Raw genomic sequence first — 224,851 nt, 5'->3', positions numbered from 1 at the left:
CGGATGAGCGTTCGGAATGGTTCTTCCGCGACGAGGCCAAGAACATCGTGCGCCGCGTGAATGCCGATGGCAGCACGGATCGCTACAGCTACGATGAACGCAGCAACCTGCTCGAACACATCCGCGCCGATCACACGGTGATGCATTACGCCTACGACGATCAGGACTTGCTGATCAAGATCAGCGACGCCGAGGGTGGTCAGTGGCAACGCGCTTATGACGACCAAGGCAACCTGGTCGAAGCGCTCGATCCGCTGGGCAACAAAACCGAATACGCCTACAACAAATCCGGTCAGCCCACCGCGATCAAGGACGCCAACGGCAACGAAAAGACGTTGGACTACAACGACGCCGGGCAACTGGTCGAGTACGTCGACTGCTCAGGCAAGACCAGCGCCTGGGAATACAACGAACTGGGGCAGATGATCTGCTTCACTGACGCCGCCGGTAACGCCACCGAATACGAATACAAGGCTGGCCAACTGGTGCTGATCAAGCACCCGGATAAAACCGAAGAACGCTTTGATCGTGACGCAGAGGGCCGGCTGTTGACGCATGTCGACGGTCTCGATCGCTGCACCACCTGGAGCTATAGCGCGGCCGGTTTGATCGCCGAACGTGTCGATGCCGCCGAGCAAACCCTGCGCTATCGCTGGGACCGTCTCGGCCGGCTAACGGCCCTGGAAAACGAAAACGAACAACGCGCACACTTCCACTACGACCCGGTCGGGCGCCTGCTCGAAGAGAGCGGATTTGACGGGCGTAGCACACGTTATCAGTACGACCCTCTCACCGGTCGCCTTGCCCAATCGATCAATGGCCAACGCGTCATCTCGGTGAGCTTCGACCCGATGGGCCGCTTGACCGAGCGTCGCGCCACCCAGGGCGAGCAGTCGCAAAGCGAAACCTTTGCCTATGACGGTAACGGCAACATGGTGCTGGCCGACAACGCCGACAGCCGCCTGCAATGGTTCCACGACCCGGCCGGCAATCTGCTGCGCGAACACCAACATTACCTCGGACTGGAAAAACCCACCGTCGCGATCTGGCAGCACGAGTACGACGTACTCAACCAGCGTGTCGCCACCGTACGCCCCGACGGCCACCGCGTCAGTTGGCTCACTTACGGCAGCGGCCACCTGCTGGGCATGCGTCTGGATGAGCATGAACTGATCGGTTACGAACGCGACGACCGGCACCGCGAAATCGCCCGCCATCAAGGCAATCACCTGCTGCAAACCCAAAGCTGGGACCCGGCCGGACGCTTGCAGGAGCAACTGCTGGGGCGCAGCGATGACAAAAGCATCCTGCTCAAGCGCGAATACAAATACGACGCTGCCGGCCAACTGACCGACATCAATGACAGCCGTCGCGGCCCGCTCGCCTATCGTTACGATCCCGTCGGCCGACTGCTCAGCGCCGTGACGCGTCAAAGCGTTGAAACGTTCGCCTTCGACCCGGCCGGTAACCTGCTGGATGACAAGACTGCCGAAATCCGCCGTCCACTGGATCTGACGCCGCCGCGCAGCAAACTGGTCGACAACCTGCTGCGCGAATACGCCGGCACCCACTACGACTACGACGAACGCGGTAATCAGATCCAGCGCTGGCACAACGGTCAACGCAGTGATCTGAGTTGGGACCTGTTTGATCGACTGGTGCATTTCGAAGATCCGCGCCTGAGCGTGGATTTCGCCTACGACGCACTGGGACGCCGCCTGCACAAAAACTCCCGCGCGCACTACAAACAGCGTCCGGAAGCCGGTTCCCTCTGGAATAGAAGCGAGCACGCCCGCAAACAGCGTGAACTGGGCTGCGGTTTTACGCTTTACGGATGGGACGGCGACAACCTCGCGTGGGAAAGCAGTCTGGCGCAGGGCGATGGCGAGCCGGGTCGCACGGTGCACTACGTCTTCGAGCCGGGGACTTTTGTACCTGTTGCACAGGCTGTACGGCATGCGCCGATCAAACTGATGGGGCTGCCGGATTACAGTGGTGAATACAGCCTCGATGAAGACCCGGTGTGGAATCACAAGGCAACGGCGTTAGCGTTCGATGCGTTGGCCTGGTATCAGTGTGATCACCTCGGTACGCCGCAGGAACTGACAGATTCCCAAGGCAACCTGGCTTGGACCGCGCAGTACAAGGCGTGGGGGCAGGTGACGGAACAGCGCTCTGAGTGGGCGCGGCAGCATGGTGTGATGAACCCGATACGGTTTCAGGGGCAGTATCACGATCATGAGACGGGGCTGCATTACAACAGGTATCGGTACTACGACCCGGTAGTCGGGCGGTTCATCAGTAAGGATCCGATTGGATACTCAGGAGGCATCAATCTATTTTCTTATGCTCCTAACCCGGTAAATTGGGTAGACCCATTTGGCTTAACCTCTGAGTGTAGTTGTGGAATTGGTGGGCACTTCGTTGGGAGCGAGCGACCAAGAAGTGATGGTGCTACTCCAAATTCGATTTATACAAAAACCGACAAAACAGGCCAGGTTGCTGTTCAAAACACTGTTTACAATGAACGGGGTGAAGCAATGGGGCAGGTCGACTTCAAGAACCATGGTAGTGGTGCGGTTTCAGGGCATGGCCATTTAATCGAACCGCCAGGCAACCTTGCAGCGGGTCACGGCCCTAATGCTGTCCATCTTGAACCAGGTAAGGTTCCCGAAGGGTGGGCGAAGTTACCCGACGGCATACAACCTTCGACGCCTATAGGTAAATGAGAATGTCAGAGTCTGCAGAAAAAATAAGTGAGATATTGCAAGCTTTTCATGGTTTCGAAGATGGGCTGCTATTGTCGTTTGAGTTTAATTATATGCCTGGCGAGCGACTCGCGGCACAGATTTTACTTCATGCCAGAGATCATCGGGTTGAAGGGAATGTTTGGAAAAAGGTTAAAGTCGTTGTCCGTGGTGTTGAAGAGCTGAGTGCGAAAGTTGGCGGGCATCAGTTTAATTCAATTTGCTCGGGGGTTCGGTTATTGAAATTTGACGACTATTGGTGTGTCGATATTGATGGGAATTACGCCTTGGATGCTGACCCAGCATCGATTAATGAAATTCGCCAAGATGGGGATCTATATGTTATTGGGCGTGATATAGAGGTTTATGAGCTTGAGGGTTAGGCGACTCTCGAGAAAGTAGTTGTAGTCAAGTGAATTTAATGGAGTATTAGGCAGGCTTTTTCGCAGATGCTTAATGGAAAGGAATTATGGGTTGATTGAGTGCCCCTTGGGTTTCGGGTACTCATATAACTTCAGATCTGAGCGGGCTATCAGTTCTCTAGCCTAAGGAGTGACAACATGAAGGACGTAATCCGCCTCGGTGACTCGACCACACACGGTGGCAAGGTGCTCGAAGCCTTTTCCCATACCGATCTCAATGGTAAACCGATTGCCGGACAATAAAGGGGGCGGATTTATTTTTTGCAATGAGTTATGAATGCAAGCTGGTGTTCGACGACACCACTTCAGCCAGCAAAGTAATGAAGAAAGTAGAGGGCAGCGGCGCATGCGTTCGCGTGCAACAGCCTGGTGACTTCTACCTGAAAGATCAGTCGCTCAACAGCAGCGCTGATTATGACGCTCGATTGATGTATGAAAGTGAAAGCGTTCTGTGGCTTCAGGTCAATTTCAAGTCATTGAGCCTTTACCAAACCATGCTCTCGGCGTTGGGCGGCAGCGACTATAGATGTCTTGAGGATGGTGATGACGATAAAAAGGTGCCGCTCAAGGAAGCATTTCGCATCAAGGGTAATGTTTGAAGAGCGGTTGAAGGTCTGCATCGTGCGTCCGTGCAAATAGACAGGCCATGGTCAAAGGAGTGACAACATGAAAGACGCCATTCGCTTGGGCGACTCCATCACTCACGGTGGCAAGGTCCTCGAAGCCTTTTCCCATATCGATCTCAACGGCAAACCGATTGCCAGAGTCGGTCACAAAGTCAGTTGCCCGCTGTACAAGGGGATTTTCCCGATTGTTGAGGGCAGCAGCACCTACACCGTGGACGGCACACCCATCGCGCTGGACGGTATGAAAACAGCCTGCGGGGCGGCGCCGATTGCCAGGGGCCCGAAAGGCTCCGTAATCAGCGGAGTCACTGAATTTCAGTTACTTCAGTCTATCTTGGTCGATATCTAGTGTGGGCAGCAGGCTAGCCCTGGGGTTCAAAAAGCAAAAAGATCGCAGCCCACAGCAACCCTACATCAGGATTAATTTTCCCCTGTAGACGCTGTCGCAGCCTGCGATCTTTTGCTTTTACTTCGCGGAGAACTTCAACACCACGTTCTGGGTGTAGGCCTGACCGGGATCCAGTCGGGTGCTCGGAAAGTTCGGCTGATTCGGCGAATCCGGATAGTGCTGAGTCTCCAGGGTGAACGCGCCCCAGTGCGGATAGACCTTGCCGCCCTTGCCCTTGACCGTGCCGTCGAGGAAGTTGCTGGTGTAGAACTGCACGCCCGGTTCATTGGTGAACAGCTGCAAGTGGCGACCGGATTGCGGGTCGCTGACTTCGGCGGCGAGTTTGCTTGCGTCCCCTTTGGTGTCCAGCGCCCAGTTGAAGTCGAAGCCGCCGTGTTTCGGTTCGGCGAATTTCAACTGCGGGTGATCGACCTTGATGTGCTGGCCGATGGCGGTCGGTTTGGTGAAGTCCATCGGTGTGCCGGCCACAGGGGCCAGTTCGCCGGTCGGGATCAGTTTGGCGGTGACCGGGGTGTAATGGCTGGCGTGCAGGGTGGCGACTTGCTTGAGGATGTCGCCATTGCCGGCGCCGGCGAGGTTGAAGTAACTGTGGTTGGTCAGGTTGAGCACCGTCGGTTTGTCGGTGCTGGCCTTGTAGTCGATGCGCAGTTCGTTGGTGTCGGTGAGGCGGTAGGTCACTTCGGTGGTGAGGTTGCCGGGGAAACCCATTTCGCCATCCGCCGACAGATACGTCAGGGTCACGCCGACCGAATCCTGGTCCTTGGTTTCCTTCGCCTTCCAGACTTTTTTGTCGAAGCCCTGAGTGCCGCCGTGCAAGGCATTGGTTTTGTCGTTCTGCGGCACCTGGTAGCGTTTGCCATCGAGCTCGAACGCGCCATCGGCCAGACGATTGCCGAAGCGGCCGATGGTCGCGCCGAAGTACGCGGTGCCTTTCTGGTAACCCTGCACATCGTCGAAGCCGAGGACGATGTCGTCGAGCTTGCCGTGTTTATCCGGCACCAGCAGCGCCTGCAAGGTTGCGCCGTAGGTGATGACCGTGGCTTGCATGCCGTGGCTGTTGCGCAGGATGTATTGCTCGACGGGCGTGCCGTCATTGGTTTTGCCGAAGGCTTTGTGTTCGCTGGACAGGCCAGCGGCCTGGGCGGAGAGGGTGGCGATCATCAGGGACAGTCCGAGGCCGCAGAGTTGATGTCGGGATTGAAGCATGGTTGACCTTCCATTTTGTTGTTGTTTTGAAAATCGCTAAATAGTCATGCTAATTATCGTGTGAATGAAAATTTATAGCGGATTAAACGTTTATTGCAAAAATAAAGTCGGACTAAATTGAGTGGGTGTCCTGCGCCGAAGGTCGGGAAATCTCTGCGGCACTGCACTTTTGCGAAATCCCCGGCTCTATCCATGGCCAGGTTGCGGTGACTCCCGCCGCACAGGAATGTGTCCTTCAAAGAATTCATGCCGAGAGTTTTTCGCCCAATCGCTGCATTCATTCATCGCCCGTGCCTGTTGCTGGCCTGCCTGTCGACGCTGTTGCTCGGCGGTTGCAGCCATCAGGACGGCAACAATTTCATCAACCAGATGCGCGAGGGCAGACCTCAGGAATTTCTCCAGACCAGCGTCGACCGCATGGCCACGCTGGCGATGCGTGACAACCTCGACAGCCTTTATCGTTTGATGGGCAAGTTGTACCTGCGCAACCCGGACGAGCTGCGCAAATCCGGCTTCCTCGACATTCGCACCGCGGTCAAGCAGGTGCGGTTGGCCATCGAACAGCAACAACCGCTGCCGACGCTGGGCGGTAAAAAAGATCTGGCAGCGCTGAGTTATGCGATGAGCCCGGAGTTTCTCGGTGACCGGGTCGGCGCGTTCATCTATGCGATCGGCAGCATGCTGGTCACCGCCCACGGCAACCGCACCGAGTTCTACATGACCGACGAGATCAACCCGACCTTCGTCAACAACGCTGCGCGCAACATTGAGAAAGCCACGTGGATCCTCGCCCAGCGGCAGAACAAGGAGGGTCAGCCATTGCTGTTTTCCAACGAGATTTCGGAGGAGGGCAGCAATCTGAGTTTCGCCACGGAGTTCGGCAAAGTCGTGGCGCGTCTGGACTTGCTGACCCAGATGCTCGACGAGCGCTACCGGCGCATCGGTTTGAATTACGCCCAGAGCCTGCTGTTTTTGAATTTTTTGCCAGTGCAGTAAAAGAGTCGGACCGACTCTCTTTTATTGGTTGGGGAGACGGCAGACGACACTCGCGATTTTTTGATCGTAGAATTTCAGGTTGATGAAAACATGCCCTGGGTAGTCGATGATTTGATAGGCGAAATACTGCGGGTTCAGGCCATGGCTTGGAAACTCTTCAAAATCGCAGTGCGCCAAGGCAATCAGGTCGAGAATTTTTTCGCGTGCCTCAGGTGTCGCACTTTCGTCGATGCCCAGAAAGAGAGGGTGAACTGCAAGCACCGAGTCAATTTTCTGTTCCTCTTTCGTGTGATGGTGATAGACACCCTTGGCAATTTTTTCGAGTGCCTGTTCGATCACCTCGAAATTAACTGGCCCGGTCGGATGCTGGATGTACTGTTTTGGCGCGACTTTTTCTATGCCGAAACGACCAATGATCTGACTGTCCTTCTTAACGTGGCGAATAATCCCTCGCACAGTCCGCTGGAGTACCTCCGGGTGTACGTCAGCTGAGGTCCCGACCAGCATTTGCATGAGTTGCTCATCAATGTGAGATTGATCAGGGTTGTGTTCGGCGCAGGAAGGCACAGTGATCAGATCTGCCAACCCTGCATCTTCGCCTTTGGGGAACAGGCAGCGTGGGGGGACATGCTCCCGTCCTTCACTCGGTTTGTCACAGCAATAACACGTCTCTTCAGTGGTGCTCGCTTGCATTTCTTCTTCCTTGGAATGTTTCAGTGGATGACAGCCTTCACATACTGAATGGTGTGCCTGTTGCTAGTGGCTTAATGATGGCTTTGCCGAGCATGTCACAGGACTTTCTCTACAAACCACTATCCGAAAGTATCAGGACGATCCATCGTCCATCGGTTGCCTGATCTGTTGCCGTTGCCCATGAAAAGTTGATGAATGAAAAAGAATAACGATAGATCCGATCGATATAGGGCGTTATAAGAAAACTGGTTATGCTGCGGGCCGGATTTTCCTGTGGTTCGTCTGGACGTCTTAATGGAATTGGCAAATTTCGGCCTGGTGATTGCCGGGCTGGTCGTGGGGTTCATCGTCGGCATGACCGGTGTCGGCGGCGGTTCGTTGATGACGCCGATCCTGCTGTGGTTCGGCATCAATCCGGCCACGGCGGTGGGCACGGATCTGCTGTACGCCGCCATCACCAAATCCAGCGGCGTGCTGGTGCACAGGAAGAACAAGAACATCGACTGGGCCATCACCGGCTGGCTGACCCTGGGCAGTGTCCCGGCGGTGGCGATGACCTTGTGGTTCCTCAGCACCCTGCACACCGCGCCGGACGCGATGAACGCCATCATCAAGCAAGCGCTGGGCTTCGTGCTGTTCGCCACGGCGCTGGCGATTCTGTTCAAGAAACGCCTGCTGGAGTTCGCCCACAAACGTGCCGGCGGCAACTACAACCCGAGCGGTGCGCGCCTGAATGTCATGACCGTGATCACCGGTCTGATCCTCGGCACCATGGTCGCCCTGACTTCCATCGGCGCCGGCGCCCTCGGCACCGTCGCACTGTTCATCCTCTATCCGCTGCTGCCGACCCGCCGTCTGGTCGGCACCGAAATCGCCCACGCCGTACCGCTGACCCTGGTCGCGGGCCTCGGCCACGCGAGCATGGGCAATATGGATTGGGGTGTGCTGGGCTTTCTGCTGGTGGGGTCGCTGCCGGGCATCTGGCTCGGCAGCCACCTGACCGGTCGCGTCTCCGATGAACTGCTGCGCCCGTGCCTGGCGACGATGCTGGTGCTGATCGGCTACAAACTGGCGTTCTGATCGGCAGGCAAGCCATGAGCGAAACCACATTCCATTGCAATGGCCGCCTCGCCATCACGGTCGAGCCCCGGGAAATGCGCATGAGCCACTGGCTTTACGCGCCACTGGTCGTCGATCAGCAGCGCCAACAGACGCTGCTGGACTTGAGCGACAGCCAGTGGGATCTGATCTCCAGTGAAGAAACCGCCGAGGGCATCGACCTGTTGCTGCGCAAGTATCCGGGCGACAGACCAGCGGTGAACCTGAGCGTCAACCTCGCTGACGGATCGCTGCGGCTTGAAGGCCGGTTTGTCGATCCGTCCGGGCTGGAAGCGGCGCTGAGCCAAGCGATCACTGGCTGATAGAACGTTTCATCACCGTCACCGGCAAGCTGTCATACTCCATCTCTTCCACCACCTCCCAACCCAGTCGCGCATACAGCGACTGCGCCGCATCGGTGTACAGGTACAACTGCGGCAGGCCCAGCGCAGCGGCTTCCTCGACGATGCGGTTGACCAGCTGCGAAGCGATGCCACGTCCGCGTTGTTCGGCCTTCACGTAGACCCCGGCCAGCCACGGCGTCAGTTGCGGACGGGCGTCCATGTCACTGTCGATCAGCAGCGCACCGCCGAGCAACCGGCCGTCTTCGAGCGCCACCACCACGCTGGGAATCGCGCCTTTGCCGCAGGCGGCGCGCATGCGTTCGGTGCGGGCGGCGAGGGTGTCTTCGGGGTTGTACTGGCCCCATTCCTTGAAGTTGAGCTCTGCCAGTTCTTCAATCAGTTCGGGGTGATCGCACAGGTAGTCGATGTGCATGGGGCTTGAACTCCGTTTCATCAGCAGAACAACCACCCTAATGCGGTCATGAAAGGTAATCAAATGCGCGACATGATCGAGCGCATCCGGTTGCGCAAAATCGTTGCTGACCTACGCTTTGAACAAGGCGAAACATATTTGCCGGGTAACCCCGGAACAATCGCCACGATGCGCAATCATTAGAGCGTGGATATCAAAAGGAGATGCGCATGCTCATCAGGTCACTGACCCTGACACTCTTGCTGGCGATTGCCGGCCCCCTGTTCGCCGGCGACAACGATTCCCCGCTGGACGTCGACAAAGGCAACTACCGTCCCTTGATCGTGATCGCCAGCAGCACGGTCGACCCCGTCTGGGTCGGCCTGAAAAAGTCGCTGGAAGATCCGGCCAACAAGCAAGGCATCGCCGACCGCAAGCTCAAGGTCTACACCATCCTCAACATGTTCGGCCAACTCGACGGCAAGGACCTCGGCCAGCAGGACACCATGGGGCTGTTGCGCTCGTTGAAGCTGGGTGCCGGGGCTTATCCGAAAATTTTTCTGGTGGGCAAGGACGGCGAGACCAAGCTTGCCGTTTCGGGTGATGAGGCCAAGTCAGTCGATTTGAAAAAAGTCTTCGACACCATCGATGCACTGCCAGCCGCCGAGAAAGAGCTTGCCGCGCCGCCTCCACCACCGGTGGCTGCTGAAGCGGCACCGACCAAAGGGACGAAGGGCGGCAAACCGGCGAAACCCGCGAAGCCGGCCAAACCTGCGGAAATGCCGGATGACTGATGGCGTGATCGTGGAATGAGCTGAAACAAAAATGGGCGACCTTCTCAGGTCGCCCATTTTTTATGGCGTGATTACCGGGTCAACTCACCCAGAATCTTGTGCGCAATCTTCACCCGCTCTCCATTCGGATAATTACGGTTCGCCAGAATCACGATCCCGACTTTCTTCGACGGCACGAACGCGACATACGCACCGAAGCCACCGGTGGCGCCGGTCTTGTTGAGCAGCACGTTCGCCGGTTCCGGCTGTGGCGGGTTGAGCCATTTGACCTTGTGCGCTTCCATCGCCATCGGCGTGGAGTTGCCGTCCAGCAGGCGCTCGAGGCTGATCGGGTAGGCGTAGCGTTCCCAGCCCAGGCCCTGGGTCATGTCGCCGACGGTGTAGTAGCCGGTGTGGGTGAGGGCGATGGCTTTTTGCAGCGGTGTTTCGAGTTTGGCGGTGTCGAGGTTGGCTTCGACGAATTGCAGCAGGTCCGCAGCGCTGGTTTTCACGCCGTAGGCTTCGGAATCCAGTGCGCCGGGGCTGACTCGCACCGGTTGGTTGTTCTTGTCATAGCCCTGGGCGTAGAGCTTCTCTTCAGACGCGGGCACCGACAGGAAGGTGTGCTTGAGCCCGAGTTTCGGCAGCAGGGTTTCGGTCATGATCTGATCGAACGGCTGGCCGAGGCTTTTTGCGGCCAGATAACCGAACAGGCCGATGCTCGGGTTGGAATACAGGCGATGGCTGCCAGCAGGATACGTCGGTTTCCACTGTTGGTAATAGCCGAGCATCTTGTCGGAAGAGTCCGCGGCGTCCGGGAATTGCAGTGGCAGGCCACCGGCGCTGTAGGTGCCCAGTTGCAGCAGGCTGATACGGTCGAACGCGCTGCCTTTCAGCTCGGGCCAGTGCTGGCTGGCCTTGTCGGAAAACGCCAGTTTGCCGCTGGCCTGGGCGTAGGCGCCGAGGGTCGCGGTGAAGGTTTTGCTTACAGAACCGATTTCGAACAGGGTGTTTTCACTCACCGCTTGCCCGGTGCTTTTGTCGGCAACACCGTAGTTAAAGTAATGCGCCTTGCCATCGACGGTCACGGCTACAGCCAGACCCGCGATGTCCTGTTGCTGCATGACCGGTGTCACGGTGGCCTTGACCAGCGCCTGCAACTGATCGTCGGTTTGTGGGGCGGCCAGGCAGGTGGCGGCGCTGAAGAAAAGTCCGAAAGCGCACAGGGGCTTGAGTTTGTTCAGGTTGATCGAAAACATGCTTGAACCACTCTCCATGAGTGTTGATGGTGTTATCCCGCTACACTGCGAGCGTTTTCCGTCGGGCCGGCTGATCGGCGCCGCCAAATCTAGGCAGTCCGGTGTCTTTCGACAAACGATGAAAACTCGGATGAGCCATTAGAAAAATTTGGGACTTGGCATGATTCGACCTCAATTGCCCTTGAATGCATTACGTGCCTTTGAAGCTTCTGCACGTCATTTGAGCTTCACTCGCGCTGCCGTTGAGCTGTGCGTGACTCAAGCCGCGGTCAGCCATCAGGTCAAAAGCCTGGAGGCGCAACTCGGCGTGATCCTGTTCAAACGCCTGCCCCGTGGGCTGATGCTGACCGGCGAGGGCGAAACTTTGCTGCCGGTGCTGACCACGTCGTTCGATCATATCGCGCAGATGCTCGAGCGTCTGGCAGGCGGGCAATATCGGGAAATGCTGACGGTCGGCGCGGTGGGCACTTTCGCCGTGGGCTGGTTGTTGCCGAGGCTGGCGGACTTCCAGGCGAAACATCCGCTCATAGATTTGCGACTGTCGACCAACAACAATCGGGTGGACGTCGCCGCTGAAGGGCTGGATTACGCGATCCGGTTTGGCGCCGGGGCCTGGCACGGTATTGAGGCGACCCGTTTGCTGGAGGCACCGTTGTCGGTGCTTTGCGTGCCGGAAATCGTCCGGCAACTGCACTCGCCGGGGGATCTTCTGCAGCAGCGTTTGCTGCGTTCCTATCGCACCGATGAGTGGCCGGAATGGTTTCATGCGGCCGGTCTGGCGACCCATGCCGCGCCGCCCCAGAGCATCGTGTTCGACTCGTCGCTGGCGATGATGGAAGCGGCGTTGCAGGGTGGCGGAGTGGCGTTGGCGCCGCCGTTGATGTTTGCCCGGCAACTGGCGGCGGACCTGATCCGCCAACCCTTTGCCATCGAAATCACCACCGGCAGCTATTGGCTGACGCGGTTGCAGTCACGGCCGGAGACGTCGGCGATGGCAGCGTTCAGGCACTGGTTGCTGGAGGCAGCGCAGGCCTAGCGCACCAGGCACGGCTTTTTGTTATCGAACGTCCACCCCGGAATCAGAAACTGCATCGCCACGCTGTCATCCCGCGCACCCAGCCCCATGCCTTTATAGAGTTCGTGGGCCTTGGCCACCTGATCCATGTCCAGTTCCACGCCCAGCCCCGGCTTCTTCGGCACCTGCACGCAGCCGTCGACGATTTGCAGCGGCGCCTTGGTCAGGCGCTGGCCGTCCTGCCAGATCCAGTGGGTGTCGATGGCGGTGATGTCGCCCGGCGCGGCGGCCGCGACGTGGGTGAACATCGCCAGGGAAATGTCGAAATGGTTGTTGGAGTGCGAGCCCCAGGTCAGGCCCCATTCATGACACATCTGCGCCACCCGCACCGAACCCTGCATGGTCCAGAAATGCGGGTCGGCCAGCGGGATATCGACTGACTGCAACTGAATCGCGTGACCCATTTCGCGCCAGTCGGTGGCGATCATGTTGGTGGCGGTTTTCAGCCCGGTGGCGCGGCGAAATTCAGACATCACTTCACGGCCCGAATAACCGTTTTCCGCACCGCACGGATCTTCGGCATAGGCCAGCACATGATGCTGGTCACGGCACAAACGGATGGCTTCTTTCAATGACCACGCGCCGTTCGGATCAAGAGTGATGCGTGCGTCGGGGAAGCGTTCGGCCAGTGCGGTCACCGCTTCGATTTCGGCGTCGCCGCTGAGCACGCCACCCTTGAGCTTGAAGTCCTTGAAGCCGTAACGCGCATGGGCCGCCTCCGCCAGACGCACCACCGCGTCGGCAGTCATGGCTTTCTCGTGACGCACGCGGAACCAGTCGTTGTCGGCGTCCGGTTCGCTGCGGTAGGCGAGGTCGGTTTCCCGGCGATCCCCCACGTAGAACAGGTAGCCAAGCATCTTCACTTCATCACGCTGCTGGCCTTCGCCGAGCAATGCCGCCACCGGCACGTCGAGGTGCTGGCCGAGCAGGTCGAGCAGGGCGGCTTCCAGCCCGGTGACCGCGTGAATGGTGATACGCAGGTCGAAGGTTTGCAGGCCGCGGCCGCCGGCATCGCGGTCGGCGAAGGTCTGGCGCACCTGGTTGAGGATCTTCTGATAAGTACCGATCGGGCTGCCGACCACCAGGCTGCGGGCGTCTTCGAGGGTCTGGCGAATGCGTTCGCCGCCGGGCACTTCACCGACGCCGGTGTGGCCGGCGTTGTCCTTGAGGATGACGATGTTGCGGGTGAAAAACGGCCCGTGGGCGCCGCTCAGGTTGAGCAGCATGCCGTCGTGGCCGGCCACCGGGATGACTTGCATCTCGGTGATGATCGGGGCTTTGGCGATGTCGTGTGCGGTCATTTGGCGTTGTCCTTTCAAGCGTGTTTCGGCGCGGCATCGGCCACGGCGACGTCAGGTGCGGATTTGGGTGTCATGCGGGCGGCGAACACGATGATCGCGGCGATGATCGAGGTCGCGGCCAGGCCATAGAGGCCGCCCTGGATCGAACCGGTGTGTTGTTCCAGCAGGCCGAAAGTGGTCGGGGCGACGAAGCCGCCGAGGTTGCCCACCGAGTTGATCAGCGCGATCACGGCAGCGGCGATCCGCGCATCGAGATAGGCCTGCGGGATCGGCCAGAACAGCGACGACGCGGATTTGAAACCCAGCGCTGCAAAGCAGATCGCGACGAAAGCGAAGATCGGCCCGCCGGTGGTGGACATGAACATCCCCGCGGCGGCGATCAACAGCGCCGTGGCCACCCACGCCTGCTGGTGTTTCCACTTTGCCGAGAACGAGGCGAATGCATACATGCCGATGATCGACAGCAGCCACGGAATCGAGTTGAACAGGCCGACCTGGAAGTCGCTCATCTCGCCCATCTTCTTGATGATGCTCGGCAGCCAGAACGTTGCTGCGTAGATCGTCAGTTGAATGAAGAAGTAGATCAGGCAGAACAGGATGATCTGGCGATCCTTGAGCAACTTGCCCAGCGACGGCTTGATCGGGGTCGCGGCTTCGCGGGCCTTCTGTTCATCGTCGATGGCTTTGACCAGTGCGTCCTGTTCGGCGCGGGTCAGCCACTTGGCATCGTGGGGTTTGGCGTCGAGCCAGAACCAGACGAATACGCACAGGCCGACCGAGAACATGCCTTCAATGAAATACATCCATTGCCAGCCGTGCAGGCCGAGTCCTTCGATCTGCAACAGCAGGCCGGACAACGGGCCGGAAATCAGCGAGGCGACGGCCGAACCGCTGAGGAAAATCGCAATCGCCTTGCCGCGCTCGGCCCCCGGTAACCAACGAGTGAAGTAGTAGATCACCCCGGGAAAGAACCCGGCCTCGGCCACGCCGAGCAGAAATCGCAGGATGTAGAAGTGGGTTTCGTTCTGGATGAACGCCATGCCGGCGGCCACCAGACCCCAGGTGAACATGATGCGGGTCAGCCAGATTCGCGCGCCGACCTTTTGCAGCAGCATGTTTGAGGGGACTTCGAACAGCGCGTAACCGATGAAGAACAGGCCCGCACCGAAGCCATAGGCAGCGGCGCCGATACCGAGGTCATGTTCCATGTGAGTGCGGACGAAGCCGATGTTCACCCGGTCAATGTAATTGACGATGAACATGATCACGAACAGCGGCAGGACGTGGCGTTTGACTTTGGCAATGGCGGAGGACAGCACCGAATCGGCGCCCTCGTTCATCCCGGCAATGGATGATTTCACTTGGTTTTCTCCCACTCGTTATTTTTATGCGGGGTGTGGCTGGATGCTGCGTTGTTGATAGACATCATACAACTAGATTTTTTTGTCCTACAAGCGGGAGTGCTCAATCAAATTTGTCTACGGGGAGCGTTTTTTATGCTTTTTCAGATTTTATGTGCCGTATTTGTTGGGGCGTAGAGAGATTTCATCAGGCGTGATACAGAGTTCTGTGCCAGTGATCGTTGGCTGATTGCCCGGCGAAATGGAAGTTTCTCTAACTAAAATCGATTGTTGTCATACAAGTTGAGGTCCGGAAATCATAGGAGCTCATACAAGTCATCCCCCGCAGTGCTACGATCGGTGTGCCCCGATCACCGGAACCGACCATGCAAGAAGACCTCGACGCTCCCGCCCGTAAACGCGCGCACAACCTGGCCCATGACCTGGTGGAAAAACTCACCCAGAGCATCCTGCTCGGCCAGATGTTGCCCGGTGACAAGTTGCCTTCGGAAAACTCGATCGTTCAGGAACACGGCGTCAGCCGCACCGTGGTGCGCGAGGCGATTTCCAAGTTGCAGGCGTCGGGGCTGGTGGAGACGCGGCACGGTATCGGCACGTTCGTGATCGAGCGCGCACCGGAGCAGGGGCTGCGGCTGAATGTCGACACCGCGCTGGGGGTGCGCAGCATTCTCGAATTGCGCATGGGACTGGAGACGCAAGCAGCGGCACTGGCCGCGCAGCGCCGCACCGAACAGCAACTGGTGCAGATGCGTCAGGCGCTGGACGACTATCAGCGTCTACTGGCCAACAACGACAGTTGCGTCGAGGCCGACCGGCGCTTTCACCTGCTGATTGCCGAAGCCACCGGCAACGTCTGCTTCACCGAGATCATGCAGCACCTGGGCAGTGCGATGATTCCGCGTACCCGGGTCAATGCGGCCGAGCGCGGGGCGGTGGATTTGAGCAAGCTCGGGCAACTGGCGAATCTTGAGCATGAGGCGATCCTCAACGCGATCAAGCGTCAGGATCCGGACGCGGCGCGTGCTGCAATGTGGCTGCACCTGACCAACAGTCGCGCCCGGTTTTCGGCGGGCGGCGCATAACGGTGTCGCAACTCAAGTCTCAATGGCCCGCACCGCCGCAGGCCGCTCCAGATTCAACGCCAGCACGCTGATCAACACCACCGCCGATCCCACCAGCACCAACAGCGTCGGTCGCTCACCCAATCCCACCGAGGCAATACCCATCGCGGTCGGCGGAATCAGATACAGCGTCATCGTCGCCCGGCTCAGATCGACATGCTTGAGCACGAACGCCCACGCCAGATAGGCGAGGGCGCTGGGAAACACACCCAGACCGAGCACCGCCCATTGCACCCGCAACGGTGCACGGGCCACGCTGTCGGCCAGCCCCGGCAAGTAGATCAACAGCAACAGCGTGCCGGACCACACCGTGTAGCAAACCAGCGTGAGCCCGTCGTAGCGCCGGGCGTGGTGTTTTTGCAGGGCGAAGTAAACGCTCCACGACACCGCCGCCAGCAGGATCAGCAAACCGTGGGCGTCGATGCTGCCGAGGCCGCGATCGCCGCTGACCACAATCACCACGCCGACGAATCCCAGCAACACACAACCCCAACGCCAGACGCTGACCCGATCCTTGAACAGAAACCGCGCCAGCAGCGTGCTGAACAGCGGCGTCGATTGCGCCAGCACACTCGACGCGCCGGCGCTGACGCTTTGCTGGCCGATGTTCAGCACGACGTGATGCAGGCTGACGGCAAAAAAACCCAGGGCCAGTAACAGCGGCAAATCCTGCAGGCGCGGCAGGTGAATACCCTTGAAACCCGCAATCACCGCCATGAACAACGACGCCAGCAGAAACCGCAGCAACGCCAGATGACCGGGCTCGTAGGCTTGCAGGCCAATGTGGATGCCGGTTGGCGAATAGGCCCAGCAGTCGACGACGAAGGCCATGGCCAACAGGATTTTCAAAGGTGAAGTGGAAGGCATGAGCGAGGCACCAAGAGGGTTGATGCGTCGAGTATCCGGGCGGCCAATTATTCGCCACAACTGACTTATACTGCGTCAACCATTCACTATGAGTGACGAGTTATGGAGCTGGCGCAGATCCGCATGTTCAAGACCGTGGCCGAGGTCGGCAGCATCGCCAAAGCGGCTGAAAAGCTGTTTTGCGTGCCGTCGAATATCACGGCGCGGATCAAATCCCTGGAAGCGGAGCTGGGTGTGGCGTTGTTTCTGCGCGAAGGGCGCGGGCTGCGGATCAGTCCTGCCGGGCAGACCTTTCTCGCTTATGCAGAGAAGATTCTGGCGCTGACAGCCGAGGCCAAGCGCGCGGTCGATCCTGCCGCCGAGCCGTCCGGGCCGCTGCGCATCGGCGCCATCGAATCCTCGGCGACCGGGCGTTTGCCGCGCTTGCTGGCGAAATTTCACAAGCGCTATCCGAACGTAGCGCTGGAGTTGACCACCGGCACCTGGGGGCAACTGCTCGACGATACCGCCAACCATCGTCTGGACGGCGCCATCGTCGCGGTGGATGTCGAACGCTCCCAGCTCAAACGCACCCCGATGTATCGCGAAGAATTGCTGCTGATCGCGTCGACCTCATTCGGGCCGGTGCGCGACCTCGATGATTTGCAGGACAAGACCGTGTTCATGTGGCCGCAAGGCTGTCCGTATCGCGCCGCGCTGGAGCACTGGCTGTTGCGTCAGGGCCTGGCGTTGCCGATTGTCAGCCTGGCCAGTTACGGGGCGATTGTCGGTTGCGTGAGTGCCGGCGCTGGCGTGGCGCTGGTGCCCAAGGGTGTGTTCGAGCAATACGCCAAAGGCGCAGGGTGTGCGGGTTACGAATTCCCGGAACTGACGGCCATCGACAACTTGTTCTACTGGCATGAAAACGCCGGGGTGCACCCGGCGCGTGAGGCGTTTGTGGCGATGTTGCGCGAGGAGTTTGTCTGAGCTGGATCAGGCTCCGGTCACGTCGCGCATCAACAAGCCGAAGCGCAAATCCACGGCATCCGGAATCGGCAGGTACACCGTGTGCCCATCCCCCGGCGCCACGTCGATGGCGTCGCCCTTGAGGCTCTGCAATTCATGCAGATCAAAATGGAAGTTGCCCTTGGGTGTCATCAGTTCCAGATGATCGCCCAGCGCAAAGCGGTTCTTCACTTTCACCTCGGCTAACCGATCCCGGCGTTCGCCGGTCAGTTCACCTACAAACTGCTGACGTTCCGACACCGAGCTGCCGTTCTGGTAGTTCTGATATTCGTCATGCACGTGACGGCGCAGGAAACCTTCGGTGTAGCCGCGCTGGGCGAGGGATTCCAGGTCGGTCATCAGGCTGCGGTCGAATTCGCGGCCGGCGACTGCATCGTCGATGGCGCGGCGATAGACCTGGGTTGTACGCGCGCAGTAGAAGTGCGATTTGGTCCGGCCTTCGATCTTCAGCGAGTGCACGCCCATGCGGGTCAGGCGCTCGACGTGCTGCACGGCGCGCAGGTCCTTGGCGTTCATGATGTAGGTGCCGTGCTCGTCTTCGAATGCCAGCATCAGTTCGCCGGGGCGATTGGCTTCCTGCAACAGGAACACCTGATCGGTGGGGGCGCCGAGGCCGAGGGTCGGTTGCGGTTCGAAGGTCTGCACGATCTCGCCGAGCTGGTTTTCGCTGGCTTCCTGCGCCGAATATTTCCAGCGGCAGGCGTTGGTGCAGGTGCCCTGATTGGCGTCACGCTTGTTCATGTAGCCCGAGAGCAGGCAGCGGCCGGAGTAGGCCATGCACAGCGCGCCGTGAACGAACACTTCCAGTTCCATGCCCGGCACCTGTTCGCGGATTTCGCCGATTTCTTCCAGTGACAATTCCCGGGACAGGATGATCCGGCTCAGCCCCTGTTGCTGCCAGAACTCGACACTCGCCCAGTTCACCGTGTTGGCCTGCACCGACAAGTGAATCGGCATCTGCGGAAAGTGCCGGCGCACCAGCATGATCAGGCCGGGGTCGGACATGATCAGAGCGTCCGGCGCCATCTCGATCACTGGCGCCAGATCCTTGAGGAAGGTCTTGAGTTTGGCGTTGTGCGGCGCGATGTTGACCACTACGTAAAAACGCTTGCCCTGGGCCTGGGCTTCGCGAATCCCGAGGGCGAGGTTGGCGTGGTCGAACTCGTTGTTGCGCACCCGCAGGCTGTAGCGCGGCTGGCCGGCATAGACCGCATCGGCACCGTAGGCGAAGGCGTAGCGCATGTTTTTCAGGGTGCCGGCGGGGGCGAGCAGTTCCGGGGTGAAGGAGGGCGTCATGGCGGTGTCGGTCGCAAAAGCGCGGGAGGGTAAACGAGGTGCGGCGAGGGTTTGTTGATCTGGGTCTATGTTTTATGAACGGGGAGGGAATAGCGCAGGTCGCTCTGGCACATGATTCGATCAATGCTTTTCATGATGCCCGGGTCTCTCTTCGAATGTCTGGCGATGATGTCCAGTCCGAGTGCAATGCCCTCTTTCCCCTGAAGCGTTGCGGAGGCGAATTGATTCTGAAAGAAATTAATGGCCAGGAAGGGGTTGTAGCATCGGGCTATTAGATCACCCAGGTGCCAACATAGATCAGTTTCAGTGTACTGATGATAGTTTGTAGATATCGTATGCAGAAGCGCTGTTTTCTGGGTGTCTGAAATAATATCCATGTCGGTGTGTATTTTGACTATGAATATATGCATTCCAGGGTTGTTGAACAAATCTTGCGCAGAGAGTAGGTGGATGATGAAATCCAGGCATTCATCCGAAAAGTATTCATGGGCCAGAGTGACGTTCTCATAAATGTCGGCTTGCGCTGCAATGAGCTTGCGTGCTCCTTTACCGGTCGCTGCATGGAGTGCAGTCTTTATTCTCTTCAAAACGTTCATCAGCTTGTAAATAAGAGCATGGCAGGTTTATCAAGTGGCGAGTTGTTGTTATAAAATGCCGATGTTCATGCGGGTGTGAGTGGGTTTGTTAAGATCTTGTTGGAGGTCAGAGGTGTAGTTATTCATCTGTTTTCGGCCATTTTCTATGCTTTATGTTATACACGGCGACATCGTGTACACGTTCGTCAATGTCGTAACATAACCTTGTCAAGGTCTCGTGTGAAGTATTTTGGTTGGCTGCAACGGCAATTCTAACCAAAGCGTCTTCATCGGCAGGCAGTAAATCAAAAACGTCGGTTCCAGATCGTCGTTTTCATGCGCCCCACCATTTTTTCTTCAGTTATGTACTTTCGGCCGGAGAAATAGTTGTAAGCCTCGATGATAGAGTATGAATTCAACCCCGGCCGTCTAGCTGATTGGAAAAAATTAAAGACGCAAAATATACCCGTCTTTCTTGCGGTTTAACTGCGTGTTTACTTTAACTTCTCAAGTGTGTCTCAATCCATTTTGCAAGGTTTGGTCGGTTTATACGCTTCGCCATGTTCACCAGATATTGTGATTCATCTTCACTCAAAGTTAATCCATGCAGCCGAAGCGTCTCAAGACCTTCAATAGCATGTTTCTCTTCTCCTATGTGGTAAACCGCTTGTCGTGCCGGGGTCAGGCCGTTATCTGCGACAGAATAAATACTCGCCCCACTGTCAATCAATCGTTTTGCACGTTCAATCGGGCCGATTTTCAAAAGTGACGAAAGCACTGTAATTCCGTTGTCGTCAGGGGTGTCAATAATGTTTTTGTTTTTATACCAGCTCAACACCCATTCGAATACATGGTCATCACTTTCCGATGAGGTTCGATGAAGAAGATTTCCCCCTCCCAAACAACTTTTTTGTAAGAAATTGACTCCGTTTTCCTCAAGGAAGTCCAGTGTTTCAGTGTTGTCAGCCACATAGAACAATAAGGGTATGTCGTCATACAACTCGCCATTTTTTATATGCGGCAGTAAACGCTCCATCCCGCTCTTATCACCGTGAGCGAACAATTCGCCGGCTTCATACAGATCCACTAACAGTTCATCATCGATCATCGATTGCTACCTACAGGAATGTATGCAACTCCTGGTGGAGTTTCAACGTGTCTATTTGCAAGGCCTTCAGCTTTATCAATGATTGGCTTTGCCTTGATGCCAAGGCATTGGCAACTGCATTCATTATCTGAATAGTCTTTCAATGAGTTCTTGATCCCTCTCTGAAGATCTCGAATTTCCTTGTAATGTCCTCCGGGTACAGTAACCCCATGTTTATGAGTATGACCACCTTTGGCATCTTCGTCTGGATCATATTTACGGAACTCGTTGTGAAGAAGTTCTGATTTTGTCTGTATTTTTGCTAGCTTCGCATAGCAGGCGGCCTTCTTGGGCGTTAGTCCTGACGGATCAACCCACCCTACCGGGTTAGGAGCATATTGATATAGGTTGATGCCACCTACGAATCCAATAGGATCCTTCGAAATAAACCGCCCAACCCCCGGATCATAGTAGCGGTGCCGGTTGTAATGCAGCCCCGTCTCATGATCGTGGTACTGACCCTGGAACCTGATCGGGTTCGTCAGTCCTTGCTGTTGTGCTGACGTCGAGCGCTGTTCGCGTATTTCACCCCACGCTTTGTATTGCGCATTCCACGCGGTATTGCCTTGCTGGTCGGTCAGTTCCTGCGGAGTGCCAAGGTGATCACATTGATACCAGGCCAGCATCTCGAAGGGTAGAGCGGCCGGTTTGTGATTCCACAAAGGGTCGTCATCGAGGCTGTAGCTGTCGCTGTAGTCGGGTTGACCACTCAGGTGAATCGGTTGATGCCGCAGTGCCTGTGCCCCCATCGAGACCTGATCGATCTGGATCTATGCTCCATGAACAAAGATGGCACTCGCGCGGGCGTGGGCTGACTAAGTTGGGCGGGTGCGCGTGGCGCCTGACTGACATGGACCGGACATGAACCAAAAGAGTCTGCAATTCAAATCCCTCACCGTGCTGCTGTTTCTGGTGACCATCGCCTTCATCTGGATCCTGCTGCCGTTCTACGGCGCGGTGTTCTGGGCGGTGATCCTCGGCATTCTGTTTGCGCCGATGCAGCGCCGGTTGCAGCAGAAATTCGGCTGGCAACGCAACCTGACGTCACTGTGCACCCTGAGTGTCTGCGTGGTGATCGCGATCCTGCCGGTGATCGTCATCAGCGTCTTGCTGGTGCAGGAAGGGGCGGTGCTCTACGACAACATCGAAAGCGGCAAGCTCGACATCGGCGCGTATCTGGCGCAGTTCAAGCACAGCCTGCCGCCGTACTTTCAGCACCTGCTCGACCGTTTTGGCGTGGGTGAACTCAATGCCTTGCGCGAGAAAATCGTCAAGGCTGCGATGCAGGGCAGTCAGGTGCTGGCGACCCAGGCGTTCAGTTTCGGCCAGGGCACGTTCGATTTCGTGGTGAGTTTTTTCATCATGTTGTACTTGCTGTTCTTCTTTCTGCGCGATGGCGCCGAACTGGCGCGTAAAGTGCGCACGGCGGTGCCGCTGGAGGAGCATCACAAGCGTCGGCTGCAACTGAAGTTCAACCGGGTGGTGCGCGCCACGGTCAAAGGCAACCTGCTGGTGGCCATTACTCAGGGCGCATTAGGCGGGGCGATTTTCTGGTTTCTCGATATTCCCAGCGCGTTGCTCTGGGCGGTGTTGATGGCGTTTCTATCGCTGTTGCCAGCGGTGGGTGCGGGGATTGTCTGGGCGCCGGTGGCGGTTTATTTCCTGCTCAGCGGGATGATCTGGCAGGGCGTGGTGCTGGGGTTGTTCGGGATATTCGTGATCGGCCTGGTGGACAACGTGCTGCGTCCGGTGCTGGTCGGCAAGGACACCCGCATGCCCGACTATATGATTTTGATTTCGACGCTGGGCGGGATGGCCGTGTTCGGCCTCAATGGTTTCGTGATCGGGCCTTTGATCGCTGCATTGTTCATGTCGAGTTGGGCGCTGTTCATCGAAACCAGGCCGAAGGTGCAGCTGCCTTAAGCCTTGAACGGACCGTTGATCAGCCGTTGCGACAATGCCTGGGCGGCTGGCAGTGAAGTGAGCGGGCCGCTGACCGGCTCGCCGTCGCGCACCAGATACCAGCAGGCGAGCAGTCCCATTTCTCTGAGCGATGCGGGAACCGCGCTGCCGATAACGGACATGATTTGAACCTGAGCCATGAGAAGTACCTCCATCAATCTATGGAGCTACCTTAAGGACTCGTCCGTTTCAGGGACAATCAACGCTTTCGATAGTGGACATTGATGCCAGTGAGGACTGGCTCAATCCACCACTTGATCGAGCATGTGCACGATCTCGTGCTCATTGAGCAAGCCCTTGCGCACCAGGTTTTCCGCCAGCAGCGACACAAACTTCGCCGTGCGATGGCCTTCCAGGTGCTTGAGCTCGGTCAGTGCGTTGTACACCTTGCTCGAGGTGCATAAACCGACGATGCGGTGCGGATTCTGTGTAGGCATTCAAGTCGTCCTTGTTGTTATCAACCTGTTGTATGCGGACGGATTCAGATTGCGGTTCCGTCATGACAAATAGATGACCGTTTTGTGTTTTGCCCCCGACGGTCGAGTCCATCATGCCGACTTTAACGGTTCAAACTGTCCCCACAGCGACCTTGGCGAGATTTTTTCAGACTTTGTCCGACAGACGGTGCCCTTTATCCAGGGCAAGAAAAAGCCCCGCTAAACAGCGGGGCTTTGTGTTTTGGCTACCAGCGCGGGCCGCCGTAGTAGTGCGGACGACCGTAATAGCCGTGCGGAGGGCCGTAATACACCGGCGCTGGTTGCACGTAGACCGGTTGCTGTACGTAAACCGGGGCCGGCTGGTAGTAGACCGGTGGTGGCGGTTGTTGCACGTACACCGGTGCCGGTTGAGCGTAAACAGGCTGTTGAACATACACCGGACGATCCTGGTTGATGAGCGCCGAGCCGATGATGGCCGAGCCGACGATCGCACCAAATACCGCCGGGCCCTGCCAGCCACCGCCATGGGCTTCTGCCTGACCTGTGATAGCGCATGCACCGATCAACAAGGCCACGATGGGGAGTTTACGAATCATGATAAATCCTCGGTTCTTCGACCCGGCGTCGAGGCCTGCAACAGGCTCGGGATGGCGCGGGGATACTTCTAAGACAGCAACATTTGGAAAAACAGCACGGCGGCTGGGTAAATTTTGTGTAAGGTCTGTACCGGTTTGCTTACCGGGTTTCATGCAACGGCTGTGATGCCCGGAACAGACCGCCTTATGATCGTTCAGAAGCCGATGGTCTGGCTAATCCCGTCCATCCGAAAGTGCATTAGAAGGAGACTCCCATGCAGATGAACCCCAACAAAGACACCCAACTGTGTATGTCCCTGTCTGGGCGTCCCGGGAATTTCGGTCTGCGTTTTCATAACCATTTGTACGAGCAACTGGGCCTGAATTTCTACTACAAGGCCTTCAGCAGCCAGGATCTGCCGGGGGCCGTCGGTGGGATTCGTGCGCTGGGGATTCGTGGTTGCGGGGTGTCGATGCCGTTCAAGGAAGCGAGCATTGCGCTGGTCGATGAGCTGGATGCGTCGGCGGCAGCGATCCAGTCGATCAACACCATCGTCAACACCAACGGCCATCTCAAGGCCTACAACACCGATTACATCGCCATCGCCCAATTGCTGGAAACCCACGCGGTGCCGAAGGACTCGACCTTCGCCCTGCGCGGCAGCGGCGGCATGGCCAAGGCTGTGGCCAGTGCTTTGCGCGATGGCGGTTACAAGAATGGTTTGATCGTGGCCCGTAACGAGCGCGCCGGCCGTGCGCTGGCGGACTCCCTGGGCTATCGCTGGCAGGCGGAACTGGGCGATGAACGCCCGCAGATGCTGATCAACGTAACGCCGGTGGGGATGGACGGCGGCCCGGAAGCGGGTCAGCTTTCTTTTGATGTGGATGTGATCAAGTCTGCCGAGACTGTGTTCGATGTGGTGGCGATTCCCTCGGAAACTCCGCTGATCGTGCGTGGCCGCGTCGAAGGTAAAAAGGTGATCACCGGGCTGGAAGTGATCGCGATTCAGGCGCTGGAGCAGTTCGTGCTGTATACCGGCGTGCGGCCGACGGTCGAGCAGTTCGATGCAGCGGTGGCGTTTGCCCGCAGTTGATGGATCCTGAATAACGGCAAGTCTGCCCGGATTTGCCGTTACCTATACTGCCGGATCAGCAAGCACAGACTTGCCCATCACAAAAAGCCGAGGTTTGCATGCATCCGCCCATTCTCAACCTGAATGACGTCGAACTCGAACCACTCCCCGAAGCCCTGGCTCCCGAAGGCGAAACCGCCGGGCGTTATCAGCAGAAGTTCGCCCGAGTCGGCCAGCAATTGGGCGCGCAGAAACTTGGTTATCGCCTGTATGCGCTGCCACCGGGCATGCGCGGCAGTCCGTTTCACAGTCATCGGGTCAATGAGGAAATGTTTTACGTGGTGGCCGGGGAAGGGGAGGTGCGCCTCGGTGCCGAACGTTTCCCGATCCGCGCCGGCGACGTGATCGCCTGCCAGCCGGGTGGTCCGGAAGCCGCGCATCAGATCATCAACACCAGCTGCGAAGAATTGCGCTATCTGGCGGTCAGCACTCAGCAGCAACCGGAAATCTGCGAGTACCCGGATTCGAACAAATACGCGGTGATGGATAATTTCAGCGTCGATGCCGAAGGCAATGCCTCGGGCTTCGTGGCGGTGGCGCGGCAGGCGGACGGGGTGGATTACTGGGACGGCGAATAACGCCGCCCCATTGCACTTATTCGAGTCGGGCCAGACGCTCTTCCAGCGCTGCAATCCGCGCTTCCAGTTCTTCGATGCGTTCGACTGAAACACCGCTGGTCGCGCCGCGATCACTCGGGTTCTGCCGCGCGGCGATAATCGCCTCGATGTCCGCCGGATCACCCAGTGTGTGGGTGTAACGATCTTCGCGCTGGCCGGCCTGACGTGGAATCAGCACAGCCAGATCCCGAGCGATCAGGCGTTCCAGCTGATGCACCACTTGTTCGGCGTCTTCGAATTCATGCATGCGACTGCTGCGGGTCAGCAGTTCGTTGACGGTCTGCGGGCCGCGCAGGAACATCAGCCCGGTCAGAATCATCTGTGCAGGCACCAGCTCCAGCGCCTTGTCGACCTTGTGCTCCCAGCGGTCGGCGCGACTGCCCATCACCAGCTTGGCGAAACCGCGACCTTCGAGGGCGCGCAGACTCTGGCCGACCTGGCCCTGGGTCAGGTTCATCACCGGTTCCCGGCTGGTTTTCTGATTGCAGGCCAGTACGAGGGCGTTGAGGGTCAGCGGATAGGTTTCCGGGCTGGTGGCCTGTTTCTCGATCAGCGAACCCAGAATGCGGATTTCCGTGGCGTTGAGCCGTGGTTCGTTGGCGTTGGTATCAAGTTCTGTGGTCATCGCGCGTTCCCTCTGCAGTCGAAGGCGCCTAGCCTAATCCTTGCTGGATAAAAGACAAGCCGCGTGGCGCGCGAGCATGGCTATAATCGCCCCACGATTCACCCAGCCACCACGTGAGACTGCCATGACCATTTCCCTGTACGCCGCATCCGTCCCGGTTTTCCAACAAATGCTCAACGCCCTGAGCGATGTGCTGAAAAAGGCCGAGGCCCACGCCACCGAGAAAAACATCGACCCGAACGCTTTCCTGCAAGCGCGTCTGTACCCGGACATGTTCCCGCTGGTGCGTCAGGTGCAGATCGCCGTGGACTTCGCCAAAGGCGTTTCTTCGCGTCTGGCTGAAGTCGAGATTCCGAAATACGACGACACAGAAACCACTTTCGCCGACCTGCAAGCGTTGATCGCCAAGGTTCTGGCCTTCATCGGCGAGATCAAGCCTGAGCAGATCAATGGCAAGGAAGGCATTGAAATCGTTACCCGTCCGGGCACGCCGAAAGAGAAGCGCTTCTCCGGCCAGGCTTACCTGCTGAGCTACGGTCTGCCGCAGTTCTTCTTCCACGTCACCACCACCTACGCACTGCTGCGTCACAACGGTGTGGAAGTGGGCAAGCGCGATTACATGGGCGCGTTCTAAACCGCCCTGCAACGAAAAAGCCCGCCAAGGTGCAAACCTTGGCGGGCTTTTTATTGCGCTCGGTTTTTACGCCGGACGCTGGGTTTTCTGCTCTTCGCCCAGGCACGCGGCGGCGGTGAACAGCACGTCGGTGGAGGAGTTGAGCGCCGTCTCGGCCGAATCCTGCAACACGCCGATGATGAAACCGACTGCGACCACTTGCATGGCAATCTCGCTCGGGATGCCGAACAGGCTGCACGCCAGCGGAATCAGCAGCAGCGAACCACCGGCCACACCCGATGCTCCGCACGCGCAGATCGCCGCGACGACGCTGAGCAGGATGGCGGTCGGGATGTCCACGGCGATGCCTAGCGTGTGCACGGCCGCGAGGGTCAGCACGGTGATGGTGATCGACGCGCCGGCCATGTTGATGGTGGCGCCGAGCGGAATCGACACCGAGTAGGTGTCTTCGTGCAGGCCCAGACGCTTGCTCAGTTCCAGGTTGACCGGAATGTTCGCTGCTGAGCTGCGGGTGAAGAACGCGGTGATGCCGCTTTCACGCAGGCATTTCAGCGTCAGCGGGTACGGGTTGCGACGCAGTTTCCAGAACACGATCAGTGGGTTCATCACCAGTGCGACGAACAGCATGCAGCCGAGCAGCACCGCCAGCAGATGCGCGTAACCGACCAGTGCACCAAAACCCGAAGTGGCCAGGGTCGACGCCACCAGGCCGAAAATCCCCAGCGGCGCGAAGCGGATGACCACGCGCACGATCAGGGTCACGCCGTTGGACAGGTCGCTGACCACTTCCCGGGTGGTGTCGCCCGCATGGCGGATGGCTACGCCCATGCCGATGGCCCAGGCCAGAATGCCGATGAAGTTGGCGTTCATCAGCGCGGTGATCGGGTTTTCCACCACGCTCAGCAGCAGGCTTTGCAGCACTTCACCGATGCCGCCCGGCGCGCTCACGGCGATGTTGTCGGTGGACAGCACCAGATGCGACGGGAACATTGTGCTGGCGATTACCGCGACCACGGCAGCGGCGAAAGTGCCCAGCAGATAAAGGAACAGAATCGGCCGGATGTGGGTTTCCTGGCCGTGCTTGTGGTTGGCGATCGAGGCCATGACCAGCACGAACACCAGGATCGGCGCCACGGCTTTCAGCGCGGATACGAACACCTTGCCGATGAATGCGGTGCCTTTGGCCGCATCCGGCGCGAGCAGCGCCAGGGCGATGCCGGCAATCAGGCCGATCAGGATCTGTGTGACCAGGCTGAGGCTTTTAAGGCGTTGCAATAGAGAAGGGGATGAAGCGGTCATAACGGCATCTCTGCTTTTTTATAGGGTGCAAGGTTGCGTGATCCGGGCGATGAATCGGGGGCAGGCCACAGACACGAACCGAAAGGAATGACGCGACAGCCACGCCGTTAAACGGGCGGCTGAACAGGGTGTACGTTTTGCAGGGCGCGGACTTTATCACAGGGTCGTCCGGATCCTTCAGACCTGTGACGATCTGCCACCGGATTGTTCGGCAACTTAGACAGGTTTGTGCAAGTCACTCTGGAAACACTCTGTTAAGATTGCGCATCCTTATTTTCAAGTTCTGCTGGCGGGCCTTCGGGTCAGCGCTGGTGTCGTCGTTTTGCTGGAGTTCCCCATGCTGTTGCCCATCCTTCTGTTGTCTGCCGCCGGGTTCACGGTGCTGACCACGGAGTTCGTCATCGTCGGCCTGTTGCCGGCGATTGCCCGCGACCTGGCCGTCACCATCCCGCAAGCCGGGTTGCTGGTGACTCTATTCGCTTTCACCGTGGCCATGTTCGGCCCATTCTTGACGGCATATTTCGCCCGTTTCGAACGGCGCAAACTGTTCATCACCATCCTGATCATGTTCGGCCTGGCCAATACCGTGGCGGCATTGGCACCGAACATCTGGGTCATGGCCATTGCCCGACTGATTCCGGCGCTGGGGCTGCCGGTGTTCTGGGCGCTGGCCAGTGAAACCGCCGTGGATATCGTCGGCCCGGACTTCGCCGGTCGTGCCATCGCCAAGATCGGCTTCGGCATCGTCTGCGCCACGGTATTCGGCATTCCGGTCGGCACGCTGATTTCCGATGCATTCGGCTGGCGCAGTGCGTTCGGCATTCTGGCGGTGATCGCGTTTGCCAAGGCGTTGCTGTTGTTTGTCTATCTGCCGAAAACCAGCCTGCACCAGCATCAGGTCAGTTTCGCTTCACAGTTCAAGATCCTGCGCAGCCCGCTGATGCTTGGTCATGTGCTGCTGTCGATCCTGGTGTTCAGCGGCATGTTCACCGCTTACACCTATCTGGCGGACATTCTTGAACGCCTGGCCGGCTTCAATGGCACCGTGGTCGGCTGGTGCCTGATGGGCTTTGGCGCGGTTGGCCTGATCGGCAACTCGCTGGGCGGTCGTGCGGTGGATCGTCATCCGTTGATGGCGTCGGTGATGTTCTGCGCGTTCATGATTCCCGGAATGGTGGCGCTGGTGCCGAACATCAATTCGTCGCTGGGTCTGGCGGCGGCGATGGGCATCTGGGGCGTGACGCAGGCCGCGCTGTTCCTGGTCAGTCACGTGCGCTTGATGAAAGCGGCTCCTGAAGCGCCGGCCTTTGCGGCGTCGCTGAACATTGCCGGGGCCAACCTCGGGATTGGTCTGGGCGCGATCATTGGCGGTCGGGTAATCGACAGCGCCGGCCTCGGCTTCGTGGGTTTCGCCGCAGCCGGGTTCATTCTGCTGTCGATTTTCCTCGCCATGGTGCTGATGGTGCTCAAGCCGCGCGACGTCTGCGCGCCGGCTTAAAACTCTGTAAACAGCTCGCGTCGGGCACCTTCGGTAATCGCTTTGATGCCGGGGTGCTTGACCTTGCGTTCCACCGAGATCGCGTAGAACGATTCGCTCACCGCATCGGTCTGGCCGATCAACTCGACGCCGTACTGGCGCTTCACCTCCTCGGCAATCACGCTCGGGCCGATGAAAATCCCGCTGCCGGACTGGCCGAACGCCTGCATCAAGGCGCTGTCATCGAACTCCCCGACAATTCTTGGCTGAATCTGCTGCTCGGCGAACCAGCGCTGCAAACGGCTGCGCACTACGGTTTCTGCGCCGGGGATCAACAGCGGCGCACCATGCAGGCTGCGTGGGAAATCCTGACCGTACTGCGCCGCCAGTTCGGCGGTGGCGAAGAAGCTGATCCCGCATTCCCCGAGTTTCTGGCTGTAGCCCTTGATGTCCAGGTGCGACGGCATCGGGCTGTCGGAGATCACCAGATCCAGGCGCTGTATCGCCAGATCCGCCAGTAACCGCTCGAGTTTGTCTTCGCGACAGGTGATGCGCAGTGGCTCGCTCAGCTCCATGGTCGGCGCGATCAGGCGATAGACGATGGATTTGGGCACGACGTCCGCCACGCCGACCCGGAACAGGATCTGCTGCTCATTGGGCTGGGCGCGCAGCATCAGTTCCAGTTCGCCACCGAGCTGAAACATCTGTTCGGCATAGGGCAGGGCCTGGCGCCCGGCTTCGGTGAGCTCCAATTGCCGGCCGACCCGTTGAAACAATTCGATGCCGTAGGTCTGTTCGAGCAGGGAAATCTGTCCGCTGATGGTTTGTGGCGTCAGGTTCAGTTGCTCGCACGCGCGCACGATACTGCCGGTCTTGGCGACCACCCAGAAGTAGTGCAGTTGTCGGTAATTGAGCATGGCGATCCGTCCATGAAATACAGTTCGTATAAATCGAAGTATAGCCGCTAAAAATACGAATTTTCCTGAAGTGTTTGTCTCCCTAGAATGCCCAGCCATCGACGAGTGGTCTGTGACCCTGTCTGTTCATTGGAAGGAAACCTCATGAAATACACGATCCCGGCACTGATGTTTACGTCTTTACTGCTTATGGCGGGTTGCGACCAGGCTGAAAAAAGCGCCCAGCAGTTGATGGGCAAGGCGGCCGAGAGCGCCAAGCAGGCGATCGACGACACGCACAAAGCCGCTGAACAAGCGCTCAGCGAGGCCACTGGCGGCCTGGTCGAGAAAAAAGAAGACCCGGAAAAAGACGCGGAAAAATCCGAATCTTCCTCCAAGACCATCTAAATCGTCTTACAAGAGTCAGGACTGACCCATGGAATATCTGTTAGAACTCGCTTCCAGCCCGACCGCCTGGATTGCCTTGGCCACACTGGTGGTGATGGAAATCGTGCTGGGCATCGATAACCTGATCTTCATCTCGATCCTGACCAACAAACTGCCCGAGCAGTACCGGCAGAAGGCCCGTCGCCTGGGCATCGGCATGGCGCTGATCATGCGTCTGGCCTTGCTGAGCACCATCGCGTTCATCGTTCAGTTGACCGCGCCGGTCATCGAGATCCTCGGCCAGGCGTTCTCCTGGAAGGACATGATCCTGATCGCCGGTGGCCTGTTCCTGGTGTGGAAAGCGACGACCGAGATCCATCACAGCATGGACCCGGCGCCGGAAGATCCGAAGTCCGCGACGTCGACAGTGACCCTGGGCTTTGCTGCCGCCATCGGGCAGATCCTGATGCTGGACATGGTGTTCTCGATCGACAGCATCATTACCGCGGTCGGCATGACCGAACACTTGCCGATCATGGTGATCGCGGTGGTGGTTTCGGTGCTGGTGATGCTGTTTGCGGCTGATCCGCTGGCCAAGTTCATCAACGACAACCCGACGGTGGTGATGTTGGCCCTGGGCTTCCTGATCATGATCGGCATGACGCTGATCGCCGAAGGCTTCGGCGCCCACGTACCGAAAGGTTATGTGTATGCCGCCATGGCGTTCTCGGCTTCGATTGAAGTGCTGAACATGATGTCGCGCCGCGCCAAACAGAAGAAACTGACTGCCGAAGCGTAATCGCTGAAAAACCAAAGGCCGCCTGAACTCGCGAGAGTCCAGGCGGCCTTTTTTGTTTGAGTCGGTTACAGGAGGTCAGTGCGCGGTGGCGTGACGGGTGCTGTGTTTCTCGACTTTCTTGATCGGTGCGGGTTGTGCAGGGTGGTGATGGTGGCGCCGGGAAATCCGCAGCACGCCCCACAGCATGGCGGCGGCGACGGCCAGCCAGCCGGCAATCAGCATTATGATGGTCATGGTCAGGCTCATCTGTGCCTCCTCTTTGCCCTGCGTCGGGCGCTCGCTCTTTTGCGCTTGTCTGGATGACAGTCTAGTCGCTGGCGTGTTTCAGGCTATTGACCAAAGGTCGGTGGTGACCAATCACTTCGCTCTATGCAGGCGATGCATCTGCCCCTTTGGGCTATACCGCAGCGTTACGCCGTCCTATGATCCTCGACCAAGCCGGAACACGATGACCGGTAACTGATCAAGAGAGTGACGATGGTGCAGCTATTTTCCCGGATTCGCATGGCGTTGCTGGTAGCCGGTTGCGTGACAGCATTGGTGGGTTGTGCGGGCAGTGTGGCACCCGAGATCCAGCGCCTGCCGGAGCGCGTTGAGCTCAGCGGCACTTTCTATCGCGGTGAAGCCAATCAGAGCGGGCCACAAGTGCTGGCCAGTCTGCTGTCGCAACAGGGCGTCATGATCACGCCGGGCCTGTTGGAAAAACCGCTGCATTTGCCGGGCGCCGAAGACAAGTTGCAGCAGAATATGCAGAACCTGGCCCGCGAGTACGGCATGGTGGTCTATCCGTTGGACAGCCAGTTGCCCGCGCTGCTGACCCAGGTGGCGGCCGGTTATCCGGTGATGGTGCGCTTCAGCGAGGGTTCGGCGTTCTGGGCCGAGCCGCGTTACGCGATCCTCTCTGGCTACGACCGCAAAAAGCAGAAGGTGCTGCTGCGCGCCGGGATGAACCGCCGCGAACTGATGAGTTTCAGCTCTTTTGAGTCGGCGCTCGAGAAGTCGGGTGGCTGGGCAGTATTGATTCAGAAGCCTTCGCAGATCCCCGCAGCGGTCGATCGCCAGCGTTGGTTGAAAGCGGCTGATGAACTGGCACAGGCCGGTCAGGAGCGCGAGGCGGCACAGGCCCGCAAGGCGCTGGAAGCGAAATGAGGTTCCGTCCGTCTTCTGACGGGCACGATGGCGCGGGGCTAAGCTCTTAAAGGTAACGCCCGATTTTTCGGGTGATGACCCGAATGAGAGGTGCGTATGAGTACCGATTCGAGCTTCGACGACCATAAACCGGACAGTGTGCCGACGACGCCGGAACCGGACGTTGATCCGGTGCTGGACCCGGACAGCCCGCTGCGTGATCCGCTGGCTCGTCCCGCCGTCGTGACACCGGAACATCGGCGCGATCCAAGTGCCGGTGACGGCATTCCCGATGATGACCAGATGCCGCTGCCCAACGACTGATCCAGCAGACGAAAAAAAGCCCCGAAGGTTCGGGGCTTTTTCTTGTGTCGCGGATTACTTGGAGGCTTCGACGACGCCGCTGTGGCGACCCTTGAGGTTCTTCTCGGCCTTGTATTGCTGAGCCACCGCCGGAACGTTGGTGCTTCTGCCGGTTTCCATCCAGCTGCGGATGCGGCTCGCATCGGCAAAGTGGGTGTACTTGCCGAAGGCGTCGAGAATGACCAGGGCGACCGGACGGTTGCTCATCCTGGTCACAAGCACCAGGCAGTGGCCGGCCGGATTGGTGAAGCCGGTTTTGGTGATCTTGATGTCCCAGTCGGCTTTGTTGACCAAGTGGTCGGTGTTGCGGAAACCCAAGGTGTAGTTGGGTTTGCGGAACGACACGGTTTTTTCCTTGGTGGTGGTGAGCTCGCTGAGGATCGGATGTTTTTGCGCGGCCATCAGCAACTTGCTCAGGTCGCGGGCGGTGGAAACGTTGCGTTCCGACAGGCCGGTCGGCTCGACGAAGTGGGTGCTGGTCATGCCCAGCGCCTTGGCCTTGGCGTTCATCGCCGCGATGAATGCCACATAGCCGCCTGGGTAGTGGTGGGCCAGGCTGGCCGCTGCGCGGTTTTCCGAGGACATCAGGGCAATCAGCAGCATCTCTCGGCGCGGCAATTCGCTGCGCAGTTTGACCCGGGAAAACACGCCCTTCATTTCCGGGGTATGGCTGATGTCGACGTCAATCCATTCGTCCATGTTCTGGTGAGCTTCAACCACGACCAGACCGGTCATCAACTTGCTGACGGAGGCGATCGGCACGATCACGTCCGGATTGCTGGAGTAGATGACTTTATTGGTCTGCAGATCCATCAGCAGGGCGCTGCCAGAGGCGATTTTCAGTTGCGAGGCGTCTCGGGGGGCAGCGGTGGTTTCGGCGGCGTTGACCGTTGGCGTGAGGAGCGTGCCTGAAAATGCAAAAACCAGGCTCAGGATGGACAGACGAATATTCACGCGGGCGAACTCATGAAGGTTGGAAATGCCGTTATTTGTAACGGACTGTGTCGTAAAACGACGCATTCTAGGAGTATGGCTGAAGATCTGTCGATGGTTGTTTGTGGGGCATGAAAAAGTCGTGAAAAGCCCTGTGAAAATAGGGGTTTCCGGCGAACGGTAAAGGTTTTTTCGAGGATATGAAAAACCCCGCACGAGGCGGGGTTTCGGGAGTGCGGGAAAAGCGCCTCAGGCGTGCAGGGTTTCTGCCGCGTACAGCGTGTTTTCCAGCAGGCAGGCACGGGTCATCGGGCCGACGCCGCCTGGTACTGGAGTGATCCAGCCAGCGCGGGGCAGGGCGGTTTCGTACACGACGTCACCGACCAGTTTGCCGTCGTCCTGACGGTTGATGCCGACGTCGATCACGATCGCGCCTTCCTTGATCCACTCGCCCTTGACCAGGCCCGGCTTGCCGGCAGCCACCACCACCAGATCGGCGCGGCCGACGTGACCGGCCAGGTCCTTGGTGAAGCGGTGGGTCACGGTCACGGTGCAGCCGGCCAGCAGCAGCTCCATGGCCATCGGGCGACCGACGATGTTGGAAGCGCCGACAACCACGGCGTCCATCCCGTACAGATCGACACCGGTGCTTTCCAGCAAGGTCATGATGCCTTTCGGGGTGCAGGGGCGCAGCAGCGGAATGCGCTGGGCCAGGCGGCCGACGTTATAAGGATGGAAACCATCGACGTCCTTGTCCGGGCGGATGCGTTCCAGCAGTTTGGAGGCGTCCAGGTGCTCAGGCAGCGGAAGTTGAAGCAGAACGCCGTCGATTGCCGGGTCGTCGTTCAGTCGATCGATCAGATCGGTCAGCGCTTCTTGAGTGGTTTCAGAAGGCAGGTCGTAGGCTTGAGAGAGGAAGCCGACCTCTTCACAGTCTTTACGCTTGTGCGAGACATAAACCTGAGAGGCAGGATCGCTGCCGACCAGGATCACCGCGAGGCCGGGAGTGCGCAAGCCTTGCTCGCGACGTTCGGCTACCCGTTGGGCGATCTGCTGGCGCAGGCTGGCGGCGATTGATTTGCCGTCGATTAGTTGTGCAGTCATTGCGCGTGATTAACCATCGAGAGGGGAAAAAAAGAGAACGCATTCTCGCATGTCAGACGGTGAGGGCAAAGGCGCTTGGTCAGCAAATTCCCCTAAGCCCTTTAATTAAATGAATTTTTTTTAAAAAGGATTTGACGACCTGCAGGTCGCTCTATACTATTCGTCGCACTTGTCGGGCACAGCCTAGCACTGGTTAAGAAGGTTGAGCGGAATCAAGGTTCTGCGAGACTGGAAAGCACTTAGTTTGTAGTCCTCCAAGGGTACAGCTAACAAGGCGCCCGTAGCTCAGCTGGATAGAGCATCCGCCTTCTAAGCGGATGGTCGCAGGTTCGAGTCCTGCCGGGTGCGCCATTAGGCAGCTTTGGCACAAGTAACGCGATATGGTGGGCGTAGCTCAGTTGGTAGAGCACGGGATTGTGACTCCCGTTGTCGTGGGTTCGATCCCCATCGTCCACCCCATATTTCGAAAGGCGCCAGATGTAACAGTCTGGCGCCTTTGCTTTAAAAAGCTTCATCCGCGGATGTGGTGGAATTGGTAGACACACTGGATTTAGGTTCCAGCGCCGCGAGGCGTAAGAGTTCGAGTCTCTTCATCCGCACCAATCAAAGCTTCATTCATGCCGTTGGTAGGGTGAAGTTCTACAAAGAAGTTGTTTGGCTTCTTTGGCACGCAATATGGTGGGCGTAGCTCAGTTGGTAGAGCACGGGATTGTGACTCCCGTTGTCGTGGGTTCGATCCCCATCGTCCACCCCATATTTCGAAAGGCGCCAGACTTAACAGTCTGGCGCCTTTTTTGTTTTACGGTTTCGAGTATTTCGGCGACTGCCGGTTTCGGGTCGCAGGGCAGGGCGCTTCGTCGTATTAATGTTGCTCGATGATGCTGCGCTGCCCGCCGACCTTGCTTGCGAGGTTGGCTGTCAGGGAGATGATTCAACCGCCTCTATATATAGAAGAGGTTGGCGCAGAGCCCTGGCTTGATTGGCTGTATTTGCTAACAGGGCGAGGCGCAACCGTTTGTCCCCGCCTTCAAATTGCCTGCTGTTTTCTTACCCGTTTTCAGTAGGGTGACTTCTTGAGTTTGACCCACTAGAATGCATGCCCTTGATTCTTGGGTCGGAAACGGCCGGCTAACGTCTGTGCAACGAGGAATATCCATGCAAGTTTCTGTTGAAAATACTACTGCTCTTGAGCGCCGCATGAGCATCACCGTGCCGGCTGAGCGCATCGAGACTCAGGTCAACAAGCGTCTGCAGCAGACTGCCCAAAAGGCCAAGATTGCTGGCTTCCGTCCAGGCAAAGTGCCAATGAGCGAAATCAAGCGCCGTTTCGGTGCTGATGCGCGCCAGGAAGCGATCGGCGACGTGATCCAGTCCTCCTTCTACGAAGCTGTGGTTGAGCAGAAGCTGAACCCGGCCGGTTCGCCGTCGATCGAGCCTAAGTCGCTCGAAGCTGGCAAGGACCTGGAATACGTAGCCGTATTCGAAGTGTTCCCAGAGTTCACCGTTGCCGGCTTCGAAGGTATCACCGTTGAGCGTCTGAGCGCTGACGTGGCTGACGCCGATCTGGACAAGATGCTGGACATCCTGCGCAAGCAGAACACCCGTTTCGAAGTGGCCGATCGCGCTGCCCAGAACGAAGACCAACTGAACATCGATTTCGTTGGCAAGGTTGACGGCGAAGTATTCGCTGGCGGTTCCGCCAAGGGCACTCAGCTGGTGCTGGGTTCCGGCCGCATGATCCCAGGCTTCGAAGAAGGCCTGGTCGGCGCTAAAGCTGGCGAAGAGCGCGTTCTGAACCTGACCTTCCCAGAGGACTATCAGAACCTGGACCTGGCTGGCAAAACCGCCGAGTTCACCGTGACCGTCAACACCGTTTCCGAGCCAAAACTGCCAGAGCTGAACGAAGAGTTCTTCGCCCAGTTCGGTATCAAGGAAAGCGGCATCGACGGCTTCCGCACCGAAGTTCGCAAGAACATGGAGCGTGAACTGCGTCAGGCGATCAAATCCAAGGTCAAGAATCAGGTAATGGACGGTCTGCTGGCCACCAACCCGATCGAAGTGCCAAAGGCTCTGCTGTCCAACGAAGTTGACCGTCTGCGCGTGCAGGCTGTTCAGCAGTTCGGCGGCAACATCAAGCCTGACCAACTGCCGGCCGAGCTGTTCGAAGAACAAGCCAAGCGCCGCGTTGTGCTGGGTCTGATCGTGGCTGAAGTGGTCAAGCAATTCGACCTGAAGCCAGACGAAGCCCGCGTTCGCGAAATGATCCAGGAAATGGCTTCGGCTTACCAAGAGCCTGAGCAGGTTGTGTCCTGGTACTACAAGAACGAGCAGCAACTGAACGAAGTCCGTTCGGTTGTGCTGGAAGAACAAGTTGTGGATACTGTTCTGCAGAAAGCCAGTGTGACCGACAAATCGGTCTCTTACGAAGAAGCGGTCAAGCCGGTAGAAGCTCCAAAAGCCGACTGATTGTTTTTGCGTTAGAAGCACACACCATAAGCCAGCTTTCGAGCTGGCTTATGCGTATTCAAGACATAACTATTTGGGAGTGACTGCAGAGCATGTTCCGAAATTCGTATATTCAGCAGAACTCTGATATCCAGGCCGCCGGCGGCCTGGTCCCGATGGTTGTCGAGCAGTCCGCTCGTGGCGAGCGCGCCTATGACATTTATTCGCGTCTTCTGAAGGAGCGAGTGATCTTTCTGGTGGGTCCTGTAGAGGACTACATGGCCAACCTGATTTGCGCGCAATTGCTGTTCCTTGAAGCGGAAAACCCGGACAAGGACATCCATCTTTATATCAACTCCCCGGGCGGTTCGGTGACTGCGGGCATGTCGATCTACGACACCATGCAATTCATCAAGCCAAACGTGTCGACCACCTGCATCGGCCAGGCGTGCAGCATGGGCGCATTCCTGCTGACCGCAGGTGCTCCAGGCAAGCGCTTCTGCCTGCCAAACTCGCGTGTGATGATTCACCAGCCACTGGGCGGTTTCCAGGGCCAGGCGTCGGATATCGAAATCCACGCCAAGGAAATCCTTTTCATCCGCGAGCGTCTCAACACGCTGATGGCCAAGCACAGCGGTCGCACTCTGGAAGAAATCGAGCGCGATACCAACCGCGACAACTTCATGAGTGCAGAAGCTGCGAAGGAATATGGCTTGATCGACGAAGTGATCAACCAGCGTCCAGCTTAAAATAAGCAGCTCGAAATAGGCCTGGTCGGCTGGTCCGATCAGCGGCGGGCTTGAAAAAGCCCGCAATAGCCTTCATCTTGTGTTGCAAGCCTATCGGATTTGGATCGAACGAATGACTGACACCCGCAACGGCGAGGACAACGGCAAGCTGCTCTATTGCTCCTTCTGTGGCAAAAGCCAGCATGAAGTGCGCAAATTGATTGCCGGCCCCTCGGTCTTTATCTGCGACGAGTGCGTCGACCTGTGCAATGACATCATCCGTGAGGAGGTGCAGGAAGCACAGGCCGAAAGCAGCGCGCATAAATTGCCTTCGCCTAAAGAAATCAGCGGCATCCTTGACCAGTACGTAATCGGTCAGGAGCGTGCAAAGAAGGTTCTGGCGGTAGCGGTGTACAACCACTACAAGCGTCTGAACCAGCGTGACAAAAAGGCTGACGACGTCGAACTCGGCAAGAGCAACATCCTGCTGATCGGCCCGACAGGCTCCGGTAAAACCCTGCTGGCCGAAACTTTGGCCCGCTTGCTGAACGTTCCGTTCACCATCGCCGACGCAACCACCCTCACCGAGGCGGGTTATGTGGGTGAAGACGTCGAGAACATCATTCAGAAGCTGCTGCAGAAGTGCGATTACGACGTGGAAAAGGCCCAGATGGGCATTGTCTACATCGATGAAATCGACAAGATTTCGCGCAAGTCCGACAACCCGTCGATCACCCGGGACGTTTCCGGTGAAGGCGTGCAGCAGGCCTTGCTCAAGTTGATCGAAGGCACGGTCGCTTCCGTTCCGCCGCAAGGTGGTCGCAAGCATCCGCAGCAGGAGTTCCTGCAGGTTGACACCCGTAACATCCTGTTCATCTGCGGTGGTGCGTTCTCCGGTCTGGAGAAAGTGATTCAAAACCGTTCCACCAAAGGTGGCATCGGTTTCAACGCAGAAGTACGCAGCAAGGAAGAAGGCAAGAAAGTCGGTGAATCCCTGCGTGAAGTCGAGCCTGACGATCTGGTCAAGTTCGGTCTGATCCCGGAATTCGTCGGTCGTCTGCCGGTCCTCGCGACGCTGGACGAGCTGGATGAGGCTGCATTGATGCAGATTCTCACCGAGCCGAAAAATGCCCTGACCAAGCAGTATGCCAAGCTGTTCGAGATGGAAGGCGTGGATCTGGAATTCCGTTCCGACGCGCTGAAATCGGTCGCCAAACGTGCCCTGGAACGTAAAACCGGTGCCCGTGGCCTGCGTTCGATTCTCGAAGGTGTGCTGCTCGACACGATGTATGAAATCCCCTCGCAGTCCGAGGTGAGCAAAGTCGTGATCGATGAAAGCGTGATCGAAGGCAAGTCCAAGCCACTGTATATCTACGAAAACAGTGAGCCGGCTGCCAAGGCAGCGCCGGACGCCTAAGCGTCCAGTCTGCTGGAATAAAGAAGGGGCCTTCGGGCCTCTTTTTTTTTAAGAAATTTTAACGTCCTCATAGCGCTTGTTTTTTTTGGAAGCAGCCCCCATCTTGGTTTCAAGCTTAATTCCATCTGATTACGGCCATATGGCCGCCGTAGAGGCGAAATCATGAAGACCACCATCGAATTGCCTCTCCTGCCATTGCGTGATGTCGTTGTGTATCCGCACATGGTTATCCCGCTGTTCGTGGGGCGCGAGAAATCCATCGAAGCCCTCGAGGCCGCGATGACGGGCGACAAGCAGATCCTGCTGCTGGCCCAGAGAAACCCGGCTGACGATGATCCCGGAGAAGACGCTCTGTATCGCGTTGGCACCATCGCCACCGTTCTGCAACTGCTCAAGCTGCCTGACGGCACCGTCAAGGTTCTGGTCGAGGGCGAGCAGCGTGGCGCTGTCGAGCGTTTCAGCGAAGTCGACGGCCATTGCCGCGCCGAAGTGTCGCTGATTGATGAAGTCGACGCCGCTGAGCGCGAGTCCGAAGTCTTCGTGCGCACGCTGCTGTCGCAGTTCGAACAATATGTTCAGTTGGGCAAGAAAGTCCCGGCTGAAGTCCTGTCGTCGCTCAACAGCATCGATGAGCCTGGCCGTCTGGTAGACACCATGGCCGCGCACATGGCGCTGAAGATCGAGCAGAAGCAGGAAATCCTCGAAATCATCGAGCTGCCGGCACGTGTCGAGCACGTCCTGGCCTTGCTGGATGCTGAAATCGATCTGCTGCAGGTCGAAAAACGCATCCGTGGCCGCGTCAAGAAGCAAATGGAGCGCAGTCAGCGCGAGTACTACCTGAATGAGCAGATGAAGGCCATTCAGAAAGAGCTCGGCGACAGCGACGAAGGCCACAACGAAATCGAAGACCTGAAAAAGCGAATCGATGCCGCTGGCCTGCCGAAAGACGCGCTGGCCAAGGCCACTGCCGAGCTGAACAAACTCAAGCAGATGTCGCCGATGTCGGCTGAAGCCACCGTCGTGCGCTCCTACATCGACTGGCTGGTGCAGGTGCCGTGGAAGGCTCAGAGCAAGGTGCGTCTGGACCTGGCTCGTGCTGAAGACATTCTCGATGCCGATCACTACGGCCTCGAAGAGGTCAAGGAGCGCATCCTTGAATACCTCGCTGTGCAGAAGCGCGTGAAGAAGATTCGTGGCCCGGTGTTGTGCCTGGTCGGTCCTCCGGGCGTGGGTAAAACCTCGCTGGCGGAGTCGATTGCCCACGCCACCAACCGTAAATTCGTGCGCATGGCCCTCGGCGGCGTGCGGGACGAAGCGGAAATCCGTGGCCATCGTCGGACTTACATCGGTTCGATGCCAGGAAGATTGATTCAAAAGATGACAAAGGTGGGCGTCCGCAACCCGCTGTTCCTGCTCGATGAAATCGACAAGATGGGCAGCGATATGCGTGGCGATCCGGCGTCGGCGTTGCTGGAAGTGCTCGATCCGGAGCAGAACCACAACTTCAACGATCACTATCTGGAAGTCGATTACGACCTGTCGGATGTGATGTTCCTGTGCACCTCGAACTCGATGAACATTCCGCCGGCGCTGCTCGACCGGATGGAAGTGATCCGTCTGCCGGGCTACACCGAAGACGAAAAGATCAACATCGCCGTCAAGTACCTGTCGCCAAAGCAGATTGCAGCTAACGGCCTGAAGAAAGGCGAGCTGGAATTCGACGAGGAAGCGATCCGCGACATCATCCGTTACTACACCCGTGAAGCCGGTGTGCGTGGCCTCGAGCGGCAGATTGCCAAGGTCTGCCGCAAGGCAGTGAAAGAGCATGCACTGGAAAAACGCTTCTCGGTGAAAGTGACAGCTGATCTGCTGGAACACTTCCTCGGTGTCCGCAAATTCCGCTACGGTCTGGCCGAGCAACAGGATCAGATCGGTCAGGTGACCGGCCTTGCCTGGACTCAGGTCGGCGGCGAACTGCTGACCATCGAAGCCGCTGTCGTACCGGGTAAAGGTCAACTGATCAAGACCGGTTCGCTGGGTGACGTAATGGTCGAATCGATCACTGCGGCCCTGACCGTGGTGCGCAGCCGTGCCAAGAGCCTGGGCATTCCCCTGGACTTCCACGAGAAGCGCGACACGCACATTCACATGCCGGAAGGGGCTACGCCGAAAGACGGTCCTAGCGCCGGTGTAGGCATGTGTACTGCGCTGGTGTCGGCTTTGACGGGTATTCCTGTGCGTGCCGATGTCGCCATGACCGGCGAGATCACCCTGCGTGGTCAAGTCCTCGCCATTGGTGGTCTGAAGGAAAAACTGCTGGCCGCTCACCGTGGCGGAATCAAGACAGTGATTATTCCGGAAGAGAACGTGCGCGATCTGAAGGAGATTCCTGACAATATCAAGCAGGATCTGCAGATCAAACCGGTTAAATGGATTGACGAGGTCCTGCAAATTGCGCTGCAATACGCGCCGGAGCCCTTGCCGGATGTGGCTCCGGAGATAGTTGCCAAGGACGAAAAACGTGAGTCTGACTCTAAGGAAAGAATTAGCACGCATTAATACGCTTTTGCCTGGGGGGCTTCCTTGACAGCTTTTTAGAGCCCTTGTTATAAAGCGGCTCTTAAGTGTCTGTAGGCCATTCAGCACTCGTTTTTGCTTTCACCAAAAAACTTAGAATCATACTCAAATAGATATAAGGGGACTTAGAGTGAACAAGTCGGAACTGATTGATGCTATCGCTGCATCCGCTGATATCCCGAAAGCTGCTGCTGGCCGTGCGCTGGACGCTGTAATCGAATCCGTCACTGGCGCTCTCAAGGCTGGCGACTCCGTAGTTCTGGTTGGTTTCGGTACTTTCTCCGTAACTGATCGTCCAGCTCGCGTTGGTCGTAACCCACAGACCGGCAAGACTCTGGAAATCGCTGCTGCCAAAAAGCCAGGTTTCAAAGCCGGTAAAGCCCTGAAAGAAGCCGTCAACTAAGTTTGATTCAGGTTTTTACCCATCCGGGTCGGGGTCATGCCTGACTTGGCAGCGGAGCGGTAGAGCAGGCGGTTTGGAATAATTGCCTGCTACACCGGGATCGAGGGTTCGAGCCCTGTCCGCTCCGCCAGTTACGAGAAGGCGCATCCTCGGATGCGCCTTTCTTCTATCCGGATTCTACCCACGCTCCACGGTTGCCTAATTTTTGAAGTTCAACCGTTTCTGGGGGACGCATGCTGCAGAATATCAGGGACAATTCACAAGGCTGGATTGCCAAGACCATTATCGGGGTCATCGTTGCACTGATGGCTCTGACCGGTTTCGACGCCATTTTCAAGGCCACGACTCACACCAACGAGGCGGCCAAGGTCAATGGTGAAGAAATCAGCCAGAACGAGCTGAGCCAGGCCGTTGACATGCAACGCCGTCAGCTGATGCAACAGCTGGGCAAGGACTTCGATGCTTCCTTGCTCGACGAAAAAATGCTGCGCGAGTCGGCCCTCAAGGGTCTGATCGATCGCAAGCTGCTGCTGCAAGGCGCAGAAAAATCGAAGTTCGCTTTCTCCGAAGCGGCGCTGGACCAAGTGATCCTGCAAACACCTGAATTCCAGGTTGACGGCAAGTTCAGTTCCGACCGTTTCGACCAGGTGATCCGTCAACTGGGCTACAGCCGCATGCAATTCCGCCAGATGCTGGCTCAGGAAATGCTGATCGGCCAACTGCGCGCCGGTGTGGCGGGCAGCGGTTTCGTGACTGACGCTCAAGTGCTGGCCTTCGCCCGTCTGGAAAAACAGACCCGTGACTTCGCCTCGCTGAGCATCAAGGCTGACCCGGCGGCAGTGAAGCTGACCGACGATGAGGTCAAGGCTTACTACGACGAACATGCCAAGGAATTCATGACCCCGGATCAGGTGGTCATCGATTACCTCGAGCTGAAGAAGGCTTCTTTCTTCGACCAGGTCGCCGTCAAGGACGAAGACCTGCAGGCGGCGTATCAGAAAGAGATCGCCAACCTGTCGGAACAGCGTCGTGCGGCGCATATTCTGATCGAAGTGAACGACAAGACCACCGAGGCTCAGGCCAAGGCGAAGATCGAAGACATTCAGGCACGCCTGGCCAAGGGTGAGAAGTTCGAAGCGCTGGCCAAGGAGTTCTCGCAGGATCCGGGTTCGGCCAACAATGGCGGCGACCTGGGTTATGCCGGTCCTGGCGTTTACGATCCGGCTTTCGAAAAAGCCCTGTATTCGTTGAACAAGGATCAAGTGTCCGAGCCGGTTCGCACCGACTTCGGTTTCCACCTGATCAAGCTGCTGGGCGTCGAAGCACCGGAAGTTCCGACTTTCGCCAGCCTGAAAGACAAGTTGACCCGCGAGCTGAAAACCCAGCAGGTCGAGCAACGTTTCGTCGAGGCGACCAAGCAACTGGAAGACTCTTCGTTCGAATCGTCTGACCTGGCTCAGCCGGCGCAGGATCTGAAACTGACCGTGCACACCTCCAAGCCGTTCGGCCGTGAAGGTGGTGAAGGTGTTGCAGCCAACCGCGCCGTGGTGACTGCAGCGTTCAGCACCGAAGTACTGGAAGAGGGTGCCAACAGCACCGCCATCGAGCTGGATCCGGAAACCGTGATCGTGCTGCGCGCCAAGGAACACCTCAAGCCTGCGCAACTGCCGCTGGAAGCCGTGGCGACTGCCATTCGCACTCAGTTGGCCAAAGAGCACGCCAGCGCTGCTGCCAAGACCAAGGCCGAGCAACTGATCGCCGGTCTGCGTGATGGCAAGACCCCGTTGGACAAGGCCATCGACGGTCAGAACTGGAAAGTGACCCAGGCGGCCACCCGCGCCCAGGAAGGTGTTGATCCAGCCGTGCTGCAAGCTCTGTTCCGCATGCCGAAACCGGCAGGCAAGGACAAGCCGACTTTCAGCAGCGTGACACTGCCTGATGGCAGCCTGACCATCGTGCGCCTGAACGCTGTGAACGAAGCCGCTGCGCCAACCGATGAAGAGAAAGCGCAATACCGTCGCTTCCTCGCCTCGCGTGAAGGCCAGCAGGACTTCGCGGCGTACCGCAAGCAGCTGGAAAGCGAAGCGGACATCAAGCGTTTCTGATGCCTGACTGAGCGACAAAAAATGAGCCCCGGATGAACATTCGGGGCTTTTTTTTGCCTATCAATCACTGGGTGACAGGATTTTCATCGACCATTGGCCGGTTTGCCTTTTTCCCTGCACCCATGACCGGTAGAGTTGTAACTGTTTTAAGACACTAATCCGTACGCCGCGGGGCAGCGATATGTTGCACAATACGCCCCGGACCGTTTTTCCCTCAGGATGTTTAATGTTGAATTCTATTCCCGTGCGTTTCATCGGGTTGGCGTTGTTGCTGACCGCCGCTGCCGGCTGCTCCAAGGACAAGCCTATCTACGAGCATGAGAACTTCGACGACTCCGGCACCTTTTCGCGCAATTACCCGGTCACCGACACCGCCAGTTGCGAAGCGGCTCGCCGGGCGTTGCTCAGCCAAGGCTACATCATCACCAGCAGCGACCCGAAACTGGTCAGCGGACACAAGAGTTTCCAGCAGACCGGTGAAACCCACTTGGAGATCAGCTTCAACGTCGTGTGTGCCGATGATGGTAGCGCTGGCCACCACGCCACGGTATTCGCCAACGCCTTGCAGGACCGCTACGCGCTGAAGAAGACCAACAACTCGGCCAGCCTGGGGGTTGGCGTGCTGGGCTCGGTGTCGATGCCGATCGGCTCCTCTGACGACTCGATGGTCAAGGTGGCCAGCGAAACCGTGTCCTCGCAGAAATTCTACGAGCGCTTCTTCACCCTGGTGGAGCTGTTCCTGCCGGCAGATGCGAAGAAAGCTGCGCACATCACCGAGAAGCCGAAGGCCGATCTGGGCGTGCCGGAACCCAAGGCCGCGCCGGCCGCATTGGCTCCGACGCCAGCGGCTGAACCGACTCCGGCCCCAGCCCCGGCCGCCGCACCTGCTGCGACACCGGCCCCCGCAGAGCCGGCTCCGGTCAGTTCAGAGCCGGTCGTTCCACCGGCTGAAGCAGCACCGATCACCCCGGCACCAGGTTCGGAGCTGGTTCCAGCAGCAGCGCCGGCAACGGAAGTCATCACGCCTCCGGCCAATCCGACGGATCTGCCGCCGCCGTCCGAGCCGATTCCGGCAATGCCAACCGGGCATTGATCGGTTGCGGGAGCGACCCAACGTCGCTCCTGCTTCGATTTCTGTGTGATCTGAAATGTCGGTTCACACATTCTGAAAATATCCCCGCGATAAATCCCTGACCGCCTGCTACGTTTATTTCATGAAGGCTGCGTTTCATTTTTCCTTCATACGGGCACTTTATGCTCGAGGCACGGGTCATTTGCTCCAGGCCATTTCAGCAAAGCAGTTAGGGGGATTACACGATGGATGACTATCAAGAAGAACTGCTCGAATTCCAGGCCTACGAACTGGATTCACCGGAGCCTGCGGAAGACGCCACCGAGCTCTGACGCTTCAACCGGTCTTGCGGTGACTGCGGCGAAACTCGCCCGGCGTCTGGCCGTTCCAGCGCTTGAAGGCGCGCTGGAAAGCTTCGGCCGAGGCGAAACCCAGCAGGTAGGCGATTTCACCGAACGCCAGTTCAGTGTCACGGATGTAGGTCATCGCCAGATCACGGCGAGTGTCGTTGAGGATCGCGCGAAACTGCGTGCCTTCTTCGGCCAGTTTTCGCCGTAACGTCCAGGTCGGCAGCTTCAGGCGCGCCGCCACTTCTTCCAGGTCGGGTTCACGACCCCCATTGAGCAACGGTCCGAGCAATTGCGTGATGCGTTCGCGCAGGCTGCGGGTTCGCGTCAATTGTTCCAGTTCCCGTTCACACAGTTGCAGCAGATGTTTCCAGGTGCTGGGGCAATGCTCCGGGTTGCGTGCGGCCAGGCTGGTGAGACTCAGACGCAGCTGATTGTGCTCGGCGCCGAACTGGATCGGGCAGTCGCCGAGTACGGCATAGGCGTCGCGATAATCCGGGGTGTCGAATTCGATTTCGATCCGTTCGGCGCGCAGCGGTTCGGGGCTGACGCCGGACAACTGATGCAGCCAGCCGGCGATGATCGAATCCACCACAAAACGGTTGTAGGCGTTGTACGGGCTGATCGAGTAGAAGCGCAGCCAGGCACCGCTGGCATCCTCGTGGAAACTCGACTGGCCGCGATAATTGGAACCGTACAACGGTTCGAAGCGAGTCAGGCAGCGGGCGGCTTCGCGCACGGTCGGTGCCTGCGCTGCGGTGACGCCGGCCAATCCCGCCTGGCTCAGGCGACTGAGCTGGCCCATGCGCAAACCGAGTGCCGGATCGCCGGTCAACTGGATCGCGCCATGGCCCAGGCGCATGTAGCGCGGGATCGACAAGCGTGCCCCGGCCTCGGCCAGCCGTGCTGCGTCGAGGCCGTATTGTTCGAGCAGCGGTTGCGGGTCGGCGTCATGGCTTCGCACGGCATCGGCCAGGCTATGAACGAAGCCCACTGACAGATCCCCGAGACGCATCGGCAGCGGCTTCATGGTTTACAACCAGAGGTTCAGCAAGCGCGCGCCACGGGCGTCACCGTCGGCGAACTGCTGGCCGTTGCTGCTGAGGAAGCTCTGCCCGGAGCTCGGCTTGTCCCAGAACTGTCCGCGCAGGAATACGCTCATGCCGGCAATCGCCCGGCTGCCCGGTGGTTGTGCCGTCAGGGTCAAGCGGTGCCAGGCCTGGCCTTCGCTGACCTCTCCCGGTTTGAGGCTGACCGAGTCTGGTGCGTTCAAGCCTCTGTAGCCCTGCCAGGGCAGATCCCACACGCCATGACCGATGACGAACGCGGGCACCGCAATCAGTTGCGCGCCTTGCTCGTCGAGTCTGCGATAGTTGTCCGGGTACCAGCTGTCGTTGCCGATCAGCACGCCGAGGCGCCCGGCCGGAGTTTCGATCACATTGATCCGGGAGACATCGTTGGAGGGTGTCGTGTCATCCTGATCGAAGATCGGGCGCATCTGCCGCTGTGGCTGACCGAGCGGGGCGCCGTCACGACCGAACACCACGCTGGTGTTGTACAGCGCGCCGCTGCCGACCTTGAGCCGGCCGTCGATGATGTTCGGTTCCGGCAGCACGATCGAGCCGGCCACCAGGGTGATGTGGAATTCCTTGGCCAGACCGCCGAACAGCAACTGATAGTCCTTGGCCATGTCTCTGGATTTCATCCGCAAGTGGGCGTCATCCAGACGGCTGCTGCCCTTGGCGGTGAGCCAGGCGCGGGCGAATTGCAACGGGTTGCTGGCGGCCAGCCAGTTCATCGCTTCGGCGAGGGTGGGGGCCTGGTACAGCTCGTCTTTCTCGCCGCTGATCATCAGCCAGGTGCCGACATGCTCGGGCAGCACCACGATGGTTTTTTCATTGAGCAAACCCTGATCCTGAGCCTGCTGCAAATAAGCGGCAAGCTTGCGGTGCAGGCGTTCGGAGCTTTGATAGTCGGTCGGGAACAGTTCCGGCTGAATCCCCAGCAGGTTGCCACGGTCGGCTCGGGTGCCCTGATCGACCGCCAGTTTGATCCGCAGGTCCGACAGGTAATGACCGGCCGGGCGGTCAGCCGCCCACATGGCGTAGAAGGTAAGCGCGGCGACAAGCGCCATGGAAAAGGTCAGGTACAAAAGTTTGCGCATGAAATCCAACAACAGCCGGGTACAGGGTGTGCGACTAGGGTAGGGCCCATGCCTGCGCTTGCCAAGGGGCGCTGCGCATTTGGATCAATAACTTGTCAGTTACGGTCATTGAGTGACAGCGATGCGACTCTTAGTCTGTCGAACATGACTGACGGGGGACGCAGAGCTCCCGCATTTTCCGTGATCGCTCGCTGTGGAGTTACCGATGACCGCCACTTACCCGCACCTGCTGGCCCCGCTGGACCTGGGATTCACCACGTTGCGCAACCGCACCCTGATGGGCTCGATGCACACCGGCCTTGAAGAGAAGCCGGGTGGTTTCGAACGCATGGCGGCGTACTTTGCCGAGCGCGCCCGTGGCGGCGTTGGCCTGATGGTGACGGGCGGTATCGGCCCGAACGACGAGGGCGGCGTGTACTCCGGTGCAGCCAAGCTGACCACCGAGGAAGAAGCGCTCAAGCACCGCATCGTCACCCGCGCCGTGCATGAGGCGGGCGGCAAGATCTGCATGCAGATCCTCCACGCCGGGCGTTATGCCTACAGCCCGAAACAGGTGGCCCCGAGCGCCATCCAGGCGCCGATCAACCCGTTCAAGCCCAAAGAGCTGGATGAGGAAGGTATCGAGAAACAGATCAGCGATTTCGTCACCTGCTCGGTACTGGCCCAGACCGCCGAGTACGACGGCGTGGAAATCATGGGTTCCGAAGGCTACTTCATCAACCAGTTCCTCGCGGCCCACACCAACCACCGTACCGACCGCTGGGGCGGCAGCTACGAAAACCGCATGCGCCTGCCGGTGGAAATCGTTCGCCGGGTGCGTGAAGCGGTCGGCCCGAACTTCATCATCATCTTCCGTCTGTCGATGCTCGACCTGGTCGAAGGCGGCAGCACCTGGGAAGAGATCGTCACCCTGGCCAAAGCCATCGAGCAGGCCGGCGCGACCATCATCAACACCGGTATCGGCTGGCACGAAGCGCGGATTCCGACCATCGCCACCAAAGTGCCGCGGGCGGCGTTCAGCAAGGTCACGGCCAAGCTGCGGGGTTCGGTGAGCATTCCGCTGATCACCACCAACCGCATCAACACCCCGGAAGTCGCCGAGCAGATCCTGGCCGAAGGCGATGCCGACATGGTGTCGATGGCGCGTCCGTTCCTCGCCGACCCGGACTTCGTCAACAAGGCCGCCGAAGGCCGCGCCGACGAAATCAACACCTGCATCGGCTGCAACCAGGCCTGCCTCGATCACACTTTCGGTGGCAAGCTCACCAGTTGCCTGGTCAACCCGCGTGCCTGCCACGAGACCGAGCTCAATTACCTGCCGGTCAAGCAGATCAAGAAGATTGCCGTGGTCGGTGCCGGCCCTGCCGGTCTGTCTGCCGCCACTGTTGCCGCTGAGCGCGGGCATCAGGTGACCTTGTTCGATTCGGCCAGTGAAATCGGCGGTCAGTTCAACGTCGCCAAGCGTGTGCCGGGCAAGGAAGAGTTCTACGAAACCCTGCGCTACTTCAAACGCAAGTTGCAGACCACCAACGTCGAGGTGTGCCTGAACACCCGAGTCGATGTGGCGAAACTGGTAGAGGGCGGTTACGACGAAGTCATCCTGGCGACCGGTATTGCACCGCGCCTGCCGGCGATTCCGGGCGTCGAGAATGCCAAAGTGCTGAGCTATCTGGATGTGCTGCTCGAGCGCAAACCGGTCGGCAAGCGGGTGGCGGTGATCGGTGCCGGTGGTATCGGTTTTGACGTGTCGGAATTCCTCGTCCATGAAGGCGTGGCCACCAGTCAGGATCGCGCTGCGTTCTGGAAAGAGTGGGGCATCGACACCCACCTCGAGGCCCGTGGTGGTGTGGCCGGGATCAAGGCTGCACCGCATGCACCGGCCCGTGACGTGTTCCTGCTGCAACGCAAGAAATCCAAGGTCGGCGACGGTCTGGGCAAGACCACCGGCTGGATTCACCGTACCGGTCTGAAGAACAAGCAGGTGCAGATGCTCAACAGCGTCGAGTACCTGAAGATCGACGACGAAGGCCTGCACATCCGCATCGGTGAAACCGGCGAGCCGCAAGTGCTGCCGGTGGACAACATCGTCATCTGCGCTGGTCAGGATCCGCTGCGCGAGCTGCAAGAAGGGCTGGTGGCAGCCGGGCAGAACGTGCACCTGATCGGCGGCGCCGATGTGGCGGCCGAGCTGGATGCCAAGCGTGCGATCAATCAGGGTTCGCGTCTGGCCGCCGAGCTCTGATCCACCCTAGAATGCCGGCTCTTTGCACAGAGCCGGCCTTCATGTTTCTGCCTCCCACCGACTGGCTGGCCCCAGCCCCCCTCGAACCCCTTCATCTGGACTGGCTCACTGCCGCCGGCATTGAAGTCGCGATTCTGCGTCTGGACCGGATCGATCCGCTGATCAGCGGCAACAAGTGGTTCAAACTCGTCGAACACCTCAAAGCCGCCGACCGTGCGGGCGCCGAAGGCATCATCAGCCTGGGCGGTGCGCACTCCAATCATCTGCATGCACTGGCTGCTGCGGGCAAGCGCTTGGGATTCGCAACGGTCGGTTTGCTGCGCGGGCATCCGCAGGACACGCCGACGGTCAGGGATCTGCAGGATTTTGACATGCAGCTGCACTGGCTCGGTTTTGGTGGCTACCGGGCACGGCATGAGCCGGGGTTCTGGCAGCCGTGGCTGGCGCAATATCCGACGCTGCATCCTGTGCCCGAAGGTGGCGGTGGTTTGCCGGGTGCGCAGGGTTGCGCATCACTCAAGGATCAGGTCAGTGAGCAACTGGGCAAGCTCGGCTGGGACGACCATGACGGTTGGTGGCTGGCGTGCGGCACTGGCACCACGCTCGCGGGACTGGTTCTGGCGGAGGCGGGTAAACACCCGGTGTATGGCGCCATGGCCGTACCCGACGATCACGGCGTCGCGGCCAACGTCGAGGCGATTGTCGGTGACATCGCAGGCTACGAACTGATCGACGCCAGCCGTGGCGGTTTCGCCAAAGTCGATGCGCCGTTGCTTGAGTTCATCGCACAGACTGAACTGGCCAGCGGCATTCCCCTCGAACCGCTGTACACCGGCAAGGCCTTGCTGGCGCTCAAACAGCAGATCGAGGCGGGCCGCTTTGCCCGTGGAACGCGACTGATCTTCATCCACACCGGCGGCTTGCAGGGCCGGCGTGGATTCGATGGCTAAACCTGGTTGCGCTTGGGCATCATCCGCAGCAGTGTGTTATCGCCCACCACATAATGGTGATACAGCCCCGCCAGAGCATGCAGGCCGATCAGCCAGTAGCCGATGTTGCCGATCAACACGTGCCAGTGTTCAACCTGTTTGGCGAAAGCTTTGTCCTCTTGCACCAGCAACGGCAGGTCGAAACCGTAGAACATCACTTGATGACCTTCGGCGCTGGTAATCAGCCAGCCAAGGATCGGCATGCTGATCATGAACAGGTACAGCGCCCAGTGCATCAGTCGGGCCAGTGCGGTCTGCCATTGCGGTGAAGCCGGGAAGATTTTCGGTGCCGGGCCGATGCTGCGGGCCAGCAGGCGAAACCACACCAGCACGAACACGGTCAGGCCGAGCATGTAATGCGCTTCACGGATCAGCGAGCGGCCACCACTGCCCTTGGGAAAGATGCCTCGCAATTCCATGCTGGCATACACCAGCACCAACAACACCAGCATCAACCAGTGCAACAGGACTGACACGGTGCTGTAGCGTGATTCGGAACTTGTCCACGGCATACGGTATTTCCTCACGGATCAGGGTCGAAACGTGCCGTTCTTGAGCGACGGCATGCTTTAACTGTAATCCGCTTTGGCCGATTTGCGCGTGTCTAAAAACTCTTTCATTGCGCGAAATCAGGGGTTTGCCCATAAAAAAACGCCAGTGTCGCGCAGACACTGGCGTTTCTGTTTGCCGCAGGCTGCGTTATCAGCTGCTTTGCGGCATTTCACCGTTGGCCAGACGCTTGTTGATGTCGGCGATCACTTCCGGCAGATCGGTGATGGTGTCGATCATGTAGTGCGGACGCGAACCTTCGAACAGCGCGTGAATGCGCTTGCGTTCGCTGGCCAGCGCGTCGCTGCCCAGTGCGCGGTAGCCTTCGTAATCCAGGCCCAAAGCGTTGCCGGAGCAGATCAGCGCCACGGTCCACATCCCGGCACGACGACCTTCAAGAATCCCCGGCACGGTGTCGTCGATTTTCACGCAGGCGGCGACATCGTCGATGCCCAGCGCAATCACGTTGGCCAGCGCTTGAGCAGGCCATGGGCGGCCGTTCGGCACTTCGTCGGTGGCCACGACGTGGTCGGCGATGTAGCCGTTGCTGGCGGCCAGTGCCACGACTTTGTCCATCACTTGCTTCGGATAGCCCGAGCAGGAGCCGATCTTGATCCCTTGCTGACGCAGGTTGGCGATGGTCTCCAGTGCGCCGGGGATCAGCGCCGAGTGCTCGGCGATTTTTTCGATCTGCAGCGGCATGAAACGGTTGTAGATCGCGGTCACGTCGTCATCGGTCGGGGTGCGGCCGAACGCCTTGCGATAGCGCTCGGCAACCTGCGGCTGATCGCACAGGGTGCGGATGTGATCCCACTTGCCCATGCCCATCGGGCCGCGAGCTTCTTCGATGGACACCTGGACGTCGAACTCGGCGAAGGCTTCAACGAAGATCTGGGTCGGTGCAAAAGAGCCGAAATCGACCACGGTGCCGGCCCAGTCGAGGATGGCGGCTTGCAGTTTGCTTGGGTTGTTGTAGTTCATGGCAATCAAATTCCTGAGTGGGCAATGCAATTCAAATGGGGGAGCGGGCCGGGTGAGTCAGATGTCGAGCACTTCCATCTCGCGCAGCACTTCACCGACTGCCGAGACGGCTTCACGCATCTGCGCCGGGGTGACGTGGCCGATGCAGCCGACGCGGAAGGTTTCGACCTGGGTCAGCTTGCCGGGGTAGAGGATGTATCCCTTGGCCTTGACCCGTTCGTAGAAGTCCTTGAACTGGTAGCGCGGATCCTTTGGCGCATGGAACGTGGCGATGATCGGTGCCTGGATGGCGGCGGGCAGGAAGCTGCGCAAGCCGAGTTTGCCCATCTCCTCCATCAGCGCCTGGCAGTTGGCGGCGTAACGCGCATGCCGTGCCGGCAGGCCGCCTTCTTCGTTGTATTGCAGCAGGGCTTCGTGCAGCGCCGCGACCACGTGGGTCGGCGGGGTGAAGCGCCATTGGCCGGTCTTCTTCATGTAGCTGTGCTGGTCGAACAGGTCCATCGCCAGCGAATGGGAGTTGCCGGCGGCAGCGGCCAGGGATTCCTTGCGGGCAAACACGAAGCCCATGCCCGGCACGCCTTCCAGGCATTTGCCGGAAGCGGCGATCAGTGCATCGAACGGGACTTTTTGCGCATCCACCGGCAAGGCGCCGAACGAGCTCATGGCATCAATGATCAGGCGTTTGCCGTGTTGCTCGACGACCTGAGCGATCTCCGGCAGTGGATTGAGGATGCCGGTGCTGGTTTCGCAGTGGATCAGCGCGACGTGGGTGATGTCGCTGTCGGCGCGCAGCAGGCGGTCGACGTCGGCGGCGGTGGTTGGTTCGTCTTCAGCGGTTTCAAAGGTGCTGAACGAGCGGCCCAGCACTTCGCAGATTTTCGCCAGACGCTTGCCGTAGGCGCCGTTGATCAGCACCAGCACCTTGCCGTCGCGGGGGACGAGGGTGCCGATCGCGGCTTCGACGGCGAAGGTGCCGCTGCCCTGCAAAGGCACACAGTGGTGGCTGTCGGCGCCGTTGAGGATGGCCAGCAGTTGCTCGCACAGGCTGGCGGTCAATTGGTTGAAGCGGTCATCCCATGAACCCCAGTCGACCATCATCGCCTGGCGGGTGCGGGCCGAGGTGGTCAACGGGCCGGGAGTGAGCAGGATGGGTGCGGCAGTACTCATTCGTGTGTCCTCGCGATAGCGCTGTGGGATGAAGCTACGGGGCATACGTTGCAATTCGGCGGATCATCAATCAAATTGTTTGTTGTTATGCCAGCCATCAGTGAGGGTTATTCATGAACCTGTTCCAGCTCCGCGCCTTCGACGCCGTGGCCCGGGAAGGCAGCTTCACCCGTGCCGCCGCGCGGTTGTTCATCAGCCAGCCGGCGGTCACCGGGCACATCAAGGCGCTGGAGGAGCATTACCAGATCACCTTATTGCGACGGACGGCGCGCCGGGTCGAGCTGACCGAGGAGGGCACCAAACTGGCGGCGATCACCCGGGCGATGTTCGGCATGGCCGAAGAGGCCCAGGCGCTGCTTGAAGCCAACCGGCAGTTGCTCACCGGGCGACTTGAGGTGGCGGCGGACGGTCCGCACATGGTCATGCCGATGCTCGCCAGCCTGCGGGCACGGTACCCCGGGATCACGGTGAACCTGCGGTTGGGCAACGCTCAGGAAACGTTGGCGGCGTTGTTGTCCGAACATGCGGACGTGGCGGTGCTGACCGAAGTCGAGCCGCGCAAGGGCCTGCATCTGCAAGCGCTGAGCGAATCGCGGATCTGCGCATTGGTGCCGGCCGGGCATCCGTGGGCGAAACGCAGCGGCGAAGTCAGGCTCAAGGAGCTGGATCAGGTGATCATGGTCTTGCGCGAGCCGGGTTCGATTACCCGACGCACCTTCGATCAGGCCTGTGCGCAGGCGTCGGTCAATCCACGGGTGTTGCTGGAACTGGACAGCCGTGAGGCGGTGACGGAAGCGGTGGCGGCTGAATTGGGGGTTGGCGTGGTGTCATCGGTTGAAGTCAGCCATGACCCGCGGGTGGTGGCGATTCCGATTGCCGGCGAGGGGCTGGTCAATCGGCACATGATCGGCTGCGTGGAGCGGCGGCGGGAGTTGCGCTTGATTCAGGCGTTTTTCGGATTGGCGCCGGTCTGAACAAGACTCTCGCGCACCATCTCGAGAAACGTCGCCACCACCCGACGCGAACTCTGCTCCCGCAGGCACACCAATGTCTCGGTCAAGCGCCGGGTGCAATCGGTGATCGGCAGCGCACAGACCCGTGAGTCCGCACCAAACTCCGCCGCCGACACCACGCCCACGCCAATTCCCACGACCACCGCTTCCCGCGCAGCTTCCCGGCCTTCGACCTGGATCGCCGGGCGGATGCGGAACCCGGCGCGGGCCATTTCTTCTTCCAGGGTCTGGCGGGTCACCGAGCCGTGTTCGCGCAGCACCAGCGGCGTGTCGTCGAGATCTTCCAGGCAGATCGATTCACGCTCGGCCCACGGATGATGGCGCGAGACGAACGCCACCATCGGATCGTTGCGCAGCGGCACGCACAGCAGGCGTTCATCGCTGACATCGCGCCCGAGCAGCGCCAGATCGGCTTGATAGTTGAACAGGCGAAACAGCGATTCATCGGTGTTGCCGGTTTCGATCTTCACGCTGATCCCCGGGTAGCGCTCGCAGAACCGGGCGATCTGCGGCAACACATGCACCGGCGCATCCACCGCCAGAATCAGGCTGCCGGTCTGCAGGGCCTGGGATTCCTGCAACAACTCCTGGGCTTCGGCCTCGACCACGAACAGGCGCTGGGTGATTGCCAGGAGGCGTTCGCCCAGATCCGTCAGGCGCACCGAGCGTTTGTTGCGATGGAACAGCAACACGCCGAAGCGTTCTTCCAACTTGCGCACTTGATCGGAAATCGCCGGTTGCGTCAGATAAAGCCGCTCGGCGGCCTTGGTGAAGCTTCCGTGCACGGCCACGGCGTGAAAGGCTTTGAGCTGGGCGTGGGAAACAGACATCGCAGACTCCATTAACAAGCTGAGCTTATGTGTGAAATACGATAAATCGATTTTATTTATTAAACAGTAATTGCTTTGATCGGCTCACGCCAACGCTGACTGCCCGGTCGGGCAGCGACGCTGGCCATGAGCCTGTGCGTGCAACACCAGGACTCATCTGACCGGTATCGCCGAAGGGACGGGGTGATATCGCAGTGCTCAACAATAAAAAACACAGGCGTTTACTTAACGATTCTGCCGGCACACTCACACCCTGAGGTCAGAACCACAATGAACAAGCACATCGGCACCCTTGCGCGTTGGCGCATGCAGATCTTCGCTGTCACCTGGCTCGCTTACGCCGCGTTCTATTTCACCCGCAAAGCCTTTTCGGTGGCCAAACTGGGCATCGCCGAAGACCCCACCTTCATGCTCGACAAAATGGCCATGGCCAACCTCGACGCGATTTACCTGGCGGCCTACGCCATTGGCCAGTTCACCTGGGGCATGCTCGCCGACCGCTTTGGTCCAAGGGTCGTGGTGCTCGGTGGGTTGCTGATTTCCGCTGCGGCGGCGTTGGTGATGGGCAGTTTTGCGACCTTGCCGATCTTCGCCACCTGCATGTTGATTCAGGGCCTGGCGCAGTCCACCGGTTGGTCGGGGTTGTGCAAGAACCTCGGTAGTTTTTTCCCTTCGGAACAGCGCGGGCGAGTGCTCGGGTTGTGGAGTTCCTGCTACGCCTTCGGTGGATTGGTGGCCTCGCCGTTCGCCGGTTGGTGGGCGTACACGCTGGTCGGCACCTGGCACGCGGCGTTCATTTCCAGTGCGGCGGTGGTCGCGGCGGTGGCGGTGTTGTTCTTCATCTTTCAGCGCAACAAACCTGAAGATGTCGGCCTGCCGGCGGTGGAACCGGAGCCGGTCATCAGTGCCGAGGAAGCCGAAGCCAACAGCAAACTCAGCGTCTGGGAACCGCTCAAGGAAATCCTCCGTAACCGCACGGTGCTGGTGCTGGGACTGGCGTACTTTCTGCTGAAACCGGCGCGCTACGCGATTCTGTTGTGGGGCCCGGTGATCGTCTTCGAGCAGATGCCCACCGTGGGCAAGGTCGGCGCGGCGATCATTCCGACCTCGTTTGAACTGGCAGGTCTTTTGGGCCCGATCATGATCGGCATGGCCTCGGACAAACTGTTCGGCGCCCGACGCATGCCGGCCTGCGTACTGAGCCTGCTGGCGCTGACCGTAACCCTGGCGCTGTTCATGGGCGCCTTGCACACCGGCAGCGTGATGCTGGTGGTGGCGCTGCTGTTCGTGATGGGCCTGACCCTGTACGGCCCGGACTCGATGATCAGCGGCGCGGCCGCGATCGATTTCGGCAAGGCCAAGGCCGGCGCCACCGCCGCCGGATTCGTCAACGGCTGCGGCTCGGTCGGTGCGGTGCTCGGTGGTTTGCTGCCGGGCTACTTCGATTCGGTGACGGTGTTCATCGTGTTCGCCGGTTGTGCGCTGTTCTCGGCGCTGGTGCTGATTCCACACTGGAACAGCCGCCCGGTCGGCGTCATGGAACCGCGTGCCTATGTGCCCAATCGGGCCCTGACGATCAAACCCCTGCGTAACTGAAAACCCTTGCCTCGCGGCCTGCTGCGGCATTCGCGGCAGGCTGTGCCGTGGCCGACTGACTGGAGAATTTTCATGAGACCGTTTTGGCTGGAGCAGGCCTTGCAACTCGATTCGTCCGAACCGTGCCCGCCGCTGCAAGGCGAAGTGCGCACCGACGTGTGCATCGTCGGGGGCGGTTACACTGGTTTGTGGACGGCGATCATGCTCAAGCAACAGAACCCCGAACTCGAGGTGTTGCTGATCGAGGCCGACATCTGCGGCGCCGGTGCCAGTGGGCGCAATGGCGGTTGTGCGCTGTCATGGTCGGCGAAGTATTTCACCCTCGAGCGGCTGTTCGGCGTCGAGGAAGCGGTGCGGCTGGTCAAGGAATCCGAACGCAGCATCCACGCCATCGGCGAGTTCTGCGAGCAGTACGGCGTCGATGCCGATTACCGGTTGGACGGCACGCTTTATACCGCCACCAATCGTGCGCAATGCGGTTCGACCGATGCGGTGATTGCGGCGCTTGAGCGCAACGGTATCAACTCGTTCACCCAACGTCCGGTTGCCGATGTTCAGCGCATGGCCGGTTCCGACAAGCATCTGGAAGGCTGGTTCTCGCCGGCTGCCGCCAGTGTGCAGCCGGGCAAGCTGGTGCGTGGGCTGCGGCGAGTAGCATTGCAACTGGGCGTAAAAATCCACGAAAACACTGCAATGACGGGACTGGAGGAAGGGCGTCCGGCGCGTCTCCAGACGGCCAGCGGCAGTGTGGTCGCCGACCGCGTGGTGCTGGCGATGAATGCCTGGATGGCCCGTGCATTCCCGCAGTTCGAACGCAGCGTGGCGATTGTCTCCAGCGACATGCTGATCACCGAGCCGCGCCCGGAGCTGTTGCAGGAAATCGGCTTGACCAGCGGCGTGACCGTGCTTGATTCGCGGATTTTCGTTCACTACTACCACAACACCCCGGACGGCCGGATCATGCTCGGCAAAGGCGGTAACACCTTCGCTTACGGCGGGCGGATGCTGCCGGTGTTTGATCAACCATCGCCTTACGCCGGGTTGCTCAAGCGCAGCCTCGACGATTTTTTCCCGGCCTTCGCCGATGTAAGGGTCGACGCAACGTGGAATGGCCCGTCGGATCGTTCGGTCACCGGCCTGCCGTTTTTCGGCCAGATGAGTGCCAGCGGCAACGTGTTCTACGGGTTCGGATACTCCGGCAGCGGCGTCGGACCGTGTCACATGGGCGGGCAGATTCTCGCCTCGCTGGTGCTAGGTCTCGACAATCCGTGGACGCGCTCACCGCTGGTCAACGGGCCGTTGGGTTACTTTCCGCCTGAGCCTATCCGCTATCTCGGTTCGCTGATGGTGCGCAACGCCATTCGCCGCAAGGAGCGCGCCGAGGATCACGGGCGGCGACCTCGGCACCTCGATGTACGCCTGGCGAAATTCGCCGCCGCCGCCGGCAAGGCTGACAAGGGTTGAACGTCAGGGCGAAGGCGGGGTGCGATTGAGCAGCCAGTCGAGCAACAGGCCGTTGTCGTGTGGTTCCGGGTTTTTGCGCGCCGGGCGAGGTTGGCTGACGTCCAGGCACAGGATCGGTCGATCCGGATCGCTGTCGAGAAAACTCACCCACACCTCGCTACCAGCACGCGGCAGCGCTTCCCTGACAATCCGGCCGCCCGCACCGACCATGGCAATTGCCAGCCATAACCCGTCACCGTCGGCGTTCCGTGCCAGCGCGGGCCACAAACGGATGGCGATTCGGCCCAGATCGTCCAGCTGCGGCGGTTGCCCGGGCGAGCCCAACACTTGCGCCGGGTGATAGCCCGGAATGCTCGGGCGCGGTTGCCGCAGCGGCGGGCGATACTCCGTCGACCAGGGCTGTGCAGTGAAATCGTTGTGATAACGGCGGGGCGTGGACATCGGCTCGAGAATCGACGGCTGCTGCCCCTGATGGCGCAATTCGGTGATCAGCCACTGCTCGTTGAACGCACCCACCGGATGATCCGTAACCTGCAACAGATGGCCACTGAGCAATTGCGTGCAATCGCTGCGACCCTGAATGCAGCGGTATTGGCAGCGCTGGCGTTCCAGCTGTCGACGGCTGCGTTGATCGGCGTGGCGTTGCCCGGAGGGCGGGAATCCTCGCAGGGGGATGACGCCTGTCACCGCGTGATTGGCCGCTTCATCGTCGTTGCTCGGTTGCCCGCGCTCACGGACGGTGGGTGACACCTGCGCCGTGACGGCGTCGTGACGCAGGAATAGCGTGCTGAGGGCGGGGGATCGCGCCTCGTTCTCTGGATTGAAGGGCACGGGTATCGGGGGCTGCGGCAGGTTCAGGCTGTCATCGGCGAACACCACGACATGGCCATCCGGCCGGTGCTCGAAGTGATAGTGGATGCCTTCTTCCTCGCACAGTCGATGCAACAGTGCGAGGTCGGTCTCGTCGTACTGGATGCAAAACGGACGCGGCGGATAGTGTCCCACCGTCAGGTCGAGCCGGTAACCGTGTGCGGGCAGGCGATGTTCGGTGAGCAGTCGTTCGAGAATGTCCGGCACGCTCAATCGGGTGAACACCCGGCGCCTGGGCTGCTGCTCCAACCTCTGCAGGTGCGGCACCAGCACCACTTGGTAACCGATCCGATGGGCACCGCGATGTTCGCAACTGGCGCTATGAAGGGTGCCGTGAAGGCCATGACCTTCACTCAACTGCAGGAAGGCCGACCGATGCAACAGGGTGGCGGGGGCGAGGGCCGGGGCCAGGCCAAGGACTTCTATCTCGAAACGATAGGGCCGGTTCAGGCCTTCATGGCCGCTGAAGCGCAGTACCGGCAGGCACAGGCCACCCTCGATGAGAGTCAGCGTGAAGGGACTTTCCTTGTCATTGAGCATTCGGACGGGCTCTGTCGGGTCATACGGGCCACAGAGGGTACGAAACCGCAGTGCGAAATGGTCATGACAAACCTGTTTTTCAGAATCGCCCTACAAGGTGTGTAGAAGATGTCGACACGTGACGGAATTTTTGGTCGATTGCCGACTTTAGGCCGTATAAACTTGGCGCCACGCGTCGGCCAATAGATGTCTCGGCGCCACAGATCAAGAGAGTGAGTAATGGGCGCACAGTGGAAGGTTAAACACAAAGAAGCGGCAGCCAACGCCAAGGGCAAGATCTTCGGCAAACTGGTGAAAGAAATCACCATCGCTGCCCGCAACGGTGCCGATACCGCCACCAACGCACACCTGCGTCTGGTGGTCGAACAGGCCAAGAAAGCCTCGATGCCCAAGGAAACCCTGGACCGCGCGATCAAGAAAGGCGCGGGCCTGCTGGGTGAGACCGTTCAGTACCATCGCGTGACTTACGAAGGTTTCGCTCCGCACCAGGTTCCGTTGATCGTCGAATGCGTCACCGACAACATCAACCGCACCGTGGCGGAAATCCGCGTGGCGTTCCGCAAGGGCCAACTGGGTGCTTCCGGCTCGGTAGCGTGGGACTTCAACCACGTCGGCATGATCGAAGCCTCGCCGGACAGCCCGGACGCCGATCCGGAAATGGCCGCGATCGAAGCCGGTGCCCAAGATTTCGAGCCGGGCGAAGAGGGCGCGACCCTGTTCCTGACCGACCCGACCGACCTGGACTCGGTGCAGAAAGCCCTGCCTGAGCAAGGTTTCACCGTGCTGTCGGCCAAGCTGGGCTATCAGCCGAAGAACCCGGTCAGCGGCCTGAGCGACGAGCAGATGGCTGAAGTCGAAGCGTTCCTCGAAGGCCTCGACAACCACGACGACGTGCAGGACATGTTCGTCGGCCTGGCCGGCTGATCCGCGGCGTCAATGATGCCGCCATCGCGAGTTCGCTCGCGATGGCGGTGTAGCGGCTACAACGCTTCCAGCTGCTGCACAACCTCGCTGAATCCCGGTCGCGCCAGCACATCCGGCTGACAGCAGCGCTGTTCCAGCGCCTCCAGCACCTCACGCCGATCCGCACTCAGACCCGAGTCGATGCGCGCCAGCAATTCCCCCAGCAAAATCCCGAACGCTCGCACTTCGATGCGTTGCAGTGCGCGGGTTTCCAGGTTGTCCGTGGTGGCATGGAACGACGCCGCGCCAAAGTCCCCCAGCAGACAGTCGCCCTGATCGTTCAACAGAATGTTGTGCCCATAGAGGTCGCCATGGGTGATGCCTTGTTCATGCAGATGCTCGGCGACCGACGCAATCCCCTTGGCGATGCGCAAGGCGACATCGGCACTGAACCGGCAGTCATCGGTGTAGATATCCCGCGAACAGGAGGCCAGGCTCGGCAAGGCGGCGAGGTTGCGATAGCTCGGATCGATCAGTTGCATCACCAGCCCTTGCTGGCCATCGGGGTGATTGCCGATGCGGCCCTCGACCCGGATCAGGTTCGGGTGCAGGCCGGCCGTGATGCAGGCGTTCATCTCATGCAACGGCGAGCCGTCGCTGGTCATCTCGCCCTTGTAGAGTTTGACCGCCACCGAGCGCTCCGGTTGGCCGGCCGGCTGCCACACCGCACGGGAAATCACCCCGGACGCGCCTTCGCCCAGCCGTTGTTCCAGACGCAAGGTCGACCAATCGATCAGCGGCGTGGCTTCCAGTGCGGCGGCGTCGGCCTCGGTTTCCAGCGGGTTGCCGGCGTAGGCCAGCCAGGTCAGGCTCGGCAGGGTCAACAGCCATTGCGGCAATTCTGTCAGCTGGTTGGCGGCGATGCGGATCAGCTCCAGTCGATGGCACTGGCTCAACGATGGCGGCAGCGCGCGCAGACGGTTACCGGCGAGCATGAGTTTTTGCAGGAGCGGGCGCTCGCCCAGTTCGGCGGGCAGGGTTTCGATGAGGTTGTCGGTCAGGATCAGCCAGCGCAAGCGCGGTGGCAGGGCGGTGCCGGAGACCTGGACAATCCGGTTGGCCTTGAAGCCGATCATTGTCAGTGCCTGGCACTGACCCATGGATTCAGGCAGTTCGGTGAACCGGTTATCGGAGCAGAACAGCACGCGCAGATGGCGCAGGCGATGCAAGTCGTCCGGCAGGCTGCTCAGCGCGTTGCCGCTGAGGTTGAGCACCTCCAGCGTGTCAGCCAGGTCGAAGATCTCGGGTGGGAACTCGGTCAAGCCTTCGACCAGGTCCAGCCGGGTGATGCCCGACAGTTCGCCGGCGCGCAATTGAGCAAGGGTGTGCATGTAATGGGTCGCTATCAAAGAGGGCGCAGTGACGCCGGGAATGGGCGGCATGATAACGGCAAATCAGGCCGGTTCACGCACTTCCGGTAATTGCCCCAGCCGGCTGCGGGTGCGGGCCAGGTCAATGGCGTTGCCGGCCAGGCTTTCGTGCAGAGGCAACTGCCCGAGCAGCGTCAGGTGTTTGTCCTGATCGTAGAGCACGTCGATCAGGTTGATGAAGCGCTGCTGGACGGCAATCGAGCATGCGTCCAGTTCCGGCAGTTCATCGATGATCCACTGGTCGAAGCGCCGGCACAGTTCCAGATAATCCATCACGGCCGTGGGCTGCTCGCAAAGGTCATTGAAGGTAAAGGCGACGCGGCGGTCTGTGCACAGACGCGCCTGTAAAACCCGGTTGCCGACCGCTAACGGCTGCGGCGCGGTATCGCGTGGTGGCAAGTTCAGTGCCAGACGTTGTGCCGGCGTGGCCGGCCAAACGTAATGGCCCTGGGTGAACAGTTGATGCGCGTGGTTGCGCGCCTGGCTGCGGTAGTCGTGGGGGCCGCCGACTTCCATGACCTGCATGCGGGCATTGATCAGGTCGATCACCGGTTTGAACCGCGCGTGGTACAGCGGGTTGGGCAACAGTCCTTCCGGCGGATAGTTGGAGGTCACCAGCAACAGGATTCCGCGCTGGAACAGGGCTTTGTACAAGCGGGTGATGAGCATCGCGTCACCGATGTCATGCACATGGAACTCGTCGAAGCACAGCACCCGGCAGTCCTGCAGCAACTCATCGAGGGTGGCGCCGAGGGCGTCCTCCTGTTCGCGATGCCTGAACATGCCCTGGTGGAGGCGGGCGAAGAACTCATGGAAGTGCAGGCGCTGTTTCTGCTGGATCGGCAACGCCTGGAAAAAACCGTCGAGCAACCAGCTCTTGCCGCGTCCGACGGCGCCGTGCAGGTAAAGACTGGGCGGGGTTTGCGCCGAAGGGCCGAACAACAGGCCGGCCTGCTGTGCCATGCAGTCGATCACCCGCTGTTGGCTGTGGCTGAGGGTGTAGCCCTGGCCATGGGCTTTGTGCCGGAAATAATCGCGAATCGACTGGGCGCTGGCGCAATGGCCAGCACTGGCCAGGTTTCGCTTGCCGAACAAGCGGCGTAATCCTGAAAGGCGTTGTGACAGACGCGAACGTTCGGGCGGTCGGGCGGGCACGGTGAGGTCACTCCGTCATCGTCAGGCCGGCTCCCCCCGAGCGCGGCGGCGTAGTGTAACCAGACGGATAGTTTTCCTTCCACTGCGCTTTATCGGCCGGCGACTTTTCTGGACAGCATTCTGCGGCGCGTACAGGTTTTTTCAGCGTCCTGGCGTGCCGGATCGCCAATCTTTCGAAACAAATCCCGCCCGATCAGTGGATCCAATCGACTGGCGCAATCGGCGTCCGTTGCTAACCTGAAACACTGTAACGACACAGACGCTGTCGCCATCAAGGAACGGGCAGTGAATGCAGGGATGGTCTGGGCATTGCTGGGCGGGTTCGCAACAACGGTGCAGGCGGCTGACTTGCAGGTTGAGGTGCGCGTCGATGTGCAGCGCGGTTGCCAGTTGATCGGCCAGCAGCGCGAAGCCGGTATCGAGCAACTGGGCGTGCTCGACTTCGGCAGCACGGCGCGCCTCGACGATCCGGCCGGGCCGCTCGGGGCGGCGCTGATCAATTCGCGATTGCCGCGCCTGGAATGCAACCCGGACACGCCGTATCAGTTGCGCGTCGATGGCGGCCTGCACGGCGGGACGGGCGAAGTGCGCTACATGGCAGGCGAGGCGGGTGGCAAAGCCATTCCTTACCGTTTGTATCAGGACGCCGCGCGGCGAGTGCCGCTGGTGGTGGACGTGCCGGTCACCGGGAGGGTGCCGGACAGCGGTTCGGTTGAATTGCCGCTGTATGGGCGGATCGAGCGGATGGCCGAAGTTCCGCGTGTCAGCCGGTATTCGGATCTGGTCAAGGTAACGGTCACCTGGTGATCGAGCCGGATGCAACAGGAAATCGACGTTCAATGACGAACGCAGAGGTCGAGTGATGCTGAAGGATCAGAAGGAGTAGGGACGCAATGACAGGCAAGCACTGGCTGGTAGTCGCCACAGGCGCATTGCTGTTGCTCACCGAGGACGCGCAAGCCGCGATCAACGGGCAGATTCACGCGCGGCTGATTCTGATCGCCGGCTGCGAGGTGACCAATTCGTCCAGCATCGCCAGCCCGGTGGGCGATTTCGGCAAACTCGATTTCGGCCAGCAGGGCCCGACCTGGAATGCGCCGATCAAGGCCAGCCTGGCCAATGACAGCAGCGGCCGGCTCAACGTGGCCTGCAATCCTTCAGTGACCGGTTTCACCGTGACCATCGACGGTGGCGCCCATGGCGACGGCAGCACCCGGCGCTTGAGCAACGGTCGCCAGACCATTCCCTATCAACTGTTTCTCGATGCCTCGGGCAGCCAGAGCTACAGCATCGGCCAACAACACAATTTCGCTGTCACCAGCGGCGCGCAGATACCCATCCCGGTATTTGGCACGGTAGTGGCGAACACCCGTGCGGTACCGGTGGGTGTCTACACCGACACCCTGACGGTGACGCTCGATTGGTAAACCGTAGAGGAAGGACACCATGCGTACGATTGCATCAAGGATAGGTTTGTCGTTGCTCGGCCTGACGCTGGCCTCCAGCGTCAACGCCGCTACCACGGTCACCGGTCAGATCACCTCCAGCCTGATCCTGATCAGCAGTTGCCAGGTCAATGGTTCCGGCGGGTCCTCCGGCCTGAACTTCGGTGCCTTGAACTTCGGCACCGCCAACAGCCTGTTCACTACGGCCACCGGGCAAGTGCTGGGCGGCGGTGGCGGGGCGTTGTCGATTCTCTGCTCTGCCGGCACCACGCCGACGGTCAAAGTGCGGGCCGGTGCCCATGACGGGTTGTCGCCCGGTGGCACCCGCGCGCTGTACGACGGTGTCGCCAACTATGTGCCTTACGACTTGTACACCGATGCCGGGCACTCGCAATTGCTGGCCATCGACGGCGTGATCAACCTCGCCGCCAGCACCGGTGTGGCGCAGACCGTGAACATCTATGGTCAGGCGGTGGGCAAGGCCGGCCTGCCGGCGGGCACTTACACCGACACCATTTCCGTTGAACTGACGTTCTAGTGCCATGGGCCGGCATGGCTGTGCGGCGCTGCTGGTGCTGTGCGCGGGGGCTGTGCCGTTGCCGCTGGCAGCGGTGACCAGCCAGAGCTTTCAGGTCAGCGCGACGATCACACCGGGCTGCCTGGTGGTGGGGGGCGTGTCGAACTATGGCGGGCTGAATTTCGGCTCGAGTTCCGCCCTGGCCACCGGCACGGTGCAAGTGGCATTGACCGGTGGCGTGCAGTTGCAATGCACACCGGGGGTGACGCTGAACATGACGGTCGATGGCGGTCAGTACAACAGCGGCGGGCGACGAATGCAGATCAGTGGCGGCAGTGCGAAGGTGGCGTATGCGCTGTTTCGCGATGCGGCCTACAGCCAGAGTCTGGGCATCGGCCAGACCGTGGCGGTCGCCTATAGCGACGCCAACAACATCAGCCTGCCGATCTACGGTCAGGTGCAATTGCCGGGCAATCAGCCTGGGGGGACATACAGCGACGTGTTGCAGGTGCAGCTGTCGTGGTGATGCAAGGCACAAGGAGCGGGTTTATGGGGTTTATCACGTCACGGCCATGGCTCGTGCGTTGCGCGATGTTGATGTGGGCTCTGCTCGCTGCGGTCAAGGCGCAGGCGGCCAGTTCGGTGCTGATCTGGCCGATCGATCCGGTGCTCGAAGCCGATCAGCAGGCCAGTGCGCTGTGGCTGGAGAATCGTGGCAGCGAAACCGCCAACCTGCAGATCAGGGTGTTCGGCTGGAGCCAGAACGGTTTCCAGGAGCAATACCAGAACCAGCGTGACGTGATCGGCAGTCCACCGGTGGCGAAGATCGAGCCGGGGCAGAAGCAACTGGTGCGCCTGACCCGGACCAGAGAAGTCCCGCCCGGCCAGGAACTGGCCTACCGGATCATCATCGACGAAATTCCCTCGGCCCAGCCTCCTGCCGCCGACGCCGGGAAAACCGCCGCCGCGATCCGCTTCCAGATGCGCTATTCGGTGCCCCTGTTCGCCTACGGCGCGGGGCTGTGGAGCAAGGAAGACACGACCCGTCAGCGTGATCCCAAAGGCATCGGCCTGCCGCAATTGAGCTGGCGCACGGTGGCGGTGGATGGCCGGCCTTATGTGGAGGTGCGCAATCAGGGCGCGGTGCATGCGCGCTTGACCGACGTTGCGCTCAAGCAGGGCGGGCAGAGCAAGCCGCTGGCGGAAGGGCTGTTGGGTTATGTCTTGCCCGGCGCGGTGATGCGCTGGCCGGCGCCGGGACCTGTGGCGGGGGAACTGGCGGGACGGATCAATGGCGCAGCACAAGTGCAGAGCATCGCTCCGGCGAAGTAGCGATGGCGGCCTGCGGGCCGGGTAGTGCGGGGCCGCCAGGCAAGCGATTGGCCGGCGGGCAACAGCGGTTTCAGGAGGAACCAGTCCATTGACGGACGAAACACGCTAATGAGTCCGGGATGGGCTCGCCGTATTCAGCGTCCGTTGTGGCTTGTCACCGGCGCGTGTTGCCTGATGTTCATTCATCCATCCGGGGCCGGCGAACTGCCGCCGCCTCCCAGCGGCATGGAGGCCGTCAGCGATGCTCAGTTGTTTCTGGAACTGGTGGTCAACCAGATGAATACCGGTCGGGTGGTGGCGGTGGAGCAGCGCGGCGGGCGATTGTTCCTGCCGGCCAGTGTGTTGCGTGACACCGGCATGAAACTGCCCGAGAGTGCGGGCGCCGAAGTCGATCTCGATGGTCTGCCGGGGCTGCACAGCGACTACGACAGCGTCAGCCAGCGACTGCTGCTCGACGTGCCGCCGGACTGGCTGCCGGAGCAATTCATCGGTAACCGTCAGGTCTACCCGCGCACCCCGGCGTTGAGCAGTTTCGGCGCGTTGTTCAACTATGACCTGTACCTCAACGACACCGATGACGCCGGGACTTATCTGGCGGCATGGAACGAGGTGCGGGTGTTCGACAGTTGGGGCACGCTGTCCAACACCGGGCAGTACCGGCGCACCTTGTCGGGAGATTCGGTCAGCACGCTGAGCAACGGGTATCTGCGCTACGACACCACATGGCGCTTCTCCGATGATGAGCGGATGCTGACCTACGAGGCGGGGGACGTGGTCAGCGGCGCCTTGCCGTGGAGCAGCTCGGTGCGTCTGGGCGGCGTGCAGTTCTCCCGGGATTTTGCGGTGCGCCCGGATCTGGTGACCTACCCGTTGCCGCAGTTCGCCGGTGAAGCGGCGGTGCCGTCCTCGGTGGACCTGTTCATCAATGGCTACAAGTCCAGCAGCACCGATTTGCAGCCGGGGCCGTACACGCTGACCAACATTCCGTTCATCAACGGTGCGGGCGAAGCCGTGGTGGTGACCACCGATGCGCTGGGTCGGCAAGTGTCGACCACCGTGCCTTTTTATGTCACCAGCAGCCTGTTGCAAAAGGGCTTGAGCGATTTCTCGGTCAGCGCCGGTACGCTGCGACGTGATTACGGGTTGAAGGATTTCAGCTACGGGCCGGGCGTGACGTCGGGCAGCCTGCGTTATGGCATCAGCGACAGCTTCACGTTGGAAAGCCACGCCGAAGCGGCCGATTCACTGACCCTCGGCGGGCTCGGTGGCAATCTTCGGCTGGGCAATTTCGGGGTCCTCAACAGTGCGATCAGCCAGAGCCGTTTTGACGGTGACGGTGGTCAGCAACTCAGTCTCGGTTATCAGTACAGCGCTCAGCGTTTCAGCTTTTCCTGGCAACGGTTGCAACGCCGCGACCAGTACGCCGACCTCACGGTGGTCGACAGTCCTTACACCAGCCTCAGCAAGCGCAGCGAGCAGGCGACCCTGAGCCTGAACCTTGAGCGCTGGGGCAGTCTGGGTGTCGGCTACTTCGATATTCGGGCGGCGGACGAAACCCGCACGCGGTTGCTCAACCTGAGCTGGAGCAAGCCGTTATGGCACAACAGCAGTTTCTACCTGTCGGCCAACCGCGAAATCGGTGATGCCAACTGGGCGGTACAGGCGCAACTGGTGATCCCGTTCGACCTGCGCGGCAGCCTGGCCATCAGCAGCGAGCGCAGCAAGACCGGGCAGACGCAACAACGCGTCAACTACAGCCGTGCCGTGCCGTCCCAGGGCGGGGTGGGTTTCAATCTCGGTTATGCCAACGGCGACGGGCCTGATTACCGTCAGGCCGACGTGACCTGGCGTCTGCAATCGGTGCAGTTGCAGGCCGGTGTCTACGGCACCTCGGATGCGGAAACCCGCTGGGCCGATGCCAGCGGTTCGCTGGTGTGGATGGATCATCAAGTGTTTGCGGCCAACCGCATCGACGATGCCTTCGTAGTGGTCAGTACCGATGGTTACGCCGATGTTCCGGTGCGTTACGAGAACCAGCAGGTCGGTCAGACGGATCGCAACGGCCACTTGCTGGTGCCGTGGAGCGGTGCCTACTACCGCGGCAAATACGAAATCGATCCGTTGAACTTGCCGGCCAACGTGCGCAGCCCGAATGTCGAACAGCGCATTGCCGTGCGCCGTGGCAGCGGTTATCTGCTGGAATTTCCGCTGAGCCGGGTGATTGCCGCGAGCATCGTGCTGGTGGACGCGCAGCAGCAGGAACTGCCGCTGGGCAGCGGCGTATTGCACGAGGAGAGTGGCACGCGCACGGTGGTGGGCTGGGACGGGCTGGTCTACCTGGAAAACCTGCAGGCGCAGAACTCGCTGAGGGTGACCCTGGCGGATGGCAAGACCTGTCAGGCGCAGTTCAATGTGGATCTGCAACAGGATCAGGTGCCGCTGATCGGTCCGTTGGTGTGCCAATGACGAGGGTTCGGCTCTGTCTGTGGCTGGTGCTGACGTTGCCGGGGGCGGCGCAGGCGCTGTGTTCGGTGGTCACCACCACACCGGCCGCGTTCGGCACGATCAGTTCGATTGCAGTTCGCACGACCTCGCAACCCAGTTCCACGCTGAACGGTGGTTTGAGCTGTACGGGCTCGCTACTGTCCTTGCTGAGCACCAGCGACCACTTCTGGGCCACGGTGACTTCGACCCAGAGTGGTTTGCTCGGGCCGACCGGCGACGTCATCGGCTACACGATCTACGCCAACAACAGCACCAGTTATCCGCTGACCCGCGGCACGGCCTACGACTTCGCCCGCAACGGCATCATCGATGCGCTTGGATTGCTCGGTGGTACGGTGCCGAAAACCGTGCCGCTGTACTTCGGCACCACCATCGGCAGCAACGTAGCAGCCGGGGTGTATACCGAAACCCTGAGCATTTTCTGGAACTGGAACTACTGCTCCGGGATTGGCATCGGCTCGGTGTGTCTGGGGCGCGATATCGGTAGCGGCACCACGACGCTGACGGTGAACCTGACCGTGGCCAACGATTGCACCATCACTGCGCCCAACATCGCCTTCGGCAGCGCTCCGGTGATCAGTGCGTTTACCCCGGTGACCGGTCAGACCATCAACCTGGCCTGCACCAAAGGCAGCGCCTATACCGTGGGTTTGAACGACGGACAGAACGCGATCAGTGTCGGCGGTCGACGACGAATGATTTCCGGCAGCAATTACCTGGCCTACGACATTTTCAAAAGCGCCGGCACCACTCGCTGGGGCAGTGTCGGTGCGGAGCGACGGGCCAGCAGCGATGCCGAGGTCAATCCTGGCAATGGTTTGGGCACCGGCAGCCAGATCTTCAACTACAACGCGAAGATCTACACCGATCAGACCACGCCGCCCGCCGGCACCTATCTGGACAACGTGGTACTGGATGTCGGCTTCTGATCCGATCAGAAGCGCACGGTCTGCTTGAGGAGCTGCGCTGCCGGGGTGTCGGTCGGGCTGACCATCGCGTAGTTGTAACCTTCGCCGGACCAGTATTCGGCCTGTAAATCCCCGTCGAGTCGGCTACCGCGTGGCAGGAAGGTGTTTTTCGGCCCGGGCGGGCGCACGTAGAAACTCACTTTGTGCCCGGCGCGATCCTCATACATCACCATCGCCGCCGGACCTTCTTCGGTGCTCAGCAGGCGACCGCTGACCGGTCGAAAACCCGCCGCCGTCAGATCCGGCAGGCGATTGGCCTGGGTGAAGTAACGGTCGAGCCAGCGCTGCATGTCACCTTCGTCGCCGACCTTGTAGTCCGCCGGCAGAATCCCTTGCTGGGCGATCAAACGGTACGCCTGCAAGGCATCGGTCATGGGCGCAACCGTGCGTACAAAGGTCATTTCCCGGGCTTGCCAGCCACTGATACCGCCGATGCTGACCGCTATCAGCAACACGGCCGCGCTGGCCCACTGTCGGCGCGATCGATGCTTGAGCCGCTGGCGGATCAGTGCCGGGTCCAGATCCGGGTTGACCGGTTGTTGCAGGGCGCCACCGAGGGCGGCGCGCAGGTGCTGGGCATCCTGTTGCCAGGCGCGGATCAACGCGGCGTCGTCGGGGTGGCTGGCCAGCCAGTTTTCCAGCACACGCCGGTCGGCGTCGCTGAGCTGGTGGTCGATGTAGGCGTGCAAATCACGCTCGCTGGGGGGCAGGCTGATCATTTGAGTATCCGCAAGGAAGGGCTGCTGATTTCGCCGTCGCTGAGCTGGCGCAAAGCCTGGCGGGCGCGGGACAGGCGCGACATCACGGTGCCGGTGGGGACGTCGAGGATCTCGGCGACCTCCTTATAGGTCAAGCCTTCCACTGACACCATCAGCAGCAGGGCGCGCTGCTCGGTGGGTAGACGATCGAAGGCTTGCAGGGTCGATTGGGCAATCACGGTGCGTTCTACCGAGGGTTCGGCGTCATCGCGACCGGTGAAGAATTCGAGCATCCGCGCGTAGCGCCGAGAGCGTCGGTGCGCATCAAGGAACTGGCGATACAGGATCGAAAACAGCCACGCGCGCAGATCGCCCTCGGCGCGTTTGTCACCCCAACTGGACAGGGCGCGCTCCAGGCTGGCCTGCACCAGGTCATCGGCGCTGCTGCTGTTGCGCGTCAACGACACGGCAAAGCGCCGCAATCTGGGAATGATTTCTCTCAGTTGTTCGTCGAATTCGCTCATGAAGTTCTGCTAGTCACTACGCTGTGGACTAGGAAGACGCCCGGCATTCGAGGTTATTCCACGCTCGGAAAAATAAATACCGGGCCGTGGAATAAATCCTGATGGCGTGCGTCTTGCTGATTCTTCCTACTTGTGGCCGATGGCCCTGGAGTCTTTCATGGTTGATCGCAGCTCACCGCCCGGCGGGCCACAACGCCCGCCACTGAGTGCCGCGAGCCTGGTGTTGCGTCTTGGCGGTATCGCCGTGGTGGTCGCAGCAGTGGCCGGGGCGTTTGCCTACGTTCATGGCTCGTTTGACCCACAACGCCTGACGCCAAAGGCGTTGGTCGATGTGCTGGAAAAGAACAACGGCGTGCATCCCGGGTTTCGCCGCAACCACGCCAAGGGCGTGTGTGTGATCGGACATTTCGAGAGCAGCGGTGAAGCGCGGCCGTTCTCCGTTGCGCAGGTGTTCAACGAGCCACGCACACCGGTGGTCGGGCGATTTGCGTTGCCGGCGGGCAGTCCTTATGCACCGGACAGCGCCGTACCGATTCGCAGCCTGGCGCTGCGTTTCACTCAGGCCAACGGCCAGCAGTGGCGTACCGGGATGAACAGCATGCCGGTGTTCCCGGTCGGCACGCCCGAGGCGTTCTATCAATTGCAGCAGGCGCAATCGCCGGATCCGGCGACCGGCAAACCGGACCCGACCAAGGTCCCGGCGTTCTTTGCCTCGCACCCGGAAGCCGTACCGTTCCTGACCTGGATAAAGGGCGCCAAGCCTTCGGCCAGCTATGTCACGGAAACCTACAACAGTGTCAACGCGTTCTATCTGGTCGATGCCAGCGGCAAGAAGCAAGCCGTGCGCTGGAGCATGACGCCATTGGCGCAGGATCCCGCGGGGGCCTCGGCGCCGGAAGGCAGCGACTTTCTGGAGAAGGATCTGGTGCAACACCTGGCCGAAGGACCGCTGCGTTTTCAGTTGAACATCACCCTGGCCAACGCCGACGATCCGGTGAACGACGCGAGCAAGGCCTGGCCTGCCGGTCGCAAAGTGCTGAACGCCGGCACCCTGGTGCTGGAAAAGACTCAGCCGCAGCTCAGCGGCGAATGCCGTGACATCAACTACGACCCACTGGTCCTGCCCGCCGGGATTGAAGGTTCCGACGACCCGCTGCTCGCCGCTCGTTCAGCCGGTTACGCCGATTCCTACCTGCGTCGCACCAGCGAAGTCAGCCAACTGCCCGCCGCCAAACAGGAGGCTCGCCCATGAGAACGCCACCGACGCATTTCAATCCGCTGGCGCGACTGCTGCACTGGCTGATGGCGCTGATGATCATCGCCATGCTGTTTATCGGCGCCGGCATGGTGACCTCGGTATCGGCGCGGCATGAATGGCTGATCAACCTGCACAAACCGCTGGGTATCGCGATCCTGTTGCTGGTGATCGTGCGCATTCTGGTGCGACTGGGCACGCGTCAGCCGCCGCTGCCGGAGGACTTGCCGGGTTGGCAGGTGATGGCGGCCAAGGCGTCGCATGTGTTGTTGTACGCGCTGATGCTGGTGTTGCCGCTGCTGGGATGGGCGATGATCAGCGCGGCGGGGGATCCGGTGATGCTTGGCCATTCGTTGCAATTGCCATCGATCCTGCCGGCGGATGCCCAGGTGTTTGCGCTGTTGCGCAAAGCACACGGTTATCTGGCGTATCTGTTGTTTCTGACCGTGTTGCTGCACCTGGCGGCGGCGCTGTTCCATGGTTGGGTGCGCCGTGACGAGGTGCTCGACAGCATGCTGCGGGGACGGAGTCGCGACTGACCACGGACGTTAATCTGGCGTGGCGAGGGAGCAAGTCTGCTCGCCACGTTTTTGCGGTGCGAGCGTTCGCCACCAGTACAACAACGCGACCATGTTGATTCCGGCACCCAACCAGCAGACACCCGGCCATCCTGCCCAGGCGTACATGGCCGTCGAGGCTATGGAGCCCACGGCGCTGCCAATCGAGTAAAACAGCATGTAGCCGGCGGTCAGTCGGCTCTGTGCCTGCGGGCGGACGCTGTAGATCATGCTCTGGCTGGTGACGTGCACAGCTTGCAGGCCCAGATCCAAAGTGATCACGCCGAGCAGCAGCGCCCACAACGAGGATTGGGTAAAGGCAATCGGCAGCCATGAGCCGAGCATCAGCAGCAAGGACAGGCCGCTGACCCATTGGCCGAACCCTCTATCCGCCAAGCGCCCAGCTCTTGCAGCCGCCAGTGCGCCAGCCGCGCCGGCCAGTCCGAACAATCCGATTTCACTGTGGGAAAGCGACAGCGGCGGGGCGGCGAGCGGTAGAACCATCGGCGTCCACAGGACCATGGCGCTGGCGAAGGTCAGCAAGGCCAGAATCGCCCGTTGTCGCAGTACCGGTTCCTCTTGGAATAACCGGAACACCGAGGCGATCAGCACTGTATAGGATGTTGCCGGTTGCGGGCTCTCGTCCTTGGGCAGCACGCGAAACAGTAGCAACGCCATGACCAGCGTCAGCCCTGCGGACAACAGATAAATCGCCCGCCAACCGGCCAGATCCGCCATTCCGCCGGCCACAGTGCGCGCGAGCAAAATGCCGACCACGATGCCGCTGGTGATGACGCCGACGACGTGTCCGCGTTGCGCCGGGATGGCCAGGGTTGCGGCATAGGCCACCAGCACTTGAGTGACGACGGCGAGCAGACCGGTCAGGGTCATGCCGATCAGCAGCCAGGTGCTGCTGGTTGCCAGCGCGATCATCAGCAATGCCGCGGCGGACAACAGGGTTTGCGTGACAATCAAGCGCCGACGGTTGAGCAGATCGCCGAGCGGCACGAGCAGTATCAGCCCGACGCCGTAGCCGACCTGGGTCAGCGTGATGACGATGCCGATACTGGCGGGCGACAGGTTGAACGCTTCGGCCATGGCATCCAACAGCGGTTGAGCGTAATACACGTTACCCACCGCCAGACCGCAGGCAATGGCGAACAGCAACACCACGCTGCTGCCGAGTGTTTGAGCTTTCATGTCCCGATTCCTTTTCAGGTTTTAAATTAAAACTGGATTGACGGTAAGTAATCTGGTTTTGTTTTGCAACCTGATTGGGTAAAAGTGCAGCGCAAAAAAAAGATCGCAGACACGCTGCGATCTTTCATGTGGCGAAAAACAGGGGGGGATCAGCGCAGGGTGTCGACCATGTCGGCGATGGTGGTCAGCACGTCTTTGCCCAACTGTTTCGAGCGTTGGCCCGACCAGCCGGTGAGCGGGTTCGGTGCGTCATCGTGATCCTTGAACGGCATTTCCAGGGTCAGCGACAGGCAGTCGAACTTCTGGCCGACGCTGTTGCAGGCCAGGGTCATGTTGGCCTGGCCCGGTTCGTCGCGGGTGTAGCCGTACTTTGTCTGGAAATCTTTGGTGGTGTGTTTCAGGTGGCTGCGGAAGTGTTCTTCGAGTTTCTCGATCCGCGGGGTGTAGCCCGGATTGCCTTCGCAGCCGGCAGTGAACACGTGGGGGATTTCTTCATCGCCGTGTACGTCGAGGAACAGATCGACGCCGTACTTTTCCATCTGCTGCTGTACGAAAAGGACTTCAGGGCTGACTTCCTGACTGGCGTTCTGCCAGGCGCGGTTCAGGTCCTGCCCCATGGCGTTGGTGCGCAGGTGGCCGTGGAAGGCACCGTCCGGGTTCATGTTCGGCACCAGGTACAGATCGGCACTTTCCAGCAACTTGTTCAGCACTGGATCGTTGTGATGCTCCAGACGCTCGATCACGCCTTCCATGAACCACTCGGCCATGTGCTCGCCGGGATGCTGCTGGGCGATGATCCAGATCTTGCGTCGGCCTTCGGCGCCAGTGCCTTTGCGCAGCAGTTGAATGTCGCGGCCTTCGACGCTTTTGCCAGTGGCCAATAGTTCGGTGCCGGCCTTGGTCAGCGCTTGCTCGATCAGCCAGTCATGACGGCCACGGCTGTAGGGTTCGAAGTAGGCGAACCAGGCGTGAGTCTGCTCGGCTTCAAGGCAGAAACGCAGGCTGTCGCCTTCGAATTGGGTCGGAATGCGGAACCAGTTGACGTGGTCGTAGGAAGCGACGGCCTGATAGCCGGTCCAGGCTTTGTTGTAGGAGGACTGGCTGGCGTTGACCAGGCGGAACCAATGTTCCTGATGAACATGCAGGCCGCTGGCCTTGAAGTGGAACCACTGGAAGTGGGCGCTGCGGGTATCTGGCCGAATCGCCAGAACCGGGCTGAGCGGGTTGCTGATGTCGATGACTTGGATGTTGCCGCTGTCGAAGTTGGCGCTGATGTCGAACGAAGATTTGGCCACGGTCATAATCGGTTCCTGAATATGATTTTTATGGCGGCTACTTTACACGCAAGACAGGGGTGAAACCGAGGGAAATTGCGGGGTGTGGCGGGGGGCGTCCTCCATGACGCGGATGCAGCTTAGTAGCTGTGCGATTGATTCTCAAGTGCTAATTGGCATTACTTTTCCCTAACGCGGGCGGGGTTCTCTTGCCAAGCGATATTCTTTTGATATTATCCGCGCCATCGAATTTGCAGCACCCAAAGACTTCATTAGCCTGAAGCCACAAGCCAGAAAACTGGCAAAAAAAAGACCCGGCAAAAAGCCGGGTCAAAAACCGTGATTAGCCTGATGAGGAGATAGTCCAGAAGACCGACCTAAGGTCTCTGGTCCATCGACTGATCTCGCGATCAGCTGCATGCAATAATAATCATTATCATTTGCAAGTCAAACGTTTTTATCTGCGCGATTGGAAAATTCTTTCCCGTCCGTCTTCAGCGAACACCGCCATCGAGCGAGTGATCGACCATCGCTCGTGCCATGTCCACCATGTGCACGACCGAAAAAGCCAAATCCCGACTGACACCCTGCAAGCCGTCTGCTGCCTTGAATGCCGTGGCCGCTGCACATCGCAGCAAATCCGAGGCGTGGACCAGGGATTCTTCGCCACTCAGGTTGCTGTTCACGCCGAAAAAACGTTCTTCCACATCCGGTTCTGACACAGCCGGTTTCAAGTAATAGTCCAATGCCCGCTGCGCAGCGGCGCAACCTTGCGCAGACGTGAAGGTGGTGTCCATTTGCAGGTCGGGCAGGTCTTTGCTGGTGATGTTCATGGTGAAAGGTCACTCCTTGGTCGATTCAAATCCGTGATCCAAGAATAGTACCTAGAGTATTTGTGACCAGAATTTAAATACTACAATATGTGTTTTGATGGCCCGGGACGGGCACGTATGGTGCCGCACATGGATAAATGGATTGAGTTGGTCAAGGCCAAAATGAGTGAACTCAACGTCACTCAAGTCGAACTCGGCGAGCGCGTCGGCATGTCTCAGGGCGGTATCGGCCATTGGCTGAACAAACGCCGTGAGCCCGGCATCACGCAGATGAACCGCGTGCTGAAAGCGCTTGGCATGGAGTTTCTCGAAGTCGCGGTAGTGATCCGCGAACCGCAAGTCGACAAGGACGACGAAATGCCTCTGGCGCAGAAGTACAACCCTTACTTCCGCTATCCGGTCAGCGACTGGAAAACCCCGATCGAGGCCCGTGAAGCCCAACCGGCGTATTCGAGCGGCAAGGACAAGCGACGTTTCGAACTGACGGATTACCATGCCCGAGGCCCGGCGTTCTGGCTCAGGGTAATGGGCAACTCGATGACCGCACCAACCGGGCAGAGCATCGGCGAGGGGATGCTGATCCTGGTGGATCCGGCGGTGGAGGCGGAGCCCGGCAAACTGGTGATCGCCCAGTGGCAGGACAGTGATGAAGCGATTTTCCGCAAACTGATCGAAGAGGGCGGCCAGCGTTACCTGATGCCGCTCAATCCGACCTGGCCGAAAGCCGTGTTTACCGACGAGTGCCGAATTATCGGTGTCGTGGTTCAGGCATCGGCCAAGTACTAGTCAGATCGATCCTCGCCAGGCGTAGGATCGATCCACCTTTCAAGCTTCTTCCAGCTCGACCAGCGCGCTGCCTTCGCTGACCATTTCGCCTTCCTGGCAATACAGCGCCTTGATCACACCGGCATGGGGTGCGCGGATGCTGTGTTCCATCTTCATCGCTTCCAGCACCACCAGTTGAGCGCCGGCTTCAACCGTTTGCCCAGCCTCCACCAGCACCCGTACGATGCTGCCGTTCATCGGTGCAGTCAGACCACCCTGATGGCTGTGACTGGCTTCGACAGCACTGATCGGGTCGTACGTTTCAACGCGCCGCAATTCGCCATCCCATTGCAGATACAGAACTTCTCCATGACGAATCGCACGCAGTTGACGACGCAAACCATCGCGCTCGATCACCAGTTGCTCGCCGATCAATTTTGCATTGCCGCCAGCACCGAGCGTGAGCGCCCGATCCTGCCCCTCGCAACTTAAATGCAGAGTGATTTCACGTGGCAACCCCGCGCGCAAGCCGCTGTGAAGCGCCCAAGGCGAGGCCGGATCATCTTCCCGAGTCATCCCCGGCAAACTCTGCGCAAAAGCCTGCGCCGCCGCATCCCAGAATTCATCGCTCAGCGCGACAGGCGCTGGCAGTAGCTGTTCCTGATAGCGAGGAATGAACCCGGTATCCAGCTCGGCGGATGCAAATGCTGGATGACCGATAATCCGCCGCAGGAAGTTGATGTTGGTCTTCAACCCGCCAATCGCGAACTCATCGAGCATGCTCAGCAATCGCAAACGCGCCTGTTCACGATCTTCGCCCCAGGCAATCAGCTTGCCGAGCATCGGGTCATAAAACGGGGAAATCTCATCGCCTTCTTCAACGCCCGCGTCAACGCGACGCCCTGGCCCTGCGGCGGATTCGCGATACAGATCGAGGCGTCCGGTAGCCGGCAGGAAATCATTGGAAGGATCTTCCGCATACAGCCGCACTTCAATCGCATGCCCGTTCAGCGGCACCTGATCCTGAGTGATCGGCAACGCTTCGCCACGGGCGACGCGAATCTGCCACGCCACCAGATCAAGGCCGGTGATGGCCTCGGTGACCGGGTGTTCGACCTGCAGCCGCGTGTTCATCTCCATGAAGAAGAACTCGCCGCGAGCGTCCAGCAGAAACTCCACCGTGCCGGCGCCGACGTAACCGATAGCCTGCGCCGAACGTACCGCCGCTTCACCCATCGCCCGACGCAGTTCCGGATTCAAGCCCGGTGCCGGTGCTTCTTCGACGACTTTCTGGTGCCGACGCTGAATCGAGCAGTCGCGCTCATTCAGATACAGGCAATTGCCATGCTGATCGGCAAACACCTGGATTTCCACGTGCCGCGGCTTGAGCAGGTATTTCTCCACCAGCATCCGCGAATCGCCGAACGACGACTGCGCTTCACGCTGGGCCGAAGCCAGCGCTTCAGCCAGTTGGCTGACGTCTTCAACGACCTTCATGCCCTTGCCACCACCGCCGGCAGTGGCCTTGAGCAGCACTGGATAGCCAATGCGCTCGCAAGCATCGCGGAAGGTGTCCAGATCCTGGGCCTCACCGTGATAACCCGGCACCAGCGGCACGCCGGCCGTTTCCATCAGAGCCTTGGCGGCGGATTTGCTGCCCATCGCATCAATGGCCGAGGCCGGCGGGCCGAGGAAGATCAGGCCCGCCGCTTCGATGGCGCGGGCAAACCCGGCGTTTTCCGATAGAAAACCATAACCCGGATGAATCGCCTGGGCGCCGCTGGCCTTGGCCGCCGCGATCAGTTTGTCGATTTGCAGATAACTGTCGGCCGCTTTGCTGCCGCCCAGATCGACGCGGATATCCGCTTCACGGCTGTGCCGCGCTTCCCGGTCGGTGGCGCTGTGCACGGCAACGGTGGTCAGGCCCAGGGCCTTGGCGGTACGCATGACCCGGCAAGCGATTTCGCCACGGTTGGCCACCAGCAGGGTGGTGAGAACAGGTGCGCTCATCAACGCGGCTCCTTGGTGGTGGTTGCGGCTTGCCAGCTCGGCGGACGCTTCTGCAAAAAGGCCCGCAAGCCTTCCTGGCCTTCCGGGCTGACGCGGATGCGGGCGATGGCGTTTTCGGTGTAGCGGCGCAGGGCCGGGGTCAGTGCGCCGTTGCCGACTTCACGCAGCAGATCCTTGCTGGCGCGCATGGCGGCCGGGCTGTTGAGCAGCAGGTTGTCGATCCATTGTTCGACTTTCTGTTCAAGCTCGGCCGCCGGATAACTTTCGGAGAGCAATCCAATTTCACGCGCCCGTTGGCCGCCAAAACGCTCGGCCGTCAGCGCATAACGCCGCGCTGCACGTTCACCGATGGCTTGCACCACGAACGGGCTGATCACCGCTGGCGCCAAGCCAATGCGCACTTCCGACAGGCAGAACTGCGCGTCGTCCGCGCCAATCGCCATGTCGCAGCAACTGATCAGACCCAGCGCGCCACCGAACGCTGCGCCTTGCACCACGGCCACGGTCGGGATTTTCAGTTTGGCGAGGTTGTACATCAGCTCCGCCAGTTCCCGGGCGTCGTCGAGGTTGGTGTGGTAATCGAGTTCGGCCGATTGCTGCATCCAGGCCAGATCCGCGCCGGCGCTGAAGTGTTTGCCGCGTCCGCGCACCAGCAGGAAACGCAGGCTGGCGTCGCTGGCGACTTTGTCCAGCGCCAGGATCAGTTCGCGAATCATCTCGGCGTTGAACGCGTTGTTCTTTTCTTCGCGGCTCAGCCACAGGGTCGCGAAACCCCGTGGATCGCTCTGCAATTCGAGGGTGTTGAAGTCGCTCATGAGGTTCTCCCGATCACATCCGGAACACGCCGAAGCGGCTCGGTTCGATAGGCGCGTTCAACGACGCGGACAAGGCCAGGGCCAGCACATCGCGGGTCTGCGCCGGGTCGATGACGCCGTCGTCCCACAGCCGTGCGCTGGAGTAGTAGGGGTGACCCTGTTCTTCGTACTGGTCGAGAATCGGTTGCTTGATCTCGCTTTCCTGCTCGGCGCTGAACGCCTGGCCGCTGCGTTCGGCCTGCTCGCGCTTGACCTGAACCAGCACGCCGGCCGCCTGTTCGGCGCCCATCACGCCGATGCGCGCGTTTGGCCACATCCACAGAAAGCGCGGATCGTAGGCTCGCCCGCACATGCCGTAGTTACCGGCGCCGAAGCTGCCGCCGATGATCACGGTGAATTTCGGCACCTTGGCGCACGCCACGGCGGTCACCAGTTTCGCGCCATGTTTGGCGATGCCGCCGGCCTCGTATTTCTGGCCGACCATGAACCCGGTGATGTTCTGCAGGAACAGCAACGGAATGCCGCGCTGGCAGGCCAGTTCGATGAAGTGCGCGCCTTTTTGCGCGGCTTCGGCGAACAGGATGCCATTGTTGGCGAGGATCGCGATCGGGTAGCCGTGCAGATGGGCGAAACCGCACACCAGCGTCGTACCGAACAGCGCCTTGAACTCATCGAACACCGAACCGTCGACCAGTCGCGCAATCACTTCACGCACGTCGAACGGCTGTTTGGCATCCGCTGACACCACACCGTACAACTCGTCGCTGGCGTACAGCGGCGCAATCGGCGCGCGCTGCTGCACTTCGCCGAGCTTGCGCCAGTTGAGGTTGGCGACGCTGCGGCGGGCGAGGGCGAGGGCGTGCTCATCGCTTTCGGCGTAGTGGTCGGCGACCCCGGAAATCTTGCAATGCACATCGGCACCGCCGAGGTCTTCGGCGCTGACCACTTCACCGGTCGCAGCTTTCACCAAGGGCGGGCCGGCGAGGAAAATCGTCGCCTGATTGCGCACCATGATCGCTTCGTCAGCCATCGCCGGCACGTAGGCGCCGCCGGCGGTGCAGGAGCCCATGACCACGGCAATCTGTGGAATGCCCATGGCACTCATGTTGGCCTGGTTGAAGAAGATTCGCCCGAAGTGCTCGCGATCCGGGAACACTTCGTCCTGACGCGGCAGGTTGGCGCCGCCCGAGTCCACCAGATAGATGCATGGCAGGCGGTTCTGTTGGGCGATGGTCTGGGCGCGCAAGTGTTTCTTTACGGTCAGCGGGTAGTACGAGCCGCCTTTCACCGTCGCGTCGTTGGCGACGATCATGCATTCGACGCCTTCCACACGGCCGATCCCGGCAATCACGCCAGCGGCCGGCACGTCTTCGCCATACACGGCGTGTGCAGCCAACTGACTGATTTCCAGAAACGGCGAGCCCGGATCGAGCAAGCGGTTGATCCGTTCACGCGGCAGCAGTTTGCCGCGCGAGGTGTGACGTTCCTGAGCTTTCGCGCCGCCGCCCTGGGCCACTTGGGCGAGCAGAGTGTGCAGGGCGTCGACCTGTGTGAGCATCGCCGCGCTGTTGGCGGCGAACTCTGCTGAACGGGGGTTGAGCTGGGTATGCAGGATAGCCATGGACAGCTCCGGTTAGCGGGTTTCGTTGAACAGTTCGCGACCGATCAGCATGCGACGGATCTCACTGGTACCGGCCCCGATTTCGTACAGCTTGGCGTCACGCAGCAGACGGCCGGCCGGGAATTCGTTGATGTAACCGTTGCCGCCGAGAATCTGGATCGCGTCGAGGGCCATTTGCGTGGCGCGTTCGGCGGTGTAAAGGATCACGCCGGCGGCGTCCTTGCGGGTGGTCTCGTTGCGCTCGCAGGCCTGGGCCACGGCGTAGAGGTAGGCGCGGCTGGCGTTGAGCTGGGTGTACATGTCGGCGACTTTGCCCTGGATCAGCTGGAATTCGCCGATGCTCTGGCCGAACTGTTTGCGGTCGTGGATGTACGGCACGATCAGGTCCATGCACGACTGCATGATCCCGGTCGGGCCACCGGAAAGCACGACGCGCTCGTAATCGAGGCCGCTCATCAGCACTTTCACGCCGCCGTTGAGCACGCCGAGGATGTTTTCTTCCGGCACTTCGACGTCGTCGAAGAACAGCTCGCAGGTGTTGGAACCGCGCATGCCGAGCTTGTCGAACTTGTTGCTGCGGCTGAAGCCTTTCCAGTCACGCTCGACGATGAACGCGGTGATGCCGTGGGGGCCTTTTTCGAGGTCGGTCTTGGCGTAGATCACGTAGGTGTTGGCGTCGGGGCCGTTGGTGATCCAGGTCTTGCTGCCGTTGAGGACGTAGCGGTCACCGCGTTTTTCGGCGCGCAGTTTCATCGAGACCACGTCGGAACCGGCGTTCGGCTCGCTCATCGCCAGAGCGCCGACGTGTTCGCCGCTGATCAGCTTCGGCAGGTATTTGGTTTTCTGTTCGTGATTGCCGTTGCGGTTGATCTGGTTGACGCAGAGATTGGAGTGGGCGCCGTAGGACAACGCCACGGAAGCCGAGCCACGGCTGATTTCTTCCATCGCCACCACGTGCGCCAGGTAACCCAGGCCCGCGCCGCCGTACTCTTCCGGTACGGTGATGCCGAGCAGGCCCATGTCACCGAACTTGCGCCACAGATCGGCGGGGAACAGGTTGTCGCTGTCGATCTGCGCGGCGCGCGGAGCGACCTCCTTGGCGACAAAGGACTGAACCTGATCGCGCAGCATGTCGATGGTTTCACCGAGGGCAAAGTTCAGGGATGGGTAGCTCATGGGTCACCTTTTGGCTTTTTTGTAGGGCGGGGAGAAGGGCGTGTCAGTTCTCACCTTTACGTTAACGTAAGCCTGTGACGAATGGCTGTCAATCACCCTTTACGTTAACGTCAACTTGAGCGAGAGTAGGGCCAGTTCTGAATGGTCGGAGCTCATATGGCTCCGGTCCAACACCCACTAATAAAGACAATAGGGGTCGTCATGGATCAACCCAGTGCAAACCCGCAGCGCAGCTACACCCGTGGTTCCCAGGACAAAGCCTTGCTGGCGATGACCATCGGGCAGAAGTTCGACGAGACCGTCGCGCAGTACCCGGACGGCGAGGCGCTGGTGGTGCGCCATCAGCAGCAGCGTTACACCTGGCGGCAACTGGCCGACGCGGTGGACGTGCATGCCAGAGCCCTGCTGGCGTTGGGTTTGCAGGCCGGCGACAGGCTCGGCATCTGGGCGCCGAACTGCGCGCAGTGGTGCATCACACAGTTCGCCACCGCGAAGCTCGGCGTGATTCTGGTCAACATCAACCCGGCTTATCGCAGCTCCGAACTGGAATACGTGCTCAAGCAATCCGGTTGCCAGTGGCTGGTCTGCGCGGGCGCGTTCAAGAGCTCCAACTATCACGGCATGTTGCAAGGCTTGCTGCCGGAGCTGGCCGAGCAATCCATCGGCGAACTGCGCAGTGAGCGTCTGCCCGAGCTGCGCGGCTTGATTAGCCTCGATCCCCAGCCGCCTTCGGGTTTTCTCCCGTGGTCGCAACTGGCAGATCTGGCCGCCAGTGTCTCTCCAGAACAATTGCGTGAACGCAGCGACAGCCTGCACTTCGATCAACCGGTCAACATCCAGTACACCTCCGGCACCACCGGTTTCCCCAAGGGCGCGACCCTCAGTCACTACAACATCCTCAACAACGGTTACATGGTCGGCGAAAGCCTCGGCCTGACCGCCGCCGATCGCCTGGTGATCCCGGTGCCGCTGTATCACTGCTTCGGCATGGTCATGGGCAACCTGGGCTGCATCACCCACGGCAGCACGATGATTTACCCCAACGATGCCTTCGATCCGCTGCTGACCCTGAGTACCGTCGCCGAAGAAAAGGCCACCGCGTTGTACGGCGTACCAACCATGTTCATCGCCATGCTCGATCAGCCACAACGCGCCGAGTTCGACCTGTCGACCCTGCGCACCGGGATCATGGCCGGCGCCACGTGCCCGATCGAGGTGATGCGCCGGGTCATCAGCGAAATGCACATGAGCGAAGTGCAGATCGCCTACGGCATGACCGAAACCAGCCCCGTGTCCCTGCAGACCGGGCCGTCGGACGAACTGGAACTGCGCGTGACCACCGTCGGCCGCACCCAGCCACAACTCGAAAGCAAAATCATCGACGAGGCCGGCAACCCGGTACCGCGCGGCACCATCGGCGAACTGTGCACCCGTGGCTACAGCGTGATGCTCGGCTACTGGAACAACCCGCAGGCCACCGCCGAAGCCATCGACGCGGCGGGCTGGATGCACACCGGCGACCTGGCGAGCATGAACGACGAGGGTTACGTGTGCATCGCCGGCCGCAACAAGGACATGATCATCCGTGGCGGCGAGAACATTTACCCGCGTGAACTGGAAGAGTTCTTCTTCACCCACCCGGCGGTGGCGGACGTGCAGGTGATCGGCATTCCCTGCTCGCGTTACGGCGAGGAAATCGTCGCCTGGATCAAATTCCATCCCGGCCACAGCGCCACCGAACAAGAGCTGCAAGCGTGGTGCAAGGAGCGTATCGCCCACTTCAAGACGCCGCGTCATTTCAAGTTCGTCGAGGAGTTTCCGATGACGGTAACGGGCAAGATCCAGAAATTCCGGATGCGCGAGATCAGTATCGAGGAGTTGCGCGGTAACGAGGGCTGAGGAAAAGATCTGTGGGGGCGTTGCTCCCACAGTTTCAACTTTCTATATCGATCAGAGCCTTCGAAGCCAGGGCCGGACCCTGGCTTCGAAAGCGGCGCTTATTGCTTTACTTCTACATTTTCCAACGCCTGATTCACCGCCAACTCACCCAACATCACCACTTGCGCAATGCCCAGCAGGGTCTTGCGGTTCGGCCCTTCCAGCAGGCCGGCAAAGTCACCGAGCATGACCGTGGCTGACGCGAGGGATTCGCAGGCGTTGGCCAGCAAGGACTCCGTGTCGGTTTGCGGGTTGACCATGAACATGTCGTTGGGGGTGTAAGGCGTGGCCATGATCTGGGCTGCGGGGGTCAGGTAATAGTCGAGGGCGCGTTCGGCGGCGTCGTGGAGCTTTCTAGAATCGGGAAATTCGTAGGGGGACACCGGATCTTCTAACGGTGGAATGACGGTCTTGGACATCAGCTGGAACTCCGGACAGAGTCGCTTGAGGATTTTTATCGACGGCTGCCAAGCAGTGAGGGGACAAGCCCCTCACCGAGGCGGCAACTACCGCGAGACGTGATGGTTATCCAGCACACGATTGACCAGCAGCTCACTCAGCATGATGACCTGCTGCAGAATCTGCATCGCCTTGCGCTGCGACGGATCGACGGTGTCGCCAATATCCCGGGCCATGTCACTGGCCGACGACAGCGTTTCGCACGCTTCGACCAGTAGCGTTTCGTCATCCACCGTCGGATTGACCAGATAGATCTTGCCCGGCTTGCGCGAGGGCTTGGACGTCTTCTGCGCCCCAGGATCGAGGTAATGATTGATCGCCCGCTCGGTTGCCGTTTTTATGTTTTCGGCTTCTAGTGCGGCGTCGTAGGGGATTGAATCGGTTTCTGGTGGGTTTGGTGTGGCTTTGAACATACGTGTAACTCCTATCGCAGACTTCAAGGAGCCATCACCCACGCTACCAAACGATGGGTGGCGGCCATACGCGGGTTGGTAGACCGGCTGCAATAGGAACCCGGCGCTCACGAATGAGCCCCACGCATGACCACCATAAAACAGAGCCCCAAAAGGGACTGCATACGGTGTTGCCATACAGCTATTACAGACGGGCTACCAAACCCGATCACTGTTTTTCAGTGACAGGGAAACGATATAGCCCTCTCCAAGCTGCGTAAGCCGGCGGATTCTGGCGTACGCGTAGGCAACGACGCAAGGTGTTGTAGCCCTTATGGCGTAACGGTTCGTGTACTTTAAACGCACATTCGGCGTCGTGTTTACACACAGCGAAAGCCGTGAACCCTACGTGTTTTTGTTGGGATTTCTTGTATGTGGGGGGCTGGATGTTGAGGCACAAGATCAATTGCCTCACTGAGATCTTGCCGAGTGAGCGCTTGCAGGAGGATCGAGATGGGGGAGGAGATCCGTCGCGGACAATTTCAGAACGCCAGACAGCACAAAGGGGAGCCGAAGCTCCCCTTTAATTTTGTCGTCGCGTGCTCTTTTTTATTATTGAGGGTCGGTCTGTTGTTGTTTTTGGCAACCGTGGCCCTTTACCGCTGTTTTTGGCGACCCCCATCCGGGGTCAAGAGCAAACGTATTTTTTTGAGCGCTGATCTGCTTTCTCGCTAGGCGATCCAACCGATTCGGGAGCTACCTGAAGGTAGTTTTATTGTTCTCTGCCCGGTTGCGGGTCATTCCGAGGAACACCCTGAAAAGCACACCTTCTCCAAAAAAATCTGTTAGCTGCGTCTCTGCCGTGTTGTTTTTGTTATGTCAGAGTCGGTACGTCTTATTTTTATTGGTTTGCTGCTTTTTATTCTTGTTATGCCATAGAGATAGCAGAAGCCGTGCCAACTTTTTAAAACCCTTGCAAATCAAGGGTTTGAGTTTTTTGAAGGATTTTTCCTTCAGTCAAAACCAGACAATTTGTTTCCGTGTTACTCGCTTGTGCCCACGTTTCGCGCTCGGCGGTAACACCATCCCCTCACTGTGCGCTGCGAGCCTTGGCCACGCGCGAACCGCTCGGGCGACCCAGCACCGCACTGATCTGCTGGCCGGCGGCAATCAAGGCGTCGAGGTCGATACCGGTCTCGATACCCAGGCCGTTGAGCAGGTACACCACGTCTTCGGTGGCGACGTTACCGCTGGCGCCCTTGGCGTACGGGCAGCCGCCGAGGCCTGCGATCGAGCTGTCGAACACCGCGATGCCTTCCAGCAGGCTGGCGTAGATGTTGGCCATGGCCTGGCCATAGGTGTCGTGGAAGTGGCCGGCGAGTTTCTCTCGCGGCACTTGCTGCGACACCACTTCGAATAGCCGGCGGGTGGCGCCCGCGGTGCCGGTGCCGATGGTGTCGCCCAGCGACACTTCGTAGCAGCCCATCGCGTACAACTCGCGGGCCACCATCGCCACTTGTTCCGGGGCGACCTCGCCTTCATAAGGGCAACCCAGCACGCAGGAAACGTAACCGCGCACGGTAACGCCGTGCTGTTTCGCCGATTCCATGATGGGCGCGAACCGCGCCAGGCTTTCGCTGATCGAGCAATTGATGTTGCGCTGCGAGAACGCTTCGGATGCCGCAGCAAACACCGCAACTTCCTTGACCCCGGCGGCCAGCGCATCTTCGAAACCGCGCAGGTTTGGCGCCAGCGCGCCATAGGTCACGCCGGGTTTGCGCTGGATCTGCGCGAATACGTCGGCGGAACCGGCCATCTGCGGTACCCACTTGGGCGAGACGAAACTGCCGACCTCTATATAGCCGAGGCCGGCAGCGCTCAAGGCGTCGACCAGTTGCACCTTGTCGGCGACGCTGATGGGCTGGGCTTCGTTCTGCAGGCCGTCACGCGGGCCGACTTCGATCAGGCGTACTTGGGAGGGGAGGGACATGGCGTTGACCTGTTGTAATTATCGGGAGGCTACTGCGCGACTTGCTGACTTTTGAGCGTCTGCTCCAGCGCCTGCACGCAGCGTTCTTCGGCGGTGTCGAGTTCCAGCTTCATCTGTTCGATGTCCAGCAATTGCTGCTCGAGCTGTTCCCGGCGCTCGCTGATTTTCGCCAGCATGCTGTTGAGTTGTTTGGTGTTACCGCTGGAGGGGTCGTAGAGCTCGATCAGCTCGCGGCACTCGGCCAGGGAAAAACCGATGCGTTTGCCCCGCAGGATCAGTTTCAGGCTGACCTTGTCGCGCGGCGAATAGATGCGTTCCTGGCCTCGGCGCTCGGGGCTGAGCAGGCCTTGTTCTTCATAGAAGCGGATCGCCCGGGTGGTGATGTCCAGCTCGCGGGCGAGGTCGGAAATGCTGTAGGTCTGGCTGCTCATGAAAGCGCTCGAAATAAGGTCTTGGCGCTAAGCTAATGGCAGGTTGACGTTTACGTCAAGTGGCGGGCGCCTGCAGCTTGTCGAGCTTCTTCTCGTGCGCTGTCACTTGCTGGCACAGCTCGATCATCTGCTCGCGCATCCAGCGGTTGGCCGGGTCCTGATCGGTGCTTTCGTGCCAATACAAATGGGTTTCCACGGGTGGCACATCGTTGACTGGCAGATTGAACGCGTGCAGGTCATGGCGCCGGGCGAAACGCTCCGGCACGGTCATCACCATGTCAGTCTGCTGCAACACCTGGGACGCCATCAGATAGTGCTGCGAGCGCAGGGCGATCTTGCGCTGGATGCCCATTTTGCCCAGCGCCAGATCGACGTGGCCCAGACCACTGCGACGGCTGGAAATATGAATGTGGGTCAGCGACAGGTAATCGTCGAGGGTGAATTTTTCCTTGGTCGCCAGCGGATGCCCCTTGCGCATCGCGCAGACGTAACGGTCTTCCATCAGCTTGACGTGGCGCACCTGCGGGTCGGTGTTGAGCGGCGCATCCACCGCGAAGTCGAGACGCCCGGCGGCCAGTTCCTTGGTGGTTTCCCGGCGTTTGGACAGGAAGCTTTCGATGATCACCGTCGGCGCCAGGCGACGCAGGCGCTGGAACAGCGGCGGCAGAATCACCGCTTCCGTCAGGTCAGTCATGCTGATGCGGTAAGTCTTGACCGCTTGCGAGGGGTTGAAAATGCGGCTTTCCTGAACCGATACCCGCAACAGCGACAGCGCGTTGCGCACCGGGCCGATGATGTTCTGCGCCATGGGCGTCGGCACCATGCCCTGGGCCGTGCGTACGAAGAGCGGGTCGTTGAAGGTCTCGCGCAACCGCGCCAGGGCGTTGGACACCGCAGGCTGGGTGATGCCGACAATCTGCCCGGCGCGGGTCAGGTTGGCTTCGGTGTAGATCGCGTCGAAGACGATGAAAAGGTTGAGGTCGACCTTGCTCAGATTCATTACGCGGCTCTCTTGTTATAGATGCTTGTTATAGATGGATGGCGCGGGTCAGGGCGGCCAGGAAAATCAATCAATCATATATCGGTGATGAATGTTTATACACGCCGAGAATAGGCTAGGTAAATTATCAACGCTGTTCTAGCATCGATTGCATGACTTAAACAACCTGCCGAAAAAAGGTAATTGCTCATGGATTTCGCTTATTCGCCCAAGGTGCAAGAACTGCGTGAGCGCGTGACCGCGTTCATGGACACTTACGTTTACCCGGCCGAAGCCGTGTTCGAACGGCAGGTTGCCGAGGGCGACCGCTGGCAGCCGACCGCGATCATGGAAGAACTCAAACTCAAGGCCAAGGCTGAAGGGCTGTGGAATTTGTTTCTGCCTGAGTCGGAGCTCGGCGCCGGCCTGACCAACCTCGAATACGCGCCCTTGGCGGAAATCATGGGCCGTTCGCTGCTGGGCCCCGAGCCGTTCAACTGCTCGGCACCGGACACCGGCAACATGGAAGTGCTGGTGCGTTACGCCAACGAAGAGCAGAAACAGCGCTGGCTCGAACCGCTGCTGCGCGGCGAGATTCGCTCGGCGTTTGCGATGACCGAACCGGACGTCGCATCCTCCGACGCCACCAACATGGCTGCTCGTGCCGTGCGTGATGGCGATGAGTGGGTGATCAACGGCAAGAAATGGTGGACCTCCGGCGCCTGCGATCCGCGCTGCAAGATCCTGATCTTCATGGGCCTGAGCAACCCCGACGCCCCGCGCCACGCCCAGCACTCGATGATTCTGGTGCCGGTCGACACCCCCGGCGTGAAGATCGTCCGTCCGCTGCCGGTGTTCGGTTACGACGACGCACCCCACGGTCACGCCGAAGTGCTGTTCGACAACGTGCGAGTGCCGTACGAAAACGTCCTGCTCGGTGAAGGACGCGGCTTCGAAATTGCTCAAGGTCGCCTCGGCCCAGGCCGGATTCACCACTGCATGCGTTCGATCGGCATGGCCGAGCGTGCACTGGAACTGATGTGCAAACGTTCGGTGAGCCGTACTGCATTCGGCAAACCGCTGGCGCGCCTGGGCGGTAACGTCGACAAGATCGCCGACTCGCGGATGGAGATCGACATGGCACGCCTGCTGACCCTGAAGGCGGCGTACATGATGGACACCGTGGGTAACAAGGTTGCCAAGAGCGAGATCGCGCAGATCAAGGTCGTCGCACCGAACGTCGCGTTGCGGGTGATCGACCGGGCGATCCAGATCCATGGCGGGGCAGGGGTGTCGAACGATTTCCCGCTGGCCTACATGTACGCCATGCAACGCACCCTGCGCCTGGCCGACGGCCCGGACGAAGTGCACCGCGCGGCGATCGGCAAGTTCGAGATCGGCAAGTACGTGCCGAAGGAAATGCTGCGTAGCGAGCGCTGATTCCGCACTTCACCCCTGATCGTTCCCACGTTCTACGTGGTAACGCAGCCTTGGACGCTCTGCGTCCACTGTGACGCGGAGCGTCACGGTATGCATTCCCACGCAGAGCGTGGGAACGATCAGGACATCAGATTCAGTAAACCCACACCTCGACCCGCCGATTCTTGATCCTGCCTTCATCCCCGCTGTTGGTCGCCACCGGCATCAGCGCGCCAAATCCGCGCACTTCGCGCAACACCACGCCGCTCTTCACCAGCTCCCGACGTACCGCCATCGCCCGCAGCTTCGACAGCAAATCCGCCCGCGCCGGGTCGTCCTTGGCATCGCCGAATCCCACCAGTGTTACCGCACGGTCAGTCTTGTCGTGGTGCTTTATATAGTCGAACACCCGGGCCAGATCCTGGCGGGCCTTGTTGTCGAGGCTGGCGCTGCCTTCTTCGAAGCGGAAGTTCACCGTCAGACGCTGGGCGTGCCGGCTGAGGGATTGATAACCCTCGGGCATCAGCGCATTCGGCGTAACCGAGATGGCGTGCACGGTTTGGGCGATAAAGCCATTGGCCGCAACAATCGCCTGGCCCTGACGGCTTTGCGCAAAATCCACCAACGCCCGGGCCCACGGGTTCAGGCTGTCGGGTGGCAAATAGAAGAACAGGCGACGGGACAGTGGATAGTCTTCGGTGGCGATCAAACTGGCCAGCGGCAACATCGCCAGGGACTGTCCATCGACAATCGCCACGGCTTTGGCCTGGCGCACATAGGGCAGGCCGATGAAACCAATGCCCTGCGGATCGGCACTGACCGCGTCGGACAATTGCTCGCTGGATTCGAAACGTTTCGCCGAGTTGTTCAGAGTTTTCCCACGACGACTGAGGACAAGTTCCTTGAACGTGTCGTAGGTGCCGGACTGATCATCCCGCGCATACAGATGAATCGTCCCACCCTTGCCGCCGAGTTCTTCCCACGTCTTCGCCTCGCCGCTGAATATCCGCGCCAGTTGCTCGGTGTTCAATTGATTCAGTGGATTGGCGGGGTGAAGGATGATCGCCAGGCCATCGATGGCGATGACTTGCTCGGCGCCGGGGCTTTTCAGGTCGCCGAGGGGTTGCAGGCTGGCGAGTTCGCTGTCCTTGATCGGGCGGGAAGAAGCGGCCAGATCGGCGCTGTTGCTTTTGAGTGCCGTGAAACCGGTGCTGGAGCCATGGGCGGCGATTTCAACCACGATCCGTTTACCTTGGGCCGTCAGGCCGACGACCCGTTGTTCGTTGGCGGTGTCCGGGGTTTCGCTATGGACTTTCAGCAGCCCTTGTTCTTTAAGGAGGCCTTCCACCAGTGCCGGGCCGAGGGCCGCGCCAATGGTGTTGGAACCCTGGATGCGCAGGACCGGGCCGTTCTCGGGAATGGGCAATGCAGCGGCCGAAACCTGCAGCCAGGCACTCAGGAGAAAGACGAACAGAACGCGCAGGGTCATGCCGGCACCGAATGCAGCCAAGGGGATTGCCGGGGAGATTAAGTCAGTGAGGTTTCTGAAAGATGACAAGGCAGAAGATCACAACCGCTGGCTGTGATCTTCTGCTTCAGGCTGGTCAGCTCAATTCAAGCCAGATCGGCGCATGGTCCGAAGGCTTTTCCATCCCGCGCAGTTCATAGTCCACGCCGGCCGCTTTCACCCGTGGCAGCAAGCCATGGGACGCCAGAATCACGTCGATGCGCAGACCACGCTTCGGCTCGTCTTCAAAACCACGGCTGCGGTAGTCGAACCAGCTGAAGGTGTCAGTAACATCTGGGTTCAGATGACGGAAGCTGTCGGTCAGGCCCCAGTTCTTCAGGCGGGCCATCCACTCGCGCTCTTCCGGCAGGAAGCTGCATTTGCCGGTTTTCAGCCAGCGCTTCATGTTGTCCGGGCCGATGCCGATGTCGCAGTCTTCCGGGGAAATGTTCACGTCGCCCATCACCACCAGAGGCTGCTCATTGTTGAACTGGCTTTCCAGCAGTGCTTGCAGATCGCTGTAGAAGCGCTGTTTGGCCGGGAATTTGGTCGGATGGTCGCGGCTTTCGCCCTGTGGGAAATAGCCGTTCATGATCGTCACCGGCACGCCGTTGGCGTCGGCGAAAGTGCCCCAGATAAAGCGCCGCTGCGCGTCTTCTTCATCGGTGGCGAAGCCTTTGTGCACGGCAATCGGCTCTTGGCGCGAGAGCAGGGCAACGCCGTAATGGCCTTTCTGGCCGTGGAAATACACGTGATAACCCAGGGCCCGCACTTCTTCCAGCGGGAACTGGTCGTCGTGGACCTTGGTTTCCTGCAGGCCGATGACGTCCGGCTGATGCTTTTCGATCAGCGCCGCCAGCTGATGCGGGCGGGCCCGCAGTCCGTTGATGTTGAAGGAAACGATCTTCATGGTCGGCAGTCCTGGCAAAAGGGCGATGCTAGCTGACATGTAGGATCTGGGCCAGCGTGGCGGTAGTCCATATGCGCTGCTAATGTCTTTCGGGTGTGGGAACGATCCCTTCAGCCCAAGGCTCGTATAACAAGAACGGGGCCTGTTGAGTCCCGTCCAGGGAGAATCACCGTCATGCCTGAAACCTCGACCGCCATCGCCGACATCCACATGCTCGACCGCGGCTATTCCCGTGAAGCGCGATCCTTGCTGTATCAGGCTTACCGTCATGAGCCGACCTTCGCTTATCTGTTCGAGGCCGAACGTCCGGGCTACGAACAACGGGTGCGTGCCACGGTGCGGGAACTGGTCAAACAGCATTTCCTGCAGGATCTGCCGGCCATCGGCCTGTTGGTCAATGATCGCTTGATCGGCATCGCCCTGATCGCACCGCCGCAACGGCGTCTGGGTGTCACCGAGAGTTGGGCCTGGCGTTTGCGCATGGTGCTGAGCACTGGTTTCCGCTGCACGCGGCGTTATCTGGAATATCACGCCGCCGTTGAAGCCTGCGTGCCGACCGACTCGGTGCACATGCTGCCGCTGCTGGGCGTGCACCCACAATTTCAGGGCAAACACTTCGGCGAACAACTGTTGCAAGCGGTGCACAACTGGTGCGCGGTGGACGAAAGCTCCCAAGGGGTGATCCTCGATACCGGCAACCCGCGCTACCTGGAGTTTTACAAGCGTCAGGGCTATGAGGAAATCGGCGAAGTCGCCGTCGGACCGGTGCGCGAGCACGTGTTTTTCCACGCCAACCCGCAGGTGTTACAAACTGCAACGGGATAACCATCGAACTTTTTGGGAAGTTTCCTGTTCTATCACGCTCCCAAGCCCGTGATAGCATCCGCGCCTATGAAGTTTCCAGGAAGATTTACCAGTGGCGTGCTCATGCTGTTAACCAGCTGCGCGGCGCTGGCGCAAAGTGAATTGGATGTGCGGATCAAACCGTCCAACGATGAACTCAAAGCCAATATAGAAGGCTATATCGGCAGCCTCGGCGATCGTGACGAAGAAGCCTTGCAGCGCTTCAGTCGCGGCGCCGAAGAGCAGGCGCGCAAGGCCGCCCAGGCCTTGGGCTATTACCAGCCGCAGATTGAAAGTGACGTGAAGGGCGGCGAAAAACCGCGCCTGGTGCTGAACATCGATCCCGGCGAGCCGATTCGCCTGCGCAATGTCACCGTGCGGGTCGACGGACCCGCTGCCGCCCTCAAATCCTTTCGCGTACCGAAAAGCGACGTGCTTAAGCCCGGCGCCGTGCTCAACCATGGTCGTTACGAAGACGCCAAGCGCTTGATCCAGAATCAAGCGTCGCGCTATGGCTTCTTCAGTGGCCGCTTCACCAGCCAGAAATTGATGGTCGATCCCCGCGCCGGGGTCGCCGATGTTGAATTGATCTATGAAAGCGGCCCGCGTTATACGCTGGGCAAAGTCAGCTTCGCGGGCGACACGCCGTTCGACGAAGACCTGCTGCAACGCATGGTGCCGTTCAAGGCCGGCGAACCGTATGACTCGGAGCTGATCGCCGAACTCAATCGTGACCTGCAATCGAGCGGTTATTTCGAAGGCGTGCGGGTCGACGCCGCACCGACCGCCGCGAAAAACGACGTGATCCCGGTGGACGTCAAACTCGAAACCCGCAAGCCGCGCACCATGGGCCTCGGTCTTGGTTATTCCACCGACGTCGGCCCTCGAATCAAGGCCAACTGGACTCGCCATTGGGTCAACCCGCAAGGCGACAGTTATGGCTGGGAAGCCGAACTCTCGGCGCCACGGCAGAACGTCGGTCTGTTCTACGACATTCCGCTGGACCCACCGTTGACCGACAAGTTGCGCTGGGCCGGTGGTTATCAGTACGAAAACATCGACGGTTCCGACACCCTCAGCAAACTGCTGACCTTCGGCCCGGAATGGCACAGCAAGTTGCCCAGCGGCTGGCAGCGGGTGATTTCGCTGAAATGGCAGCGTGAGGAATATCAACTGGGCGACGACTCCGGTCTCAGCAACCTGTTGATGCCCGGCGTCAGTTATTCCTACCTCAAGAGCGACAACCGCATCGACCCACACAATGGTTATCGCCTGACGTTTGAATCCAAGGTGGCCAAGGAAGGTCTGGCTTCGGACACCAACCTTTTATATGGCACCGCATTGATCAAAGGCCTGACCACGGTGTTCGACAATCACCGTTTCCTCGGGCGAGTGCAGGTCGGCGGCAGCGCCACCAACGGTTATAAATCCGTACCACCGTCGCTGCGCTTCTTCGCCGGTGGCGATCAGAGCGTGCGCGGTTACGACTATCAGAGCCTGTCCCCGGAAAACGCCGAGGGCGACCGCATCGGCGGGCGCTACATGATTGCCGGCAGCGTCGAATATCAATACTCGATCGCTGAAAAATGGCGGATCGCGACCTTCGTCGACCAGGGCAACTCCTTCAACAAACTCGAACTGCCGAACCTCAAGACCGGGGTCGGTATCGGTGTGCGCTGGGTTTCGCCGGTGGGGCCGATCCGCCTCGACCTGGCTCACGCGCTGGACGACGATGGCGGCATCCGGCTGCACTTTTCCATGGGGCCTGAGCTGTGAAGCGTGGTTTGAAAATTTCGGCGCTGGCGCTGTTGTCGCTGGTGCTGCTGATTGTATTGAGCATTGCCGCTGTACTCGGCACCCAGGCCGGCAGCCGATGGGTGCTGGGGCTGGTTCCGGGATTGAGCGTCGACAACTTCCAGGGTCGCCTCGGTGGGCAGTGGAGCGCCGATCACCTGTTGTGGCAGCAGGACAGCAGTCGCGTCGAGCTGAGCAAACCGATCTTCGAATGGTCGCCGCTGTGCCTGACGCGAATGACGCTGTGCATCGAGCAGCTCAAGGCCGATCAGGTCAGCCTGCAATTCCCGCCCGGCGAAGAAACCACCGACAGCGGCCCGATCAAGTTGCCGGATCTGCAATTGCCCGTGGCCATCGAGTTGGGCGACGTTCAGGTCGGCAGCCTGTTGTTCAATGGCAGCGAACAGCTCAAAGGCCTGCAACTCGCGGCACACTGGACTGCCAAGGGCATGCAGATCGACAGCGTGAAACTGCAACGCGACGACCTGAGCCTGAATCTGTCCGGCCTGCTGCAACCGACCGGCAACTGGCCGCTGAACATCGCCGGCGATCTGACCCTGCCGTCTCCGGGCACCGGCCCATGGATACTGGCACTCAAAGTCGACGGCGATCTGCTCAAGACCCTGAACCTGCACGCCGACAGCCGTGGCTACCTCGACGGCCAGTTGAGCGGCGAGTTGCAACCGCTGGCGGAAAACCTGCCGGCCAAGGTGCGCATCACCTCGGAGGCGTTCAAGCCGAGCGCCGATCTGCCGGACACTCTGCAACTCAATCAACTGGTATTGACCGGTGAAGGCGATCTGAAAAACGGTTACCAATTGCTCGGCAATGCGACGTTGCCTGCCGATAAAGGCCCGGTAGCGCTGTTGATCAAAGGCAAGGTTGACGCCAAGGGTGCGCAAATCGCCGGCCTCGACCTGACGGCCAATGACAAGCAAAGCCTCAAGCTCACTGGCAATGTCGACTGGAGCAAAGGCCTCAGCGCCCAGGCCAATATCAATTGGCAGGATTTCCCGTGGCATCGGCTCTATTCCGAGATCGACGAGCCGCAAGTCGCTCTGCGCACGTTCACTGGCGAAGTCTCCTACACCGACGGCCAATACCTCGGCAATTTCGCCGCCGCGCTGGATGGCCCGGCCGGGGCGTTCAGCCTGAGCAGCCCGTTCAGCGGCAATCTCAAACAGATCTTCCTGCCGCAATTCAAACTCGAAGCGGGGCAGGGCAAGGCCGAAGGGCACGTGAACGTGCAGTTCGCCGACGGCATTGCCTGGGACACTGCGCTGGAGTTGTCCGCGCTCAACCCGGCGTACTGGATGGCGGAGCTGCCGGGCACCCTGGCCGGGCCACTGAAAAGCACGGGCGAAATGAAGAACGAGCGCCTGAGCCTCAACGCTGACCTCGACCTCAAAGGCAAACTGCGTGGGCAACCGGCGGTGCTGCAAGCCAAGGCTGACGGCGCGGGCGAGCAGTGGAATCTGAATGCCCTGCAGATCCGTCTCGGCGACAACAGCATCAACGGCAAGGGCAGCCTGCAACAAAAACTCACCGGGCAGATCGACATCAAACTGACGCGACTGGCCCAGCTCTGGCCGCAACTGCGCGGGCAGATCAACGGTCGGGTCGATGTCGCCGGCACGCTCAAGGCGCCGCAGGGCAAACTCGGCCTGCAAGGTTCGCAACTGGCGTTCCAGGACAATCGCCTGCAAAGCCTGAACCTCGACGCCACCCTCGACAGCGCGCAACGGGCGAAAATCGACTTGAAGGGCAGCGGCATTCAGGCCGGCGACACGTCGCTGGGCACCCTGACCGCCAGCGCTCAGGGCGATATCAAAAGCCAGAAACTCAATCTCGACCTGCTCGGGCCGAAGCTGAAACTCGCGCTGGGCCTGGACGGCAATCTGGACAAAGGCAACTGGCGCGGGCGTCTGGCCAGCGGCGACATTCAGGCCGGCGGTCAGGACTGGAAGCTGCAAAACCCGGCCAAACTCGAACGTCTGGCCGACGGCAAGATCAACTTCGGCACCCATTGCTGGATGTCCGGCAATGCCAGCCTGTGCGGCGAAGACCAGCGGTTGATGCCGGAACCGAAGCTGCGTTATCACCTCAAGCAGTTCCCGATCGAAAGCCTGGCGCAGTGGTTGCCCAAGGATTTCGCCTGGCAGGGCAAGCTCAATGCCGACCTGCAACTGGACCTGCCGGCCAGCGGCCCGAACGGCCAGATCAGCGTCGACGCCAGCGGCGGCACCTTGCGCATGAAGGAAAAGGATCAGTGGCTGGACTTCCCGTACCAGACCCTCAAGCTCACCAGCAAACTCACGCCGAAACGCATCGACACCGACCTCAACTTCGTCGGCGGCAAGCTCGGTGAACTGATGGTGCAGGCGCAGCTCAATCCGCTGCCGAAGAACAAACCGCTGAATGGCTCGTTCCGCCTCAGCGGGCTGGACCTGTCGGTGGCGCGGCCGTTTGTGCCGATGGTCGAGAAACTCACCGGACGCCTGAACGGCAGCGGCACGATTTCCGGCGGATTGCTTGCGCCGCTGGTCAACGGCACTGTGCAACTCAGTGACGGCGAAGTGTCCGGCCCGGAACTGCCGCTGGAATTGCAGGCACTGCAACTGCAAGCGGTGATCGCCGGGGAAACCGTGCAATTGAACGGCGGCTGGAAAAGCGGCAAGGCCGGGCAGGGCAGCCTCAGCGGCAACGTCGCCTGGGGTCAGGCGCTGGTGGTGGATCTGGCGCTCAAGGGCACGCAATTGCCGGTCACCGTCGAGCCCTACGCCAAGCTTGAAGTGGCGCCGGACTTGAAGATTTCCATGGCTGGCGATGAGCTGGCGATTGCCGGCAAGGTGCTGGTGCCCAGAGGCGAAATCACCGTGCGCGAACTGCCGCCATCGACGGTGAAAGTCTCCGATGACACGATCATCGTCGGTGCGCAGACCGAAGAGGGCAAACCGCCGATGGCCATGAAGATGGACATCGACGTGGTGGTCGGTGAGGACAAGCTGAGCTTTGCCGGATTCGGCCTGACCGCCAACCTGCAAGGTCACGTGCACATTGGCGACAACCTGGACACCCGTGGCGAGCTGTGGCTCAACGACGGTAAATACCGCGCCTACGGCCAGCGCCTGACAGTGCGCCGCGCGCGTCTGCTGTTTGCCGGGCCGATCGATCAGCCGTATCTGGACATCGAAGCGATCCGCCAGACCGACGATGTGATCGCCGGTATTCGCCTGAGCGGCAGCGCCGAGCAGCCGACCACGCAGATCTTTTCCGAGCCGGCGATGAGCCAGGAGCAGGCGTTGTCCTATCTGGTGCTGGGGCGCCCGCTGAGTACCACCGGCGAGGACAACAACATGCTCGCGCAAGCGGCGCTCGGTCTGGGCCTGATGGGCAGTTCCGGGGTCACCAGCGGTCTGGCCAAGGACCTGGGGATTCAGGATTTCCAGCTCGACACCCAGGGCAGCGGCAACACCACCAGCGTGGTGGCCAGCGGCAATATTTCCGAGAAGCTCAGCTTGCGTTACGGCGTCGGCGTGTTCGAACCGGCCAACACCATCGCCTTGCGCTACAAACTGAGCAAAAAGGTCTACCTGGAAGCCGCCAGCGGCGTGGCCAGTTCGCTGGATATCTTCTACAAGCGGGACTTCTAGACCGCGTTCCCTATAGCCGGATTGTGTGACCACGATCCGGCTTTTTCTGGATGTATTAGACTGACCGCAGCTTGAAGGCGGCAGTTTGCGGCTGCCCGAAACGCCCCGGGGGCGCCAATGGTTCGTTTGAGTATGGTCTTGCTCGGTAACGACTTTGTCCGCCGGCGCTGGTCAGCACTGGCGCTGACCGGCGTTGTCTGGGGCGCGGCCGGCGTGGCCATTTTCATCGATGCGCTGGACGGCGTTCTGTATTTCCCGCTGCATGTGTTCGGCTATCTGTTGTTGCTCGAAGCCCTGATCATTCTGCTGGTGCCGGCCCCGCAAGCTGGCACCGCGGCGGTTTTGCGCAGGGCGCGGGGTCTGGCTTTTCTGCTGCTGGGGCTGCTGATCGTCGACCGGCAACATGTCGCCGGGGTGATTCTCGCGGTGCTGTTCGGTGTGGCTTTTCTGCTCGACGGCGGTTTTCGTCTGGCGGCTGCGGTGGTGGTGCGCTTTGTCGGTTGGCAGGTGTCACTGCTGGTGGCGCTGTTCGAGATTGGCTTCGCGTTGTTCCTCCTCGAACCGTACCCGACGCTTTACAAGGGGACAGTGCCGTTCTGCATTGGCATGAGCATCTTTCTCTCGGGCTGTGCCTTGTTGCAGCAGGCATTGCGGTTCAAGAACGGGCATACGCCGGTGACGCCGTCCCCGGTGTGCAAACCGGCCTACGGTGACGCGTTGGTCATCCATGTCTGGACACCCAGCGGCACCGTTGACGACACCCTGGTGCGCAACCGGCTGCTCAACCGTTATATCGCCGCAGTCGACATCAACGGCGTCATCTCCGCCGGCCACGCGGCACTGGAATGTGGGCCGGACCTCTACATCAGCCATTACCCGCTGGACGACATCGATCGTTCGGCGGGGGATTTCGTGCGGTTGCTGCGGGCAACACCGAACAACGATGTCCCAGGCAGGTTTCTGCAGGATTATGCGAGCGAGGTTGCCGACTGGTGTCCGTCCTCGGTTCAGGTCAGCTTCGGGCACTACGATGCCGCACGGCTTCAGGCGTTCTGGGCGGATTATCGGCAGGACACCACCTACAACCTCACCAGCCGCAATTGTTCGAGTGCCGTCGCGCATAGCCTGGAAGCGGCGCTTGAAGGCGCGATGAACCGGGGACATTCGAGCATGCTGGATTTTGCCCGGGTCATCATCAGTCCTGAATTCTGGGTCGCGGCACAGGTGCGCAAGCGCGCCGAGGCCATGGCCTGGACGCCGGGGTTGCTGCTCGATTACGTGTGGGCGCTGCATGCTGCCATCGAGCCGACGCCGCCGGGCTGGCACAGTATTTATGCGGTAGTCAAACGCGCCTGTGGTTATGCGGCAACTGCTTTGCGTGGGCGGGAAGTCCATCCCCTTCACCCGCCATCGATGAATCATCCCTCTGACAAATCCTGAGCGTGATCCGCGCGCAATGCGCCCTTGTTCAGCCACGCTCGCCCAGCCATTTATCCGCCAATTACAAAGCAACCTAACTATTACGTTGACATTCGCTGCCTAGGCAGTAATATCTCGACATACATTCACTGCCTAGGCAGTTATTAGGTGAGCACATGAAGCATTTCACCCCCGACGAATTCAAGCATTGCCATCTCGGCCTGTTGCTCGGCCGTGCGGCCTTGCTCAAGGACAAGATCATCGACACCCACATGGAACCCCACGGCATCACTGCCGCGCAGTTCAAAGTGTTGATCATCATGGCCCAGTTCGGCGTCGATACCCCGGCCGAGCTGTGCCGGCACCTGTCGCTGGACAGCGGTTCGATGACCCGCATGCTCGACCGCCTGGAGCAGAAAGGTTTCCTGATTCGCCAACGCAGCGAAGGCGATCGCCGTCAGGTGCAACTGAAACTCACCGAACAAGGCCAGCAACTGGCCGATCGCCTGCCGCACATCGGTGCCGACGCCATGAACGAACTGGCCGGCGCCGTGACCCCGGACGAGTTGAAAACCCTGGAATACATCCTCAAGAAAATTTTGCTGGCGGCCGGTGACCCGATCACCATCCAGCGGTTAGGTGAACACAATGAGCGGTAAAACCTTGCGCAGCAGCCTGACACTGGTGCTGTCGGCGATGATCCTCGCCGGTTGCGCCAACTACAGTGGCCTCGATACCCAAGGCGCCAGCCTCGACGCGAAAACCCTGAAGACCGGGCAATCGCTCAATGGCGTCACTCTGTCCCAGGCCGCTTGGCCGAAGAGCGACTGGTGGACCAGCCTCGGCGATCCGCAGCTCGACGGTCTGATTCGCGAAGCCCTGCACGACAGCCCGGACATGCAGATCGCCGACGCCCGCGCCCATCAGGCCAGCGCCGCCGCGTATGCCGCCGATGCCGAGCGCTACCCGACCCTCGATGCCAGTGCCGGCATTACGCGCTCGCGCCTGGCCAAGGATCAGGACCCGCGAGGGCAGGGCGACGCCTACGCCACTACGCGCAATATCAGCGCCGGCTTCAATTACAACTTCGACCTCTGGGGCGGTCAGCGTGACGCCTGGGAAGCCGCACTCGGCCAGGCCCGCGCCGCCGAAGTCGACCGTCAGGCCGCGCAACTGACCCTCGCCGCCGACGTGGCCCGGGCCTACAGCGATCTGGGTCAGGCGCACATCGTTTATGACCTGGCGACCGAAGACCTCAAGCGCACCAAACAGATGCTCGATCTGAGCCAGCGTCGTTTGAGCTCCGGGATCGACAGCCAGTACCAGTTCCAGCAGACCCAAAGCCTGGAAGCCAGCTCCGAAGCCAGCCTGATCGACGCCGAAAAGCGCCTGAACAGCGCCAAAATCGCTCTGGCCGTATTGCTCGGCAAAGGCCCGGATCGCGGCAACGAAATCGCCCGACCGAAAGTCCTGCAAGCCAGTGCCGTAGCGCTGCCGTCTGTTCTGCCGGCGGAACTGCTGGGCCGTCGCCCGGATCTGGTCGCCGCACGCTGGCGTGTCGAGGCCGCGAGCAAGGACATCGACTCGGCCAAGACCCGCTTCTATCCCAACCTGAACCTTACGGCGTCCGCCGGTGCCGAATCGTTATTGGGTGACGCGATGTTCGGGTCCGCCAGCCGCTTCTTCAACATCGCCCCGACCCTTTCGCTGCCGATCTTCGACGGTGGACGCTTGCGCGCCAACCTCGATGCACGCGACGCCGACTACGACCTGGCCGTGGCGCAGTACAACAAAAGCCTGGTGAAAGCCTTGGGCGATGTCAGCGACACGATCAACCAGTTGCGTGACATCGGCCGGCAGATCGGCGCCCAGCAGCACGCGACCGACATTGCTCAGGATTCTTACAACACCGTGGTCCAGCGTTACGGTTCCGGCATCGGCAACTACCTGGACGTGCTCAGCATCGAGCAGCAATTGCTGCAGGCCCAGCGTCAGCTGGCCAACCTGAATGCCGAGCAGATCGACCTGTCGATTCAACTGATGCAAGCGCTGGGTGGCGGCTTTCAGGGGCAAACCCTGACCACTGCCAACGCCAGCCCAGCCACCACGCACAACTAATTCAAGGTATTTGTCATGGCCACTGCCGAAAACACTCAAGCTCAAGACAACACCCCCGACACCGGCAATCCGCGCAAACGCAAAGTGATGCTGGTGGTGCTGGCCGTTGTGGTTGCCCTCGCCGGTGCCGGCGTCTGGGCGTATCACGAATTCGTCGGGCGCTGGAACGAAAGCACCGATGACGCCTACGTCAACGGCAACGTCGTGGAAATCACCCCGCTGGTCACCGGCACCGTGGTCAGCATCGGCGCCGACGATGGCGATCTGGTTCACGAAGGTCAGGTGCTGATCAACTTCGACCCGAACGACGCCGAAGTCGGTCTGCAAAGTGCCCAGGCCAAACTGGCGCGTACCGTGCGTCAGGTTCGCGGTCTGTACAGCAACGTTGACGGCATGAAAGCCCAGGTCAACGCGCAACAGGCTAACGTGCAGAAAGCCCAGGACAACTTCAATCGCCGGAAAAACCTCGCCGCCGGCGGCGCGATTTCCCAGGAAGAACTGTCCCACGCTCGCGATGACCTGACCTCGGCACAAAACGCCCTGGCCAACGCCCAGCAACAACTGAAAACCACCAGCGCGCTGGTGGATGACACCGTGGTGTCGTCGCACCCGGACGTGATGTCGGCCGCTGCGGATCTGCGTCAGGCCTACCTGACCAACGCTCGCAGCACCTTGATTGCACCGGTCACCGGTTACGTTGCCAAGCGCACCGTGCAACTCGGCCAGCGTGTGCAGCCGGGCACCGCGCTGATGGCGGTGATTCCGCTGGATCAGCTGTGGATCGACGCCAACTTCAAGGAAACCCAGTTGCGCGACATGCGCATCGGCCAACCGGTGGACATCGAATCCGACATCTACGGCAGCGACGTGAAATTCAGCGGCACCGTCGACAGCCTCGGCGCCGGCACCGGCAGTGCGTTCGCCCTGTTGCCGGCGCAGAACGCCACCGGTAACTGGATCAAGATCGTGCAGCGTGTACCGGTGCGGATTCACGTCAATGCCGAAGAACTGGCCAAGCACCCGCTGCGCGTCGGTCTGTCGACCAATGTCGAGGTCAACCTGCATGACCAGAGCGGCCCGGTACTGGCCCAGCAGCCGCCGCAACAGGCCTCATTCAGCACCAGCGTCTACGACCGCCAACTGGGTGAAGCCGACGCGATGATCGCGCAACTGATCCACGACAACAGCGCTGCGGTCAGCAAGACCGCGCAACGCTGATTCGCCAATCCTTTCGCCGCGCTCCCTGACGGGCGCGGCGCCTGCCCTCGCTCCAAAAAATTCAGCTCCAAAGGATTCGCGATGAGCAATAACGCCTCTTTTTCGCCGCCCAGCCTGTTGCTCAGCACCATCGGCCTGTCGCTGGCGACCTTCATGCAAGTGCTCGACACCACCATCGCCAACGTGGCGCTGCCGACCATCTCCGGCAACCTTGGCGTGAGTTCGGAGCAGGGCACCTGGGTCATTACCTCGTTCGCCGTGAGCAACGCCATCGCGCTGCCGCTCACCGGCTGGCTGAGCCGGCGTTTCGGCGAGGTGAAGCTGTTTCTCTGGGCGACCATGCTGTTTGTGCTGGCCTCGTTCCTCTGCGGTATTTCCACCTCGATGCCTGAACTGATCGGCTTCCGTGTCCTGCAAGGGCTGGTGGCCGGGCCGTTGTACCCGATGACCCAGACGCTGCTGATCGCGGTGTATCCGCCCGCCAGGCGCGGCATGGCCCTGGCGTTACTGGCGATGGTCACAGTAGTGGCGCCGATTGCCGGCCCGATTCTCGGCGGCTGGATCACTGACAGTTACAGCTGGCCGTGGATCTTCTTCATCAACGTGCCGATTGGCGTGTTCGCGGTGATGGTGGTGCGTTCGCAATTGGCGAAACGCCCCGTGGTCACCAGCCGTCAACCGATGGACTACGTCGGGCTGATCACGCTGATCATCGGCGTCGGTGCCCTGCAGGTGATCCTCGACAAGGGTAACGACCTGGACTGGTTCGAATCGAACTTCATCATCATCGGCGCGGCCATTTCGGTGATTGCGCTGGCGGTGTTCGTGATCTGGGAGATGACCGACCAGCATCCGGTGGTCAATCTGCGCCTGTTCGCCCACCGCAACTTCCGCATCGGCACGCTGGTGCTGGTGCTGGGTTACGCCGGGTTCTTCGGCATCAACCTGATCCTGCCGCAGTGGTTGCAGACCCAGATGGGCTACACCGCGACCTGGGCCGGGCTGGCGGTGGCGCCGATCGGGATTCTGCCGGTGGTGCTGTCACCGTTTGTCGGCAAGTACGCGCACAAGTTCGACCTGCGACTGCTGGCCGGGCTGGCGTTCCTGGCGATCGGACTGAGCTGCTTCATGCGCGCAGAGTTCACCAACGAGGTGGACTTCCAGCACATCGCACTGGTGCAACTGTTCATGGGGATTGGCGTGGCGCTGTTCTTCATGCCGACCCTGAGCATCCTGATGTCGGACCTGCCGCCAAGCCAGATTGCCGATGGTGCCGGTCTGGCGACGTTCCTGCGGACACTGGGCGGTAGCTTTGCAGCGTCGCTGACCACCTGGATCTGGATTCGCCGGGCGGATCAGCATCATGCGTACATGAGTGAGAGCATCAGCACCTATGAGCCGGCGACCCGAGAAGCACTGAACAATCTGGGCGGGGCGGGTAATCCGGCGTATGCGCAGCTCGATCATGTGCTGACGAGTCAGGCGTACATGCTCTCCACCGTGGATTACTTCACGCTGCTGGGGTGGGGGTTTATGGGGTTGATTCTGATCGTGTGGCTGGCGAAGCCGCCGTTTGCTGCCAAGGCAGGCCCGGCGGCCAGCGGTCACTGAGTCGGCGAGATCGTTCCCACGCTCTGCGTGGGAATGCAGCCCGGGACGCTCCGCGTCCCATGCCGAAGCGGACGCGGAGCGTCCATTGAGGCATTCCCAAACGATCAAACGGTGGCAGGGGCGGGCAGTGAAGGCGGCGGTGCAAAATCAAACGGCGCCAACGCAAACCCGTTCTCATCCACCTGCAACGCCCAGCCCTGACGATCCCAATCCCCCAGCACAATCCGCTTCGCGGCCTGATCGCCGATCTGCAACTTGTGGATGGCCGGTCGGTGGGTATGCCCGTGAATCAGGGTTTTCACCCCGTATTCCTGCATGATCCGCGGAATTTCCTCCGGCGTGACATCGACGATGTCATTGGCCTTCATCCGCGTCTGCGCCCGGCTTTCACTGCGTAGCTTGCGCGCCAGTTTGTGGCGGGTGCGCAAGGGCAGGTTGCGCAGGATGAACAGGCTCAGCGGATTGCGCAGGTAACGGCGCAGCTTCATATAGGCTTCGTCGCGGGTGCACAGGCTGTCGCCGTGCATCAACAAGACTGGCTCGCCGTAGAACTGCACCACACTCGGGTCCTTCAACAGCGTACAGCCGGCCTCTTTGCAGAAGGCCTTGCCGAGCATGAAGTCGCGATTGCCGTGCATCAGAAATATGGCCGTGCCGCTGTCGTTGAGTTCGCGCAGGGCCTGGCAGATGGAACGCTGGAAGGGGGTCATGGCATCGTCGCCAATCCACGCCTCGAAAAAGTCGCCCAGAATGTACAGCGCACTCGCCGAGCGGGCGCGTCCGGCGAGCAAATCCAGAAACGCCCGGGTAATGTCCGGGCGCTCCTCTTCCAGATGCAAGTCTGAAATCAGCAATATCACGCTTCGATGATCTCGGCTTTCTCGATGATCACGTCGTCGCTTGGTACGTCCTGGTGGCCAGCTTTGGAACCGGTCGAGACTTTCTTGATGCTGTCGACAACATCAGTACCGGCGGTCACTTTACCGAATACCGCGTAGCCCCAGCCTTGAACGTTCTTGCCGCTGTGGTTCAGGAAGCTGTTGTCGGCCACGTTGATGAAGAACTGCGCGGAAGCCGAATGCGGCTCCATGGTGCGTGCCATGGCGATGGTGTACTTGTCGTTGGAAAGACCGTTGTCGGCTTCGTTCTGGATGCTTGGACGCTTGTCTTTCTTTTCCTTCATGCCTGGCTCGAAACCGCCGCCCTGGATCATGAAGTTACCGATGACACGGTGGAAAACGGTGTTTTCGTAGTGACCGGCTTTGACGTACTCGATGAAGTTGGCCACGGTGATCGGGGCCTTTTCAGCGTTCAGTTCGATGACGATGTCACCGTGGTTGGTGGTCAGTTTGACTTGAGTCATGGTCAGTACTCTTTATAAGGAATTCGTGGTTTTAGAGCCTCAGGCCCCGCAACCGGTTCAGCCTGCTTCGGCCAAGGTGCGCAGTTTAGCGTGACAGGCGCGAATTTCGAGGCTGTTTTTCAAATCCCTGCGATTAAATGCGCTCCTTTATAAGGCCTGCTCTGTCAGCCCCTTGACAGCATCGGCTATGATAGCGGCTTTGTTTTGTCTGGCCCCTCTTTGCGGCCGCGCACATGTAAGTCAAGGATCCTAATGAGCAAGCCCACTGTCGACCCTACCTCGAATGCCAAGTCCGGCCCTGCCGTGCCGGTCAACTTCCTGCGGCCGATCATCCAGGCAGACCTGGACTCGGGCAAGCACACGCAGATCGTCACCCGTTTCCCGCCTGAGCCCAACGGCTACCTGCACATCGGCCACGCCAAGTCGATCTGCGTGAACTTCGGCCTGGCCCAGGAGTTCGGCGGCGTCACGCACCTGCGTTTCGACGACACCAACCCGGCCAAGGAAGACCAGGAATACATCGACGCGATCGAAAGCGACGTCAAATGGCTGGGCTTCGAGTGGTCCGGCGAAGTGCGCTACGCCTCGCAATACTTCGACCAGTTGCACGACTGGGCCGTTGAACTGATCAAGGCCGGCAAGGCCTACGTCGACGACCTGACGCCTGAACAGGCCAAGGAATACCGCGGCAGCCTGACCGAGCCGGGCAAGAACAGCCCGTTCCGCGATCGTTCGGTCGAAGAGAACCTGGACTGGTTCGCCCGCATGCGCGCCGGTGAGTTCCCGGACGGTGCCCGCGTACTGCGCGCCAAGATCGACATGGCCTCGCCGAACATGAACCTGCGCGACCCGATCATGTACCGCATCCGCCACGCCCATCACCATCAGACCGGTGACAAGTGGTGCATCTACCCGAACTACGACTTCACCCACGGTCAGTCGGACGCCATCGAAGGCATCACCCATTCGATCTGCACCCTGGAGTTCGAAAGCCATCGTCCGCTGTACGAGTGGTTCCTCGACGCACTGCCAGTGCCGGCGCACCCGCGTCAGTACGAATTCAGCCGTCTGAACCTGAACTACACCATCACCAGCAAGCGCAAGCTCAAGCAACTGGTCGATGAAAAGCACGTCAACGGCTGGGACGATCCGCGCATGTCCACGCTGTCGGGCTTCCGCCGTCGTGGCTACACGCCAGCGTCGATTCGCAGCTTCTGCGACATGATCGGCACCAACCGTTCCGACGGTGTGGTCGATTTCGGCATGCTCGAGTTCAGCATCCGTCAGGATCTGGACGCGAACGCCCCGCGCGCCATGTGCGTGCTGCGTCCGTTGAAAGTCGTGATCACCAACTACCCGGAAGACCAGGTCGACAACCTCGAACTGCCACGTCATCCGCAGAAAGAAGAACTCGGCGTGCGCAAGCTGCCGTTCGCCCGTGAAATCTACATCGACCGCGATGACTTCATGGAAGAGCCGCCAAAGGGCTACAAGCGCCTGGAGCCGAACGGCGAAGTGCGTCTGCGCGGCAGCTACGTGATCCGTGCCGACGAAGCGATCAAGGACGCCGACGGCAACATCGTCGAGCTGCGTTGCTCGTACGATCCGGACACCCTGGGCAAGAACCCTGAAGGTCGCAAGGTCAAGGGCGTGATCCACTGGGTGCCGGCCGCTGCCAGCATCGAGTGCGAAGTGCGTCTGTACGATCGCCTGTTCCGTTCTCCGAACCCGGAGAAGGCCGAGGACAGCGCGAGTTTCCTGGACAACATCAACCCTGACTCACTGCAAGTGCTGACCGGTTGTCGTGCCGAGCCTTCGCTGGGCAACGCACAGCCGGAAGACCGTTTCCAGTTCGAGCGCGAAGGCTACTTCGTCGCGGATATCAAGGACTCGAAACCAGGTCAGCCGGTATTCAACCGTACCGTGACCCTGCGTGATTCGTGGGGCCAGTGATCAAGTCTTAAGGAACCATCGTGCTTTCGATCTACAACACGCTCACCAAGAGCAAAGAAGTCTTCAAGCCGCTGGATGGCAACAAGGTGCGCATGTACGTCTGCGGGATGACCGTGTACGACTACTGCCACCTGGGCCATGGCCGCAGCATGGTCGCGTTCGACCTGGTGACCCGCTGGTTGCGGTTCAGCGGTTATGACCTGACCTACGTGCGCAACATCACCGACATCGACGACAAGATCATCAACCGGGCCAACGAGAACGGCGAGTCGTTCGAAGCGTTGACCGAGCGCATGATCGCGGCGATGCACGAAGACGAAGCGCGCCTGAACATCAAGAAGCCGGACATGGAGCCGCGCGCCACGGATCACATCCCTGGCATGCACGCGATGATCCAGACCCTGATCGACAAGGGTTACGCCTACGCCCCGGGCAATGGCGACGTGTACTACCGCGTCGGCAAGTTCATGGGCTACGGCAAGCTCTCGCGCAAGAAGATCGAAGACCTGCGCATCGGTGCGCGGATCGAGGTCGACGAAGCGAAGGAAGATCCGCTGGACTTCGTGCTGTGGAAAGGCGTCAAGCCTGGCGAGCCAAGCTGGGAATCGCCGTGGGGCGCCGGGCGTCCGGGCTGGCACATCGAGTGCTCGGTGATGTCGACCTGCTGCCTGGGCGAGACCTTCGACATTCATGGCGGCGGCAGCGACCTCGAGTTCCCGCACCACGAAAACGAAATCGCCCAGAGCGAAGCGGCCACCGGCAAGACCTACGCCAACGCGTGGATGCATTGCGGCATGATCCGTATCAATGGCGAGAAGATGTCCAAGTCCTTGAACAACTTCTTCACCATTCGCGACGTGCTCGACAAGTACCACCCGGAAGTCGTGCGTTACCTGCTGGTGTCGAGCCACTACCGCAGCGCGATCAACTACTCGGAAGACAACCTCAAGGACGCCAAGGGCGCACTGGAGCGTTTCTACCACGCGTTGAAAGGCCTGCCGAACGTTGCTCCGGCTGGCGGCGAAGCGTTCGTCGAGCGTTTCACCACGGTGATGAACGACGACTTCGGCACGCCGGAAGCCTGCGCGGTACTGTTCGAGATGGTGCGTGAGATCAACCGTCTGCGCGAGAGCGATCTCGATGCGGCGGCCGGTCTGGCGGCGCGCCTGAAAGAACTGGCCAGCGTGCTGGGTGTGTTGCAGCTCGAAGCCGATGACTTCCTGCAGGCTGGCGCCGAAGGGCGCGTGGATGCGGCTGAAGTCGACGCGCTGATCGCTGCACGTCTGGCGGCACGTGCTGGTAAAGACTGGGCCGAATCCGACCGCATCCGCGACCAGCTCACCGCCATGGGCGTGGTGCTGGAAGACGGCAAGGGCGGCACGACCTGGCGTCTGGCTGACTGATTGTTGTGATTGCTACAAACAAAACCCGCCTTGTGCGGGTTTTTGTTTTTCTGCTGTTCAGGCGGTGGTTGCTTTTGCTCTGCGCGTAGGTCTTGATGTCTGACGCGGCCAACATGGGCTGCAGCCCTTGCAGCGGGATGCTGGTCGGCGACGTTTATGGAATGGAGACATCATGGCAAACCACTATCGCGAACTCCTGACAACCCCCGGTGCAACGGGGTTGGTGCTCGCGAGCTCTATTGCGCGATTGCCACAGGCGATGATCGGCATTGGCATCATTACCATGCTGGTGGAGCAAACCGGTGTCTACTGGCTGGCCGGTGCAGTCGCCGGTACGTTTACCCTCGCCAACGCACTGATCGGCCCGTACATCTCGAAACTCGTCGATCAGCGTGGCCAAAGCCGTGTGCTGCCTGTCGTGACGACGTTCAGCATCGGCATGTTGCTGGCGCTGATCTTCGCCGTCCATATGAGGGCGCCGGCGGCATTGTTTTTTATTCTGGCTGCATTGGCGGGCACCATGCCGAGCATGCCGTCGATGATCAGGGCACGCTGGACGCAATTGTTCCGGGGCAAGCCGCAGCTGCACACGGCGTTCTCTCTGGATACGGTGCTGACCGAACTCGCTTACATCGTCGGCCCACCCTTGGCGATCGGTTTGAGCGTGAGCTTCTTTGCCGAAGCCGGGCCGCTTGTCGCGGTCGGGCTGCTGGCCGTCGGGGTGACGGCGTTTCTCCTGCAGCGTCAGACCGAACCCAAGGTTGTTGTGGGCCATACGCGGCATACGGGCTCAACCCTGCTGATTCCCGGCGTTCCCACCATCGTGCTGGCGCTGTTGGCGATGGGCGCAATCGGAGGCTCGATCGATGTCGCCGTTGTCGCCTTCGCCAATGCGCAAGGCTGGCCTGCCTCTGCGACCTTCATCCTCGCCGCCTATGCGTTCGGTTCACTGGTGGCGGGCCTGACGTTCGGTGCCTTGAGGGTTTCCCTGCCGATAGAAAAGCAGTTCTTTATCGGGATATTGGTCACGGCCATCACAGGCGTATTGCCGCTGTTCTCACCTGACGTTTATGTCCTCTCGGCGATGCTGTTTATCGCCGGCATATCGTTTGCGCCAACGATGGTCGTGGTCATGAAGCTGGGGACGATCATCATCCCGCCGTCGAGGATCACCGAAGGGCTGACATGGATGACCACTGGCATCAGCATCGGCGTCGCCCTGGGTGGCTTGCTCTCGGGTCTGATCATTGATGCCTATGGCGCTCGGGCCGGTTTCGGCGTCGCCATTTTCGCCGGGCTGGCGATGCTGATAGTGGTGCTGGTCGGGTTGCGTACACTGGGTGCCGTATCCGCCACGAGTGCTGAACCGACCTGCCGGTAACGTGCGTTGAACGACAGCACAAAAAACAAAACCCGCACCAGGCGGGTTTTGTTTTTTGCGGCGGGCCTTAGCTCAAGAGCCCGGTGCTGACGGCGACGATCAGGAAAATCCCGAGCACTGCGCGGTAAATCACGAAAGGCCAGGTGGAGAATTTCTCCAGAAAGCGCATCAGGCCCCAGATCGCGAAGAACGCCGAGATACTGGCCACCACCAGACCGAAAATCAGATGCGCCCAGGCTTGCGCCGGCAGTTGCGCATGGAACAGCACCCACAACTCCTTCAACCCCGCCAGCGCGATGGCCGGCAGCCCGAGCAGGAAGGAGAAGCGTGCTGCTTCTTCACGTTTGAAATTGAGGAACAACGCTGCCGTCAGCGTTGAGCCTGAGCGCGAAACGCCCGGAATCAGCGCTCCGATTTGAGCGATACCCACGATCAGCGCGTCGCGCAAACGCATTTCGCCAACGGTGCGGCGATGGCGACACGTGAGCTCGGCGATGGCCAGCAACACCGCCATCACCACGCAGGAAATCCCGATCACCATCAAACCGCGCAACGGCGAGTTGCAGGCGTTGAGCGTCGAGGACAAGGCCAGGCCTGCAATACCGATGGGAATGGTCGCCAGTACGATGGCCACCGCCAGGATGAACCACTGATTGTTGAAATCGCGCTGTCGCACAGCCTCGACACTGCCGCTGACAACTTGCCTCACGTCTCGCCAGAAGTAACTGATGACCGCCGCCAGTGCAGCCATCTGCATGGCGGCAGAAAACGCCGAGCCGGGATCCGGCCAGCCAAGCAGGGCCGGGACGATGCGCATGTGGGCGGTGGAGGAAACGGGCAATAACTCGGTGATGCCTTGAATGATGCCGAGGATGCCGATTTGCAGGTAATCGAGAGAGGCAAAGCCGGTATCAAGGCCGGTGGTGCAGATGTTGGTCAAAGAGCGTGTCCTGTGAGGGGCAGGAGGAGGGAGGTGTCTGGATCAAAGGTATGCAGCGAAATACTGAAACATTTCGTCACAGTCTGGTCGGTGTGGTCAATGGGTGGGCTGGATGGTTTTTAATGGCCGCACTGGCGTCATTGCGGGCAGGCTCGCTCCCACAGGGGATTCGTGTCGTGGACGAAACCGCAGATGACGAAAATTTAATGTGGGAGCGACGATTTGACGTGCCTTCGGCCCACGATCACTCAGCCTGGCGCAAGCGCTTGTAGAGCGTATTGCGACTGACCCCCAATCGCCGCGCCAGATGGGAAATATTGCCCCCGGCCGCCTGCAACTCCCGACTCAACGCCTCACTGTCATTCAGATCGATCCCCAAGGGCTCTGGCGTATCCAGCGGCTCCATCTCCAGATCGACAAAAAAATCATCCGGCAGATGCTCAGGTCTTACCGGTTGCTCTTCGGCCATGGCCAGCGCGACTTGCATCACGCTGCTGACCTGACGCAGATTGCCCGGCCATGGGTGACGGTCGAACAATTCCAATACTTCGCGGCTCAGTCCCGCCCATTGCGTTGGTTCTCGATGTTGCTCCCACAACCGCTTGAACAGCGCCTGCTTGTCGCTGCGTTCTCTGAGCGGTGGCAGTTCCAGGGTCAAACCGCCGATGCGGTAATACAAATCCTCACGAAACCGCCCCAACTGCACCTGCTCGCGCAACGAGCGGTTGGTCGCTGAGATGATCCGAATGTCCACCGGGAACAACTCGCTGCTGCCCACCGGCTGCACGCAACGCTCCTGCAACACCCGCAGCAGCCGGGCTTGGGTCGGTAGGGGCATGTCGCCGATTTCATCGAGGAACAGGGTGCCTTTGTCGGCCTTGCGGATCAGCCCGATGCTGCCTTTCTGGTTGGCCCCGGTGAATGCGCCTTTCTCATAACCAAACAGCTCGGACTCCACCAGTTCGGCGGGGATCGCCGCGCAGTTCACGGCGATGAATGCCTGTTTGCTGCGAGAGCTGGCCTGGTGCAGGGCTTTGACGAACACTTCCTTGCCGACCCCGGTTTCACCGTGAATCAACAGCGGAATATCTTTCTCCAGCAGGCGTTCGGCCTGACGCACGGCTTTTTCCACGCGGCTGTCGCCGAAGTGCAGGGTACTCAGGCTGATGGCCGTGGGGGCGGCGACTGTCGGTTCGGTGGCTTTGGCTTCAGCGAACACCCGCGCCTGAATCGGTGCCTGTTTAGGCCGTTTCAACAGGCACTGGAACCGGTTGCGGCCCGACGTCTGCAAGGAAAACGGCAAGCCGTCAGGCTGATTGAGCAACTCCAGCAACGACACCTTGAACAGGCTCTCGACACTCACCCGCGACAAGCGCACACCCAACAGATTGTCGGCCCGGCGGTTGGCCGAAAGCACTTGGCCGCTCTCATCGAAAATCAGCAGCCCCGCCCATTGACTGTCGAGGTTGTTCAACCCGGTGTTGAAGGTCAGTTGGAAGTGCTGGCCATGGAACAGGTTGAGGATCAGCCGGTTCTCCACGGTCTGGCTCATCATCTTGACCATGCCGAGGGTGTGGGAGGGTGGCAGATAGCTGTCGCTGGACACATCGAGCACGGCGATGACCTTGCGCTCGGCGTTGAAAATCGGTGCGGCGGAGCCGGTCATGAAACGGTTGGCCTTGAGGAAGTGCTCGTCGTGCTCGATGTGCACCGCCTGCTCGCAGGCCAGCGCCGTGCCGATCGCATTGGTGCCGCTTGAGCGTTCCATCCAGCTCGCGCCGGCCTGAAACCCCCGCGCCAGGTTCGGCTCGATAAAGCGTTGGGTGCCCCAGGACGTCAGGACCTGGCCCTGATTGTCGGCCAGCATGATCAGGCAGTTGGAATTGCTCAGGATGTTCTCGTAGTACGGCAGCACTTCCTGGTGGGTGGTCTGCACCAGCGAATGGTGACTGTCGAGCAACCGGGCGATGCCGGCGGAGGGCAACTGATCGAACGCCGGGACACTTTGATGCTTGAGACCGAAGGCGCGGCAACGGGACCAGGAGTCCTGAACGATGGCCTCGTGGGAAAGCGGCGGGACAGGTGCGGCCATGACAGTCAGCCTCTGAAAGCAGCGTTTTTATTATTGTTATGAGGCCCCTCGGGGCCCGAAAAGCATCGATAGAGTGTTGTTCACTATTGTTCATTGTCAATCGTTGAACTGTTCAAATGTGTTCAGCAATGAAGGTGGTTTACCCGCGTTTTCGGCGATTTTCGCGGCGAATCAACGGCTTGGGATTTCTGGCACGAATGTCGCTCTACTGCACACGTCGCTTGACTCCAATAATAAAAAGGCCGAGCCATGTCACTCACCCTGGAGCACGTCAGCCGCACCGTCGAGGGCCAGACCTGGATCGACGATGCGAGCCTGAAATTCGAACCTGGATCCTTCAACGTCCTGCTCGGGCGCACGCTGTCCGGCAAGACCAGCCTCATGCGCCTGATGGCCGGTCTGGACAAGCCCGACAGCGGTCGCATCCTGATGAACGGCGTCGACGTCACCCAGCGCCCGGTGCGTCTGCGCAACGTGTCGATGGTCTATCAGCAGTTCATCAACTACCCGACCATGACGGTGTTCGAGAACATTGCCTCGCCGCTGCGCCAGGCCGGGATCTCCAATGAGCAGATCCAGAGCAAGGTGCAGGAAACCGCGAAGATGCTGCGCATCGAGAAGTTCCTGAAGCGCTATCCGCTGGAACTCTCCGGTGGCCAGCAACAGCGCACGGCCATGGCCCGGGCGCTGGTCAAGGATGCCGAGTTGATCCTGTTCGATGAACCGCTGGTCAACCTCGACTACAAACTGCGCGAAGAACTGCGCCAGGAAATGCGCGAGCTGTTCAAGGCGCGCCACACCATCGCCATCTACGCCACCACCGAGCCCAACGAAGCGCTGGCGCTGGGCGGCACCACCACCATTCTTCACGAAGGCCGGGTGATCCAGAGCGGCCCGTCGACCGAGGTCTATCACCAGCCACAAACGGTGCTCGCGGCTGAATTGTTCTCCGAGCCGCCGATCAACCTGATGCCGGGGCGCATCGCCGGCAACGAAGTGAGTTTCGCCAACTTCGTACACTTTCCGTTGAACGTAGACCTGCGCCCGGTGGGCGAGGGCGAGTTCCGTTTCGGCGTGCGCCCGAGTCATATCTCGCTGGTGCCGAGCAACGACGACGACCTGGAACTGGCGGTGACCGTCGAGGTGGCGGAGATCAGCGGTTCGGAAACCTTCCTGCACGTGCGCAACGAGCATTTCCTGCTGGTGCTGCATTTGCCGGGCGTTCACGAATACGACGTCGATGCGCCGATCCGCATCTATATCCCGACCCATAAACTGTTTGTGTTCGATGCGCAGGGCCGTCTGGTGCAGGCACCGGGCCGGCGCGTCGCGAGGGTTGCCTGATGGCCGAAATCCGTTTGCAACACCTCGCCCACAGTTACACCAGTACTCCCGCCGGGCCCGAGGACTATGCGATCCGCGAGATGGACCACATCTGGGAGCAGGGCGGTGCCTATGCCTTGCTCGGGCCGTCGGGTTGCGGCAAGTCGACGTTGCTCAACATCATTTCCGGCCTGCTCAGCCCGTCTCAGGGCCATGTGCTGTTCGACGGCAAAGCGGTCAACGACCTGACGCCGGAGAAACGCAACATCGCCCAGGTTTTCCAGTTTCCGGTGGTCTACGACACCATGACGGTGTTCGACAACCTGGCCTTCCCGCTGCGCAATCAGGGCATGGCCGAGGCGAAAGTCCACAGCAAGGTGCAGGAAATCGCCGAAGTCCTCGACCTGCAAAACCTGTTGAGCAAAAAGGCACGCAACCTGACCGCTGACGAAAAACAGAAAGTCTCCATGGGCCGTGGTCTGGTGCGCGACGACGTCTCGGCGATCCTCTTCGACGAGCCGCTGACAGTGATCGACCCGCACCTGAAATGGAAACTGCGGCGCAAGCTCAAGCAGATCCACGAGCAATTCAACATCACCATGGTCTACGTCACCCACGACCAACTGGAGGCCTCGACCTTCGCCGACAAGATCGCGGTGATGTACGGCGGCCAGATTGTCCAGTTCGGCACACCCCGGGAATTGTTCGAGCGGCCGAGCCACACCTTTGTCGGCTACTTCATCGGCAGCCCCGGGATGAACCTGATCGAAGTGCAGCCGCAACCGGGCGGGGTCGGTTTCAATTCGACCCATCTGCCGCTGTCCGACGCGCTGCAACGGCATATCGAACATGGCCAGTGGAAAAACCTGAAGGTCGGCATCCGCCCCGAGTTCATTCATGTGTGGGACGAACCGTTTGATGACGCGATGCAGGCGCGGGTCGTACACGTCGAAGACCTCGGTACCTACAAGATCATGACCCTGGATCTGGACGGTGCACCGCTGAAAGTGCGCCTGGCCGAAGACAAACCGGTGCCGCAGGGCACGGCGTACATCAGTTTCCCGGCGCAGTGGCTGATGGTCTATGCCGATGAGTTCCTGCTCGAAGCCAGCGAAGAGGTGCAGCCATGAACAAGGTGCAGAACAACAAGGCCTGGTGGCTGGTGTTACCGGTGTTCCTGCTGGTGGCATTCAGTGCGGTGATCCCGATGATGACCGTGGTCAATTACTCGGTGCAGGACATTTTCGACCAGTCCAGCCGCTACTTCGTCGGCGCTGACTGGTACAAGCAAGTGCTGCTCGATCCGCGTCTGCACGACTCGTTGCTGCGCCAGTTCATCTATTCGGCGTGCGTGCTGCTGATCGAAATCCCCCTCGGGATCGCCATCGCCCTGACGATGCCGACCAAGGGTCGCTGGTCGTCGGTGGTGCTGATCGTGCTGGCGATTCCGTTGCTGATTCCATGGAACGTGGTCGGCACCATCTGGCAGATCTTCGGTCGTGCGGACATCGGCCTGTTGGGTTCGAGCCTCAACGCCATGGGTATCAGCTACAACTACGCGGCCAACACCATGGACGCCTGGGTCACGGTGTTGGTGATGGACGTGTGGCACTGGACCTCGCTGGTGGCGCTGCTGTGTTTCTCCGGGCTGCGGGCGATTCCCGATGTGTATTACCAGGCGGCGCGGATCGACCGGGCTTCGGTCTGGGCGGTGTTCCGGCACATCCAGTTGCCCAAGCTGAAAAGCGTGCTGCTGATCGCAGTGATGCTGCGCTTCATGGACAGTTTCATGATCTACACCGAGCCGTTCGTGCTCACCGGCGGCGGGCCGGGCAATGCCACGACCTTCTTGAGTCAGACGTTGACCCAGATGGCCGTGGGCCAATTCGACCTGGGGCCAGCGGCAGCCTTTTCGCTGGTGTACTTCCTGATCATCCTGCTGGTGTCCTGGCTGTTCTATACCGCCATGACCCATAGCGACGCCAACCGCTGAGGCCCGGCCATGAGCAAGAGAAAAGTGATCCCGTTGCTGCTCTACATCCTGTTCCTGCTGGTGCCGATCTACTGGCTGCTGAACATGTCGTTCAAGAGCAACACCGAAATCCTCGGCGGCCTGACGCTGTTTCCCCAGGATTTCACCTTCCACAACTACAAGGTGATCTTCACCGATCCGAGCTGGTACACCGGTTATCTCAACTCGCTGTACTACGTGAGCCTGAACACGGTGATTTCCCTGAGTGTGGCGTTGCCGGCGGCTTATGCGTTTTCCCGGTATCGCTTTCTCGGCGACAAGCACCTGTTCTTCTGGCTGCTGACCAACCGCATGGCGCCGCCGGCGGTGTTTCTGCTGCCGTTCTTCCAGCTGTACTCGTCGATTGGTCTGTTCGACACCCACATCGCGGTGGCACTGGCGCACTGCCTGTTCAACGTGCCGTTGGCGGTGTGGATTCTCGAAGGGTTCATGTCCGGCGTGCCCAAGGAAATCGATGAAACCGCCTACATCGACGGCTATAGCTTTCCCAAGTTCTTCGTGAAGATCTTCATCCCGCTGATTGGCTCCGGGATCGGTGTGACAGCGTTTTTCTGCTTCATGTTTTCCTGGGTCGAACTGCTGCTGGCGCGCACGCTGACCTCGGTGAACGCCAAGCCGATCGCGGCGGTCATGACGCGCACGGTGTCGGCGTCCGGCATCGACTGGGGCGTGCTGGCGGCGGCGGGGGTGTTGACCATCCTGCCGGGCATGCTGGTGATCTGGTTTGTTCGCAACCACGTGGCCAAGGGCTTTGCCCTGGGCCGGGTCTGAGGAGCTGATGATGGAATGGATGAGCTGGACCGTCCCGACGGCGGCATTTTTCATCGTGATTGGCTTGATCCTGGTGGGCATGACCACCTGGGAACTGCGCTCGCCGAGCATCCTGCGGCGAGGGTTTCTGCCGATTGCCACCACCCGTGGCGATCGCTTGTTCATCGGTCTTCTCGGCAGCGCCTACCTGCACCTGCTGGTAATCGGCGTGACCGACTGGAGCATCTGGGTAGCGTCCGCGTTGTCCCTGGTGTGGCTGTTGGCTGTGATGCGTTGGGGCTAGTCGAATCGCTCGGCAATCGTGCTCCAGAACTTAAACAGGAGGTCTCTATGTTCGACAAAAACAATAAGCTGCGACATAGCATTTCATTGGCAGCCATGCTGGCACTCAGCGGTTTGAGCGCAACCGCCTGGGCCGATGCGTACGAAGACGCGGCAAAAAAATGGATCGGCAGCGAGTTCAAGCCGTCGACCCTGACGGCCGATCAGCAGCTCGAAGAACTGAAGTGGTTCATCAAGGCCGCCGAGCCGTTTCGCGGGATGGAAATCAAGGTCGTTTCCGAAACCCTGACCACCCACGAATATGAATCGAAGGTGCTGGCCAAGGCCTTCACCGAAATCACCGGGATCAAGCTGACCCACGACTTGCTGCAAGAAGGCGACGTCGTGGAGAAAATGCAGACCGTGATGCAGTCGGACAAGAACATCTACGACGGCTGGGTCAACGACTCGGACCTGATCGGTACGCACTTTCGCTACGGCAAGACCGAGTCGATCACCGACTTGATGGCCAACGAAGGCAAGAACTTCACCTCGCCGACCCTCGACATCAAGGACTTCATCGGCATTTCCTTCACCACCGCACCTGACGGCAAGATCTATCAATTGCCCGATCAGCAGTTTGCCAACCTCTACTGGTTCCGCGCCGACTGGTTTGAACGCGCCGACCTGAAGGCGAAGTTCAAGGAAAAGTACGGTTATGACCTGGGCGTGCCGGTGAACTGGTCCGCCTATGAAGATATCGCCAGATTCTTCAGCGAAGACGTCAAGGAAATCGACGGCAAACGCATCTACGGGCACATGGACTACGGCAAGAAAGACCCGTCGCTGGGCTGGCGTTTCACCGATGCCTGGTTCTCCATGGCCGGTGGCGGCGACAAGGGCCTGCCCAACGGCTTGCCGGTGGACGAGTGGGGCATCCGCGTCGAGGATTGCCACCCGGTGGGCTCCAGCGTGACCCGCGGCGGCGACACCAACGGCCCGGCCGCGGTGTTCGCCACGACCAAGTATGTGGACTGGCTCAAGGCTTACGCGCCACCGGAAGCGGCGGGCATGACCTTCTCCGAGTCCGGCCCCGTACCGTCCCAGGGCAACATCGCCCAGCAGATCTTCTGGTACACCGCGTTCACTGCCGACATGACCAAACCGGGCCTGCCGGTGGTCAACGCCGATGGCACACCGAAATGGCGGATGGCGCCGTCGCCGCGCGGACCGTACTGGGAGGAGGGCATGAAGCTGGGTTATCAGGACGTGGGTTCCTGGACCTTCATGAAGTCCACGCCTGAGAAGCAGAAACTCGCAGCCTGGCTGTACGCGCAGTTCGTGACCTCGAAAACCGTGTCGCTGAAGAAAACTATCGTCGGCCTGACGCCAATCCGCGAGTCGGACATCAACTCGCAAGCCATGACCGACCTGGCACCGAAACTCGGTGGTCTGGTCGAGTTCTACCGCAGCCCGGCCCGAGTGCAATGGACGCCGACCGGCACCAACGTGCCGGACTATCCACGTCTGGCACAACTGTGGTGGAGCCACATCGCCGAAGCTGCCAGCGGCGACAAGACCCCGCAACAGGCGCTCGACGGTCTGGCCAAGGATCAGGACGCGATCATGACCCGTCTGGAACGCTCCAAGGCCCAGGCCACCTGCGCCCCGAAAATGAACCCCGAGCGCGACGCGCAATACTGGTTCGATCAGCCTGGCGCACCTAAACCAAAACTGGCCAACGAGAAACCGAAAGGCGAAACCGTGAGCTACAACGAACTGCTCAAATCGTGGGAGGCGGCACGCAAGTAAGCGTTTTGGGGGAACAGAACGGCACCTTCGGGTGCCGTTTTTTTCAGCCCTCGATTTCACGTTTCACCGCCCGGCGTACGGCTTTGAGGATGGCGCCTTCAAAGGCGTTGTGCCCAGCGTGCAGCAAACGACAGTGAAGGTTCATGCGTTGCCTGAGCCAGCGCACGCTGGCCATGCCGAAGGTATCGCGGATGCCCTGGATCAGCAGGGTGTTGTCGTCGAGGATCAGATCCTGGTCCCCTGGCTGGAAGAAATAGCCTTGCAGGTGGTAATGCAACTCCAGACGGATCGCGAGTACTGCTTCCTGATCGACGAAACGCTCCAGCGTGCCGGGGCAGACCGTCTGCCCCGTGCGGCGCAAAACCCCATTCAACCATTCAATGGCGGCGACACGCTGTTGCAATGGGCAACCTTCAACGAGTATCCGGTAGATGTCCCTGGCGCGATGGCCTGACGTCGCTTGAGGCGATTGTGCCAACCCGTCATTGAGTGCCTGATCGTATGACCGGACATTGGCTGCGAATGGGACGAACACCGACACCAGTGTGGTTTTCAGCAGGTGCTGCGGATAGCGCTGCTGGTACTGGATCGCCAGCCAGCTGCCCCACGAAACACCCAGCACACTGATTTTTTCGAAGCCGAAGTGCTGGCGCAGGGCGTCGATGTCTTCGACGCACAGACCGGTGTTGTTGTCGCGCCGTTCGCCGTAGGGCGTCGAGCGCCCGCAACCGCGCTGGTCAAACAGGATGATGTCGAAATGGCGCAGGTCGAAGAAGTCCAGATGATGACGACTGCAGCGCCCACCGGGGCCGCCATGCAGGAAAAACACCGGTTCGCCTCCCGCAATGCCATGGCGTTCCCAGTAGAGTTGATGGCCATCACCGGTCGGGTAATAGCCTCTGCCTTGCAGGGAAAAGGTCATGTTGAGTTGGCCGTCAGGCGATATCGGGTTTATGGATCGGGTTTGTGTTCATGCATCCAATGGCGCTCATGGTGTGTGCTTCCTGGTTGTCTGTTGAGTGAACGGTTTCAAGCGAGAGCCGAATCTAGAAGCACAGCGACGATGAGGTCAAAGATGACCAGAGGTTTCCAATCGCGGTTTTTGGGAGCGCCGAAGTACCTACTGACAAATTGTGAGTAGACACGTCACGATCGACGTAAAGGCTTGTTTTAGAGGGGGTGGACGGGGTGGTTGAAGGCGAGCGAAGCGACGATGCATTAGCCCTCAACAACGTTTTGTTTCATGCCTTTGTCAGACGTTTCATCGCTAGGTCGACGCAAATTCGCACTGAAAGGTTTGCGAAGACTTATGGCGGATGTGTGCGGTGATTTTTCCGATGGAGATTGAGAAAACACCGCACAAATCTGTTTGAGGGTTTAATGCTTTTGCGCGAGCACGGGGAACACCAGGCTGAATACCGTCATTGCCCCCGGGCGGCTTTGCACGTGCGCGGTGCCCGAATGCAGGCTCATGATCGAGCGTACGATGGCCAGCCCGAGACCGGTGCTGCCCTGCGAGCGGGTGCGGCTGCTGTCGACACGGTAAAAGCGGTCGAACAGATGCGGCAAGTGCTGCGCTTCGATGCCTGCGCCGGGATTGCTCACACGCAGTGCCACCTGTGTCGGCGCCTGCTCGATGAACAGTGAAACGGTTTTGCCGGCGGGGCAGTGGCGCAGGGCGTTGGACAGCAGGTTCGATATCGCTCGCTGGATCATCAGTCGGTCGCCAGAGACTTGCGCGCTGCCGACCACCTTCAGCTGGATCTGTTTGTCCTGCGCCGACAGGGAAAACAGCTCGGCCACCCTGAGCGCCTCGTCTTCCAGTGCAATCGACTCGAACGACGCGTGCGCCATCGGCTGGCTGGCCTGGGCCAGAAACAACATGTCCGAGACAATCCGTGCAACGCGCTCCAGTTCTTCGGTGCAGGACACCAGGACGTCGGTGTATTCCTCGACCGAGCGTTCCCGCGACAGCGTGACCTGAGCCTTGCCCATCAGGTTGTTGATCGGCGTACGCAGTTCGTGGGCCAGATCATCGGAGAACTGCGACAACTGCTGCACGCCGCTGTCCAGGCGATCGAGCATCACGTTGATGCCTTGCGCCAGTTCGCTGAGCTCCTGAGGCATGTTCACTACTGACAGCCGATGGTCGAGGTCCTGGGTGGTCACCCGGGCCGCCACTTTGCGAAACTCGCGCAGCGGCGCCAGTCCGCGCTGCACCGCGCCCCAGGCGGTCAGGCCGATGAACACCAGCAGCAACGGCAAGGCAATCAGCGTCGAGCGCAGGTAGGCGCTGAGCAAGGCCTGGTCGTGGGCATTGTCCATCGACAACAGCACCGGCACATTGCTGCCGTCCTTCAGGCGAATCAGCTTCGAGGCGGTGAGAAACTTCGCGCCGTCAGCATCGACGCTGTCGGTGTAGGTCAACTGATCGGTCGTCGCCCGCACCGCTTTCAATTCAATCCGTGGGTCCGTCAATCCTGACCCTGACTTGAGCAGCGGCGAGCGCAAATTGCCTCGGTCATAAATCGTCAGCGTCAGGTTGTCATGCCCCATGACCTGATCGAGCAGAATGTGCGGCTTGCCACTGACTTCATTGGTATCGATGTACAGCGAGAGGCTGTGTTCCACTTGCGCCATCTTTTTTTCCAGGCTGTCCCGAGACAACGCATTCAGTTCATGGGTCAGGGCGAAATACGCGAGGATCGCCAGGAACACCACCAGCAGCGCACCGAGAGTACTGACTGTCAGACCCAGCCGCAGCGACAGGCTGACCGGCTTCATTCCCGTGCCTCCAGCACATAGCCGACACCGCGCAGGGTATGGATCAGTTTGCTGTCGAACGGGTCGTCGATCTTCGCTCGCAAGCGGCGGATCGAGACCTCGACCACGTTGGTGTCGCAGTCAAAATTCATGTCCCACACCAGCGAGATGATCTGGGTGCGGGTCAGCACTTCGCCGGACTGGCGCATCAGCAGATGCAGCAGGGCAAATTCCTTGGTGGTCAGGTCGATGCGCTGCTGGCCACGAAACGCCCGGTGACGGCCCGGATCGAGCTCCAGATCGGCGACCTTGAGTACCTGCGGCACCGGGATGTTTTCGCTGCGGCGCATCAGGGTACGCACCCGGGCCAGTAGTTCCGGAAACTCGAACGGCTTGACCAGATAGTCGTCGGCGCCCAGATCCAGCCCCCGGATCTTGTCCGCCAGCCGCCCGCGCGCGGTAAGCATCATCACCCGGGTGGAGTGGGTGCGGCGTAACTGTTCCAGCACGCCCCAGCCGTCGAGTTCCGGCAGGTTCACATCCAGAATGATCAGGTCATAAACCTGTTGTTGTGCCAGGTGCAAACCATCAGCGCCGTTAACAGCGTGGTCAACGATATAGCCACTTTCGGTCAGACCCTGATGCAAGTATTCGGCAGCTTTAAGCTCGTCCTCGACGACAAGGATTCGCATGATTTATCACCACTTTTATTCAATGGATAATTAATTAAGGTGGCCGGGAAAGTTGTTGTTTTTGTAGGGGCTTCCGGACGGTTTCAATAACTGAATGGCGTGCACGGTAAAGGCTGTAGTGGCTACAGAGTCAACGCCTGAGGCCTTTAAGTCGGCCATCCGCGACAGCCTGTCGCAGCAGAAAAGCGAATTTCTCATGACTTCGATTTCGGCAAGTGCTGTTCGGCGGATAACTAACGTGCATTTGTTTCCATGTATTGCAACAAAGCCATTCGAACTTCGAATCCTAGAGCAAAACAACTTCGATAAACCGTGGATAACGGATTTGTAATGTTCACGTCACCTTGTCGATAAGTTCAAAACCCTACCGTGGCGCAATCAACGATTCTTGATTAAAGGAAGCCTTCCATTGCCCGGTTTAATAGAACTGACGGCGCGATCACGCCTGAAAAAAACCGCCAGCGGCCTCTTGTTGTTGGCCTGTACAAGCCTTGCCAGTGCTTCGACCCTGACCCTGGATCAGGCCCTGCAAACCGCCTTCGCCGGCAACCCGGATCTGGCCGCTGCACAGTGGGAAATCGGCATTGCCGAAGGTGACCGCAAGCAGGCCGGGCTGATTCCCAACCCCGAGGTTTCGTGGGAGGCCGAAGACACCCGGCGCCAGTCGCGCACCACCACGGTGATGCTCAGCCAGCCGATCGAGCTGGGCGGCAAGCGTGGCGCGCGGATTGATGTGGCGAGCCGTGCGCAGGATGCCGCCGGCATCGAACTGGAGCGCAAGCGCAACGCGTTACGCGCCGATGTCATTCAAGCGTTCAACGGCGCGCAAACTGCGCAGCAACGTTTGCAACTGGCCCAGCAGTCGCTGCAACTCGCCGAGCACGGTTTGCGTGTGGCGCAGGGGAGGATCGAGGCGGGCAAGTCGTCGCCGGTGGAAGGCACTCGCGCCCAGGTGCAGCTCTCGGAAGTGCGCCTGGAGCTGAGCCGCGCGGAGCGCGATCAGGCCAATGCGTACCAGCAATTGGCACAGGTCATGGGCGCACCGTTGCCGACGTCGACCACGGTGCAGACCGCGACTCAAAGCCTGCCCAGCGTACCGCCGCCTACCCGTTTGCTTGAGCGTCTGAATGAAACGGCGGAGCTGCGCCTGGCCAGGTTGCAGATCGACCAGCGCGAAGCGTCGCTGGGGCTGGAAAAATCCCAGCGGATACCCGATCTCACCGTCAGCATCGGCAGCCAATACAGCGAAACCGAGCGCGAGCGGGTCAACGTAGTCGGGCTGTCGATGCCAATCCCGCTGTTCAACCGCAATCAGGGCAACGTGCTCGCGGCGGCGCGGCGTACCGATCAGGCGCGGGACCTGCGCAACGCCACCGAGCTTCGCTTGCGCACCGAGATCCAGACCACGCTTGCGCAATGGCAGACCGCCAATGGCGAAATCAAGGCGTTCAACCAGACCATCCTGCCCGCCGCGCAAAGTGCGGTGGACAGCGCCACTCGCGGTTTCGAAATGGGCAAGTTCGGCTTCCTCGACGTGCTCGACGCCCAGCGCACGCTGATCAGCGCTCGCACCCAATACATCCAGGCGGTGAGCGAGGCGACCGACGCCCGGGTCCGCATCGAACGCATTTTCGGCGACCTCAGCGTCAGCCCTTGAATTTCAATTTTCTGATCACTGCGCGATGGCACGGCGCAGAGGAGTTTCCATGGATAAAAAACTGATCGTGGTCGCTGCGGCGACCTTGGCGTTGGGCATTGGTATCGGCTCGATGTGGGCGGGCAACTCAGGCATCGACGCGCATGCCGATGAGGCCTCCGAGCATGCGGATCACGCCGAAGAAGGCGCTGCCGCTGAAGGCGAACATGGCGAAGAAGGGCACATCGAATTGACGGCCGAACAGATCACGGCGGCGGGGATTCAACTGGCCGAAGCGCGAGCGCAGCGCATCAGTCTCGGCCTGCCGTTCCCCGGTGAAGTGCGCTTCGACGAGGACCGCACCGCGCATGTGGTGCCGCGCGTACCGGGGGTGGTCGAGTCGGTGTCGGTCAATCTCGGGCAGTCGGTGAAGAAAGGCCAATTGCTGGCTGTGATCGCCAGTCAGCAGATTTCCGATCAGCGCAGCGAGCAGGCGGCCGCGCAACGCCGTTTGGCCTTGGCGCGCACGACTTTCGAACGCGAGAAGAAACTGTGGCAGGACAAGATCTCCGCCGAGCAGGATTTCCTCCAGGCACGTCAGGCTCTGGAAGAAGCCGAAATCGCCCTGAACAACGCCCGGCAAAAGATCAGCGTGCTAAGCGGCAGTGTGGTTGCCACTGGCGGTAATCGCTATGAACTGCGGGCACCGTTCGACGGTGTGGTGGTGGAAAAACACCTGACGCCGGGGGAGGTGGTCGATGAAACTACGGCGGCGTTCACGCTCTCGGATTTGTCGCGGGTGTGGGTCACCTTCGGCGTTTCACCGAAGGACTTGAACAAGGTGCAAGTGGGCAAACCCGTCACGGTCAGCGCGGCGGAATTGAACGCTGAAGTGACCGGCACCGTGGCCTACGTCGGCAGCCTGCTCGGCGAACAGACCCGTACCGCGACCGTGCGCGTCACCCTGGAAAACCCGCAAGGCTCATGGCGCCCGGGCCTGTTTGTCACCGCGCTGGTCGCCACCGACAGCCGCCAGGCCAAAGTCGCTGTACCGGAAACCGCGATCCAGACCGTCGAGGACAAACCCACGGTATTCGTGCGCACCGACGACGGCTTCAAGGCGCAAGCGGTGGAGCTGGGCAGTCGCGCAGCAGGGCAGGTGGAAGTCACCGCCGGGCTGGAACCGGGCGTGCAAGTCGCCAGCGCCGGCAGCTTCGTCCTCAAATCGGAGCTGGGCAAAGCCTCGGCCGAGCACAGTCACTAATTGCGGAAGACTCCCATGTTCGAACGCCTGATCCAGTTTGCCATCGAGCAGCGCATCATCGTGCTGCTCGCCGTTCTGCTCATGGCCGGCCTCGGCATCGCCAGTTACCAAAAGCTGCCGATCGACGCCGTGCCCGATATCACCAACGTCCAGGTGCAGATCAACACCGGCGCGGCCGGGTTCTCGCCGCTGGAAACCGAACAGCGCATTACGTTCCCGATTGAAACCGCGATGGCCGGCCTGCCGGCGCTGGAACAGACCCGTTCGCTGTCGCGTTCGGGGTTGTCCCAGGTCACGGTGATCTTCAAGGACGGCACTGATCTGTTCTTTGCCCGGCAGTTGGTCAACGAGCGGTTGCAGTCCGCCAAGGAGCAATTACCCGAGGGCGTGGAGGCGGTGATGGGGCCGATCTCCACCGGGCTTGGCGAGATCTTTCTGTGGACGGTCGAGACGAAGGAAGGCGCGCTGAAGGACGACGGTACGTCCTACACGCCGACCGATCTGCGGGTGATTCAGGACTGGATCATCAAGCCGCAATTGCGCAACGTCCCCGGCGTGGCCGAGATCAACACCATCGGCGGCTTTGCCAAGGAGTACCAGATTGCCCCCGATCCGAAAAAACTCGCGGCCTACAAACTGACCCTCACCGATCTGGTCACTGCGCTGGAGCGCAACAACGCCAACGTCGGCGCCGGGTACATCGAGCGCAGCGGCGAGCAATTGCTGATTCGCGCACCGGGACAAGTGTCGAGCACCGAGGACATCGCCAACATCGTCATGGCCAATGTCGACGGCACGCCGATCCGGATCAAGAACGTCGCCACCGTGGACATCGGCCGCGAACTGCGTAGCGGCGCCGCCACGGAAAATGGCCGCGAAGTGGTGCTGGGTACGGTGTTCATGCTGATCGGCGAAAACAGTCGCACGGTCTCCCAGGCAGTCGCCGCCAAGCTCGATCAGATCAACAAATCCTTGCCCGACGGCGTGATTGCGGTGCCGGTGTATGACCGCACGCATCTGGTCGACAAGGCCATCGCCACGGTGAAGAAAAACCTCGTCGAAGGCGCGATTCTGGTCATCGCGATTCTGTTTCTGTTCCTCGGCAACATCCGCGCTGCGCTGATCACGGCAATGGTGATTCCGCTGTCGATGCTGTTCACCTTCACCGGCATGTTCAGCAACAAGGTCAGCGCCAACCTGATGAGCCTCGGCGCGCTCGACTTCGGCATCATCGTCGATGGTGCGGTGGTGATCGTCGAAAATACGCTGCGACGACTGGCCCATGCGCAGCAGCATCACGGGCGTCTGCTGACGCGATCCGAGCGTTTCCATGAAGTGTTTGCGGCGGCGAAAGAGGCGCGGCGACCGCTGATTTTCGGCCAGTTGATCATCATGGTCGTGTACCTGCCGATCTTCGCCCTGAGCGGCGTCGAAGGGAAAATGTTCCACCCGATGGCGTTTACCGTGGTGATTGCGTTGCTCGGTGCGATGCTCTTGTCCGTGACCTTTGTGCCAGCGGCGATTGCGCTGTTCGTGACCGGCAAGGTCAAGGAAGAAGAGGGCGTGGTGATGCGCGGTGCGCGTCGCGTCTATGCACCGGCGCTGGCCTGGGTCATGTCCCATCGGGCGATGGCGGTCGGTGCGGCGTTGGGAGTGATCGTGCTCAGTGGCGTGGTCACCAGCCGCATGGGCAGCGAGTTTGTGCCGAGTCTCAGTGAAGGCGATTTTGCCTTGCAGGCGTTGCGCGTGCCGGGCACCAGCCTGACGCAATCGGTGGATATGCAGCAGCGACTGGAAACGTTGATCCTCAATAAAGTGCCCGAGGTTGAACGCGTGTTCGCCCGCACCGGCACTGCCGAAATCGCCTCTGACCCGATGCCGCCGAACATTTCCGACAGCTACGTGATGCTCAAACCGAAAGAACAGTGGCCGGACCCGGGCAAGTCCCGGGAAACCCTGATGGCCGAACTGCAACAGGCCGCCGCAACGCTGCCGGGCAGCAACTATGAACTGTCGCAGCCGATCCAGTTGCGCTTTAACGAACTGATCTCCGGCGTGCGCAGCGACGTGGCGGTCAAGGTGTTCGGCGATGACATGGACGTGCTCAATGCCACGGCGGCGAAGATTGCCGCCGCGATGCAGAAGGTCAATGGCGCATCCGAGGTCAAGGTCGAGCAAACCACCGGTCTGCCGGTGCTGACCATCAACATCGATCGCGATAAGGCTGCGCGTTACGGGCTCAACGTCGGCGATGTGCAGGACACCATTGCCGTGGCCGTCGGCGGGCAGAAGGCCGGGACAATGTATGAAGGTGATCGTCGATTCGACATGGTGGTGCGCTTGTCCGACGCCATGCGCAAGGACGTCGACGGGTTGTCGGCGCTGCTGATTCCGGTGCCGGCGGCTGGCGGTGAGGCGGCCAGTCAGATCGGTTTCATTGCGCTGAAAGATGTTGCCAGTCTCGATCTGGTGCTGGGGCCGAATCAGGTCAGTCGCGAGAACGGCAAGCGCCTGGTGATCGTCAGCGCCAACGTGCGCGGGCGTGACATCGGCTCTTTCGTCGCTGAGGCGGGCGAAGTGATCGAGCGCGATGTGCAGGTGCCGGCGGGTTACTGGACCACCTGGGGCGGTCAGTTCGAGCAACTGCAATCGGCGGCCAAACGCTTGCAGATCGTGGTGCCGGTGGCGTTGCTGCTGGTGTTCGGGTTGCTGTTCATGATGTTCAACAACCTCAAGGACGGCTTGCTGGTGTTTACCGGGATTCCGTTTGCGCTGACTGGCGGGGTCATGGCGTTGTGGTTGCGGGACATCCCGTTGTCGATCTCGGCGGGTGTTGGTTTTATCGCGTTGTCCGGTGTGGCGGTACTCAACGGGCTGGTGATGATCGCCTTTATCCGTAACTTGCGGGAGGAGGGGCGTTCGCTTTCCGAAGCGATTCACGAAGGCGCATTGACGCGATTGCGCCCGGTATTGATGACGGCGTTGGTCGCGTCCCTGGGCTTCATTCCGATGGCCCTGGCGACCGGCACCGGGGCCGAGGTTCAGCGACCGCTGGCGACGGTGGTGATTGGCGGGATTCTGTCCTCGACCATCCTCACGTTGTTGATCTTGCCGGCGCTGTATCAGATTGCCCATCGTCGGGACGAGGAATCACCGGCTGCTGCTTAGTCGCTTCATGGTTCAAAAACAGGCCCGCGATTGCGGGCCTTTCTACATAACGGATATGTAATTTCGGCGCCACCGTCACGAAAGGTTCGGATTGTTACCTTGATCCCGTCAGTTACTTAAACGAGGAATCAAACATGAAATCTGTACAGATCGGTGCTTTTTTGGTGGCGTTGGTGATGTCTTCCCTGGCCATGGCCGAAGGTGGCGGTGACCGCACCTTCGACCGAATGATGACTGCCAACGACCGCTCCGTGGAGCTGTTTGTGGCCAAGGAGAAGGCTCGGGATCCTGTCGTCGTGAATGATAAAAAGGACGAAAAGACCCAAGACCTGTAAGCGTGTCACCAATGAATGAGCCCGTCATCGCGCATCGATGGTGGGCTTTTTTATGAGTCGTTTTTTGAAGGAAATGGATATGAACTTTCTCAAGTTGATGGCGTTCACCGGTGTCATGGCAATGTCTTTGAATGCGTTGGCCGAAGGGGGCGGAGACCGGACGTTTGACCGGGCGCTCAGCGCCAATGCCCAAGCCATGGAGCAGTACGCGGCCGCCCAGGGCAAAGCGGCGCCGGTGGTCAAGGAATACGAGTACGGTATGAAGCTGGATGTGAAGAAAGTGGTCAGCGTTGTCCGGCCGAAGAATGAATGCGCGGTTGTGCCGGCAGCGATGACTTATGAGGACTCCAAAGGGCAACTCAATACGCTCACCTATAGCGTGATGGGCACCTGCCGTCAGCAGGGTGGATAGCGCCGATAGCGGCTCAAACGCCCGGTTCATGTTCAGTGAGTCGGGCTTTTTTTCAGGCATAAAAAAGGCGCCCCGAAGGACGCCAAAGGATTCACCTCTTACCAAAGGAGCAAGGAGCTTCTAAAGGTGAATGTGTATTGCTCGTGAAAACTCAGAGAATCGCCAGCGGGTATTCGACAATCACGCGTACTTCATCCAGATCGGACTCGAATGCCGTGGCACGGGTGGTGGCCTGGCGCAAACGCAGCGACAGGTCTTTCATCGAACCGCTCTGCACCACGTATTTGACTTCGATGTCACGCTCCCAGCGCTTCTGGTCGGTCAGCGGATTGCCGTCGGCATCGCGGCGCATGTACACGGCGTTGGCGTTGGAGTAGTCGGCGTCGGTGCCGCGGGCATAACGGGTCATGAACGACAGGCCCGGCAAGCCGTAAGTGGTCATGTCGAGGTCGTAGCGCACCATCCACGAACGCTCTTTCGGCGAGTTGAAGTCGCTGTACTGGATGGAGTTGTCGAGGAAGATCGAGTCGGACTGACGCAGGTAATCGAAGTCGTCGTTGCCGTTGTTGCGCTGGTGGGAGAGGGCGACAGAGTGGGCGCCAAGCTTCACACCGACACGGCCGCTCCAGATGTTGTTGTCGAACTTGCCGAGCAATTGTTTGCCTTCGTCGACTGCCTTGTAATAGTTCAGACCGCCGAACAGCGACAGGTCATCCGACAGCGGATACGTCCAGGCGGTGCCAGCGTAGTACTGGTTCCAGGCATCTTTCAGGCGGCTGGAGTACAGGCTGAAACTGAGGTTTTTGTTCAGCGCATAATCACCGCCGCCGTAAGCGATCCAGGGCGAGTTGACCGGTCCGGCATAGAAGGTTGCGAAGTTTTCGCGCATGTCGCTGGACACCGGTTGGCTCATCGCATGCAGCCGGCCGCCCTGGATCGACAGGCCTTCGATGCTGGTGTTGGTCGCCGTCACGCCGCGAAAGCTTTCCGGCAGCAGTCGCGAATCACCTGCTGCAACCACTGGGTTGGCCGGGAACACATCGCCGATTTTCACCACCGTATCGAAGGCCCGTACTTTGGCGGCGCCCCCGACCTTGGTGTATTCGTCCCGTGCTTTGCCTTCGCTGTCGACCGGCAACACATCGAACGAACTGCGGCCACCGTTGCGACCGTCACCGGTATCGAGTTTCAGACCGATCATGGCAAACGCATCGACACCAACCCCAACAGTGCCCTGGGTGAAACCGGATTCGAACTTGCTGATGACCGCATGGGCCCAGGCCTCGGAATAACCATTGCCGGTAGGGCTGGACTGGCCGTTGCGGTGATCACGATTGAAATAGAAGTTGCGGTTGAGCACCGTCAGGCTGCTGCCTTCGATAAACCCTTCGGGTTTTTCTTCTGCAAACACCATGGACGGCCCGGAGCCGACAACCACTGCTAAAGCGGCCATCGACATTTTTTTGTTGTTAACCATCAATCACTCCTTGGGTTCGGCAGAACGGGAACGTGTGTCGGCGTGAGTTTTATTGTTCGACGGGCAAGGGCCCGTCGGGAGAGTCGCCGGGTGACATCGTTGCAGGCTGCGGATAACGCGGAGGTGATTGGGGGATTACAATTTCGTTAGATCCCGGAAGTCAGGTCAGAGCCGCAAGGTGGTCGATCGTTTGTGGAAAACGCTCGACCAGTCGAATGAGTGTCGTCGCTTGGGCATTTGGCGTTGCTCGACCTTGTTCCCAGTTTTCGAGGGTTCGAGGGTTGGTTCGCAGGTACATGGCGAAAACTGACCGGGAGAGGTTGAGTTGCTGGCGGATCGCAACAACTTCCTCGGCAGTGATCGGCAATAGTTTTGGTAACTGGACTTTGTGGGTGCGAAGGGTGACCTTGCCCTGGCGCTCGTCGGCCAAAGCCTCAAGGCCCTCCATCAGTTCGGAAAAAATGTCACGTTTCATATTTGGGTTCTCGTGTTGATTTCTGTATCCAGAGCCTGTTTGAAGACTCTTTTCTGGGAAGGCAACAGATCGTCTTGCTCGTTTTTGCTGTACACGGTGAACAGCCAGAATTGGTCGAAACCAGACCACCAGTAATGAATCACTCGTAATCCGCTGCGCTTGCCTTTACCGCGTCGTTGGTCGCAGAAGCGAATTTTACGCAGCCCACCCGTTCCTTCGATGAGATCGCCAGCTTCGGGATTTTTCAGCAGCTCCAATTGAAAGCTGCGGAACAAATCATCATCCAGGTAATCGTCCCGGTGCTTCTGGAACGCGGGTAATTCGATAAAAAGAGCATCCATGTTCTGTACGTTACCTACGTATAGTTTTGTCCCGATGATCGAATTGGTCAAGGCCTCCAGGCCATCCTTTTCGCCCCCTTTTCAACGGTAGTCACCGATCGTAAAAACGCCTGTAGGACGAATCGACCAGTGTGGTGGGAGCATTCGACTGAATAGGGAGGAACCTTGCAATTGACGTGACCGAACAATCCGCAGCACTATCCAGCCATGAATGCCCAACATCGAATGACCATGATGTGCTCCTCTATGACCGCTTCCGGCGGGCCATAAGGTCATGCATGTCTGGTCAATGACGTGTTACCCAAAGCCCCGCCAGAAATGGACGGGGCTTTTTCATTGCCCGTCCGCACATGGCTCAAGGAGAGAGAAATGTTCGAAATCAAAAGAGCCACCCCGGACGATGCCGGGATAGCGTTCGAGATTCGGCGACTGGCGATCTGGCATCAATGCATCGGTGCCTACAGCGAGCAGCAGATGCTCGACTGGACAAAAGGCTCGGCGGCAGACGGTTACGACACGCTCATGCAAAAGCAATTCTATCTGGGTTACGTTGAGGGTGAGCCTGTGGCAACCGGCATGCTCGATCTGGAGCATCGCGAAATCGGCGCCATCTTCATCCATCCGGATTTCATGCAGCGCGGTCTGGGCAAGCGAGTGCTGCACTTTCTTGAAGCGCTGGCACGGAGTCTGGGGCTGGCAGAGGTTTGTCTGGATGCGACCTTGAATGCCGCTGATTTCTACAGGCGCTGCGGTTACGTCGGGGAGGGGAGTGCGGTTTATCAATCGCCTTCAGGTCTTCAACTGGCCTGTGTGCCGATGCTGAAAAAACTGTGATGGCATAAACGCAAAAACGGCACCCGAAGGTGCCGTTTTTTATTGCGCTAGCAAAGCTTCAACGCGATTGTCGCGAGGGCTAGATCAAAATGGCCAATGAAGTGTATTTGGCAACGATGGGATCTGCAGTGAGAAGCTTCATGGGCTCAGTCATGGCGGTTGCCACAATAAGGCGGTCGAACGGGTCTCGGTGGTGAGATTCCAGATCCTTCACCGCAATCGCGTGTTCTGATGAAACAGGCAACTCAATGAACCCACTTTCGACGCAATATCGCCGAATCTCTTCCAGATCAACGCTCAGTTTTCCCACGCCGACCTTGATTGCCATTTCCCAGAACGTCGCGGCACTGACATAGATTTCAGCAGCATTATTGATGAGCTGTCTGGCTTTACCGGATAGCTTCTGATCATCGGCGAGTACCCAGAGCAAAATATGGGTATCGAGTAACACCCTCATGCTTTCTGCCCTTCAAAGGCATCCAGCAGATCGTCCGGTAGGGCGGCATCGAAGTCGTCGGTAACGACAAGTTTGCCCTTCATCGCGCCAATTCGCTGTCCGCGTGGCCGTTCCACTGGAACCAGACGAGCAAGTGGTCGGCCATGCTTGGCGATAGTGATGACTTGCCCGGCGGCTGCGTCATCAACCAGTTTGGATAAATTGTTTTTTGCTTCGGCCAGCGGAACAATGATCATGATTCGTCCCTCGTATTCTGGACAAATATAGCCAGAATTTGGTGGGGCTGCAAAGTTGAACGAAGCTTCGGTGCAGATGAATGACGCAAGGGGAGGTTTTTCGTTGTATCGCTCAGGCGGGACTTTGTTCTGGCATCCACCCGCAAAAGCGCCATAACCATCGACCAACTCGTAAAAGGTCTCGCGTTTCATTATCTGTTTTGCCTCGATTGATATTTCCGCAGGCGCTCAGGATAGAGACACACCCCCAGTTCTGGCTGTAGGACGGACCTGACAGTCTTGCGCGAGTTTTCGGGAAATTCAGCAAGAGAACAAATCAGCGGTAACAAATCCCACAAAAACAAAAACGGCACCCGAAGGTGCCGTTTCTGTTTGTAGCCCATTCCAGCAGAGCAATCAGCCCGCCAGACCCGCCTGCTGAACCAGGGTCAGCAACGGTTGTGGGTAGACGCCGAGGAAGAACGCAACCAGGGCGATTGCCAGCAGCATCACGCCGCCTGCTTTCTGTTCCCAGTGCAGTTGGGCGTCGTGGCGGCGCAGGTTCGGTTCGATCAGGTACAGGGTGACCATCACGCGCAGGTAGTAGAACACGCCGATGGCGCTGCCCAGAACCAGCGAACCGACCAGCCACCATTGGTGCGACTCGACACCGGTAGCGATGATGTAGAACTTGCCGATGAAGCCTGCGGTCAGCGGGATACCGGCCAGGGACAGCATCATCACGGTCAGTACGGCGGTCAGGTACGGACGGCGCCAGAACAGGCCGCGGTACTCGTACAGCGCGTCTGCGTCACGGCCGTTGTACGGCGAGGACATCAGGGTGATCACGCCGAACGCGCCGAGGCTGGTGATCACGTAGGTGACCAGGTACACGCCGATGGCTTCCACCGCCAGACCCTTGCTCGCCACCAGTGCGATCAGCAAGTAGCCGAAGTGCGCGATGGACGAGTAACCGAGCAGACGCTTGAGGTTGCTCTGGGTCAGGGCCAGCAGGTTACCGAACAGGATCGAGGCGATGGCGATGATGGTCAGTACGTTGCTCAGTACGCCACTGCTGGCGGCAGGGGAGATCTGGAACAGACGAACCATTACCGCGAACACAGCCACTTTCGACGCGGTGGCGAGGAACGCGGCCACCGGTGCCGGAGCACCTTCGTACACGTCCGGCGTCCACAGGTGGAACGGTACCAGCGACAGTTTGAACGCCAGGCCGATCAGCATCATGCCCAGGCCCAATTGCGCCAGCGAGCTCGGCAGGTTGGTGGTGGCCAGTGCCTGACCGATACCGACGAAGCTCAGGGAACCCGAGTCTGCGTACAGCAGCGCCATACCGAACAGCAGGAACGCGGAACCGGCGGCCGACAGCACCATGTACTTGATACCGGCTTCCAGCGAACGCTTGTTGAAGAAGGCGTAGGCCACCAGACCGTAGACCGGCACCGACAGCAGTTCCAGACCGATGAACAAGCCGGCCAGGTGCTGCGCGCTGACCAGAACCAGACCACCGGCGGCGGCCATCAGGATCAGCAGGTACAGTTCTTCACGGTTGCCCGGGTAACCCGAACCGCCATCGCCGAGGTAGGCGTGGGCGAGAGTTACGCAGGCGAGGGTGGCGACCAGGATCAGCGCCATGTACAGGCAGGCAAAGGTGTCGATCTGCAGCAATGGGGTCACGGCCAGAGGCGCGACTTTCAGTGCCGGCAGGATCGACAGCAAGGCCAGGTTCAGACCTGCCACCGAAATCAGGAAGGTCTGCGAGTGGTTGCGGCGCCAGGCGATTGCCAGCATCACCACGATAATGGTGAGGCTGGTGATCAACAGTGGCGCAAGCGCAATAAAGTGTTGAATCGTGAATTCCATAGCGCTCTTACCGGGCCGAAGCGAGTTGAGTGAAGGCGGTGCCGAGCCACTGCTGCACGCCATGCATCGTGGCGGCAGAGGTGTCGAGGAACGGTTGCGGGTAGACGCCGAGGTAAATCAGCAGTGCCGCAAGGCCCAGCACCATGATCAGTTCGCGACCGTCCATGCCGTGCAGGATCGAATCCGATTTGGACGGACCGAAGTAGGCACGGTGGATCATGATCAGCGAGTAGACCGAACCGAACACCAGACCGGACGTGGCAATCGCGGTGATCCATGGAGCACTGGCGAAGGTACCGATCAGGATCAGGAACTCGCCGACGAAGTTACCGGTGCCCGGCAGACCCAGGGAGGCGGCTGCGAAGAACAGGCTGATCGCCGGCAGGTAAGCGATACGCGACCACAGACCGCCCATCTCACGCATGTCACGCGTGTGCAGACGCTCGTACAGCTGACCGCTGAGGATAAACAGTGCCGCGGCCGACAGACCGTGCGCCAGCATCTGGATCACGGCGCCTTGCAGCGCCAGTTGGCTGCCGGAGTAGATGCCGATCAGTACGAAGCCCATGTGGGAAACGGACGAGAAGGCGATCAGACGCTTGATATCGGTTTGGGCGAACGCCAGGAACGCACCGTAGAAGATCCCGACCAGGCCCAGGGCCATGGCGAACGGTGCGAACTCGGCCGAGGCGTTCGGGAACAGCGGCAGGGCGAAACGCAGCAGACCGTAGGCCGCGGTTTTCAGCAAGATACCAGCGAGGTCGACGGAACCGGCGGTCGGTGCCTGGGCGTGAGCGTCAGGCAGCCAGGAGTGGAACGGAACCACTGGCAGTTTGACCGCGAAGGCGATGAAGAAGCCGAGCATCAGGATGTACTCGGTGGTCATCGACATCTTGGTCTTCAACAGATCGGCGTAGTTGAAGGTGATCACGCCGGTGCTGTTGTAGTTGACCAGTACCAGACCCAGGATCGCCACCAGCATGATCAGGCCGGAAGCCTGAGTGAAGATGAAGAACTTGGTCGCGGCGTAGATCCGGGTTTTCTTGCCGTCCGAAGAACTGTGACCCCAGAGCGCGATGAGGAAGTACATCGGCACCAGCATCATTTCCCAGAAGAAGAAGAACATGAACAGGTCGAGGGCGAGGAACACGCCGACAACGCCGCCCAGGATCCACATCAGGTTCAGGTGGAAGAAGCCAACGTGACGCTGGATCTCTTTCCACGAGCAGAGTACCGACAGGATACCCAGCAGACCGGTCAGCAGGATCATCAACAGCGACAGGCCGTCGAGGGCCAGGTGCACGTTGATGCCGAAGCGCTGGATCCAGACGTGCTTGAACTCAAGCGCCCAGGTCGGATCGGCGCCAGGCGCCGGAGCAAATGAATAGTCACCGTGGGCCCACAGCCAGAGGCCGAGGGCGAGTTCCAGGGTCATGGTCAACAGCGCAATCCAGCGGGGGAGGGTAGCGCCGAAGCGCTCACCCATCCAGCACAGCAGGCCGCCGATGAAGGGGATCAGGATTAGCCAAGGCAGAATCATGACGGGCTCGTTTCCTTTCGCAAATTCGCAAGGTTCATATCAGACCGCTACCAGCACGACAGCGCCGATTACCAACACGGCACCAGCAGCCATCGAAGCAGCGTACCAACGCAGTTGACCGGTTTCGGTACGGCTCAGGGCAGTGTGACCACCCTTGGCCATGCGCGGGATCAGACCGATGGTCTGGTCGAGCGGGTCTTTGCGCAGCATGTGGCTGATCGCAAGGTACGGCTTCACGAACAGTTTGTCGTAGATCCAGTCGAAGCCCCAGGCAGCGAACCACCAGGCCGAAAGGAAACGGCCGATGCCGCTGTTGGCGATCGCGGTCACGAAGCGACGCTTGCCGAGGAACAGCAGGGCCGCCAGCAGGATACCGGCCAGGGCGATGGCGCCCGACGCGATTTCCAGACTGTGCTTGGCTTCGCCACCGGCATGGCCAACGCTCTCAGGCAGTACGCCGTGCAGCGGTGGAACGATCATGGCGCCGACGAAGGTCGACAGCACGATCAGCACCGACAGTGGCAGCCAGTGAGCGATGCCGTGACCGGCGTGAGCTTCGGTCTTGGCTTCACCGTGGAACGCGATGAAGATCAGGCGGAAGGTGTACAGCGAAGTCATGAACGCGCCGACCAGACCTGCGTACAGCAGACCGTGGTTGCCGCTGGCGAACGCTTCCCAGAGGATTTCGTCCTTGGAGTAGAAACCTGCGGTCACCAGCGGCAGGGCGGCCAGAGCGGCACCACCGACGATGAAGCTGGCGTAGGCCAGCGGCAGTTTCTTCCACAGGCCGCCCATCTTGAAGATGTTCTGCTCGTGGTGGCAGGCAACGATCACCGCACCGGAAGCAAGGAACAGCAGGGCCTTGAAGAAGGCGTGGGTCATCAGGTGGAAGATCGCGCCTTCCCAGGCGCCAACGCCCAGCGCCAGGAACATGTAGCCGATCTGGCTCATGGTCGAGTAGGCGAGGATACGTTTGATGTCGGTTTGTACCAGTGCTGCGAAACCGGCCAGCACCAGGGTCACACCACCGACGATTCCCACAAGATGCAGGATGTCCGGCGCCAGGGCGAACAGACCGTGGGTACGGGCGATCAGGTAGACACCGGCGGTTACCATCGTTGCGGCGTGGATCAGTGCCGAAACCGGGGTAGGGCCGGCCATCGCGTCCGCAAGCCAGGTCTGCAGTGGCAGCTGAGCCGATTTACCGACCGCACCACCCAGCAGCATCAGGGTCGCCAGCACGATCCAGAAATCGCCGACCTTGAAGTGCTCAGGCGCCTTCACCAGCAGTTCCTGGACGTTCAGCGTGCCCAGTTGCTGGAACAGGATGAACAGGCCGATCGCCATGAACACGTCGCCGATACGGGTGACGATGAAGGCTTTCAGTGCGGCGTTACCGTTGTTGCGGTTGCTGTAGTAGAAACCGATCAACAGGTACGAGCACAGGCCCACGCCTTCCCAACCGAAGTAGATGAACAGCAGGTTATCGCCCAGGACCAGGAACAGCATGCTGGCGATAAACAGGTTGGTGTAGGCGAAGAAACGCGAGTAACCGGCTTCACCGCGCATGTACCAGGAGGCGAACAGGTGGATCAGGAAGCCCACACCGACCACCACACCGAGCATGGTCACGGACAGACCATCCAGATACAGGGCGAAGTTAGGCTGGAAGCCCTCGACGGACATCCACTTCCACAGCACATGAACGTACACGCCACCTTCCGGTGGAGCGATGTTGAATTGCCAGATCACGTAGGCCGCGACGATGGCAGACAGGCCGATGGAGCCGACACCGATCAGCGCCGACAGGTTTTCCGAGAGGCGGCCGCGGGAAAACGACAGCAACAGGAACCCGATCAGAGGGAAAACGAAAGTCAGAAAGAGTAGGTTCATCCGCGCATCTCACTGGCAGCGTCGATATCGAGCGTGTGGAAGCGGCGATACAGTTGCAGCAGGATCGCCAGGCCAATACTGGCTTCGGCGGCTGCAAGGCTGATCACCAGGATGAACATGATCTGTCCATCCGGTTGCGCCCAGCGGGCGCCCGCAACGATGAAGGCCAGTGCAGAGGCGTTCATCATCACTTCCAGACTCATCAACACGAACAAAATGTTGCGGCGGACCATCAGGCCGACCAGACCAAGGCAGAACAGGATGCCGGCAACGGCCAATCCATGTTCGAGAGGGATAGCAGGCATGTCTTACTCCTTCGCCTCGTTACGGCCCAAATGGAACGCCGTGACGGCTGCAGCGAGCAGCAGCATCGAGGCGAGTTCGACCACCAGCAGGTACGGACCGAACAGGCTGATGCCCACGGCTTTTGCATCCACGGTGGTGTGGCCGATGGCCTGACCGCTCTGGTGAGCGAACAGCACATACAGCAGTTCGGCCAGCAGCAGGGCACCGAGAATCACCGGCCCCGCCCAGATACCGGGCTTGAGCCAGGTGCGTTCCTGCTGAACCGAGGCCGGGCCCAGGTTCAGCATCATCACCACGAACACGAACAGCACCATGATGGCGCCAGCGTAGGCGATCACTTCCAGCACGCCGGCGAACGGAGCGCCGAGTGCGAAGAAGGTCATGGCCACGGCGATCAGCGAAATGATCAGGTAGAGCAGGGCGTGCACAGGATTGGTGTTGGTGACCACGCGCAATGTGGACACAACAGCGATACCCGATGCGAAATAGAAAGCGAATTCCATCGTTCTTCCTTAAGGCAGCAAGCTCTTCACGTTGATCGGCTCGGCTTCGTTTTGTGCGGCGCCTTTCGGCTTACCGGCAACGGCCATACCTGCAACACGATAGAAGTTGTAATCAGGGTTTTTGCCGGGGCCGGAGATCAGAAGATCTTCTTTCTCGTACACCAGGTCCTGACGTTTGAACTCGGCCATCTCGAAATCCGGGGTCAGCTGGATCGCGGTGGTCGGGCAGGCTTCCTCGCAGAGACCGCAGAAAATGCAGCGCGAGAAGTTGATACGGAAGAAGTCCGGGTACCAGCGACCGTCTTCGGTTTCAGCTTTCTGCAGCGAGATGCAACCCACCGGGCAAGCCACGGCGCACAGGTTGCAGGCTACGCAGCGTTCTTCGCCATCGGGGTCGCGGGTCAGGACGATACGGCCACGGTAACGTGGCGGCAGGTAGACCGGCTCTTCCGGGTATTGCAGGGTGTCGCGCTTGCGAAAGCCATGACCGAAGATCATGACCAGGCTGCGCAACTGGGTACCGGTACCCTTAATGATGTCGCCAATATATTTGAACATGGGTCAAATCCTCACTGAACCGCAACTGCAGGCGTGTTCCACAACACGATTGCAGCGGTCACCAGCAAATTGATCAGGGTCAGTGGCAGGCAGAATTTCCAGCTGAAGTCCATCACCTGGTCATAACGCGGACGCGGGATCGAAGCGCGCAGCAGGATGAACAGCATGATGAAGAACGCGGTCTTCAGTGCGAACCAGACGAAGGACAGTTGCGGCAGGATGCCGAACGGACCGTGCCAGCCACCGAAGAACAGGGTGACCAACAGCGCCGAGATCAGGATGATGCCGATGTATTCACCGACGAAGAACATGCCCCATTTCATACCGGCGTATTCAATGTGGTAACCGTCGGCCAGTTCCTGTTCCGCTTCCGGCTGGTCGAACGGGTGACGGTGAGTCACGGCCACGCCAGCGATGAAGAAGGTACAGAAGCCGAAGAACTGCGGAATGATGAACCACAGGTTCTGCGCCTGGTACTCGACGATGTCGCGCATGTTGAACGAGCCGACCTGCACCACGATGCCCATCAGGGCCAGGCCCATGAACACTTCGTAGGACACGGTCTGCGCCGAGGCACGCAAGCTGCCGAGGAGGGCGAACTTGTTGTTACTCGACCAGCCGGCGAACAGCACCGCGTAGACCGACAGACCGGCCATGGCGAAGAAGAACAGCAGGCCGATGTTCAGATCCGCCACGCCCCAGGTCGGGGTGATCGGGATGATCGCGAAAGCGATCAGCAGGGCGGACATGGCCACGACCGGTGCCAGGGTGAAGATCACCTTGTCGGCAAACGGCGGGGTCCAGTCTTCCTTGAAGAACATCTTCAGCATGTCGGCAGCGATCTGGAACATGCCGAACGGGCCAACGCGGTTCGGACCGTAACGGTCCTGCCACCAGCCCAGCAGGCGACGTTCGACAAAGCTGAGCAACGCACCCGCGACCACCACGGCCAGCAGGATGACGATGGCTTTGATGACCGTCAGGATCACATCGATCACTTCAGGGGTGAACCAGGTCATTGCGCTGCCTCCTGCAGACCATCAACGGTTTGGCCGAAAATCGCCGGCGGAATGCCTGCCAGACCGGCCGGCAGTGCAACCAGGCCGGCGCCCAGCTCTTCATTGATGCGCAGCGGCAGACGCAGGGTCTGGCCGGCAACATTGAGGCTCAGCAGTGCACCGTCGTTGACGCCCAGGCGATCCGCTTCGGATTTGGCCAGGCCAACGTAGGCGGCCGGGATACGTTCCTGGACCGGGGCGGCTTTCGACGAGTTCTCGTCGCTGCCGAACAGGTGGTAGAACGGCACGGCTTGCCAGGTGCCCTGGGCCGGGTTGAACGCGCGCGGAACGCTGGCGAACCAGTTCAGCGAATCACCGGTGCTTTCGATCAGGCGGGTGCCCGGATCGCCAGCGCGCAGGTGACCACCGACTTCGTCCTGGAACTTGTTCCAGGCTTGCGGCGAGTTCCAGCCTGGCGACCATGCAAAAGGAACCTGCTGACGCGGTTCGACGGAGCCCGAGTAACCTTCCATCGAGAAGGCGAACGCGGTGTCCTTGTCTTGCGGGGTGCGTGGTTCGTGAACGCTGATGTCGGCGCGCATCGCGGTGCGACCGGAATAACGCAGCGGTTCACGCGCCAGTTTCAGACCCTTGATGCGGAACGAGGCGGACGGTGCGGCGTCGACGATACGTGCCAGCTGCGTGGTGCTCGAAGCAACGGCAGCGGTCACGTGGTCGAGTTGCGTCCAGTCGATTGGCTGGTTCAACAGGGTGGCGCGCAGGGCGTGCAGCCAGCGCCAGCCTTCGTGGACCAGAATGCTCGAGTCCATGTATTGCGGGTCGAAAACCTGGAAGAAGCGCTGGGCGCGGCCTTCCTGGCTGACCAAAGTACCGTCGCCTTCAGCGAAGCTGGCGGCTGGCAGAACCAGGTGCGCGCGGTCGCTGGTGGCCGTCTTCTGGTGGTCGGCAACGATCACTACTTTCGCAGCGTTCAGTGCCGCATCGACCTTGGCTTTGGCGGTGCGGGTGTACAGATCGTTTTCCAGCACGACGATGGCGTCGGCCTTGCCGTCGATGACCGCTTGCAGGGCAGCATCAACCGATTCACCACCGAGCATGGCCAGACCGAGGCTGTTGGCTTCCGGCACGATGAGGCTGATCGAGCCGTTCTTCTCGCGCAGCTTCAGGGCTTTGGCGATGTTCGCAGCGGCTTCGATCAAGGCTTTGGAGCCCAGCGAAGTACCGGCGATGATCAGCGGACGCTTGGCTTTGATCAGGGCGTCGGCGATGCGCTTGGCCAGTTCCAGGGCTTCGGCGTCCAGACCTTCGACGGCAGGTGCGCTGGCGTCCAGGGCGTGAGCCACGGCGAAACCGATGCGGGCCAGATCGTCCGGAGCGGCGTGTACACACTCTTCGGCGATGTCGTCGAGCTTGGTTTCAGCCAGGCTGGCGATGAACAGCGGGTTCAGCTCGTGCTGACCGATGTTCTTCACGGCGGCGTCGAGCCAAGGCTGAACGCGCATGGCTTCGGCCATGTCTTCGGCCTTGCCTTTTACCGACTGACGCAGGGCCAGGGCCATACGGGCGGCGGTCTGGGTCAGGTCTTCACCGAGGACGAACACGGCGTCGTGGTCTTCGATGTCGCGCATGTTCGGGACTGGCAGCGGGCTGTCCTTCAGCACTTGCAGGACCAGACGGATGCGCTCGAGCTCGGAGGCTTCGATACCGGAGTAGAAGTGCTCGGCGCCCACCAGCTCACGCAACGCGTAGTTGCTTTCGAGGCTGGCACGCGGCGAACCGATACCGACGATGTTGCGACCACGCAGCAGGTCGGCGGCTTTGTCCAGTGCGTCGTCCAGGCTTAGTTTGGTGCCGTCGGCCAGCAGCGGCTGACGTGGACGGTCGGTGCGGTTGACGTAGCCATAACCGAAACGGCCACGGTCGCACAGGAAGTACTGGTTCACCGAACCGTTGTAACGGTTTTCGATGCGACGCAGTTCGCCGTAACGCTCGCCCGGGGAAATGTTGCAACCGCTGGAGCAGCCATGGCAGATGCTCGGCGAGAACTGCATGTCCCATTTACGGTTGTAGCGCTCGGAGTGAGTCTTGTCGGTGAACACACCGGTCGGGCAGACCTCGGTGAGGTTGCCGGAGAACTCGCTTTCCAGCGTGCCGTCTTCAACGCGACCGAAGTACACGTTGTCGTGGGCGCCGAATACACCGAGGTCGGTGCCGCCGGCGTAGTCCTTGTAGAAACGCACGCAGCGGTAGCAGGCGATGCAGCGGTTCATTTCGTGGGAAATGAACGGGCCCAGTTGCTGGTTCTGGTGGGTGCGCTTGGTGAAGCGATAACGGCGCTCGTTGTGGCCGGTCATCACGGTCATGTCTTGCAGGTGGCAGTGACCGCCTTCCTCGCACACAGGGCAGTCGTGCGGGTGGTTGGTCATCAGCCATTCAACAACACTGGCGCGGAACGCCTTGGATTCTTCATCGTCGATGGAGATCCAGGTGTTGTCGGTGGCAGGCGTCATGCAGGACATGACGATGCGACCACGGGTGTCGTTCTCGTCGGTGTACTGCTTGACCGCGCACTGGCGGCAGGCCCCGACGCTACCAAGCGCGGGGTGCCAGCAGAAATAAGGGATGTCGAGGCCCAGCGACAGACATGCCTGTAACAGGTTGTCTGCCCCGTCGACTTCGAGCGCTTTGCCGTCTACGTGGATAGTGGCCATGGTTCAAAGGTCTTCGTTGGCCCGGTGTCAGCGGGCGTGGCTAATGGAATCTTGTTATCCGTCCGAATCCAGTCAGCCCCGAAAGGCGTCATCGGACGAAAGGCGAAGGGCACGGACCCTTCGCCTTTTTAAGCGTTTACGCGCCGACTACGATCGGCTTTGCCAGAGGCGGGACGGCGGCGCTTGCGGGCGCGATACCGGCTTCGAACTCTGGACGGAAGTATTTGATGGCACTGCCCAACGGTTCCACGGCACCCGGTGCGTGAGCACAGAAGGTCTTGCCCGGGCCGAGGAAGTTGACCAGACCCAGCAGGGTCTCGATGTCGCCTGGCTGGCCGCGGCCTTGTTCGATGGCCATCAGCAGCTTGACGCTCCATGGCAGGCCATCACGGCAAGGGGTGCAGAAACCGCAGGATTCGCGGGCGAAGAACTGCTCCATGTTGCGCAGCAGGGACACCATGTTGACGCTGTCGTCCACCGCCATGGCCAGGCCGGTACCCATACGGGTGCCCACCTTGGCGATGCCGCCGGCGTACATTTGTGCGTCGAGGTGTTCCGGCAACAGGAAACCGGTACCGGCGCCGCCTGGCTGCCAGGCCTTGAGCTTGTAACCGTCGCGCATGCCGCCGGCGTAGTCTTCGAACAGCTCGCGACCGGTCACGCCGAATGGCAGTTCCCACAGGCCAGGGTTCTTGACCTTGCCGGAGAAGCCCATGAGCTTGGTGCCCATGTCTTCGCTGCCGTCGCGGGCCAACGATTTGTACCAGTCCACGCCGTCGGCAATGATCGCCGGCACGTTGCACAGGGTTTCAACGTTGTTCACGCAGGTCGGCTTGCCCCACACGCCAACGGCGGCAGGGAAGGGCGGCTTGGAGCGCGGGTTGGCGCGGCGGCCTTCGAGGGAGTTGATCAGTGCGGTTTCTTCACCGCAGATGTAACGCCCGGCGCCGGTGTGGACGAACAGCTCGAAATCGAAGCCGCTGCCCAGGATGTTCTTGCCCAGCAGGCCCGCGGCCTTGGCTTCTTCCACGGCACGGTTCAGGTGCTTGGCGGCGGTGGTGTACTCGCCACGCAGGAAGATGTAGCCACGGTAGGTTTTCAGCGCGCGAGCACTGATCAGCATGCCTTCGATCAGCAGATGGGGCAGTTGCTCCATCAGCATGCGGTCTTTCCAGGTGTTCGGCTCCATTTCATCCGCGTTGCACAGCAGGTAGCGGATGTTGATGGATTCGTCCTTTGGCATCAGGCCCCACTTCACGCCTGTGGGGAAGCCTGCACCGCCGCGACCCTTGAGGCCGGCGTCTTTCACGGTCTGGACGATGGCGTCCTGATCCATGTCGGCAAAGGCTTTGCGCGCTGCGGCGTAACCGTTCTTGGCCTGGTACTCGTCGAGCCACACGGCTTCGCCGTCGTCACGCAGGCGCCAGGTCAGCGGGTGAGTCTCGGCCGAACGCTGGATGCGGTTGGCAGGACCGAAAGAGGTCAGGGTCATACGTAGCCCTCGAGCAGTTTGGCGACGCCGGCAGGCTGGACATCGCCAAAGGTGTCGTCATCGATCATCAGCGCCGGTGCCTTGTCGCAGTTGCCGAGGCAGCAGACCGGCAGCAGGGTGAAGCGACCGTCGGCGGTGGTCTGGCCCAGGCCGATACCCAGGTTGTTCTGGATTTCGCTGACAACCGACTCGTGGCCGCCGATGTAGCAGACCATGCTGTCGCAGACGCGAATGATGTGACGGCCGACCGGCTGACGGAAGATCTGGCTGTAGAACGTGGCCACGCCTTCAACGTCGCTGGCCGGGATGCCGAGGATCTCGCCGATGGCGTACAGAGCGCCGTCCGGCACCCAGCCGCGTTCTTTCTGAACGATCTTCAGGGCTTCGATCGACGCCGCGCGCGGGTCTTCGTAGTGATGCAGCTCGTGCTCGATGGCCGAGCGCTCGGTTTCACTCAAGGTGAAACGGTCTGTCTGGATAAGCGTGCTGTTCATGCTTAGCGGTCCACGTCGGCCATAACGAAATCGATACTACCCAGGTACGCAATCATGTCCGCGACCATGCTGCCTTTGATCACCGAAGGGATCTGTTGCAGATGCGGGAAGCTTGGAGTGCGGATCCGGGTACGGTAGCTCATGGTGCCGCCGTCGCTCGTCAGGTAATAACTGTTGATGCCCTTGGTCGCTTCGATCATCTGGAAGGATTCGTTGGCCGGCATGACCGGGCCCCACGAAACCTGCAGGAAGTGCGTGATCAAGGTTTCGATGTGTTGCAGCGTGCGCTCTTTCGGCGGCGGCGTGGTCAGCGGGTGATCCGCCTTGTACGGGCCTTCCGGCATGTTGCGCAGGCATTGGTCGATGATCTTGACGCTCTGGCGCATCTCTTCGACGCGAACCATGCAGCGGTCGTAGGCATCGCCGTTGGCGGCCAGCGGCACTTCGAACTCGAAGTTCTCGTAGCCGGAGTATGGACGCGCTTTACGCAGGTCGAAGTCGCAACCGGTGGAACGCAGGCCGGCACCGGTGACGCCCCATTCCAGGGCCTCTTTGGTGTTGTACTGGGCAACGCCGATGGTACGACCCTTGAGGATGCTGTTCTGCAAGGCGGCCTTGGTGTATTCGTCGAGGCGCTTTGGCAGCCATTCAACGAAGTCTTTCACCAGTTTTTCCCAGCCGCGCGGCAGGTCGTGGGCAACGCCGCCGATGCGGTACCAGGCCGGGTGCAGACGGAAACCGGTGATGGCTTCGATCACCGTGTACGCCTTCTGGCGGTCGGTGAAGGTGAAGAACACCGGGGTCATGGCGCCGACGTCCTGGATGTAGGTCCCCAGGAACAGCAGGTGGCTGGTGATCCGGAAGAACTCGGCCATCATGATGCGGATGACGTCGACCTTCTCGGGCACCTTGATGCCGGCCAGCTTCTCGACCGAGAGCACGTACGGCAGGTTGTTCATCACGCCGCCGAGGTAGTCGATACGATCGGTGTACGGAATGAAGCTGTGCCAGGACTGACGCTCGGCCATCTTCTCGGCACCACGGTGGTGGTAACCGATGTCCGGAACGCAGTCGACGATCTCTTCACCGTCCAGTTGCAGGATGATGCGGAACGCACCGTGAGCCGAAGGGTGGTTCGGACCCAGGTTGAGGAACATGTAGTCCTCGTTCGGGCCGGAACGTTTCATGCCCCAGTCTTCAGGACGGAAACGCGCAGCTTCTTCCTCAAGCTGTTGCTTGGCCAGGTTCAGGCTGTACGGATCGAATTCGGTGGCGCGCGCCGGGAAGTCCTTGCGCAGCGGGTGACCTTCCCAGGTCGGCGGCATCATGATGCGCGACAGGTGAGGGTGACCTTTGAAGTCGATACCGAACATGTCCCAGACTTCACGCTCGTACCAGTTGGCGTTCGGCCAGATGCTGGTGACGGTCGGCAAGCTGAGGTCGCTCTCGGACAAGGCGACCTTGATCATCACGTCACTATTACGTTCCAGCGACATGAGGTGATAGAACACGGTGAACTCAGCGTCGCTCGGCAGGCCTTGACGCTTGGTGCGCAGACGCTCGTCCACGCCGTGCAGGTCATAGAGCATGACGTACGGCTTGGGCAGGTTGCGCAGGAAGGTCAGGACTTCGACGAGCTTGGCACGCGCCACCCACAGCACCGGCATGCCGGTGCGGGTCGGCTGGGCGGTGAACGCCTCGGGGCCAAAACGATTGTTCAGTTCGACGACCACATCCTGGTCGTCTGCCTTATAAGGCGGGATGTACAGAGCACTGCCTGTAGTCATGGTTATTTTTTCGCTTTCGGTCAACGTAAAGAATGAAGCCAGCTTCTCGTTTCTTTGAAACAGATCTGGATCAGACTTCGTCAGGGCTGCGCAGGTTGGTGACTGCGATTCGCTGTTCGCGGCGCTGTTCCTTCTGCGAAGGCATGTCGGCGCGATAAACGCCTTGATCGCCAACGACCCAGGAAAGTGGGCGACGCTCCTGTCCAATGGATTCCTGCAACAGCATCAAGCCTTGCAGAAATGCTTCCGGACGGGGCGGGCAGCCAGGTACGTAGACGTCAACGGGCAGGAACTTGTCCACCCCTTGAACCACGGAGTAGATGTCGTACATGCCACCGGAGTTGGCGCACGAACCCATCGAGATCACCCATTTGGGCTCGAGCATCTGCTCGTACAGACGCTGAATGATCGGCGCCATCTTGATGAAGCACGTACCGGCGATAACCATGAAGTCGGCCTGGCGCGGTGATGCCCGGATAACTTCGGCGCCGAAGCGCGCGATGTCGTGGGGCGCCGTGAAGGCCGTGGTCATTTCCACGTAGCAGCACGAAAGACCGAAGTTGTACGGCCACAGGGAGTTCTTACGTCCCCAGTTGACCGCGCCACTCAGCACGTCTTCCAGCTTGCCCATGAAAATGTTTTTGTGGACTTGATCTTCTAACGGATCGGAAACGGTTTCCCGTTCGCCAATCGGATACTGCTCGTTAGGAGCATCGGGGTCGATTCTGGTGAGATTGTATTGCATTGCCAAAGCCTCATTGTTTCAGCTTCGCCTGCCGCTTGCGACGAGCTTCCGGAGCCCAGTCAAGGGCGCCCACTCGGAACAGGTAGACAAGACCTGCCAACAGAATTGCTATGAAAACGAGAGCTTCGACGAATCCGGTCCAGCCGCTTTCGCGGACGGACACAGACCATGCAAAGAGAAAGAGGGCTTCGATATCGAAGATCACGAACAGCATCGCGACCAGATAGAATTTGGCTGAGAGCCGCAAGCGGGCGCCACCGGTAGGTAGCATGCCGGACTCGAACGGTTCGTTTTTGCTGCGGCCCCAGGCTTTTGACCCGAGGAGGCTGGAGACGCCGAGCATGAAGGCGCACAGGCCGACTACACCCAGAAGGAAAATGGCAAAGCCCCAGTTGTGGGCCATGAGTCCTGTCGCTTCGGGCATGCTGGTAATCCTTAACAGAGAGCAAAGGTCTCTGAGCTTGATAAAGAAATAAGGCAGTGACGATATGTCGCAGCAATCAATCGCGCTGATTTTATGGCTAAACACCCTGCAAGTAAAATTCCTATAGCGAAATTATTTATTGGAATAAGGACATAGCGCACCTCGATGGCCCCGCAGCCCATGCGTTGCGGGCATTAGCCGGGATTTCACGAATTATGTTTTGTAGGAAATGTAACGAACATAGTTGCTGCTAAATGATAATTAATATCGTTTGGAGTGGTTTTGTAACTGTTTAGCGATTGGGCAGTTGGGAAGTTGTCTTATATCCGCGTTACTGCAAGTAGCGGCGGCGCACGTTTTAACCGATTTTTGTGACCTGGATAGCGCTCTGGATCAATGTTTTGCCTGACAGATTGTGCCGACCCTGAGAGGTTCAGGAAGTCACAGGCAAAAAAAACGCCCCGAACCAGTCGGGGCGTCAGTTTTTCGGCAATGCGGTTAGCTTTCTACACGGTCCGCAAAGGCCGTTTACTCAGGCGAAGTCGATCAGTGGAACTGTTCTTCTTCGGTCGAACCGGTCAGCGCGGTCACCGAGGACGTGCCGCCCTGGATCACGGTGGTCATATCGTCGAAGTAGCCAGTGCCCACTTCCTGCTGGTGAGCCACGAAGGTGTAACCCTTGGCGGCGTCAGCGAATTCCTGCTCTTGCAGCTTCACGTAGGCAGTCATGTCGTTGCGGGCGTAGTCGTGCGCCAGGTTGAACATGCTGTGCCACATGTTGTGAATGCCGGCCAGGGTGATGAACTGGTGCTTGTAACCCATGGCGGACAGTTCGCGCTGGAACTTGGCGATGGTCGCGTCGTCCAGGTTTTTCTTCCAGTTGAAGGAAGGCGAGCAGTTGTACGACAGGATCTGGTCCGGGTATTCCTTCTTGATCGCTTCAGCGAAGCGACGGGCTTCGTCCAGATCCGGCTTGGCGGTTTCGCACCAGATCAGGTCGGCGTACGGCGCGTAGGCCAGGCCACGGGCGATTGCCTGGTCCAGGCCAGCACGAACCTTGTAGAAGCCTTCCTGAGTGCGGGTGCCGGTTACGAACGGTTGGTCGTACGGGTCGCAGTCGGACGTCAGCAGGTCGGCAGCGTTGGCGTCGGTACGGGCCAGGATGATGGTCGGTACGCCGGCAACGTCGGCAGCCAGACGAGCAGCGGTCAGCTTCTGTACGGCTTCCTGGGTAGGAACCAGCACCTTGCCGCCCATGTGGCCGCATTTCTTCACGGAAGCCAGTTGGTCTTCGAAGTGAACGCCGGCGGCGCCTGCTTCGATCATGCTCTTCATCAGCTCGTAGGCGTTCAGTACGCCGCCGAAACCGGCTTCAGCGTCAGCCACGATTGGTGCGAAGTAGTCGATGTAGCCTTCGTCGCCCGGGTTCTTGCCGGCTTTCCACTGGATCTGGTCGGCACGACGGAACGAGTTGTTGATGCGCTTGACCACGGTTGGAACCGAGTCCACCGGGTACAGCGACTGGTCCGGGTACATCGATTCGGCGGAGTTGTTGTCCGCAGCGACTTGCCAGCCCGACAGGTAGATCGCCTGGATACCGGCTTTAACCTGTTGTACAGCCTGGCCGCCGGTCAGGGCGCCCATGCAGTTGACGAAATCTTTCTCTGGGCGGAAGGACGGCTTGGCACCCTGGGTGACCAGGTTCCACAGTTTTTCGGCGCCCATTTTTGCAAAGGTGTGCTCTGGTTGAACCGAGCCACGCAGACGGACGACGTCAGCAGCGGAGTAATTGCGAGTCACGCCTTTCCAGCGCGGGTTTTCAGCCCAGTCTTTTTCAAGGGCTGCAATTTGCTGTTCGCGTGTCAGTGCCATGGAGATAAACCTCGTCGCGTCTTTATGAAAAGTTGTTCTGCGGTGGAAAAATCCTTGCGCTCGCTGACCAGAAGCTTAGGTGGTCAGGTCGGGTTCGGCGGGGCAGGCGACGGGATGAACGATGGGCTCGAGGGGAAGTGAGCAGGTAAAGGCGAACTGGCGGGCGCATTCGGGCGTCGTGGGCCTTTATGCGAACTACAGTGTAAAGCCGGGTTACCTAATTACGCTTCCGTCCCTCGGGACAACTTCGTTCCAGTCGGCAACCTCGTCAAACACACCTTGTGGGCGGTACAGACACGAAACGGCTCGCGGGGATGGGTGCGAGCATCGCTTCGAAGGCCCTTGCCAGGGCCTCTGATTAGCGGGAGCGAGGCCATCATGCCTTCGCTTTTTTGGCTCGTCAAACGTTTTGTAGTGCTTTTTTACAAGCACTACATCTTTCGTCTAATACGACTAATCAGTCAGTTTTTGGTGCTTTAGTCCAACGTGTCGACTTTCACCCGCAACGTCATGTCATCCCGGCCTTGAGTCGAGTAGCTGCGGGCCAGGCCCTGTTTGTCGGCTTGAGTCTCGCGGTTCACGCCGGCGAGGGTGATCCACTCGCCCAGGCGTCCGGTGACGGTTGTGTCGGTGCTCTGCACGTTCACTACATCGGGACGTTCCTGGCTCATGCGGTCACGGTTGGTACTGATTGCCAGGTGAACGGTGTCGCCGGTGACGCTGGCGGTGACGTAGAAGCCCTGAGTGACGTTGCGATACTGGGTCTGGCTGCTGTAATCGCCGTAGGAGTTGGTCTGGCTGCTGGTGATTGGCACGCTCTGGCCGACCTGGATCAGGGCGGGCGCGCCTTCGCTGGCCTGAATCTGCTGAATGCCGCCGTCGCGGCTGGACGTGCTGTAGTTGATGATCCTGGTTTGCTGGTCACCCGTGTTCTGTTGGTTGTTTTCGTTGGTGTCGACGGTGATCAGCAGGCGTTTGGGCTCGGTATCCAGTTGGGTCAGCAGGGCCTTGAGTGCCTGAATCTTGTCCGGTTCGGCCTTGACGATCAGTTGGTTGCCATAGGCGCTGACCTGGCCGTCCTTGCCGATGAAGTCCTGGGCCACCGGCAGCATGTCGGCGCTGGTGTGGTACTTGAGGGGCACGATTTCTGTGGCTGCCATCACCGAAAAACTGCAGCCGAGCAGCAGGGTGGTGAGCAGGGTGCGTAGGGACATGTCCGTTATCTCCGCTTTCGAAAGGCTTGATATTGCCAGTTTGTCGGCCCGGGGTGGGGCAAGTTGAATCGTAGACAGCAAAACGCCCCGGCATCATGAGATGGCGGGGCGTTTTGAGGTGTACATCAAGCGTTATGCCGAATGACGAACCATGTCGACATGCGGAATCCCGGCTTCCAGGAATTCCTCGCTGACCAGGTTGAAACCCAGGCGTTCATAGAACGCCGTGGCCTGCACCTGCGCGCTAAGCATCTGCTGCTTCAGCCCGCGAGTTTCGGCTTCTGTGATGACCGCTTGCATCAGCGCATCACCGACCTTCAGACCGCGCCAGTCCTTGAGCACCGAAACCCGGCCGATGTGCCCGTCGGGCAGCAGGCGGGCGGTGCCGATCGGAAAGTCGCCTTCGAAAGCCAGGAAATGCACCGCCGTGGCGTCATCGGCGTCCCACTCAAGCTCGGGCGGAACCGATTGTTCGGCAATGAACACCGTTTCGCGAATGCGGCGGATCTCGGCGTTGTCCTTTTGCCAGTCTGCAACACGTACGCGAATCTTATTCATCGTCGGCGAACCCCAGGCTCCCTTGCTTGACCAGTTCGCACAGCAGGCCGCGACCGTCTTCGTCGCTCAGCCAGTCACCGAGGTTGTCGGTGTGCAGGGCGTCAGCCGAGCAGATCAACTTCAGCAGTTCGCGCAACTTGCCCGGCAGGTAACGGCTCTGGCCGCTGGCGAACAGCAGCAGATCGTCATCGACTTCCGACCATGCCAGGCGCGCGCTCGGGTTGCGGATCAGGATGGCACCGTCTTCAAGTGCACTGAGGAAGTCTTCTTCTTCGACTTCTTCCGGGCCGACCACCAGCTCCGGATAACGCGGCTCGGTCATGTACTGGCCGAACCAGGTCAGCAGCAGGCGTTCGTCGCTCATGTGCTCGGCGAGCAGCGCTTTCAGGCGGCCGAGTGCATCGTGCTGGATCTGGTGTGGATCGCTGACCGGCTTCGCATCGGCGTCGGTGTAGCGCTCTTCGTCAGTCAGGAACTGGCTGAGGAAGTCGGTGAAGTGGGTCAGCACTTCAGCGGCGCTCGGTGCGCGGAAACCGACCGAGTAGGTCATGCAGTCATCCACGGCGACGCCGCAGTGAGCCAGGCGCGGCGGCAGGTAGAGCATGTCGCCCGGTTCCAGGACCCACTCTTCGGTCTCGTGGAATTCGGCGAGGATGCGCAGGTCTGCGTGTTGCAGCAATGGGCTTTCGGAGTCGCACATCTGGCCGATTTTCCAGTTGCGCTTGCCGTGGCCTTGCAGCAGGAACACGTCGTAGTTGTCGAAGTGCGGGCCGACGCTGCCACCTGGGGCGGCGAAGCTGATCATCACGTCGTCGACGCGCCAGCTCGGCAGGAAACGGAAGTTTTCCAGCAGTTCGCTGACTTCCGGCACGAACTGATCGACAGCCTGCACCAGCAGGGTCCACTCGCGTTCCGGCAGTTTGCTGAATTCGTCTTCGGCGAACGGGCCGCGGCGCAGTTCCCAAGGGCGCTCGCCGTGTTCGATCACCAGGCGCGATTCGACTTCTTCTTCCAGGGCCAGGCCGGCGAGTTCGTCGGCGTCGATCGGGCTTTCGAAATCAGGAATCGCCTGACGGATCAGCAGTGGCTTTTTCTGCCAGTAGTCGCGCATGAACTCGCGCGCCGTAAGACCACCCAGAAGTTGAAGAGGAATATCGGGATTCATATGTAACCTATTGAAAAAAAGCATTTTTCAGACGGGAATAAAAACGCCCGGCGCGGCCGGGCGTCTCAAACGGGTCAAGCAGTCGATCAGATGCGTTTGGCTTGCGCTACAGCGTTGCCGATGTAGTTGGCCGGGGTCAGTTGCTTGAGCTCGGCTTTCGCGGCGGCCGGCATGTCCAGGCCATCGATGAAAGTCTGCAGCGCTTCAGGGCTGATGCCCTTGCCGCGAGTCAGTTCTTTCAGCTTCTCGTACGGGTTTTCGATGTTGTAGCGGCGCATCACGGTCTGGATCGGCTCGGCCAGGACTTCCCAGCAAGCGTCCAGATCGGCAGCAATCTTGTCAGCGTTCAGCTCGAGCTTGCTGATGCCTTTGAGGCTCGCTTCGTACGCGATCACGCTGTGGGCGAAGCCGACACCGAGGTTACGCAGAACGGTGGAGTCGGTCAGGTCGCGCTGCCAGCGGGAGATCGGCAGTTTGCTCGCCAGGTGCTGGAACAGCGCGTTGGCGATGCCCAGGTTGCCTTCGGAGTTTTCGAAGTCGATCGGGTTGACCTTGTGCGGCATGGTCGACGAACCGATTTCGCCGGCGATGGTGCGCTGCTTGAAGTAACCCAGGGAGATGTAGCCCCAGATGTCACGGTCGAAGTCGATCAGGATGGTGTTGAAGCGCGCAATGGCGTCGAACAGCTCGGCGATGTAGTCGTGCGGCTCGATCTGCGTGGTGTACGGGTTGAAGCCCAGACCCAGTTCGTCTTCGATGAAGGCGCGGGCGTTGGCTTCCCAGTCGATCTGCGGGTAGGCCGACAGGTGAGCGTTGTAGTTGCCGACAGCGCCGTTGATCTTGCCCAGCAGCGGAACGGCAGCGACCTGAGCGATCTGGCGCTCGAGACGGTAAACCACGTTCGCCAGCTCTTTACCCAGGGTGGTCGGCGAAGCCGGCTGGCCGTGGGTACGCGACAGCATTGGCACGTCGGCGAAGCGGATGGCCAGTTCGCGGATGGCGTTGGCGGTCTGGCGCATCAGCGGCAGCATCACGTCGTCACGGCCTTCGCGCAGCATCAGGGCGTGGGACAGGTTGTTGATGTCCTCGCTGGTGCAGGCGAAGTGGATGAACTCGCTGACCTTGGCCAGTTCCGGCAGCTTGGCCGCCTGCTCCTTGAGCAGGTATTCGATCGCTTTTACGTCGTGGTTGGTGGTGCGCTCGATCTCTTTCACGCGCTCGGCGTGCTCCAGCGAGAAGTTCTCGGCCAGTTCGTTCAGAACGGCGTTGGCTTCGGCGGAGAAGGCTGGCACTTCCGGGATACCGGCGTGAGCGGCCAGGCGCTGGAGCCAGCGCACTTCAACCAGAACGCGGGCACGGATCAGACCGTACTCGCTGAAAATTGGGCGCAGGGCCTGGGTTTTGCCGGCGTAGCGGCCGTCAACAGGGGAAACCGCAGTGAGCGAAGAGAGCTGCATGGGGTGTTCTCGGACAGTCGGGCAACGAAATGGGGCGCGTATCATACATGAAAAAATCCGCCGGTCCGTCGCCAACTGACCGGCGTATTACGCGTTACTGACTCAAACGGTGTTGCGGGCGCGGTTCAACTGCTGCGCATCAGCGGGTAAAGCTCTTTGAGCAACTTGCGACGGCTGATCACCAACTGCCAGCGATGACCACCCAGCTGACGCCACAGGCGTGCCGAGCGGATGCCGGCGAGCAGCAGGGCGCGGATCTTCGAGGCGTTGCTCGGCTGCTGCAGGTTACGCATGTCGCCGTGCACCTGGATGCGTTGACGCAAGGTGCTCAGAGTGTCCTGGTACAACGCGCCGCACGCGGCGATCACGTTTTCGTGGGCCGGGCCGAAATGCTCGACCTGCGACTGGATCTGCGGCAGACGCTTGCCGATCACGTCGAGCATGTCGTTGCGCTTGGCCAGTTGCCGCTCAAGGCCGAGCATCGATAAAGCGTAGCGCAACGGCTCGCGCTGCAAGGTGCTCGGGTCGCGTTCGAGGGCGCCGATCAATGCGCGGTAACCGTCGCGCAGGTTGATGTCGTCGCCGCCGTACACGTCCAGCGTGTCTTTCGGGTCGCGAACCAGCAGGCTGCCGAGCATGCAGCTCAGACCGGCCTCGTTGGTCTGGCCGGTCTTGGCGATCCGGTCGACCAGCACGGCGGCGAGAAACACGCCGCCCAGAGCCGTCAGTTGCTCCTGAGTCGGGCTCATGCCTGGCCGCTCCACGGCTCGGCGACTTCAATCACGCCGCCACCGAGGCAGATTTCTCCGTCATAGAACACCACCGACTGGCCCGGCGTGACCGCGCGTTGCGGCTCGTCGAACACCGCGCGATAGCCGGTCTCGGTTTTTTCCAGTGTGCAGGCCTGATCGCTCTGGCGATAACGAACCTTGGCGGTCAGACGCAGCGGCTGGCTCAAATCGATCGGGTTGACCCAATAGATTTCCGAAGCGAGCAGGGCGCTGGAGAACAGCCACGGATGGTTGTTGCCCTGGCCGACGATCAGCTCGTTGGTGTCCAGGTCTTTGCGCAGCACGTACCACGGCTCGTCGCCGGCGTCTTTCAAGCCGCCGATGCCCAGGCCCTGGCGCTGGCCGATGGTGTGGTACATCAACCCGTGGTGACGGCCAATGACTTCGCCTTCGGTGGTCTTGATCTCGCCCGGTTGCGCCGGCAGGTATTGCTTGAGGAAATCGCTGAAACGACGCTCACCGATGAAGCAGATCCCGGTGGAATCCTTCTTCTTGGCGGTCGCCAGTTCGTATTTCTCGGCGATTGCACGGACTTCCGGCTTTTCCAGCTCGCCGACCGGGAACAAGGTCTTGGCGATCTGTTCGCCGCCGACGGCGTGCAGGAAGTAGCTCTGGTCCTTGTTCGGGTCCAGGCCCTTGAGCAGTTCGGTGCGGCCATCGATGTCGCGGCGGCGCACATAGTGGCCGGTGGCGATCAGGTCGGCGCCGAGCATCATGGCGTAGTCGAGGAACGCCTTGAACTTGATCTCGCGGTTGCACAGGATGTCCGGATTCGGCGTGCGGCCGGCCTTGTATTCGGCCAGGAAGTGCTCGAACACGTTGTCCCAGTACTCGGCGGCGAAGTTGGCGGTGTGCAGCTTGATACCGATCTTGTCGCACACAGCCTGAGCATCCGCCAGGTCGTCCATGGCGGTGCAGTATTCCGTTCCGTCGTCTTCTTCCCAGTTCTTCATGAACAGGCCTTCCACCTCATAACCCTGCTCGATCAGCAGGAGAGCGGAAACGGAAGAGTCCACGCCGCCGGACATGCCGACAATGACGCGCTTCTTGGATGTGTCAGAAGGGGCTGGATCACGCATAGGGATTCAATGAGTGTCTTGAAAAAGGACGCGATTCTATCAGGCTCACGGCCTCAAGGCTAAAGGGAAGGGCGGATCAGTTCGAGGCCGAAGCGATTGCCGGCCAGATAATCATCGATGCAGCGGATAATCAGCTCGCTGCGCCAGTGATCGCGCTGGGCCAATAATTCGTCGCGGGTCAGCCACTTGGCGCCGACGATACCGTCGTCCAGCTGATAATCCGGGTGGTGTTTCACGGCTTTGGCGCTGAAGCACACGCGCTGGTAAGTCACGCCGTTGCTGGGTGCGGTGTAAAGATAAATGCCGATCACGCTGGTGGGTTCGACGTCCCAGCCGGTTTCTTCGAGGGTTTCGCGCACGGCGGCTTCGATCAGGGTTTCGTCCGGATCCAGATGACCGGCGGGCTGATTGAGCACGTTACGGCCAGCCTTGTGTTCCTCGACCATCAGGAAGCGACCGTTGTCCTCGACGATGGTGGCGACGGTGATGTGGGGGAGCCATTGCATGAATTGAATCTCCTGGGCGGAAGGCAGAAACACAAACCCCGGCACGAGGCCGGGGTTTGTGATGTTCCCTTTACAACCTTATACCAGCGCAGCGATGGCCGCGTTGAGGGTTGCGCTTGGGCGCATGGCCTTGCTGATCAGCTCGGCATTGGCGTGGTAGTAACCGCCGATGTCCACTGGCTTGCCTTGAACGGCGTTGAGCTCGGCAACGATGGTCGCTTCGTTCTCGGTCAGGGTCTTGGCCAGGGTCGCGAACTGCGCTTGCAGTGCAGCGTCTTCGGTCTGGGCGGCCAGGGCTTGTGCCCAGTACATTGCCAGGTAGAAGTGGCTGCCGCGGTTGTCGATGTTGCCGACTTTGCGCGATGGCGACTTGTTGTTGTCCAGGAACTGGCCAGTGGCCTGGTCCAGGGTCTTGGACAGAACCAGCGCTTTCGGGTTGTTGTAGTTCACACCCAGGTGCTCGAGAGAAGCGGCCAGGGCCAGGAATTCACCCAGCGAATCCCAGCGCAGGAAGTTCTCTTCGACCAGTTGCTGCACGTGCTTCGGAGCCGAACCGCCAGCGCCGGTTTCAAACAGACCACCGCCGTTCATCAGCGGCACGATCGACAGCATCTTGGCGCTGGTGCCCAGTTCCATGATCGGGAACAGGTCGGTCAGGTAGTCGCGCAGTACGTTGCCGGTCACCGAAATGGTGTCCTTGCCGTCGCGGGTGCGCTGCAGGGTGTACTTCATGGCGTCGACCGGCGCCATGATCTGGATGTCCAGACCGGCGGTGTCGTGATTCTTCAGGTAAGCCTGAACCTTCTCGATCACCACGCCATCGTGGGCGCGCATCGGGTCCAGCCAGAAAATGGCCGGAGTGCTGCTTGCGCGAGCACGGTTGACGGCCAGTTTGACCCAGTCCTGGATCGGCGCGTCTTTGGTCTGGCACATGCGGAAGATGTCGCCGGCTTCAACAGCCTGTTCCATCAGCAGGGTGCCTTTGCTGTCGGTCACGCGAACCACGCCATCGGCCTTGATCTGGAAGGTCTTGTCGTGGGAACCGTACTCTTCAGCCTTTTTAGCCATCAGGCCAACGTTTGGCACGCTGCCCATGGTGGTCGGATCGAAAGCGCCATTGGCTTTGCAATCTTCGATCACCGCCTGGTAGATGGTGGCGTAGCAACGATCCGGGATCACAGCCTTGGTGTCGTGCAGCTGGCCGTCAGTGCCCCACATCTTGCCGGAGTCACGGATCATGGCCGGCATCGAGGCGTCGACGATAACGTCGCTCGGCACGTGCAGGTTGGTGATGCCTTTGTCGGAGTTGACCATCGCCAGCGATGGACGAACGGCGTAGACCGCTTGAATGTCAGCTTCGATCTGAGCTTGTTGCTCGGCCGGCAGCGCTTTGATGCGGGCGTACAGGTCGCCGATGCCGTTGTTCAGGTTGAAGCCGATCTCGGCCAGCACGTCGGCGTGCTTGGTCAGGGCGTCTTTGTAGAACTCGGCAACGATCTGGCCGAACATGATCGGGTCGGAGACCTTCATCATGGTGGCTTTCAGGTGAACCGACAGCAGCACGCCTTGTTGCTTGGCGCTGTCGATTTCAGCGGCGATGAACGCGCGCAGGGCCTTTTTGCTCATTACGGAGCAATCGAGGATCTCGCCCGCCTGAACGGTGGTTTTTTCTTTCAGGACGGTCGCGGTGCCGTCTTTGGCGATCAGTTCGATCTTCACGGCGTCAGCGGCGTCGATCAGGGCGGCTTTTTCGCTGCCGTAGAAATCGCCGGTGCTCATGTGAGCGACGTGGGACTTGGAGTCTTTGGCCCAGGCGCCCATTTTGTGCGGGTGCTTGCGCGCGTAGTTCTTGACCGACAGCGGAGCACGACGGTCGGAGTTGCCTTCACGCAGAACCGGGTTCACGGCGCTGCCCTTGACCTTGTCGTAACGCGCCTTGGTGTCTTTGTCGGCGTCGCTGGTCACGGTTTCCGGGTAGTCCGGCAGGTTGTAGCCCTGGGCTTGCAGCTCTTTGATCGCGGCTTGCAGTTGCGGAGCCGAGGCGCTGATGTTCGGCAGCTTGATGATGTTGGCTTCAGGCGTAACGGCCAGGTCGCCCAGTTCGGCGAGGTGGTCGGCTACGGCTTTGTCGCCCAGTTGCTCGGGGAAGCTGGCCAGAATACGTGCTGCAAGAGAGATATCGCGGGTTTCCACGGCGATATCGGCCGAGGCGGTGTAAGCCTCGATGATCGGCAGCAGGGAATAGGTGGCGAGGGCTGGAGCTTCGTCGGTGAAGGTATAGATGATCTTCGAGCGGGTGGGCATATTCGGATTAACTCTCTCTTCTTTGCTAAAGCGTGCGCAGAAACTCGAGGGGCGCCGGGTAAGCGCGTTCGTTCAAAGTCATCCATGAACCGAATGTCGAGATTCTTCGCGGTGATGTTGGGTGCATCAGTAGAGCGTCAAGCAGTCGGACTGCGGTAACAGTTCAACCAATCAGGCGGAAAGTCTCGTGCTAGAGAGGCCAGCCGTCGTGACCCTTTGGTCAGCGGGCGGCATTATACATAGGTAGCTGGCAATCTGCCGATGGTTCATATGCAACGATTCTCGTCCATTGGTCTAAAGGTCGCAGGCCGGGGTGGGGCGTAGAGTCGCCGTGAATGCTTGAGATTGGCGCTTTTCCCTTTGCTTTCAGGCTTGTACGAAACGAGATGTGGCCGCGCCCGGAACAGAGGGTTTGCGTGTTGATTCAACTGGGTTACGCTCGAACCAAGCCAGATGTTCAATCCAAACAATGGAGTTCAGCATGGGTTACAAGAAGATTCAGGTTCCAGCCGTCGGCGACAAAATCACCGTCAACGCAGACCATTCTCTCAATGTCCCTGATAACCCGATCATTCCCTTCATTGAAGGTGACGGCATTGGCGTCGACGTCAGCCCTGTGATGATCAAAGTGGTTGATGCTGCCGTGGCCAAGGCCTACGGGGGCAAGCGCAAGATTTCCTGGATGGAGGTTTATGCTGGCGAAAAAGCAACTCAAGTTTATGACCAGGACACCTGGCTGCCCCAGGAAACCCTGGACGCCGTCAAGGATTACGTCGTTTCCATCAAGGGCCCGCTGACCACCCCGGTCGGTGGCGGCATCCGCTCCCTCAACGTTGCCCTGCGCCAACAGCTCGATCTCTATGTTTGCCTGCGCCCTGTGGTGTGGTTCGAAGGCGTACCGAGCCCGGTGAAAAAGCCTGGCGACGTCGATATGGTGATCTTCCGCGAGAACTCCGAAGACATCTATGCCGGTATCGAATGGAAGGCCGGCTCGCCTGAGGCCACCAAGGTCATCAAGTTCCTGAAAGAAGAAATGGGCGTCACCAAGATCCGTTTCGACCAGGATTGCGGCATCGGCATCAAGCCTGTTTCGAAAGAAGGCACCAAGCGTCTGGTGCGCAAGGCCCTGCAATACGTGGTGGACAACGACCGCAAGTCGCTGACCATCGTGCACAAGGGCAACATCATGAAATTCACCGAAGGTGCCTTCAAGGACTGGGGCTACGAGGTGGCGAAGGAAGAATTCGGCGCCGAGCTGCTCGATGGCGGCCCGTGGATGAAATTCAAGAACCCGAAAACCGGCCGCGAAGTCATCGTCAAGGATGCCATCGCCGACGCCATGCTCCAGCAGATCCTGCTGCGTCCGGCCGAATACGATGTGATCGCCACCCTCAACCTCAACGGTGACTACCTGTCCGACGCCCTGGCGGCGGAAGTGGGCGGTATCGGTATCGCGCCGGGTGCCAACCTGTCCGACACCGTGGCCATGTTCGAGGCGACCCACGGTACCGCGCCGAAATATGCCGGCAAGGACCAGGTCAACCCGGGTTCGGTGATCCTGTCGGCCGAGATGATGTTGCGCCACCTGGGCTGGACCGAGGCGGCTGACCTGATCATCAAGGGCACCAATGGCGCGATCAAGGCCAAGACCGTGACCTACGACTTCGAACGTCTGATGGAAGGCGCCACGCTGGTGTCTTCTTCGGGCTTCGGTGAGGCGATCATCAAACACATGTAAGAAAGACCGCTGCAACGAAACCGCCCGGCTCGAGTGATCGAGCCGGGCGGTTTGTTTTCTGGCAGGTGTTCTGGTCGCTTCAGCTGGTCACTGATTGATGCTGCGCGGCGGCCGAGACGGTATCTTTCGCAGGCTCGGCATTCTGAATTTTTGTGGCGTGCAGCCCTTTGGGGCCTTGCACGATATCGAATTTGACGATTTGCCCGGCTTTGAGGGTTTTGTACCCGTCCATCTCAATGGCGGAGTAGTGTGCAAAGAAATCGATTTCCTTGCCGTCCTCGTCCTTCCCCTCGCGGGATTCGGTATTGATGAAACCGAACCCCTTGGCATTGTTGAACCATTTCACCTTGCCGACAGCCATGCTCAAATCCCTCTGCAACAGTCTCCATCGCTGGAGTATCATCCAATTCATCCGCAGTCGAATCCGTTAAAAAGATTGACTCCGCGGATCTTTTTTACCCACTGTGGGTTCTATTGGTTGTAACACCGTTTTCCCGATAGTCAAGGTGACCGGGCAGTCGGAGTTGAAAACGTGTCAAGCCGCCCCCACCACTGTATTTGCACAACTGACGAACCTTTCTTTCCATGCATGCAATCAGCCAGATTCGACTAACATTCAATCAGGATCGCCCTGATTTACACGACGACGATTCAGCGGGTATTGCTGTTCAGGAAGCAAAGCCTGCGTTACAGGCGCCGCCGATGTACAAGGTGGTTTTGTTTAATGATGACTACACACCGATGGATTTCGTCGTCGAAGTGCTCGAGGTGTTTTTTAACCTGAATCGCGAGCTGGCGACCAAGGTCATGCTGGCCGTCCATACAGAAGGACGGGCAGTATGTGGAGTGTTTACCCGCGACATCGCCGAGACAAAGGCCATGCAGGTCAACCAGTACGCCAGGGAAAGCCAGCATCCGCTACTCTGTGAAATCGAGAAGGACGGTTAATCGCCGACCACTTGGGTATGAGGTGAAGCTATGTTAAACCGCGAGCTCGAAGTCACCCTCAATCTTGCCTTCAAGGAGGCACGTTCGAAGCGTCATGAGTTCATGACCGTCGAACACCTGCTGCTGGCCCTATTGGACAATGAGGCTGCCGCCACCGTATTGCGTGCCTGCGGCGCAAACCTCGACAAACTCAAGCACGACCTGCAGGAGTTCATCGACTCCACCACGCCGCTGATCCCCGTCCATGACGAAGATCGCGAAACCCAGCCAACCCTGGGCTTCCAGCGTGTGCTGCAACGTGCTGTCTTTCATGTGCAGAGCTCGGGCAAACGCGAAGTGACCGGCGCCAACGTGCTGGTTGCAATCTTCAGTGAGCAAGAGAGTCAGGCGGTGTTCCTGCTGAAACAGCAGAGCGTTGCACGCATTGATGTCGTCAACTATATCGCCCATGGCATTTCCAAGGTGCCGGGGCATGGCGATCACTCTGAAGGTGAACAAGATATGCAGGACGACGAGGGCGGTGAGTCTTCTTCTTCAGGCAATCCGCTGGATGCTTATGCCAGCAATCTCAACGAACTCGCACGTCAGGGCCGGATCGATCCGCTGGTCGGGCGTGAAACGGAAGTCGAGCGTGTCGCGCAAATTCTCGCGCGTCGTCGCAAGAACAATCCGCTGCTGGTGGGCGAGGCGGGCGTGGGTAAAACCGCGATTGCCGAAGGCCTGGCCAAGCGCATTGTCGACAACCAGGTGCCGGACCTGCTGGCCAACAGCGTCGTTTATTCCCTCGATCTCGGCGCCTTGCTCGCAGGCACCAAGTATCGCGGTGATTTCGAGAAGCGCTTCAAGGCGTTGCTCAACGAACTGAAAAAACGTCCGCAGGCGATCCTGTTCATCGACGAGATCCACACCATTATCGGTGCGGGTGCCGCGTCGGGTGGCGTCATGGATGCCTCGAACCTGCTCAAGCCGCTGCTGTCGTCTGGCGACATTCGCTGCATCGGCTCGACCACGTTCCAGGAATTCCGTGGCATCTTCGAAAAAGACCGTGCCCTGGCACGTCGCTTCCAGAAGGTCGATGTGGTCGAGCCGTCGGTGGAAGACACCATCGGTATCCTGCGCGGCCTGAAAGGGCGCTTCGAGCAGCACCACAACATCGAATACAGCGATGAGTCGTTGCGCGCCGCTGCAGAACTGGCTTCGCGCTACATCAATGACCGGCATATGCCGGACAAGGCCATCGATGTGATCGACGAGGCGGGCGCCTATCAGCGTCTGCAACCGGTCGAGAAGCGTGTGAAGCGCATCGAAGTGCCGCAGGTCGAGGACATCGTGGCGAAGATCGCGCGGATTCCGCCGAAGCACGTCACCAGTTCCGACAAGGAACTGCTGCGTAACCTCGAGCGCGACCTGAAGCTGACGGTGTTTGGTCAGGACGCGGCGATCGATTCGCTGTCGACTGCGATCAAACTGTCCCGTGCAGGCCTCAAGTCGCCGGACAAGCCGGTCGGTTCGTTCCTGTTCGCCGGGCCTACCGGTGTCGGTAAAACCGAGGCTGCGCGCCAATTGGCCAAGGCTCTTGGGATTGAACTGGTTCGCTTCGACATGTCCGAGTACATGGAGCGCCACACCGTATCGCGTCTGATCGGTGCGCCTCCGGGTTATGTCGGTTTCGACCAGGGCGGTCTGTTGACCGAAGCGATCACCAAGCAGCCGCACTGCGTATTGCTGCTCGATGAAATCGAGAAGGCGCATCCGGAAGTCTTCAACCTGCTGCTGCAGGTGATGGACCACGGCACGCTGACCGACAACAACGGGCGCAAGGCGGACTTCCGCAACGTGATCGTGATCATGACCACCAACGCCGGTGCTGAAACGGCGGCGCGTGCTTCGATCGGTTTCACCCATCAGGATCATTCGTCCGATGCGATGGAAGTGATCAAGAAGAGCTTCACGCCGGAATTCCGCAACCGTCTGGATACCATCATTCAGTTTGGTCGCCTCAGTCATGAGGTCATCAAAAGCGTGGTGGACAAGTTCCTCACCGAACTTCAGGCGCAGCTGGAAGACAAGCGTGTGCTTCTGGAAGTTACCGATGCGGCGCGCAGTTGGCTGGCGGCCGGTGGTTACGATTCGGCCATGGGCGCTCGTCCGATGGCGCGTCTGATCCAGGACAAGATCAAGCGTCCGCTGGCGGAGGAGATTCTGTTTGGCGAGCTGGCCGAGCATGGCGGTGTGGTTCACATCGACATCAAGGATGGTGAGCTGACGTTTGACTTCGAGACCACGGCGGAAATGGCCTGACGACTGTGAAGTGAAAAGGCGCCTTCGGGCGCCTTTTTGTTGTCTGTTTGTTTGGTGTGAATATCCGTTGCTGCGGTTATGGCCGCTTAGGGTTCCGCCCTTACGGCGGGTCACTTTTGGCAAACGCCCCAAAAGTAACCAAAAGGTCTATGCCCTGACGTTCGGCCCTCGCTGTGGCTCGGGTTCCTTCGCTCCGGGATTGATCCGGGGGCATCGCCTACGGTTTGCTTCGCTGCACCTCCTCTCGATGCATGCGGCTGCGCCGCACGGTCGCTGCGCTCCCACCCGCGGATCAATCCCTCCACTCAGCCTGCCGACGGGCCCTGCGATCAAAAGCGGTACTTGAGCTAACGCTCATCGTGGTGAGTGGGGCGGCTTTGCCGCTTGGGTTGCACGTGGATTGCAACTGTGGGAGTCGGTTTACTGAGAATGGCGGCCTGTTGGCCGACCAATTTGTTTGGTTTGGGAATTGTCCGCAGGAGTTGCCGAAGCTGCGATCTTTGGCTTTGGCTTTGGCTTTGGCTTTGGCTTTGGCTTTGGCTTTGGCTTTGGCTTTTGATTTTTGCCCCTTCGGCAGGCCGAGCGGAGGTGTTCATCAGGGGGTAGGCGCGCAGCGCCGTGCGGCGAAGCCGCATACATCGAGAGGAGGTGCAGCGAAGCAAACCGTAGGCGATGCCCCCTGATGGACACCGTAGCGAGGGAACACTGAGCCTAGGCGAAGTGCCGTACGCCGGGGCAAAAGCCTTTTGGTTCCTTTTTGGCGTTTGAAAAAGGGACTCGCTGTAAGAGCGAAACCATAAGAAGCCGTTACCGCAGCAACGGATATACACCCAAATCCAAAAAAAACACGCACACACAAAAACGCCCGGCATTAAGCCGGGCGTCTTGTATTGACCTGATTAGCGAGCGCGGTAAGTAATACGCCCTTTGCTCAAGTCATAGGGCGTCAGCTCGACGCGCACTTTGTCACCGGTAAGAATACGAATGTAGTTCTTGCGCATCTTGCCGGAGATATGCGCGGTTACGACGTGCCCATTTTCCAACTCCACACGAAACATGGTGTTGGGCAGGGTGTCGACGACAGTGCCTTCCATTTCGAAGCTGTCTTCTTTCGACATGCAGTAAAGCCCTCGGTGTCCAATGAATGGCCCGGTGCAACTGCGCCAGGCAAAAGCGGCGTGCATTGTGCCCGAAAAATGGGGTTTACGCCAAGGGGTTTAGGGCTTGCATTCAGTTCAGGATGACCCAGCGCTGATTAATCAGCAGTTCGATCGGTCGATATTGGGTCTTGTAGTTCATCTTTTTGCAGTTTTTGATCCAGTAACCCAGGTACACCGCCTCGAGCCCCAGCCGCTGGGCCTCGCCGATCTGCCAGAGGATGGCGTAGCGCCCGAGGCTGCGGCGCTCTTCCTCTGGTTCGTAAAAGGTGTAGACCGCCGACAGGCCGTTAGGCAGCAGATCGGTGACGGCGACCGCCAGCAACCGCCCGTCGAGCCGGAACTCGTAGAAGCGTGAGAAGGGCAGGTCGCGAACCAGAAAAGTCGAGAATTGATCACGGCTCGGCGGGTACATATCGCCGTCGGCATGGCGCTGTTCGATGTAACGCTGATAAAGATCGAAATATTCTTCGCTGAAACCAGGCTTGACCGGGCGCACCTGCAAGTCGGCGTTGCGTTTGAAAATGCGCTTTTGCTGCCGATTGGGGTTGAACTGCGCCACCGGAATGCGCGCAGGCACGCAGGCATTGCAGTTCTGGCAATGCGGGCGGTACAGGTGATCGCCGCTGCGACGAAAGCCCATTTCCGACAGGTCTGCGTAGACATGCACATCCATGGGCTGGCTCGGGTCGAGAAACAGGGTCGTGGCCTGCTCCTCGGGCAGATAACTGCAAGAGTGAGGCTGAGTGGCATAAAACTTCAACCGCGCCAACTCGGTCATGATCAACCCTCGGGGGTAAGCTGGTGAATTAAGTGTAAGCCACGCGCGCAAAAGTCGCTCAGCAAACCCAGGTGGCAAGGTTGGGTTGATCGAGGTGCCGGGCCAGATATTCGGCAAATGCGGGGCGGGAGATCGCCCGGGCACCGAGGCTGTGCAGATGATCGGTAGGCATCTGGCAGTCGATCAGCACGAAACCCGAGTCTTTCAAATGTCGCACCAAGGTGGCAAAACCGTACTTGGAGGCGTTGTCGGCGCGACTGAACATCGATTCGCCAAAAAACAATTGCCCCATCGCCAGGCCGTAGAGTCCGCCGACCAGTTCGCCCTGGTCCCAGACTTCTACCGAATGGGCGAAGCCGCGCTGGTGCAGTTCGACATAGGCGTCCTGCATGGCCTGGGTGATCCAGGTGCCATCAGCGTAATCCCGTGGTGCGGCGCAGGCGCGAATGACCGCCTCGAAATCCTGATCGAAGGTCACCTGGTAGCGTTGCTGGCGCAGCAGTTTGCCGAGGCTGCGCGAGACATGCAGTTCGTCGGGAAACAACACGGTGCGCGGATCCGGCGACCACCAGAGGATGGGCTGGCCTTCGGAGAACCACGGAAAGCAGCCATGGCGATAGGCCTGGATCAAGCGATTGGCGGACAGGTCGCCGCCGGCCGCCAGCAATCCGTTGGGATCGCGCATGGCCTTTTCCAGTGGCGGGAAAGTCAGTGAATTGCGTTGTAACCAAGTCAGCATGGCGTCCAGGCTTGCAGAAGGGGAGGGCAGTAGGCGGTGAGGCCCGTTACAAAGTGTGCCGGTAAAAAGCGCGAATGTCCCCCCCGAACCTGTTCGAAGATTGCACGGCTGCAACTTGGTCGGGTGGACGCGGTCGTAGACGGGCGTCGGGGGCGAATGTGCACGGTGTCCGGGAAGGCGTCGAGTGGGGGCATTTGGCCGTCATGAGCAATCAGAGGTAGATGCTTCGCTACGTTCATCAAATACACCTCATAAGCCTTTGTCACAAAAGACAATGCATGCTCAAATTGCGTCGCAGGTTTTGTCTGCTTGGCTATGCTTGAAGCTGGGGCTCGAAGCATGGCATCGCACGCGCAAACCCGTACAATGCCGGGCTGTTACAGAATATTCGCAGCGAGCCGTGTTTATAAAACACGGGGCGCAGTGTTAAAAGTAGTCTCAGTTGTGCCCGTCAATTTTTTACCTGCCTGGATTGGGCAGTTTTTTATTGTCATTCAATAGATGGACGCGCCTCTGGCGCAGGAAAAGAAGCGTTTTGAAGAAATCCACCGCAGCACCAAAAACAGTCGTCCCGCTCTGGCGCCAGCAATTGCACTACCGACTCAAGGAAGGTGCATTGATCGCCATCGGTGCCTTGTGCCTGTTCCTGATGATGGCCTTGCTGACTTACGGCAAGGACGATCCGGGCTGGAGCCACAACAGCAAGATCGACGACGTGCAGAATTTCGGCGGCCCGGCGGGCTCCTACAGCGCCGACATCCTGTTCATGGTGCTGGGTTACTTCGCGTACATCTTCCCGTTGCTGCTGGCGATCAAGGCGTATCAGATCTTCCGTCAGCGCCACGAACCCTGGCAGTGGAGCGGCTGGCTGTTCTCCTGGCGCCTGATCGGCCTGGTGTTTCTGGTGCTGTCCGGCGCTGCGCTGGCGCACATTCATTTCCATGCGGCCACCGCGTTGCCGGCCGGTGCGGGTGGCGCGCTGGGTGAAAGCCTCGGTGATCTGGCCCGCAACGCCCTGAACATTCAGGGCAGCACATTGCTGTTCATCGCGCTGTTCCTGTTCGGCCTGACCGTATTCACCGACCTGTCGTGGTTCAAGGTGATGGACGTTACCGGCAAGATCACCCTCGACCTGTTCGAACTGTTCCAGGGCGCGGTCAACCGCTGGTGGTCGGCGCGGACCGAACGCAAGCAACTGGTCGCGCAATTGCGTGAAGTCGATGACCGGGTGCACGACGTGGTCGCCCCGACAGTCACCGACAAGCGCGAGCAGGCCAAGGTCAAGGAACGTCTGATCGAGCGTGAACAGGCCCTGAGCAAGCACATGTCCGAGCGCGAGAAACAGGTTCCGCCGGTCATCGCTCCGGCCCCGGTCAAGGCGCCAGAGCCAAGCAAGCGCGTGCAGAAAGAGAAGCAGGCGCCGCTGTTCGTCGACAGTGCCGTGGAAGGCACCTTGCCACCGATCTCGATTCTCGATCCTGCGGAAAAGAAACAGCTCAACTACTCGCCCGAGTCCCTGGCGGCGGTCGGCCACTTGCTGGAGATCAAGCTCAAGGAGTTCGGCGTCGAAGTCACTGTGGATTCGATCCATCCCGGCCCGGTCATTACCCGTTACGAAATCCAGCCAGCCGCTGGCGTCAAGGTCAGCCGTATCGCCAACCTGGCCAAAGACCTTGCACGTTCGCTGGCCGTGACCAGCGTGCGGGTGGTCGAGGTGATTCCGGGCAAGACCACGGTCGGTATCGAGATTCCCAACGAAGACCGCCAGATCGTGCGTTTCTCCGAAGTGCTGTCGACCCCTGAGTACGACAACTTCAAGTCGCCGGTCACCCTGGCCCTGGGCCACGACATCGGCGGCAAGCCGGTCATTACTGACCTGGCGAAGATGCCTCACTTGCTGGTGGCCGGTACGACCGGTTCCGGTAAGTCGGTGGGCGTGAACGCGATGATCCTGTCGATCCTGTTCAAGTCCGGCCCGGAAGACGCCAAGCTGATCATGATCGACCCGAAGATGTTGGAACTGTCGATCTACGAAGGCATTCCGCATCTGCTGTGCCCGGTCGTGACCGACATGAAGGACGCCGCCAACGCACTGCGCTGGAGCGTTGCCGAGATGGAGCGTCGCTACAAGCTGATGGCGAAGATGGGCGTGCGAAACCTGTCCGGCTTCAACGCCAAGGTCAAGGAAGCCCAGGACGCCGGCGAGCCGCTGAGCGATCCGCTGTACAAGCGCGAAAGCATCCACGACGAAGCGCCGCTGTTGCAAAAGCTGCCGACCATCGTCGTGGTCGTGGACGAATTCGCCGACATGATGATGATCGTCGGCAAGAAGGTTGAAGAGCTGATCGCCCGTATCGCCCAGAAAGCGCGGGCTGCCGGTATCCACCTGATCCTCGCGACCCAGCGGCCGTCGGTGGACGTGATCACCGGTCTGATCAAGGCCAACATCCCGACGCGGATGGCGTTCCAGGTATCGAGCAAGATCGACTCCCGGACCATCATCGACCAGGGTGGCGCCGAACAACTGCTTGGCCACGGTGACATGCTCTACATGCCGCCGGGCACCAGCCTGCCGATCCGGGTTCACGGCGCCTTCGTGTCCGACGATGAAGTTCACCGGGTGGTGGAAGCCTGGAAGCTGCGCGGTGCGCCGGAATACAACGACGACATCCTCAACGGTGTCGAAGAGGCGGGCAGTGGTTTCGAAGGCAGCAGCGGCGGCGGTGACGGCGATGATCCGGAAGCCGACGCGCTGTACGACGAAGCCGTGCAGTTTGTACTGGAAAGCCGCCGCGCCTCCATCTCCGCTGTACAGCGCAAGCTGAAGATCGGTTACAACCGTGCCGCGCGCATGATCGAAGCCATGGAAATGGCCGGGGTCGTGACGTCCATGAACACCAACGGTTCCCGCGAAGTCCTGGCCCCTGGCCCGGTGCGCGACTGATTCGATACCCTGATTCACATGCAAAGGACGGTGCATGAAGCGCCGTCCACTTTCCCACGAGTATTCAAGAGGACTCCCATGCGTCTTATCCGCATGCTGCTGCCAGTACTGGCTCTGACCACCCTCACGGCTCACGCCGATGACAAGGATGTGGCACGCCTGACCCAATTGCTGGAAACATCCAAGACCCTGACCGCGAACTTCTCCCAGCTCACTCTCGACGGCAGCGGCACCCAGTTGCAGGAAACCACCGGCGACATGACCCTGCAGCGTCCGGGCCTGTTCTACTGGCACACCAATGCCCCCGCCGAGCAGACCATGGTGTCCGATGGCAAGAAAGTCACCCTGTGGGACCCGGATCTGGAACAGGCCACCATCAAGAAACTCGATGAGCGCCTGACCCAGACCCCGGCCCTGTTGCTGTCCGGTGACGTATCGAAGATCAGCCAGAGCTTCGATATCAGCGCCAAGGAAGCCGGTGGCGTGATCGACTTCACCCTGAAGCCGAAAACCAAGGACACCCTGTTCGACAGCCTGCGTCTGTCGTTCCGCAACGGTCTGGTCAATGACATGCAATTGATCGACAGCGTCGGCCAGCGCACCAACATCCTGTTCACCGGGGTGAAGGCCAACGAAGCGGTCCCGGCCTCGAAGTTCAAGTTCGACATCCCGAAGGGTGCCGATGTGATCCAGGAATAAACACAGAGGTTTCAACGGTACGTGATGGATCTGTTTCGCAGTGCACCGATTGCCCAGCCGCTGGCCGCCCGTTTGCGGGCGACCAATCTGGATGAGTACGTCGGTCAGGAACACGTGCTCGCTCGCGGCAAGCCTCTGCGCGAAGCTCTGGAGCAGGGTGCCCTGCATTCGATGATCTTCTGGGGCCCGCCGGGCGTGGGCAAGACCACCCTGGCGCGGCTGCTGGCGGAAGTCTCGGATGCGCACTTCGAAACGGTTTCGGCCGTATTGGCCGGGGTAAAAGAGATCCGTCAGGCGGTGGAAATCGCCAAACAGCAGGCTGGTCAGTACGGCAAGCGCACGATCCTGTTTGTCGACGAAGTTCACCGCTTCAACAAGTCCCAGCAGGACGCTTTTCTGCCTTACGTTGAAGACGGCACGCTGATCTTCATCGGGGCGACCACCGAAAACCCCTCCTTCGAATTGAACAACGCGCTGCTGTCGCGGGCCCGGGTCTACGTACTCAAGAGCCTCGACGAGGCGGCGTTGCGCAAACTGGTGCACCGCGCACTCACCGAAGAACGCGGCCTGGGCAAGCGCAATCTGACCCTCAGCGATGAAGGCTTTCAGATGCTGCTGTCCGCCGCCGACGGCGATGGCCGGCGCTTGCTCAACTTGCTGGAAAACGCCTCGGACCTGGCCGAAGACAACAGCGAAATGGGCACTGATTTGCTGCAAAGCCTGCTCGGCGACACGCGTCGGCGTTTCGACAAGGGCGGCGAAGCGTTCTACGACCAGATTTCCGCGCTGCACAAATCGGTGCGCGGCTCCAATCCGGACGGCGCGTTGTACTGGTTTGCGCGGATGATCGACGGCGGCTGCGATCCGCTATATCTGGCCCGCCGCGTGGTGCGCATGGCCAGCGAAGACATCGGCAATGCCGACCCGCGCGCCCTGAGTCTGTGCCTGGCGGCGTGGGAAGTGCAGGAGCGACTTGGCAGCCCGGAAGGTGAGTTGGCAGTGGCTCAAGCTATTACGTATCTGGCTTGTGCGCCGAAAAGCAACGCGGTGTACATGGGCTTCAAGACCGCATTGCGGGCCGCTGCCGAACATGGCTCGCTGGAAGTGCCGCTGCACCTGCGCAACGCACCGACCAAGTTGATGAAACAATTGGGTTATGGCGACGAATACCGCTATGCCCACGATGAACCGGACGCCTACGCGGCCGGCGAAGACTACTTTCCGGAAGAGCTCGACCCCATCCCGTTCTACCAACCGGTGCCCCGTGGCCTGGAACTGAAGATTGGCGAGAAGCTCAACCACCTCGCCAAACTCGATCGTTTAAGCCCCCGGCAGCGGAGAAAATAGTGATTCGAACGATTCTTGCGGTGTCCGTGGCGGGCATCGCTGGTACATTACTGCGTTTCGCGGCTGGCAATTGGGTCAGCGCCAATTGGCCCCGGCATTTTTATGCGGCAACGCTGGCGGTCAATCTGGTCGGCTGTCTGATCATCGGCCTGCTGTACGGACTGTTTTTGACCCGGCCGGAAGTGCCGATCGAAATCCGCGCCGGTCTGATCGTCGGTTTTGTCGGCGGTCTGACGACGTTTTCATCCTTTTCACTGGATACGCTGCGTTTGCTGGAAAGCGGACAGGCCCTGATAGCCTTCGGTTATCTGGGCATCAGCGTGTTCGGCGGCCTGCTCGCGACCTGGGCTGGCCTGACTTTGACCAAACTTTGATAACGAGAAACCGACATGCTCGATTCCAAACTGTTACGTAGCAACCTCCAGGACGTAGCGGACCGCCTGGCTTCCCGTGGCTTTGCCCTGGATGTCGCGCGCATCGAAGCGCTGGAAGAACAGCGCAAGACCGTCCAGACCCGCACCGAAGCACTGCAGGCTGAGCGTAACGCGCGTTCCAAATCCATCGGTCAGGCCAAGCAGCGCGGTGAAGACATCGCGCCGTTGATGGCGGACGTCGAGCGCATGGCGGGCGAACTGAGCGCCGGTAAAGTCGAGCTGGACGCGATCCAGACCGAACTGGATTCGATCCTGCTGGGCATTCCGAACCTGCCGCACGAATCGGTACCGGTTGGCGAAGACGAAGACGGCAACGTCGAAGTCCGCCGCTGGGGCGCTCCGACGGCCTTCGATTTCCCGGTTCAGGATCACGTGGCCCTGGGCGAGAAGTTCGGCTGGCTCGACTTCGAAACCGCCGCCAAGCTGTCCGGTGCGCGTTTCGCGCTGCTGCGTGGCCCGATTGCCCGTCTGCACCGCGCACTGGCGCAGTTCATGATCAACCTGCACGTCACCGAGCACGGCTACGAAGAGGCCTACACGCCTTATCTGGTTCAGGCCCCGGCGCTGCAAGGCACCGGTCAACTGCCAAAGTTCGAAGAAGACCTGTTCAAGATCGCTCGCGAAGGCGAAGCCGATCTGTACCTGATCCCGACCGCCGAAGTGTCGCTGACCAACATCGTGGCCGGTGAAATCGTCGATTCGAAGCAGCTGCCGATCAAGTTCGTCGCCCACACCCCGTGCTTCCGTAGCGAAGCCGGCGCGTCGGGTCGTGACACTCGCGGCATGATCCGCCAGCACCAGTTCGACAAGGTCGAGATGGTGCAGATCGTCGAGCCGTCGACGTCGATGGAAGCGCTGGAAAGCCTGACCGCCAACGCCGAGAAAGTCCTGCAACTGCTGGGTCTGCCTTACCGTACCCTGGCGCTGTGCACCGGCGACATGGGCTTCAGCGCGGTCAAGACTTACGACCTGGAAGTGTGGATTCCGAGCCAGGACAAATACCGTGAAATTTCGTCGTGCTCCAACTGCGGCGACTTCCAGGCCCGCCGCATGCAGGCGCGTTTCCGTAACCCGGAAACCGGCAAACCTGAGCTGGTACACACCCTGAACGGTTCGGGTCTGGCGGTCGGTCGTACCCTGGTGGCCGTGCTGGAAAACTACCAGCAGGCCGACGGTTCGATCCGTGTGCCGGACGTGCTGAAGCCTTACATGGGTGGCCTTGAGGTCATCGGCTAAATGAAATATCTGCCGCTGTTTCACAACCTGCGCGGCAGTCGTGTGTTGGTCGTCGGTGGGGGGGAGATTGCCTTGCGCAAATCCCGCCTGCTGGCCGATGCCGGTGCGCTGCTGCGGGTGGTCGCACCTGAAATCGAAGCGCAACTGCGCGAGCTGGTTGCCGCCAGCGGTGGCGAGTGTCTGTCGCGCGGTTACGCCGAAACGGATCTGGACGGTTGCGGGCTGATCATTGCCGCCACCGACGATGAAGCCTTGAACGCGCAAGTTTCCGCCGATGCTCATCGGCGCTGCGTGCCGGTCAACGTGGTGGATGCGCCGGCGCTGTGCAGCGTGATCTTCCCGGCGATCGTTGATCGTTCGCCGCTGATCATTGCGGTCTCCAGCGGCGGCGATGCGCCGGTGCTGGCCCGGCTGATTCGCGCCAAGATCGAAACCTGGATTCCTTCGACCTACGGCCATCTGGCCGGTCTGGCCGCACGTTTTCGCAATCAGGTCAAAAACCTGTTTCCCGATGTGCAGCAGCGTCGTGCCTTCTGGGAAGACGTGTTCCAGGGGCCGATTGCCGACCGGCAACTGGCCGGGCAGGGCGCTGAAGCCGAACGTCTGTTGCAGGCGAAAATCGATGGCGAAGCGGCCGTGGCCACGGGCGAGGTGTATCTGGTGGGCGCGGGGCCGGGTGATCCGGATCTGCTGACTTTCCGCGCCTTGCGCCTGATGCAGCAAGCCGATGTGGTGCTGTATGACCGTTTGGTCGCTCCGGCGATTCTTGAGCTGTGCCGTCGCGATGCAGAGCGGGTTTACGTCGGCAAGCGTCGCGCCGATCACGCCGTGCCGCAGGATCAGATCAACCAACAACTGGTGGATCTGGCCAAGGCTGGCAAGCGCGTGGTGCGGTTGAAGGGCGGGGATCCGTTCATCTTCGGCCGTGGCGGCGAGGAGATCGAGGAACTGGCGGCCCATGGCATCCCGTTCCAGGTGGTGCCGGGCATCACCGCGGCCAGCGGTTGCGCGGCGTATGCCGGTATTCCGCTGACCCATCGTGATTACGCGCAGTCGGTGCGTTTCGTCACCGGGCACTTGAAGGACGGTTCCACCGATCTACCGTGGGCCGACCTTGTCGCGCCGGCGCAGACCTTGGTGTTCTACATGGGCCTGGTGGGGTTGCCGATCATCTGCGAGCAGTTGATCAAGCATGGTCGTGCGGCCGATACCCCGGCAGCGCTGATCCAGCAGGGCACCACGGTCAATCAGCGGGTCTTCACCGGCACGCTGGCCGACCTGCCGCGTCTGGTGGCGGAGCATGAAGTCCATGCGCCGACGCTGGTGATCGTCGGCGAAGTGGTGCAACTGCGCGAGAAGCTGGCGTGGTTCGAGGGCGCTCAGGGTCAAATCTGACGACTCTGAAGTGATCGTTCCCACGCTGTGGGAACGATCCTGCTCTCAACCTTTGCGCCAAACCCCTTTCCCGCCCAACCGGTCCCGGTCATGGGCCACATTGAAATCCTGCTCCGGCCCCTTCGGCACAACCCCGGTCGGGTTGATGGTCTTGTGGCTGCCGTAGTAGTGGTTCTTGATGTGCTGGAAATCCACGGTCTCGGCAACGCCCGGCCACTGGTACATCTCACGCAGCCAGTTCGACAGGTTCGGATAATCGCTGATCCGCCGCAGATTGCATTTGAAGTGCCCGTGATACACCGCGTCGAAACGAATCAGCGTGGTGAACAACCGCACGTCCGCCTCGGTCAGGTATTCACCCGTCAGATAACGGTTGGCGCCCAGCAGTTGCTCCAGATGATCGAGTTCGGCAAAAACATCATCGAAAGCCTCTTCATAGGCGTTCTGCGAAGTAGCAAACCCGGCGCGATACACGCCGTTGTTCACGGCGGGATAGATCCGCTCGTTCAACGCATCAATCTCACCGCGCAACGGCGCCGGATAGAAGTCCAGATCGTTGCCGGTCAAGTCGTCGAAGGCGCTGTTGAACATGCGGATGATCTCCGCCGATTCGTTGCTGACGATGCGCTTGAGCTTTTTGTCCCACAGCACTGGTACGGTGACGCGGCCGGTGTAGTCGGCGGTGTCAGCGGTGTAGCGCTGGTGCATGAAGTCGAAGTGGTCGAGTTTGTCGCCGGTCGAGCCGAGGTTCTGGTCGAAGGTCCAGCCGTTTTCCAGCATCAGCCAACTGACGACCGAAACATCGATCAGGCTTTCCAGGCCCTTGAGCTTGCGCAGGATCAGCGTGCGATGCGCCCACGGACAGGCGAGGGAGACGTAGAGGTGATAACGCCCGGCCTCGGCGGCAAAACCGCCTTCACCGCTCGGGCCTGGCGCGCCGTTGCGAGTGACCCAATTGCGGCGCTGCGCCTGCTCGCGCTGGAACGCGCCGTCCTTGCTGCTTTCGTACCACTTGTCCTGCCAGCGGCCGTCGACGAGTAAACCCATGATCAAGACTCCACAAACCAATAATCGTTGGAGCCGAGTCTATTCCGATGAGTTCGAACAAAAAGCGCAAAGATCGGGCGTGAATGATCGGTTAAATCGATTTGTTCCGTGCGGCCCAGTATTGCTCGGCAGTTTCGAAGGCTTGTTCGCGGCTTTGGCCAAGGCCTCGCAGGGCCAGGGCCATGGTCGAAATCAGGGCCATTTGCGGATAGCTGTCGACCACGTCGCCACGCCAGACGGCCTTCAGATGCTCGACATCCAGCGACGCCGGTTTGACGTGGCGTTGCGCCGACAACTGCGGCCATTCCTCGTCCCAGCTCTCGCCGCCGGTGGTGCCGTACAGGTGGCTGTCGGCATCCGGGTTGATCTCGATTTCGCCGCCGTCACCTTTGATCACGATCGCCGTATCGCCGAGCAGACCACTGGCATCGCGGTGCACAGCCTGATAGCCGGGGTGGAAAATACTCTGCAAGCCGCAACGCGCGCCCAACGGATTGAGGATCCGCGCCAGCGAATGAATAGGCGAACGCAGGCCGAGGGTATTGCGCAGATCGATCATTCGCTGCAGCTGCGGTGCCCAGTCCAACAGTGGCATGAACGCCAGGCCACCGTTGTCCAGCGCCGCGCCGACCTGTTGCCAGTTGCGGCACAGCGGGATGTTCAGTTCACCGAGCAGTTGTTCGGAATACAAACGCCCGGCGGTGTGCGCGCCGCCGCCGTGCATGAAGATGCGCAAACCGTTCTGTGCCAGGCACTTGGCTGCCAGCAGATACCACGGCAGGTGACGTTTCTTGCCGGCATAGGTCGGCCAGTCCAGATCGACGTGCAACGCTGGAGCCTGCAAGCGTTCACGCAGGGCTTCGGTGAAGCCGGCCATTTCCTCGGCGCTTTCTTCCTTGTGCCGCAGCAGCATCAGGAAGGCGCCGAGCTGGGTTTCTTCGACGGCTTCGTCGAGCACCATGCCCATGGCCTCCCGGGCTTCCTCACGGGTCAGGTCGCGAGCGCCGCGCTTGCCCTTGCCGAGGATGCGCACGAACTGGGCGAACGGGTGCTCGGCGGGCGTTTCGAGGGTCAGCGCTGGATAGTCGGTCATAGGCAATTCGTCGGTTTGGGCAGGCCCGCCAGTTTCGCGGCGAGTTTGGCAGGGGTGCCTTTGAACAGTCGGTTCAGGTGCAGGCTGTTGCCTTTCTCTGCGCCGAGCTTGAGCGCGGTGTATTTGATCAGCGGCCGGGTGGCCGGGGACAGCTGGAATTCGGCGTAGAAACTGCGCAACAGTTCGAGGACTTCCCAGTGTTCGGCGCTCAGCTCGATGTCTTCGGCAGCGGCGAGGGCGCTGGCGACTTCGGCCGACCAGTCGTTGAGGTCGACCAGGAAGCCGTCCTTGTCCAGTTCGATGGCGCGGGCGCCGACGGTCAGCGCATTCATAGCCAGCTGTTGACCTTGTCGTGGTGGATCGACAGCTCGACGAAGGCCGGGTAATCGATGGCTTCGGCCCAGTCCGGAACCTGCACGGCGCGGGCTTGCGCGTCTTCGGCCAGAACGAAGAGTTTCACCCGACGGGTTTCCAGCGCAATGAACGGCGCAGTGCCGGGTTGCAGCGCATAAGCAGCATCGCCAGATAGCAACAGCGCGTCGGCAGAACCGAGCAGGCGCAGGCAACTGGTCAAGCGTTCGTCGCCGAACGGGGAATGGGACAACACATGCAAAGTCGACATCAGAGGGTGATCACCTGGTCGTAACGGTCAATGAGGGCGGTGATTTCATCGGCGGCCAAAGGCTGAGCCTCGTCCAGCGAACGATCGCCGAGGCCGCGAGCACTGGCGCTGTCGGCGCAGTAGAACAGCTCTTCCACACCGAACATCGGCAACGCTTGCAGGTTGGCGCTCAGGTCTTTCTGTTGCAGGGCCTTGGCGTTTTGCCCGGCGGCCAGTTGCAACACACCGTCGTCGAGAAACAGCAGGCCGATCGGCAGATCGAAGGCGCCGCCGGCCAGTACGATGTCCAATGCTTCACGGGCACCGGGGCCGGACCACGGTGATTGACGGCTGATAATCAGAAGGGACTTGGCCATGTCATGCGCCTCCGAAACAGATCAGACGGTCGGCATCCTGAACCGCGTCATGCAACTGGCCGAGGCCGGACAATTCCCACGGTGCGCTGACCGCCACGGCATCACGCTGATAACGCCCGGCTTCCTCGGCATTCAACACGCCACGGCGCAAAGCGGCGGCGATGCACACCACACCGTCGAGGTTTTGTTCGGTGATAAACGTTCGCCACTGTTTGGGCAGGTCCAGTTCGTCCTGCGGCGTGACCACGGCGTCAGACGCGTTGTAGACACCGTCCTGATAGAAAAACAGCCGGACGATTTCATGCCCGCCGGCCAGCGCAGCCTGCGCGAACAGCAGGGCGCGGCGCGAGGAGGGCGCATGGGCGGCGGAAAACAACACAATGGCGAACTTCATGACGGACTCGATCAGCAAAACTGCGGCCATGATAAAGCTTTCTCGGCGGGGCGGCGAAGTGGATGTTGCCGCAGACTTCAGCGCGGCATGTACCCCAACTGCCAGCGCCGGGGGATTTTCAGCGAGATCAGGCCGATCAACGCAGCCAGCAATCCGCTGGCGTACAGCGCTTTTAGCCCCAGGTGATGCTCCAGCACGGCACCGAGGATGGCGCCGATGAACATGCCGCTCCACGGCACCAGTTGCACGCGCCAGCCATTGCGCCGCTCGCCCATTATCCAGCGTCCCAGACCGCGACCGAACCGCGAGAGTGCACCGGTGACATAGGTCAGTCCGACCGCCAGACCGTTCACTTCTTCCACCGCGGCATTGAGCATGCCCATGGCGGTGATTGCCGCTAGCAGCGCCGGCAGTTGCACGTCTGACGGCCAGGCGGCGGCCCCGCAGAGCAGTGTCGCGATGCACAGCAGCAACGGCAGTGCGCGGCGCCTGCCGAGGCGACCGATCACCACGCCGAGGGTGTTGCCGAGGATGAACGTCGCGACCAGGATCACCAGCCGCAGCGTCAGACTCACATCGCCATCACTGATCGCCACCGCCAGCCGTGTGGTGTTCCCGCTCATGAATGAAACGAAGTCACCACTGGCCATGAAGCCGATGGCATCGGTCATCCCCGCCAGGACCGAGAGCGCGGCCACCATGGCCAGCCCTACGCGACCGCGCCATTTCTGCATATGCAAGTGGCCGGGGCTGGCGCGGTGAGTCGAGAGGGTTGGCAGCATTGGTGCGGATGTCCTTGCGTAGAGGTCAGGGTTCTATGCCATAAAGGTCGCAATATTCCAACCAGTCCATCCCGGCCATCTCCGCCACTTCCCGGTGCACTTCCAGGCGTTGCGCCTGATAGTCCTCGGGCGTTGCAGCGGTCAGTTGCAGCGTCAGTTCCCAGGCAAACAAGCCCTGGCTTTCGGCCTCGGCTTCGAAGGCTTCGTGCAGGCGTTCTTCGCGGTACTGTGCCGGGGTTTCGCCTTTGGCCTGGGCCAGCAACGGGTTGAGATGATCGAGGGCTTCGCGCACTTCAGGGTGTGCATCGAGAAACAGTTTCAGGGCATGTTCATGTCGCTGGTCGGTAGGCGCCATGGGGTTTCCTTGTGGGGCTGATGACCTTTAATGTGCCGCAGCGGCCGGCGGGTGTCGCGCTCTAAATGCAGTAAAGCAGAACGATTTTGCGCGTTGCGGTGATACAGTCCGTTTTTTTTCCGAATGAGCGAATGCAATGCGAATGCTGATGGTGGCACTGGCGGCAACCCTGCTGGCCGGTTGCGCGGGTTCGGCGATGGAAGACGCCCGCACGCAAACCCCTTACAAGGTCCTGAACTCGGACAAACCCGAGAAAGTCGTGGCCCAGTGCGTGCAATTCGCCTGGCAGGACGAAGCGGTGTTCGGCGTCGATGCGGCGGCGTATCTGCAACCGGGCAAGAAGGGCGGTTCGACGGTCTACACCCGTTCGGCGGAGTCGTTTGTCGACGTGACCACGAATGCGTCCGGCACGGTGCTGAGCTACTACGCGCAGAAGGATGACTTTGTCGCCAAGCGCCGGCTGGCGGCGTTGGCGACCTGTCTGTAACACCTGGCGATCCGCGGGGTTCAGACGTCCAGACGCTTCTGGAAAAACATGCGTTTGTGCCCCGGCGGGTAATCCGACAACTCGCCAAACTGGCTATATCCCAGCTTTTTGTAGAATTCCGGCGCCTGAAAATCGAAGGTGTCGAGCCAGGCCCCGATGCAACCCTTCTCACGCGCCAGGTCTTCGGCCATGCGCATCAGTTTCGACCCGATCCCCTGGTGGCGACCCTGCTCCGGCACCGACAGCAGATCGACGAACAGCCACTGGCAGACCAACCGGCCATAGAGTCCACCCAGAATGGTGTCGTGTTCATCGCGTACCAGCAGCGTGAGCGGCTCCGATACGGCAATCCCGGCCTGAGCGACGTTGTAGGCGTGCAGCGGCGCCAGAATGGCCAGGCGTTCTTCTTCTGTAGAGTCTTGCGACAGCTCGATCCGTAAACTCATGTGCAACATCCTTATGGCAGTGAACCGGCAGCCTATCGCGCCTCGGTCAATTGATCCATCCCGGCATCGAACAGTTGGAACCGTCGCTCCAGCGTTGGGGTCTAGCCCTTGAAGGCGTTCATTCCGAATGCGTTTATCGAGGAGAGTCCATGAACATTTTCGAAGCCCTTCGCGAGAGCCACGATCGCCAGCGTGGGTACGCCAAGACCTTGATCAAGACCAGTGGCGATACCCCGGAACGCGTCGAAGCCTACAAGCAACTCAAAGCCGAACTGCAGGCCCACGAAACGGCCGAAGAACGCCACTTCTACATCCCGTTGATGGAGTTCGACAACGGCGTCGATCTCAGTCGCCACGCCATCGCCGAACACCATGAAATGGACGAAATGATGGAGGAGCTCGACGAGACCGAAATGTCCAGCCCGGCCTGGCTGGCCACGGCGAAAAAGCTCTCGGACAAGGTCCATCACCACTTGAAGGAGGAGGAGCAGAAGTTCTTCCAGATGGCCGGCAAGCTGCTCGACGACAAACAGAAAGAACAGCTCGCCGGGCAGTATGAAAAGGAGTTCAAGGCGCAGCTTCCCTGAGCCGGTGAATGCAGGTTTTTGTAATGACGCCGTGTAGGCTTTTTGCCATGCGTTGGGTGAGCGTCGTCGCAATGTACTGTATTTATATCCAGTATTTTCGGTGTTTTACGCATTTCACCGCCGCAGGCTGCGACAAAACCGCCGATGGACAAAAAATCCCCCTCCGTTAGCTTGAAGGCCTCTCCTCGGAAAGGAGAGTTCTTAAATCAACGGAGTGAAAAACATGAACCAACCACAAGCTCAAACCCAACTGCGACACGGTCGCGTCATTTCCCCTGCAAGCCGCGGTGCGGTGGCCATCGAACAAGGACTGCTCGGTGGCTGGCAGGTCAACGAGATGGAAGGTGGCAAGAACTTCCCGGCACTGGCGGCCGGCCCGTTCCCGGCGCCTTTCGAGTCGGATAACCCGAGTGTCGTGCCTCCGGCCGACGGCCACATTCTCAGCGGTGGCAAGGACGATGCCCGCGATTGCGTGAACTTCACCGACGAGGAAATGAGCAAGAAACTCGGTCGTCCGTTCACCTGGCCGCTGCTCAACGTCACCCCTGGCCAGACCCTTGAAGTCAAATGGGAATACACCGCGCCGCACACCACTCGCGGTTACCGCTGGCTGATCACCAAGGATGGCTGGGACCCGAAACAACGCATCACCCGTGCACAACTGGAAGCAAAACCGTTCGCCGAGGACTTCTATCCGCAAGTGCCGTACTACAGTCATGCGGCGGAGCTGAAGGCCAAGGTCAATCACGCAGTGAAACTTCCGGCCAACAAGCAAGGTCATCACGTTGTTGTCCTGATGTGGATCGTCGCCAACACCGGCAACGCCTTCTATCAGGCCTTCGATGTGGACTTCAAATAAGTCCGTAACACCCACCTACACGTTCTGAAGGATTAGAACATGTCAAATATCGACTTCACCTTATTGCAAAACCAGGCGAGCGACGCGGCTTCGCTGATGCCGAGCATCGCTGGCAAGAAGATCCTCATGGGTTTCTGGCACAACTGGCCGGCCGGCCCAAGCGATGGCTATCAGCGTGGTCAGTTCGCCAACATCGCCCTGGAAAACGTGCCCAAGGACTACAACGTGGTTGCGGTCGCATTCATGAAGGGCAGCGGGATTCCGACCTTCAAGCCGTTCAACGTCTCCGATGCCGAGTTCCGCCGCCAGGTTGGCGTACTCAACAGCCAGGGCCGGGCCGTGCTGATTTCCCTCGGCGGCGCCGATGCGCACATCGAGTTGCGTGCCGGGCAGGAGCAGCCGTTGGCCAACGAAATCATCCGTCTGGTGGAAACCTACGGCTTCGACGGGCTGGACATCGATCTTGAACAGAGCGCGATTGATTTCGCTGCCAACAAGACCGTCCTGCCGGCCGCCCTGAAACTGGTCAAGGATCACTACGCAGGCCAGGGCAAGCATTTCATCATCAGCATGGCCCCGGAGTTTCCGTACCTGACCACCACTGGCAAATACGTCGGTTACTTGCAGGCGCTGGAAGGCTACTACGACTTCATCGCGCCGCAGTTCTACAACCAGGGCGGTGACGGTGTCTGGGTACCGGAGGCCAACAATGGCAACGGGGCGTGGATCGCGCAGAACAACGATGCGTTGAAAGAGGACTTCCTCTATTACCTGACTGAAAGTCTGGTGACCGGCACTCGCGGATTCACCAAAATCCCTGCGGACAAGTTCGTCATCGGCCTGCCGGCCAACATCGACGCCGCTGCCACCGGTTACGTGATCGACAAGAACGTGGTCGGCAATGCGATGAAACGCCTGGCGGTCAAAGGGCACCTGATCAAGGGCCTGATGACGTGGTCGGTGAACTGGGACAACGGCACCAGCAAGGATCGCGTGCCGTACAACTGGGAGTTCAGCCGGCGTTATGGACCGTTGATCAACGGCGCAGGAGCTGCCTCGCCGGAGCCTGATGTCGCGATTGCGGACATGGCCCGCCAGCGGTAATCGAATAAAAAAGCCCGGTAGCGCTGCCGGGCTTTTTTTCGCCTAACATGGGACCTCCCGATGACAACAATGGATGAAGCGTCATGCCCAACACCGCCGAGCGGATCAATATCGTCGACACTCAGGTGTTGTCCCACGACTGGTACCTGCTGAAGAAAATCACCTTCGACTACCTGCGCAACAACGGTGAATGGCAACGCCAGACCCGCGAGGTCTACGACCGTGGCAATGGTGCGGCAATTCTGTTGTTCAACCGCGAAAAACGCACAGTGGTACTGACTCGCCAGTTCCGTCTGCCGGTGTTCGTCAACGGTCATGACGGTTTGCTGATCGAGGTCGCTGCCGGGTTGCTGGAAGGCGCAGCACCGGAGCAGCGCATTCGCGATGAGGCCGAGGAGGAAACCGGTTACCGCGTGCATGACGTGAAGAAGGTGTTCGAGGCATACATGAGCCCGGGCTCAGTGACCGAGAAGCTGCACTTCTTCGTCGCCGAATATGACGCGAAGTCGAAGGTCGGCGATGGCGGCGGCCTGGAAGAGGAAACCGAAGAACTTGAAGTGCTGGAGTGGCGTTTCGACGATGCACTGGCAGCGTTTCATCGAGGCGAAATCTGCGATGCCAAGACCATCATGCTGTTGCAGTACGCGGCGATGAATCACTTCTTCGGCGCTTAAAACAGATCACCGGTCTTGCCGATGTCTGACCACTGGCCACCTTCCAGTGTCAGCAACCGCTCCTTGGCTTCAAGGCCTCCGGCAAACCCGGTCAGTTTTCCCGACGCGCCGATCACCCGGTGACAGGGCGCGATGATCGAAATCGGGTTTCTGCCGTTCGCCGCGCCGACGGCGCGCACTGCGCTGGGGTGACCGATCTGCCGGGCAATCTGGCTGTAGGTGCGGGTTTCGCCAAACGGAATGGTGAGCAATGCGGCCCAGACCTTTTTCTGGAACTCGGTGCCGGCGAAATCCAGATCCAGATCGAACGCACTTCGCGTCCCGGCAAAATATTCTTCCAGTTGCTGCGCGGTTTTCATCAACACCGGATTGTCCGGGGCTTCGTTCATCGGCCCGAGGCGCACCCGGTTCGGTTTGTCGTTTTCCCAGAGGATGGCGGCCAGACGTGAGCCGTTCGCGACCAGCTTCAACTCGCCGACAGGCGAGGGCAGGGTGATGAACGTGTAGGCCATGGGAAAAACTCCGGGACGGGGGCGAAAACTGCGCCCAGCATACTGCCGGATCGGGGAGGCGCAAACCGTAATCGCGACCATACTGGCTGATGCTCTTGAAGCGCTTTCCTACCTTATAAAAAGAAGAGACCGACTCATGAAGTACGAACCTTTTGCCAAATCGCTGATTGCGACCTCGTTGGCGCTCAGCTGCCTCATGGCTCACGCCGCCTCGGTTGCCCCGGTCGCCGCCGAAAACGGCATGGTGGTCACCGCCCAGCACCTGGCCACTCACGTGGGTGTCGACGTGTTGAAAAGTGGCGGCAACGCGGTGGATGCGGCGGTCGCCGTGGGTTATGCACTGGCGGTGGTTTACCCGGCGGCGGGCAACCTCGGTGGTGGTGGTTTCATGACCATTCAACTGGCGGACGGGCGCAAGACCTTCCTCGACTTCCGCGAAAAAGCCCCGCTGGCCGCGACGGCCAACATGTACCTCGACAAGGACGGTAACGTCATTCCGGACCTGAGTACCCGTGGCCACCTCGCGGTCGGCGTGCCGGGCACCGTGTCCGGCATGGAGCTGGCGCTGAGCAAGTACGGCACCAAACCGCGCAAGGAAATGATTGCCCCGGCCATCAAACTGGCCGAAGACGGTTTTGCGCTGGAGCAGGGCGACGTCGATCTGCTGGATTACGCCACCGACGTGTTCAAGAAGGACATCAAAGACTCCGGCGCGATCTTTCTGAGCAACGGTGAGCCGATGCAGGTCGGGCAGAAACTGGTGCAGAAGGACCTCGGTAAAACCCTGCGCACCATTTCCGAAAAAGGTGCGGACGGTTTCTATAAAGGCTGGGTCGCCGACGCGATCGTCACTTCCAGCCAGGCCAACAAGGGCATCATCACCCAGGCCGACCTCGACAAATACAAGACCCGCGAGCTGGCTCCGGTGGAGTGCGACTATCGCGGTTATCACGTCGTGTCGGCACCGCCGCCAAGCTCCGGCGGGGTGGTGATCTGCCAGATCATGAACATCCTCGAAGGCTACCCGATGAAAGATCTGGGCTTCCATTCGGCCCAAGGCATGCACTACCAGATCGAGGCGATGCGCCACGCGTATGTGGATCGCAACAGCTATCTGGGCGACCCGGATTTCGTGAAGAACCCGATCGAACATCTGCTGGACAAGAACTACGCGACCAAGCTGCGCAACGCGATCCAGCCGCAGAAGGCCGGCGTGTCTGCGGAACTCAAACCCGGCGTTGCGCCGCACGAAGGCAGCAACACCACGCACTACTCGATCGTCGACAAATGGGGCAACGCGGTGTCTGTCACCTACACCCTCAACGACTGGTTCGGCGCAGGCGTGATGGCGAGCAAGACCGGGGTGATCCTCAACGATGAAATGGACGACTTCACCTCGAAAGTCGGCGTGCCGAACATGTATGGCCTGGTGCAGGGCGAAGCCAACGCCATCGCGCCCGGCAAGGCGCCGCTGTCGTCGATGAGCCCGACCATCGTGACCAAGGACGGCAAGGTGGTGATGGTGGTGGGCACGCCGGGTGGTAGTCGCATCATCACGGCAACCTTGCTGACCATGCTCAATGTCATCGACTACGGCATGGGCCTGCAGGAAGCGGTCGATGCGCCGCGTTTCCACCAGCAGTGGATGCCGGAACAGACCAACCTCGAAGACTTCGCCGCCAGCCCCGACACGAAGAAGATTCTCGAGAGCTGGGGCCATAAGTTCGCGGGTCCGCAGGACGCCAACCACATCGCTGCCATTCTGGTCGGCGCGCCGTCGCTGGGCGGTAAACCGGTCGGCAAGAACCGCTTCTACGGCGCCAACGATCCACGGCGCAACACCGGGTTGTCATTGGGTTACTGAGAAGGGTAAAAAGGGGGCGGGCACACGTCCGCCCCTGTCTCAAGGACCGATCAAGGAAGGCTCACCATGACCACCGCATTGCTGATCATCGATGTCCAGCGCGCCCTGTGCACAGGCGAATACGAGTGCCACGACATCAAACGGGTGATCGACACCATCAACGGCCTCAGTGCCCGCGCGCGCAAGGCTGGGGTTACAGTCGTACTGATCCAGCATAACGAAAAGGACAGTCCGTTCGTCCACGGCACCGAGGGCTGGCAACTGGCTGACGGCCTGGCCACCGCGCCGGGCGATCTGCGCGTCGACAAGACCGCCAACGACTCGTTCTACCAGACCAACCTGCAGAAACTGATCCCCCGGGAAGACTTCGACCGCCTGGTGATCTGCGGTCTGCAAACCGATTACTGCGTCAACGCCACCGTGCGCCAGGCCCATCAACTGGGCTATGACGTGGAACTGGCGGCCGACGCACATTCCACCGTCGACAACGGCAACATGAGCGCCGAAGACATCATCGCCGAGCACAACAAGGACTGGGCGCACCTGACCGGTTCCGTAGCACGGATCGATGTGAAGCCGGCGGCTGACATCGCGTTCTGATGCTCTTTTGCCGAAGCCCCCGGTTGTCTGCCTGCAACCGGTGAAAATTCCAGAGCATCGATAGTCCGGGCCCGGCATACTGCCGCCGCCTCAGGAATGGAATCTGTCGATGCTCGCTTTCAATCTCCGTCACGCCTTGCTGCTGACGTCTCTCGTTTTTGCTGCCAACACTCACGCTGCCAGTTTTGACTGCGCTGGCGCTTCCAGCCCGGTTGAAAAAGCCATTTGTGCGGACCCGTATACGTCGAGACTTGATGAGAAACTTGGGGTGCTTTGGCAGACAACGTTGGCGCAGGTGGCTGACCCGCAAGCGCTCAAGGCCGACCAGCGGCAGTGGCTGAAGAACCGCAAGGGCTGCGACCAACAGATGGCCTGTCTGCGTCGGGAATATCTGATGCGGATTGCCGAACTTGAGTACGCCGCCAAGCCGTTCAATTGGGACTCTACCTGGCAGCTCATCCCAGGAAGCCCTTCGTCCGCCGCAGAAATAAAAACCAAGCGGCGCGACGCGACGCATATAACTTTTGATGTTTCGGCAGCGGAGGGTGGTAACTCCGGCAATCTGGAAGGCGTTGCTTCGTTGAAGGGGAAACAGGCTGATTACGACGAAGAACAATGTTCGCTGAGTTTTACGGCAATCAACGGAATACTCCACGTGATGCAGGACGGTGCCGATGCCGACTGCGGCGGTGGGATGGGTGTTTATTACGCTGGCCGTTATGTGGCATCCGACGAACCCTTGAAGCTTGATTACGATTTGCTCAGCCTCGGTTTGGCCCGTTCAACTGAAGAAAACGAAACGTTGCGCACATTGCTCAAGACTGACTATCAATTGCTGGTGGAAATATCCGGCTCAATGATGACTGGCGACCCCAGTGCCGATGTGCCGGGCAGTCAAATGGTGGAGATGTGGATGCGTGGTCTGGGCAATACCGCGATGTTCATGAGTGCGCCAGACAATCAGTTGTGGGTAATGGTGATGGCCTACGACGGACAGGGAAAATCCCGTGTCCGTTACTACACCAACGTGCCGCAATGGAAGACTCGTTTACCCGATGCCATGCAGGCCTGGTACAAGCAGAAGTCGGCTGAAGGAACGCTGCCGCTGGATTTCATGCCCTGACTCTTCAAGTCGCAAACATCAACCTGCGAACATCACTCATCGACTCGGATACCACGCCGCCCAACACCAACCGCGTAATGGTATCCGCCGCCACCGCATAATCCTCATCCTGCGGCACTTCCCGCCCGGTGATGCGCCCCATCTGCCAGCCGATATTGGTGTAGGTGCGCGTCGCCGACCAGATGAACAACATCAAATGCTCGGGATCGACCGGGGCCAGCAAGCCGCGTTCGATCCAGCTGCGCAGGCACTCGACATTGCGCCTGGCTTCGGCATGCAGCAGGTCACGGCATTCGTCAGGCAACTGGCGACCGCCCAGTAGCAGTTCACCACTGAACACTTTGGCAATCGCCGGATGCTCACGGGCAATGCGGATGCGCGCGGCGACGTAGGCGCGCAGGCCGATCAGCGGGTCATCACTTTCGCGCAGCACCGCCGAGGCTTCCAGCAGCGGCTCGACGAAGCCGAGCAGCACTTTGCCGTAGAGGTTTTCCTTGCTCTGGAAGTAGTAATACAGATTGGCCTTGGGCACCCCGGCACGGGCCGCGATGTCGCGGGTCTGGGTCGCGTCGAAGCCGTTGGAGGCAAACTCTTCGCTGGCGGCTTTGAGGATCTGTTGCTGGTTGCGTTCGCGGATGCTGCTCATGGACGGCATGGAAGGTCTGGCCATTTCGGGCTCGCAATATACAAAACTATATAGCGGTTAAGCCAGCGAACTCGACGGACAGCGCTATGCTGGTGCAATCATTGGAATCGATCGGGGAGGGGATATGAGTCTTCAGGCACTGCGCGCCCACGCGGAACATCTGGATGCGGTAGCCGAACTGTTCGATGGTTATCGCGGTTTCTATGGCCAGCCGTCGAACCTGGCGCAATCGCGGGCCTTCATCGCCGAGCGCATGGCCGGCAATGAATCGGCGATTTTTCTGGTTGAGGACGAAAGCGGTAATGCGCTGGGATTCGTCCAGTTGTACCCGACGTTTTCTTCGATAGACGCCCACCGCACCTGGCTGCTCAGCGACCTGTTCACCACGCCGGCCGCCCGAGGCCGTGGCGTCGGACGATTGCTGATGAACACCGCGCGCGACTTCGCCGTGGAAACCGGTGCCAAGGGGCTGGTGCTGGAAACCGCCACTGACAACTTCACCGCCCAGGGGTTGTACGAGTCTCTCGGTTGGGTGCGTGACACCGGGTATTACACTTACGTGCTCGACCTGCGGCAGGGCTGAGCCGGCAATATTTTCAGGTTTTCCCGAATCAGGTCTTTTCCCGAGCGCGGGCGATCACTAGAATCCGCCCCGGCGCTCCGCAATGGAGGCTCTTTGATATCACTTTAGGGACGACATCATGCAATTCGGGAAAATCCTTGCGCTGGGTCTGGTGCTCACGCTGGGCGGCTGTGCCAGTTTCACCAAGGATGAAGTAGCACCGGTCACGCTGCCATCGATGGCCAACTACACCAACAAACCTAACGTTTATGTGGATTTCGACTTCTACCAGGGCGAGCCGAAAAGCGCTTCCGCCGTGGAGATTCCGCAAGCGCGTGACAATCTCAAGCCACAGCTGCAAAAGATCCTGAAGGATTCAGGTCTGTTCGGCCGTGTGACCCTCGATCAGTTCGAGAAGCAGCCAGGCGATTACAGCCTGCGCCTGAAGATGTACAACCATCCGCCGAATGCCGGTTCGATGGTACTGGCGTTCATCAGCGGTTTCAGCATGATGGTCATCCCGGCCTATGGTACCGACCAGTACACATTGAGCCTGGAAACCCTCGACCAGAACGGCCAGGCGATGGCCACTGCCAGCAACCATGACGCGGTTGGCACCTGGTTCGGTATCTGGTTTATCCCGCTGATGGCCAACACCCCTAAAGACGCGGTTAATGACACCTTCAATCGTCAGGTCAACGCGCTGCTCAAGCAGTGGGCTGAAAGCAACAGCCCGAAATACTCGGCGCTCTGAACGACTCGCCCGTCGACAGGAAGCCAAAAAAAGAGCCGCAATCGCGGCTCTTTTTTTTTGCCCTTACTTCAGGGCCTGGATGAACTGAGGATCGCTGTACAGATCCTTCAGCAAATCCTGCAGCATCGGGTTGTAGGCGTTGGTCGCGTTGGGGATCGCGATGAAGCCGAAGAAGCTGCTGTTCCACTGATGGCTGACTTCTTTGGTCGCGTCGTACACCACGTTCTTGCCGTCGAGCATCGTGAAGCGCGCGGCAATCTTGCCGTCACCGGTGCCCATCCCGGCATTCAACTGGTTTTTCACTACCAGCACTTGCAGGTGGCGAGTGGCGTTCGGGTCGAGCAGGCCGGCCTTGCGCAGTTCTTCGGTGATCGCGTCCTGGATATGCGCCGGGATGCTGCCTGTCGGCGACTTGATCGGGTTGGCGCGGACCATCAACGAGCCTTCACCCGACTCGGCGGTAACCTGCGGATTGCTGATCGCGTGCAGCGGCGGAGTTTGCTTGAGCTTTTGAACGTTGTCGAAGCTTGGCTCGTAGCGGGTCATGGTCATGCCACAGCCTTGCAGGAGCAGAGCAAACAGCGGGACCAACAGCAGGGTTTTTTTCACGGCAGTTCCTTGCGCGTTGAAGAAGGGGGGGCGAATTATGGGCAGAGTGCCATCATCCGGCAACCTTCTTTGCCGTGAGTCAATCAACCTGTCGCAACAACGCTTCGATCCGGGCCAGTTCCCAGGTACTCAGCAGGCTGACCGGATCGGTGCCAAAGCGTTGCCGGGTGTCGAGTGTCCATCGACGACCTTGCGGACAACGACATTCGCAACAGTGGTGCAGGTGTTGGCCGTCGAAGTCGAGTTGCAGGTTCCAGCCTTCAATGTCGACTGAAACCTGACCGGATCGCGGGCCTGTCACCCGAAAATGGCGCACGCCCAGCGCGGCATCACGCAGGCACTGGCAAACTTCGCGGGCGGATAGAGGTGACATGTTCAAACCCGTAGATCAATGAAGCCCGCAAGCATAGAGCGCCAACCCGTCCCTGTCAGCGATCACTGGCCCGTGCCCGGGCATTTGCGTAACATCCGCAACCCTCTTTTTCCCGCGAATGCAGTGGCCGCCCGTGTCGGCCGCTTTGTCAGGTAAGCCATGAAACCGATTCGTCTGCGCGCCGATGTCCTGGCCGGACTCACCACCTCGTTTGCCCTGTTACCCGAATGCATTGCGTTTGCGCTGGTGGCTCACCTCAATCCACTGATGGGCCTGTATGGCGCCTTCATCATTTGCACGCTGACCGCGCTGTTCGGTGGTCGGCCGGGCATGGTGTCCGGGGCGGCCGGTTCGATGGCGGTGGTGATCGTCGCGCTGGTGGTGCAGCACGGCGTGCAGTATCTGCTGGCGACGGTGTTGCTTGGCGGGTTGATCATGATGGCGTTCGGGCTGTTGCGCCTGGGCAAACTGGTGCGCATGGTGCCGCACCCGGTGATGCTAGGGTTCGTCAACGGTCTGGCGATCATCATTGCGCTGGCGCAACTGGAGCATTTCAAAAGCGGTGAGCAGTGGCTCAGCGGCACGCCGTTGTACCTGATGACCGGGCTGGTGCTGCTGACCATGGCCATCGTCTACCTCCTGCCGCGCCTGACCCGCGCGGTGCCGCCAGCGCTGGTGGCGATCCTAGGCGTCGGTTTGCTGGTTTATCTGCTTGGCCTGCCGACCCGCACCCTCGGCGACATGGCGCACATCGCCGGCGGTCTGCCGACGTTCGCGCTGCCGGACATTCCGTGGACGCTGGACACCCTGCGCATCATCGCGCCCTACGCGATTTTGATGGCTATGGTCGGCCTGCTGGAAACCCTGCTGACCCTCAACCTCACCGATGAAATCACCGAAACCCGTGGCTACCCGGATCGCGAGTGCGTGGCGCTGGGCGCGGCAAACATGGTGTCCGGTGCGTTCGGCGGCATGGGTGGTTGCGCGATGATCGGCCAGACCGTGATCAACCTCAGTTCCGGCGGGCGCGGGCGGTTGTCCGGGGTGGTGGCGGGGGTGTTGATCCTGCTGTTCATTCTGTTTCTGTCGCCGCTGATCGAGCGGATTCCGCTGGCGGCGCTGGTGGGGGTGATGTTCGTGGTGTCGCAGCAGACGTTTGCCTGGGCCTCGTTGCGGGTGCTGAACAAAGTGCCGCTCAACGATGTGTTGGTGATCATCGCGGTAACCACCATCACGGTGTTCACCGATCTGGCCACGGCAGTGCTGTGCGGGATCATCATCGCGGCGCTGAACTTTGCCTGGCAGCAAGCGCGCGAGTTGTACGCCGATGAACACCTGGAAGCCGACGGCAGCAAACTCTATCGCCTGCACGGCACGCTGTTTTTTGCCTCGACCACGCCGTTCCTCAATCAGTTCGACCCGGCCAGCGACCCACAGCGGGTGACGCTGGACTGCCGGCATCTGAGCTTTGTCGACTACTCGGCCATCGCTGCGTTGAAAACCCTGCGCGAACGTTACGCCAAGGCCGGCAAGCAATTGCAGGTGTTTCACCTGTCCGAGCGCTGCAAGAAACTGCTGAAACGCGCCGGGGTCGATCACGACTGAGATCGACCCCGGTCACTGATCAGGCATCGATGGCCGGGAAATCGATGTCGGTCAGCGCCACGTTGTTGAGGTAGTTAGTCAGGGTCTGCGCGGCGACGATGGCGATCACTTCGATGATCTTCTTGTCGTCGATGCCGGCAGCGCGGGCGGCGGCGATCTGTTCATCGCTCAGATGGCCACGGGTTTCCGTCAGTTGATGGGCGAGGGCGGCGAAGGCGTTCAGCCGACCGTGACGCGCCTCGACAATCTCCTGCGCTGCCAGTCCGGCCTTGCTGGCAAACAAGGTGTGTGCCGCCAGGCAGTAATCGCAGCCGTTGACCTGCGACGTGGCGAGGTACACCGCTTCTTTTTCCTTGGCGCTCAGGGACGTTTTGCCCAGTGTGGCGGAGATTTGCACGTAGGCATCCAGTGCGGCGGGCGCAACAGCCAGGGTCTTGAACAGGTTGGGCAGGAAGCCGATTTTTTTCTGCACGCCTTCAAGCGTCGGGCGAGTGGCGTCAGTGGCGGTTTCGAGGCTGACAGGAACGATGCGGCTCATGGTGATTCTCCGAAAGTCCGGTGCGAAGTGCGCCGGGGATGGAGGTCATGTTATTGAGCGCAACTGGTGCTTTGGGTGCAAATCGTCGAGGATATACGACAGATCGTCCAAACCTTCCGTCGGGGATTCTTCCATGGATCGCTTGTCCACGTTGCTCAGCCACTTCGGCGTCAATGCCGGCACCTTCCACAGCGGTACCTTCTGCGGCATCAGTGCCTACGGTGGCGATCAGGTCTGCGGCCATGTGCATCTGCTGCAGGCCGGGCAGGTGCTGCTCAAGCCGGGGAATGACCCCGAACTCACGCTCAGTGAACCGACCCTGATTTTCTTCCCCCGACCGTTTGCTCACCGACTGTTCGCCGACGAGGCCATGAACACGCAACTGGTGTGCGCCTCACTGACCTTCGATGGTGGCGCAGGCAATGCGCTGGCGGCGGCGCTGCCGGATTATCTGGTGCTGAAACTCGCCGACCTTCCTGAAATGGCCAGCACCCTGGAGTGGTTGTTTAAAGAGGCATTCGACGGCCATTGCGGGCGTGAAGCGGTGATGGATCGGCTGTTCGAGCTGTTGGTGATTCTGTTGCTGCGGCATCTGATCAGCAGTCGCAATCAGCAGCCGGGGATGATGGCGGGGTTGGCGGATCCGAAGATTTCTCGTGCGTTGAGCCTGATGCACGACCAACCGGCCAAGGCCTGGAGCGTCGCCGAACTGGCTGCGACCGCGCATGTGTCCCGCGCCGGTTTTGCCGAGCACTTCCGGCGAGTGGTGGGGCAGACGCCGGTGGATTATCTGGTGAGCTGGCGAATCAGCCTCGCGCAGAAACGCCTGCGCGAAGGCCGACCGATCGCCCTGATCGCCGAAGAGGTCGGCTATGAAAGCCCTTCGGCGCTGGCCCGGGCGTTTCGGCGTAAGACCGGGCTCAGCCCACGGGAGTGGAAGGCTGGAGTGAGCTGAAGATTATTTGGCGAATTTCTTCGCCCCGGCCACGCACAGGATCACGCCCAACGTGACCACCAGCATGCCGGTGCTGACGTGCTCATGCAGCAACGTCGCCGCCAACGCCAGGCCGAAGAACGGCTGTAACAACTGCAACTGTCCGACCGCCGCAATCCCGCCCTGAGCCAGTCCGCGATACCAGAACACAAAACCGATCAGCATGCTGAACAGCGAAACGTAAGCCAGGCACACCCACGCCGACACGCTGATGCCACTGAACGAGACGGGCGCCAGCCATACGCTTAATACGGCCATCGCGGGCAACGAAAGCACCAGCGCCCAGCAGATCACTTGCCAGCCGCCGAGGGTACGCGAGAGTTTTGCGCCTTCGGCATAACCGAGACCGCAGGCGAGGATCGCCGCCAGCATCAACAGATCGCCGGTGGGCGAGGCGGTCAGGCCTTGTGAAACAGCAAAACCGATCACCAGTGAACTGCCTAGCACCGAAAAGATCCAGAACACCGGACGCGGTCGTTCACCGCCGCGCAACACGCCGAAAATCGCTGTCGCCAGTGGCAGCAATCCTACAAAAACAATGGAATGCGCCGACGTCACGTATTGCAGCGCGAGGGCAGTCAATAACGGGAAACCCACGACCACGCCCAACGCCACGATCAACAACGAAAACCACTGATTCCGCGCCGGACGTCGTTCGCGAAACAGCCATAACAGGCACAGCGCCAACACCCCGGCGATGGTGGCGCGGATGACGGTGAGGAACACCGGGTCGAATTCCACCACCGCCAGCCGCGTGGCCGGCAGCGAACCGCTGAAAATCACGACGCCGATGAAACCGTTGATCCAGCCACTGGTTTTTTCCAGGGCCGGTGCGGGCAGATTCGAGGTTTGTTCCATGTTGGGTCACGCTCAAGAGTGGGGTTGCTTGCGGTTCATCCTATGGCTGAAAATCAGCACAATCAAAGAATTGTCATGGATACATCCCGACATGCCGCGCTCCCGTTACAAGACCCTCGTTGATACCTATGCCGCCGATATTCGCAGCGGTCGCCTGTTGCCCGGCACGCGGCTGCCGACCCACCGGCAACTGGCCGCCAGCGAAGGGCTGGCGCTGGTCACGGCGTCGCGGGTGTACGCGGAGCTTGAGGCGATGGGCCTGGTCAGCGGCGAAGCGGGGCGAGGTACGTTTGTGCGGGAGACGTCGCTGCCGCCGGGGCATAGCATCGATCAGAAAGACGTGGCGGTCGGCATGGTCGACCTCAATTTCAACTACCCGTCCTTGCCCGGTCAGGCCGAGTTGCTGCGAACGGCACTGCGGCAATTGGCGCTGTCCGGCGACCTCGAAGCGCTGCTGCGCTATCAACCCCACGCGGGTCGAGTACACGAGCGCGCCTCGGTCGCCCGGCATTTGCAAACCCGTGGCCTGAAGGTCGATGCCGAGCAAGTGCTGATCGTCAACGGCGCGCAACAGGGGCTGGCCGTCGCGCTGATGGCGTTGTTCAAACCCGGTGATGTCATTGCCGCCGATGCCTTGACCTATTCCGGCTTCAAGGTGCTGGCCGAAGCGTTGCACCTGGAAGTGGTGGCGATTCCGGTGACCGATCACGGGCCGGACTTGCCGGCGCTGGAGCGACTCTGCCGCAGCCGCTCGGTGCGTGCGGTGTACAGCATGCCGACCCTGCACAATCCGCTCGGCTGGGTCATGTCCCTTGATCAGCGCGAACAACTGGTGGCGATTGCCCGACAGCATGATCTGACGATCATCGAAGATGCGGCCTACGCCTTTCTGGTCGATAACCCGCCGCCACCGTTGGCCGATCTGGCAGCGGAGCGGACGATTTACGTCTCGGGGCTCTCGAAAAACATCGCCACCGGCCTGCGCGTCGGCTTCATCGCCGCGCCGCTGCAAACCGTCCCGGCCCTTGAACGCATCATCCGCGCCACCACCTGGAACACCCCCGGCGTCATGACCGCGATCGCCTGCAGCTGGCTCGACGACGGCACCGTCACGGTGCTCGAAGCGCAAAAACGTCACGACGCTCGGGCACGTCAGGTGCTGGCGGGCGAAATACTCAAAGACATCGAGCACATCGGCCATCCGTCCTCGTATTTCCTCTGGCTGCCATTGCCGGAGGACGCGCGCGCCGATCAGGTCGTGGTCGAGTTGATGCAGCAGCAGATTGCGGTATCGATCGCCGAACCGTTCGTGGTTTCGGCGCACGTCCCCCACGCGATCCGGATTGCCCTGGGGTCGGTGGACATGGATGTACTGCGTCAGGCGCTGATAAAAGTCCGCCAGGTGGTGGGTGCCTACCGCTAGCCGAAGCCCTTACGGATCGCCACAAAATGCTACCCTTGCGCCGCCCGATTTACGCCAGTCCGGAACCTGCAATGAAAAAACGCGCCTTACTGACTTTCGCCCTGATCCTCAACGCAGGCCTGCTCAGCACATCCACCCTGGCTGCAGGCGACGCCGAGGCCGGCGCCAAAATCTTCCCGCGTCTGTGCGGCGGTTGCCATCAGGTCGGCGAGTCCGCCCGTCCTGGATTCGGCCCGGAACTCAATGGCATCATCGGCCGCCCGGCCGGGACGTCGGCGAACTACGTGTATTCAGATGCCATGAAGAACTCCGGCGTGACCTGGAACCGTGAAACGCTGACGGCGTATCTGAAGGACCCGAAGGGTGTGGTGCCAGGAACGCGGATGATCTTCTGGGGGCTGAGTGATGAGGAGAAGATCGATAATCTGTTGGCGTATCTCCAGACCTTTTCCCAGCCATGAAGACCCTTTGCGGGAGTTGCGCAAAGCAGCTCCCGTGTGACGTCTGCGTTCAAACCTCGCGCTCGGCCTGCCCCGCAAACCACCCCATCACCACCCCACACGCCGGATGCGAAGCCGCCGACGGCTGCAAGCACAACGAGTAAATCCCCCCGGTTTTCAGCGGCTCCCCGAACGGCACCACCAGCACACCACGCTCGATGGATTCTGCCGCCAGCGTCATGTCCGTCACCGCCACACCCAATCCCCGCGCCGCCGCATCCAGTGCCAGTTCATCGAGGTTGAACGGGATGTGCCGGTAATCCTCCAGCGGTTTGCCGTCGTTCGCGGCCAGCCATTCGATCCACGCCTGGCGATCTACCGAGCGATGCAGCAGCGGGAAGCGCAGCAACGCGTCCACTGAGCGCGGTGCTTCGGCCAGATTCGGGGCACACACCGGCACCAGCGTTTCCTGAAACAGCGTCAGGCAATCCGGATCGCTTGATGCTGTCGGCAAATAAAGGATGTAGGCATCGCTGTCGCCGGTCGGTTCGACGACTTCGGTGGCGACGGTTTCGATGGCCAGCGAGACCTCGGGATGGCGCAGATAAAAGTCGCTGAGTTTGGGCAGCAACCAGCGCACCGCCAGCGACACGTGCATGCGAATGCGGAACGGACGTTTCTGCGGAGTGAGGCGTTCTTCGAGGGTTTTCAGTTGCTCGAAGATGCTTCGCGCGCTGGCCAGGACCTGCTCGCCTTCCGGGGTCAGGTGCAGGTTGCGGCTGGTGCGCACGAACAGCGCCACGTTGAAGTGACTTTCCAGTTGCTGGATCTGCCGGCTCACGGCGCTTTGGGTCAGGCACAACGTCTGCGCAGCCTGAGTGAAGCTGCCGCATCGAGCGACTTCGACCAGTGCCTGCATAGCTTGCAGGGAGGGGATGTGGCGAATTTTATCCATGCGTTTTCAGAATGGCTCGATGATTTCTTAGCGTTGGTGAGGCGTTTGAAGACCTTATAGATTCTAGCTCTGGCGGCTGTCTTCACAACACGGGCATGCGATTCACGCATGGCCATCAGAAGAAGGCAAGTCGCCGAACGACAGTCGAATGAGGTGATGCATGGACAATATCTGTGGCTGGATCGCGCAAGCCGGAAACTCCCCGGCACGCGGTCGCCTGAGCGGAGCGCAAAAAGCCGACTGGCTGGTGATCGGGGCAGGCATCACCGGGCTCAGCGCTGCGCATAACCTCGCGCAACTGCATCCCCAGGCGCGGATTGTGGTGGTGGATCGGCAATCGGCGGCGCAGGGCGCGTCGGCGCGCAACTCGGGTTTTGTCGTCGCCCATGAACACCCGGCCGACAGCGAACTGATCGGCGCCGCAGGTTTTGCCAGGTTTGAAGTCGACACGGCGATTTCCCGCGCCGCCAGCGAAGAAGTCCGCCAACGCATTGCCCGACACGCGATCGACTGCGACTTCCGCGACAGTGGGTATTTCTTTGCCGTGAACGACCCGGCCAAGCTCAATCAGGTCGACGCGAAACTGGCCACGCTGCGCGCCCTCGGTGCCCGCGCCGAGTTTCTGCAAGGCGAGGCGCTGAACCAGAAGCTCGGCACTCGCCACTATCAGGCCGCGATCTGGTGCGGCAATGGCAATGCGCTGCTGCAACCGGCCAAGTACGTGAAGGGCTTGCTCAATGCGCTCCCGGACAACGTCACGGTGTTCGAGAACACCGACATTTCGGGTCTTGAGCGTGTCGGCCAGGGGCATCTACGCGCCCAAGGTGCCGAAGGCAGTATCGAGGCGAAGCAGGTGCTGGTGTGCCTCAATGCCTTCATTCCCCGCGTCGGCATCAACGACAGCGCCACGTTCCCGATGGAGTTGAGCGCCAGCCTTACGCGTCCGCTCACGGATCAGGAGTTCGCGGCCATCGGTTCGGTCGAGCCGTGGGGCGTGCTGTCGACCCGGCCGCTGGGCGCCACCGTGCGGTTGACCCCGGATCGCCGGGTGATGATTCGCAACACCGCCGAATACCGCACGCGGGACCTGTCCAACAGCGAGCTGGTCCTGCGGCGGCAACATCATGTGCGCGGTCTGCAACGGCGTTTTCCGTTCTTGGGCGAGCAAGACATTCGCTACACCTGGACGGGCCACCTGAGTGCGACCCGCAGCGGCCAGGCGTATTTCGACCGGGTTGAGGAGGGCGTTTTCGCCGTGGCCGGTTGCAACGGCTCGGGCGTGGCGCGCGGAACCCTGTGGGGACGGCTGTTGGCGGAGCTGGCGTCGGGCATCGACTCGCCCTTGCTGCAATCGGTGATGCAACGGGCCGAACCGGGCTGGCTGCCGCCGCGACCTTTCTTCGATATCGGTGCCATGCTTCGCATGCGCGTGGAGGCGGTCAGGGCCAGAACAGAAATCTGAAATTCCGCACATCCCACAAGAACAAAAGCCACTCAATTCAGGTGACAGAACATGCGCGTCAATACACTTTCCCTGGCGGTCTTGCTCGCAACGGCTTCGGCGGGCGCTCTTGCCGACGAAGCGGTCAACATTTCCAACTGGAACGGCTACATCGCCGACGACACCCTGGCCAACTTCACCAAAGACACCGGCATCAAGGCCATTTACGACATCCATGACAGCAATGAAGTGCTGGAATCGAAGTTGATGACCGGCAATACCGGTTACGACGTGGTCAGTCCGTCGAACCACTTTCTGTCGCGGCTGATCAAGGCCGGCGCCATCCAGAAACTCGACAAGTCGCAACTGCCGAACTGGAAGAACCTCGATCCGCAGTTGATGAAGAAACTCGAAGTCAACGACCCGGGCAATCAATACGGTTATCCGTACATGTGGGGCACCGCCGGCATCGGTTACAACGTCGAGAAGATCAAGGCGATCTTCGGCAACACGGACGTTACCCGCTCGTGGAAGATGTTCTTCGAAGAGGACAACATCAAGAAGTTGAGCCAGTGCGGCGTGGCAATCATCGACAACCCGACTCAGGTACTACCGATCACCCTCAACTACCTGGGCTTGCCGCCACACAGCCATGAACCGGCGGATTACAAAAAAGCCGAAGCGGCCTTGTTCAAGATCCGCCCTTACGTGCAGTACTTCCATGCGTCGAAGTACATCAGCGATCTGGCCAACGGTAACGTCTGTGCGGTCATCGGCTTTAATGGCGACGTGGTCCAGGCGGCCGCCAGTGCCAGGGAAGCGAAAAACGGTATCGATATCGCCTACTCGATCCCGGACGAAGGCACGACGTTGTGGTTCGACATGGTGGTCATGCCCAAGAACGCGCCCCACGAGAAGAACGGCTACACCTACATGAACTATCTGCTGGAACCCAAGGTGATCGCCAACATCAGCAACAGCATTCACTACGCCAACCCCAACGCGGCGGCCAATGAGTTCCTGACACCGGCGGTGAAACAGGATCTGGCGATCTATCCGCCTAAAGAGGTGATGGACAAATTGTTCACCGTGGAAGAGTTGCCGGCGGCGATTGCCCGGTTGACGACGCGGTTGTGGACCAAACTCAAGACCAACACTTGAAGTTGAAGAGGTAACGCTGTCGGCGATTAAACCGACAGCGTTACATGAAACACGCTTCATGAAATATTGTCAGGTTGATACCAATGTGCCACTGCCTCCAGTAAAGTGTGCGCCGCCCGAGAGATGGATCCCGGGCTTATACCCATGGAGTCTTGAAGTGAAATACCTCAGCAAAGTAGTCGCCGCCGCACTGTTCGGTGTGGTTCTGGCAGGTTGCACCGGCACCGCGATGAACACCAAACAATACGACAGCAGCCAATACACCGTGATTGGCCACAGTGAAGCGACCGCCACCGGCCTGCTGCTGTTCGGCGTGATCCCGATCCAGCAAAACAGCCGCTTCGTGCGCGCCCAGACTGCCGCGATCAAAGCCCGTGGCGGCGACGCCATGATCAACACCCAAGTCCAGGAAAACTGGTTCTGGGCGTGGGTCCTCACCGGCTACACCACCAAGATCTCCGGTGACGTGGTCAAGCTGAAAACCGCTCAGTAAGCGATGGTTGGATGTGAAAAAGCCCGGCTGATCAGGCCGGGCTTTTCTTTTTCTTGCGATTGGGCCGTCAAGTCATGCGACGCGGCGTTCCATCAGACGATCCGAACCACCTTCGGCAACACGGCGTTCCATCAGTCGATCCGAACCACCTTCAGCAACGCGACGTTCCAGCAGACGATCCGAGCCACCTTCAGCAACGCGGCGTTCTTGCAGACGATCCGAGCCACCTTCAGCTACACGGCGCTCTTGCAGACGATCCGAGCCACCTTCGGCAACTCGACGTTCCAGCAGACGATCCGAGCCACCTTCGGCTACACGGCGCTCTTGCAGACGGTCCGAGCCACCTTCAGCTACACGGCGCTCTTGCAGACGGTCCGAGCCACCTTCGGCAACGCGGCGTTCTTGCAGACGATCCGAACCACCTTCTGCTACACGGTGTTCGATCAACCGATCCGAACCGCCTTCGGCGATCATGGTGTGAGCGGGTTTGGCTGCAAAAGCGTTGACTGCAAGAACCGAGAAAGCGATGCCGAGAAGGATTTGGCGTTTCATGATCGTGTGCTCCGGGGTGTTGTTTGTTTGGTATGGAGCCGATCTTACGCCCGGGATTTTTTATGAGAACTTCATTGACGTGATGGTGACTATCGACGCCAGCGATGGATGCCTGAGCCCCGATTCACGGGGCTGTCGCGCGAACGCATAGCTCCCCGGTGGCGCGGGTCAGGGCCAGTTCGTGCAACCCGTCATGAGTCAAACCGCTACGCGCCTTGGCCAGCCATACCGGGCAATTCGGGTCGCGGCGGTAGGGCGTGAAGTCGGCGTATTGCTGCAACAGGCGGGATTGCAGCTCATCCAGGCGCGGCCGAATCTGCTTGCCCAGATCCGGGCGCGGTGTGTCCGGCGCGGCACCCGCCGCTTGCCACTTCGCCAGCAAACCGTATTGCACCAGCTTGTTGGCTTCCATCTGCGCGGCGATCAACTGCGCCACGTCTTCTGGATCAAGCTTGCGTTCAGTGGCCAGCGTTCGGGCGTTGGCGATGACCTGGGCTTCGCGGGGACTGTCCTGGATCGGCTTGCCGCTGTCCCACTTGGTCAGGGCGACGAGATCGCCGATGTTCAGGCGTTCGTTCAGGGTGCTCAGCAGGCTTTGCAGCGATTGGGGCGCTGGTGTCGGGGCGGCGTTGGATGTCGTCGCCAGAACGGCAAAAAGGGTAGAGGTCAGCAGGGTCGAGACGCGGGACATGGGATCGGTTCACTTCCATTTTGGGCAAGAGGTGGAGATTACGAAGTTTTAATGCAAACGGGTACGACCTGAAGCGCTTTGCATACCTTAGACTCTCCCCATCGCTCCCACCCGAGACGGACCCTCAATGCAAAACCCCGCCCAAAAACCCCTCTGGCAAACCTACCTGCTGTTCCTTGCCCCGATGGTGCTGTCGAACTTCCTGCAGTCGATGTCCGGCACGGTCAACAGCATCTACATCGGCCAGATGCTCGGCACTCAGGCGCTGGCGGCGGTGTCGGGGATGTTTCCGATCATCTTTTTCTTCATCGCGCTGGTCATCGGTCTGGGCGCCGGGGCGGGGGTGTTGATCGGCCAGGCGTGGGGCGCGCGTGAGTCGCATATGGTGAAGGCGATTGCCGGGGCGACGTTGTTGCTGGGGGTGTTGATCGGGTTGGTCGCGGCGGTGCTGGGCAGTGTGTTTGCGCGTCAGGTGTTGCAGGGGTTGGGGACGCCGGCTGATGTGCTGGACGATGCGGTGGCCTATGCCCGCGTGATGATGTGGACCTTGCCGTTTGTGCTGGTGTACGTGCTGTTCACCCAGTTGTTGCGCGGGGTGAGCGACACGCTGTCGCCGATGCTGGCTCTGCTGCTGTCGACCGTGGTCGGTCTGGCGCTGACCCCGGCGTTCATTCGCGGATGGCTGGGCTTGCCGCAACTGGGGATTCAGAGCGCGGCGTTCGCCGGGCTGGCCGGTACGCTGGCGGCGATGGCATGGCTGGCGTGGAGCCTGATCCGCAAGGGCCATCCACTGGCGCCGGACCGGGAGTTCTTCGGGGCGTTGCGGCTGGACGGCGAGATTCTCGGCAAGGTGTTGCGCATCGGTCTGCCGACCGGGGTGCAGATGATTGTGTTGTCGCTGTCGGAGCTGGTGATTCTGGCGCTGGTCAACCAGCACGGCTCCCAGGCGACGGCGGCGTATGGCGCGGTGACGCAGATCGTCAACTATGTGCAGTTTCCAGCGCTGTCGATTGCAATCACCGCGTCGATCCTCGGCGCCCAGGCGATTGGTGCCGGGCGGCTGGAACGGATGGGCCCGATCCTGCGCACCGGACTGTGGATCAATGTGTGCCTGACCGGTGGTTTGATCGTGCTCGGTTACCTGTTGTCGCACTGGCTGCTGGGGCTGTTCCTGACCGAGGACTCGACCCGGGCGATGGCCGAGCACTTGCTGCACATCATGCTGTGGAGCCTGTTGATCTTCGGTTTCCAGGCCATCATCGGCGGGATCATGCGCGCCAGCGGCACGGTGCTGGTGCCCGTCGCGATCGCGATCATTTGCGTGGTAGGCGTGCAGTTGCCGGCGGCGTACTGGCTGGACGGGCAGTTTGGTTTGCAGGGCGTGTGGATGGCGTTTCCGGTGGCGTACCTCGGGATGCTGGTGCTGCAGACGCTGTACTACAAACTGGTCTGGCAGCATCAGAAAATCGAGCGGCTGGTTTGACGGATCGCAAGTGATCGAGCGGCCCGATCCGCAAAGGGTTGTCCTGTGAGGGACAGCCCTTTTTTGTGGGCGGCGGGAGGGGTGTCAACGCGGATTGCCGACCCGAATCAGTGGCCGACGATGCTGCCACGGCAAGGCCTGTTCGAGTTGCCCGGCCAGGCGCAACAACAGGTCATCGGCGCCGAAGCGTGCGGCAAATTGCAGGCCTATCGGCAGGCCGTTGCCGGACATGCCCAGCGGCAGTGAAATTGCCGGGGTTCCCGCGACATTGAACACCGGCGTGAAGGGCGAATGCTCGAAGACCCGCGCCGTCCATTGCCGACCGTTCATGGTTTCGGCGTCGTGGTTGTAGGTGCCGATGGCCTGGGGCAGGTGCGGCAGGGTCGGGGTCAGCAGTACATCAATGTCCTCGAACCACCCAGCCACTTGACGGGCGATGCTGTTGCGCACCTCCAGCGCGGCGGCGAAATCCGTGCCGCGCGATTGTTGGCCGAAGGCGTAGCAGGCGAGGGTGGCCGGTTCCAGGGAACTGCGATCGACAGGGCGCCGGGTTGCAGCGGCGAGGTGGTCGATCCAGCGCACCAGGCTGGCACACCAGATATGTGCATTGGCTTCGACGAAGGCGTCCCACGACAAACCGAGCGGTGCCCGGACGGTTTCAACCTGATGGCCGAGGGATTGAAGTTCACGGGCAACACGAGCGGTGGCATCGGCGGTATCGGGATCGATGCTGGCCCCGTTCCACGGCGTGTCGAGCAAGCCGATGCGTAACCGCCCGGGATCGCGGCCGACCTGAGACAGAAAGCCTTCGGCCGGGGCCTCCGTGTAATAAGGATCTCCCGGCGCACAGCCCTGCACCACATCCATCAGTGCCGCGCTGTCGCGCACTGTCCGCGACAGGCCCAATTGCACGCCGAGCCCGGCAAACACTTCATCCATCAATGGCCCGTGGGAGCTGCGGCCGCGCGTCGGCTTGAGGCCCACCAGACCATTGAAGGCTGCCGGAACGCGGATCGATCCAGCCGCGTCGGTGGCATGGGCGATGGGTACGATGCCGGCGGCGACAGCCGCGCCGGCGCCACCGCTCGAGCCCCCAGCGGAAAGTTGCGGGTTCCACGGATTGCGGGTCGGGCCTTGCAGGAGGGAGTCGGTTTCGGTGCTGAACGCCATTTCCGGGGTGGTGGTGCGGCCGAGGGTGATGAGCCCGGCGGCGTTGATGCGTTGCATCAGCGTGGAATCGCTTTCTGCGACCAGACCCTGCGCGAGTCGGCTACCCAGTTCATTACGCCGTCCGGCCGCAGTGATCGCCAGGTCCTTGATCAGAAACGGCACCCCGGCCAGCGGGCCACTGCCGCTGGCAGCCGTCGGCGTCCAGTGTTCGATGATCGCGTTGATCGATGGGTTGACCTGCTGTATCGCTTCGATGGCCAGTGTGGCCAGCTCTTTGGCGTGGACTTCGCCGGACGCAACCAACTGCGCGAGGCCAATGCCATCGTGTTCGGCGTATTCGTTGAGATTCATGGGTATCACTCCGAGAGGGAGCGTCGATATTAGGTCGCAGGGTCTCAGGTGATTAGCCCATAATCGCGGCATGAAATGTGCCATGAGTGGCACAATCCATTGTCCTCAGGCAGGCCCGAAATGATCCGCGATTTGAACGACACGCTGGTGTTTGTCTGCGTGGTGCGCCTCGGCAGTTTCACCGCTGCCGCCCACGCCTTGCAGATTCCGAAAACCACGGTCAGCCGCCGGGTGCGCGAGCTGGAGCAGGCCATTGGTGTGCAACTGCTGCGCCGCACCACCCGCCAGTTGAGCCTGACCGAGGCGGGCGCGGTGTATTACGAGCAGTGCAAAACCATCGCCGACACCCTCGAACATGCCGAACGGGCCGTGCATCAATTGCGTGACGGGCCGCGTGGCTGGTTGCGGGTAACGGTGCCGTTTTCATTCGGGGTGAGTTGGTTTGCACCGTTGCTGGCGGGGTTTCGTCAGGCGTACCCGGAAATTCGCCTGGAGATTCTGGCCTCCCACGTACCGATGGATCTGGTGGGCGAGGAGATCGACGTGGCGCTGCGGCTGGGAGCATTGCCGGACTCGAGCCTGATCGCCCGCCGGCTGGCGAGTTTCCCCACGGGCATTTACGCGGCCCCGGCATACCTCGCGCATCACGGTACGCCGCAAACTCCGGAAGAATTGCTTCACCATCAAACGTTGACGCTGCATCAGGCACGGCGCGATGTCGGTTATGTCTGGCCGTTGCGTCGGGAAGGGGCGCGCCTGAGAGACTATCGAGTCGAGCCCACCATCCTCGCCAACGACCCGGCGCTGTTGCACGATGCGTTACTGGCAGGCGAAGGGCTGAGCCTGGGAATGGACCTGAGCATGAAAGCCGATGTGCAGGCCGGACGCCTGATCCGGGTTCTGCCGGAGTGGATCGGCCCGCCGCAGGATCTCAACGCGGTCACGGCTCGCGAACATCTGCCGTCGCCCAAGGTGACGGCGCTGATCGGTTACTTGAAGGCGCGCATGAACGGTGAAGTGGCATAACCGCCCGATGTTTGCTTAAGTCAGTCGAGGCCCATCGAGGCACCGGAGCATCCCATGTCGATTCGATTGTTGTTGGTTGCTGTGTGTTGCCTGATCGTCATGCCGGCGGCGCAGGCGGTGGAGTACACCCGGGTCAATACCACCGCCAGCCAGATCAGTTTTACCTACAACCAGATGGGCTCGCGGATGTACGGCACGTTCGGCAAGTTCGATGCGACGCTGGACTTCGACACCGAGCGTCTGGGCAGCGCCCGCACCACGTTGCACATCGACCTCACCAGCATCGACGCCGGCAGCGAAGACGCCAACACGGAGCTGGTGAAACCGGCGTGGTTCGACACGCAAAAGTTTCCGACGGCGGTGTTCGAATCGACCCGTTTCAGTCGGGTCGATGAAAACCATTACCTGGTTGCCGGCCGACTCACGCTCAAAGGTGTCACCCGCGAGGTGCAGGTGCCGGTGCAGTTGAAACCCGATAGCAGCATCGGCATCTTCGACGGTGAACTCGTGCTCAAGCGCGACGCATTCGGCCTCGGTGCCGGGGAGTGGGCCGACACCGTGGTTTCGAACGACATCGCGATCAAGTTCAAGGTCGTTGCACCGGCGCAGTGACCGGCCTCAATACGCCCGCCAATGTCCCGGCACCCAGCGCCATTGGTTGCCGGCCCAGCGATAATGGCCGGCGACCCAGTGATAACCCGGCGCAGGCATTACCGGGACCACTTCGACGATCGGTGGTGGCCGGTGCGGGCGGACCGGTTCGACGACGCAGCCCGACAGAGTGATTGCCACGAGTGAGGCAGCGAGCAAGGTTTTCAGGGTTTTCGACATGACGATGTTCCTGGTGGATGACGTGGGCGGGCAGGCGAGCAATCAACGCACCCAATGACCTTCAATCCAGTACCAGTTCGGCCCGCGGGCTTGCCAGTGGCCCGGTTTCCAGCGTGCGCCGTGACGCACTGGTTGCCAGTGGCCGGGCACCCACGTGTAGCCTCGGCCTTCCCAGCGCCAGTGGCCGCGATCCCAGGCATAGCCGGGCCGTGCACCGGGCATCGGTTCCATACGCATCGGTGGCGGGGCTTCACGGATGATGATTTCGGGCTGGGCAAACACCGGGGTACTGGCCAGCGCGGCCAGTGTCAGCGGCACCAGCAGCAGGGCTTTTCGCCATTTGAACAGGGAACGCAGAACGTTCATGACAACTCCTCAGGGCCTGCGTCGGGAAATGAACGCAGCTGAAGAATTGGACGCCAGATCGGCGAAAGATCCGTTCTCGGGCAGATGAAATTTTTGTCAGGCTTGCACAGGGTATGATGTCGCGGTTCGCCGGTCGCTCAACCCGCCCGGCAGCTTGTGTTTTACCGCCGGAGTCCACCCGCCATGCCCCGCATCACCCACTACAAATCCCCGTGCCCCGAGAGCGTCAACAGCCAGATCCTGCAAATGGTGGTCGACTACCTGACCGACATCAGCGCGATCGGTCTGGGCCCGAGCAACCTGCTGTACAACGTCTATCAGTACGCGGTCGGCTACGAGGTGCATTTGTATCTGGAGGCGTTGAACGGCGAGAAGGGCACCGAGGTGGAACTGCTGGTGGCCACCGACGACGAAGACCCGGAGCAGGTGATCGGCTTCCTGTTGTACTTGCCGGTGCAGGGCGATTGGGAGGCGTGCAACGTGGCGTATCTGGCGGTGCAACAACCGTACCGCCGTCAGGGCGTGGCCCGGGCGTTGATCGCCGACATGCTGACGCGTTACCCCCATGCCGAGCTGACGTGCAGCGTGGGTAAAGTCCCGTATTTCGAAGCGCTGGGCTTTGAAGTGCTGGGCCAGTTGGAGACCCAGGTGCTGATGAGCACCCGGCATTACCGCAGCAACGGCTTGCGCGGTTTTATCGACACCACGCCGATCTACCGCTCGCTCGAAGTGCAGCAGATCCACACCTACCTCCTGCAAAAGCACGGCAAACGGGCGATGGTCGATGCCGAGAAACAGCGTGACCGGCATCTGGATCAAGTCACGCGGCACACCGAAGAGTTTGTCCGCCAGCGCCTGACCGTTCACTGATCCGGCCAACGGCAAAAAGCCCTTGTTGCGATGACGGCAACAAGGGCTTTTTTGTGCCTGGGATTTCAGGACAGCTTCACGTTCATGGTGATTCGCGCCGTGAACACTTTCTTGCCTTCTGCGTCGTGGATGTCCACCGGCACGATCTTGTCGCCTTCGGTCTGCCAGTCCAGCGCTTCGCCATTGGCCACGGCGGTCACATCGGATTTGGCCTTGGCCAGGTACTCGACGGTCATGCCTTTGGGAATCCAGCGTGCACCGGCGGGAATCGACACGTCGGTCATCATCCCGGCCGCCAGTTCGGCGGCGTTGCACATGGCAATGGCGTGCACGGTGCCGAGGTGGTTGGTGATCTCGCGGTGAAACGGCACCTGTACCGTCGCCGAACCTGCGCGCAGTTCGCTGACCAACGGATTGATGCTGCTGAAATACGGCGCGACCTGACAGGCCATCTGGCTGAACGCTTGGGGGCCGGCGCTGGTGAACATGCTGAGAAACTGACTCATGGTTAAGCCTCGCGATTAGGAGATTCACAGAATGATGTTCCGTAACAGAATATTGTTCTGTAACGGAACGGTATTCTGTCCGTGGGAAATCTGTCAACCTAGGCGCGTTTCGATTACCGGCACGGGCGTGCCTTTCAACCGGATTTACAAGGCCTTCAACCCCATGGACACCGCAGATCTACTCGAGCGCAGCTACCCCGGCCGCCGGGCCGAACTCAAGCGCGACATCTTTCGCAAGGCCTTGCGCCTGTTCAACGAACAGGGGATCGAGGCCACCACCATCGAAATGATCCGTGCCGAGTGCGACACCAGTGTCGGGGCGATCTATCACCATTTCGGCAACAAGGAAGGGCTGGTGGCCGCGTTGTTTTTCACCGCCCTGGAGGATCAGGCGCGCCTGCGCGATGCGTATCTGGCCGACGCGACGACCACCGAAGAGGGCGTGCAGGCGCTGGTCTTCAGCTATGTGGATTGGGTCGAGAACCAGCCGGAATGGGCGCGGTTCCAGTATCACGCGCGCTATGCCGTGACCCGGGGCCCCCACAAGGACGAACTGGCCGCCCGCAACAAGACGCGCAATCTCAGCCTGCGCACCTGGCTGAGCGAGCCCGGGCGCGCCGCCGAACTCAATGAGTGTCCCGCCGAGCTGCTGCCATCGCTGATCGTCGGTCAGGCGGACAGCTATTGCCGGGCATGGTTGTCCGGGCGGGTGAAGGGCAGTCCGAAGGCTTATCGCGAGTTACTGGCGCAAGCCACGTGGCGTTCGATCCGTCGCGAACCTGAAGACTGATTTTCAGAGACAAAAAAAGAGCCTCAAGACTCTTTGATAGGGAGGAGTAGAGCCCGTGAGGCTCAAGATGCGCGTGAAACAAAGTGCGGGCTTGATTGGGGTTCAGGGCACCTGCACCTACGCAGCGGTTTGGCGAACCAAGCGACTGCGTATCTCCATCCTAGGAAGGTACGGTGGCGGTCTCAAGTACCGTCAGTCACTTGCTTTTGCGGCGCTGGCGGCGGCCCTTTCGACCATCGCGGCGATCGTTGCAAACAGCTCGTCACGGGCCTGTGCGGCGCTGATTTCTCCGGTCGCCGCTGCTTGAGACAGCGCCTCGGCGGCGCCGAGCATGGCGCGTAATCCCGCCTGGGTAATGTCGCCACCCTCAGCGAAAGGCGACAGCACGCTGCGGCACTTCTCCAGGAAAATCGCCTCGTACTCGCGCTTGATCTTCTCCAGTTCCGGCGTGCTCGCCAGCGCGGCGATCACCCCGGGAATCTCGTTGCCCTGGGTCAGCACACAATCGACATACGCCGTGGCAATCACCGAGGCGGTGCCGCTCAACGTCGCCTCGCAATTGCCTAGCGCAATATCCATCAGCGCGGTCTGGCGCCTGTCGAAATCCTGATACAGCGCAGCCAGCAAGCCGGCGCGGGTGGTGAAGTGGTCGTAGACCACCGGTTTGGTCACGCCAGCCTTTTCCGCCAGATAACCCAGGGTCAGGGCATCGGTGCCTTCTTCGCGAATCAATTGCCAGGCCATGTCGAGCAACTGGCGCTGGCGGTCTTCCCGGGACAGGCGTCGGCGGGGCTGGGCGGCTTCGGGAATTTCAGTGGTTGACATCGCTTATATACCAAACGTAACTTACGATTCGTAACTTACCAAGAGTATATAGCCCTTGGTCAGCATCCACCAACCGGAGATTTCCCCATGCACGCATTGATTGTTGTGGCTCATGACGACCCTCGTTCGCTGACCCATGCGCTGGCGCAGCAGATTGCCAAAGGCCTGTTGGAGAGCGATCCGTCCAACACCTTCGAAATCGCTGACCTGCACGCCGAGGAATTCGATCCGCGTTTTGGCGTGGCCGACTGGGCGGTGCATCACCGTGAGTCCGCACCGCCAGCAGACGTCCTGGCCGAGCAGGCACGCATCGACCGCGCCGATGCGCTGGTGCTGGTGTATCCAGTGTTCTGGTGGTCGATGCCGGCGCTCCTCAAGGGCTGGATAGACCGGGTGTTCAGCAATGGTTGGGCGTTTGATTTCGACGGCGATTCGACGCTGAAGAAACTCGGGCGACTGCGTGTGCAACGGGTCGCACTCGGCGGGGCCGATGCACGCACCTACGAACGCCACGGCTACGGCGCGGCGATGAAGGCGCAGATCGATCACGGTATTTTCGATTATTGCGGGGCGACGGTGGCGGGCTCGGCGTTGTTGCTGGAGTCCGAGTTGCGCGACCCTGCGGTGCAACTGCAGGCGGCGCGCGAACTCGGACTTGGGTTGTTCCGCTAAAGGTCTTTGGGAACCGTTTCAGCGAGCGCCGGGCCAGCCTGCTTTATCCAGGGCGGCGAGCAGGGTCGCGGCATCCAGCCCCGGCACCGAATGCCCGTTGCCTTCGGTGCTGTCGCTGGCAAGCAGGGCGTTGATGATCGCTTCTTCAACCGCCTCGGTCGCCGCCAGAAACAGCTCGCTGATGTGGTCGTTGTTGACCATCCGCAAGCCGTCACAGGTCGACGCGCCTTTGCCTTCATAGGCGGCGGGAGGGATGTGGCCGTTGCCGGTGGCGAAGGCGATGAAAATGTCGCCGCTGTGGTCTTCGTTACCGCCGCCGGTACGCGCCAGACCGAGGCTCGCCCGTTGCGCGAGTCGCGTGCATTGATGCGGCAACAGCGGCGCATCGGTGGCCAGGCACACCACGATCGAACCCATGCCCGGATGCGGTAGCGAGGCACGCAGGAACGGCGAATCCACCTGTTCCATGTAGCGCCCGACCGGGTAGCCGTCGACCCGCAACTCGCTGCGAATCCCATGGTTGGCCTGAACGATGGCGCCCACCGTCCAGCCACCCTGAGCCTTGCTCAATCGGCGCGATGCGGTGCCGATCCCGCCCTTGAATTCATGGCAGATCATGCCGCTGCCACCGCCCACCGCGCCTTCCTGCACGGGGCCATCGACTGCATTGCTCATGGCCTCGGCCACGTGTTCGGGTTTCACATGAAAGCCGTTGATGTCGTTGAGCAAACCATCGAAAGTTTCCAGCACCACCGGCATGTTCCAGTAGAGACGACCGTCGTCCGGTTGTTGCGCGCGATCCAGCTCGATCAAGGCATCGCGCACCACGCCTAGGCTGTGGGTGTTGGTGAAGGCGATCGGACTGGTCAGCAGGCCGGCTTCGCGAATCCATTCCAGCCCCGTCGCATCACCGTTGCCGTTGAGTACGTGAACGCCGGCAAAACACGGTTGTGCATTGGTCGAACCTGCGCGCGGCTCGATCAGGGTGACGCCAGTGCAGATGTCGCGTCCGGCGGCGCTTTGCCCCCGCACATTGCTGTGGCCGACCCGCACGCCGGGTACGTCGGTGATGGCATTGAGCGGGCCGGGCTGCAGTTGGCCGATGCGGATAGGGAGATCGCGGGCTCTTGGTTTCATGGTGTTTTCTTCTCTGTTCAATGTTGATTATTGGCCGTTCTTGACCTTGCTCCAGACCCGCGTGCGCACCCGTTCGGTGGCTTTGGGCAGGGGCTCGAGGGTGAACAGCGTGGCCATCGCCGTGGCGGACGGGTACACCGCCGGGTTGTCGCGGGTGGCTTCGGCGACCAGCGCGGTGGCGGCGCGGTTGCCGTTGGGGTAGGAGAGGTGATCGCTGACCGGCGCAATCACCTCGGGCCGCAGCAGGTAGTCGATGAACGCCAGGCCCTGGGTCGGATGCGGCGCGTCCTTGAGCAGCACCAGCGTGTCGAACCACACCGGCGCGCCTTCCTTCGGCAGGCTGTACTGGATCTTCACGCCGTTGCCGGCCTGCTCGGCGTTGGTCTTGGCTTCGAGCATCGCGCCGGACCAGCCGACCGCCACGCAGATGTTGCCGTTGGACAGATCGCTGATGAATTTCGAGGAGTTGAAGTAGGCGATGTGCGGGCGCAGTTTCAGCAGCAGCGCTTCGGCTTTCTGATAGTCCTCGGCGTTGGTGCTGTTCGGCGGTAAGCCAAGATAGTGCAACGCGACCGGGAGCATTTCCGACGGCGAATCGAGCATCGCCACGCCGCACTCGCCGAGCTTGGCCAGGTTCTCTTCCTTGAACACCAGATCCCAGGAGTCCACTGGCGCCTTGTCGCCCAGCACGGCGCGCACCTTGTCGACGTTGTAGCCGATGCCGTTGGTGCCCCACAGATACGGCACGGCGTACTGGTTGCCGGGATCGTTATTGGCCAGTTTGCCGAGCAGGTCGTTGTCGAGGTTCTTCCAGCCCGGCAGTTGATTGCGGGGCAACGGGGCGAGGGCGCCGGCCTTGATCAGGGTCGGTAGGCTGAAATTGCTTGCCACCACCACGTCGTAGCCGCTGTGGCTGGTCATCAGTTTGCCTTCCAGCACTTCGGCGCTGTCGAAGGTGTCGTAGACCGGTTCGATGCCGCTGTCGCGCTTGAAATCATGCAGGGTGTTCGGGCCGATGTAGTCGTACCAGTTGTAGACATGCACGCTCGGCGCATCGGCCGCTTGAGCGGTCAGTGCGACGGACACGACGCCCGCCAGGCCCAGGTTGATATACCCACGATGACAACGCATGATGCGGCACTCCTGGCCTGCGGCAGGCCGGTAATGAACAGGAGTGGTCAGCCTATCGGGCAGGCCGCACCAGACCCATTCCCATCATGGGTTACTCAAAAGGGGTAGAGCGTGGACGCGTTGCTGCAGGAATTGCCGGTGCATCAGAGCCTGTCGCGGGTATTCGCCAGCATCGGCCAGGACGGTTTCTGGCGGGCGCTGGTCGATACCTTGCGGCTGCTGGTGCCGTTGGACAATGCGCTGGTGGCGGTGATGCAGACGGGGCGCCCGCCGCAATTGCTGATCGATGTCGACAGCCAGGGCCGCGCCGAGGAACAGGAAGAACTGGCCGGTTACTGTGCCGGCATGTACCTGCTCGATCCGTTCTATCAGGCCGCGTGCGCCGGGATCGCTGACGGTTTGCACAGCCTGGCGTCCGTGGCACCGGACCAGTTTCTGCACAGCGAGTACTACCTGAGCTACTTCCGCTCCGTGGTCGGCGCGGATGAACTGCAATTCATGGTCAACACCGATGACGGTGTGCTCGGATTGTCGATGGGCCGGGCCAAGGCGTTCAGTTTGCAGGAGCAAGGGCGCCTGCTGTGCGTGCGGGACTGGGTGTTGTCAGCGATGCGCCGGCATGTGCAGTTGCTGCCGCCGCAAGGTGCGGTGGTCGAGGCGCCGGTCGGCGATCTGGCGGCGCTGTTGGACCGTTTCGACGCGCGGCTGACCGCGCGCGAAATCGATACGGCGCGCCTGATTCTCCAGGGCTTCTCGAGCAAGGCCATCGCCCAGCACATGAACATTTCGCCGGAGACGGTGAAGGTGCATCGGCGCAACCTCTATCACAAGCTCAACGTCACCGGGCATGGCGAGTTGTTTGCGCTGGTGTTGCGCCCGCGCTGAGCAGGGTCAGTCGATCTGCTTGAACAGCAGCGCCTTCAGACCGCTTTCCGGGTCGACGTCCGGAAACTCCGGCGGGTTTTCCAGCCGCTGCTCGAAACGCAGGCTCGGCGCCTCTTGGGTCACGCCATCGATCAGGAAATCCGAACCGAACGCCGGATCGTTCATGCAGGCCAGCACCGTGCCCTGGGCCGTCAGCAGTTCCGGGAGGCGGCGCAGTACGCGCTGGTAATCCTTGGTCAGCAGGAAACTGCCTTTCTGGAACGACGGCGGGTCGATGATCACCAGATCATACGGGCCGCTGTTGATGACCTTGCCCCAGGACTTGAACAGGTCGTGGCCGAGAAAACTCACCTTGCTCAGGTCATGCCCGTTCAGGCGGTGATTGTCGCGGCCGCGGCTCAGCGCCGCGCGGGACATGTCGAGGTTGACCACATGGCTGGCGCCGCCCTCGATGGCTGCCACCGAGAAACCGCAGGTGTAGGCGAACAGGTTCAGCACCCGTTTGCCGGCAGACTGCTCGCGCACCCAGTTGCGTCCGTAGCGCATGTCGAGGAACAGCCCGGCGTTCTGCTTGCGGCCCAGATCCACGCGGTATTTCAGCCCGCCCTCGACGATGGTCATCTCGTCGATTTCTTCGCCCAGCAGCCATTCGGCGGTGCTTTGCGGCAGGTAGCGATGCTGGATCAACAGGGTGTGAGCGCCGGATTGCTGCCATGGCGCTGAACCGGTGATCTCCAGCAACAGACGCTTGAGGTCTTCCAGTTGCGAAGCCTCGGGTTTCTTGAACAGCGACACCAGCACCACGCCTTGCAGCCAGTCGACGGTGAGCTGTTCCAGCCCCGGCCAGCAGCGCCCACGGCCATGGAACAGACGCCGGGTTTCGGCCGGTGCCGAAGTCAGCGCGGTGAGCAGGTGGGCGTGGAGAACGGCGAGGGCTTCAGGGTTCATCAATCGGGATCGGCAAGCAAAAGGGCGCGCATTTTAACCGCAATTACGGGTCGGCGACTGCCCGTTGACCGGGTGTTATCGAAAAGACCTGTATCAAAAATGAATTTCTGTAGAAGGCGCTGCTCATACCAGATAAGCAGCGGGATCAAGCCGCTAAATCGTTCATGCAATTCAGGGAGTGCCAGTTCATGTGTCCAATTCCGACGGCGAGCGCGCACCTTCCTGGCGGGTTGATTCTGGTAGTCGAGGATGACCCGTTGATTCTGGAGTTTTTGTGCGAAATTCTTCAGGAGGAAGGTTTCAAGGTCGAGCCGCAGACCAGTGCCGATGCGGCGTCGCGATACCTGGAAGAGCACGCGCCGGAAGTCGCGCTGCTGCTCACCGACATCACCATGCCCGGCACCCTCAATGGCGCGGACCTGGCCAATCTGGTCGGCGAGCGCTGGCCGGAAAAACCGGTGATGGTCATGTCCGGTTATGAAACGCCGGAGACCTCCGGCGTCCGCCATCCAGTGGCGTTCATCAAGAAACCCTGGGCCATCGGCCAGTTGCTCGATTGCGTGGACGACGCATTCAAATCCAAGGCACCGCGTCTGCACTGAAGCCTTCGGCAGATGCTACATTGCCGGGCACATTTGCCCGGCTCTGCCTAAGGATGCGATCCCTTGTCTGCTCACGATGCTGTTTTCAATCGCGCGTTCGGCGCGTTCCTGTTCGACATGGACGGCACCGTCCTCAACTCCATCGCCGCCGCCGAGCGGATCTGGGCGGCCTGGGCCGAGCGTCATGGCGTGGATGTCGAGACCTTCCTGCCGACCATCCACGGCGTGCGCGCCATCGACACCATCACTCGCCTGAACCTGCCGGGCGTGGACGCCGAGGCGCAAGCAGCGTTCATCACCGAGGCGGAAATCGAAGACGTTGAAGGGATTGTCGAGATCCCCGGTGCGGCGGCGTTTCTCAAGTCGTTGCCGGCAGATCGCTGGGCCATGGTGACCTCGGCGCCACGGGATCTGGCGCTGCGACGGATGGCGGCGGCGGGGATTCCCGAGCCTGCGGTGATGATCACGGCTGAAGACGTGACGGCGGGCAAACCTGACCCGGCCGGCTATCGACTGGCCGCCAAACGTCTGGGACTGGAACCGGCCGATTGCCTGATTTTTGAAGACGCGACTGTTGGCATTCAGGCGGCGGAAGCGGCCGGTGCGCCGTTGATGATCATCACCGCGACTCACCAGCATCCGATTGAAACCTCACACGCGACCATCGCCAGTTACCGCGACGTTGCGCTGAGCATCGACAACAACGGCCAGTTACGCCTGCAACCTCAGTAAACACCCGGCAACAACCGCCAGCTGCGCGCGCAATAGGCATCGTATTCGGCGCCGAACTGGGTGCGCAGCAAGGCTTCTTCTGAATGGATGCGGGCAATCAGCGGGATCAGCGTCAGCGCCGCCAGCAGGATCCCGACGACCGAACGAAACGCCAGTGCCCAGCCCAGTGCGTTGACGACCAGCCCCAGATAGCTGGGATTGCGCAGGTGCGTGTAGATGCCTTCAGTGACCAGTCGATGTCCCGGCTGAATCGCCACCAATCCGCTGAAACGGTGGCCCAGAACAAACACCGGCCACAGGCGCAAGGCACCGCCAGCGATGAACAACAACGCCCCCAGCCAACGGGTGCCTTCGGGGCCAACGGTCCAGAAACCGATGCGGTCGCAGTAAGCCGGCAGAAAAGCACTGACCAGCCCGATCACGCCGAACGCCGGAATCACCCAGCGATTGGCCCGGTCCTCGCGCTCACCCGAACTCAGGTTCACCTCGCTGAACAGCGACACCACCACCATCGCCAGCGTCGCCAGCGCCACCACCACCAGCGCGCCGTGGGAAAAGAACACCGCCACGCCACCAATGCCCCACATCGCCAGCCCCAGGTAGGCGAGAGTGGCGATTACCGCGACGACGGTCATTTGCGCTGACATTTTCATAGGCACCTCACGGCTGTTCCGTTCAGTGTAGATCGCTGCACGATCCCCGGCGTTTACCGTCGAGGGGGCAGGGTGAACTAAGCTTCAGACAGGGACGTTTCGACTTCAACCGTCCACGCGCCGGCGAACAGGTCGCCCGGGCGTGGCGTCATCAGGAGTCCGCCATGCTGCACATCCGCACGCCGTTGATCCTCCATCCGACCCTGTCGACCACTTCCCGGCGTATCTGGCTGAAACTGGAAAACCTGCAACCCTGTGGTTCTTTCAAACTGCGCGGCATGGGCCTGCTGTGCAGTCAGGCAGCGGCGCAGGGCAAGCGCAAAGTTGTCTGCCCGTCCGGTGGCAATGCAGGTCTTGCGACGGCGGTGGCGGCGGTCAGCCTGGGCCTGCAAGCCTGCATCGTGGTGCCACACACCACCCCGGAAGCGACCCGCGCACGCATTCGTCGCACCGGTGCCGAAGTCATCGTCCACGGCAAAGTCTGGGACGAAGCCAATCAGCGTGCCCGTGAACTGGCCAGCGCTGCGGACACCGAATACGTGCCGGCCTTCGACCACCCGGTGTTGTGGCAAGGGCACAGCACAATGATCGATGAAATCCTCGAAGACTGCCCGCAGGTCGACACCGTGGTCACCTCGGTCGGCGGCGGGGGATTGCTTGCAGGAATTCTCACAGGGCTGCTGCGCCATGACCGGCGTGACTGTCGAATCATCACCTGCGAAACCCAGGGCGCCGCCTCGTTTGCCGCCGCCGTACAGGCCGGCCACCCGGTGCGCCTGAGCAAGATCGACACCGTCGCCACCTCCCTTGGCGCCGCGCAAGTGGCGGAGTGGCCGGTGCAGCACATCGGCGAGTTCGATCACGAATGCCTGGTGCTGTCCGATGACGACGCGATCATGGGCGTGGTGCGTTATGCCAGTGATTTGCGGCAACTGGTGGAGCCGGCGTGTGGTGTGTCGCTGGCGGTGGCTTATCTGGATCATCCCGCGCTGGCGGGGGCTCGGGATGTGGTGATTGTGGTGTGTGGCGGGGTGAGTATCAGTGCGCAGTTGGTGGCGGGGTGGGCGCGGTTGGGCGTTTGAACCGCGCCTTTAGTCACGCGCCCGAGATGTCCGGGCCCGTCAGTACCGTCCTGAATGTCTCCACCAACGGCCGCAAATTGACCCGATGCCAGGCCGCCCACAGCGGCGTGGTAAACTCCAGCCACGGCACCTCCCGCAACACCACACCCGGCGGGGCGTTGTGGCTCAGGCCTTTCTGGATCATCGCAATCCCCAGCCCCGAAGCAACCAGCCCCAGCGCGGTGAACGGCTCGGTCGCCTGCATCCGCACATCCGGGGTGAAGCCGGCGCGCAGGCAGGCACTCACAAAATCGTCGCCCGCGTCCTGACGGGGTTGCACGCCGATCCACTCCTGAGTGGCCAGATCCTCCGGGGTCAGCGATGCCTGTGTGGCCAATGGATGCTGCTCCGGCAGCGCCAGCAGCATCGGATCGTCCAGCACCTGGAAGCCCAGCAAGTCAGGATCGTCGGTCGTCGGCGGTTCGCTGACCAGTGCGATATCGAGACTACGCTGACGCAGGCCTTCGAGTTGTTCGGCGGAGCTGAGGTTGTACAGCGCGACATGCACGTTCGGCCGATCTGCCCGCAATACGCGCAAGGCATTGGGCAATACGCCCGCGTGCATGGCGTTCTCGATGTAGCCGATGCACAAGCCACCTTCTTCTCCACGGCCCAGGCGTTTGCCGAGGGATTCCAGGCGATTGGCGTGGGTCAGCAAGGCGCGGGTTTCGGCAAGGAACGTATGGCCGTCGCGGGTCAGGCGGATGCGTTGCTGGCTGCGTTCGAACAGGGTCAGGCCCAGGCGCTCTTCGAGCTGGGCGATCTGCCGGCTCAGGGGCGACTGGGAAATGTGCAGGCGCTCGGCCGCGCGGCCGACGTGCTCTTCCTCGGCGACGACCACGAAGTAGCGCAATTGGCGGAAATCAATCATGTCAGACCTATAGGGACTCAAGTGCTGCGCATTATGTCTTGGACGGTCTGAGTGTCGCAATCTAGGATCTGCTCAACGGTCAACCACGACCCAGACACTACGAGGAAATCCCCATGAGCTTGAAAGACAAACTGCCCGGCCAACTGGGCTTCGGCACCGCGCCACTGGGCAACATGTTCCGCGCCATCCCCGAGGAAGAAGCCCAGGCCACCGTGCATACGGCGTGGGATGCGGGCGTGCGTTACTTTGACACCGCGCCGTTCTACGGCTCGGGCCTGTCGGAAATCCGCCTCGGCGAAGCACTGTCCCGCTACAAGCGCGATGACTATGTGCTCAGCACCAAGGTCGGCCGGGTGATTCTCGATGAAGTCGAAGACGCCGCCGCCCGTGATCTGGGCGAGAAGAGCGGGGTGTTCGAACACGGCCGCCCGAACAAGATCGTCAACGACTACAGCGCCGACGCCACCTTGCGCTCGATCGAAGACAGTCTCGAACGCCTGAAAACCGATCGCCTCGACATCGTCTGGGTCCACGACATCGCTCAGGACTTCTACGGCGACCAATGGCTGGAGTACTTCAATCAGGCCCGCACCGGGGCCTTCAAAGTCCTGACCCGCCTGCGTGAAGAAGGCGTGATCAAGGGCTGGGGTTTGGGTGTGAACAAGGTTGAGCCCTGCGAGTTGACGCTCGACCTGACCGAGGCGCAGCCTGACGGCTTCCTGTTGGCCGGGCGCTACACCTTGCTCGATCACGACCGCGCCCTGCAGCGTCTGATGGATTCGGCTCTGGCGCAAAACGTCGAGATCGTCGTCGGCGGCCCTTACAGCTCGGGGATCCTGGCCGGTGGCGCGCACTTCGAATACCAGAAGGCCAGTCCGCAAATCATTGCCAAGGTCGAGCAGATCAAACGCATCGCCGCCGCTCACGGCGTGGATGTCAAAGCGGCTGCACTACAATTCTCGCTGGCCAATCCGGCCGTGGCGGCAGTGATTCCCGGCGCGAGCAAACCGGGGCGCATTGCCGAAGATGTAGCGGCGCTGTCGGCGGTCATTCCGGCCGGTTTCTGGCGGGCCATGCGTGAAGCGAAACTGGTGTCCGAACGTGCACCATTACCTATCGACGAGGTGAAAGCATGAAGATCGATCTGAGCGGGAAACTGGCGATTGTCAGCGGCAGCACGGCGGGTATCGGTTTGGGCATCAGCCAGTCGCTGGCCGAGGCGGGCGCCACGGTGGTGGTGATCGGTCGCGACGCGGCCAAGGTCGAGCAGGCACTGGCGAGCATTCGGCAAGCCGTTCCGGGCGCGAAACTGCGCGGTCTGACGGCGGATCTGGGCACGGCCGAAGGCGCGCAGAAACTGTTCGCCGCCGAACCGAAAGCCGACATCCTGGTGAACAACCTCGGGATCTACAACGCCGTGGATTTCTTCGACGCGCCCGACGATGAGTGGACGCGCTTCTATGAAATCAACGTGATCTCCGGCGTGCGCCTGTCGCGACATTACGTGCCGGCGATGGTCGAGCAGGGCTGGGGTCGGGTGATCTTCCTGTCTTCGGAATCCGGCGTGGCCACCCCGGCCGACATGATCAACTACGGCGTGACCAAAAGCGCCAACCTCGCGGTGTCCCATGGCCTGGCCAAACGCTTGGCCGGCACCGGGGTGACGGTCAATGCAATCCTGCCGGGGCCGACCTTCACCGACGGCGTCGAAGAGATGCTCAAGGATGCCGCCGCCGAGTCCGGCCGTAGCTTGCGGGACGAAGCCGACGCGTTTGTGCGCAGGGCCCGTCCGACCTCGATCATCCAGCGCGTGGCCAATGTCGAAGAAGTCGCGCATCTGGTGACCTACATCGCTTCACCGCTGTCCTCGGCCACCACCGGCGCGGCATTGCGCGTCGACGGCGGCGTGGTCGACAGCCTGGCAATCTGAATTCCTCAAGAGAGACGTTTATTTATGGCAACAGCATCAGCATTCATCGACATCCCGGCCTCGGCCGATCAGGTCTGGCAACTGATCGGCGGCTTCAACACGCTGCCGGACTGGCTGCCGTTCATTCCCAAGAGTGAACTGAGCGACGGTGGCCGCGTACGCACCCTGCAAACCGCCGACGGCGCGGTGGTGATCGAGCGTCTGGAGACGTTCGATAACGCGGGCAAGACCTACAGCTACTCGATCGAGCAGGCACCGTTTCCGGCCACGGATTATCTGGCGACGATTCGCGTCGAAGCCCAGGGGCAGGGCGCGCGGGTGACGTGGTCGGGACGCTTCACGGCCAAGGGCGTGAGCGATGAGGAAGTGGTGGCGCTGTTCAGCGGCATCTATCAGGGCGGCCTCGAAGCGCTGCGCGCTAACTACCCGGCCTGAGTTTCATGATCGTTCCCACGCAAAGTGGGAACGATCCCTGCCCAAAAATCAGGTCTGTGAAATCAGCCTCTGCCGGCAATCAAGCACCAGTTTCGCCCCGCCCAGATCGCTGCGACCCACCTCAAGACTGAACCCGTGCAGGCTGACAATCGCCGCAACGATCGACAGCCCCAGTCCGAAACCGCTTTGCGGTTGCCCACCCTCTGCACGATAGAAGCGCTGGAACACCGCTTCGCGTTCCGACTCGGGAATGCCGGGGCCGGAATCGTGCACTTCGATCCGTGTATGCCCCGCATCATTCACCCCACGCAAAATCACCGTGCCTCCCGGCGGGGTGAACTTGATCGAGTTGCTCAACAGGTTGGCCAGCGCCTCGAACAACAGCGCCCGGTCACCATTGAGCATCGGCAGGGTTTCGGGCATGTTCAGCTCGAAACGCAGTTCGTCTTCCTCGGCCAGCGGCAGGTAGAACTCATGCAGTTCCTGCAGCAGTCGCACCGGATCGAGCTCGACGAATCCCGAACGCCGCTGGCGATCTTCCAGTTCGGAAATCCTCAGCAAACCGCGAAAACGCGCCATCAGCGTATCGGCTTCGGCCAGCACCAGATCCAGTTGCGCCGCTTCCGGCGAGCCTTCGCCGGCCTGTTGCTGCATGCGATACAACTGCGCCCGCAAACGCGTCAGCGGAGTGCGCAAGTCGTGGGCGATGTTGTCGCACACGCCTTTGACTTCGTTCATCAGACGCTCGATGCGATCGAGCATGGCGTTGACGATGGCGGCGAGCATGTCCAGTTCGTCGCGGCGATTGGACACGGGCAATCGATGAGTCAGGT

General features: G+C 60.3%; 219 protein-coding genes, 4 tRNA genes and 1 pseudogene (2 of these 224 running past the window's edge). 112 read left to right on the top strand and 112 right to left on the bottom strand.

Annotated features, from left to right (window positions below):
- The 5 genes and pseudogenes from AC1RME_RS10535 to AC1RME_RS10515 form a co-directional block, all read left to right on the top strand.
- Positions 1-2,729: the 3' portion of an RHS repeat-associated core domain-containing protein gene (locus AC1RME_RS10535; protein WP_493091131.1), read on the top strand. 1,936 nt of this gene lie to the left of the window's left edge; the window shows 2,729 of its 4,665 coding nt (coding positions 1,937-4,665); the start codon falls outside the window, past its left edge; its stop codon occupies positions 2,727-2,729.
- A gap of 2 nt (positions 2,730-2,731) precedes the next feature.
- Positions 2,732-3,130 carry a hypothetical protein gene (locus AC1RME_RS10530; RefSeq protein WP_176504898.1) on the top strand — a complete coding sequence of 133 codons (399 nt, stop codon included), beginning with the start codon at positions 2,732-2,734 and terminating at the stop codon, positions 3,128-3,130.
- 177 nt (positions 3,131-3,307) lie between these two features.
- Positions 3,308-3,406, top strand: a pseudogene (locus AC1RME_RS10525) (PAAR domain-containing protein); the annotation flags it as partial.
- A 29-nt stretch (positions 3,407-3,435) separates the two neighbouring features.
- The gene (locus AC1RME_RS10520; RefSeq protein WP_192558488.1) at positions 3,436-3,768 is read left to right on the top strand and encodes a hypothetical protein; all 333 of its coding nucleotides are present in this window, start codon (positions 3,436-3,438) and stop codon (positions 3,766-3,768) included.
- A gap of 67 nt (positions 3,769-3,835) precedes the next feature.
- Positions 3,836-4,144: a PAAR domain-containing protein gene (locus AC1RME_RS10515; RefSeq protein ID WP_493091128.1), complete on the top strand. Its 309-nt coding sequence runs from the start codon at positions 3,836-3,838 to the stop codon at positions 4,142-4,144.
- Positions 4,145-4,261: 117 nt separating this feature from the next.
- Here AC1RME_RS10515 and AC1RME_RS10510 read toward each other — a convergent pair whose 3' ends face one another.
- Positions 4,262-5,410, bottom strand: coding sequence for an aldose epimerase family protein (locus AC1RME_RS10510; RefSeq protein WP_493091126.1), 1,149 nt, complete (start codon positions 5,408-5,410; stop codon positions 4,262-4,264).
- 246 nt (positions 5,411-5,656) lie between these two features.
- Here AC1RME_RS10510 and AC1RME_RS10505 point away from each other — a divergent pair, with 246 nt between their 5' ends.
- Positions 5,657-6,406: a hypothetical protein gene (locus AC1RME_RS10505; protein ID WP_102621755.1), complete on the top strand. Its 750-nt coding sequence runs from the start codon at positions 5,657-5,659 to the stop codon at positions 6,404-6,406.
- Positions 6,407-6,427: 21 nt separating this feature from the next.
- On the opposite strand, the gene AC1RME_RS10500 is transcribed toward AC1RME_RS10505, so the two are convergent.
- On the bottom strand, positions 6,428-7,099 hold the full coding sequence (locus AC1RME_RS10500) for a hypothetical protein (protein WP_096822365.1): 672 nt from the start codon (positions 7,097-7,099) through the stop codon (positions 6,428-6,430).
- 294 nt (positions 7,100-7,393) lie between these two features.
- Here AC1RME_RS10500 and AC1RME_RS10495 point away from each other — a divergent pair, with 294 nt between their 5' ends.
- Both AC1RME_RS10495 and AC1RME_RS10490 read left to right on the top strand, forming a co-directional pair.
- Positions 7,394-8,179: a sulfite exporter TauE/SafE family protein gene (locus AC1RME_RS10495; protein ID WP_011335062.1), complete on the top strand. Its 786-nt coding sequence runs from the start codon at positions 7,394-7,396 to the stop codon at positions 8,177-8,179.
- A 14-nt stretch (positions 8,180-8,193) separates the two neighbouring features.
- A complete protein-coding gene (locus AC1RME_RS10490; RefSeq protein ID WP_096822364.1) occupies positions 8,194-8,520 on the top strand; it encodes a hypothetical protein in 327 nt (108 codons plus the stop codon).
- Here AC1RME_RS10490 and AC1RME_RS10485 read toward each other — a convergent pair.
- A complete protein-coding gene (locus AC1RME_RS10485) occupies positions 8,510-8,974 on the bottom strand; it encodes a GNAT family N-acetyltransferase (protein WP_096822363.1) in 465 nt (154 codons plus the stop codon). The two genes, AC1RME_RS10490 and AC1RME_RS10485, sit on opposite strands and share 11 nt — an antisense overlap.
- Positions 8,975-9,183: 209 nt before the next feature.
- Between AC1RME_RS10485 and AC1RME_RS10480 the strand changes: the two genes are divergently transcribed.
- Positions 9,184-9,747, top strand: a complete 564-nt coding sequence (locus AC1RME_RS10480; protein WP_096822362.1) for a DUF4174 domain-containing protein — start codon at positions 9,184-9,186, stop codon at positions 9,745-9,747.
- A 71-nt stretch (positions 9,748-9,818) separates the two neighbouring features.
- Here AC1RME_RS10480 and ampC read toward each other — a convergent pair whose 3' ends face one another.
- Positions 9,819-10,985, bottom strand: a complete 1,167-nt coding sequence (gene ampC / locus AC1RME_RS10475) for a class C beta-lactamase (RefSeq protein ID WP_096822361.1) — start codon at positions 10,983-10,985, stop codon at positions 9,819-9,821.
- Between the two features lie 160 nt (positions 10,986-11,145).
- On the opposite strand from ampC, the gene AC1RME_RS10470 reads away from it, so the two are divergent.
- Positions 11,146-12,021, top strand: coding sequence for a LysR family transcriptional regulator (locus tag AC1RME_RS10470; RefSeq protein WP_493091122.1), 876 nt, complete (start codon positions 11,146-11,148; stop codon positions 12,019-12,021).
- Here AC1RME_RS10470 and gudD read toward each other — a convergent pair.
- On the bottom strand, positions 12,018-13,361 hold the full coding sequence (gudD, locus tag AC1RME_RS10465; protein WP_493091120.1) for a glucarate dehydratase: 1,344 nt from the start codon (positions 13,359-13,361) through the stop codon (positions 12,018-12,020). The genes AC1RME_RS10470 and gudD overlap by 4 nt on opposite strands.
- 14 nt (positions 13,362-13,375) lie before the next feature.
- Positions 13,376-14,722, bottom strand: coding sequence for an MFS transporter (locus AC1RME_RS10460; RefSeq protein WP_493091118.1), 1,347 nt, complete (start codon positions 14,720-14,722; stop codon positions 13,376-13,378).
- A 365-nt stretch (positions 14,723-15,087) separates the two neighbouring features.
- Here AC1RME_RS10460 and AC1RME_RS10455 point away from each other — a divergent pair, with 365 nt between their 5' ends.
- Complete coding sequence (locus AC1RME_RS10455) at positions 15,088-15,804, top strand: FadR/GntR family transcriptional regulator (protein ID WP_493091116.1); 717 nt, start codon at positions 15,088-15,090, stop codon at positions 15,802-15,804.
- Between the two features lie 12 nt (positions 15,805-15,816).
- Here the strand turns inward: AC1RME_RS10455 and AC1RME_RS10450 are convergent, their stop codons facing one another.
- Positions 15,817-16,710, bottom strand: coding sequence for a DMT family transporter (locus AC1RME_RS10450; RefSeq protein ID WP_493091114.1), 894 nt, complete (start codon positions 16,708-16,710; stop codon positions 15,817-15,819).
- A 102-nt stretch (positions 16,711-16,812) separates the two neighbouring features.
- On the opposite strand from AC1RME_RS10450, the gene AC1RME_RS10445 reads away from it, so the two are divergent.
- Positions 16,813-17,676, top strand: a complete 864-nt coding sequence (locus AC1RME_RS10445; RefSeq protein ID WP_493091112.1) for a LysR family transcriptional regulator — start codon at positions 16,813-16,815, stop codon at positions 17,674-17,676.
- 6 nt (positions 17,677-17,682) lie between these two features.
- Here AC1RME_RS10445 and trhP read toward each other — a convergent pair whose 3' ends face one another.
- The 4 genes from trhP to AC1RME_RS10425 form a co-directional block, all read right to left on the bottom strand.
- On the bottom strand, positions 17,683-19,011 hold the full coding sequence (trhP, locus tag AC1RME_RS10440; protein WP_493091110.1) for a prephenate-dependent tRNA uridine(34) hydroxylase TrhP: 1,329 nt from the start codon (positions 19,009-19,011) through the stop codon (positions 17,683-17,685).
- Between the two features lie 65 nt (positions 19,012-19,076).
- On the bottom strand, positions 19,077-19,607 hold the full coding sequence (locus AC1RME_RS10435) for a hypothetical protein (protein ID WP_493091108.1): 531 nt from the start codon (positions 19,605-19,607) through the stop codon (positions 19,077-19,079).
- Positions 19,608-20,085: 478 nt separating this feature from the next.
- Positions 20,086-20,694 carry an ankyrin repeat domain-containing protein gene (locus AC1RME_RS10430; protein WP_493091106.1) on the bottom strand — a complete coding sequence of 203 codons (609 nt, stop codon included), beginning with the start codon at positions 20,692-20,694 and terminating at the stop codon, positions 20,086-20,088.
- On the bottom strand, positions 20,691-21,482 hold the full coding sequence (locus AC1RME_RS10425; RefSeq protein WP_096822351.1) for an RHS repeat domain-containing protein: 792 nt from the start codon (positions 21,480-21,482) through the stop codon (positions 20,691-20,693). Before AC1RME_RS10425 ends, AC1RME_RS10430 begins: the two co-directional genes overlap by 4 nt.
- Positions 21,483-21,594: 112 nt before the next feature.
- Between AC1RME_RS10425 and AC1RME_RS10420 the strand changes: the two genes are divergently transcribed.
- The gene (locus tag AC1RME_RS10420) at positions 21,595-22,656 is read left to right on the top strand and encodes an AI-2E family transporter (protein WP_493091103.1); all 1,062 of its coding nucleotides are present in this window, start codon (positions 21,595-21,597) and stop codon (positions 22,654-22,656) included.
- Here the strand turns inward: AC1RME_RS10420 and AC1RME_RS10415 are convergent.
- The 3 genes from AC1RME_RS10415 to AC1RME_RS10405 all read right to left on the bottom strand — a co-directional run bounded on the left by AC1RME_RS10415 (position 22,653) and on the right by AC1RME_RS10405 (position 23,728).
- A complete protein-coding gene (locus AC1RME_RS10415; RefSeq protein ID WP_096822349.1) occupies positions 22,653-22,835 on the bottom strand; it encodes a hypothetical protein in 183 nt (60 codons plus the stop codon). The genes AC1RME_RS10420 and AC1RME_RS10415 overlap by 4 nt on opposite strands.
- A 102-nt stretch (positions 22,836-22,937) precedes the next feature.
- Positions 22,938-23,132 (bottom strand): hypothetical protein, encoded by a 195-nt coding sequence (locus AC1RME_RS10410; protein WP_085712486.1) that lies wholly within the window; start codon positions 23,130-23,132, stop codon positions 22,938-22,940.
- A 245-nt stretch (positions 23,133-23,377) separates the two neighbouring features.
- The gene (locus tag AC1RME_RS10405; protein ID WP_096822348.1) at positions 23,378-23,728 is read right to left on the bottom strand and encodes a hypothetical protein; all 351 of its coding nucleotides are present in this window, start codon (positions 23,726-23,728) and stop codon (positions 23,378-23,380) included.
- A 254-nt stretch (positions 23,729-23,982) separates the two neighbouring features.
- Between AC1RME_RS10405 and AC1RME_RS10400 the strand changes: the two genes are divergently transcribed.
- Positions 23,983-24,801, top strand: a complete 819-nt coding sequence (locus AC1RME_RS10400) for a shikimate 5-dehydrogenase (RefSeq protein WP_493091101.1) — start codon at positions 23,983-23,985, stop codon at positions 24,799-24,801.
- 98 nt (positions 24,802-24,899) lie between these two features.
- Positions 24,900-25,418 (top strand): cupin domain-containing protein, encoded by a 519-nt coding sequence (locus AC1RME_RS10395; RefSeq protein WP_493091099.1) that lies wholly within the window; start codon positions 24,900-24,902, stop codon positions 25,416-25,418.
- Positions 25,419-25,434: 16 nt separating this feature from the next.
- On the opposite strand, the gene AC1RME_RS10390 is transcribed toward AC1RME_RS10395, so the two are convergent.
- Positions 25,435-26,082, bottom strand: coding sequence for a YceH family protein (locus AC1RME_RS10390; RefSeq protein WP_493091097.1), 648 nt, complete (start codon positions 26,080-26,082; stop codon positions 25,435-25,437).
- 124 nt (positions 26,083-26,206) lie between these two features.
- On the opposite strand from AC1RME_RS10390, the gene AC1RME_RS10385 reads away from it, so the two are divergent.
- The gene (locus AC1RME_RS10385; protein WP_096822344.1) at positions 26,207-26,716 is read left to right on the top strand and encodes a DUF1993 domain-containing protein; all 510 of its coding nucleotides are present in this window, start codon (positions 26,207-26,209) and stop codon (positions 26,714-26,716) included.
- Positions 26,717-26,782: 66 nt separating this feature from the next.
- On the opposite strand, the gene sstT is transcribed toward AC1RME_RS10385, so the two are convergent.
- Positions 26,783-28,015 carry a serine/threonine transporter SstT gene (sstT, locus tag AC1RME_RS10380; RefSeq protein WP_096822343.1) on the bottom strand — a complete coding sequence of 411 codons (1,233 nt, stop codon included), beginning with the start codon at positions 28,013-28,015 and terminating at the stop codon, positions 26,783-26,785.
- Between the two features lie 337 nt (positions 28,016-28,352).
- On the opposite strand from sstT, the gene AC1RME_RS10375 reads away from it, so the two are divergent.
- Positions 28,353-29,513 carry an MFS transporter gene (locus tag AC1RME_RS10375; protein WP_096822342.1) on the top strand — a complete coding sequence of 387 codons (1,161 nt, stop codon included), beginning with the start codon at positions 28,353-28,355 and terminating at the stop codon, positions 29,511-29,513.
- Here AC1RME_RS10375 and nhaR read toward each other — a convergent pair.
- The gene (nhaR, locus tag AC1RME_RS10370) at positions 29,510-30,409 is read right to left on the bottom strand and encodes a transcriptional activator NhaR (protein WP_096822341.1); all 900 of its coding nucleotides are present in this window, start codon (positions 30,407-30,409) and stop codon (positions 29,510-29,512) included. The two genes, AC1RME_RS10375 and nhaR, sit on opposite strands and share 4 nt — an antisense overlap.
- A gap of 144 nt (positions 30,410-30,553) precedes the next feature.
- Here nhaR and AC1RME_RS10365 point away from each other — a divergent pair, with 144 nt between their 5' ends.
- Together AC1RME_RS10365 and AC1RME_RS10360 are read left to right on the top strand one after the other, a co-directional pair.
- On the top strand, positions 30,554-30,796 hold the full coding sequence (locus AC1RME_RS10365; RefSeq protein ID WP_096822340.1) for a hypothetical protein: 243 nt from the start codon (positions 30,554-30,556) through the stop codon (positions 30,794-30,796).
- A 28-nt stretch (positions 30,797-30,824) separates the two neighbouring features.
- Positions 30,825-31,574 carry a TerC family protein gene (locus tag AC1RME_RS10360; protein WP_096822339.1) on the top strand — a complete coding sequence of 250 codons (750 nt, stop codon included), beginning with the start codon at positions 30,825-30,827 and terminating at the stop codon, positions 31,572-31,574.
- 75 nt (positions 31,575-31,649) lie between these two features.
- Here AC1RME_RS10360 and AC1RME_RS10355 read toward each other — a convergent pair whose 3' ends face one another.
- Positions 31,650-31,808, bottom strand: a complete 159-nt coding sequence (locus AC1RME_RS10355) for a hypothetical protein (RefSeq protein ID WP_493091144.1) — start codon at positions 31,806-31,808, stop codon at positions 31,650-31,652.
- Between the two features lie 243 nt (positions 31,809-32,051).
- On the opposite strand from AC1RME_RS10355, the gene AC1RME_RS10350 reads away from it, so the two are divergent.
- Both AC1RME_RS10350 and AC1RME_RS10345 read left to right on the top strand, forming a co-directional pair.
- Complete coding sequence (locus AC1RME_RS10350) at positions 32,052-32,723, top strand: peptidase C39 family protein (protein WP_493091095.1); 672 nt, start codon at positions 32,052-32,054, stop codon at positions 32,721-32,723.
- Between the two features lie 96 nt (positions 32,724-32,819).
- Positions 32,820-33,026, top strand: a complete 207-nt coding sequence (locus AC1RME_RS10345; protein WP_102621718.1) for a hypothetical protein — start codon at positions 32,820-32,822, stop codon at positions 33,024-33,026.
- A gap of 54 nt (positions 33,027-33,080) precedes the next feature.
- Here the strand turns inward: AC1RME_RS10345 and pbpG are convergent, their stop codons facing one another.
- Entirely contained in the window at positions 33,081-34,019 is a 939-nt protein-coding gene (pbpG, locus tag AC1RME_RS10340) for a D-alanyl-D-alanine endopeptidase (protein WP_096822336.1), read from the bottom strand.
- A 228-nt stretch (positions 34,020-34,247) separates the two neighbouring features.
- On the bottom strand, positions 34,248-35,102 hold the full coding sequence (gene folD / locus AC1RME_RS10335) for a bifunctional methylenetetrahydrofolate dehydrogenase/methenyltetrahydrofolate cyclohydrolase FolD (RefSeq protein WP_085712473.1): 855 nt from the start codon (positions 35,100-35,102) through the stop codon (positions 34,248-34,250).
- Between the two features lie 274 nt (positions 35,103-35,376).
- Here folD and AC1RME_RS10330 point away from each other — a divergent pair.
- From AC1RME_RS10330 to AC1RME_RS10280, 11 genes are all read left to right on the top strand, one after another.
- Positions 35,377-35,453, top strand: a tRNA-Arg gene (locus AC1RME_RS10330).
- Between the two features lie 32 nt (positions 35,454-35,485).
- Positions 35,486-35,561, top strand: a tRNA-His gene (locus tag AC1RME_RS10325).
- 58 nt (positions 35,562-35,619) lie between these two features.
- Positions 35,620-35,704: transfer RNA gene (locus tag AC1RME_RS10320), tRNA-Leu, on the top strand.
- A 76-nt stretch (positions 35,705-35,780) separates the two neighbouring features.
- A tRNA-His gene (locus tag AC1RME_RS10315) sits at positions 35,781-35,856 on the top strand.
- 401 nt (positions 35,857-36,257) lie between these two features.
- Positions 36,258-37,568, top strand: a complete 1,311-nt coding sequence (gene tig, locus AC1RME_RS10310) for a trigger factor (RefSeq protein WP_011335037.1) — start codon at positions 36,258-36,260, stop codon at positions 37,566-37,568.
- Positions 37,569-37,660: 92 nt separating this feature from the next.
- Positions 37,661-38,296 (top strand): ATP-dependent Clp endopeptidase proteolytic subunit ClpP, encoded by a 636-nt coding sequence (clpP, locus tag AC1RME_RS10305; RefSeq protein WP_007951559.1) that lies wholly within the window; start codon positions 37,661-37,663, stop codon positions 38,294-38,296.
- Positions 38,297-38,408: 112 nt separating this feature from the next.
- The gene (clpX, locus tag AC1RME_RS10300) at positions 38,409-39,692 is read left to right on the top strand and encodes an ATP-dependent Clp protease ATP-binding subunit ClpX (RefSeq protein WP_007951558.1); all 1,284 of its coding nucleotides are present in this window, start codon (positions 38,409-38,411) and stop codon (positions 39,690-39,692) included.
- Positions 39,693-39,854: 162 nt separating this feature from the next.
- Positions 39,855-42,251 (top strand): endopeptidase La, encoded by a 2,397-nt coding sequence (lon, locus tag AC1RME_RS10295; RefSeq protein WP_096822335.1) that lies wholly within the window; start codon positions 39,855-39,857, stop codon positions 42,249-42,251.
- Between the two features lie 148 nt (positions 42,252-42,399).
- A complete protein-coding gene (locus AC1RME_RS10290) occupies positions 42,400-42,672 on the top strand; it encodes an HU family DNA-binding protein (protein ID WP_096822334.1) in 273 nt (90 codons plus the stop codon).
- 233 nt (positions 42,673-42,905) lie between these two features.
- Positions 42,906-44,777: a SurA N-terminal domain-containing protein gene (locus AC1RME_RS10285; protein WP_102621719.1), complete on the top strand. Its 1,872-nt coding sequence runs from the start codon at positions 42,906-42,908 to the stop codon at positions 44,775-44,777.
- Between the two features lie 226 nt (positions 44,778-45,003).
- Positions 45,004-45,870 (top strand): DUF2242 domain-containing protein, encoded by an 867-nt coding sequence (locus AC1RME_RS10280; RefSeq protein ID WP_192558453.1) that lies wholly within the window; start codon positions 45,004-45,006, stop codon positions 45,868-45,870.
- Between the two features lie 315 nt (positions 45,871-46,185).
- Here the strand turns inward: AC1RME_RS10280 and AC1RME_RS10275 are convergent, their stop codons facing one another.
- Both AC1RME_RS10275 and AC1RME_RS10270 read right to left on the bottom strand, forming a co-directional pair.
- Positions 46,186-47,226 carry an AraC family transcriptional regulator gene (locus tag AC1RME_RS10275; RefSeq protein ID WP_493091093.1) on the bottom strand — a complete coding sequence of 347 codons (1,041 nt, stop codon included), beginning with the start codon at positions 47,224-47,226 and terminating at the stop codon, positions 46,186-46,188.
- Positions 47,227-47,229: 3 nt separating this feature from the next.
- Positions 47,230-48,360, bottom strand: coding sequence for a nitrilase-related carbon-nitrogen hydrolase (locus AC1RME_RS10270; RefSeq protein ID WP_493091090.1), 1,131 nt, complete (start codon positions 48,358-48,360; stop codon positions 47,230-47,232).
- Between the two features lie 205 nt (positions 48,361-48,565).
- Between AC1RME_RS10270 and AC1RME_RS10265 the strand changes: the two genes are divergently transcribed.
- Together AC1RME_RS10265 and AC1RME_RS10260 are read left to right on the top strand one after the other, a co-directional pair.
- Positions 48,566-50,602: an oxidoreductase gene (locus AC1RME_RS10265; protein WP_096822329.1), complete on the top strand. Its 2,037-nt coding sequence runs from the start codon at positions 48,566-48,568 to the stop codon at positions 50,600-50,602.
- Between the two features lie 41 nt (positions 50,603-50,643).
- Complete coding sequence (locus AC1RME_RS10260; protein WP_493091088.1) at positions 50,644-51,552, top strand: 1-aminocyclopropane-1-carboxylate deaminase/D-cysteine desulfhydrase; 909 nt, start codon at positions 50,644-50,646, stop codon at positions 51,550-51,552.
- On the opposite strand, the gene AC1RME_RS10255 is transcribed toward AC1RME_RS10260, so the two are convergent.
- The 3 genes from AC1RME_RS10255 to AC1RME_RS10245 form a co-directional block, all read right to left on the bottom strand.
- Positions 51,549-52,103, bottom strand: coding sequence for a cytochrome b (locus tag AC1RME_RS10255; RefSeq protein WP_096822327.1), 555 nt, complete (start codon positions 52,101-52,103; stop codon positions 51,549-51,551). The two genes, AC1RME_RS10260 and AC1RME_RS10255, sit on opposite strands and share 4 nt — an antisense overlap.
- Before the next feature lie 190 nt (positions 52,104-52,293).
- On the bottom strand, positions 52,294-53,121 hold the full coding sequence (gene phnX / locus AC1RME_RS10250; protein WP_493065158.1) for a phosphonoacetaldehyde hydrolase: 828 nt from the start codon (positions 53,119-53,121) through the stop codon (positions 52,294-52,296).
- A 57-nt stretch (positions 53,122-53,178) separates the two neighbouring features.
- Complete coding sequence (locus AC1RME_RS10245) at positions 53,179-54,288, bottom strand: 2-aminoethylphosphonate--pyruvate transaminase (RefSeq protein WP_096822325.1); 1,110 nt, start codon at positions 54,286-54,288, stop codon at positions 53,179-53,181.
- Positions 54,289-54,401: 113 nt separating this feature from the next.
- Between AC1RME_RS10245 and AC1RME_RS10240 the strand changes: the two genes are divergently transcribed.
- The gene (locus AC1RME_RS10240; protein WP_493091086.1) at positions 54,402-55,262 is read left to right on the top strand and encodes a LysR substrate-binding domain-containing protein; all 861 of its coding nucleotides are present in this window, start codon (positions 54,402-54,404) and stop codon (positions 55,260-55,262) included.
- Here the strand turns inward: AC1RME_RS10240 and AC1RME_RS10235 are convergent.
- Positions 55,232-56,131, bottom strand: a complete 900-nt coding sequence (locus AC1RME_RS10235; protein WP_007951543.1) for a LysR family transcriptional regulator — start codon at positions 56,129-56,131, stop codon at positions 55,232-55,234. The two genes, AC1RME_RS10240 and AC1RME_RS10235, sit on opposite strands and share 31 nt — an antisense overlap.
- 270 nt (positions 56,132-56,401) lie before the next feature.
- Here AC1RME_RS10235 and AC1RME_RS10230 point away from each other — a divergent pair, with 270 nt between their 5' ends.
- Both AC1RME_RS10230 and AC1RME_RS10225 read left to right on the top strand, forming a co-directional pair.
- Positions 56,402-57,727 carry an MFS transporter gene (locus AC1RME_RS10230; protein WP_096822322.1) on the top strand — a complete coding sequence of 442 codons (1,326 nt, stop codon included), beginning with the start codon at positions 56,402-56,404 and terminating at the stop codon, positions 57,725-57,727.
- Between the two features lie 66 nt (positions 57,728-57,793).
- Entirely contained in the window at positions 57,794-59,191 is a 1,398-nt protein-coding gene (locus AC1RME_RS10225; protein WP_493091142.1) for an FAD-dependent oxidoreductase, read from the top strand.
- Positions 59,192-59,194: 3 nt separating this feature from the next.
- On the opposite strand, the gene AC1RME_RS10220 is transcribed toward AC1RME_RS10225, so the two are convergent.
- Complete coding sequence (locus AC1RME_RS10220) at positions 59,195-60,601, bottom strand: type VI secretion system Vgr family protein (protein ID WP_493091084.1); 1,407 nt, start codon at positions 60,599-60,601, stop codon at positions 59,195-59,197.
- Between the two features lie 219 nt (positions 60,602-60,820).
- On the opposite strand from AC1RME_RS10220, the gene AC1RME_RS10215 reads away from it, so the two are divergent.
- Complete coding sequence (locus tag AC1RME_RS10215; RefSeq protein WP_493091082.1) at positions 60,821-61,525, top strand: YebC/PmpR family DNA-binding transcriptional regulator; 705 nt, start codon at positions 60,821-60,823, stop codon at positions 61,523-61,525.
- A 56-nt stretch (positions 61,526-61,581) separates the two neighbouring features.
- On the opposite strand, the gene AC1RME_RS10210 is transcribed toward AC1RME_RS10215, so the two are convergent.
- Positions 61,582-62,895: a protein kinase gene (locus AC1RME_RS10210; protein WP_096822319.1), complete on the bottom strand. Its 1,314-nt coding sequence runs from the start codon at positions 62,893-62,895 to the stop codon at positions 61,582-61,584.
- 63 nt (positions 62,896-62,958) lie between these two features.
- Complete coding sequence (gene zapE, locus AC1RME_RS10205; RefSeq protein WP_493091080.1) at positions 62,959-64,089, bottom strand: cell division protein ZapE; 1,131 nt, start codon at positions 64,087-64,089, stop codon at positions 62,959-62,961.
- 297 nt (positions 64,090-64,386) lie between these two features.
- Here zapE and AC1RME_RS10200 point away from each other — a divergent pair, with 297 nt between their 5' ends.
- The 7 genes from AC1RME_RS10200 to AC1RME_RS10170 all read left to right on the top strand — a co-directional run bounded on the left by AC1RME_RS10200 (position 64,387) and on the right by AC1RME_RS10170 (position 70,817).
- Positions 64,387-64,896 (top strand): Csu type fimbrial protein, encoded by a 510-nt coding sequence (locus AC1RME_RS10200; RefSeq protein WP_493065207.1) that lies wholly within the window; start codon positions 64,387-64,389, stop codon positions 64,894-64,896.
- A gap of 86 nt (positions 64,897-64,982) precedes the next feature.
- Positions 64,983-65,516 (top strand): Csu type fimbrial protein, encoded by a 534-nt coding sequence (locus AC1RME_RS10195; protein ID WP_096822316.1) that lies wholly within the window; start codon positions 64,983-64,985, stop codon positions 65,514-65,516.
- A 19-nt stretch (positions 65,517-65,535) separates the two neighbouring features.
- Positions 65,536-66,072, top strand: a complete 537-nt coding sequence (locus AC1RME_RS10190; RefSeq protein ID WP_102621735.1) for a Csu type fimbrial protein — start codon at positions 65,536-65,538, stop codon at positions 66,070-66,072.
- A gap of 4 nt (positions 66,073-66,076) precedes the next feature.
- Positions 66,077-66,577, top strand: coding sequence for a Csu type fimbrial protein (locus AC1RME_RS10185; protein WP_096822314.1), 501 nt, complete (start codon positions 66,077-66,079; stop codon positions 66,575-66,577).
- Positions 66,578-66,600: 23 nt separating this feature from the next.
- Positions 66,601-67,383, top strand: coding sequence for a fimbrial biogenesis chaperone (locus AC1RME_RS10180; RefSeq protein ID WP_192558441.1), 783 nt, complete (start codon positions 66,601-66,603; stop codon positions 67,381-67,383).
- Positions 67,384-67,491: 108 nt separating this feature from the next.
- On the top strand, positions 67,492-69,849 hold the full coding sequence (locus AC1RME_RS10175; RefSeq protein ID WP_493091078.1) for a fimbria/pilus outer membrane usher protein: 2,358 nt from the start codon (positions 67,492-67,494) through the stop codon (positions 69,847-69,849).
- Entirely contained in the window at positions 69,846-70,817 is a 972-nt protein-coding gene (locus AC1RME_RS10170) for a Csu type fimbrial protein (protein ID WP_493065152.1), read from the top strand. The genes AC1RME_RS10175 and AC1RME_RS10170 overlap by 4 nt, the downstream gene beginning before the upstream one ends.
- Before the next feature lie 5 nt (positions 70,818-70,822).
- Here the strand turns inward: AC1RME_RS10170 and AC1RME_RS10165 are convergent, their stop codons facing one another.
- Together AC1RME_RS10165 and AC1RME_RS10160 are read right to left on the bottom strand one after the other, a co-directional pair.
- Positions 70,823-71,575, bottom strand: coding sequence for an anti-sigma factor family protein (locus AC1RME_RS10165; RefSeq protein WP_096822310.1), 753 nt, complete (start codon positions 71,573-71,575; stop codon positions 70,823-70,825).
- Positions 71,572-72,078, bottom strand: a complete 507-nt coding sequence (locus AC1RME_RS10160) for an RNA polymerase sigma factor (protein ID WP_096822309.1) — start codon at positions 72,076-72,078, stop codon at positions 71,572-71,574. Before AC1RME_RS10160 ends, AC1RME_RS10165 begins: the two co-directional genes overlap by 4 nt.
- Before the next feature lie 157 nt (positions 72,079-72,235).
- On the opposite strand from AC1RME_RS10160, the gene AC1RME_RS10155 reads away from it, so the two are divergent.
- Positions 72,236-73,330, top strand: coding sequence for a catalase family peroxidase (locus tag AC1RME_RS10155; RefSeq protein ID WP_096822308.1), 1,095 nt, complete (start codon positions 72,236-72,238; stop codon positions 73,328-73,330).
- Complete coding sequence (locus AC1RME_RS10150; protein ID WP_096822307.1) at positions 73,327-73,872, top strand: cytochrome b; 546 nt, start codon at positions 73,327-73,329, stop codon at positions 73,870-73,872. The genes AC1RME_RS10155 and AC1RME_RS10150 overlap by 4 nt, the downstream gene beginning before the upstream one ends.
- A gap of 9 nt (positions 73,873-73,881) precedes the next feature.
- On the opposite strand, the gene AC1RME_RS10145 is transcribed toward AC1RME_RS10150, so the two are convergent.
- From AC1RME_RS10145 to AC1RME_RS10135, 3 genes are all read right to left on the bottom strand, one after another.
- Complete coding sequence (locus AC1RME_RS10145) at positions 73,882-75,090, bottom strand: MFS transporter (RefSeq protein ID WP_096822306.1); 1,209 nt, start codon at positions 75,088-75,090, stop codon at positions 73,882-73,884.
- Positions 75,091-75,239: 149 nt separating this feature from the next.
- Positions 75,240-76,391 carry a M14 family metallopeptidase gene (locus AC1RME_RS10140; RefSeq protein WP_096822305.1) on the bottom strand — a complete coding sequence of 384 codons (1,152 nt, stop codon included), beginning with the start codon at positions 76,389-76,391 and terminating at the stop codon, positions 75,240-75,242.
- Between the two features lie 467 nt (positions 76,392-76,858).
- Complete coding sequence (locus AC1RME_RS10135) at positions 76,859-77,197, bottom strand: DUF6124 family protein (RefSeq protein WP_096822304.1); 339 nt, start codon at positions 77,195-77,197, stop codon at positions 76,859-76,861.
- A 129-nt stretch (positions 77,198-77,326) separates the two neighbouring features.
- On the opposite strand from AC1RME_RS10135, the gene AC1RME_RS10130 reads away from it, so the two are divergent.
- Positions 77,327-77,983: a LexA family protein gene (locus AC1RME_RS10130; RefSeq protein ID WP_096822372.1), complete on the top strand. Its 657-nt coding sequence runs from the start codon at positions 77,327-77,329 to the stop codon at positions 77,981-77,983.
- A gap of 39 nt (positions 77,984-78,022) precedes the next feature.
- Here the strand turns inward: AC1RME_RS10130 and AC1RME_RS10125 are convergent, their stop codons facing one another.
- The 4 genes from AC1RME_RS10125 to AC1RME_RS10110 are packed head-to-tail and all read right to left on the bottom strand — an operon-like array spanning position 78,023 to position 83,584.
- A complete protein-coding gene (locus AC1RME_RS10125) occupies positions 78,023-79,972 on the bottom strand; it encodes an acetyl/propionyl/methylcrotonyl-CoA carboxylase subunit alpha (protein WP_096822303.1) in 1,950 nt (649 codons plus the stop codon).
- Positions 79,972-80,787 (bottom strand): gamma-carboxygeranoyl-CoA hydratase, encoded by an 816-nt coding sequence (locus AC1RME_RS10120; RefSeq protein WP_096822302.1) that lies wholly within the window; start codon positions 80,785-80,787, stop codon positions 79,972-79,974. Before AC1RME_RS10120 ends, AC1RME_RS10125 begins: the two co-directional genes overlap by 1 nt.
- 13 nt (positions 80,788-80,800) lie before the next feature.
- Positions 80,801-82,408, bottom strand: coding sequence for a carboxyl transferase domain-containing protein (locus AC1RME_RS10115; protein WP_096822301.1), 1,608 nt, complete (start codon positions 82,406-82,408; stop codon positions 80,801-80,803).
- 12 nt (positions 82,409-82,420) lie between these two features.
- Positions 82,421-83,584 carry an isovaleryl-CoA dehydrogenase gene (locus AC1RME_RS10110; RefSeq protein ID WP_096822300.1) on the bottom strand — a complete coding sequence of 388 codons (1,164 nt, stop codon included), beginning with the start codon at positions 83,582-83,584 and terminating at the stop codon, positions 82,421-82,423.
- Positions 83,585-83,785: 201 nt separating this feature from the next.
- Between AC1RME_RS10110 and AC1RME_RS10105 the strand changes: the two genes are divergently transcribed.
- Entirely contained in the window at positions 83,786-85,483 is a 1,698-nt protein-coding gene (locus AC1RME_RS10105) for an AMP-binding protein (RefSeq protein ID WP_096822299.1), read from the top strand.
- A 98-nt stretch (positions 85,484-85,581) separates the two neighbouring features.
- Here the strand turns inward: AC1RME_RS10105 and AC1RME_RS10100 are convergent, their stop codons facing one another.
- From AC1RME_RS10100 to AC1RME_RS10080, 5 genes are all read right to left on the bottom strand, one after another.
- Positions 85,582-85,941, bottom strand: coding sequence for a DUF6124 family protein (locus AC1RME_RS10100; RefSeq protein WP_096822298.1), 360 nt, complete (start codon positions 85,939-85,941; stop codon positions 85,582-85,584).
- Between the two features lie 87 nt (positions 85,942-86,028).
- Positions 86,029-86,394 carry a DUF6124 family protein gene (locus tag AC1RME_RS10095; RefSeq protein WP_096822297.1) on the bottom strand — a complete coding sequence of 122 codons (366 nt, stop codon included), beginning with the start codon at positions 86,392-86,394 and terminating at the stop codon, positions 86,029-86,031.
- 1,069 nt (positions 86,395-87,463) lie between these two features.
- Entirely contained in the window at positions 87,464-88,363 is a 900-nt protein-coding gene (locus AC1RME_RS10090; RefSeq protein WP_096822295.1) for a hydroxymethylglutaryl-CoA lyase, read from the bottom strand.
- Between the two features lie 29 nt (positions 88,364-88,392).
- Complete coding sequence (locus tag AC1RME_RS10085) at positions 88,393-88,794, bottom strand: MerR family transcriptional regulator (RefSeq protein WP_007951507.1); 402 nt, start codon at positions 88,792-88,794, stop codon at positions 88,393-88,395.
- 55 nt (positions 88,795-88,849) lie between these two features.
- The gene (locus AC1RME_RS10080) at positions 88,850-89,794 is read right to left on the bottom strand and encodes a LysR family transcriptional regulator (protein WP_011334997.1); all 945 of its coding nucleotides are present in this window, start codon (positions 89,792-89,794) and stop codon (positions 88,850-88,852) included.
- Between the two features lie 189 nt (positions 89,795-89,983).
- Here AC1RME_RS10080 and AC1RME_RS10075 point away from each other — a divergent pair, with 189 nt between their 5' ends.
- Entirely contained in the window at positions 89,984-91,213 is a 1,230-nt protein-coding gene (locus AC1RME_RS10075) for an acyl-CoA dehydrogenase (protein WP_102621748.1), read from the top strand.
- Positions 91,214-91,346: 133 nt separating this feature from the next.
- On the opposite strand, the gene AC1RME_RS10070 is transcribed toward AC1RME_RS10075, so the two are convergent.
- Together AC1RME_RS10070 and xthA are read right to left on the bottom strand one after the other, a co-directional pair.
- A complete protein-coding gene (locus AC1RME_RS10070) occupies positions 91,347-92,681 on the bottom strand; it encodes a substrate-binding domain-containing protein (protein ID WP_493091141.1) in 1,335 nt (444 codons plus the stop codon).
- A gap of 115 nt (positions 92,682-92,796) precedes the next feature.
- Complete coding sequence (gene xthA / locus AC1RME_RS10065) at positions 92,797-93,609, bottom strand: exodeoxyribonuclease III (protein WP_096822294.1); 813 nt, start codon at positions 93,607-93,609, stop codon at positions 92,797-92,799.
- 174 nt (positions 93,610-93,783) lie between these two features.
- Here xthA and AC1RME_RS10060 point away from each other — a divergent pair, with 174 nt between their 5' ends.
- From AC1RME_RS10060 to AC1RME_RS10025, 8 genes are all read left to right on the top strand, one after another.
- Positions 93,784-94,434 carry a GNAT family N-acetyltransferase gene (locus AC1RME_RS10060; RefSeq protein ID WP_085732178.1) on the top strand — a complete coding sequence of 217 codons (651 nt, stop codon included), beginning with the start codon at positions 93,784-93,786 and terminating at the stop codon, positions 94,432-94,434.
- 66 nt (positions 94,435-94,500) lie between these two features.
- On the top strand, positions 94,501-96,228 hold the full coding sequence (locus AC1RME_RS10055) for an autotransporter assembly complex protein TamA (protein ID WP_493091069.1): 1,728 nt from the start codon (positions 94,501-94,503) through the stop codon (positions 96,226-96,228).
- Positions 96,225-99,899: a translocation/assembly module TamB domain-containing protein gene (locus AC1RME_RS10050; RefSeq protein ID WP_493091065.1), complete on the top strand. Its 3,675-nt coding sequence runs from the start codon at positions 96,225-96,227 to the stop codon at positions 99,897-99,899. Before AC1RME_RS10055 ends, AC1RME_RS10050 begins: the two co-directional genes overlap by 4 nt.
- A 117-nt stretch (positions 99,900-100,016) precedes the next feature.
- Entirely contained in the window at positions 100,017-101,339 is a 1,323-nt protein-coding gene (locus AC1RME_RS10045; RefSeq protein WP_096822291.1) for a hypothetical protein, read from the top strand.
- Between the two features lie 155 nt (positions 101,340-101,494).
- A complete protein-coding gene (locus tag AC1RME_RS10040; protein WP_096822290.1) occupies positions 101,495-101,977 on the top strand; it encodes a MarR family winged helix-turn-helix transcriptional regulator in 483 nt (160 codons plus the stop codon).
- The gene (locus AC1RME_RS10035) at positions 101,967-103,436 is read left to right on the top strand and encodes an efflux transporter outer membrane subunit (protein WP_096822289.1); all 1,470 of its coding nucleotides are present in this window, start codon (positions 101,967-101,969) and stop codon (positions 103,434-103,436) included. Before AC1RME_RS10040 ends, AC1RME_RS10035 begins: the two co-directional genes overlap by 11 nt.
- A gap of 15 nt (positions 103,437-103,451) precedes the next feature.
- On the top strand, positions 103,452-104,654 hold the full coding sequence (locus tag AC1RME_RS10030; protein ID WP_096822288.1) for an HlyD family secretion protein: 1,203 nt from the start codon (positions 103,452-103,454) through the stop codon (positions 104,652-104,654).
- An 81-nt stretch (positions 104,655-104,735) separates the two neighbouring features.
- The gene (locus AC1RME_RS10025; RefSeq protein ID WP_096822287.1) at positions 104,736-106,265 is read left to right on the top strand and encodes a DHA2 family efflux MFS transporter permease subunit; all 1,530 of its coding nucleotides are present in this window, start codon (positions 104,736-104,738) and stop codon (positions 106,263-106,265) included.
- A gap of 104 nt (positions 106,266-106,369) precedes the next feature.
- Here the strand turns inward: AC1RME_RS10025 and lpxH are convergent, their stop codons facing one another.
- Positions 106,370-107,125, bottom strand: a complete 756-nt coding sequence (lpxH, locus tag AC1RME_RS10020; RefSeq protein WP_096822286.1) for a UDP-2,3-diacylglucosamine diphosphatase — start codon at positions 107,123-107,125, stop codon at positions 106,370-106,372.
- Positions 107,122-107,628: a peptidylprolyl isomerase gene (locus AC1RME_RS10015; protein WP_096822285.1), complete on the bottom strand. Its 507-nt coding sequence runs from the start codon at positions 107,626-107,628 to the stop codon at positions 107,122-107,124. Before AC1RME_RS10015 ends, lpxH begins: the two co-directional genes overlap by 4 nt.
- A 252-nt stretch (positions 107,629-107,880) precedes the next feature.
- Here AC1RME_RS10015 and AC1RME_RS10010 point away from each other — a divergent pair, with 252 nt between their 5' ends.
- The 3 genes from AC1RME_RS10010 (at position 107,881) to AC1RME_RS10000 (ending at position 112,365) form a co-directional block, all read left to right on the top strand.
- Entirely contained in the window at positions 107,881-109,581 is a 1,701-nt protein-coding gene (locus AC1RME_RS10010) for a glutamine--tRNA ligase/YqeY domain fusion protein (RefSeq protein WP_096822284.1), read from the top strand.
- Positions 109,582-109,601: 20 nt separating this feature from the next.
- Complete coding sequence (gene cysS / locus AC1RME_RS10005) at positions 109,602-110,984, top strand: cysteine--tRNA ligase (RefSeq protein ID WP_096822283.1); 1,383 nt, start codon at positions 109,602-109,604, stop codon at positions 110,982-110,984.
- 172 nt (positions 110,985-111,156) lie between these two features.
- Positions 111,157-112,365 (top strand): MFS transporter, encoded by a 1,209-nt coding sequence (locus AC1RME_RS10000; protein ID WP_493091062.1) that lies wholly within the window; start codon positions 111,157-111,159, stop codon positions 112,363-112,365.
- A 67-nt stretch (positions 112,366-112,432) separates the two neighbouring features.
- Here AC1RME_RS10000 and AC1RME_RS09995 read toward each other — a convergent pair whose 3' ends face one another.
- The gene (locus AC1RME_RS09995; protein ID WP_102622489.1) at positions 112,433-113,305 is read right to left on the bottom strand and encodes an undecaprenyl-diphosphate phosphatase; all 873 of its coding nucleotides are present in this window, start codon (positions 113,303-113,305) and stop codon (positions 112,433-112,435) included.
- A gap of 244 nt (positions 113,306-113,549) precedes the next feature.
- A complete protein-coding gene (locus AC1RME_RS09990) occupies positions 113,550-115,397 on the bottom strand; it encodes a sigma-54-dependent Fis family transcriptional regulator (RefSeq protein ID WP_493091060.1) in 1,848 nt (615 codons plus the stop codon).
- Between the two features lie 249 nt (positions 115,398-115,646).
- Between AC1RME_RS09990 and AC1RME_RS09985 the strand changes: the two genes are divergently transcribed.
- Genes AC1RME_RS09985 through AC1RME_RS09960 form a run of 6 tightly spaced genes read left to right on the top strand, consistent with a single transcriptional unit; the run spans position 115,647 to position 121,596 of the window.
- Positions 115,647-116,741, top strand: coding sequence for an ABC transporter ATP-binding protein (locus tag AC1RME_RS09985; RefSeq protein WP_007951489.1), 1,095 nt, complete (start codon positions 115,647-115,649; stop codon positions 116,739-116,741).
- The gene (locus AC1RME_RS09980; protein WP_102622487.1) at positions 116,741-117,850 is read left to right on the top strand and encodes an ABC transporter ATP-binding protein; all 1,110 of its coding nucleotides are present in this window, start codon (positions 116,741-116,743) and stop codon (positions 117,848-117,850) included. The genes AC1RME_RS09985 and AC1RME_RS09980 overlap by 1 nt, the downstream gene beginning before the upstream one ends.
- The gene (locus tag AC1RME_RS09975) at positions 117,847-118,713 is read left to right on the top strand and encodes a carbohydrate ABC transporter permease (protein ID WP_493091058.1); all 867 of its coding nucleotides are present in this window, start codon (positions 117,847-117,849) and stop codon (positions 118,711-118,713) included. Before AC1RME_RS09980 ends, AC1RME_RS09975 begins: the two co-directional genes overlap by 4 nt.
- Before the next feature lie 9 nt (positions 118,714-118,722).
- Positions 118,723-119,523, top strand: a complete 801-nt coding sequence (locus tag AC1RME_RS09970; RefSeq protein ID WP_085732164.1) for a carbohydrate ABC transporter permease — start codon at positions 118,723-118,725, stop codon at positions 119,521-119,523.
- Positions 119,524-119,533: 10 nt separating this feature from the next.
- Positions 119,534-119,806 (top strand): DUF2160 domain-containing protein, encoded by a 273-nt coding sequence (locus tag AC1RME_RS09965; protein WP_039767461.1) that lies wholly within the window; start codon positions 119,534-119,536, stop codon positions 119,804-119,806.
- Between the two features lie 47 nt (positions 119,807-119,853).
- Positions 119,854-121,596: an ABC transporter substrate-binding protein gene (locus AC1RME_RS09960; protein WP_102622486.1), complete on the top strand. Its 1,743-nt coding sequence runs from the start codon at positions 119,854-119,856 to the stop codon at positions 121,594-121,596.
- Between the two features lie 43 nt (positions 121,597-121,639).
- Here AC1RME_RS09960 and AC1RME_RS09955 read toward each other — a convergent pair whose 3' ends face one another.
- The 3 genes from AC1RME_RS09955 to AC1RME_RS09945 form a co-directional block, all read right to left on the bottom strand.
- Positions 121,640-122,518 (bottom strand): alpha/beta fold hydrolase, encoded by an 879-nt coding sequence (locus AC1RME_RS09955; RefSeq protein ID WP_096822277.1) that lies wholly within the window; start codon positions 122,516-122,518, stop codon positions 121,640-121,642.
- 455 nt (positions 122,519-122,973) lie between these two features.
- The gene (locus AC1RME_RS09950) at positions 122,974-124,380 is read right to left on the bottom strand and encodes a heavy metal sensor histidine kinase (protein ID WP_493091055.1); all 1,407 of its coding nucleotides are present in this window, start codon (positions 124,378-124,380) and stop codon (positions 122,974-122,976) included.
- Entirely contained in the window at positions 124,377-125,051 is a 675-nt protein-coding gene (locus tag AC1RME_RS09945; protein ID WP_096822275.1) for a heavy metal response regulator transcription factor, read from the bottom strand. The genes AC1RME_RS09950 and AC1RME_RS09945 overlap by 4 nt, the downstream gene beginning before the upstream one ends.
- Positions 125,052-125,460: 409 nt before the next feature.
- On the opposite strand from AC1RME_RS09945, the gene AC1RME_RS09940 reads away from it, so the two are divergent.
- The 5 genes from AC1RME_RS09940 to AC1RME_RS09920 all read left to right on the top strand — a co-directional run bounded on the left by AC1RME_RS09940 (position 125,461) and on the right by AC1RME_RS09920 (position 131,866).
- Complete coding sequence (locus tag AC1RME_RS09940; protein WP_096822274.1) at positions 125,461-126,708, top strand: TolC family protein; 1,248 nt, start codon at positions 125,461-125,463, stop codon at positions 126,706-126,708.
- 49 nt (positions 126,709-126,757) lie between these two features.
- A complete protein-coding gene (locus AC1RME_RS09935; protein WP_493072093.1) occupies positions 126,758-127,951 on the top strand; it encodes an efflux RND transporter periplasmic adaptor subunit in 1,194 nt (397 codons plus the stop codon).
- 15 nt (positions 127,952-127,966) lie between these two features.
- A complete protein-coding gene (locus AC1RME_RS09930) occupies positions 127,967-131,119 on the top strand; it encodes an efflux RND transporter permease subunit (RefSeq protein ID WP_493091051.1) in 3,153 nt (1,050 codons plus the stop codon).
- A 134-nt stretch (positions 131,120-131,253) separates the two neighbouring features.
- A complete protein-coding gene (locus AC1RME_RS09925; RefSeq protein WP_096822271.1) occupies positions 131,254-131,454 on the top strand; it encodes a co-regulatory protein PtrA N-terminal domain-containing protein in 201 nt (66 codons plus the stop codon).
- A gap of 79 nt (positions 131,455-131,533) precedes the next feature.
- On the top strand, positions 131,534-131,866 hold the full coding sequence (locus tag AC1RME_RS09920) for a DUF2790 domain-containing protein (protein WP_192560980.1): 333 nt from the start codon (positions 131,534-131,536) through the stop codon (positions 131,864-131,866).
- A 151-nt stretch (positions 131,867-132,017) separates the two neighbouring features.
- Here the strand turns inward: AC1RME_RS09920 and AC1RME_RS09915 are convergent, their stop codons facing one another.
- The 3 genes from AC1RME_RS09915 to AC1RME_RS09905 form a co-directional block, all read right to left on the bottom strand.
- A complete protein-coding gene (locus AC1RME_RS09915) occupies positions 132,018-133,343 on the bottom strand; it encodes an OprD family porin (protein WP_493072097.1) in 1,326 nt (441 codons plus the stop codon).
- A gap of 160 nt (positions 133,344-133,503) precedes the next feature.
- Complete coding sequence (locus tag AC1RME_RS09910) at positions 133,504-133,818, bottom strand: helix-turn-helix domain-containing protein (protein ID WP_493072100.1); 315 nt, start codon at positions 133,816-133,818, stop codon at positions 133,504-133,506.
- The gene (locus AC1RME_RS09905) at positions 133,815-134,159 is read right to left on the bottom strand and encodes a toxin (RefSeq protein WP_493072469.1); all 345 of its coding nucleotides are present in this window, start codon (positions 134,157-134,159) and stop codon (positions 133,815-133,817) included. The genes AC1RME_RS09910 and AC1RME_RS09905 overlap by 4 nt, the downstream gene beginning before the upstream one ends.
- Before the next feature lie 369 nt (positions 134,160-134,528).
- Between AC1RME_RS09905 and AC1RME_RS09900 the strand changes: the two genes are divergently transcribed.
- Positions 134,529-134,993 carry a GNAT family N-acetyltransferase gene (locus AC1RME_RS09900; protein ID WP_493072102.1) on the top strand — a complete coding sequence of 155 codons (465 nt, stop codon included), beginning with the start codon at positions 134,529-134,531 and terminating at the stop codon, positions 134,991-134,993.
- Positions 134,994-135,072: 79 nt separating this feature from the next.
- On the opposite strand, the gene AC1RME_RS09895 is transcribed toward AC1RME_RS09900, so the two are convergent.
- The 24 genes from AC1RME_RS09895 to AC1RME_RS09780 form a co-directional block, all read right to left on the bottom strand.
- Complete coding sequence (locus tag AC1RME_RS09895; protein WP_096822268.1) at positions 135,073-135,450, bottom strand: type II toxin-antitoxin system VapC family toxin; 378 nt, start codon at positions 135,448-135,450, stop codon at positions 135,073-135,075.
- Positions 135,447-135,878: a type II toxin-antitoxin system Phd/YefM family antitoxin gene (locus tag AC1RME_RS09890; RefSeq protein WP_255261964.1), complete on the bottom strand. Its 432-nt coding sequence runs from the start codon at positions 135,876-135,878 to the stop codon at positions 135,447-135,449. The genes AC1RME_RS09895 and AC1RME_RS09890 overlap by 4 nt, the downstream gene beginning before the upstream one ends.
- Before the next feature lie 204 nt (positions 135,879-136,082).
- Positions 136,083-137,546, bottom strand: a complete 1,464-nt coding sequence (gene nuoN, locus AC1RME_RS09885; RefSeq protein ID WP_102622478.1) for an NADH-quinone oxidoreductase subunit NuoN — start codon at positions 137,544-137,546, stop codon at positions 136,083-136,085.
- Between the two features lie 7 nt (positions 137,547-137,553).
- A complete protein-coding gene (gene nuoM / locus AC1RME_RS09880; RefSeq protein WP_096822265.1) occupies positions 137,554-139,086 on the bottom strand; it encodes an NADH-quinone oxidoreductase subunit M in 1,533 nt (510 codons plus the stop codon).
- 39 nt (positions 139,087-139,125) lie between these two features.
- Positions 139,126-140,979, bottom strand: a complete 1,854-nt coding sequence (gene nuoL / locus AC1RME_RS09875; protein ID WP_096822264.1) for an NADH-quinone oxidoreductase subunit L — start codon at positions 140,977-140,979, stop codon at positions 139,126-139,128.
- Positions 140,976-141,284: an NADH-quinone oxidoreductase subunit NuoK gene (gene nuoK, locus AC1RME_RS09870; protein WP_003180046.1), complete on the bottom strand. Its 309-nt coding sequence runs from the start codon at positions 141,282-141,284 to the stop codon at positions 140,976-140,978. Before nuoK ends, nuoL begins: the two co-directional genes overlap by 4 nt.
- 3 nt (positions 141,285-141,287) lie before the next feature.
- Positions 141,288-141,788 carry an NADH-quinone oxidoreductase subunit J gene (gene nuoJ, locus AC1RME_RS09865; RefSeq protein WP_096822263.1) on the bottom strand — a complete coding sequence of 167 codons (501 nt, stop codon included), beginning with the start codon at positions 141,786-141,788 and terminating at the stop codon, positions 141,288-141,290.
- Between the two features lie 9 nt (positions 141,789-141,797).
- On the bottom strand, positions 141,798-142,346 hold the full coding sequence (nuoI, locus tag AC1RME_RS09860) for an NADH-quinone oxidoreductase subunit NuoI (protein WP_085712394.1): 549 nt from the start codon (positions 142,344-142,346) through the stop codon (positions 141,798-141,800).
- Between the two features lie 11 nt (positions 142,347-142,357).
- The gene (gene nuoH / locus AC1RME_RS09855) at positions 142,358-143,365 is read right to left on the bottom strand and encodes an NADH-quinone oxidoreductase subunit NuoH (RefSeq protein ID WP_007951460.1); all 1,008 of its coding nucleotides are present in this window, start codon (positions 143,363-143,365) and stop codon (positions 142,358-142,360) included.
- Positions 143,362-146,076 carry an NADH-quinone oxidoreductase subunit NuoG gene (gene nuoG, locus AC1RME_RS09850; RefSeq protein WP_096822262.1) on the bottom strand — a complete coding sequence of 905 codons (2,715 nt, stop codon included), beginning with the start codon at positions 146,074-146,076 and terminating at the stop codon, positions 143,362-143,364. The genes nuoH and nuoG overlap by 4 nt, the downstream gene beginning before the upstream one ends.
- Positions 146,077-146,212: 136 nt before the next feature.
- Complete coding sequence (nuoF, locus tag AC1RME_RS09845) at positions 146,213-147,568, bottom strand: NADH-quinone oxidoreductase subunit NuoF (protein WP_064380702.1); 1,356 nt, start codon at positions 147,566-147,568, stop codon at positions 146,213-146,215.
- A complete protein-coding gene (gene nuoE / locus AC1RME_RS09840; RefSeq protein WP_003223804.1) occupies positions 147,565-148,062 on the bottom strand; it encodes an NADH-quinone oxidoreductase subunit NuoE in 498 nt (165 codons plus the stop codon). Before nuoE ends, nuoF begins: the two co-directional genes overlap by 4 nt.
- 2 nt (positions 148,063-148,064) lie before the next feature.
- On the bottom strand, positions 148,065-149,849 hold the full coding sequence (nuoC, locus tag AC1RME_RS09835) for an NADH-quinone oxidoreductase subunit C/D (RefSeq protein ID WP_096822261.1): 1,785 nt from the start codon (positions 149,847-149,849) through the stop codon (positions 148,065-148,067).
- A 70-nt stretch (positions 149,850-149,919) separates the two neighbouring features.
- Positions 149,920-150,594: a NuoB/complex I 20 kDa subunit family protein gene (locus AC1RME_RS09830; RefSeq protein WP_003223809.1), complete on the bottom strand. Its 675-nt coding sequence runs from the start codon at positions 150,592-150,594 to the stop codon at positions 149,920-149,922.
- Positions 150,595-150,604: 10 nt separating this feature from the next.
- Complete coding sequence (locus tag AC1RME_RS09825) at positions 150,605-151,018, bottom strand: NADH-quinone oxidoreductase subunit A (protein WP_003223812.1); 414 nt, start codon at positions 151,016-151,018, stop codon at positions 150,605-150,607.
- A 546-nt stretch (positions 151,019-151,564) separates the two neighbouring features.
- A complete protein-coding gene (gene aceA / locus AC1RME_RS09820) occupies positions 151,565-152,890 on the bottom strand; it encodes an isocitrate lyase (RefSeq protein ID WP_011334956.1) in 1,326 nt (441 codons plus the stop codon).
- 476 nt (positions 152,891-153,366) lie between these two features.
- Entirely contained in the window at positions 153,367-154,104 is a 738-nt protein-coding gene (locus AC1RME_RS09815; RefSeq protein WP_096822260.1) for a secretin N-terminal domain-containing protein, read from the bottom strand.
- Between the two features lie 132 nt (positions 154,105-154,236).
- Positions 154,237-154,662, bottom strand: coding sequence for a GNAT family N-acetyltransferase (locus AC1RME_RS09810; protein ID WP_096822259.1), 426 nt, complete (start codon positions 154,660-154,662; stop codon positions 154,237-154,239).
- The gene (locus tag AC1RME_RS09805) at positions 154,655-155,827 is read right to left on the bottom strand and encodes a ribosomal protein uL16 3-hydroxylase (RefSeq protein WP_096822258.1); all 1,173 of its coding nucleotides are present in this window, start codon (positions 155,825-155,827) and stop codon (positions 154,655-154,657) included. Before AC1RME_RS09805 ends, AC1RME_RS09810 begins: the two co-directional genes overlap by 8 nt.
- An 86-nt stretch (positions 155,828-155,913) precedes the next feature.
- Positions 155,914-157,284, bottom strand: a complete 1,371-nt coding sequence (gene purB, locus AC1RME_RS09800) for an adenylosuccinate lyase (protein WP_039767413.1) — start codon at positions 157,282-157,284, stop codon at positions 155,914-155,916.
- Positions 157,285-157,409: 125 nt separating this feature from the next.
- Positions 157,410-158,033 carry a high frequency lysogenization protein HflD gene (gene hflD, locus AC1RME_RS09795; protein ID WP_096822257.1) on the bottom strand — a complete coding sequence of 208 codons (624 nt, stop codon included), beginning with the start codon at positions 158,031-158,033 and terminating at the stop codon, positions 157,410-157,412.
- Positions 158,030-159,154: a tRNA 2-thiouridine(34) synthase MnmA gene (gene mnmA / locus AC1RME_RS09790; RefSeq protein ID WP_074688946.1), complete on the bottom strand. Its 1,125-nt coding sequence runs from the start codon at positions 159,152-159,154 to the stop codon at positions 158,030-158,032. Before mnmA ends, hflD begins: the two co-directional genes overlap by 4 nt.
- 59 nt (positions 159,155-159,213) lie before the next feature.
- A complete protein-coding gene (locus AC1RME_RS09785; protein ID WP_096822256.1) occupies positions 159,214-159,660 on the bottom strand; it encodes an NUDIX hydrolase in 447 nt (148 codons plus the stop codon).
- Between the two features lie 78 nt (positions 159,661-159,738).
- Positions 159,739-161,964: an NADP-dependent isocitrate dehydrogenase gene (locus tag AC1RME_RS09780; RefSeq protein ID WP_096822255.1), complete on the bottom strand. Its 2,226-nt coding sequence runs from the start codon at positions 161,962-161,964 to the stop codon at positions 159,739-159,741.
- Between the two features lie 481 nt (positions 161,965-162,445).
- Here AC1RME_RS09780 and icd point away from each other — a divergent pair, with 481 nt between their 5' ends.
- On the top strand, positions 162,446-163,702 hold the full coding sequence (icd, locus tag AC1RME_RS09775; protein WP_003223831.1) for an NADP-dependent isocitrate dehydrogenase: 1,257 nt from the start codon (positions 162,446-162,448) through the stop codon (positions 163,700-163,702).
- A gap of 79 nt (positions 163,703-163,781) precedes the next feature.
- Here icd and AC1RME_RS09770 read toward each other — a convergent pair whose 3' ends face one another.
- On the bottom strand, positions 163,782-164,063 hold the full coding sequence (locus AC1RME_RS09770; protein WP_096822254.1) for a cold shock domain-containing protein: 282 nt from the start codon (positions 164,061-164,063) through the stop codon (positions 163,782-163,784).
- Positions 164,064-164,287: 224 nt separating this feature from the next.
- Between AC1RME_RS09770 and clpS the strand changes: the two genes are divergently transcribed.
- The gene (gene clpS, locus AC1RME_RS09765) at positions 164,288-164,650 is read left to right on the top strand and encodes an ATP-dependent Clp protease adapter ClpS (RefSeq protein WP_015094394.1); all 363 of its coding nucleotides are present in this window, start codon (positions 164,288-164,290) and stop codon (positions 164,648-164,650) included.
- A 30-nt stretch (positions 164,651-164,680) separates the two neighbouring features.
- Positions 164,681-166,951, top strand: a complete 2,271-nt coding sequence (gene clpA / locus AC1RME_RS09760) for an ATP-dependent Clp protease ATP-binding subunit ClpA (protein ID WP_085732141.1) — start codon at positions 164,681-164,683, stop codon at positions 166,949-166,951.
- Positions 166,952-167,850: 899 nt separating this feature from the next.
- Here the strand turns inward: clpA and infA are convergent.
- The 3 genes from infA to aat form a co-directional block, all read right to left on the bottom strand.
- Entirely contained in the window at positions 167,851-168,069 is a 219-nt protein-coding gene (infA, locus tag AC1RME_RS09755) for a translation initiation factor IF-1 (RefSeq protein WP_002553999.1), read from the bottom strand.
- Positions 168,070-168,181: 112 nt separating this feature from the next.
- Positions 168,182-168,889, bottom strand: a complete 708-nt coding sequence (locus AC1RME_RS09750; protein ID WP_096822650.1) for an arginyltransferase — start codon at positions 168,887-168,889, stop codon at positions 168,182-168,184.
- A 58-nt stretch (positions 168,890-168,947) separates the two neighbouring features.
- Positions 168,948-169,628 (bottom strand): leucyl/phenylalanyl-tRNA--protein transferase, encoded by a 681-nt coding sequence (aat, locus tag AC1RME_RS09745; protein ID WP_096822649.1) that lies wholly within the window; start codon positions 169,626-169,628, stop codon positions 168,948-168,950.
- Between the two features lie 535 nt (positions 169,629-170,163).
- On the opposite strand from aat, the gene AC1RME_RS09740 reads away from it, so the two are divergent.
- The 6 genes from AC1RME_RS09740 to cysG all read left to right on the top strand — a co-directional run bounded on the left by AC1RME_RS09740 (position 170,164) and on the right by cysG (position 177,683).
- Positions 170,164-172,572 carry a DNA translocase FtsK gene (locus AC1RME_RS09740; protein WP_102622714.1) on the top strand — a complete coding sequence of 803 codons (2,409 nt, stop codon included), beginning with the start codon at positions 170,164-170,166 and terminating at the stop codon, positions 172,570-172,572.
- Positions 172,573-172,650: 78 nt separating this feature from the next.
- The gene (gene lolA, locus AC1RME_RS09735; protein ID WP_007958184.1) at positions 172,651-173,271 is read left to right on the top strand and encodes an outer membrane lipoprotein periplasmic chaperone LolA; all 621 of its coding nucleotides are present in this window, start codon (positions 172,651-172,653) and stop codon (positions 173,269-173,271) included.
- A gap of 24 nt (positions 173,272-173,295) precedes the next feature.
- Positions 173,296-174,618 carry a replication-associated recombination protein A gene (locus tag AC1RME_RS09730; RefSeq protein ID WP_096822647.1) on the top strand — a complete coding sequence of 441 codons (1,323 nt, stop codon included), beginning with the start codon at positions 173,296-173,298 and terminating at the stop codon, positions 174,616-174,618.
- On the top strand, positions 174,618-174,992 hold the full coding sequence (crcB, locus tag AC1RME_RS09725) for a fluoride efflux transporter CrcB (RefSeq protein ID WP_096822646.1): 375 nt from the start codon (positions 174,618-174,620) through the stop codon (positions 174,990-174,992). Before AC1RME_RS09730 ends, crcB begins: the two co-directional genes overlap by 1 nt.
- Before the next feature lie 15 nt (positions 174,993-175,007).
- The gene (gene serS, locus AC1RME_RS09720) at positions 175,008-176,288 is read left to right on the top strand and encodes a serine--tRNA ligase (protein WP_096822645.1); all 1,281 of its coding nucleotides are present in this window, start codon (positions 175,008-175,010) and stop codon (positions 176,286-176,288) included.
- Positions 176,289-177,683 (top strand): siroheme synthase CysG, encoded by a 1,395-nt coding sequence (gene cysG / locus AC1RME_RS09715; protein WP_096822644.1) that lies wholly within the window; start codon positions 176,289-176,291, stop codon positions 177,681-177,683.
- A 45-nt stretch (positions 177,684-177,728) separates the two neighbouring features.
- On the opposite strand, the gene AC1RME_RS09710 is transcribed toward cysG, so the two are convergent.
- The 8 genes from AC1RME_RS09710 to AC1RME_RS09675 form a co-directional block, all read right to left on the bottom strand.
- Positions 177,729-178,730: a glutathione S-transferase family protein gene (locus AC1RME_RS09710; RefSeq protein WP_096822643.1), complete on the bottom strand. Its 1,002-nt coding sequence runs from the start codon at positions 178,728-178,730 to the stop codon at positions 177,729-177,731.
- 91 nt (positions 178,731-178,821) lie between these two features.
- Entirely contained in the window at positions 178,822-179,823 is a 1,002-nt protein-coding gene (locus AC1RME_RS09705; RefSeq protein WP_096822642.1) for a glycosyl transferase family protein, read from the bottom strand.
- Positions 179,820-180,155, bottom strand: coding sequence for a TusE/DsrC/DsvC family sulfur relay protein (locus tag AC1RME_RS09700; RefSeq protein ID WP_085732133.1), 336 nt, complete (start codon positions 180,153-180,155; stop codon positions 179,820-179,822). The genes AC1RME_RS09705 and AC1RME_RS09700 overlap by 4 nt, the downstream gene beginning before the upstream one ends.
- Positions 180,152-180,445, bottom strand: coding sequence for a sulfurtransferase complex subunit TusB (gene tusB / locus AC1RME_RS09695; protein WP_102622708.1), 294 nt, complete (start codon positions 180,443-180,445; stop codon positions 180,152-180,154). The genes AC1RME_RS09700 and tusB overlap by 4 nt, the downstream gene beginning before the upstream one ends.
- Complete coding sequence (gene tusC, locus AC1RME_RS09690) at positions 180,445-180,801, bottom strand: sulfurtransferase complex subunit TusC (RefSeq protein ID WP_192558394.1); 357 nt, start codon at positions 180,799-180,801, stop codon at positions 180,445-180,447. The genes tusB and tusC overlap by 1 nt, the downstream gene beginning before the upstream one ends.
- Position 180,802: 1 nt before the next feature.
- The gene (gene tusD, locus AC1RME_RS09685; protein WP_096822657.1) at positions 180,803-181,195 is read right to left on the bottom strand and encodes a sulfurtransferase complex subunit TusD; all 393 of its coding nucleotides are present in this window, start codon (positions 181,193-181,195) and stop codon (positions 180,803-180,805) included.
- 77 nt (positions 181,196-181,272) lie between these two features.
- On the bottom strand, positions 181,273-181,977 hold the full coding sequence (locus AC1RME_RS09680) for a YoaK family protein (RefSeq protein WP_096822639.1): 705 nt from the start codon (positions 181,975-181,977) through the stop codon (positions 181,273-181,275).
- Positions 181,978-182,002: 25 nt separating this feature from the next.
- A complete protein-coding gene (locus AC1RME_RS09675) occupies positions 182,003-182,332 on the bottom strand; it encodes a DUF6388 family protein (RefSeq protein ID WP_096822638.1) in 330 nt (109 codons plus the stop codon).
- A 136-nt stretch (positions 182,333-182,468) separates the two neighbouring features.
- Between AC1RME_RS09675 and AC1RME_RS09670 the strand changes: the two genes are divergently transcribed.
- Positions 182,469-182,819, top strand: a complete 351-nt coding sequence (locus AC1RME_RS09670) for a hypothetical protein (RefSeq protein ID WP_096822637.1) — start codon at positions 182,469-182,471, stop codon at positions 182,817-182,819.
- A 20-nt stretch (positions 182,820-182,839) separates the two neighbouring features.
- Here AC1RME_RS09670 and AC1RME_RS09665 read toward each other — a convergent pair whose 3' ends face one another.
- Positions 182,840-183,265, bottom strand: coding sequence for a GNAT family N-acetyltransferase (locus tag AC1RME_RS09665; protein ID WP_096822636.1), 426 nt, complete (start codon positions 183,263-183,265; stop codon positions 182,840-182,842).
- A 149-nt stretch (positions 183,266-183,414) separates the two neighbouring features.
- Between AC1RME_RS09665 and AC1RME_RS09660 the strand changes: the two genes are divergently transcribed.
- From AC1RME_RS09660 to AC1RME_RS09645, 4 genes are all read left to right on the top strand, one after another.
- The gene (locus AC1RME_RS09660) at positions 183,415-183,852 is read left to right on the top strand and encodes a hemerythrin domain-containing protein (protein WP_085712365.1); all 438 of its coding nucleotides are present in this window, start codon (positions 183,415-183,417) and stop codon (positions 183,850-183,852) included.
- 223 nt (positions 183,853-184,075) lie between these two features.
- On the top strand, positions 184,076-184,711 hold the full coding sequence (locus AC1RME_RS09655) for a lytic polysaccharide monooxygenase auxiliary activity family 9 protein (RefSeq protein ID WP_096822635.1): 636 nt from the start codon (positions 184,076-184,078) through the stop codon (positions 184,709-184,711).
- Positions 184,712-184,750: 39 nt separating this feature from the next.
- Complete coding sequence (locus AC1RME_RS09650) at positions 184,751-185,815, top strand: chitinase (protein ID WP_096822634.1); 1,065 nt, start codon at positions 184,751-184,753, stop codon at positions 185,813-185,815.
- 83 nt (positions 185,816-185,898) lie between these two features.
- Positions 185,899-186,489 (top strand): NUDIX domain-containing protein, encoded by a 591-nt coding sequence (locus AC1RME_RS09645; RefSeq protein WP_096822633.1) that lies wholly within the window; start codon positions 185,899-185,901, stop codon positions 186,487-186,489.
- Here the strand turns inward: AC1RME_RS09645 and AC1RME_RS09640 are convergent.
- The gene (locus AC1RME_RS09640; RefSeq protein ID WP_096822632.1) at positions 186,486-187,001 is read right to left on the bottom strand and encodes a methylated-DNA--[protein]-cysteine S-methyltransferase; all 516 of its coding nucleotides are present in this window, start codon (positions 186,999-187,001) and stop codon (positions 186,486-186,488) included. The two genes, AC1RME_RS09645 and AC1RME_RS09640, sit on opposite strands and share 4 nt — an antisense overlap.
- Positions 187,002-187,137: 136 nt before the next feature.
- Here AC1RME_RS09640 and ggt point away from each other — a divergent pair, with 136 nt between their 5' ends.
- The 3 genes from ggt (at position 187,138) to AC1RME_RS09625 (ending at position 190,588) form a co-directional block, all read left to right on the top strand.
- Positions 187,138-188,865, top strand: a complete 1,728-nt coding sequence (gene ggt / locus AC1RME_RS09635) for a gamma-glutamyltransferase (RefSeq protein ID WP_096822631.1) — start codon at positions 187,138-187,140, stop codon at positions 188,863-188,865.
- A gap of 66 nt (positions 188,866-188,931) precedes the next feature.
- Positions 188,932-189,465, top strand: coding sequence for a cysteine hydrolase family protein (locus AC1RME_RS09630; RefSeq protein WP_096822630.1), 534 nt, complete (start codon positions 188,932-188,934; stop codon positions 189,463-189,465).
- A 109-nt stretch (positions 189,466-189,574) separates the two neighbouring features.
- Complete coding sequence (locus AC1RME_RS09625) at positions 189,575-190,588, top strand: lysozyme inhibitor LprI family protein (RefSeq protein ID WP_096822629.1); 1,014 nt, start codon at positions 189,575-189,577, stop codon at positions 190,586-190,588.
- Positions 190,589-190,592: 4 nt separating this feature from the next.
- Here AC1RME_RS09625 and AC1RME_RS09620 read toward each other — a convergent pair whose 3' ends face one another.
- Entirely contained in the window at positions 190,593-191,234 is a 642-nt protein-coding gene (locus AC1RME_RS09620) for a TetR/AcrR family transcriptional regulator (RefSeq protein ID WP_096822656.1), read from the bottom strand.
- A 124-nt stretch (positions 191,235-191,358) separates the two neighbouring features.
- On the opposite strand from AC1RME_RS09620, the gene AC1RME_RS09615 reads away from it, so the two are divergent.
- Both AC1RME_RS09615 and AC1RME_RS09610 read left to right on the top strand, forming a co-directional pair.
- The gene (locus AC1RME_RS09615) at positions 191,359-191,817 is read left to right on the top strand and encodes a GNAT family N-acetyltransferase (protein WP_096822628.1); all 459 of its coding nucleotides are present in this window, start codon (positions 191,359-191,361) and stop codon (positions 191,815-191,817) included.
- 118 nt (positions 191,818-191,935) lie between these two features.
- The gene (locus AC1RME_RS09610) at positions 191,936-192,550 is read left to right on the top strand and encodes a hypothetical protein (RefSeq protein WP_096822627.1); all 615 of its coding nucleotides are present in this window, start codon (positions 191,936-191,938) and stop codon (positions 192,548-192,550) included.
- A 63-nt stretch (positions 192,551-192,613) separates the two neighbouring features.
- On the opposite strand, the gene AC1RME_RS09605 is transcribed toward AC1RME_RS09610, so the two are convergent.
- Both AC1RME_RS09605 and AC1RME_RS09600 read right to left on the bottom strand, forming a co-directional pair.
- Entirely contained in the window at positions 192,614-193,159 is a 546-nt protein-coding gene (locus AC1RME_RS09605) for a hypothetical protein (protein WP_096822626.1), read from the bottom strand.
- A 79-nt stretch (positions 193,160-193,238) separates the two neighbouring features.
- The gene (locus AC1RME_RS09600) at positions 193,239-193,532 is read right to left on the bottom strand and encodes a DUF7693 family protein (protein ID WP_096822655.1); all 294 of its coding nucleotides are present in this window, start codon (positions 193,530-193,532) and stop codon (positions 193,239-193,241) included.
- 159 nt (positions 193,533-193,691) lie between these two features.
- Between AC1RME_RS09600 and AC1RME_RS09595 the strand changes: the two genes are divergently transcribed.
- Positions 193,692-195,137: a SulP family inorganic anion transporter gene (locus tag AC1RME_RS09595; RefSeq protein WP_096822625.1), complete on the top strand. Its 1,446-nt coding sequence runs from the start codon at positions 193,692-193,694 to the stop codon at positions 195,135-195,137.
- Positions 195,138-195,156: 19 nt separating this feature from the next.
- Here the strand turns inward: AC1RME_RS09595 and AC1RME_RS09590 are convergent, their stop codons facing one another.
- Positions 195,157-195,675 carry a carboxymuconolactone decarboxylase family protein gene (locus AC1RME_RS09590; RefSeq protein ID WP_096822624.1) on the bottom strand — a complete coding sequence of 173 codons (519 nt, stop codon included), beginning with the start codon at positions 195,673-195,675 and terminating at the stop codon, positions 195,157-195,159.
- A 133-nt stretch (positions 195,676-195,808) separates the two neighbouring features.
- On the opposite strand from AC1RME_RS09590, the gene AC1RME_RS09585 reads away from it, so the two are divergent.
- A complete protein-coding gene (locus AC1RME_RS09585; RefSeq protein WP_096822623.1) occupies positions 195,809-196,630 on the top strand; it encodes an AraC family transcriptional regulator in 822 nt (273 codons plus the stop codon).
- A gap of 3 nt (positions 196,631-196,633) precedes the next feature.
- Here the strand turns inward: AC1RME_RS09585 and AC1RME_RS09580 are convergent, their stop codons facing one another.
- On the bottom strand, positions 196,634-197,527 hold the full coding sequence (locus tag AC1RME_RS09580) for a DMT family transporter (protein ID WP_096822622.1): 894 nt from the start codon (positions 197,525-197,527) through the stop codon (positions 196,634-196,636).
- Positions 197,528-197,618: 91 nt separating this feature from the next.
- On the opposite strand from AC1RME_RS09580, the gene AC1RME_RS09575 reads away from it, so the two are divergent.
- Both AC1RME_RS09575 and AC1RME_RS09570 read left to right on the top strand, forming a co-directional pair.
- Positions 197,619-198,950, top strand: a complete 1,332-nt coding sequence (locus AC1RME_RS09575) for an aminotransferase-like domain-containing protein (RefSeq protein ID WP_096822621.1) — start codon at positions 197,619-197,621, stop codon at positions 198,948-198,950.
- 71 nt (positions 198,951-199,021) lie between these two features.
- Entirely contained in the window at positions 199,022-199,411 is a 390-nt protein-coding gene (locus AC1RME_RS09570) for a c-type cytochrome (RefSeq protein ID WP_096822620.1), read from the top strand.
- Between the two features lie 49 nt (positions 199,412-199,460).
- Here the strand turns inward: AC1RME_RS09570 and AC1RME_RS09565 are convergent, their stop codons facing one another.
- On the bottom strand, positions 199,461-200,345 hold the full coding sequence (locus AC1RME_RS09565; RefSeq protein ID WP_096822619.1) for a LysR substrate-binding domain-containing protein: 885 nt from the start codon (positions 200,343-200,345) through the stop codon (positions 199,461-199,463).
- Between the two features lie 160 nt (positions 200,346-200,505).
- Between AC1RME_RS09565 and AC1RME_RS09560 the strand changes: the two genes are divergently transcribed.
- From AC1RME_RS09560 to AC1RME_RS09550, 3 genes are all read left to right on the top strand, one after another.
- Positions 200,506-201,807, top strand: a complete 1,302-nt coding sequence (locus AC1RME_RS09560) for an NAD(P)/FAD-dependent oxidoreductase (RefSeq protein ID WP_096822618.1) — start codon at positions 200,506-200,508, stop codon at positions 201,805-201,807.
- A gap of 51 nt (positions 201,808-201,858) precedes the next feature.
- Complete coding sequence (locus AC1RME_RS09555; RefSeq protein WP_096822617.1) at positions 201,859-202,947, top strand: polyamine ABC transporter substrate-binding protein; 1,089 nt, start codon at positions 201,859-201,861, stop codon at positions 202,945-202,947.
- A 157-nt stretch (positions 202,948-203,104) separates the two neighbouring features.
- Positions 203,105-203,440 carry a hypothetical protein gene (locus AC1RME_RS09550; RefSeq protein ID WP_096822616.1) on the top strand — a complete coding sequence of 112 codons (336 nt, stop codon included), beginning with the start codon at positions 203,105-203,107 and terminating at the stop codon, positions 203,438-203,440.
- A 72-nt stretch (positions 203,441-203,512) separates the two neighbouring features.
- Here the strand turns inward: AC1RME_RS09550 and AC1RME_RS09545 are convergent, their stop codons facing one another.
- Together AC1RME_RS09545 and AC1RME_RS09540 are read right to left on the bottom strand one after the other, a co-directional pair.
- A complete protein-coding gene (locus AC1RME_RS09545) occupies positions 203,513-203,992 on the bottom strand; it encodes a phage infection protein (RefSeq protein ID WP_096822615.1) in 480 nt (159 codons plus the stop codon).
- Positions 203,993-204,116: 124 nt separating this feature from the next.
- Positions 204,117-204,683, bottom strand: coding sequence for a chorismate mutase (locus tag AC1RME_RS09540; protein ID WP_493091040.1), 567 nt, complete (start codon positions 204,681-204,683; stop codon positions 204,117-204,119).
- Between the two features lie 127 nt (positions 204,684-204,810).
- Between AC1RME_RS09540 and AC1RME_RS09535 the strand changes: the two genes are divergently transcribed.
- Positions 204,811-206,166, top strand: a complete 1,356-nt coding sequence (locus AC1RME_RS09535; RefSeq protein WP_096822613.1) for an MATE family efflux transporter — start codon at positions 204,811-204,813, stop codon at positions 206,164-206,166.
- Positions 206,167-206,250: 84 nt separating this feature from the next.
- On the opposite strand, the gene AC1RME_RS09530 is transcribed toward AC1RME_RS09535, so the two are convergent.
- On the bottom strand, positions 206,251-207,687 hold the full coding sequence (locus AC1RME_RS09530) for an amidase (protein WP_096822612.1): 1,437 nt from the start codon (positions 207,685-207,687) through the stop codon (positions 206,251-206,253).
- A 120-nt stretch (positions 207,688-207,807) separates the two neighbouring features.
- Here AC1RME_RS09530 and AC1RME_RS09525 point away from each other — a divergent pair, with 120 nt between their 5' ends.
- Positions 207,808-208,713, top strand: coding sequence for a LysR family transcriptional regulator (locus AC1RME_RS09525; RefSeq protein WP_096822611.1), 906 nt, complete (start codon positions 207,808-207,810; stop codon positions 208,711-208,713).
- A 54-nt stretch (positions 208,714-208,767) separates the two neighbouring features.
- Positions 208,768-209,325: a YceI family protein gene (locus AC1RME_RS09520; protein WP_096822610.1), complete on the top strand. Its 558-nt coding sequence runs from the start codon at positions 208,768-208,770 to the stop codon at positions 209,323-209,325.
- A gap of 6 nt (positions 209,326-209,331) precedes the next feature.
- On the opposite strand, the gene AC1RME_RS09515 is transcribed toward AC1RME_RS09520, so the two are convergent.
- Both AC1RME_RS09515 and AC1RME_RS09510 read right to left on the bottom strand, forming a co-directional pair.
- Complete coding sequence (locus tag AC1RME_RS09515; protein WP_096822609.1) at positions 209,332-209,544, bottom strand: YXWGXW repeat-containing protein; 213 nt, start codon at positions 209,542-209,544, stop codon at positions 209,332-209,334.
- Between the two features lie 42 nt (positions 209,545-209,586).
- A complete protein-coding gene (locus AC1RME_RS09510; protein ID WP_096822608.1) occupies positions 209,587-209,910 on the bottom strand; it encodes a YXWGXW repeat-containing protein in 324 nt (107 codons plus the stop codon).
- A 183-nt stretch (positions 209,911-210,093) separates the two neighbouring features.
- Between AC1RME_RS09510 and AC1RME_RS09505 the strand changes: the two genes are divergently transcribed.
- Complete coding sequence (locus tag AC1RME_RS09505; RefSeq protein WP_096822607.1) at positions 210,094-210,780, top strand: GNAT family N-acetyltransferase; 687 nt, start codon at positions 210,094-210,096, stop codon at positions 210,778-210,780.
- A gap of 65 nt (positions 210,781-210,845) precedes the next feature.
- On the opposite strand, the gene AC1RME_RS09500 is transcribed toward AC1RME_RS09505, so the two are convergent.
- Entirely contained in the window at positions 210,846-211,286 is a 441-nt protein-coding gene (locus tag AC1RME_RS09500) for a hotdog fold domain-containing protein (protein WP_096822606.1), read from the bottom strand.
- A 163-nt stretch (positions 211,287-211,449) separates the two neighbouring features.
- Here AC1RME_RS09500 and AC1RME_RS09495 point away from each other — a divergent pair, with 163 nt between their 5' ends.
- The gene (locus AC1RME_RS09495) at positions 211,450-212,076 is read left to right on the top strand and encodes a TetR/AcrR family transcriptional regulator (RefSeq protein WP_096822654.1); all 627 of its coding nucleotides are present in this window, start codon (positions 211,450-211,452) and stop codon (positions 212,074-212,076) included.
- 192 nt (positions 212,077-212,268) lie between these two features.
- Here the strand turns inward: AC1RME_RS09495 and AC1RME_RS09490 are convergent, their stop codons facing one another.
- Positions 212,269-212,901, bottom strand: a complete 633-nt coding sequence (locus AC1RME_RS09490) for a TetR/AcrR family transcriptional regulator (protein ID WP_096822605.1) — start codon at positions 212,899-212,901, stop codon at positions 212,269-212,271.
- Positions 212,902-212,988: 87 nt separating this feature from the next.
- On the opposite strand from AC1RME_RS09490, the gene AC1RME_RS09485 reads away from it, so the two are divergent.
- Positions 212,989-213,573: an NAD(P)H-dependent oxidoreductase gene (locus AC1RME_RS09485; RefSeq protein WP_096822604.1), complete on the top strand. Its 585-nt coding sequence runs from the start codon at positions 212,989-212,991 to the stop codon at positions 213,571-213,573.
- Between the two features lie 18 nt (positions 213,574-213,591).
- Here AC1RME_RS09485 and AC1RME_RS09480 read toward each other — a convergent pair whose 3' ends face one another.
- Both AC1RME_RS09480 and AC1RME_RS09475 read right to left on the bottom strand, forming a co-directional pair.
- Positions 213,592-214,710, bottom strand: coding sequence for a DmpA family aminopeptidase (locus tag AC1RME_RS09480; RefSeq protein ID WP_096822603.1), 1,119 nt, complete (start codon positions 214,708-214,710; stop codon positions 213,592-213,594).
- A 27-nt stretch (positions 214,711-214,737) separates the two neighbouring features.
- Positions 214,738-215,841, bottom strand: coding sequence for a polyamine ABC transporter substrate-binding protein (locus AC1RME_RS09475; RefSeq protein ID WP_096822602.1), 1,104 nt, complete (start codon positions 215,839-215,841; stop codon positions 214,738-214,740).
- Between the two features lie 111 nt (positions 215,842-215,952).
- Here AC1RME_RS09475 and AC1RME_RS09470 point away from each other — a divergent pair, with 111 nt between their 5' ends.
- Positions 215,953-216,726 (top strand): helix-turn-helix transcriptional regulator, encoded by a 774-nt coding sequence (locus AC1RME_RS09470; RefSeq protein ID WP_096822601.1) that lies wholly within the window; start codon positions 215,953-215,955, stop codon positions 216,724-216,726.
- Between the two features lie 6 nt (positions 216,727-216,732).
- Here AC1RME_RS09470 and AC1RME_RS09465 read toward each other — a convergent pair whose 3' ends face one another.
- Positions 216,733-217,674, bottom strand: coding sequence for a class I SAM-dependent methyltransferase (locus tag AC1RME_RS09465; protein WP_493091032.1), 942 nt, complete (start codon positions 217,672-217,674; stop codon positions 216,733-216,735).
- 188 nt (positions 217,675-217,862) lie between these two features.
- Here AC1RME_RS09465 and AC1RME_RS09460 point away from each other — a divergent pair, with 188 nt between their 5' ends.
- Positions 217,863-218,276: a response regulator gene (locus AC1RME_RS09460; protein ID WP_096822599.1), complete on the top strand. Its 414-nt coding sequence runs from the start codon at positions 217,863-217,865 to the stop codon at positions 218,274-218,276.
- A gap of 63 nt (positions 218,277-218,339) precedes the next feature.
- Positions 218,340-219,008, top strand: a complete 669-nt coding sequence (locus AC1RME_RS09455) for an HAD family hydrolase (RefSeq protein WP_096822598.1) — start codon at positions 218,340-218,342, stop codon at positions 219,006-219,008.
- On the opposite strand, the gene AC1RME_RS09450 is transcribed toward AC1RME_RS09455, so the two are convergent.
- The gene (locus AC1RME_RS09450; RefSeq protein WP_493091029.1) at positions 219,002-219,661 is read right to left on the bottom strand and encodes a methyltransferase family protein; all 660 of its coding nucleotides are present in this window, start codon (positions 219,659-219,661) and stop codon (positions 219,002-219,004) included. The two genes, AC1RME_RS09455 and AC1RME_RS09450, sit on opposite strands and share 7 nt — an antisense overlap.
- A 164-nt stretch (positions 219,662-219,825) precedes the next feature.
- Between AC1RME_RS09450 and AC1RME_RS09445 the strand changes: the two genes are divergently transcribed.
- Positions 219,826-220,743, top strand: coding sequence for a pyridoxal-phosphate dependent enzyme (locus AC1RME_RS09445; RefSeq protein WP_096822596.1), 918 nt, complete (start codon positions 219,826-219,828; stop codon positions 220,741-220,743).
- Positions 220,744-220,756: 13 nt separating this feature from the next.
- Here AC1RME_RS09445 and AC1RME_RS09440 read toward each other — a convergent pair whose 3' ends face one another.
- Positions 220,757-221,653 carry a LysR substrate-binding domain-containing protein gene (locus AC1RME_RS09440; protein WP_096822595.1) on the bottom strand — a complete coding sequence of 299 codons (897 nt, stop codon included), beginning with the start codon at positions 221,651-221,653 and terminating at the stop codon, positions 220,757-220,759.
- A 113-nt stretch (positions 221,654-221,766) separates the two neighbouring features.
- Between AC1RME_RS09440 and AC1RME_RS09435 the strand changes: the two genes are divergently transcribed.
- From AC1RME_RS09435 to AC1RME_RS09425, 3 genes are read left to right on the top strand one after another with little or no spacing between them, the layout of a single operon-like run.
- Complete coding sequence (locus AC1RME_RS09435) at positions 221,767-222,789, top strand: aldo/keto reductase (RefSeq protein WP_096822594.1); 1,023 nt, start codon at positions 221,767-221,769, stop codon at positions 222,787-222,789.
- On the top strand, positions 222,786-223,583 hold the full coding sequence (locus tag AC1RME_RS09430; protein ID WP_096822593.1) for an SDR family NAD(P)-dependent oxidoreductase: 798 nt from the start codon (positions 222,786-222,788) through the stop codon (positions 223,581-223,583). The genes AC1RME_RS09435 and AC1RME_RS09430 overlap by 4 nt, the downstream gene beginning before the upstream one ends.
- Before the next feature lie 24 nt (positions 223,584-223,607).
- Entirely contained in the window at positions 223,608-224,018 is a 411-nt protein-coding gene (locus AC1RME_RS09425) for an SRPBCC family protein (protein ID WP_096822592.1), read from the top strand.
- Between the two features lie 48 nt (positions 224,019-224,066).
- On the opposite strand, the gene AC1RME_RS09420 is transcribed toward AC1RME_RS09425, so the two are convergent.
- On the bottom strand, positions 224,067-224,851 hold the 3' portion of the coding sequence (locus AC1RME_RS09420; RefSeq protein ID WP_096822591.1) for a sensor histidine kinase. The gene runs 610 nt beyond the window's last position; the window shows 785 of its 1,395 coding nt (coding positions 611-1,395); its start codon lies off the right edge, out of view; the stop codon is at positions 224,067-224,069.

The organism is Pseudomonas sp. GW822-FHT03F08 (assembly GCF_058801265.1).
The sequence above is the reverse complement of the archived record's forward strand: the minus strand, read 5'-3'. Positions and strand labels throughout refer to the sequence as shown.

Bases quoted from the DNA above. Each gene is read 5' to 3' on its own strand.
- AC1RME_RS10010 (WP_096822284.1), top strand. From the start codon at position 107,881: ATGAGCAAGCCCACTGTCGACCCTACCTCGAATGCCAAGTCCGGCCCT.
- AC1RME_RS09890 (WP_255261964.1), bottom strand. From the start codon at position 135,878: ATGAAACGCGAGACCTTTTACGAGTTGGTCGATGGTTATGGCGCTTTT.
- AC1RME_RS10200 (WP_493065207.1), top strand. From the start codon at position 64,387: ATGGTCTGGGCATTGCTGGGCGGGTTCGCAACAACGGTGCAGGCGGCT.
- AC1RME_RS09590 (WP_096822624.1), bottom strand. From the start codon at position 195,675: ATGAGCCGCATCGTTCCTGTCAGCCTCGAAACCGCCACTGACGCCACT.
- AC1RME_RS10450 (WP_493091114.1), bottom strand. From the start codon at position 16,710: ATGCCTTCCACTTCACCTTTGAAAATCCTGTTGGCCATGGCCTTCGTC.
- AC1RME_RS09445 (WP_096822596.1), top strand. From the start codon at position 219,826: ATGCTGCACATCCGCACGCCGTTGATCCTCCATCCGACCCTGTCGACC.
- AC1RME_RS10035 (WP_096822289.1), top strand. From the start codon at position 101,967: ATGAGCGGTAAAACCTTGCGCAGCAGCCTGACACTGGTGCTGTCGGCG.
- AC1RME_RS10105 (WP_096822299.1), top strand. From the start codon at position 83,786: ATGGATCAACCCAGTGCAAACCCGCAGCGCAGCTACACCCGTGGTTCC.
- AC1RME_RS10530 (WP_176504898.1), top strand. From the start codon at position 2,732: ATGTCAGAGTCTGCAGAAAAAATAAGTGAGATATTGCAAGCTTTTCAT.
- AC1RME_RS10425 (WP_096822351.1), bottom strand. From the start codon at position 21,482: ATGGGGGCACAGGCACTGCGGCATCAACCGATTCACCTGAGTGGTCAA.
- AC1RME_RS10000 (WP_493091062.1), top strand. From the start codon at position 111,157: ATGGCAAACCACTATCGCGAACTCCTGACAACCCCCGGTGCAACGGGG.
- AC1RME_RS09475 (WP_096822602.1), bottom strand. From the start codon at position 215,841: ATGCGTTGTCATCGTGGGTATATCAACCTGGGCCTGGCGGGCGTCGTG.
- AC1RME_RS09665 (WP_096822636.1), bottom strand. From the start codon at position 183,265: ATGAGTTTACGGATCGAGCTGTCGCAAGACTCTACAGAAGAAGAACGC.
- lon (WP_096822335.1), top strand. From the start codon at position 39,855: ATGAAGACCACCATCGAATTGCCTCTCCTGCCATTGCGTGATGTCGTT.
- AC1RME_RS09615 (WP_096822628.1), top strand. From the start codon at position 191,359: ATGAGTCTTCAGGCACTGCGCGCCCACGCGGAACATCTGGATGCGGTA.
- AC1RME_RS09980 (WP_102622487.1), top strand. From the start codon at position 116,741: ATGGCCGAAATCCGTTTGCAACACCTCGCCCACAGTTACACCAGTACT.
- AC1RME_RS10040 (WP_096822290.1), top strand. From the start codon at position 101,495: ATGAAGCATTTCACCCCCGACGAATTCAAGCATTGCCATCTCGGCCTG.
- nuoG (WP_096822262.1), bottom strand. From the start codon at position 146,076: ATGGCCACTATCCACGTAGACGGCAAAGCGCTCGAAGTCGACGGGGCA.
- AC1RME_RS09430 (WP_096822593.1), top strand. From the start codon at position 222,786: ATGAAGATCGATCTGAGCGGGAAACTGGCGATTGTCAGCGGCAGCACG.
- AC1RME_RS09555 (WP_096822617.1), top strand. From the start codon at position 201,859: ATGCGCGTCAATACACTTTCCCTGGCGGTCTTGCTCGCAACGGCTTCG.
- AC1RME_RS10100 (WP_096822298.1), bottom strand. From the start codon at position 85,941: ATGTCCAAGACCGTCATTCCACCGTTAGAAGATCCGGTGTCCCCCTAC.
- AC1RME_RS10145 (WP_096822306.1), bottom strand. From the start codon at position 75,090: ATGAAAGCTCAAACACTCGGCAGCAGCGTGGTGTTGCTGTTCGCCATT.
- AC1RME_RS10060 (WP_085732178.1), top strand. From the start codon at position 93,784: ATGCCTGAAACCTCGACCGCCATCGCCGACATCCACATGCTCGACCGC.
- AC1RME_RS10480 (WP_096822362.1), top strand. From the start codon at position 9,184: ATGCTCATCAGGTCACTGACCCTGACACTCTTGCTGGCGATTGCCGGC.
- AC1RME_RS09460 (WP_096822599.1), top strand. From the start codon at position 217,863: ATGTGTCCAATTCCGACGGCGAGCGCGCACCTTCCTGGCGGGTTGATT.
- AC1RME_RS10160 (WP_096822309.1), bottom strand. From the start codon at position 72,078: ATGAGCGAATTCGACGAACAACTGAGAGAAATCATTCCCAGATTGCGG.
- AC1RME_RS09810 (WP_096822259.1), bottom strand. From the start codon at position 154,662: ATGAATAAGATTCGCGTACGTGTTGCAGACTGGCAAAAGGACAACGCC.
- AC1RME_RS09505 (WP_096822607.1), top strand. From the start codon at position 210,094: ATGCCCCGCATCACCCACTACAAATCCCCGTGCCCCGAGAGCGTCAAC.
- AC1RME_RS10140 (WP_096822305.1), bottom strand. From the start codon at position 76,391: ATGACCGTGGCCAAATCTTCGTTCGACATCAGCGCCAACTTCGACAGC.
- AC1RME_RS10115 (WP_096822301.1), bottom strand. From the start codon at position 82,408: ATGGCTATCCTGCATACCCAGCTCAACCCCCGTTCAGCAGAGTTCGCC.
- AC1RME_RS09770 (WP_096822254.1), bottom strand. From the start codon at position 164,063: ATGGCTGTCGGCAAGGTGAAATGGTTCAACAATGCCAAGGGGTTCGGT.
- AC1RME_RS09670 (WP_096822637.1), top strand. From the start codon at position 182,469: ATGCGAATGCTGATGGTGGCACTGGCGGCAACCCTGCTGGCCGGTTGC.
- AC1RME_RS09680 (WP_096822639.1), bottom strand. From the start codon at position 181,977: ATGCTGCCAACCCTCTCGACTCACCGCGCCAGCCCCGGCCACTTGCAT.
- AC1RME_RS10265 (WP_096822329.1), top strand. From the start codon at position 48,566: ATGACCGCCACTTACCCGCACCTGCTGGCCCCGCTGGACCTGGGATTC.
- AC1RME_RS10430 (WP_493091106.1), bottom strand. From the start codon at position 20,694: ATGATCGATGATGAACTGTTAGTGGATCTGTATGAAGCCGGCGAATTG.
- AC1RME_RS09655 (WP_096822635.1), top strand. From the start codon at position 184,076: ATGAACCAACCACAAGCTCAAACCCAACTGCGACACGGTCGCGTCATT.
- AC1RME_RS10405 (WP_096822348.1), bottom strand. From the start codon at position 23,728: ATGATTCGTAAACTCCCCATCGTGGCCTTGTTGATCGGTGCATGCGCT.
- AC1RME_RS09700 (WP_085732133.1), bottom strand. From the start codon at position 180,155: ATGAATGCGCTGACCGTCGGCGCCCGCGCCATCGAACTGGACAAGGAC.
- AC1RME_RS09925 (WP_096822271.1), top strand. From the start codon at position 131,254: ATGAAATCTGTACAGATCGGTGCTTTTTTGGTGGCGTTGGTGATGTCT.
- AC1RME_RS09920 (WP_192560980.1), top strand. From the start codon at position 131,534: ATGAACTTTCTCAAGTTGATGGCGTTCACCGGTGTCATGGCAATGTCT.
- folD (WP_085712473.1), bottom strand. From the start codon at position 35,102: ATGACTGCACAACTAATCGACGGCAAATCAATCGCCGCCAGCCTGCGC.
- AC1RME_RS09935 (WP_493072093.1), top strand. From the start codon at position 126,758: ATGGATAAAAAACTGATCGTGGTCGCTGCGGCGACCTTGGCGTTGGGC.
- AC1RME_RS09750 (WP_096822650.1), bottom strand. From the start codon at position 168,889: ATGACCGAGTTGGCGCGGTTGAAGTTTTATGCCACTCAGCCTCACTCT.
- gudD (WP_493091120.1), bottom strand. From the start codon at position 13,361: ATGACCGCACACGACATCGCCAAAGCCCCGATCATCACCGAGATGCAA.
- AC1RME_RS10030 (WP_096822288.1), top strand. From the start codon at position 103,452: ATGGCCACTGCCGAAAACACTCAAGCTCAAGACAACACCCCCGACACC.
- AC1RME_RS10500 (WP_096822365.1), bottom strand. From the start codon at position 7,099: ATGCAAGCGAGCACCACTGAAGAGACGTGTTATTGCTGTGACAAACCG.
- AC1RME_RS10120 (WP_096822302.1), bottom strand. From the start codon at position 80,787: ATGAGCGACTTCAACACCCTCGAATTGCAGAGCGATCCACGGGGTTTC.
- clpS (WP_015094394.1), top strand. From the start codon at position 164,288: ATGCATGCAATCAGCCAGATTCGACTAACATTCAATCAGGATCGCCCT.
- xthA (WP_096822294.1), bottom strand. From the start codon at position 93,609: ATGAAGATCGTTTCCTTCAACATCAACGGACTGCGGGCCCGCCCGCAT.
- AC1RME_RS10155 (WP_096822308.1), top strand. From the start codon at position 72,236: ATGGTTGATCGCAGCTCACCGCCCGGCGGGCCACAACGCCCGCCACTG.
- AC1RME_RS10170 (WP_493065152.1), top strand. From the start codon at position 69,846: ATGACGAGGGTTCGGCTCTGTCTGTGGCTGGTGCTGACGTTGCCGGGG.
- AC1RME_RS09970 (WP_085732164.1), top strand. From the start codon at position 118,723: ATGAGCAAGAGAAAAGTGATCCCGTTGCTGCTCTACATCCTGTTCCTG.
- AC1RME_RS09500 (WP_096822606.1), bottom strand. From the start codon at position 211,286: ATGAGTCAGTTTCTCAGCATGTTCACCAGCGCCGGCCCCCAAGCGTTC.
- AC1RME_RS10520 (WP_192558488.1), top strand. From the start codon at position 3,436: ATGAGTTATGAATGCAAGCTGGTGTTCGACGACACCACTTCAGCCAGC.
- AC1RME_RS09535 (WP_096822613.1), top strand. From the start codon at position 204,811: ATGCAAAACCCCGCCCAAAAACCCCTCTGGCAAACCTACCTGCTGTTC.
- AC1RME_RS09805 (WP_096822258.1), bottom strand. From the start codon at position 155,827: ATGAATCCCGATATTCCTCTTCAACTTCTGGGTGGTCTTACGGCGCGC.
- AC1RME_RS09545 (WP_096822615.1), bottom strand. From the start codon at position 203,992: ATGAAACGCCAAATCCTTCTCGGCATCGCTTTCTCGGTTCTTGCAGTC.
- AC1RME_RS09710 (WP_096822643.1), bottom strand. From the start codon at position 178,730: ATGGGTTTACTCGTCGACGGCCGCTGGCAGGACAAGTGGTACGAAAGC.
- ampC (WP_096822361.1), bottom strand. From the start codon at position 10,985: ATGTTTTCGATCAACCTGAACAAACTCAAGCCCCTGTGCGCTTTCGGA.
- AC1RME_RS09510 (WP_096822608.1), bottom strand. From the start codon at position 209,910: ATGAACGTTCTGCGTTCCCTGTTCAAATGGCGAAAAGCCCTGCTGCTG.
- AC1RME_RS09625 (WP_096822629.1), top strand. From the start codon at position 189,575: ATGCTCGCTTTCAATCTCCGTCACGCCTTGCTGCTGACGTCTCTCGTT.
- AC1RME_RS09705 (WP_096822642.1), bottom strand. From the start codon at position 179,823: ATGACCGACTATCCAGCGCTGACCCTCGAAACGCCCGCCGAGCACCCG.
- AC1RME_RS09530 (WP_096822612.1), bottom strand. From the start codon at position 207,687: ATGAATCTCAACGAATACGCCGAACACGATGGCATTGGCCTCGCGCAG.
- AC1RME_RS09730 (WP_096822647.1), top strand. From the start codon at position 173,296: ATGGATCTGTTTCGCAGTGCACCGATTGCCCAGCCGCTGGCCGCCCGT.
- AC1RME_RS10435 (WP_493091108.1), bottom strand. From the start codon at position 19,607: ATGAACGTTTTGAAGAGAATAAAGACTGCACTCCATGCAGCGACCGGT.
- AC1RME_RS09580 (WP_096822622.1), bottom strand. From the start codon at position 197,527: ATGGAACAAACCTCGAATCTGCCCGCACCGGCCCTGGAAAAAACCAGT.
- AC1RME_RS10125 (WP_096822303.1), bottom strand. From the start codon at position 79,972: ATGAGCGCACCTGTTCTCACCACCCTGCTGGTGGCCAACCGTGGCGAA.
- AC1RME_RS10110 (WP_096822300.1), bottom strand. From the start codon at position 83,584: ATGAGCTACCCATCCCTGAACTTTGCCCTCGGTGAAACCATCGACATG.
- AC1RME_RS10420 (WP_493091103.1), top strand. From the start codon at position 21,595: ATGAACCAAAAGAGTCTGCAATTCAAATCCCTCACCGTGCTGCTGTTT.
- clpA (WP_085732141.1), top strand. From the start codon at position 164,681: ATGTTAAACCGCGAGCTCGAAGTCACCCTCAATCTTGCCTTCAAGGAG.
- AC1RME_RS09525 (WP_096822611.1), top strand. From the start codon at position 207,808: ATGATCCGCGATTTGAACGACACGCTGGTGTTTGTCTGCGTGGTGCGC.
- serS (WP_096822645.1), top strand. From the start codon at position 175,008: ATGCTCGATTCCAAACTGTTACGTAGCAACCTCCAGGACGTAGCGGAC.
- AC1RME_RS09515 (WP_096822609.1), bottom strand. From the start codon at position 209,544: ATGTCGAAAACCCTGAAAACCTTGCTCGCTGCCTCACTCGTGGCAATC.
- ggt (WP_096822631.1), top strand. From the start codon at position 187,138: ATGAAGTACGAACCTTTTGCCAAATCGCTGATTGCGACCTCGTTGGCG.
- nuoN (WP_102622478.1), bottom strand. From the start codon at position 137,546: ATGGAATTCACGATTCAACACTTTATTGCGCTTGCGCCACTGTTGATC.
- AC1RME_RS09985 (WP_007951489.1), top strand. From the start codon at position 115,647: ATGTCACTCACCCTGGAGCACGTCAGCCGCACCGTCGAGGGCCAGACC.
- AC1RME_RS09480 (WP_096822603.1), bottom strand. From the start codon at position 214,710: ATGAAACCAAGAGCCCGCGATCTCCCTATCCGCATCGGCCAACTGCAG.
- nhaR (WP_096822341.1), bottom strand. From the start codon at position 30,409: ATGCTCAATTACCGACAACTGCACTACTTCTGGGTGGTCGCCAAGACC.
- AC1RME_RS09955 (WP_096822277.1), bottom strand. From the start codon at position 122,518: ATGACCTTTTCCCTGCAAGGCAGAGGCTATTACCCGACCGGTGATGGC.
- AC1RME_RS10390 (WP_493091097.1), bottom strand. From the start codon at position 26,082: ATGACCACAGAACTTGATACCAACGCCAACGAACCACGGCTCAACGCC.
- AC1RME_RS10135 (WP_096822304.1), bottom strand. From the start codon at position 77,197: ATGAACATCACCAGCAAAGACCTGCCCGACCTGCAAATGGACACCACC.
- AC1RME_RS10045 (WP_096822291.1), top strand. From the start codon at position 100,017: ATGGTTCGTTTGAGTATGGTCTTGCTCGGTAACGACTTTGTCCGCCGG.
- AC1RME_RS10080 (WP_011334997.1), bottom strand. From the start codon at position 89,794: ATGAATCTGAGCAAGGTCGACCTCAACCTTTTCATCGTCTTCGACGCG.
- AC1RME_RS10385 (WP_096822344.1), top strand. From the start codon at position 26,207: ATGACCATTTCCCTGTACGCCGCATCCGTCCCGGTTTTCCAACAAATG.
- tusB (WP_102622708.1), bottom strand. From the start codon at position 180,445: ATGTCGACTTTGCATGTGTTGTCCCATTCCCCGTTCGGCGACGAACGC.
- AC1RME_RS10515 (WP_493091128.1), top strand. From the start codon at position 3,836: ATGAAAGACGCCATTCGCTTGGGCGACTCCATCACTCACGGTGGCAAG.
- AC1RME_RS09575 (WP_096822621.1), top strand. From the start codon at position 197,619: ATGCCGCGCTCCCGTTACAAGACCCTCGTTGATACCTATGCCGCCGAT.
- infA (WP_002553999.1), bottom strand. From the start codon at position 168,069: ATGTCGAAAGAAGACAGCTTCGAAATGGAAGGCACTGTCGTCGACACC.
- AC1RME_RS10280 (WP_192558453.1), top strand. From the start codon at position 45,004: ATGTTGAATTCTATTCCCGTGCGTTTCATCGGGTTGGCGTTGTTGCTG.
- AC1RME_RS09610 (WP_096822627.1), top strand. From the start codon at position 191,936: ATGCAATTCGGGAAAATCCTTGCGCTGGGTCTGGTGCTCACGCTGGGC.
- AC1RME_RS09450 (WP_493091029.1), bottom strand. From the start codon at position 219,661: ATGAAAATGTCAGCGCAAATGACCGTCGTCGCGGTAATCGCCACTCTC.
- AC1RME_RS10195 (WP_096822316.1), top strand. From the start codon at position 64,983: ATGACAGGCAAGCACTGGCTGGTAGTCGCCACAGGCGCATTGCTGTTG.
- AC1RME_RS09425 (WP_096822592.1), top strand. From the start codon at position 223,608: ATGGCAACAGCATCAGCATTCATCGACATCCCGGCCTCGGCCGATCAG.
- AC1RME_RS10175 (WP_493091078.1), top strand. From the start codon at position 67,492: ATGAGTCCGGGATGGGCTCGCCGTATTCAGCGTCCGTTGTGGCTTGTC.
- AC1RME_RS09490 (WP_096822605.1), bottom strand. From the start codon at position 212,901: ATGTCAACCACTGAAATTCCCGAAGCCGCCCAGCCCCGCCGACGCCTG.
- AC1RME_RS09435 (WP_096822594.1), top strand. From the start codon at position 221,767: ATGAGCTTGAAAGACAAACTGCCCGGCCAACTGGGCTTCGGCACCGCG.
- AC1RME_RS10510 (WP_493091126.1), bottom strand. From the start codon at position 5,410: ATGCTTCAATCCCGACATCAACTCTGCGGCCTCGGACTGTCCCTGATG.
- AC1RME_RS10505 (WP_102621755.1), top strand. From the start codon at position 5,657: ATGCCGAGAGTTTTTCGCCCAATCGCTGCATTCATTCATCGCCCGTGC.
- AC1RME_RS09990 (WP_493091060.1), bottom strand. From the start codon at position 115,397: ATGGCCGCACCTGTCCCGCCGCTTTCCCACGAGGCCATCGTTCAGGAC.
- AC1RME_RS09830 (WP_003223809.1), bottom strand. From the start codon at position 150,594: ATGCAATACAATCTCACCAGAATCGACCCCGATGCTCCTAACGAGCAG.
- AC1RME_RS09650 (WP_096822634.1), top strand. From the start codon at position 184,751: ATGTCAAATATCGACTTCACCTTATTGCAAAACCAGGCGAGCGACGCG.
- AC1RME_RS10470 (WP_493091122.1), top strand. From the start codon at position 11,146: ATGATTCGACCTCAATTGCCCTTGAATGCATTACGTGCCTTTGAAGCT.
- AC1RME_RS09645 (WP_096822633.1), top strand. From the start codon at position 185,899: ATGCCCAACACCGCCGAGCGGATCAATATCGTCGACACTCAGGTGTTG.
- AC1RME_RS10090 (WP_096822295.1), bottom strand. From the start codon at position 88,363: ATGTCCCTCCCCTCCCAAGTACGCCTGATCGAAGTCGGCCCGCGTGAC.
- AC1RME_RS09585 (WP_096822623.1), top strand. From the start codon at position 195,809: ATGGATCGCTTGTCCACGTTGCTCAGCCACTTCGGCGTCAATGCCGGC.
- nuoF (WP_064380702.1), bottom strand. From the start codon at position 147,568: ATGACCCTGACCTCTTTCGGTCCTGCCAACCGCATCCAGCGTTCGGCC.
- AC1RME_RS10220 (WP_493091084.1), bottom strand. From the start codon at position 60,601: ATGCTCAATGACAAGGAAAGTCCCTTCACGCTGACTCTCATCGAGGGT.
- AC1RME_RS10375 (WP_096822342.1), top strand. From the start codon at position 28,353: ATGCTGTTGCCCATCCTTCTGTTGTCTGCCGCCGGGTTCACGGTGCTG.
- AC1RME_RS09905 (WP_493072469.1), bottom strand. From the start codon at position 134,159: ATGGATGCTCTTTTTATCGAATTACCCGCGTTCCAGAAGCACCGGGAC.
- AC1RME_RS10190 (WP_102621735.1), top strand. From the start codon at position 65,536: ATGCGTACGATTGCATCAAGGATAGGTTTGTCGTTGCTCGGCCTGACG.
- nuoC (WP_096822261.1), bottom strand. From the start codon at position 149,849: ATGACTACAGGCAGTGCTCTGTACATCCCGCCTTATAAGGCAGACGAC.
- AC1RME_RS10055 (WP_493091069.1), top strand. From the start codon at position 94,501: ATGAAGTTTCCAGGAAGATTTACCAGTGGCGTGCTCATGCTGTTAACC.
- AC1RME_RS10495 (WP_011335062.1), top strand. From the start codon at position 7,394: ATGGAATTGGCAAATTTCGGCCTGGTGATTGCCGGGCTGGTCGTGGGG.
- AC1RME_RS10275 (WP_493091093.1), bottom strand. From the start codon at position 47,226: ATGAAGCCGCTGCCGATGCGTCTCGGGGATCTGTCAGTGGGCTTCGTT.
- AC1RME_RS09975 (WP_493091058.1), top strand. From the start codon at position 117,847: ATGAACAAGGTGCAGAACAACAAGGCCTGGTGGCTGGTGTTACCGGTG.
- purB (WP_039767413.1), bottom strand. From the start codon at position 157,284: ATGCAGCTCTCTTCGCTCACTGCGGTTTCCCCTGTTGACGGCCGCTAC.
- AC1RME_RS10210 (WP_096822319.1), bottom strand. From the start codon at position 62,895: ATGCACACCCTTGCTCAATTGCGCGCCGGCGAACTGTCGGGCATCACC.
- nuoM (WP_096822265.1), bottom strand. From the start codon at position 139,086: ATGATTCTGCCTTGGCTAATCCTGATCCCCTTCATCGGCGGCCTGCTG.
- AC1RME_RS09815 (WP_096822260.1), bottom strand. From the start codon at position 154,104: ATGTCCCTACGCACCCTGCTCACCACCCTGCTGCTCGGCTGCAGTTTT.
- AC1RME_RS10260 (WP_493091088.1), top strand. From the start codon at position 50,644: ATGTTTCTGCCTCCCACCGACTGGCTGGCCCCAGCCCCCCTCGAACCC.
- cysG (WP_096822644.1), top strand. From the start codon at position 176,289: ATGAAATATCTGCCGCTGTTTCACAACCTGCGCGGCAGTCGTGTGTTG.
- lolA (WP_007958184.1), top strand. From the start codon at position 172,651: ATGCGTCTTATCCGCATGCTGCTGCCAGTACTGGCTCTGACCACCCTC.
- tusD (WP_096822657.1), bottom strand. From the start codon at position 181,195: ATGAAGTTCGCCATTGTGTTGTTTTCCGCCGCCCATGCGCCCTCCTCG.
- AC1RME_RS09595 (WP_096822625.1), top strand. From the start codon at position 193,692: ATGAAACCGATTCGTCTGCGCGCCGATGTCCTGGCCGGACTCACCACC.
- AC1RME_RS09495 (WP_096822654.1), top strand. From the start codon at position 211,450: ATGGACACCGCAGATCTACTCGAGCGCAGCTACCCCGGCCGCCGGGCC.
- AC1RME_RS09565 (WP_096822619.1), bottom strand. From the start codon at position 200,345: ATGGATAAAATTCGCCACATCCCCTCCCTGCAAGCTATGCAGGCACTG.
- AC1RME_RS09640 (WP_096822632.1), bottom strand. From the start codon at position 187,001: ATGGCCTACACGTTCATCACCCTGCCCTCGCCTGTCGGCGAGTTGAAG.
- AC1RME_RS09485 (WP_096822604.1), top strand. From the start codon at position 212,989: ATGCACGCATTGATTGTTGTGGCTCATGACGACCCTCGTTCGCTGACC.
- AC1RME_RS10025 (WP_096822287.1), top strand. From the start codon at position 104,736: ATGAGCAATAACGCCTCTTTTTCGCCGCCCAGCCTGTTGCTCAGCACC.
- nuoI (WP_085712394.1), bottom strand. From the start codon at position 142,346: ATGTTCAAATATATTGGCGACATCATTAAGGGTACCGGTACCCAGTTG.
- AC1RME_RS09660 (WP_085712365.1), top strand. From the start codon at position 183,415: ATGAACATTTTCGAAGCCCTTCGCGAGAGCCACGATCGCCAGCGTGGG.
- AC1RME_RS09560 (WP_096822618.1), top strand. From the start codon at position 200,506: ATGGACAATATCTGTGGCTGGATCGCGCAAGCCGGAAACTCCCCGGCA.
- AC1RME_RS10235 (WP_007951543.1), bottom strand. From the start codon at position 56,131: ATGTCTGTTTCCCACGCCCAGCTCAAAGCCTTTCACGCCGTGGCCGTG.
- AC1RME_RS10455 (WP_493091116.1), top strand. From the start codon at position 15,088: ATGCAAGAAGACCTCGACGCTCCCGCCCGTAAACGCGCGCACAACCTG.
- AC1RME_RS09785 (WP_096822256.1), bottom strand. From the start codon at position 159,660: ATGCAATGGCTCCCCCACATCACCGTCGCCACCATCGTCGAGGACAAC.
- AC1RME_RS10365 (WP_096822340.1), top strand. From the start codon at position 30,554: ATGAAATACACGATCCCGGCACTGATGTTTACGTCTTTACTGCTTATG.
- AC1RME_RS10445 (WP_493091112.1), top strand. From the start codon at position 16,813: ATGGAGCTGGCGCAGATCCGCATGTTCAAGACCGTGGCCGAGGTCGGC.
- AC1RME_RS09945 (WP_096822275.1), bottom strand. From the start codon at position 125,051: ATGCGAATCCTTGTCGTCGAGGACGAGCTTAAAGCTGCCGAATACTTG.
- AC1RME_RS10485 (WP_096822363.1), bottom strand. From the start codon at position 8,974: ATGCACATCGACTACCTGTGCGATCACCCCGAACTGATTGAAGAACTG.
- AC1RME_RS10400 (WP_493091101.1), top strand. From the start codon at position 23,983: ATGCAGATGAACCCCAACAAAGACACCCAACTGTGTATGTCCCTGTCT.
- AC1RME_RS10150 (WP_096822307.1), top strand. From the start codon at position 73,327: ATGAGAACGCCACCGACGCATTTCAATCCGCTGGCGCGACTGCTGCAC.
- nuoL (WP_096822264.1), bottom strand. From the start codon at position 140,979: ATGAACCTACTCTTTCTGACTTTCGTTTTCCCTCTGATCGGGTTCCTG.
- AC1RME_RS09600 (WP_096822655.1), bottom strand. From the start codon at position 193,532: ATGTCACCTCTATCCGCCCGCGAAGTTTGCCAGTGCCTGCGTGATGCC.
- AC1RME_RS10085 (WP_007951507.1), bottom strand. From the start codon at position 88,794: ATGAGCAGCCAGACCTACAGCATTTCCGACCTCGCCCGCGAGCTGGAC.
- AC1RME_RS10270 (WP_493091090.1), bottom strand. From the start codon at position 48,360: ATGCGCAAACTTTTGTACCTGACCTTTTCCATGGCGCTTGTCGCCGCG.
- AC1RME_RS09780 (WP_096822255.1), bottom strand. From the start codon at position 161,964: ATGCCCACCCGCTCGAAGATCATCTATACCTTCACCGACGAAGCTCCA.
- AC1RME_RS10230 (WP_096822322.1), top strand. From the start codon at position 56,402: ATGAACAAGCACATCGGCACCCTTGCGCGTTGGCGCATGCAGATCTTC.
- nuoK (WP_003180046.1), bottom strand. From the start codon at position 141,284: ATGCCTGCTATCCCTCTCGAACATGGATTGGCCGTTGCCGGCATCCTG.
- AC1RME_RS09965 (WP_039767461.1), top strand. From the start codon at position 119,534: ATGGAATGGATGAGCTGGACCGTCCCGACGGCGGCATTTTTCATCGTG.
- AC1RME_RS09630 (WP_096822630.1), top strand. From the start codon at position 188,932: ATGACCACCGCATTGCTGATCATCGATGTCCAGCGCGCCCTGTGCACA.
- AC1RME_RS10095 (WP_096822297.1), bottom strand. From the start codon at position 86,394: ATGTTCAAAGCCACACCAAACCCACCAGAAACCGATTCAATCCCCTAC.
- AC1RME_RS10360 (WP_096822339.1), top strand. From the start codon at position 30,825: ATGGAATATCTGTTAGAACTCGCTTCCAGCCCGACCGCCTGGATTGCC.
- AC1RME_RS10345 (WP_102621718.1), top strand. From the start codon at position 32,820: ATGAGTACCGATTCGAGCTTCGACGACCATAAACCGGACAGTGTGCCG.
- AC1RME_RS10395 (WP_493091099.1), top strand. From the start codon at position 24,900: ATGCATCCGCCCATTCTCAACCTGAATGACGTCGAACTCGAACCACTC.
- aat (WP_096822649.1), bottom strand. From the start codon at position 169,628: ATGCTGACTTGGTTACAACGCAATTCACTGACTTTCCCGCCACTGGAA.
- AC1RME_RS10130 (WP_096822372.1), top strand. From the start codon at position 77,327: ATGGATAAATGGATTGAGTTGGTCAAGGCCAAAATGAGTGAACTCAAC.
- AC1RME_RS10240 (WP_493091086.1), top strand. From the start codon at position 54,402: ATGAACCTGTTCCAGCTCCGCGCCTTCGACGCCGTGGCCCGGGAAGGC.
- AC1RME_RS10180 (WP_192558441.1), top strand. From the start codon at position 66,601: ATGGGGTTTATCACGTCACGGCCATGGCTCGTGCGTTGCGCGATGTTG.
- AC1RME_RS09895 (WP_096822268.1), bottom strand. From the start codon at position 135,450: ATGAGGGTGTTACTCGATACCCATATTTTGCTCTGGGTACTCGCCGAT.
- trhP (WP_493091110.1), bottom strand. From the start codon at position 19,011: ATGACGCCCTCCTTCACCCCGGAACTGCTCGCCCCCGCCGGCACCCTG.
- AC1RME_RS10410 (WP_085712486.1), bottom strand. From the start codon at position 23,132: ATGCCTACACAGAATCCGCACCGCATCGTCGGTTTATGCACCTCGAGC.
- tig (WP_011335037.1), top strand. From the start codon at position 36,258: ATGCAAGTTTCTGTTGAAAATACTACTGCTCTTGAGCGCCGCATGAGC.
- AC1RME_RS10215 (WP_493091082.1), top strand. From the start codon at position 60,821: ATGGGCGCACAGTGGAAGGTTAAACACAAAGAAGCGGCAGCCAACGCC.
- AC1RME_RS09930 (WP_493091051.1), top strand. From the start codon at position 127,967: ATGTTCGAACGCCTGATCCAGTTTGCCATCGAGCAGCGCATCATCGTG.
- nuoE (WP_003223804.1), bottom strand. From the start codon at position 148,062: ATGAACAGCACGCTTATCCAGACAGACCGTTTCACCTTGAGTGAAACC.
- AC1RME_RS10490 (WP_096822364.1), top strand. From the start codon at position 8,194: ATGAGCGAAACCACATTCCATTGCAATGGCCGCCTCGCCATCACGGTC.
- AC1RME_RS10165 (WP_096822310.1), bottom strand. From the start codon at position 71,575: ATGATCAGCCTGCCCCCCAGCGAGCGTGATTTGCACGCCTACATCGAC.
- AC1RME_RS10415 (WP_096822349.1), bottom strand. From the start codon at position 22,835: ATGGCTCAGGTTCAAATCATGTCCGTTATCGGCAGCGCGGTTCCCGCA.
- AC1RME_RS09910 (WP_493072100.1), bottom strand. From the start codon at position 133,818: ATGAAACGTGACATTTTTTCCGAACTGATGGAGGGCCTTGAGGCTTTG.
- AC1RME_RS10185 (WP_096822314.1), top strand. From the start codon at position 66,077: ATGGGCCGGCATGGCTGTGCGGCGCTGCTGGTGCTGTGCGCGGGGGCT.
- AC1RME_RS09570 (WP_096822620.1), top strand. From the start codon at position 199,022: ATGAAAAAACGCGCCTTACTGACTTTCGCCCTGATCCTCAACGCAGGC.
- AC1RME_RS10355 (WP_493091144.1), bottom strand. From the start codon at position 31,808: ATGACCATCATAATGCTGATTGCCGGCTGGCTGGCCGTCGCCGCCGCC.
- AC1RME_RS09520 (WP_096822610.1), top strand. From the start codon at position 208,768: ATGTCGATTCGATTGTTGTTGGTTGCTGTGTGTTGCCTGATCGTCATG.
- AC1RME_RS09620 (WP_096822656.1), bottom strand. From the start codon at position 191,234: ATGAGCAGCATCCGCGAACGCAACCAGCAACAGATCCTCAAAGCCGCC.
- AC1RME_RS09540 (WP_493091040.1), bottom strand. From the start codon at position 204,683: ATGTCCCGCGTCTCGACCCTGCTGACCTCTACCCTTTTTGCCGTTCTG.
- AC1RME_RS09465 (WP_493091032.1), bottom strand. From the start codon at position 217,674: ATGAACCCTGAAGCCCTCGCCGTTCTCCACGCCCACCTGCTCACCGCG.
- clpP (WP_007951559.1), top strand. From the start codon at position 37,661: ATGTTCCGAAATTCGTATATTCAGCAGAACTCTGATATCCAGGCCGCC.
- AC1RME_RS10255 (WP_096822327.1), bottom strand. From the start codon at position 52,103: ATGCCGTGGACAAGTTCCGAATCACGCTACAGCACCGTGTCAGTCCTG.
- AC1RME_RS10015 (WP_096822285.1), bottom strand. From the start codon at position 107,628: ATGACTCAAGTCAAACTGACCACCAACCACGGTGACATCGTCATCGAA.
- AC1RME_RS10070 (WP_493091141.1), bottom strand. From the start codon at position 92,681: ATGACCCTGCGCGTTCTGTTCGTCTTTCTCCTGAGTGCCTGGCTGCAG.
- AC1RME_RS09950 (WP_493091055.1), bottom strand. From the start codon at position 124,380: ATGAAGCCGGTCAGCCTGTCGCTGCGGCTGGGTCTGACAGTCAGTACT.
- mnmA (WP_074688946.1), bottom strand. From the start codon at position 159,154: ATGCGTGATCCAGCCCCTTCTGACACATCCAAGAAGCGCGTCATTGTC.
- nuoJ (WP_096822263.1), bottom strand. From the start codon at position 141,788: ATGGAATTCGCTTTCTATTTCGCATCGGGTATCGCTGTTGTGTCCACA.
- hflD (WP_096822257.1), bottom strand. From the start codon at position 158,033: ATGAGCCCGACTCAGGAGCAACTGACGGCTCTGGGCGGCGTGTTTCTC.
- nuoH (WP_007951460.1), bottom strand. From the start codon at position 143,365: ATGACCTGGTTCACCCCTGAAGTGATCGATGTGATCCTGACGGTCATC.
- AC1RME_RS10075 (WP_102621748.1), top strand. From the start codon at position 89,984: ATGGATTTCGCTTATTCGCCCAAGGTGCAAGAACTGCGTGAGCGCGTG.
- AC1RME_RS09900 (WP_493072102.1), top strand. From the start codon at position 134,529: ATGTTCGAAATCAAAAGAGCCACCCCGGACGATGCCGGGATAGCGTTC.
- AC1RME_RS10350 (WP_493091095.1), top strand. From the start codon at position 32,052: ATGGTGCAGCTATTTTCCCGGATTCGCATGGCGTTGCTGGTAGCCGGT.
- sstT (WP_096822343.1), bottom strand. From the start codon at position 28,015: ATGACCGCTTCATCCCCTTCTCTATTGCAACGCCTTAAAAGCCTCAGC.
- AC1RME_RS09825 (WP_003223812.1), bottom strand. From the start codon at position 151,018: ATGCCCGAAGCGACAGGACTCATGGCCCACAACTGGGGCTTTGCCATT.
- AC1RME_RS09960 (WP_102622486.1), top strand. From the start codon at position 119,854: ATGTTCGACAAAAACAATAAGCTGCGACATAGCATTTCATTGGCAGCC.
- tusC (WP_192558394.1), bottom strand. From the start codon at position 180,801: ATGGCCAAGTCCCTTCTGATTATCAGCCGTCAATCACCGTGGTCCGGC.
- icd (WP_003223831.1), top strand. From the start codon at position 162,446: ATGGGTTACAAGAAGATTCAGGTTCCAGCCGTCGGCGACAAAATCACC.
- AC1RME_RS10285 (WP_102621719.1), top strand. From the start codon at position 42,906: ATGCTGCAGAATATCAGGGACAATTCACAAGGCTGGATTGCCAAGACC.
- aceA (WP_011334956.1), bottom strand. From the start codon at position 152,890: ATGGCACTGACACGCGAACAGCAAATTGCAGCCCTTGAAAAAGACTGG.
- phnX (WP_493065158.1), bottom strand. From the start codon at position 53,121: ATGAACTACAACAACCCAAGCAAACTGCAAGCCGCCATCCTCGACTGG.
- AC1RME_RS09675 (WP_096822638.1), bottom strand. From the start codon at position 182,332: ATGGCGCCTACCGACCAGCGACATGAACATGCCCTGAAACTGTTTCTC.
- AC1RME_RS09915 (WP_493072097.1), bottom strand. From the start codon at position 133,343: ATGGTTAACAACAAAAAAATGTCGATGGCCGCTTTAGCAGTGGTTGTC.
- AC1RME_RS10245 (WP_096822325.1), bottom strand. From the start codon at position 54,288: ATGAGTACTGCCGCACCCATCCTGCTCACTCCCGGCCCGTTGACCACC.
- clpX (WP_007951558.1), top strand. From the start codon at position 38,409: ATGACTGACACCCGCAACGGCGAGGACAACGGCAAGCTGCTCTATTGC.
- AC1RME_RS09440 (WP_096822595.1), bottom strand. From the start codon at position 221,653: ATGATTGATTTCCGCCAATTGCGCTACTTCGTGGTCGTCGCCGAGGAA.